The following is a 230,686-nucleotide window of genomic DNA, read 5'->3' on the forward strand; positions in this document are numbered from 1 at the left end:
TTTTTAACGTTGCAAAATCATACAAATCAATTGTCGTACTTCTGGATTGTCTGTCAAAGTTAAGAACAGTGTACTGATTTGTGTTTTTTAAAGACTGCAACGCATCCATTCCTTTTGTGCGAAATGTGCCGTTATAAATTTCGTCTATTGTGATTTTTTGTTGACCTACAACTGTAAAACAAACAAATAAAAATAAAGCTATAATTCTTTTTGAGTACATACTAATTATTTAAAAATAAAAACGCCCAATTTTAGTGAAAAAATTACAATTATAGACTCTTTTTTATGTTAAATGTAAAAATTAATATTAAAATCATAACTAGAAGGAATATAAATTGATTGTCAATAAAAGCACTAAAACCGTATATTTGCAGCTAATTATACCATAATCAATTGAGAATGAATAAGGCTATTAGTGGATTTTCGAAATTTTCCAAGGAAGAAAAAATAAAATGGATTGCAAATCAATATTTTTCAACGCCAACAGAAGCTGTCGCCTTGCTGAAAAACTATTGGAATTCTGACGAAAAAATACAGAAATTACATGATGAATTCATCGAAAACACGATAACAAATTTTTATATACCCCTAGGAGTTGCACCAAATTTCCTAATTAATGGAAAATATAGTACCGTTCCTATGGCTATTGAAGAAAGTTCTGTGGTTGCTGCTGCCGCAAAAGCTGCTAAATTTTGGTCCACACGTGGCGGATTTAAAGCAACCGTAATCAACACTGAAAAAATTGGTCAAGTTCACTTTATATACAAAGGTGATGTATCAAAATTAAACTTATTCTTTGCTCAGATAAAAAATAAATTTTTCACAGAAACAGAAGCAATTACTGTGAATATGCAAAAAAGAGGTGGCGGGATTTTAGACATTGTTCTTAATGACAAAACTAATTTACTACCTAATTACTTTCAGCTGCATGTTACTTTTGAGACTAAAGATAGCATGGGTGCTAACTTTATTAATTCGTGTTTAGAACAATTTTCGAAAACATTAAAAGAAGAAGCGCACAACTACGATTTATTTACCGACTCTGAAAAAGAGATTGAAGTTATAATGAGTATTCTGTCTAATTATGTCCCTAATTGCATTGTAAGAGCTGAAGTTTCATGTGCGATCGAAGATTTAGAAGAAAAACACATCCCAAATCCACAAGAGTTTGCTAATAAATTTATACAAGCGATCAAAATTGCTGAAGTAGAACCTTTTCGTGCTGTAACACACAACAAAGGAATCATGAACGGAGTCGATGCAGTAGTTCTAGCAACTGGAAATGATTTCCGTGCTGTAGAAGCTGGCATACATGCTTACGCTGCTCGAAATGGAAAATATTCTAGTCTTTCTCATGCTAAAATAGAAAATGGAATTTTTACTTTTTGGTTGGAAATTCCTTTAGCATTAGGAACCGTTGGAGGCTTAACTTCTTTGCATCCATTGGTAAAACTATCTTTAGAAATGCTCGAAAAGCCGTCTGCTGGAGAATTAATGCAATTTGTAGCTGTTGCTGGCTTGGCACAGAACTTCGCTGCTTTGCGTTCGCTTACAACAACAGGCATACAAGAAGGACACATGAAAATGCACTTAAACAACATCATCAACCAGTTTGAAGCAACTGACGAAGAACGTCATTTAATTCAGAAACATTTCAAAAAACATACCGTAACGCATAGTGCAGTTGTAACCTTTATTGAAGAATTAAGAAAATAATTACTACCGATTTTAGCATTTAAAAAGCTAAGACCGTTAAAAGAAATACTGAAAAAAAATTCAGCATAAATGAAAAAAACATTCTACAGTAACGGAAAACTTTTAATCACAGGTGAATACCTAGTTCTTGATGGTGCCAAAGGCTTTGCTTTACCTACAAAATTTGGCCAAAACCTAATTGTAGAAGAAGGATGCAATCAAAAAATAGAATGGAAAAGTTATGATTCAGATGGAAGCATTTGGTTTGAGGATATTATTTTGATTTCAGACATCATAAAACCAATAAATACTGAAGTCGAATCGGTTACAAATACTTTGATTACTATCCTTAAAGAAGCATTTTTATTAAATCCAGATTTCCTTACTAATTCAAAAGGATATAAAATTACAACCGAACTTACCTTTCCTAAAAATTGGGGTTTAGGAACATCATCTACCTTGATAAACAACATTGGGCAATGGTTGCAAATTGATGCCTTTATACTGCTTAAAAATAGCTTTGGGGGAAGTGGTTATGATATTGCTTGCGCGCAAAATGATTGTCCTATTGTATATCATCTAGAACAAGGAAATCCTATTATCGAAAAAGTTCCTTTTTCTCCAAAATTTACAACAAACATCCACTTTGTATATCTCAATAAAAAGCAAAATAGCAAAACGGCTATAACCAAATACAAACGAAATGGCCAAAATAATTTATCTCAAGTTATTACTTTAAATGACCAAACTACAAGTGAAGTTTTAGCAGCTAAAACTGTTCAAGCATTTGAAGAAGCACTTGAAAAACACGAAAAAGATATGAGCTCGATCCTTGAAACACCAACAATCAAAGATTCTCTTTTTCCTGATTTTAGTGGAACAATAAAAAGTCTAGGTGCTTGGGGTGGTGATTTTGTAATGGTAATTTCTAACGAAAATCCAACGGAATATTTTACTCAAAAAGGATACACAACTGTTATTCCTTATGATGAAATAATATTGACATAAGATTTTGAATATTTGTTTCGTTCAACGATAAAGTACCTACTAAGTTCAATTTATTTTATGGCACAATACTAAAAAATCGTTAGTAAATCTTCTGTTAAGTACTATTTACAGTGACGTTAAAGAAAGTAATTACAATACCGGATTCTTCAAATTAGAACAAAAATTATAGCACAAAAAAAAATCCCGATACATTTTAAAACGTATCGGGATTTAATATTTTGACTAATTACTATTTAGATTAGTAATTAAACTGCTGTCTATTGTCTTCAATTTTAGCATTTCCTTTCAAAGCAGGAATTACTCTATTCACTTCATTTGCTTTTTGAGCATCAAGTTTAGCTACGTAAGGCTTATAGTCTTTCAAAGCTGGAGCTTTTACCGTACTTGTGTTTTTAACCACATAAACTCCTGTATTTCCTTCAATTGGTGCAGATAATTTATTTGCCGCTAAAGCGAATGCATTTCCCACGACTTTAGGCTCTGGGCCTACATTGGCCAACATTGGGTTTTCCATAGTTAGATCAGTAGCTTGTTGTACTGTTCCGCCTACAGTTTTTGCTATAGCTTCAAGAGAAGATCCAGTCATTTTAGCTTTAATCAATTCAGCTTTTTTCTTGTTTTTAAGAATTTGCTCAACATAAGGTCTTGCCACAGAAACAGCAACTAAACCTGACTTATCAATACTTTTTACTTTTGCAATAACGTGACCTACGTTAGCAACTTCAAATCTTTTCACTGCACCTATTTTCACTCCATCTTCAAATGCCCATCTTACAATGTTTCTTTGTTTTCCTAAAGCTCCAAAATTTTCATCCATTCCTTTTACAGAAACCGCAGGAGTAACTGTAAGACCCATTTCTTTTGCTGTTTTACCAAAATCTTTAGATGCAGCGTCCATTTCAAATTTAGTTGCTTGCGTAAACATTTTATCAGAAGTAGCTTCTGAAGCCTCTATTTTTTGAGCAACAGTAGCTAAACGTACTCCGTCTTGTTTATCAGTAACTTTGATAATATGAAAACCGAAAGGAGTTTCAACTAAACCTACTTTTCCAATTCCACTATTGAAAACAAAATCATTGAAAGGTTTTACCATTTGGTTTTGACCAAAGTATCCTAAATCACCACCTTGTTGAGAAGATGAATCATCAGAAGCTGTAAAAGCTAACATTAAAAAACTTTCTGGATTAGCAGTAACTTGTGCTAAAATGCTTTCTGCTTTTGCTTTTGCTTCTTCTTTCGTTCTTTTTTCTTTTTTATTAGGAACTTGAGTTCCCTCATAGCTAATCAAGATATGACTTGCTTTAGCATTAACTCCTGATTTCATTCCCATTGATCTAGAAATACAATAGTAATTTCCATAAATATAAGGTCCGTAAACAGCACCTGGAGCAAGATTAAATAATTTATCTGCATCAACAGCTGGCAAATCCTTTTTAGCAACATAAGTTGAATCATAAGGAACATCAGAGTTTGAGTTCACAAAATCAACAACATTTCTAGTTGTTCTAAATCCTGCTACGGTATCATTTTTTCCAGTTGATTGGTTGTACACCACGCTACCTGCTAACAATGCATTTACTTTTGCTTTGATTTCAGCTTCATCTGCTGTAGAAGGTTTGTCTTCAATCAAAACATATTCTATTTCACGAGATTCGTCTGCTTTGAACTTTTTCTCGTTTTTCTTCATGTAATCTACAATCTCTGAATCAGTAACTTTTACATCACTATCTTTAATTGTTGAATATAAACCGGCAACGTAAGCAAAGTTAACTTTGTTTGCTTCCATTTCGTATTTCATTTTACCTTCACTATCAGTTGTAAAAATCGCTGCCTTTACCATTGTATTGTACAATTGATATTTAGCATTTAGCTCAGCATCTTTTTCTCTGTCTTTTAAAAACTGGCCTTGCTCAGGATTAGCTCTAAAATACTCTTTGAATTTAGCAACATCAAACATACCGGCAGCATTCATAAATAAAGGATTACCACCAATATTTTGATCTGCTTTTAAAACTTCTAGTAAGTGTTTTTCACCTACTCTCAATCCTAATTTATCAAATTCAGAAGTCAACAATGCTATAGAAACTTCTTGATCCCAAACTCTGTTTGCCGCTTCTGTTGCAGTGATTCCTTGACCACTTTTTTCAACATTGCTCACTTTAACTCTAAAGTCTTCAAACGAAATGTCTTTTCCATCAATACTTCCAACATCTTTAGAAGTACTATTGAAACCTCCACTATTGAATATATCACCTATGATAAATGCTAATAAACAAAATCCAATAACTAGTATCAGAAGAAGTGAACGTTGTCTAATTTTTTGTAAAACTGCCATTTTATTGTTGTTAATTTTTATATTCAGTTTGCGAAAATACAATTATCTAGTTAATAATAATACTAGTAGCGTTTTATTTTGCAACAATTTTCACTTTGCCAATAAAAATCACTCTTGCACGGTCATTTTAACCAATTCTATTTTCTTATTTGTAGCCTCTTCGATCACAAAACTGTAAATTCCTATTGCTATCACAGCTCCCTTTTGCGGAATTTCTTTAGTGTGATCTACTATAAATCCACCAAGCGTTCCATAAGAATCCTCTTCTGGAATATTAAGCTTATAGGTTTCGTTCAGATACTCAACATCTAATCGAGCTGAAAACATAAAAGCACCATTACCAAGTTCTTTCTCAATTAATTCCTCATCTGAATCGTGCTCGTCTTGAATTTCACCAAAAAGTTCTTCTACAATATCTTCAAGAGTTATAATCCCTGATGTTCCGCCGTATTCATCTAAGACCACAGCAACACTTTTCCGCTTTTTAGTAAGCAAATTCATAGCGTCTTTTATAAATATTGTTTGAGGCACAAATTCCACAGAAATTACGATTTCTTCAATACTTGTAGGCTTTTTAAACATATCAAACGAATGTACATAACCTATAACATCGTCGAATGAATTCTGATACACCACAATTTTAGAATAGCCCGTTTCAATAAACAATTGCCGTAAATCCTCAATTGAATCTGACAAATCAATAGCCGTTATTTCTGTCCTGGGAGTCATTACATCTCTTGCTTTAACCCCAGAAAATTCTAATGCGTTTTGAAACATCAATATTTCAGAATCTACCAACTCATTATCTTCTACAGTGCTCATTTGCTCTGTGATATAATCGCCTAATTCGATTTTACTAAAAAAAAGAGGGGTTATATCACCTTCTGTTTTAAAGAACTTTCTCAAAATATAATCAGAAATTCCAATGAAGAAAGCAGCAATAAAATAGAAAATCTTGTAAAAAAAATAGGCTGGAACTGCAAAAATCTTAATTAGTGTGTTGGCATAAATTTGAAAGAAAACTTTAGGAAGAAACTCTGCTGTGAATAATAGTACCGCCGTAGAAATCAAAATTTGCAGCACTAATGTCAATCCTTCCGACATGAAAAGTCCTAAAGAACCGAACCACTTCATCAACAAATCGCCCATAAAGAAAGCGTAGACAACCATAGCAATAGAGTTACCTATAAACATGGTTACTACGAAGTTTATGGGTTTCTCCGTAAGTTTTGTAAGAATATTTGAAAGAAAATTATCTTGTTTTTTTTCAATTTCAAGATATATCTTATTCGACGAGACAAAAGCTATCTCCATTCCTGAAAAAAAAGCACTTAGTATTAGACACAGTATGATAATACTAATTTCCATTACCTAGGAGTTTTTATTTCTATCATCAAATTTTTTAGAAAATTTTCTTCTAAAAAAGAACATAAAAACCGCTAGTGCAGCAATAATAAAACTCAACCAAGGACTTCCTGTTGATGGATCATTTAACTTTGTAAAACCATCATAAATGAAATAAGCTCCAAAAACTAGGTAAACGTATTGTGTAAATTTTAAGTAATTCATAGTGTTTCTATTTAATCATTCGTTTCTACTTCGCCTGTTATTTTTTGCGAATTAATAACTTTAAAATCCCTACTAAAATCAATTCCCTGTCCGTTAGAAACTCCTTTAGGATCCGTAAACTTGAAGCGTCTTTCGGTAAAAAACCAATTGTTTTTTTGATCAAAATACAGTTGCTCAGTTTCAAGCATCTGACCTTGTTCCGTATATATTTTTACTTTTCCCTGCAAATCAATAATGCTTGAACCTTTATAGGAAATAGCATAATTCGATCTTATAAAAGTTTTTTTTGCATTTTTATCATACAAAGTCACATCAATTCCTTTTGGAAATTCTGTAAAAGGAAACCTAATACTAGCATAATCGAGCATTTTCGGACTCACTAATACAGCTGTAATTCTTCCTGAATCTGTATATTTTAAATTTACAATATCCGCATCACTACTGGGCACAAATGCCGAAAAGTTACTTTTTTGTATTTCCTTAAAATTACTTTCGCACCCAAAAAACAGTGTCATAGCAAAAGCTATGACAATCCATTTGAATTTGTATTTTTTAAATAAAGTCATACGCTGAACTTACACAGAAGTTTTAGTAACAAGCACTCTTTTAGTTGAATTTACGTTTTACAAACCATTGCTCATTAAGTGAAAGACTCACACTTACATTAGCATAATTCTCTTGTACTAAACCCGCAGTAGTTGTTCCTTTTTTCCCAACTTCAATACCAAAATTAACATTAGAAAATGTTCCTGACAACGGCATTCCTACACCAACTGTAACAGCCATATCATTTATAGACTCATTATTGATAACTAGACCTGTCTTTTCGTACCTCAACCCACCTCTATAGGTCATTCTTTTTGCGTAGTTTGAAAAAGAACTGTAATTAGGTGTATAATAACCACCTAAACTATATTTAGAGCTTTTCTCATAAGAAACATCTGCAGTTGAATTATAATTATTACTCAAAGAACCGGCTCCTTGAAATGTATATCCTACTCCAACTAACCATTTTCTTGCTTCACCGATACCTGCAGCCATCGCGTATTTACTTGGGACTTTTAAATCTTTTTCAGATTTCACATCCTCTAAAACGTCTACAACTTGCAAGTCGAAATTATTATTATATAAAGCTGTTGCAATATTCCTAGTATTTTTAGCTTTCAAATCACTTTCAAGTGAATAGTTTAAACTACTAAAAAAGGATAGTTTTTTATAAATTTTAGTTTGATACATCAAACCAACATTAAAATTAATACCTGATAAATCGACATTATTTAATTCTCGTGTCCCGATAGCGACATCCGTTATATATTCAAAATTATTAGTTTCGATTTTCCCGAAATTATAATTAACATCTACACCAGCACTAAGACCTGAAGTTATTTTATAACCAACTCCAAGAAATGCTTTGTTCATGCCTCCTGTTCCATTAAAACTTTGATTATTTTCTGTAAGAGAGCCCATTGTTCTAATTTTATAACCAACAGAAGAGTATGGAATTAATCCAAAACCAACTCCAAATTTACCCAAAGGCAAACCTACTGCTAAATAATCTAAAGTTGTTCTACGAGCATTCGCTGACTTACCTTCACTTTTTAAGTTAGTTGTTGCTTGCGTTCCTCCTAAAGTAAAAGTTGACAGTTTCAAACTCGCGTAACTTGCCGGATTCTGTAAGTTCATGTGAATACTATCTTGCTCGATTGCAATCCCGCCCATAGAGCGCGTTTCGTGCGTTCCTTTGAACCTAACATCACCGATACCATAAAAAGAATATGAGGAAGCTGTTCCCTCTTGAGCAAAAGATACTAATGATAAAAGCAAACAAGCGCTTACTATAATTTTTTTAATCATTTTTGATTTTATATTGAAAAGTTTGATTCAAACTTTCCAACAGAAAATTTGAATTGGCAAATATGGTATTTTTTAATCGTTTAGCCAAGAAATCTGTATCTCCACCCGTTAAAATTATTATAAAATTTGAATATCGAGACTTATAATCAGTTATAAAACCGTCTATTTCATAAACTAAACCATTTACTACTCCTGAATGAATAGAGTCTGGAGTCGAGTTTCCAATAAGATCTTTAGGGTGTTCCAAAGTCAAGAAGGGAAGTTTTGCCGTATAATTATGTAACGACTCATAGCGTAACCGAATTCCAGGAGCAATTGCTCCACCTAAGTAATTATTTTCTTTATCTATAAAGTCATACGTTACACAAGTTCCAGCATCAATTACCAACCTATTTTGATTTGGAAATGTCAAAACCGCTCCTGCAGCAAGAACCATCCTATCGATTCCTAAGGTTTTGGGTGTACTATATTTATTTTCGAAAGGAAAAGCATTTGTATTAGAGATAAAATTCACATTAACCACTGATGCGAATGCTAAAAAGGCTTGTTTATCGACATCTCCAACCGAAGAAATAACCAAATCAGCTAGTTTTTGAAATTTTTTTAAAATATTTTCAATTTTTTTTTCGAGCTCTATTTTTGTAAAAATAAAAATTTCCAAAATCTTATTCTCCTCAAAAACAGCAGCTTTAATTCGAGAATTACCTACATCGACAACTAAAATCATAATTCATTTTTTGAAGTTGCGAAGGTACGAATTGATTTTTTTAAAAAAATGGTTTGGATATATTAAAAATCATCCTATCTTTGCACCCGCAATAGCACGGTACCTTAGCTCAGATGGTAGAGCAATGGACTGAAAATCCATGTGTCCCTGGTTCGATCCCTGGAGGTACCACTTTAAAAATTCGCAACAAAACTGTTAATCAGTTAGTTGCGAATTTTTTATTTTAAAAGGGTGCCAATTAGGGTGCTGCAAAACCATTATTTACAATTTACAGGTTATTAAGCTTTATACTTTTATTAGACTAGTCCCTCCATCATAAGCAAGTGCAATAAGCATCCTACTCACAAATTTTACTGCCATTTTCATTTTCCCCATAGTTTGACGGCGGGGTAACGACCATAGTACATCACTGATTTTATATCTCTCGTTTTTTTATTTGGCAACGTAAAAACCAACATATAAGGAGAGAAACCTCTATAGATAGATTATAATTATGGTATTACCACACATTAGCTGTTGAAAAAAGGTATTATTTATATGCTTTTTTAGCTATGAGTACATCAGCGCAGGAGTAAGTACTATATATATTAAAAAGCACGTGTTGAAGTTGTTTAAGTTAGACAAAAGAAGACCTCTCAAAGCAGACCTACCCCGCTTATAATATAATATATGATTTTGAATATATAATTCAGGCGGGGGGGCTTATATGCTATTAAAAAAGCCATAAGCTTAATTAATGACTAGACTTTGCTGATTGGCTTTAATTGTTCGCTCGATTTTTTTGGAAGGGTGCCATTGCGAAAAGTTATTTTTTAGATAAATTCTCCTTGGCAGTCTTCCGAAAAAATGAGCATAGCCCTACGGCGATTGAGTTATTTACAACTACAATAACACCCCAAGTGAAGCAAAAAAAGCGTTATTTACTCCAGCTCATAGAAAGCTTTTTTTGGTAAACGGGTGGCGGTGTTCGCGGCAATCGAACAGCAACGCTAGACCGAGAATTAAACGTAGTCCTTGCGAAGTGAAGAGAAGGGATAGCAGCGTGAAACGGCGAGGAAAATATAAAAGACAGCCTTTAGGCGTTCCTTGATTTAAGGCAAAGTGATAACGGAGCCAACCTCGATGGCTGTGCGAAGGAGCAACCGCAAATCACGTTGGGCGGCAGACATTGTACTGCTGGAATGCAGTGGAACGGAGCTCGCGGAGCGTAACGAAATGAAGCTGTATTATGGATGTATAAGCCCGACCGAACGAAGGAAGAGAGCGTGTGAAGACTGGGAATGCAGCCAACAAAAAAAAGAGCTTCTCATTTTCGAGTGGCTCTTTTTATTGATGGCAAATGATCTGTGGAATGGAAAGAGGTACGAATGACTGGAACAGCCCAGCGGAACAAAGTGAACGACCAAAGTGAGACCTTTTGTTTGTCGTTTTGTTTGTCGTTAAACAAAGTCCCCTTCATCAAAATAAGGAATGCTTATGACTGTTTATTTCTCACCATAACCGTAACAATCTCTGCACTTGACAGTTGTCTCACCGTAACAGGTCGGACATAAAAACTTACCATAGCCGTTACAATCCTCACAATATTTATAACCTGAATTACATTCTTTACAATCTGCTGTCCCGGAACCCTGACATAAATCACAACGTAGCCCTCCCGCTCCATTACAATTGTTACAGGACGAGAAAGTAGATTCATTATGATACCATGTTGAATTAGCAGGATCAAAAACCTCCCCAGTTACGTCATCAATTTGTACAATTGTTTCAATTTGTCCTGTACCACTACAAAAATGGCACATTAAATTTTTATAACCTTCACAAGAGGCACAATCTTTTACACCCGAACCATTGCAAATAGCGCACTGAATCTCGCTAGTTCCTGATCCTTCACAGGTGTTACATTCAAAATGACCACCTTGACATTCCGTGCATTTATTTTTTCCTTTACCATTACAAGTTTCGCATTCAAACTTACATCCATAGAGTAAAAAACAGAAAGAAAACAAAATTAAGAGTAAGTATTTATTTTTCATCTAATATATGTATTTGAGAATGTATATCCATTTTGCTTGTAAAGTTAGGGGAAGTATCAAAGTGTTCTCAATGAACAATTAAGTTAGTATAATAAGACTAACTACGACACCTCTTCGTATGGGGAATTACCCCATAAACCAGTAGGTTTTTACTAACATTAAGTTTATTACAATACTACCCAAACAAGAAACCAAAAATCCATATGGCAAATAAAATCCCTAATACTGATAAAAACAATTGCAACATGCATGAGCCTCCTACCATTGCAGCACCTGCAGCATTAGTTGCAGAATCCTCCTTTGACTGCCCCGATAATAAACTAAAAACATAAACAACTACTGCAATTCCTATTAACACCCATAACCAAGTCATATCTCTATTTTTTTTAATTAATTAATCAAACTTAAAATGTATTTCTTACAATACATTACGGTTTTCCGCAATTGAGGTAATATTTTTGAAATAATCTTCTTAAGCTACCTTATCGCTATACAGGTGCTGCAGGAACTCTATAAACAACTAACAACCTTTATAAACGTCACTAAGCCCTCCATTCGGCATACTGTCCTTCTGCTTGATCCATTATTTCCTGGAGTATGTCGTTGAGTTCGGCAACGCTTACTTTTCCTCGCAATTCTTTTTTGACGGCCAATCGGATGCTAGCCTTAGCATCTTCTTTGTTCAGCCAATCTATCTGCAAGTTGTTTTTAACTGCTTTGACTACTCCGTGCACAATGTCCTGAACAGGACCTGCTTCCTTGATAATATCTTTTTTTGAAGCCAGAATATCATAGAAAGCTAACTCTTCGTCTGATAAGCCTAATTCCTTGTTGCGGTGGTCTTCTTCCTGAAGTAGTTTGGCTCTTTCTATTAATTCGGCAATAGTGGTATAGGAGTCAATCGCATTCTTATGGTAGTTTTCGATCACTCGTTCCAGTTCATCCTTGAGAGAGGTGTATTTTTTGATGTTTTTATGCAAACGCAATTTGACCTCATCCATTAAGATGTTCTTGAGTAACTCAATTTTAATGTCTATGCTATCCTTCTCTTTTTTAGCTCCCAAGAGAAACTCTTCATTTAAAATAGAAATGTCAGCTCTTTCTAGTCCAGCCATGGCGAATACATCTACAATTTCGTCTGACTCGATGCTACGACTAATTAGTTCCTTGATCTGGTCTTTTTGGTTTGTTCGGCTTCCTTTTACTGACTTAGCATTACGAATAGCTTTAGAGAGATGCTGTATGAATAAAACGTCGACTGAATATTCCTGTATTTCAGTCTGTGACTTCACAATTGATAATAAGCCTGTCAGTTTCTTTTCTTCAAGCATGAACATATTGGCCGGCTCGTCGTATTTGATAATGCTATTTAGTGCTTTCTTAACTAGCAGTATTTTATCGCTTTCGCGTAAGCCTTTCCAGTCCGAATAATCGATGTTCTCAGAAATCAAGCCCTTACATATTTCTATTTGGTTATAAAATAACTCTAGGGCTTGTTGCATATCAATCGTTGGCTTACCCTTTCCGCCACCGCCTGTGTATTTAGAAGTTGCAATTTTCAATTGGTCTCCAATCCCTATGTAATCAACGATAACTCCTGATGGCTTGTCTTTAAAAACACGATTAGTTCTTGTAATTGCCTGCATTAAGGTATGTCCTCTCATGATCTTGTCGACGTACATAGTGTGTACACAAGGCGCATCAAATCCAGTGAGCCACATGTCCCGAACCATCACAATTTGCAAAGGATCTTCGGGTTTTCTAAAACGCTTTTTTAAGGCTTCGGTTGCATCCTGAGTCCTAATGTGTTCGTTCCATTCAATTGGATCTTTAGAGATGTTCCCTGTCATTACAACGGCAATTTCGGGGCATCCTTCAATAGCTTTTAGAGCATCGTACATCTTAACACTATTACGGCGACTCATACACACTACCATTGCTTTACCTGGTAAGGTTTCGGTACGGTTTTTAAAATGCTTCATGATGTCATTAGCAATTTTATTGACACGGTCTTCTGATCCTGCTGCATCTTCAATAGCTGCCCATTTTAGGCTGCCATCGTCCTCGGTATCTTCAGTAATAGCATCTACATCAGCATCGATATTTTGATTTCCTAAATGTAGTTTTGCTAATCGGGGTTCGTAGTATATAGGCACTGTTGCTTTATCATTGACTGCCTGTTTTATATCGTAAATATGTATCGTTTCTCCAAAAACTTCTTGGGTATCGGCATCTTTACTGTCTATTGGTGTTCCTGTAAACCCTATAAAAGAGGCGTTAGGCAAGGCTTTACGCAAATTAGAAGCAAAACCATCTAACAAGCCGTATTGAGTCCTGTGCGCCTCATCTGCCATCACGATAATATTCTCTCTTTCTGAAAGTATTGGATGGGCTGTTTCGCCTAGTTCGTTTTCGTTGCCTTGCTTCAATCTGAATTTCTCAATAGTCGTAAAGATCACGCCACCACTTCCTGTGGATAATAATTGACGTAGCTCATCAGTAGAACCTGCATGCTGCACATCGCCTACTAAATCTTTGGCGAGAACAAAGTTCTCGTATAACTGAAAGTCTAAATCGCTTCTATCTACCTGTACCACAATGGTTGGATTTTTTAACTCGGGCAAGCTTCTTAGTATTCCTGCATAAATCGCCATCGAGATACTTTTTCCGCTTCCTTGAGTGTGCCAGATTACGCCAATACGACCATCACCATAAGGCTTAATAGCTTTTTTGGCTGCTTCTACGGCAAAGTTTACACCAAAAAACTGGTGGTATTTAGCCCCTTTCTTAATTAATTTACCGTTGTGGTCTTCAAAGAAGACAAAGTTTTTAATGTAAGACAGCAAACGGTCTTTAGGGAACAACCCAAATAGTAAGCTGTGCATCTGAAAATCATCCTCTACTATTTCGATGCCATTAATACTTTTCCAGGCAGCATACCATTCTGAAGAACTATTAAACATCCCGTGTTGGGCTTCGTTACCATCGCTTACAATCGTTAGAGCGTTGTATTCGAAAAGAAGCGGAATGTCCTTGCAGTAATGCTGTATTTGATTGAAAGCTTCGCTAATAGTCGTGTTTTCGTCAAACCAGTTTTTGAGTTCAAAAAGCACCAAAGGTATTCCGTTGATGTAAATGATAATATCAGGACGGCGTTTATTTCTACCTACAATACTGAACTGATTAACGCACCAGAAAGCATTGTTTTCCGGGTTGTGATAGTCGATGGGATAAATATGAACAGCTTTTTCGTTATCGTTCTGGTCTTTGTATTCGTAGCTTAGTCCTTTGGTTAATTTTAAATGAAAACTACGGTTTCTATAGGCTACATCAGCACCGGCATTGTTACAGAAGTCAGCCACGGCAAGATCGTGTATCTCAGCAGGGAGTTGTGGGTATTGCTTGACGATAAACTCCTTCAACCGGTCTTTCAAGATTACCGCATTTGCGTTTTGGGGCAGTTCGTTGCCTTTTACGTGCGTATAGCCTAAATCCTGTAGCCATTCTATCGTTGCCTGTTCTATTACTGCTTCTGTAGTCATGGTTTTATATTATAGTTGCTAGTTGTTCCTGAAACTCTTTTAACTGTACTTCCCCGCTGATTAACTTGGGTAGTAAGGTATCACGGAGTTGGGTTAAGGTTAGATTTTCAGTTAAATTTTCAGTGGTTATATCATGTAGATGAACAAAATCATTAATTAATACATCTAATACATTGTTGTCATTTGGTAATATAATATTTATGTTCTCTATATCAGAAGAACTAATGTTGGGTTGTGCACTACCATAAGCAAGACCTTGAATAATTTTATAAAAATCATTGGTTTGCATAATTTTCCCAATTAATATGGAAGCATTTTTTATTACTTTATCATTGAATTTTCCAACACGTTGGTTTAACCATAAATCTTGGCTGTAATTTGGAACAACTCCAACTTTCCCAACTTCGGCTCCAGTCATAGCTACTAGGTAATCACCTTTAGTAACATTGAACTTTTTATTAATAGTTTTTGAAACTACTTCTGAAATACAATCACATTTACTAATATCAACAATGTTGTTGTTTATGTTTTTGATTTTTAAAACTTTAATTCCAGTTTCTTGAAACCATTTAGATTTGAAAGCGTAACCGCCTATTACAGTAACTATATCTCCAATTTTCTTCACTTTCCATCCTTCAGGAATCATCCCCAATTCACTTTCTATAAATTCCCCGTCCTGAAACGGTCCAAAATCTACAAACCAATGTTTATAGAGTGCCATGGCCATTTCCTCGAGGGTTTTGTTAATGGCGAGGTTGTTCTCTATTTTGTCGTCTATATCAGAAAGGATTGAGGCTATGGCTTGTTGTTCTTCTAAAGAGGGTAAAAGTATATCTATGTTTTTTATTTGTACAGGAGATATATTTGCTTGATTTGCACTACCAGTTGCATTAAGAGCAAGATTATAGTGAATTTCATATCTGTTTAAGTATTGGCACAAATAATCAAATGAAACAACATCTGGAACAGTTACATAAATTTTACCAACTCTTTGATTAATTAGCGATACATCATTCAATCTATATCTACCCATTTTACCAACAGCAGAACTCATAACATTCACAGTTGAGCCAGTCATAGAAATCAAAAAATCGCCTTGTTTAGCAATATACTTTTCAAGCTGGGTAGTTAGATTCCCATTGAAATAACTTACATCTTCTATTGTTACATTTGGTGAAATGATATTTTTAATTTTAATGACAGGAATACCTTCACCTACTAATTCGTTTGCTTTAAAAGCATAGCCATTCTGAACATCGGCAATTTCTCCAAGTTTATATGTTTTCCAGTTGTGTGGCATCTACAGTTTATTAAAATTCTCTAAAATTCGCTTCTGCAACTCATTCCCTTTAGCAAATTGAGCCTGTAATTGGGTTTTTAAGGCTTCCATTTTATCTTCAAACAAGATCCCATCGTCTTCTGCTTCTTCAGTACCTACATAAATACCAGGCGTAAGTTTGTAGCCTTGTTTTTCTACTTCGGCTATGGTTGCATTATACGAGTAACCATCAGTGTTTTCATAGTTACCTCCTACATTACGCCATGCGTGGTAGGTTTCGGCTACTTTGTTTATGTCGTCATCAGTAAAAATGCGTAGTTTGCGGCTTTCCATAGTTCCCATTTTACTGGTGTCTATAAAAAGGATTTCGTTGTTACGCTCACGGTGTACGCCGTCCTTGCCATCACGGTTTTTACTTAATATAAATATACAGGCAGGAATCCCTGTAGTAAGGAACAACTTGTCTGGTAAACGCACGATACAGTCTATCATGCTATTGTTTACCATATACTCACGCACGTTTTTCTCACCCTTGTTGTTAGAAGTCATTGCGCCGTTTGCCATCACTACAGAAGCTGTTCCAGTGTTGCTTAAATGACTCCAAAAGGTTTGCATCCACATAAAGTTGGCGCTACCATCAGTTGTAAATTCTTCTTTGGGTCCAAAGAGTCTTGGGTCGTTTTCGGGCAGGTCCTCAGGGTGCCACTGGCTCACGTTAAACGGCGGGTTTACTATGATAAAGTCTGCTTTTAGGTCAGGGAATTTATCGTTAAGCAAAGAGTCTCCTAAACGTACATCAAAGGATAGATCTCGTAAGGCTAAGTTCATCTTACACAAACGCAACGTACCATCATAACGCTCTTGTCCGTAGATAGAAATGTTCTTTTTGTCTCCACCATGAGACTCTAAGAACTTCAAGGATTGCACAAACATACCTCCTGATCCACAGGCTGCATCAAATATTTTTCCTTCGTATGGCTCAATCATTTCAACCATCAAACGAACGATACTTCCTGGTGTAAAGAATTGCCCTGCACCTGAACCTTCGGCAATGGCAAACTTACCAATGTAATATTCATATACACGCCCTAGGATATCGCTTTCGGGATTCTCTTTTTGAGATAGTTTCGGGTTAGAAAGTAAATTGATTAATCCGCCTACTTGTCTTGGTGACAATTGACTTTTCACAAAAAGACGAGGTAAAATCCCTTTTAAATCAGGTCGGAATTGCGCCAGTGTGTTATCTAAAACGTCAAAGGCATCATCAATGATTACTTTAATGTTGTCTTGTTCTGCGTTTTCTTTTAGGTACTCCCAGGTGGCTTCCTTAGGAATGATATAGATGTTTTTTGAAAGGTACTCGTCTGCATCTTCCAGTACATAATTGATCTCGTCTTGGTTTTGAGTATAGTAATCAGATGTTTTGTCTTGTACTAAATCAAGTAGCTCATCCCTGCGAATCTCATATCGCTCAGACATGTGTTTCAAGAAAATTAGGGGAAGTATATAGTCTTTGTATTGATTCTCAGCTACTGCGCCACGAAGCTCATTAGCCGCTTTCCATAATTCCTGTTCAAAATTAATATCTGCTTTTATAGGGGTCTTTGCCATTCTGTGTTTAATAATTATTGCATAAAATAGTTCGCTAAGATATCGAAAAAAAACTCTTCCATAATGTGGAAAACCACAATGCCCAAGCAACTGGTAAATAAACGATATATACCACTGAAAATCAATACCCAGTTTTAGTGACATTTGAGTTTTCTTCTAACAGATAATAACTTTAAATAAAAAATCCACTTCCTATCAAGAGAACGAACACTCATGTTGCATTCTACTTTCTGAAGAAGTGGAGATAATTGTAGACAACTGTGGAGACCACAGATTTATTGAGAAAAAAAGTCTGTGTATGTAAAGTCGTTATTACTAAATTAGCACGTAGAGTTTGCTAATTGCCTTAGGAATGAAACACTATAGATTGCATTAGCATTGCATCGGTGCTATGTTTAGTAATACCGTTTATTAAGGATTTGGCTAATTTAAGCGGTCGCATTAAGCATTAATAACTGCTTAGAGATGATTGTAACCCACTCGAGCTGTTTGCTATGAATAGGAGGCAAAGGATGATAAAAAGCCCATTGAGTATTTGCTTTTAATATACCGCAGGGATTTGAAGCGTTACTGGCTATCATCGCTTTTAATGCAAGTGGCATTAAGTTCACTGAGACACCCCAGCCAAAGATAACAGGTACATTATTAACCCACAGTTGATTAAAGTCTTCATGACGGTTTTCATCAAAAATCGAGTGTGAGATGCGCTTAAGGTCTAGTTCTATTATTTTACCATAGAATATACTGCTATTAGCTTCGCGTAGGTCTGAAAGGTTTAAAACGCGTGCATATTGAAGTTTGCAGTTGAGCATTACTTTCATGATTTGGTTTTGAGTATTGTCTGGAATTGCTAATGATTCTTTCGTATTGTTTTCAATACCATCTAAGGGCTTCGAAGAGCCCGGATTCATCATTACAACCATTAAATCAGGGATTTTACACCCTGAGTTAACCGTTTTGATATCTAAGTACTTGCGGAACTTTAGTCCCTGAACTTCGTAATAGAAGCCTGTTATTTTAAATTGTGTTTTCATTGGTTTCTTTAAGCCATAAGGCTCTATAGTCTTTATTTTTACCATCCTTAATTTGAGTAAAATAAGCTGTTAAATGAACACCTAAAGATAGTGCAGTATTGTAAAATCTATTGTCATTCATAATGTCGACCATTTTCTTTAAATCATTTATTAGAATTTGTACTTTACCAGATTCCAAAAATATATTTGTAAAATTATTTTTCCCCGTCTTTTTAAGGTCCTTCAACCTTAAATCTCTAATTAGTTCCAGTGCTTCGATCTTCTCAGCTAAAGTAAAGTTTCCCTTGTATACTTTTATTCTGTTCAGCTTTTCGAGGGTTCTGATACTTGTAATTTTTATATCTACTGGAGGTCGTACTTCAACATTTTGCGCGTCGCAAAAGTTAATTTTATAACCTGCCGATTTAAAACCTTGGATGGGTTTACTAATTAATGTCAAAATACCCAGATCTTGAAATACTTGCTTAGCCTCTTTGATTTGAGTTCTACCAAAAATACTTTCCCAGAATGAGGCAGGTATATTAACATTTATACCATTGTAAGACAACTCCATGATTAAAGATAGAAATGCAATTACATCTTGTTCAGAAGATTTAATTCCCATTGAGTTTAATGACTCTACAGCGCTCTTAAAATCTATATTGCAGTAAGGCAGCTTCGCAGTATAAAAGGCACTAATTTTCCCTACTTTTACTTTTGCTCTAACAAGAGTTAGACCGTCATTATCAAGTTCTACAATACTAGAAAAGGATTTGTAAAAAGATAGTTCTTTCGGATTAAGACTGTTGACTTTTGCCTTCAGATACTTAAGTTGTCTCTTGGACAATTTTTCGACATTTGTGCAATCATTTGTATTAATTATAATATTACTATATAATGGCACAATTGCACGTTTTTTGTCCTCCAGATAATTTAAATATTGCACAATTGATTTCTCTCTTTTAGTTAAGGACATTAATTCTATACTTTTTTTTATGTTTTCTGTTGTAATCAGATATGACTCTTTTCTTGATTCTAGCATAAATCTAATTGCCTCATCATAGCCGTTATCATAGAAATGTTTTTCTAACTCTTTGTATTGCTGGCTTCTCATAGTATTTTCTTTGACAGCCATTGATTTAACTACCATTAAATCACGAGTAAAAACTTGCAGGATACTGTCCTCTTTACTAAAAGAATTTCTTAAATTATCCGTATCTTTGTAATAGTCAAAAGCTTGGGCGGTGGTTAGTATAGTAGTACTTTTCATCGCTTATTTTTTAATAGCTTTTAAAGCCTCTTCTATTTCATCACTTTTGTATCGTACCAAGTTCCCGATGCGATAGGGCTTAAGAATTTCAAGCTTATCCCATTCAGAAACAGTAGACAGAGCCACCTTAAGCATTGTTGAAACCTCTTTCCTAGTTAGAAATTCGACTGGAGGCTTAGGCGTCAATTTATTGAATAACTCTTTTATTTCTTTTCGAGTATCATCCCTCAGAATTTCTCTAAGCTGTTCTGGCGTAGTGTTGTAGATTTGTGTAACTATGTGTTCGTTCATTGCTTTTATATTTAGGTTATAAAGCAAATTAACGACTAAAGAGTAGTAGGAAGAAAAGTAGCCTACTACCGAGGCTACTCCAGTAGTAACTTAAAAAACAAAAATTAGTAGGTTAGATATCATCTAACATCGAATCAATGTAATCCAGATCCTTCTGATAGTTAGCACCTATTGAAGATGGTTTTTGCTCCAGTCTAGAAATATATGTTGCTATATTTTTTACATTCAGTCCAGTGATCTTACTTATAACTTCAGACTGTTTAGCTTGAGATTTAAGTCTAATCTTTTTATCATTAAAGAAACCTACCTTATCTAGAAGAATGACTATTTGATTGGCAGTAATCTGTAATTTTCCATCTCTTACATCCTCTACAACATCAAACCGTATTTCATCATCTAAAGGAATATCTTCATAAGGAGAAATGTTCTCAATGGGTCCATTTGACATATAAAAACCCTCCTTATTTAGCTCTTCTTTTAAGTAAGACAACTTTTTGTCAAGGGATATTTTAAAGCTCGCTAACCCTTCTGAATAAATATGATAGCATTCTGTTATTATTACCCTGTTCTCTTCTGGGTCGTAAAGTTTTCTAATTTCTGACTGAATAAAATCAGCTCGTTCAGCATCAAGGTTAAGCTCGACAAATTTCTCAAACCTCACTTTAAAGCTGTTTTTATAAACAGCCAAAGGACAATCAAAAAAATAATAATCATCCTTAATAGAGTTCCGAAACAAACTTTCCAGTAAAGAGGCTATTTCCTTCTTGTCAAGAAGGAGCTGAGAATTCAACTCCTTTGACCTTTCAATCCTAATTGATAAACTTTTATTTGCAGATATTTTACCTTTTAACTCCTCCGCAATTGATGATGATGTTACACCCATATTCATGCCTTATTTACGCTTATTATACATTAAAGTAACCGCTATCAACAATATGTTGCGCTCTTTCTTCTTCTTTGATTCGAATGTACCTATAAAATTCCTTTTCAGTCGTATGCCCTGAAAACAACATGATATCAAAGATTGGCATTTTTCTTAAATACATATTAGTACAAAAACTTCTTCTTGCAGTATGAGACTTCAACAATTTGTATTTTGGAATCATTTCAGTCACCAATTTGCCACCCTTTGTTTGTTCACACTTTATTGACTCAGTCCACTGAAGGTCCAGACCTATTGTTTTAATATGTTCGTTAATATGTTGTTCTGGAATCGATGGGGGAGGTACTCCACCATACCTTTTATCCATAATTTCTCTTATCTCTTTTGTTATCGGACACATCACCACCCTACCTCGTTTACGGTTTTTTTGTTGAACAAATTTAAAATATTGTATCTCCCCCTTCGTTACGATATCATCCTTAGATAGACTATTATAATCACTAACTCGTTGCCCCGTATAGCAACCTATCAAAAATACATCTCTAGCGTGTTCTAAGACCGGAGTTTTAGACAAATCCTTATTATGCAGAACTTTAATCTCGGCATCTGATAAATATATTTCAGTTGTGATTTCCTTCTCAACCTTAAAGTCTCTACTTTGATGTTTAACACTAGCAGTATAGCCCTCTACAAATGCATAATTCATAAAAGACTTAATGGTTTTGATATGCTTACCAATGGTGTTTAAAGAATAATTTTCCTTTTCCAAAAATGCTTTGAAACTATTGTAAAAAGGCATATCAATTGCCTCAAAGCTCAATGAAATCTGTTTCTTTTTTTCATATTTCTCGAGAATCGTAATAGCTTGCTTATACACTCTTTTAGTCACCGGAGCTATAGAAGTCCCCTTATCGTCTATAAACTTGTTACAGACGTCTATAAAGGATAGTACAATCTCTTTGTCACTCTCAACTAAATGTTTCTTTCTTACAATAATATCCAACTCCTTTTTTATCATCTCATTAGTAACACCATCCCCGTAGTCCATATATAGTTTTTGATAGCGACTGAGTATAGAATCTTCAAAATGTTTTAGATCTTGATTAACTTTGTCTTTATTAATAAGAGAGCTGATGTTTTTTATACGCTGCTTCTTAAAATCCCAATTTGCAAAACATGATTTATACCCAACAGAATACTTAAGCCTTTCGGCACCATATGAAAAATAGAGGTATATCAGACTCTCTTGCTGCTTATGCTCCTCTAGGTTTTTTTTTGACTCCTTGAACGCATATCGCACAGAGCCTTTAGACATTTGAATTTGTACAGACATATAATTAATTTTAGTCCTCAAAGATACAAAATAACCCTGCATAAGGGTGCTTAAAAGGGTGCTTATTTATTCATGCTTACTAAGAACACATCGGAACACATCGACAACATAAATCTTTAATTCACTTGCTGACAATGGTTTTATGAATAACTATTTATATGACGAGTATTTTATAAGCAGGATTAATTTAGTACTGGAGGTACCACAAAACCCGAATAGAAATATTCGGGTTTTTTGTTTTAAAAAAGTTCCGCTTTAAAACTTTCTTAGCGTTGATACTACTTCAGCTTTTGACTACTATAAATAAAAAAAACCAGAGCAAGTCTGGGTTATATATACTATTTTATAGTATAGACACTAAAGCGTAATAAATAGCCGAACACTATCAAACCTCGTAATTTCATAAAAAATTAGATAATTAAATAGCAAATCTGCAATTAAATTATTTTTTATTTACAGATATCATTTAATATAATTGCTAATTTACTATATTTATGCAAATTATATATATATATATATATATATATGGAGATTTTAGCCTGTCCAAAATGCCAAGGAAACCACATAATAAAAAGCGGAGTCATTAACAATAAACAAAGGTACTTATGTAAAAAATGCAACTATTTTTTTACTGTTAACAAAATTGGCAAAAAAATAGATGATTACTACGTAACCAAAGCATTACAACTCTACCTAGAAGGCTTAAGTTTCAGAGAAATAGAACGAATTATAGGGGTTTCGCACGTAACTGTTAGCAACTGGGTAAAGACCTACAACATAAAAAAACCATCTCATGCTAATTACCACCCTACTTACAAGATATTTAACCATTTAGAACTAGTAGAATATTTAAAAAACAAACAATTACTTTCTGGTGCTGGCATGATTATCACTGAATTAGGCGATAAGTTTATGCTTATAAAATGGGAAAGATTCAAAGATTAACTATAGTGGTTAACACAAAAATATATCATGATTTTTTTCTAGAATAAAATAATAGAATTTGGCACTGTTGAAACTAACCATTTTAATTAAACCAAACTTACTATTTATCATGAAAAAAACATGTTTAATACTTTTAATCGGGGTTGCTTCTTTCAAAGCGTATTCCCAAACTCCATCACCCACGCCAGTTCAATCTTCTTCTGAGAAAGAATGGAATGTAAGTATTTATGGTTTCGCTAGAACTGATTTCATTTGGGATAGCCGAAAATCAGCTTTTACTAGAGAAGGTCAATTAAATTTATATCCCCTAGATGTTGTTTTAGATGCTAACGGTAAAGATATTAATGCTGCTGCACAATCTAATTTCCTATCTATAACTTCAAGACTAGGAGTAAAAGCTAAAGGACCAAATGTTTGGGGAGCAAAAACCTCATCTATAATGGAAGCAGATTTTTATGGAAATGTGGAAGGTGGAACAATAGGGTTACTAAGATTAAGACATGCGTATGTGAATTTAGAATGGTCTAAAACAAGTCTAACCTTAGGACAAACGTGGTATCCACAATTCATACCTGAAGTTTTCCCTGGTGTTGCCAATTTCAACACCGCAATCCTATTTAATCCTTTTGGATGGGCGACTCAAGCTAAAATAAAACAAATTTTAAGCAACGAAGTTTCCCTGACGTTAACTGCTTATAAAGAAAGAGAATTTCCAGCTCCAGGACCAGGAACACAAAATTCAGCATCAATAAATTCAGTATTACCTTCCCTTAATGCACAAATTCAGTACAAAGCGAAAAATACTATTTTAGGATTAGGAGCTGAATACAAATCACTTCAGCCTTTAACTGTCTCTAATAATTTAGTTTCTACTGAAAAAGTAAACAGCAGTTCATTTTTTGGATACGCCAAATATTCAAACGATCAATTTTCTATAAAAGCTTACGGAATTTCAGGTGGAAATTTAAACAACCTAGTAATGCTTGGTGGCTATACCGGAAAAAATATTACTACTCAAGTGGAAACTTATGACCCAACAAAAACAACAGCTTTTTGGCTTGATCTTGCTAGCAACGGAAAAGCTATTGCTCCAGGATTATTCTTTGGGTATACCAAAAATAATGGATCAAAAGACGATAACACAATTGCTACTTTCGTAAATTATGTTCGTGGCATAAGCGGAAACAGAATAGTGGATAATGTATGGAGAGCTTCGGGAAGAATTGATTTTAAGAAAAATAAATTTAGAGTTACACCAGAACTAGAATACACCGCTGCAACTTGGGGCGATTTAAATAAAAGTAACGCCACTGCAGGCGCAAACAAAACAAATGTTGGAAACTTTAGAACCATGCTTTCCTGCGCCTATTCATTTTAAAAACCAAACTAACAAAAAACCAATAAAATATGAAAGAAAAATCAACAAAAGGAATTTGGAAAGTTATTTCCGCATCCTCAATGGGTACAATGATCGAATGGTATGACTTTTACATCTTTGGAAGTTTAGCTGTTGTAATTTCAACAAAATTCTTCCCTTCAGACAATCCAACAGCCGCGTTTTTATCAACATTGGCTACGTTTGCTGCCGGATTTGTAGTTAGACCTTTCGGAGCTCTTTTCTTCGGAAGATTAGGAGATTTAATTGGAAGAAAATATACTTTCATGGTTACTTTACTTTTAATGGGTGGTGCAACATTCCTAATAGGCTGTATCCCGAGCTACGAAACCATAGGCTTTATGGCCCCTTTATTAGTATTAATTCTTCGTTTGTTACAAGGACTTGCCTTAGGTGGCGAATACGGCGGAGCGGCAACTTATGTTGCGGAACATGCTCCGGTAGGACAACGAGGATATTGGACGTCTTGGATTCAAACTACTGCAACGGTTGGTTTATTTATTTCGTTGATGGTAATTCTAGCCACAAGAAATATACTTACACCTGAACAATTTGATGAATGGGGATGGAGAGTTCCGTTTTGGGTATCTATTGTAATGGTTGGAGTTTCGTATTTGATTCGTAAAAACATGGATGAATCTCCCGTTTTTGCAAAAGCGAAAAGCGAAGGAAAAACAAGTACAAATCCTTTGAAAGAGAGTTTTGGAAACCGCTACAATTTGAAGTTTGTATTATTAGCTTTATTTGGAGCTACAATGGGACAAGGGGTAGTTTGGTACACTGGTCAATTTTACGCAATGAGTTTCATGAAAACCGTAATGGCTATTGATTCTTCTCAAGTTGATACTTTATTGGGAATTGCTTTGATTTTAGGAACACCGTTTTTCGTATTCTTTGGTTGGTTTAGTGATAAAGTAGGTAGAAAATACATCATGATGGGTGGAATGCTATTGGCTATTTTATTATACAGACCTATCTACAAACAAATGTACGAAACCACATCAGTAAAAAACAAAACGGAAATAGTAGAAAAAACAACGCTGCTTGCTGAGTTAAAACAGACTAAAAAACAGACTATGGACTCCATCTATACTACTCACAAAGAGTACACAGATGGAACAACGTTTCAAGAAATAAAAACCGTACATTTAGAAAACGGCACAGCAATTATAGTTGACGGCAAACCAAAAGGCGATACTAAAACAACTGTAAAAATTAACTCCAGCGACGAATGGTCTTTAGTATTCCTTGTGTTCATACAAGTCATATTTGTAACCATGGTTTATGGTCCTATTGCAGCATTTTTAGTTGAAATGTTCCCAGTAAAAATTAGATACACCTCTATGTCATTGCCTTATCACGTAGGAAATGGAATTTTTGGAGGTTTACTTCCTGCTATTTCTACCTATTTTGTTACTAATGCGAAAGACTTGGGTCATCCAGAGTTTTACTTGGAAGGACTTTGGTATCCAATCGTGATCGCTGCAGTCAGCTTTGTAGTTGGAATGGTTTACATAAAAAATAAAGATAAAAACGCTCACGTATAAAAACACAGCTATGAAATGAGCATTAATGTAATTGGGTTGTAAACACCAATGATGATATGCGAATTACAAATGACCGATAAAAAACAATAAATAGCAACATATGAATCAAATAAAAAGAATTTTAGGATTAGTTTGGATTGCATTAGCAGTTGCTGCAGCCTATTTTTGCATCTTCACTTTTGGATTACCAAAATTTATGTCCGGAAAACAAGAAGACTTAGTTTTCGGAATTATTATTCTCTTTGTACTAACCCCACTGATCGTTTTGGGACTAGGTACCTTTGGATATTACGCCTTAATGGGTGATTATGATGAAAAGGAATAAATAATAAAACCATACCACATTAGACAATCTCTGCATTTATTTGCAGAGATTGTCTATTTTTAAAAAAAAAGGATAACAACATAAAGTATAACATTTTCAAAACTAAAGCTGAGCAGTTTAAAGTTAATGATATAAATTATCTTTTAATGCCGCAAAGATTTTAAGGAACAAAGGTTTTACTTACTTTTATTTAATAAATAATTGTACTTATGTCGTTGTGACTTCGTGGCAAATAAATGACAAACAACACCTATCTTAGTAGAAAATAAAATTTTAGATTCTAATAAGAATTTACAACAAGCATAATAGCTAATACGCTTAAAAACAAGTAGCATCTTACGATGAAAAAGAGACATGAACAAAAGTTGGTTATCCTTTCAATGTTAATACTATTAGCATTGAACATACCGCTTTTGCTTTTATTTGATAGTTCAAAACCACTTTTTGGGTTCCCCATTATATACATCTATATTTTTTCTGGATGGTTATTCTCAATCGCTATTTCGTACTTAATTATAAAAAGATATTATGAATAGCATTGGACTCTTTCTAATATTAGTGGTTTATGTATCCATACTTTTTTATATCGCCCATTGGTCTGAAAAAATAAGTCATTCTAAATGGACAAATAATGCCTATATCTATTCCTTTTCATTAGCCGTATATTGTACAGCCTGGACGTACTATGGTAGTATTGGAATGGCGGCAAGTTCTGGCTTAAGTTATTTAACTATTTATTTAGGTCCAATTATAATTATTCCTACATGGATGATTGTCCTAAAGAGAATTATTAGAATATCGAGAGTAAATAAAATTTCCAGCATCGCTGATTTTATTTCTTTACGATATGGCAACAGTAGATTTCTTGGCGCATTGGTTACGTTAATTTGTATTTTCGGAATTGTACCTTACATCGCTTTACAATTAAAATCAATTTCAGATACGTTTCATATTGTTACAAAAACCGAAGCCACCGACAATATTTTTACCGATACCACCACTTATGTTTGTCTCGCTTTGGCGCTATTTGCCTCTTATTACGGAACGAAGTATGTTGATGCATCTGAAAAAAGACGCGGAATTGTTACAGCGGTAGCAATGGAATCTATTTTAAAATTAGTCTTCTTTTTAATCATTGGAATATATGTAACTTATTTTGTTTTTGATGGATTCGATGACATTTATCAAAAAGCAGCCGTTCTTAAAGATTTTGATAAAAAAAATACAATTGGCGATCTTACAAACGGAATCAACTGGTTCTTTCTTTGTATTTTATCCATGTTTGCTATTTTTTTATTACCAAGACAATTCCACACCGCAATTGTAGAGAATAATAAAGAAACTCACATTCGAACAGCTATCTGGTTGTTCCCATTGTATTTATTGCTTTTTAATATTTTTGTATTTCCAATTGCTTGGGGTGGAAACATACTATTTAAAGGACAAAATTTAAATTCTGATACGTATTCATTGCTCATACCGCAATTTTTCAATAATAACATTTTGACTGTTCTCGTGTTTCTGGGAGGGTTTTCAGCTGCGATTTCGATGATAGTAATATCGTGTATTTCTCTTTCGACGATGTTAAGCAATAACTTATTGATTCCATACGGATTCATTGGATCGTTAGAGAACTCATCACAAGAAAAAAACAACAACCGCATTGTTAGAAGTAGAAAATTAGGAATATTTTTTCTGATTATTTTGGCCTATGCCATCTATCGTATTTTCATTTTAGATTACTCACTCGTTTCCATAGGATTAGTATCCTTTGTTGTTATCGGTCAGTTGGCTCCTTCGTTTTTTGGAGCTTTATTTTGGAAAAGAGGTTCTAAGCATGGTGCTGTTACGGGAATTATCATCGGATTTTTAGTCTGTCTTTACACGCTTTTAATTCCTTATGCCATAGGAATTACAAAATCAACAAGTCTTTTTATTCAGGAAGGACTATGGGGAATTACACTTTTAAAACCTTTTCAACTTTTTGGGTTGGATTATTTAGACCCCATTCCACATGCTTTTTTTTGGAGTTTACTTCTAAACACCTTGAGCTATTTAGCGATTTCGGTAAGTTTCAAAGGAAATTATAGAGAACGTAATTATGCCGAAATGTTTGTGGATATTGACAAATACATTACCAATCACGAGAACGCATTTGTATGGAAAGGAACCGCTTATATAAAAGATATCCAGAAGGTATTACAGCGTTTCCTGGGTGAAGAGAGAACAAAAAGAGCGCTGACTATTTTTAATTTAAAATATAACGTCGACAAAAACATCACAACAGCTGATGCCCGATTTATAAAATTTGCTGAGAATCTATTAACAGGTCATATAGGTACGGCTTCCGCCAAAATTCTAATATCAAGTGTTATTAAAGAAGATAAAATAAGTTTGCCAGAGGTTTTACGCATTTTAGAGGAATCGAAAGAAAACCTCATCATCAATAAAAAATTGACGGACACTTCTAATGAATTAAAAAAAATATCAGAACAATTAAAAAATGCGAATTTAGAATTGATTGACAAAGACATTCAAAAAGATGAATTTCTGGACACTGTAACGCATGAGCTAAGAACGCCAATAACCGCAATTAGAGCAGCGAGCGAAATTCTTCACGATGATGATGAAATCCCAGAAGAATTACGAAAACAATTTTTGCAAAATATTATTTCTGAATCGGATAGATTGAATCGACTGATTGATAAAATTCTAGACTTGGAAAAATTTGAAACTGGCAAACAAAAAATTTATTTGTCTAAAAATGACATTTCTAAAACGATAAAAAACACACTAGATTCGTTGCAGCAATTAATAAAAAACAAAAAAATAACTGTCGAATTCAACGAAGCTTCTTACGAGATAAAAGCTTTTTACGATGAAGAACGAATCATTCAAGTAATAAACAATTTACTATCTAATGCTATAAAATTCAGTTCTAATACAAATGGAAAAATAGTGATTTCGATTCATGAAAACAAACAGGTTATAGAAGTCAAAATACACAACAATGGCAAAGAAATTAAGAAAGAAGATCTTGAGGTTATTTTTGATAAATTCTATCAATCTCGAAATCAAAATGTAAAAAAACCAGTAGGAAGTGGATTAGGATTAGCCATTTGTAAAAAAATTATTGAACACCATAAAGGAAAGATTTGGGCGGAAGACAACGTAGTAGATGGAGCGACATTTACTTTTACCTTACCTAATTATAACACAGCAGAAAACCGTTAACGAAATGAAAAAGATATTAATTGTAGATGACGAACCAAATATAGTAATGGCACTAGAATATACATTCAAGAAAAACAATTTTGAAGTTTTTATAGCGCGTGATGGATACGAAGCATTAGACATTTTAAAAAAACAACTTCCTGATGTAATCATTCTAGATGTAATGATGCCAATGGTGGACGGTTATGCAACATTAGAACAAATCAAAAAAGACGAAAGTCTTCAACACTGTAAAGTGATATTTCTTTCGGCCAAAAATAAAGAGAAGGATATCGAAACGGGACTTTCATTGGGCGCTAATTTATACGTTACAAAGCCTTTTTCAATCAAGAAATTAGTCGATCAAGTTCATGAATTAATTCAATAACAAAAAACCATTGTCATGACTTACAAAGAAATATACACAGAAAGCATCGAGCAACCTGAAAAATTCTGGAAACACCACGCTGATGAAATTGAGTGGTACAGCAAACCGTAAATTATTACATCTGAAGATGAAAACGGATATCCGCTTTGGTACAAAGATGGCGAATTGAACGTTTGCTATTTAGCTATAGACAAACACATTCAGGATGGTTATGGAAATAATACAGCGCTTATTTACGATTCTCCTGTTACACAAAATATAAAAAAATACACCTTTTTAGAGGTCAAAACTGAAGTAGCAAAACTAGCAGGAGGAATGCTTTCGTTAGGTTTAAAAAAAGGCGATACTGCCGTAATTTACATGCCTATGATTCCACAGGCTGCATTTGCAATGCTTGCCTGTGCGAGGATTGGGGTTACACATTCCGTGGTTTTTGGCGGTTTTGCACCTCATGAATTAGCCATTCGTATTGATGATTGCAAGCCTAGAGTGATTATTACAGCATCCTCAGGAATCGAAATTGATCGTTTGATTGCCTACAAACCATTAGTTGATGAGGCTATTGAACTCGCCTCACACAGACCCAAGAAAGTAATTGTTTTTAATAGAAAATTAGGCGCAAGAGTTCCCTTCAAAAAATACGATGTTGACTACGATGCACTAATTTACGGATCAGAGGAAACAGCTTGCGTACCTGTTAACACAACACATCCTTTATACATATTATACACATCAGGCACAACCGGAAAACCAAAAGGTGTAGTTCGTGACACTGGTGGATATGCCGTAGCGTTAAAATTTTCAATGACTCACATATACAATATCAAACCAGATGAAGTTTTTTGGGCCGCGTCTGATGTGGGTTGGGTTGTAGGTCATAGTTTTATCGTTTACGGGCCCTTAATCAACAGAAATACAACAGTAATTTTTGAAGGAAAGCCAATAAAAACACCCGATGCAAGTACTTTTTGGAGAGTTATCGCTGAGCATAAAGTAAATGCTATGTTTACGGCTCCTACTGCTATTCGAGCCATAAAAAAGGAAGATCCTGATGGTGAATTTATCAAACAATACGATTTGAGTTCGCTAAAAACACAATTTCTAGCTGGAGAACGTTGCGATATTGCTACTTTAGAATGGTATCAAAAACACATTCCCGCTCCAGCAATTGACCATTGGTGGCAAACAGAATCAGGCTGGCCAATGATTGCTAACTTAATGGGTGTTGAGCAATTACCTATAAAACCAGGCTCCGTAGGAAAAGCAGTTTGTGGCTACGACATAAGAATATTTAGTGAAGATGGAACGGAGCTAGGCGCGAATAAAGAAGGATATGTGGTAGTTAAATTACCGTTACCCCCCGGAACTTTATTAGATTTGTGGCAAGATAATCCTAGATTTAAGTCGGGTTACTTAGATCAATTTCCAGGATATTACTTTTCTGGAGACGGAGGTTACAAAGATGATGAAGATTATATTTTTATCACCGGTAGAGTTGACGATGTAATTAATGTGGCGGGACATCGACTTTCGACTGCTGAAATGGAAGAAGTAGTTTCCTCCCATCCTTCAGTAGCTGAATGTGCCGTAATAGGAATTAACGATTCAATAAAAGGTCAGATTCCATTAGCCTTAGTTGTCGTAAAACTAAATGATGAAATAGAACATTATCAACTACAACAAGAAACAATAAAATTAGTACGACAGCAAATTGGCGCCGTAGCATCGCTTCAAAGTGTAGTTATTGTCGATCGATTGCCTAAAACTAGATCAGGTAAAATTTTGAGGAAATTAATGCGAAGTATTGCTGATGGTGAAAATTTCCAAATCCCATCAACAATAGATGATGAGAATATCGTTGGTGAAATTGATAGCGTATTGCAAAAATATAATATTGGAATTTATAATGTAAAATAACAACAACTAAAACTATTTATAAAATGAGTCGTTACAAAATAAACAATTTAGAAGAATACTTTAAAGAATACAAAAAATCAATTCGTGAGCCAAGAAAATTCTGGGGCAAAATTGCCGCAGAAAACTTCATGTGGTACCAGCAGTGGGACAAAGTATTTGATTTTAACATGGCTGAAGCCGAAATAAAATGGTTTACCGATGCTAAAGTTAATATTACAAAAAACTGTATTGACAGACATCTAGCTAAAAAAGGGGACAAAACAGCAATTATTTTCGAACCTAACGATCCAAGTGAAGAAGCGATACACATTACCTACAATGAGTTACATCAAAAGGTTTGCAAAATGGCAAATGTACTTCGTGAGCAAGGCATAAAAAAAGGAGACCGAGTGTGTATTTATTTACCCATGATTCCTGAATTAGCTGTAACAATTTTAGCATGCGCCAGAATTGGAGCAATACACTCTGTTGTTTTTGCTGGATTTTCAGCATCAGCAGTAACAGCTAGAATTAATGATAGTGAGTGTAAAATGGTTATCACATCTGATGGTGGATACCGTGGAAATAAAACCATTGACTTAAAAAGTATTGTTGATGAAGCTTTAGAAAAAACACCATGTGTTGAAAAGGTTTTAGTAGTTAAAAGAATCAATACTGAAATTAAAATGAAAGAAGGTCGTGACCAATGGTTACAACCACTTTTAGACGAAGCATCAGATAATAATGCTGCTGAAATCATGGATGCTGAAGATCCTTTATTCATACTTTATACTTCAGGTTCAACTGGAAAACCAAAAGGAATGGTTCATACCACCGCAGGTTACATGGTTTATACCGCTTACACTTTTAAAAATGTTTTTAATTATGAAGACAATGACATTTTTTGGTGTACCGCTGATATCGGTTGGATCACTGGACACTCTTATATTTTATACGGTCCATTATTGAATGGTGCAACAACAGTAATTTTCGAAGGTGTTCCATCGTACCCTGATTACAGTCGTTTTTGGGAAGCAATAGAAAAGCATAAAGTTACTCAATTTTATACTGCACCTACCGCTATTAGAGCTTTAGCAAAAGAAAGCCTTTCTTACGTTCAAAAATATCCTTTAGCCTCTCTAAAAGTTATTGGTTCCGTAGGAGAGCCTATAAATGAGGAGGCATGGCATTGGTACAATGACCACGTAGGAGGGAAAAGGTGTCCCCTTGTAGATACGTGGTGGCAAACTGAAACCGGTGGAATTCTAATTTCGCCATTGGCATTTGTAACGCCTACAAAACCAACTTACGCTTCACTACCATTACCTGGTATTCAACCTACATTGATGGATGAAAAAAGAAACGAAATAGAAGGAAATCAAGTTACAGGTAGTTTGTGTATCAAAACACCTTGGCCAGGGATTGCAAGAACTATTTGGGGTGATCATCAACGCTATAAAGAAACCTACTTTTCTGCCTTTCCAGGCAAATACTTCACTGGTGACGGCGCTTTACGTGACGAAGTAGGATATTACAGAATCACAGGCCGTGTAGATGATGTAGTAATCGTTTCTGGTCATAATCTAGGAACTGCTCCTATTGAAGATGCTATCAATGAGCATCCAGCAGTAGCTGAATCTGCTATTGTAGGTTTCCCACATGATATTAAAGGAAATGCTTTATACGGATTTGTAATTCTTAAAGAAACAGGAGAATACCGTGATAGAGAAAACCTTACTAAAGAGATTAATCAACAAATTTCAGATCACATTGGTCCAATCGCCAAAGTAGATAAAATTCAATTTGTATCTGGATTACCTAAAACACGTTCAGGAAAAATTATGCGTCGAATATTGCGTAAAATTGCTGAAGGTGATTACTCTAATTTTGGAGATATTTCTACTTTATTAAATCCAGAAATTGTGGAAGAAATAAAAAACGGAAAATTATAAAAACGAAATATTAAAACCATAAAAAAGGCTGTCAGTTAATGGACAGCCTTTTTGCTTTTATAAATTAATTAGTCTTAAAACTCCAAATTTGACCTATTACTTCTCCTCCTTTATTGTCTTTTACTACTACTTTCCAATAATAATTTGTTGAAGAGTTAGTGCTCACATCAAAAGTTTTCGACAACTGATTTGTAGTTACTTTTTGAGTAGGCGGATTTGTAGTACCCAAATACACATCATAAACTAAAATGTCATCTTTATCAACATCTGCTGCATTCCAACTTAGAGTGATAACACCCGAATTTAACATTGAATTCAAAGTTGGCGCAACTAATTCTGGCGCAAAAGGCAAATGATTTCCCGCAACAACTCCTTCTGTGTAAAAACTATAAACAGACGAATAATCACTTGACAAATTTTTAGTATCCGTAGCTTTTACACGCCAATAATAACTTTTGCCTTTATCTAATGTAACCGAAAAATTAGTTGCAATTATTTCAGTAGTTTTTACAATTTGCGTAAACTGATTGTCGGTTGAAATTTGAATACTATAGGTTATTGCATCGTTATTTTTATCTGTTGATTTCTCCCATTGAAAATTAACTAAATTACTCATACATAAACTAACATTAGCAGGCAATGCCAGTAGTGGTGCCGTGGGCGCCAGATTCGTTTCGGGAGTAGTTTCAGAATCTGAACCACTTCCACAAGAAATCATAAATAAACTAATACAGGCTATATAAATATACTTTTTCATAATTATTTTTTTATTACAGAAACAGTTGTTATACTTTCTAACCCCAATTTTACTAAATAAACACCTACCGCTAGGCTTTCTATATTCAATTGTACTTTGTTATTTAAAACAGCGTACTTTTTGTTTGAGATTAGTGCTCCAGCGGTATTATAAATTTCAATTGGAATTTCCGATTTAGAAGTTACCACTGCTATTTCAAAATGATTTGATGTTGGATTTGGAAATAACAAAGCTAAATCATCCGTTTTATCAATCACTTTAGAAAAAGTACCTTCACATAATTTTGCTGTTTTTACTTCTAATAAATCTCCTTTTTGCACATTAAGGGAAAAAGTAGAGGAATCAGTTTCAAATTGTTCCAATCCATTTATAGAAACCTGAAAAGGCGCTGTTCCATCAGTCATTTCAATTGCAATTTTATCAAAATCCATTACAGATTTAGCCGAAATACTAGCTCCTTTAGGAATAACAATAGTATAGCACTGCTCATACGATTCTCCTTCTACACCTATACATAGTGAATAAGTATTAGGAACTAGATTGTTAATCAACAAAGTGTTATTTGAAAATGAATAATATTGCCCATTAACTGTAGCATAATAGTTGTGTTTTTCTATAGCCGAAATGCTTATTTCACCATTATTCTTATTCAAACAAGATTCTTCTTTTGCAATTATTGTAAAATTATTTTTAGGCAATGCAAAATTTGCTGTTGTAAAATCTAAACTTGATTTTTTGTTTCCATAAATTCTATAACCGCCAGCTGGTACTGCAATTGTCATATTTACATCGGTAACGGTTAAAGGTTTGTTGTCTATTAAATTATACCAAGTTCCTGTGTATTGAAAAGCTGTGGGTACATTTTTAGTTGTAACATCAAAATTGGCAATAATCAAAACATCTTTTAATACTGTTGAAGCTAGTTCCGAATTAGTAATTTTAATATTTACATTTAGTGAATTTGCATTAGCAATCGTAGGTGTTCCTAAAAATACTGGTTCTGTAGTTTTAAGTGCAATAAATTTTGCCCAATCAGAGTAAATTTTATTTCTGTTTGCATTAGCTAACCAGTTATCTGCCCATTGTTGCTGTGGTTTTGTATCTAATTTACAATCTCCTGCAATAGTAGCCGAAGCATCATTTACAGTTCCATTATTACAAGTAAAAATAGAAGCTTCGTAACCTAAATCGCCAAAATGCCAAATCATTTTTGGTCCTGGAACCAACAACGAAACCGCTCCAATTGCTGACATTCTTGACAAAGCCGTATTCAAATCTTTTACGTTATGGGCTGCATTTGTACTATTCCCAAACTTCAAATTCTTATACATTAAACGCTCTTCGTCATGACTTTCGGCATAACCCATTAATCGATTGGTTGTAAAACCACGACTATTACTAGACATTCCAGAAATAGAACTGGCGAAGCCCATAGACAATTCGTTGTAAGCACTATTCATATTTCCCCACATCATGATTCCTTTCCTAGGGGATTCATTTATACGGTAATTAGCCCACTGTTGCTCTTCTAGATTTGTACCTAAATGCTCAAAAATAGTATAGTGAGTTGGATCTAAAGTCCAAGAATAATCAGCATATTTTTTCAGTACATCCACTCTATCTTGTTGATAAGCATTGGTACAACTTTCATCTGCTGCGGTACAATTTTGAGTAAATCCTTTGGTTAAATCCCAACGAAAACCATCAATTTTATACTCTTCAATCCATTGCTTAATCACCCGCATTACATAGTTTTGAGTTCTAGTAGATTGATGATTGAAATCTTCTCCAACATTATAACTGTGTTTTGCAACCGTATTAAAATAAGGATTTTCAGTTGTTGGCGAACCAAAACCATCTCCATCAGGATCATTCATCCACATTCGAACCATCGGATTTCTTCCAAAAGCATGATTTAAAGCAACATCCAAAATTACGGCAATCCCGTTTTGATGATAAATATCAATGAGTTCTTTCAGTTTGTCTGAAGTGCCATAAAACTTATCCAAAGCCATGTGGAATGAGGTATTGTAACCCCAACTTTCATTGCCTTCAAACTCCATGACTGGCATCAACTGGATTGCATTTATTTTAAGATTTTTAAAGTATGCTATTTTATCAATTAAACTTTGATAATTTCTATTGGCATCAAAATCACGAACTAAGACCTCATAAACCACCAAATTATCTTTAGATGGTTTTACAAAATTAGTCACTTGCCAATTGTAGGGAGTCTGCCCTGTTTTAAGAACTGTCACTTCAAATTGCTGTCCAGATGGATAAACAGGCATGTTAGGATAATTCTTGCTCGGAATTCCGGGATCATCATAAGGCGACAAAACCAATGTAGAATATGGATCGGCTGTTTTTACCATAGAAGGTGAATTTGCAAGCGGAGTAGCATCCACCACCCAATATTGATACATATTGTTTACTCCAGAAACCAATCCCGATAATTCTAGCCAAAATTTTCCCGAAATAGGATCTTTTTTCATGGCATAGGCCGATGAAGGTTGCCAATTATTAAAACTTCCTGCAACGTAAACAAAATCTTTTAAGGGAGCATCAAGAACTAAAGTTGCTTTTGTAAAATCTGTCGAATTATAATTAATTCCATCAACTAAACCCATTAGCATTACTTCTGAAACGGTATTTGGATTTACTACAACCGAAAACTTTTTAATCAGCGTTGTAGCGCCCTGGGTTACCGCTAATTCGTAAATTTGATTCGTTATAATATTTGTATGAGAATAGGAATAACTAGAAGTACTTGCATTTGTATTGATTACACTCCCATTTGCTTTTAACGAATAACTCGCCACTCCATTTGTATTTGTGGCTGTAATAGTAAAGTTTGAACCAGAAGTTAAAACTGTAGTACTGTTTTCAATTGGTTTTGTTAATGAGACTTGAAAAGCTCCAACTTCAACCAGAATATCCTGTGATTTTTTATCACCAGTTCCGTTTTTTGCTTTTACTAAAAATCCAATTTTTCCAATACCCGTTGTGTTGTAATAGATCGCCGGGGTAATCGTCTTGGTATAAGTATCTGTTGCAGCATTGTAGGTAAATTTACTTGCTTCACTTGATGCTGTCCAATCTCCGTTGTTTGGAGTTCCTTTTTCGGAGGTATCATTTGTATCAAAAGCCCATGCCCATAAATACAAAGCATTAGCAGTTACTCCCCACGTAGCTTCATTTATACTGCTTCCATTTATAGTAATGGTAATTGCTTGGTTTTCGTCAAATGTGTTTGGAATTATGGAATAAGTAGCCGTTTGTTGTTGGGCAAAAAATTTCACCGACAACAAAAGAAATACTAATAGTATTTTTTTTTTCATAAGTAAGTTTGGTTTAGTTAATAGGTTAAAAAAAAGGCTACCTGAATCAGATAGCCTTTCAATATGTTTAAATTTTATTCTTGGTTAGGAATCAATAAGTAGCTTCCATCTAAATCATTAAAATAAATTAAGTATTTCGATTTTCCTACTGGAATATTGTCTCCTGTTCCTCCACCAGAGAAAGCAGTTTTGCCTCCCCAGCTGACATCCCAAGCATCATTTGCTCTAAATTTAGCTTCACCGTCAATTAGTGCAGTTACACCCAATGACCACATGTGCGCATCAAAAGTAGATTGTTTCATGGCTGTTGAAGCATCCCAACCTTTAGGAGTACTGCTACCAATAATTCCTACTGTTGTGTACGTTGCTTTTGCTGAAGCATCAAAAGCCACCAATGTGTACTCTAAGGTTTCAGTATTCATGCTAAAGGTGTAAAAACCATCAGCAGCAATTTCAAAACTTGCTGGATCTGCGTCGGCATCGGTATTTCTAGGAGCCATTTTTGTAGCATCTGCTTTACCTAACATTGGAACCCAACTTCCTAATTTAGAAATTACTTTGAATGCTCCTTTTTTGAAAAAACCAGTGAATTTGTAGTCACTTGCACTTGTACCGCTTCTAAACATTGGTTGATTTCCTTTGTTATTATCCCAACCAGAAACGGTAGCATCACCCACTAAATACCAATCAACAAAATCGTAAGTAAGTCTTCCTGTGTAAGGAGTTACTGTAACAGTTATTGGCATTTTAGATGTCATTGCTAATCCTTTTGAAACATCAGAAATGACTTTAATATCAAGTTGAGCTACTTGATCAGGAATTGCTCCTAACTCAATCGCTGCCTGATTTAACGTTTTTACCGTAACGGCAAGTTCAGTTGCATTACTTATAGTTCCAAGATTGACAGGAGCCGAAAAATCTCCTCCTTTTTTATCTATTACTACAGTATAGTTCACCACCACGTTTTGGTCATATTCTGCTGCTGACCAAACAAAAGTTTCTGCAACTTTTGAAGCGTCATTTTCATCTAAAATATATTGTTTTCCAGATAAAGGCGTCTTAAATTCTGGCCCAGCAATTGCTGTAAGAACCGTTCTGTTGTCTACATCATCTGCATTACATGAAACAGCCAATACACCAACAAATGCGATTAAAATTTTATATATGTTTTTCATTTTAATGTTTTTATAAGATGTTAGTATCCTGGATTTTGCTTTAACGTTGGATTTGCCTGAATATTTCTTGCCGGAATTGGCATTAAATCTCTGTATGATTCAGTAGCTCTACCATTTATTGAACCGCCTTTCCATTGCCATAATTTATCACCTCCGGTGAATTTACCAAAACGAATTAAATCCGTTCTACGGTGACATTCCCAAAACAATTCTCTTCCTCTTTCATCTAAAATAAAATCAAGAGTTAACGTTGAACTAGCAACTTGTAGCGCATTTGCTCTAGTTCTTAATTTATTGATGTATCCCACTGCTGTGTTTATATCTGCACCAGCAGCACCTCTTACGGCACATTCAGCGTACATTAAATACACATCTGACAAACGGAACATTGGAAAATCGATATCTGGAATATCATTTCTTTGAGCCGCAGAACCATTCGCATTTTTATTGATGAACTTTGTTACAGCATAGCCATCTGTAAAAGTACCAACATTATTAATGTCTTTTGATTGACCGTCTGTGTAAAATGTTCCTCTTTTATCTGCAGTTCCAGTAGCATCAGCAAAAAGATTTACAAACTCCCTACGAGTTCTAATTCCTTGCCATCCACCGTCCATACCGCGAGAAGCAGCGTCCATACTACCGCCGATAGAAGCGTGCATGATAAAACTCATTCCTCCACCAGTAGCTCTAATGGCATTTCCATCTCCAACAATTGGAAAGATAACTTCGCTTTGAGCACCGTTTGTATTGTTATCAGCCGAAAACAGGTAGGCATAAGGAACATTTGCAAAAGTATATCCTGAGTTATCAATTATCTCTTTAGATAATGTCGCCGCTTCACTAAATTTATCAGTTCCTGTATATACTTTGGCATTTAGGTAAACCTTAGCTAATAAAAATTTAGCTGCAGTTTTATCAACTCTACCGTATTCATTACTCTTTGAAGCAGCTAGACTTGCGTCGATGTCTTTCAACTCAGACTCAACATAAGCAAAAACTTCAGCTCTTGTTTTTTGTTCAGGATAATAAAACCCAACAGGATCATTTTCTGTCGTGATAGGCACGTTTCCGAATAAATCCATTAAATTATAGTAAGAGAAAGCTCTTAAAAAACGAGCTTCAGCTCTAAAAGTGGAAATCTCTGCTTTCAAATCGGCATCAACACCTCTTGCTGTTAATTTCTCATCGGTCGTTTGTCTTAAAAACTCATTAGCAACACTAATGTGATAAAACGCTCTAGAGAAAGTTCCCTCCAAAAATTCGTTTGCTGGCGACCACGTTTGTGCATTTAAAGTTGGTAAAGCACCATCTGCCCAAGCAATAATAGCCTCATCTGTAGAAAGCTCTTGCGTTACAAAAAGCAATCGCAAATAACTACTAAAATCACCACCAAGACCAGCAATATCTGCTGCTCCATCTCCGTCATTCCCTCCTACATACAAACCTGCATATAACTTTGCTAATACTTCTTTGTACGAAGCTGGATCTTGAAAAAAGGTTTCCGATAAAAATTCATCATCATCCTTCGGCGTCACATCTAAGTCGCTCGTACACGAGCTAAGCGTCATATTTAATCCTAAAATGAATAGGAAAAAATAAGATATATATTTAAATGATATTTTCATTTTCTTAATTTTTTAAATTTAGTTTTCAGTCTACTATTAGAAATTGGCATTCACACCAATCAAGAAGGTTCTTGCTCTTGGGTAAACGTTATTATCAATTCCGTTGAATTTCTCTGGATCTAAACCACCATATTTTGTTAGAATTAAAACGTTTTGAACTCCAGCTGTAAATCGTAAAGAAGCTGCTTTTAATAATGTTTTGTCAAAAGTGTATCCAACAGTTACATTATCCAATTTGATAAAAGAAGCGTCTTTTACAAAATAATCAGATAAATAACGTTGTGTACCATTGTCTTCAAAAGTAAAACCAGTATTAAAATAATCTGAACTTACGTTAGATAAATCGGTTTGTCTTCTTAAACCTGCGTCAGAATATCCTAAATTAGAACTTACGTTATCAAAAATATAGTTCCCTAAACTTGCTCTCCAGTTCATAGTAAAATCAAACTTTTTGTAGTTTAAAGTCGAGAATAAACCAAAAGTGTAATCTGCTGCTGGTTTTTGGTATCTGTATCTATCTGCTGTATCAATTTTTCCATCTTCATTTCTATCCACATAAGCACCTTGTATTGGTCTTTTTTCAGCGTCGTACAATTGCTCATAAACTAGGAATGAATTTGGTGTAAACCCTACAGAATTGATTTGCACTTTATTTCCGTTACCTCCAGCAATATTATCTCCTGCTAAATACCCTTGAAAACCAGGAACTGTAATTCCTAACTCCGTAATTTTTTGGTCAATGTAAGTAGTATTGAAAGCTACATTCCAAGTTAAGTCATCCGTTTTCACGATATCAGATTCGATACTAAACTCAACCCCTTTCGTTCTTACACTACCAATATTAAAGAACCCTTGATTTCTTAAATTCGCACCATCTGGAACAGCAATATCTGCTAATAAATCTGAAGATTTTTTATCAAAATAGTTAATAGATCCCGTAATTCTGTTGTTTAAGAATCCGTAGTCAATACCAACGTTAGTCTCAGCCAATTCCTCCCATTTAATGTCTTCATTATATCCTTCAGGTCTGGCCGTTGAATAAATAGTATTACCAAAAATATACTGGGAATTGATTGTTCCTGTAGTTACTCTTTGCAAGTAATCATACTGTGCAGAAATATCTTGTTGACCAGTAGTTCCGTATCCAACTCTTAATTTTAAAGTCGAAAGGGTTTCATTGTCTTTTAAGAATTCTTCTTCAGATAAATTCCATGCTAAGGCAGCTCCACCAAAATTACCCCATCTGTTTTCTTTAGAGAAACGAGAAGTTCCGTCTCTTCTGTAGTTTAAAGTCAGTAAATAACGGCTGTCGTATCCTAAATTCAAACGTCCGAAGTACGATTGCAAGTTGATGTCTGGATCTGTAGCAACATCTTCATTAGGATTTGGTTGTATGGTTTCTCCTGATTGGTATTTTTCTTTTTGAAACAATTGGTAGTTGTAACCAGCAGTTGCGTCAATTTTTAATTTCCCTAAATCTTTACTATAATTAAAATAAGCATTTAAGTTTTTATTCTGAAGTGCATCTGTGTAGTTAGAATAGTTGCCTAAATTCACATAACCTGGGTCAGAAAACGCTTTTGGCTGATATCCTAAAGCACTTTGAGTACTTACTTCTGTAAATCCGCTACTATCAAATCTATCAATACCTGCTTCAACTACAGCTCTCAAGTCTTCAAAGAAATGAAGTTTATAGTCTAACCTTACATTACCCCATTTTCTGGTAGAAGTAGCTCTTCTTTCATCTTGATTCAATCTGGCAACAGGATTTCTAGCGGGCAATAAAGGTAAATTTCCGTTTGACTCTAACCATTCAAAATAACCTCCGTAACGAGAACCTGTTTGGTATACTGATTGTGTTGGATCAAATCCGATGGCACTACCAATAATCGCTCCTTCATCTTGAAATTGGTTTTTACCAAAAGATAAATTTCCGCTAATATCGATTTTCAAGTGATTGTCAAATAAAACAGGGTTTAACGAGATCGATGTCGTAGTTCTCTCAAAAGAGGTATTTCTTAAGATTCCTGGATTATCAACATTTCCAACAGATAAACGAACTGGTAATTTATTAAACAAAGCACCACTTACAGAAATATTATTGTTAGTAGTTAAAGCTGTATGAAAAATTTCATCTTGCCAATTTGTGTTTGAAGTTCCTAATAAGGCTTGCTGCGCTGCAGTACCTTTTGTATTTACTAATTCGCGATATTGGTCTGCATTCATTACATCAACTGTGTTGGCAACCGTATTCACACCAACTTGAGAGCTAAAATTCACTTTTACTTTTCCTTTAGACCCTTTTTTAGTTGTAATTACAATTACACCATTTGCAGCTCTAGATCCGTAAATTGCAGCTGCCGACGCATCTTTCAAAACCGTAAAAGACTCAATATCGTTTGGATCGATTGTAGATAAAACACTTGTAGAACCACTTGGAACTGAGTTACTCAAAGGCAAACCATCCAAAACAATTAAAGGCTCATTGGAAGCATTTAATGAAGATCCTCCACGAATACGAATATCGGCTTTTGCACCTGGAGAACCTCCCCCTGTTACATTCACACCAGAAATACGCCCACTAATTAAGCTTTCTGGAGTTACGTTTTGACCTTTGTTAAATTCCTTTGCAGAAATTTGAGAAACAGATCCCGTAGCATCTTTTTTCTTAACAGTTCCATAACCTACTTGAACCACTACTTCTTGAAGTACATTTTGATCTTCTTCTAGTGAAACCGTTATTGCTTTTTGTTCATTGTAAGTAATGACCGTATTTGCATAACCAATGAAAGAAAATACGATTTTTGCGCCTTTCTGAACATTTGACATTTGAAACTTTCCGTCAAAATCTGTTGAAACACCAGTTGTGCTACCTTCTACATTTACGTTTACTCCCGGAATAGGCTGTCCTGATGCTTTATCAAGAACAGTTCCACCTAGTGTATTCTGAGCCAGAATACTTAAAGGAAATAACAGTACTAAAAATAACAACTTTTTATAAATTGTTTTCATACTTTTTGTTTAAATTGTTTAAATATTAATTAAGATTTAAAGCTTAACTTTTACTTCGAATGTTAAATCTATGCAAATTTTTTTTCATTTGACACGTTCCATCTGTAACGAGCTTACGAAAACGTAATAGTGTTGAAAACTTTCTATTTTAATTCGATTACAAGTGATTTAATTATCAAATACGAAATAATATTTTACCTTTATTACGAATTCAATTTCGTCACTATAGCATCATGAAAAGAAAAATAACACTCAAACAAATCGCAAAAGAATTAGACGTATCTATATCAACTGTTTCTAAATCACTACGCAATAGTCCAGAAATAGGCGAAGAAACTAGACTAAAAGTGCAGGCTTTTGCCAAATTTTATAATTACAGACCTAATAATATAGCGTTAAGTTTAAAAAATAGAAAAACCAAGACCATTGGAATTATTATACCTGAAATTGTTCATCATTTTTTCGCTACGGTAATCAACGGAATAGAGCAAGTAGCTAATGAAAACGGTTATAGTGTAATTATTTGCTTATCTGACGATTCTTTTGATAAAGAAGTACTAAATATGGAAATGCTTGCAAATGGAAGTATCGATGGTTTTATAATGTCGCTTTCTAAGGAAACGCAGTTTAAAGGTGACTTTCATCATATTACAGAAGTTATCGATCAAGGAATGCCTGTAGTATTATTTGACCGAGTAACCAACGAAATCCTTTGTGACAAAGTAATAATCGACGATAAAACCGCAGCTTATGAGGCGGTGCAAAGCTTAATAGATAAGGGACGCAAAAAGATAGCTCTCGTAACTACTGTTGATTACGTCAGCGTAGGCAAGCTTCGTACGGATGGCTATATAAAAGCATTATTAGACAATGACCTTCCTTTTAACGAAAAACTGATTATAAAGATTGAAGATATTGATACTTGCGAAATTACGATAGCAAAATTATTAGAGGACAAAGCAATCGATGCCGTTTTTGCAGTCAACGAATTGTTTGCCGTGACCATTATAAAGACAGCTCACAAAATAGGTTTGAACGTCCCTAAAGACCTTGCCGTCATTGCCTTTACTGACGGTATCATTTCTAAATACTCCACTCCTACTATCACTACAGTGAGTCAAAGCGGGATAAAAATGGGTAATAAAGCAGCAAGGATGCTAATTGATAGACTGGAAAGCGAAGAAGATCAAGAAAACGAAAACTACACAACAGAAGTGATTGAAACTCATTTAATTGAAAGAGAATCTACGTTTCAATAAATACATTTCAGCATACGATACAATTTTTTCGTAGTTTTTTACTTACTCTATTTTTCACTACAACCTTGTAGTGAAAAATAAATTCTAATAATTATATCCAAAAAATAGAAAATTAAAATATCTTTTTATATTTACCTCTCAAAACTTTCACTTTTACTTCGAAAATAAGGTAGGTTTTGATAAGCATCGCGCTTATCGTATTAATTTTAAATTACGATAATGGAAAAGCGTACGTTAAGTTTCTGGCAAATTTGGAACATGAGTTTCGGATTTCTGGGAATTCAAATGGGTTTTGCATTGCAAAATTCAAATGTCAGCAGAATATTTCAAACTCTTGGCGCTAATATTGACGACATCCCTATTTTATGGGTAGCCGCACCATTGACTGGATTGATTATTCAACCTATAATTGGTTATTTTTCAGACAGAACATGGAATAAATTAGGACGAAGAAAACCCTATTTTTTAGTTGGAGCAATTTTAGCATCAGCCGCTTTATTCATAATGCCAAATTCACCGGTTTTATGGTTTGCCGCAGGAATGCTGTGGATTATGGACGCCTCGATTAATGTTTCGATGGAGCCTTTTAGAGCATTCGTTGGTGACAATTTACCAGAACAGCAACGTACCGCTGGTTTTGCAATGCAAAGTTTCTTTATTGGTATTGGCGCCTATTTTGCTTCAAAATTACCATTGATTTTCACTTATTACGGTGTGGAGAATACTGCTCCTCTTGGAATTATTCCCGACTCAGTAAAATACTCATTCTACTTAGGAGGAATCGTATTTTTATTGACAGTACTCTGGACGGTAATCCGTTCAAAAGAGTATTCTCCAGAAGAATTAGCTGCCTTTGAAAAACACAGAGAAAATACTTATGTCAAAGAAGAGCATTCTGCAGATTGGTTTACAAATAATGCCAAATCTCATCTTACAAAAGGACTGTTATTCTCCATCATCAGTGTTCTATTTTCATTGGCCATATTTCATTACGGTTTAAAAAAAGATCTCTATGTTTTATCAATTGGTCTGATAGGTGTGGGAGGAATTGCGATGTTGATTTCAGGAATGTTACAAAAGGGAAACCGAACCAGCAATGGATTTGTAACCATAATGAATGATTTTCAGTTCATGCCAAAAATCATGAAGCAATTAGCATGGGTACAGTTTTTTTCTTGGTTCGCGTTATTTTCTATGTGGATCTACACTACCCTGGCTGTTACGCAACATATTTATGGCACGACCGACACAACATCTGTGGCATATAATACAGGTGCGAATCAAGTGGGCGAAATGTTTGCTAACTATAATTTAATTGCAGCTATCGCCTCTTTCTTATTGCCTGTTTTGGCTAAGCACACTACTACAAAATTTACTCATTTTGTAGCTTTAGTATGCGGAGGACTTGGCCTTATTTCCATTTATTTTATAAATGAGCCTACTACTTTTACAATGGAATGGTTACCAATGATAGGAGTTGGAATCGCTTGGGCAAGTATCTTGTCTATCCCGTATGCCATGTTATCAGGATCATTGCCATCAAATAAAATGGGATACTACATGGGCGTTTTTAACTTTTTTATAGTTATTCCTCAATTAGTTGCCGCGTCTATCTTAGGTTTTTTAATAGCTACATTTTTTAACAGCGAACCTATTTATGCTCTTTTAATAGGCGGTACATCTATGATCATTGCCGGAGTGCTTTCGCTTACTATTTCTGAAAACTCAAAAATTAAATTAAATGAATAATAAAGCATTCATCTTCGATTTAGATGGAGTAATTGTTGACACCGCCAAATATCATTTCTTGGCTTGGAAAAAAATTGCAAATCAGCTCGGAATAAATTTTACTGAGGAACATAACGAACTTTTAAAAGGAGTGAGTCGCATACGATCTCTAGATATCATTTTAGAATTAGGAAAAAAAGAAGCTACTCAAGAAGAGAAAAACATGTGGCTAAAGCAAAAAAACGAAGACTATCTATCGCAACTGGCTGATATGGATGACAGAGAAATTCTTCCTGGAGTTTTTGAAGTTTTAAAATTTCTGAAAGATAACAACCAACCCATAGCTCTAGGATCAGCAAGCAAAAATGCTAGACCTATTCTAGAAAAAACCGGAATTCTATCTTATTTTGATGCTATCGTTGATGGAAATGATGTGACTAATGCCAAGCCAGATCCAGAAGTTTTTCTAATTGCAGCTAAATTATTAAATGTAAAACCCGAAAATGCAGTTGTTTTTGAAGATTCAGTTGCAGGAATTCAGGCTGCGAATATTGCCAACATGATAAGCATAGGAATTGGAGATAAAACTATTTTGCATGAAGCAAAGTATGTCTTTCAAGATTTCACAGTAATAAGCGAACAATTTTTAAAAGAATTATAACCATATAATTTTTTAACGCAAGACTAATTAAAAGCTATAATTAGTACACCTGTCAGCAAACCTTTAGTGTTTCCAAGATCGTGTGCTACTTTAAACGAAAAACAAATGAATCAAGATTATATAAAACCAGACAATTGGTGCATCATAGAAGAGGGATTTAACAGAGAAAGTGTTAAATCATCTGAAAGCTTATTTAGCATTGGCAACGGAGCCATGGGACAACGCGCTAACTTTGAAGAAAGTTATACTGGAGAGACCTTTCAAGGAAGTTACATCGCCGGAATTTATTATCCAGATAAAACTAAAGTGGGTTGGTGGAAAAACGGCTATCCTGAATATTTTGCAAAGGTATTAAATGCCCCAAACTGGATTGGGATAGATGTTGAAATAAACGGAGAAAAGCTAGATTTAAATACTTGTTCGTCGGTTAGAAATTTCAGACGGGTGTTAAACATGAAAGAAGGTTTGTACACGCGATCTTTTGAAGCTATCTTGAAAAACGGCACCGAAATTTCAGTTCATGCCACTCGTTTTCTCTCTCTTAATCTAGATGAAGTTGGATTAATTAATTATGAAATCATTCCTCTAAATAAGGATTCTAAAATCGTTTTTAAACCCTACATCGACGCAGGCGTGACCAATGAAGATGCCAATTGGGAAGAAAAATTCTGGGAACCACTGGACGTGAAAAAATCTGGAAATGAAGCTTTTGTAACTGCCCAAACTTTTAAAACGCATTTTAAAGTAACGACTTTTATGCATAACACCATCTTATCTAATGGTGAAAAAACAGCTATTTCGCCTTCAAATATTGATGTCAATAATGATAAAATCCAGTTTAGTTATGATGTAATTGTGGCTCAAGGCCAAAAAACATCAATACAGAAAATAGGAGGCTACACCGTTTCCTTGAATCATGATAACACGCTTACAGCTGCTGAAAAAGTGATTCAATCCGCTTTAGTATTAGGGTATAATAAAATACTACAAGACCAAATCGAATCTTGGGCAAAAATCTGGGAAATGTCAGACATTACAATAGAAGGTGATATTAAGGCACAGCAAGGAATTCGTTTCAATATTTTTCAGTTGAACCAAACCTATTTAGGAAAAGATTCTCGCTTAAATATTGGTCCAAAAGGATTTACAGGCGAGAAATATGGCGGATCGACCTATTGGGACACAGAAGCGTACTGTATCCCGTTTTACATGGCCACAAAAGATCAGGAAGTAGCTCGAAACTTACTAGCATACCGCTATAATCAGCTGGATAAAGCAATTGAAAACGCTACTAAATTAGGATTTTCTAATGGCGCAGCTTTATATCCAATGGTAACTATGAATGGCGAAGAATGCCACAATGAATGGGAAATTACATTTGAAGAAATTCATAGAAATGGGGCCATCGCATTTGCAATCTTTAACTTTTATAGATACACTGGTGATTACAGCTATATTCCTGAAAAAGGATTGGAAGTACTAATAGCCATCGCACGGTTCTGGCACCAAAGAGCCAATTTTTCTACTCACAAAAAACAATATGTAATTCTAGGAGTAACAGGTCCTAACGAGTACGAAAACAACGTCAACAATAATTTTTACACTAATTATATTGCTAAATGGTGTCTTGAATACACTTACCAACAAATTCAAAAAGTGTCTATTGAATATCCGTTAGATCATAAAAGAATTACCGAAAAAGTAAAAATAACAGATTCCGAATTACAATCATGGAAGAAAGTTTCAGACAATATGTACTTTCCATTTTCAGAGGAGCATAATGTGTATTTACAGCAAGACGGATTTTTAGATAAAGAACTTCTTCGGGTAGCTGACTTGGACAAAAGCCAAAGACCAATCAATCAAAAATGGTCTTGGGACCGAATTTTGCGTTCACCGTATATCAAACAAGCCGATGTATTACAATGTTTTTATTTCTTTGAAGATCATTTCACTAAAGAAGAATTAAAAAATAATTTTGAATTTTACGAGTCCTTTACTGTGCATGAAAGTTCGCTATCTCCTTGTGTGCATTCGATCCAAGCATCTTTGCTAGATAAAATGGACATGGCATACAGCTTCTACTTAAGAACTTCTAGATTAGATCTTGATGATTATAACAAAGAAGTGGAAGAAGGGTGTCATATTACATCCATGGCTGGAACTTGGATGAGTATTGTAGAAGGTTTTGGAGGGATGCGAATAAAAGATAATAAACTTCATTTTTCTCCAAAAATTCCTAAAGAATGGCAAGAATACTCTTTTAAAATCAACTTTAGAAATCAGATACTAAAAGTAGTCATTACCCAAAAAGAAACAAGCTTTTATACAAGCGGCGACAATGATTTACATATCATGGTCGATGGAAAATCAGTCTTGGCTAAAAAACTTGTATAAATAATCAATCAATATTTTTATCTAAAATAAGAACTATGAAAAAGTTAATTTTCGCTTTCTTTTTTTTGTTGGCAATTTGTACTACGAGTATAGCACAACAAATAAAATCACCCGAAGGAAATTTCATTATGGAGTTTTCTTTGCTTAAAGACGGAACACCAACCTACAGCCTTACCTATAAAAATAAGGAAGTAATAAAACCTAGTAAATTAGGTCTAGAATTAAAAAACGACAAAAAATCACTTTTAAATGATTTTGTAGTGGTGGATAGCAAAACATCAACTTTTGACGAAACCTGGCAACCAGTATGGGGTGAAGTCAATAAAATACGCAATCACTATAATGAGTTGGCAGTAACTTTAAATCAAAAAGAAACCGATAGAAAAATTATAATTCGCTTTCGATTATTTGCTGACGGTTTGGGCTTCCGCTATGAATTCCCAGCGCAGAAAAACCTAACTTATTTTATAGTCAAGGAAGAGAAAACGCAATTTGCAATGACAGGCGATCATACTGCATTCTGGATCCCTGGCGATTATGACACCCAAGAATACGATTACACACAATCAAAATTATCTGAAATTAGAGAATTAAGTGAAAAAGCATATACCGCAAATGTTTCGCAAAAATCATTTTCAACAACGGGAGTACAGACCTCTTTAATGATGAAATCAGCTGACGGATTATACATCAACTTACACGAAGCAGCCTTAATTAATTATTCCTGCATGCATTTGAACTTAGATGACAAGAACATGATTTTTGAATCTTGGCTAACACCAGATGCAAACGGAGACAAAGGCAACTTGCAAGCTCCTAATAATTCCCCTTGGAGAACAATAATTGTGAGCGACGACGCTCGCGAAATTTTAGCTTCAAAAATGACTTTGAATCTAAATGATCCCTCTAAAATTGAAGATACATCATGGATAAAACCTGTTAAATACATTGGCGTATGGTGGGAAATGATTACAGGAAAAAGCTCGTGGGCTTATACGAATGAATTGTCTTCAATCCAACTTGGCGTTACGGATTATAAAAAAGTAAAACCAAACGGAACGCATGCAGCTAATACGGCTCATGTAAAAGATTATATTGATTTTGCATCTAAGCACGGTTTTGATGCTGTTTTAGTTGAAGGTTGGAATGAAGGCTGGGAAGATTGGTTCGGAAATTCAAAGGATTATGTATTTGATTTTGTCACACCATATCCGGATTTCGACGTAAAAGGAATTCATGCTTACGCAAAAGCAAAAGGAGTAAAAATGATTATGCATCATGAAACCTCTGGCTCTGTTCGTAATTACGAACGCCACATGGATAAAGCATATCAATTTATGAATGACAATGGGTATAACGCTGTTAAAAGTGGTTACGTAGGCGCAATTTTACCTAACGGCGAAAATCATTACAATCAATGGGCAATAAACCATTATCAATATGCGCTGGAAAAAGCAGCTGAGTATAAAATCATGGTTAATGCTCACGAGGCAGTTCGTCCTACTGGAATTTCAAGAACTTATCCTAATTTAATAGGTAACGAATCAGCCAGAGGAACTGAATATCAAGCTTTCGGCGGTTCAAAAGCAAATCACGTCACTGTATTACCTTTTACAAGATTAATTGGAGGCCCAATGGATTATACTCCTGGTATTTTTGAAATGGACGTAAGCAAATTGAATCCTGATAACAAATCGCATGTAAACAGTACTATCGCAAATCAGTTAGCACTTTACGTAACAATGTACAGCCCATTGCAAATGGCAGCTGATTTAATCGAACATTATAATCAATTTCCAGACGCTTTTCAATTCATCAAAGATGTTGCTATAGACTGGGACGACAGCAAATATTTAGAAGCGGAACCTGGCGAGTATATTACTGTTGCTCGTAAAGCGAAAGGCACAAATAACTGGTTTTTAGGGAATGTAAATGGAAATAACAGCCGTACATCAACCATTAATTTTGATTTCTTAGAAAAAGACAAAAAATATACCGCCACTGTTTATGCTGATGCAAAAGACGCAAATTATAAAACAAACCCTCAAGCATATACTATCAAAAAAATTAAAGTAACCAACAAGTCAAAACTATCGCAACTATCAGCTCCTGGCGGAGGTTACGCGATAAGTATAATGGAAAACAAATAAAGGAATACGAACAACTAATAGTTGTAAAAATCATTAGTTGCCTTCCACTTTTAATAGTCTAAATTTTTCATGAAAATTGCGGTATCAAAGTATCAATTAATATTAAAAAAAATGAACAAGTATTCAATTGCCCTTTTATTACTTATCTTGACAATCTCAACAAGTTGTAACAGTTCAAAAAAGATGACAGATAAAACTAAAAAATTTGATAAAACTCCATTTGTTTGGGAAGGAGCTAATGTATACTTTCTTTTGACTGATCGTTTTTACAATGGAGACACATCAAATGATGTCAACTATAACAGGACTAAAAAAACGGGAAAACTTCGTGGTTTTGAAGGTGGTGACATTAAAGGAATTTCTAAGAAAATCGACGAAGGATATTTTGACAAATTAGGAATAAATGCAATCTGGCTAACACCAATTGTAGAGCAAATTCATGATGGCGTGGATGAAGGAACGGGCATGAGTTACGGCTTTCACGGTTATTGGACTAGAGATTGGACAAATTTAGACCCAAACTTTGGAACAAAAGAAGACCTCGCAGAATTAGTAAAAAAAGCACATGCAAATGGAATCAGAATCATATTAGATGCTGTCATAAATCATACTGGACCTGTTACTAGCGAAGATACAGTTTGGCCCAGTGACTGGGTGAGAACTGGCCCCAATTGTGATTATAAGACTTTCGAAAGCACTACAGCTTGCACACTTGTCACTAATCTACCGGATATAAAAACAGAAAATAATGAAGATGTTGCTTTACCGCCATTCCTTATCGAAAAATGGAAAAAAGAAGGCCGTTACGACAAAGAAATGAAAGAACTAGATGCTTTTTTTGCTCGAACCGGATATCCAAAAGCGCCAAAATATTATATCATAAAGTGGCTTACAGATTATATTTTAGATTATGGAATTGATGGTTATCGAGCAGATACTGTCAAACATACCGAAGCAAATGTATGGACTGATTTTAAAAAACAATGCGATTATGCATTTGCGACCTGGAAGAAAAATAATCCTACTGAAGTACTGGACAATAATCCATTTTTTACCATAGCTGAAGTATATAATTACGGAATAGGTGGTGGACAAGAATTCGATTTTGGAGACAAAAAAATAAACTATTTCAAAAATGGTTTTAATAGTATGATTAATTTTGAATTCAAATACGACGCACAGAAGGATTATCAATTCATATTCGCAAAATATTCTCAAAAATTAAACAATGAATTCAAGGGGTACAGCGTATTAAACTATCTGTCTTCTCATGATGACGGAAGTCCATTTGATGCCAAGCGCGCAAGAAGTAAAGAAACAGCAACTAAATTATTACTTTCTCCAGGAATGTCACAAGTTTATTATGGTGATGAAAGTGCAAGATCATTAATAATTAACGGAACAGAGGGCGATGCTACATTACGTTCATTTATGAATTGGGACCAAATCAAATCAAATCCCGAAACTCAAGCGACGGTACTGCATTGGCAAAAATTAGGACAGTTTAGAAGAAATCATCCAGCAATTGGCGCAGGAGTACACCAGCAGATTGCTTCAATTCCTTATACTTTCTCGAGAACTTTTTCAAAAGATAATTACGACGACAAGATAATAGTCGGATTAGATTTATCTTCTGGAGTAAAAGAAATTGCTGTTGGAACCATTTTCGAAGATGGAACTGCGTTGCAAGATGCCTATTCTGGTAAGCAAGCAGTGGTTAAAAATGGTGCAATAACTATCGATACAACATTTGACATTGTTTTACTGGAACTTAAAAAGAACTAAAACAGAAAACTAAACTAGTTTAAAAAAATACAATTCAGAAACGCCTTTAGAAATGAAGGCGTTTTTTTTATTTCTATCTTTACAAAAAAAATAAGCAATGCTCAAAATAGGACATCGCGGTGCAAAAGGTCACGAACCTGAAAACACTTTAATTTCTTTCCAAAAAGCATTAGACATGCAAGTAGATGGGATAGAACTTGACGTACATTTGAGTGCTGATGGAGAATTAATAGTAATCCATGACGAAACAATCGACAGAACGACCAACGGAATCGGCCTAGTGAATAGCTTATCTTTGCGCCAATTGAAAAAGTGTCGAATCAATAACCACCATGAAATTCCATTGCTTTCAGAAGTTTTTGACCTCGTAAACAAAAACTGCTTTATTAATATTGAATTGAAAAGTTATGAAACTGCAGAAAAAGTAGTCGAATTAATTGAGGATTATGTTTCGGAAAAAAACTGGAAGTACGAACAGTTTTTAATTTCTAGTTTTGACTGGAATGCACTGCAACAAGTTCGGTTTTTGAATGAGAGAATTCAAATTGGTGTTCTAACAGAAACGGATTTAGACCTAGCTTTGGCTTTCGCCAAATTTATTCAGGCAAAATCAATTCATCCTCACTTTCATATGCTAAGTGAAGAAAATGTTTCCAAGATACAATCAAAAGGACTGCAAGTTTTCCCATGGACAGTTAATGAAAGAGAAGACGTAGAAAAAATAAAAAGTTATAAAGTAAACGGAATTATCACTGATTTCCCAAATAGAATATGAATTCAAATTTTGATATAATACTAGTTGGCGGTGGCGCAGCAGGTTTTTTTACAGCAATAAATATTGTAGAGAAAAATCCAAAATTGAAAGTGGCCATTCTAGAACGTGGCAGCGAAGTGCTACAAAAAGTTAGAATTTCTGGCGGCGGAAGATGCAATGTAACTAATGCTTGTTTCGAACCAAATGAATTAGTAAAATTTTATCCAAGAGGTGAAAAAGAATTACGAGGACCATTTCATCAGTTTTGTTCCGGAGACACCATCGAATGGTTTGAAAAACATGGAGTAGAATTAAAAATCGAAGCAGACGGACGTATGTTTCCCGTTTCTAATTCATCGCAAACAATTATCGATTGTTTTCTTGAAGCAACTAACAAACTAGGTATTGCCGTTTTAACAGGTCAAAGCGTACAATCTATTTTCAAAAAAGACACACATTGGAAAATAGAAACTCAAAATGAAAATTATGTGACTGAAAAATTAATTTTAGCTACAGGAAGCAATCCTAAAGTATGGGAAATGCTTCAAAAATTTGGTCATGCGATAGTAAGTCCAGTTCCTTCCCTATTCACCTTTAATATCAAAGATTCTCGAATAAAAGAATTACCAGGAGTTGCTGCTCAGGTTACGGTAAAAGTAAAAGACACGAAACTAACCTCAACTGGACCATTACTAATTACACATTGGGGAATGAGCGGACCAGCCATTTTAAAACTCTCTGCCTGGGGAGCAAGAGTTTTGCATGACAAAAATTATCAGTTTACCATTTTCGTCAATTGGCTTAATGACGCAGAGAAAGATGAAGTAGAGAACAAACTAAAAGAATTAAAACAAGAGCATGCTAAAAAATCAGTTTCAAAGAAATCCCCTTTTGAATTAACCAATAGATTATGGGAAAGCCTAGTCTTGGCATCAGGAATTGAAGTGGAAACTAAATGGGCTGATTTATCAAAAATTCAACTGCAAAGCTTAGTAAATCAATTAATAAATGGAACCTTTCAAGTCAACGGAAAAAGCACTTTTAAAGAAGAATTTGTCACTGCAGGCGGAATAGATTTAAAAGAAATCAATTTTAAAACAATGGAAAGTAAGTTGCATGAGCACCTTTATTTTGCGGGCGAAATCGTAAATATTGATGCGATTACTGGCGGATTTAATTTCCAAAATGCATGGACGAGCGGTTTTATTGTGGCTAATAATTTTCAAATAACTAATCTTCGTTAATTTAATTAACTAGAATTTAAGTATTTATTAAATTTTCGTTTAGATGACATAAATACATTTACTTTCAACTATTAATAGGTATATGAAAGTAAAACTACTCTTTGCACTATTTTTTCTAACCCTTCATTTTGGCTTTTCGCAAACCGAGAAATCAATTAGTGGAAAAATAACTTCTGAAAATTTTGTACTTCAAAATGTGGATGTCATAAACAAAAAAGATAAAAAAAGCACAACTAGTGACGCTCTAGGCCAATTTACAATAAATTCAAAAGTTGGAGATACTTTAATTTTTTACAAAAAAGATCACTTTTTAAAGGAAATACAATTGACTGAAAGTCATTTATCCAAAGGGAACATTTCGGTCCAATTGACTAAAAAATCTGAGGAGTTAGATGAAGTTATAATTACAAAAGCGCCTAAAATTGCTTGGAAATTAGACACTAAATGGGAACAAACAAAAAGAGACGAAATTAGTGCTGAAAGAGATGAAAAAAGGCTGAAAAACACAAGAATAGATGACCTTACTATTGATAAAGGACTTAATTTAGCTCGAATTGGAAAAACGATATTTAAGCAATTAGTTAAAGAAAAACCTGCCGAAATTGCGCCAGAAATTGATTTTAAACAAGTGGCAAAAAACATTTGTGATTCAAATTTTTATATAGAAACATTACAGTTAAAGCCAGAGGAAATTGAACTATTTCTTCAGTTTTGTGATGCTGATCCTCAATCTAAAAAGGTTTTAAAAAATACAAATGTTTTATCGATGATGGATTTTCTATCAAATAAAATTATTGAGTTTAGGAAGTATTAATAACTATATGTGAAAACTATTTACTTTGCAAAAACTTAAACGGAGCACTAAACTTTATTCAACCACCAAATACTAGCATTCAAAATCGCTGCGAAACTTACCCAAGCAATGTACGGTACAAGCAAGTATCCTGCAATTTTGTTTATTTTAGAAAACTGAATATAGGTTTCATAAATCATTAACCACAAAACAACAATTTCTAAACCGGCTAACATAGGATTATGCAATCCAAAGAATAAGTATGACCACAAAGCATTCAATCCTAATTGAATAGCAAAGAAAATCAGTGCTTTTTTTACAGCTTCTTTTTGAACTTCTATTTTGTTCCAAACCAGTCCTGCAGCAATTCCCATCATAATATAAAGGGCAGTCCACACCGGGAAAAATATCGAATTAGGTGGATTAAAAGTTGGTTTTATCAAAGTTGGATACCAATCTGTAATGGCTTCACGAGTAACCGCACCAGAGAAATAGCCCACAGCAAGGCAAATAATTACTAGTAATACTATTCGGGTAATCTTATTCATTTTTTTGAGGTTTGTGTTTTACAAATTTAGTGAAAAACTTTTCTACATTTCTAGCAAACACGCTCACGTTTATTACACATTCGAATATCAAAAATTAAAAACCGGTTCTAATCAGCCTAAATGTTTTAATAATCATGAGTATCAATACTGTACTTAACAAGTTAAATTCTCTCAATAATGGTTTAAAAAAAAATCTTCAAATCAGCGGTAAAAAATAAAGTATCTTTGCACCAAATTTATCATTCATGTTTACAGCAAAGGATTTTATTCCAACCAACTATTCAAAAACTATAGAACAAGGTAATTTTCAGTGGACCGCTCCTAGCAATATTGCATTAGTGAAATATTGGGGCAAAAAGGACAACCAGATTCCTGCGAATCCTTCCGTAAGTTTTACGTTAAATAATTGCAAAACAATCACCAAATTGGCTTTTGCCAAAAAAGAAATTTCGACTGTGCTCAATGAGACAGGAGAAAAATTTTCGTTTGACTTATTATTTGAAGGAAAACCAAAGGAAGATTTCAAGCCCAAAATCCAAAAATTTTTAGAGCGAATTGAAATTTATTTGCCCTTTTTGAAGGATTATCATTTTACGATTGATACCGAGAATACTTTTCCACATAGTTCAGGAATAGCATCTTCGGCATCTGGAATGGCAGCTTTAGCAATGAACTTAATGCGTCTAGAAAAAGAGTTGAATCCAAATATGACGGAGAACTATTTTTATCAAAAAGCATCTATGCTAGCGCGATTAGGTTCAGGAAGTGCTTGTCGCAGTATAAAAGGCGAAGTAGTTGTTTGGGGAAATCATAATAACATTTCTGGAAGTTCTGAATTATTTGGTGTTGAATTTCCAAACATTATACATGATGTTTTCAAGAATTTTCAAGATACGATTTTGTTAGTTGATAAAGGCGAGAAACAAGTCTCAAGCACCGTAGGTCATGATTTAATGCACAACCATCCTTATGCGGAAAGGCGTTTTGCACAAGCACATGAAAATTTAGATAAACTAATTACAATTTTCGAAAATGGGGATTTAGAGGAATTTATCAAAATTGTAGAAAGTGAAGCGTTGACTTTGCATTCGATGATGATGACTTCAATGCCATATTTTATATTGATGAAACCAAATACTTTGGAAATTATCAACGCTATTTGGAAATTTAGAAATGCTACTAAAATACCGGTATGCTTTACACTAGATGCTGGTGCAAACGTGCATGTTTTGTATCCAAATAAAAACAAAGAAATAGTATTACAATTTATTCAGAGCGAATTAGTTGGCTATTGTCAAAATGGTCAGTACATTTGTGACGAAATTGGAACTGGAGCGGTTGAAAATTAAAAACTTTTTAATATCTTTATTTCCTAATAGTTAGATTATGGACATTCAATCAGAGAAATTAGAATTGATAAAAATGTTATTAGAAACTAATGACAAATCTGTAATTGATGCTGTAAAAAACATTTTTGAGTCAAACAAAAAAGGAGTTTGGGATCATTTAACTCCTGAGCAACAAGAAGTAATAAACATCGAAATACATAAAGAAAATCAGGCTGATGCAGTCGATTTTGACAATATATAAAATCAAAGCAACAACTTTTAAGTTGCTAATTACATACCCTATATGAAAGGACCTCTATTTTATTCTAAAATACTACTCTTTGGAGAATACGGAATTATCCGTGACTCAAAAGGATTGTCAATTCCGTATAATTTTTACAACGGTGCACTAAAAAAAGAGGAAAATCCATCTGAGGAAGCGATTAAATCTAATGGACATTTGAAGCGTTTTGTGGTCTATTTGCAAAATCTTCAAAAAGAACAACCTGATTTAGTCAATTTTGATTTGATTAGTTTACAAGAGGATGTTGAAACTGGAATGTACTTCGATTCTAGTATTCCGCAAGGATACGGCGTAGGAAGTAGCGGCGCTTTAGTAGCTGCTATATATGATAAATACGCTCAAAACAAAATAACGGTTCTTGAAAACTTAACTCGTGAAAAATTACTACAGCTTAAAACTATATTTTCGCAAATGGAGAGCTTTTTCCATGGTAAAAGTTCAGGATTAGACCCTTTGAATAGTTATTTGAGCATTCCTATCTTGATCAATTCTAAAGATAACATTGAAGCTACTGGAATTCCAACGCAAAGTTTTGACGGAAAAGGTGCTGTTTTCTTGATTGATTCAGGAATTGTAGGCGAAACTGCTCCAATGGTAAACATTTTTATGGAAAACTTAAAAGATAAAGGTTTCCGTGCGATGTTGAAAAACCAATTTGTAAAACATACCGATGCTTGCGTTGAAAACTTTTTAGGAGGCGACATGAAATCTTTGTTCATGAACACTAAAAAATTATCTAAAGTGGTGTTGAACAACTTCAAACCAATGATTCCAGAGCAATTTCATGGTATTTGGCAAAAAGGAATTGATAGTAATGATTACTATTTAAAATTGTGTGGATCTGGCGGTGGCGGCTACATTTTGGGCTTCACTGAAGATTTAGAAAAAGCGAGACAATCCTTAAATGATTATAAATTAGAAGTGGTTTACCAGTTCTAATATTTTCTTTGTTATTCTGCCAAACGCAGATATACCTATAAGCCTATCCTCAAATAGTAAGTATTTATTTAATTATAAAAGACTTAGAATCCTTGTGCCTTGCCGGCTAACCCCATTTTTCAATGAACAGAAAGAATAGACTTCTAATAATGAAAATTGCAAGTTTGTTCTCTGTTGTTAGAGGCTACAATATTCCTATAATTATTCTGGCGCAATATTTATCAGCTATTTTTATTCTTGCACCAGAAAAAAGAGCACTAGATATTCTATTAGATTTCAACCTGTTTATACTCGTTTTTGCTTCGTCACTTACTATCGCTTCGGGCTATATCATTAATAATTTTTACGACAGCAGGAAAGACTTAATCAATCGTCCTAATAAGTCCATGTTAGACCGTTTAGTGAGTCAGAAAACGAAGTTAAGCGTATATTTTACACTTAACTTTATTGTAGCGCTGATGGCAATGTTTGTTTCTTGGCGTGTATTCTTATTCTTTTCTGGCTATATATTTTTCATTTGGTTTTATTCTCATAAAATAAAAAAATACCCATTTATAGGAAACTTGATGGCCGCTATACTAGCGGTCCTGCCATTTTTTGCCATTCTACTTTATTTTTACACTCGAATTCCATTTGAGGATATAGAGAATTACAAAATACAGCTTGTAGTAATATTTGGTCACGCCACTTTTTTATTCCTACTGTTACTCATTAGAGAAATGATCAAAGATTTAGAAAACCTAAAAGGTGATTTAGCCAATGATTACAAAACGATTCCAATTGTTTATGGCCAAAGAATTTCGAAGCAAATTGTTACTATATTGACTGTTTTAACCATTTTCCCAGTTTATTATTTAATCGAAATTTCAGATGTTGGATTTATGGACATTTACTTTTATTGTTGTTTTATAATATTGATTTTCTTCTTACTCTATTTATGGAAAGCAAACAGCAAAGCACAATTCCTATTACTACATAATGTGCTTAAATTTTTGATTGTAGCAGGTGTCTTTTGCATTGTATTGATCGACCCATCAGTGTTGTGGCATGGAAAAAGATTGCTCTTACAGTTTTAAAAAAATTTATTAAACTCTAGTTTTGTGATGAAAATCTAGACAGCTAAACGTAAAATAAAGTACAATACGCCATAGCCCCGATTGCAACGGCATCCTTTTTCCTGCGAAATTTTTAGAGCAGAAAAAGATACAGTAGAAAGCGGGAAACAGCTACAAAAAAAAGAATCTCATTCATTTAATTAACTTATTAGCGAGATAGTTACCTATTTATAATCCTCACCTATTGATTATCAATTATATAAATACTACCTTTGCGGAAATTAAGGAATACTATGAATAATAAGCAAGGCAATAATAAAGGAAGTGGTCCAAGAGCAAATAGTTCAAGACCAAGTTCTAACAAGCCAAAACCTGCGATGCAAAAACGGGCACAAGGGCCAAAAAAGGTTAAACCAAATACTAAGGTTGCAGAAGTTGTTACTGATAAAGTAGAGAAAAAGCCAAATCAAGCGGCAAAGAGACCAAAAGTTAAAGACGAAATTCGTTTGAACAAATACATAGCTAATTCAGGCGCTTGTTCGCGTCGTGATGCAGATATCTACATTACATCTGGGACGGTAAAAGTAAACGGAGTTCCTGTTACTGAAATGGGATATATGGTAAAACCAGGTGATGTTGTAAACTTTGACGGAGCTACACTAACACCAGAGAAAAAAGTTTATATCTTATTGAATAAGCCTAAAAACTTTACGACTGCAATGGACGAAGGTCAGGAATATCGTAATGTTTTAGAATTAGTTAAAGGTTCTACTACGGCAAAAATTGGTGCTATAGGAAGAATGGACAAGAATACAACCGGTTTGTTACTATTTACAAATGATACGGATATGATTCGTAAGTTCACTTTACCAAGTCAGAAATCATCTAAAATATACCAAGTTTCATTAGATAAAAATTTGAAATTTGAAGATTTAGAAAAGATAAACAAAGGTTTAACTCTTGACGGACACCGCGTTTTTGTTGAAGATGTGAGCTATATTGAAGGTGAAGCGAAAAGTGAAATTGGTTTAAAATTGCGCTCTTCTAACGTGAAAGTGGTTCGTAGCATTTTTGAGCACTTCAGTTATGATGTTTTAAGAATTGACCGCGTATCTTTTGCAGGATTAACAAAGAAAAATTTACCGAGAGGAAATTGGAGATTACTTACTGATCAAGAGATAATCAATTTGAAGAACGTGTAATTCGAACTTTAAATAACAATAAACAAAAATCCCAACCGTTATGCGGAATGGGATTTTTCGTTAAAACGCAACCCTATAATATATGACACCAGAAAAATTACAGTCGATCGCATTTAAATGGTTAGACACTTTTAATAACAAAGAATTAGAAAAATTACTATCATTATACGATGATGATGCCGTTCATTTTAGTCCAAAGCTGAAAATAAGTAAACCAGAAACAAATGGTTTTGTGAGCGGAAAACAAGAATTAAGAAAATGGTGGCTCGATGCATTCGAGCGTTTACCAAGTTTAAATTATAAAGTAAAATCACTTACCGCAAATGGAGACCGCGTTTTTATGGAATATACAAGAACAGTTATTGGCGAAGAAGATTTGCTTGTCGCTGAAGTATTAGATATCAGAAATGATGTTATAGTAGCTTCGAGAGTTTACCACGGATAGATAATTCTTTAGACATAAATAAGAAACCCTACAACATTATAATTTGCTGTAGGGTTCTTTGTTTTAAAATACCTTTTATTTATCCTTTCACTTTTTTCAAAGCTTCCTGTTTTTTATCTAATCCACGCTTTCTTAATAAAGGCTCAATACTTGGCTCAGCCCCTCTAAAACGTTTGTATAAAACCATAGGATCTTCCGTCCCTCCTTTTTCCAAAACATTTTCACGGAATGATTTTGCTTTTTCAGGATTGAAAAGAGTAGTTGTTTTAAACACTTCAAAAGCATCTGTATCTAAAACTCCTGACCAGATATAACTATAATAACCCGAAGAATAACCTCCTGCGAAAACATGATTAAAATAGGTACTACGATATCTAGGAATAATAGCATCTACCAAACCAATCTTTTTCATTGCAGCTTTCTCAAAAGCATTCGCATCCATAGTTATATCTTTAGTTTGTGAATGATATTCTAAGTCTAATAAAGAAGCAGCTAAATATTCTGTAGTTGTAAAACCTTGATCAAACGTTCCCGCTTTTTTCAATTTATTGATTAAGCTTTCTGGTATAACCTCTCCTGTTTTATATTGTTTTGCATACATTTTTAAAACGTCTGGCTCTGCTGCCCAATTTTCCATAATTTGAGATGGCAATTCAACGAAATCTCTTGGAACACTAGTTCCTGCAAGACTCTTATAAGTTACATTTGACAATAATCCGTGTAATGCATGACCAAATTCATGGAAAAACGTAGTTACCTCATCAAAAGTCAACAAAGCAGGGGCTGTAGCTGACGGCTTAGTAAAATTACATACAATTGAAACCACGGGAGCTAGTCTTTTTCCGTCAACCGTTTCTTGAGTTCTGTAAGATGTCATCCAAGCTCCACCACGTTTTGAATCACGTGGATGAAAATCCATGTAAATAATACCAATGTGACTTCCGTCAGCCTCTTTAACTTCCCAAACAGAAGCGTCTTCATGATATTTTGGAACATTATTTAATTCCGTAAATGTAACTCCATATAACTTTTGTGTTACTTGAAAAACACCGTTTCTAACATTCTCCAAACTAAAGAAAGGCTTTAGCTCTTCCTCATCTAAGTCAAAACGTTCCTTTCTTATTTTCTCTGTGTAATACCTCCAGTCATAAGGCTGTACCGCTCCTTTTATGCCGTCCTTTGCCATCATATTCTTAATGTCGACCGCTTCTTGCTTCGCAATCTCCAAAGCTGGCTTCCACAAATCATTCAAAAGCTTGTTTACATTTTCAGGTGTCTTAGCCATCGACTCTTCTAAAACATAATTAGAATGTGATTTAAAACCTAACAATCGTGCTCTTTGACCTCGCAGATTAGCTAATTGCACCACGTTTTCTTTATTATCAGATTCGTCATCATGATTCGCTCTCGATTGATAAGCATTCCAAATTTCCTCACGTAACTTTCTATTCGCGCTATATTGTAAAAATGGCATTACACTCGAATTAGAAAGTGTAAATACCCATTTACCTTCTTTTCCTTTGGCTTTAGCATCTGCTGCTGCAGCATCTATTAATCCTTGCGGCAATCCGGCTAAATCCTTCTTATCCTTGATAACCAATTCGTATTTATTAGTTTCAGCTAATAAATTTTGACCAAATTTCAGACTCAATAATGAAAGCTCTCCGTTTATTTTTCGCAACATTCCCTTATCAGTCTCGGAAAGGTTTGCTGCACTTCGTACGAAATTTCTATAAGAATTATCTAAAATCTTTGCTTGCTCTAAATTCAAACCTAAACTTTCCTTCTTGTCCCAAAGTGCTTTTACTCGTGCAAACAATTTCGCGTTTAGATAAATATTATCTCGGTGTGCAGATAAACTTGGCGCTACCTCTTTAGCGATATTCTGGAGTTCTTTATTGGTATTTGCCGAATTTAAATTGGAGAAAACCACATTTACATTTGACAATAATGTACCCGCTTTTTCCATAGCGAGAATTGTATTATCGAAACTTGGAGCGGCAGTAGCATTTGCAATTGCATTAATCTCTGCGTCATGCATTTTGATACCCTCTAAAATAGCAGGTTTAAAATGTTCGTTTTTGATCAAATCAAAAGGAGGAACATTAAATGGCGTATTATACGGTTGAAAAAACGGATTATTTACCGTTTCTTCTTTCTTTTCTTGGGCTTCAACAGTTAGCATATTTCCGATAACTAATAAAATAAAAAAGGACTTTTTTCTCATTGTAGTTTAATTAATTAAAGTAGTAAACATAAATGAAATGGACGTAATACAAAAGCCTCTTTACAGCATTAACTAAATTTTATGAAAAATAGAAGTTCTTTCTTTAACGTATTAATTATTAGTATAGTAAAAATTAAAAAAAAAGAATAAATTAATTTAATCTATAAACACACTTAACCAATGAAAAAAACAACCATTCTTTTATTTAAAGTTACCACGTCTTTATCACTGGAATTTACAATTGGCATCGTAAAAAGCAGAAACTAAAATGGGTACAAAATTTGACATTAAAAAATTCCACGAAAAAGTATTAGAATCTGGAGTAATGCCATTAGCATTAAGAGAAAGAGATTGATGCGAGGATTGAAGAGAAATAGAATTTGAAATATAAAAAAAGCTTCTCATTTGAGAAGCTTTTTTTGTGCGGATAATAGGACTCGAACCTACACGCCAAAGCACTCAATTTGGCAGTTTTCAACACCTCCCGAAAACAGTACGAAAATAAGCCAAAACCTTAACAAATTCAATACTTAACAGTCGTTTAGACAATGGCATAATAATAGAATGAAATTGAATAAAATGTAATATGATAGTGTAAATGTTTGGCAAATGTTTGGCAACTTTTAGAAACTTGCCAAACATTGATTATATTTGTATTGTTCAACGTTCAATATTAAAATATGGCATCAATTAATTTCAGATTGCGAAGTAACGCAAACAAAAATGTTTCAATAAAAGTTTACACCTCACTTGGGCGTGGTAATATGATTGAAGTAAGCACGGGTTTTACTATAAACCCGAAAGACTGGAGCGAAACGACCGACCGCCCAAAGCAAAACAACCCCGAAAACAAAGTAATATTTAACAACCTCAAAAAACTGGAATCATTCCTTTTTGAAAGTATTAATACAGATATGGGCGAAAGTGTTGTAATTGATACTTTTTGGCTAGATGCAAAAATTAACGAATGTTTCAAACGTGTAGTAAAAAACGATACGGGTTTGTTGGTTAGTCATATTCAGTACATAATCGATAATGCAAACACTCGCAAAGTAAAAACTAATGGGGGTTTTAAAATTGGATTAAGTTCTAGTACAATAAAAAACTATACTCTTTTCAGAAACATATTTTTTGAATATCAAACCAAAATCAAAAAGCAAATTCAATTTATTGAAGTTACAAAGCCATTTGTTGACAAGTTTACAAATTGGCTCGTTAACGATAAAAAATATTCCACCAACTATGCGGGCAAACAATTAGAGATTTTGAAAACGGTTTGCATTGATGCAGAGAAACACGAAATACCAGTAACACCGTATTCAAAAACAATCCAACACTTTCGAGAAAGTGAAACGGATAGATACATACAAACTTTGTCGTTTGGGGAACTGGAACAAATTAAAAATGTGGATTTGTCCAATGCGGAACAACTCAAAGAATTTAAAACATCAAACCCCGAACTAACAAAAGGTATTTCGATAACCCCCGAAACTTTAAACAACGCTCGAAACTGGGTTTTGATAGGTTGTGAGATTGGACAACGTGGCGGGGATTTATTAAAAATCACAAACGAGAATATTCGATATAAGGGGACAACTATTTACATTGACATAATCCAACAGAAAACAAATAAAAGCGTAACAATCGGGATTATTGCCCCGCACGTTATCGACATAATCGAAAACCATTTACCAAAAGAAGTGCCACACCAAAAACTAAACGATTACGTGAAAGTCGTTTGCAAATTAGCAGGAATTAACGAGATTGTTAAGGGTACAAAACTAAACACCGAAACCAACCGCAAAGAACTAGGAATGTACCCAAAGCACGAATTAATCGCCTCACATTGTTTTAGGCGTTCCTTTGCTACCAACTATTATAAAAAAATACCCACCGCCGTATTAATCGGAATAACTGGACACTCTAAAGAAAGTTTATTTTTAACCTACATAAACCAACGAGAAGACAAAGACAGTAACGCCGATTTATTTATGAAGTTTTACAACGACCTACACAAAGACAAACAACCTCAACTAAAAGTAATTAAAAACGGAACAAATGACTAACGAAACTTTTGTATTACCACCATTACCGCCACCACAAGGAATTGAAACCATTGCAATACTAAAACAACTCGCACAGTCGCACCGTTATTTAGCAGAACTCAAAGGAACATCAAAGACAATCCCGAACGAAAGTATTTTGATTAATACATTGACGTTGCAGGAGGCAAAAGACAGTAGTGAGATAGAAAATATTGTAACGACTCACGATGACTTATACAAAGAAAACATCTTAATTCATACGAACCCAGCGACAAAAGAAGTCTATAATTATGCACAGGGTTTAAAGTTGGGTTTTGAAATTGTCCGAAAGGAACACCTTTTATTAAACAAACACATTCTAACCATTCAAAAGGAATTATTAGAAAACAATGCAGGATTTAGAACGCAGGGCGGGACAAAGTTAGTTAACTCGCAAGGACAAACCGTTTACACACCGCCACAGAGCGCAACCGAAGTTTTGGACTTAATGAGCAACCTCGAAAAGTTTATAAATGATAACGAGTTTTCAGATTTAGACCCTCTTATAAAAATGGCAATTATTCATTATCAATTTGAGAGCATACACCCCTTTTATGACGGTAACGGGCGTACTGGTAGAATTATCAATATTTTGTATTTGGTTTTACAAGGATTGTTAGATATTCCTATTTTGTATTTAAGTCGTTACATTACCCAAAACAAAGCCGAATACTACCAAGTTTTGCAAGACGTTAGAACTAAAAACGATTGGGAACATTTGATTTTGTATTTCCTTAAAAGTGTTGAGGTTACAGCAATGCAATCTATTGATTTGATTACCAATATTAATGTTTTGATGCAAGATTACAAAGACAAATTAAGATTAGAATTACCGAAAATTTACAGTCAAGACCTTTTGAATATTTTATTTAAAAACCCTTACACAAAAATTGAGTTTTTAGAAAAAGAGTTAGGTATTGCAAGGCAAACAGCATCAATTTATTTGGATAAAATTGCATCGATTGGACTGTTAGAGAAAGTAAAGGTTAAAAACAGTAATTACTATATGAATAATTCTTTAATAGATTGTTTAATTAATAGCAATGTTAGAAAAACTGAAATATCTTAACATCAAACCCAACCTATGTTAGAAAAACGGCAAAATTCTAACACAGATTTTTATCTATGTTAGAATTAAAACAAAAAACTAACATAGGTTTTATACAATGTTAGAAGAATACCGCAAATTTACCACGTCATTAACAACGTGGTAAAAAACGGTTAGATATTGCATAATAGTGCCAAAGATAAAACACCCGAAATGAAAGCAATAAGAAACACAGGTAAATAAAATGAATAGAAACATTATACTCAAAACAATTGATGAAGTTAAATATTTTCGGATGAGGTTAATTTTTGCAATTGAACTTAAAGAAAAGGTAACTTTTTTAATATTATCCAACGAGCCAATTTTTGATATTGAAACTTTAAGAAATTATTTAATTGAAAACGAGTTAAACCAATTTGCTAAAAATGAAATAATTAATCTTTTAAAATTAATTGAAAGTTTTTTTAGTTATGGAACAAAATATGAAGCTGTTCCAAAAATGAAAAATGAGTTTAGATATGAGTATAGCAAAGGAAAAGGATTTGGGAGTGGAAATTTAATGTATATTTTAAAAGTTAATGACTCTTTGTTAAAATCAAATGAAACTGATTTTAACATAAAAGAGCCTTTGTATTCAAGATTAACAAGCCTTAAGTATTTCAATATTTCAAATAGATTATTAGATATTAAAGATTTGTTTGCAAACTTTTTAGAACAACCCGAACCCGAACCGCTCAATTTGTCCGACACCTCAGCAGTTAATAGAAACACAATAATTATTAAAGAAAAACACGCCAAAATATTTTCGAATAATGGCTTTGTACTGTTCGAACATATCTTAAACGAATACATAAAACCAAAGAATACTACAGGACGTTATGAAGATTTAAGTTATTATTACAGATGTTTGTTTCAAGATAAATTTATCCACCAAAAACCCGAACCGTTTAGGCTTTGGTTTATTGAGGAATACAAAGAGGAGTTTACTAAAATAAAAACCAAAATACAAACGACAAGTCCACAAAGAAAAAAAGACTATTCAACTTCTTTAGACTGGTTTAAACCTCAAAACAAATAACGTACCGTAAACAGTACAATTCCGTACTTCACACGGAACAAGCGTATTAAAAGCTTTGCACTTATTAATAAATAAGTAATTATTATGAGTGCAAACATTCAATTTATTCAGTACACCCCCGAGCAACTACAAAGCGAAATTTCAAACGGGGTAAAAATCCAATTAGAGGAATTTTTAAAACATTTCAAACCAGTACAACCAGCCGAGTATTTAACCCGTCAACAAGTGGCGCAAATGTTCGACGTGGATTTATCAACCGTTCATAATTGGAGCAAAAACGGTAAGCTCAAACCGTTGGGGTTAGGTTCACGTGTTTACTTTCTTAGAACCGATATTGAGGCGTGTTTAATCCCTTTGAACCAATAAGGCGATGAGGTCGGTTATCACACCCGAACCAAAAACCTACATATCAAACAAAATAAAATTAGACTTTTTCAACAGTTCCAATTTGAAACACGACATTCAAAGCCGTATTTCAAAGGATACCGCCAAACAGTTTTATAATGCTTTGAACGATATGCAAGGTGATTGCCATCCAGTTGCGGGCGTTTCGTTTTCTGAAATTACCCGTTTAGCATTGGCATATTTTTACAGTGAAATTTTTAAGCACCCAAAGAAAGACAGTTACTACACCATAAATGCGGTAAAAGGCTTTTTGGATTGTCATAATTTATCGCCCTATACAGCAACACGGGAATTGGACGTTAAGTTTTATGAGTTGACCGATGCGCCTTTGTTTAAAGCGTGCTGGTTAATTATTCAAAGTGCCTGGTTTTTTAATTCTGAATATTTTGGAAAGCATCAACACGTAGATTATTTAAACCATTACGCAACCACAGGCGAAAAACAACCGATTGAATACTATAAAGGCGATGTTCAATACCTCGAAAAAAAGTACACGAATATTGACAGCCAAAAAGGGAAGTACAAAATTGATGGTTTTACGTTTGTGAATCATTGGTATTACGGGATTTTGTTTTTAATATGTAAAGAATTGAGAATATCAATACAACATTTTAACATTTCAGACAAGGACAATAGAGAGTACAACCCATTACCAAAAGTACCACGTGTATTAAGACCAATCGCACCGTTTTTAATTATCGAATGCGACATAAAGAGTGCGTTCCCTACTTTCATTGACAAAATAATTTGCTCGAACTTAAAAGACTTTGTTTATAACAATTTAATGCGTTCCAAAGGGATTACTAGAAACGAAGCCAAAGTTTTGTTTAATACAATATGCAACAGCGGGAAGTATAAAACTAAAGCGGAAACAAAGCAGTTCTTTATAGATTGCGGATATACCGAACAGCACACCACGGACTTATTAAACCTAACTCACGACCCTCATAAAAAGTTCATATCGTTTATGACTGAACACGAAAGCATTGCAATCAGTAGTTTTACAAGCATAAATGCTTTAACTGGATACGGACGTTTACACGATGCGATATTATTTATATATAGTGGAATCAAACCAAAAATATTAACAGTTAATAAAATTTGTGAGTTTGGATACAAAGCACTTAATAGCACGGTTTACACCAATACGTTTAGTTTGTCCGATGCTCGTTTGAAGTATGCTTATATTTCTAGCATTCCGAAAGGTTTATCAATTATTGATAAATGGCACGGAAATAAGCCACCTATAAAAGGCACGGCAAACGGTTTTAAGTTCTACAAAAAAGCGTTCGAGTACATGACTGCCAGTTTCAATATAAACGATTACCAAGCAGAATATAGCGACCTACTGGAACGAACAATTACAATGTTCAACACTTTGCATTATTTGAATAATAAGCGACCCAATCCCGAACTAAGGCTTTTGATACTACAACACATTCGGGCGAACAGTCAATACATTTTTAATGTGAAGTATTTGTATTTAGAATCTACCAAGGACAAACGCAGTAAAAGCGAAGCCGAGATAAAAAACCGTAACTGGGATATGACAGAGCAATTAAAGTTCAAAAAAAGAATCGACTTTTTGACAGCTCGAAGCGAAGCGGAATGTTTGGTTAATATCGATGTGAATTACCTTGAATTATTCGATTTATTAAACGAGAGAATTGGCAATGATGACTACGCTTTTTTGGATGAGAATTTGGTTTTATTCGGTCGTAAATCGAACAATATTTTAGTACGTTTAATGGTTCGCAAATTCAATATACTTTGTACTGGATATATTAGAAAACCAAGGGGTAAAAAGTCCGATGTAGTTAATAGTAACATCCTTTATACTGATACCATAAAGGATGTTACCACTAATGAAACGGACTTTAAGACACCTAAACAAAGGGACACCGAGAAACGCCAAAAAGCAAAACTGGAACGTATCGAAAAGGAGCAAAAAACATTGTTTGACAACCGTGAAATTGCACGGCAAATATTTTTAATAATATGCGACATAACTCAACAAATAACCGACCTCGATTTGCTCCACATCGAGAGCATACAGGATGTTTTAAAAACGGAATTTATAAGCGTAATTGATGAGGTTGGATACACAGACAAAATAGGCGTGCAAGCGTTCGATTACTGCTTTATAAAACAACAGCAAGAAACCGCTATAAAGCAGATGCAGTCCGAAGTCGATAATTACGATACTGATTTAAGCAAAAGTATTTTTAACACCATTTCGATTGAAGAAGCTTCTTATCGAGGCGAAAAGTTTTTTAGTGAGTACCAAGCATTTCATTTGAAAGCGGAAATTCAAAAGCCAAAGAAAATATGTAAACATACGTTCGTAGATATTTCAATGCAAAAAGAAACCTCAACAATGTTATCACATACGGGACTGCATTATTATTACCTCAACAACAGAGCCGTATTTGATTTGGTTGCGCAAAAACACTTACCAAAGCAGTATATCAAAAGTGATTTAGAAACCCGCATAAAGCAAATTGCAAAAAATGTTCGTACAAAAAATTGCGTTGCGAACTCAAAGCAAAAGGGTATTCAATTCAATTTGTTTTAAAATGACTGAACAGCAAAAACAAAAATTGATTGCGGGTTTTGGATTTGTAGATTTTGACAATAACTATAAAACAGAATCGCCACCGATTAACGGGCAACCAATGGAGGAACACGAATTTTCAGAGGGAAGCCAAGAAGTGTTGCGAACGTACCAAGAGCGCAAAACCCAAAAAATAGAAGTAACCAAAGAGGAATTTAAAAATTTCGTTCAGAGCGACTGGATGAATTATATAGATAAACATTTTAAACAACACCAATACAATGACAATAGACATACAATGTAAGATTATCGAAATAGGAGCAACAACACCCACAACAGTCGAGGGCGTGAACAAAAGAACAATAGTAATTGCAACCGATGAGGTTTACCCAACCCAGTTACCTATCGACTTTCTTAAAGATAAATGCGAGTTGCTGGAGCGTTTTGCCGTGGGGGATTTTGTAACGATTGGCGCAAACATCAAAGGAGGTAAAAAAGGTATTTCAAGATATGTAAACCTCAACGGTTGGAAAATATTTAAAACAAAGTAATGTTTTGGACAAAACTTGGACAAAACTGGACAAATTCGGATAATCTATTTTGCCAAATATTGGCAATAAATGGCAATATTAAAACCTTTACAAATGGGAATAAATGGGACAAAATGGAACAAATGGAAATACTTACACAATCCCAATAGATACCAACTTTAGCACGGTTTAATAAATAGGGGATTTTGCAAAAACTTGCAAAAACTTACACAAATTTAGAAAATTTATTTTGCGACAAATTGCGACAAATTGCGACAAAAAAACTGCTATTTACTGAAAGTCTATTTGGACAAATTTGGACAGACTTGGACAAATTCAAAGTATAGCTTTTGGAAAAATCTGGAATATTTCGGACAATTTTAAGAAGTTGTTTTGTCTTAATTTGTCCAAATTTGTCCACTATTTAAGGAAATCTATTTGAGGAAAAAGTAACAATTATTGTTTTATTGAAAAATTTAATAAATCTTTTGGTTCAATCTCTAAAGCGTTAGCAATCTTTATTAGAGTACGAACAGTTGTATTTATTTTTGCTCTCTCTATTCTAGCAATTTGAGATTTAGGAATATTACAGTCATTTGCTAAATCTTGTTGAGATAGGTTTTTCTTTTCACGTAACTGCCTAACGTGAACCCCAAGATTTATAATAAAAGTTTCTTCTGAAATATCCATATTTCAAAAGTCACAAGATTTAATTTTTAGTTGAACGCATAAATGCCTATGATTTATTATATTTGAAAAAATTAACTAAAGAAAGAATGAAAAAAATTACTGTACTCCTTTTGCTTTTTGGGGGATTAATAAATGCTCAAGAATCCAAATTTACTTTTGATAATAAAAAAGGCTTGACTGATTTTATTGTTGTTCCTGTAGAAAGTGCAACAGCTTCAGCACTGTATAAAAAATCTGTAGATTGGATAAAAGTTACTTATTCAGACCCTAGTAAAGCTATACTAAGTACAATTGAAAATGAATATATTAGATTTATGGCTTTAGGAGATTACATTTGTTTTGATGAATCAAACCCAAAAGCAGTTAATTTGGATTGTTATAATGTAAAATATGAAATTGAAATATCTTTCAAAGATGGAAAATACAAATTTGATATTATATCATTACAACGATTTGAAACACCGAGCCAATATATTACAGGCGGTTGGAAAAATGTTCTTGTTTTCACAACAGGGATAACTGAAGAAGAATTGTCTAAAATACTATTTAAAAAAGACGGTACTCTAAAAAAACAATATATAACAGTATCAAAATCAGCGGACTATTTCAATAGTATAAATGAATCTTTATTAAAATATATTACATCTAGCAATAAAGAAAAAAAAGATTGGTAAACGAATATCTATTTATATTATAAAAGGTTGTCTAGAATTTCCTTTTTTGTATTTCCAAATATAAATCAATATCCTCATGAAAATATTTAAATGGTTTTTTGCTAAGGAGAAAGAAGGAAACAAAGATGTTAAAAGTCAAGATAATAATCTCGAGATTACAAAATACGAAATTGAACCTGAAGCAATATGCCCATATTGTCAAGTTAGTTTGAAGAAATTTCCAATTAGAAAGACTAAATGTTCTAATTGCAGAGAAAATATTTATATTTTGAAATTTAACAACTATAAAGAGAAAAAACTTATTACGGAAAATGAGAAACTAAATTACGATGCTGAGCAAAAAAGAATAAATTTTAGAAGTAGATGGTTGACTGATTTAAAAAGATTTGGAATAAAAGAGCAAGATTTTTATGCAAGAAAAGAACAGTTTTTAAAAAAATCTGGAATACAAAATAATGACAATGATGTTATTTGGTCGTTCTTTAATGAGTTACTGTTTAAAAATCATAATAATTTCAATCAATTACAGATGCTATATTATTCGATGGCTTTGTTTGTGCATGAAGAAGGGAAAGATAATTTTTATTTATTAAAAGAATGTGCGAAAGCTTCATTAAATAGAATGGAGTTAGAAAGTGACTTAGTTCTTATGGTAGAAGTTGTTGCGTGTTCAAACTCTTGTGACATTTGTAAAAAATCAAATGGTTTAAAAATGACTATTGCGGATGCTTTTAAAACAATGCCGATTCCATGTAAAGAATGCAATAATTCAATTGGTTTTTGTAGATGCTTTTATACTGCAATACCAATGAGAGATGAAGATGGATTGCTAATATTTAAGAAATGAGTCTTTTTAATATCATTAAAAGTGGGTATTGTGATAGTCTTATAAATACTGTTTCTTTATGAGAACACTAAAAGTTACTTACAATAAGGAAAACCGTAAAGTATTGTTGAATTTATAGGTTATCATTACTGGATTAATTATTTAAACAAATGAGAAATGAAAAAAATATTAACTCTATTAACATTATCGGTTGTTTTGTTTTCGTGTAAGAATTCAGATAACAAAAATCAATCTAATGAAATTGTAAAAACTGAAACTAAAATTGACTCCAGTAAAATTATGAAACAAGAAGCTATAAGACTGCTAAATGAAGCAGATGGTTGGGTAAAAAAAGGAGTGCTGAAAGAAATAGCCACTTCAAAAGTTAATGAGAATATTAATCCGTTAATGAAGAAATTTGAAGTAATACTTTCTAAGTTGGATAAAAAAGATTCGTTAGCCGTGCAAGAATATAGAATTAAGCAGATTAATAAAATGATTGATTTACAAATGCAACAATAAAGAAATGAAAAATATAATATTAATAATCTTATTTTATATTTTATTAACTTCATGCACAAAGGATGAAGTTCAAGAAGAACCAATTCCAAAAGCTATTTGCTATAGAATAACATCTGTGGGTGTAGATTCGAGAGGTAATTTTATTACAATAGAAATAAACTCACATATTGAGAGATATAAAGTTCAAAATTATATGGACTATTATCAAAAGCGTCAAATTTGTGATTTAGCAAATCTAACAAAAGAACCAATGTAGAGAATATAAAATTGAAGATAAACAAGAAGTATTGACTATAGTAATAAAGAAAGGCGAACCATAATGGAACGCCTTTTATTTTTAAGATAATTTAGCATTCGCTTTATGACAACCGCTACAAGTATAATTATTAGCTATGAATAATATTTATTATATTTGTTTTATCTATAATAGACAATAATAGACCAATGGCAATAGGAGTAAAAACAGGTGGACGTACTAAAGGAACAGTAAACAAAACAACAGCCGAACTAAGGGAGAAATTTTCTTTGTTGTTGGATAATAATTTTGATAAACTCCAAAGCGATATTGATTTACTTGAGCCTAAAGACAGGATTAAAACTATTTTAGAACTTGCAAAATTTGTTGTTCCTACACTACGAGCGATAGAATTAAGTACAGAAAATGAAAATGGGATAAATCCAGTAGTTATAAATTTAGGTAACGGCATAAGTCCCGAAGAAATACGGTATATTCAAGCTGAATTAGAAGCAAAGTATTAAGTTGATAGAGAATATTACTAGTAAACAACTTGAATAATCAAAGTTTTTTTCAAGTTCAGTTAACTGATTTAAACTAATTAACAGCATTTTTAAAAGTTCGTGGGTATCTGTTCGCGTGTATAAAGTTCTTTTTATATCGTCCGTTTCGTCCGATTCTATTTGAAAAAGTTTGATTAATCAATTCTAATTTCAAGTTTATAACTTCTTCCAACCATAGGGTAACATTAGGGTTTTATGTAGTTCCAAAATATTATCGCATAAAAAAACGGTAGTTGTTCAAGCTACCGTTTTACGTTGTTCAAACGTTGGTTTATAATTGGCATCGTAAACCGTTACAAATGTATTATTTTTTTAACTGTTTTTGAAAATGTTTGGCAATGGTTTGGCAACTCTTAAAACTAAAAAATGCAACTATCTAAAAATAAGAAAGTTGCATTTAAAAAGTGCGGATAATAGGACTCGAACCTACACGCCTTGCGGCACCAGATCCTAAGTCTGGCATGTCTACCAATTTCACCATATCCGCGTAATTGTGGGTGCAAAGATAAACATAAGTTCGACTCTACAAAGAAAAATTTGAAAAAATGTTTGTTCAATTTTTTGTACTTTTGAAATTATAAAAAAATAAATCAATGGAAAACATAAAATCGTACGTTCAACAACATAAAGATCGTTTTATAAACGAATTAATTGAATTATTAAAAATCCCATCTGTTAGTGCAGATACTGCTTATTGCCAAGATGTTATCGACACTGCCGATGCGGTAAAATCCAGCTTAGAAAAAGCAGGATGCGATAATGTTGAAATTTGCGAAACCGCAGGTTACCCTATTGTTTATGGTGAAAAAATAATTGACCCAAGCTTACCAACTGTGCTTGTTTACGGTCATTATGACGTGCAACCACCAGACCCTATCGAATTATGGACCTCTCCTCCATTCGAACCAGTGATTAAAAAAACCGATATCCATCCTGAAGGAGCCATTTTCGCTCGTGGTGCTTGCGATGATAAAGGGCAAATGTATATGCATGTTAAAGCGTTCGAATACATGATACAAAGCAACACATTGCCTTGTAATGTTAAGTTCATGATTGAAGGTGAAGAAGAAGTAGGAAGTGTCAACTTGAAAACCTTCGTTGAAAATAATGTGGAGAAATTAAAAAACGACGTGATTTTAATTTCAGATACGGGAATGATTTCTAATCAGCAACCCTCGATTACCACTGGTCTTCGTGGATTAAGCTATGTCGAAGTTGAAGTTACAGGACCTAATCGCGACTTACATTCTGGATTATATGGTGGAGCTGTGGCAAACCCAATCAATATTTTGGCTAAAATGATTGCTTCGCTTCACGATGAAAACAATCATATCACCATTCCTGGTTTTTATGATAATGTAGAGGAATTGTCATTGGAGGAAAGAGCCGAAATGGCCAAAGCACCTTTCAATTTAGAAAACTATAAAAAAGCATTAGACTTAAATGACGTTTATGGGGAAAAAGGCTATGTAACTAACGAAAGAAACTCCATTCGTCCTACACTTGACGTGAACGGAATTTGGGGCGGATATACTGGCGAAGGTGCAAAAACGGTTATTGCAAGCCAAGCTTTTGCTAAAATATCAATGCGTTTAGTTCCCAATCAAGACTGGGAAAACATCACTGAATTATTCACTAAACACTTCATGAGTATTGCTCCTGCAGGCGTTACTGTAAAAGTAAAACCACATCATGGCGGTCAAGGTTATGTAACACCTATTGACAGCATTGGTTACAAAGCGGCAAACATGGCTTATACGGAAACTTTTGGAGTTCCAGCAATTCCTGTTCGTTCTGGAGGAAGTATTCCTATTGTGGCCTTATTCGAAAAAGAACTAAATAGCAAAACGATATTAATGGGATTTGGTCTGGACAGCGACGCTATTCACTCTCCAAACGAACATTTTGGAATATTCAATTACCTAAAAGGAATCGAAACTATTCCTTTGTTTTACAAATATTTTGTGGAATTATCTAAATAAACCACTTTGTTATCTTGAACTTGTTTCAGTATCTAAATCCGTTTATTCTTCATTGAATGAACGGATTTTTATTTTAACGTTCTCTTGTTGCAGAAAATACAGTTCAAAATTCATATTTAAACTAGCAACGTCAGGCTTTCCGCTACAAATGAAATTCACTGAATACCAAAATTAAAGTATAATCATAATGAAGTAATCTTTTTATGCTACGTTCCTCGGCATAAAAAGGATTTTCACTTCAAACGAAGTGCTCTAAAGTTCAATGAATAGAGGATACTCATGAAGTAATCCACTTCTTAGTATTCTGCTCAAATGAACATCTAGAATTACAAACTACTTTTTCTTTTCACTCCAAAAAAAATCCCCAACCTAGGTTGAGGATAATAAAATTATCTTTCTAATTTTTCTAATTTCTTTTGAGCCTTCACAATATCTGCCTCAAGCTCTTTTACCTTAAGCTGCTGCTTGGTAACTTTCACAGTTTCTTTCTGTATATCAACCTCTGAAAGCTTACCTCTAGAAATTGATTTATCTAATTTAGTTTGCATTTTATCCAATTGCTTTTCCGCTTTGTCAAGTTTACTATTTAATTTATCAATAGACTTATCGGCTTTTGCAATTTGCTTTTCTTGCTTTTCAGCTTTTTTAGCGGCTTTATCTCTAGCTTTCTGAGCTTTATTTCTAGCTTTCTCCTCCTTATCTTTTGCTTTCTCTGCTTTTTTACGACTTTTTTCAGCTTTATCTTGTTCCTTTTGGGCTTTCTTCCTGTCGTTTTCTGCAGCTTTCAATGCCTTCTCTGCTTCAGCCTTCTCTTTAAGGGCATCTTTTTCAACGATTTTTTGATTAGATATAGCAATTGGAAATATACTCGTGGAGTCTTTCATAATTGGTTTTACTTCTTGAGCAAATCCTAACTGAATCGCAAAAAATGCAACTGAGACTAGTAATAATTTAGTTTTCATAATATAATTTTTTAGTAAATTCTCGAAACAAAATTAGCATAAATTATGCCATTTACAGCAGTTTTTACTATTATTATCAAGACACAAATTACTCTTGTGAACCAATATGAATTGGTAAATATTAAAAAAAATCAATTATGCATTCCCATTCTGAACCTGATGGTTTAATAAACAAGTATACTTAGCAATTTTTACTTCAAAACGTATGAGAAATAGTTTATGCAATCAATAACATATTAAATAGTTTAAACAATAGTGGAGATTTTCGAAATAGTAATCGTAACAGACTAACTATCACATTAAATACAAAAATATTTGGCAGTTTAAAAAATTACTCTACATTTGTAGAGCAATGTTTAATTTTGTAGAAATGAAATTCAAGAACATAATAAAAATAGTAGCGCTGCTCATTTTCATAAGCTTATCTAGCTGCAAAATCAATCAAACTAGAAATGCACTTAAACAAGGAAAATGGATTGAAACAAAACAATTTATGAATACTCATTCGAGTTCAGAAGGAAGATATAAAAAAAGTGAAAAAGTAGGGAGGTGGAACTACTCTATCAACGACAGAATTGTAAGCCAGGAAAACTACAAGAAAAATAGTTGCCACATTATAAAATACCACAACACTGGAAAAGTACAGCAAATAGGTTATTCTAAAAAAACAACCGTTGGAACAAAAACAGAATGGCTTCCTTCAGGAAAATGGATTTTTTATGATTCTGAAGGTGTTCTCCTTGGAACAAAAATTTACGAAAACGGAATACCAATACAAGAAATTTACGAGAAATAAAAAATAAAAAAATGCCACAACTCACTAACGCCGAAGAACAATTGATGGAACATCTCTGGAAACTTGAAAAAGCCTTTATGAAAGATTTACTTGAAGCCTATCCAGAACCGAAACCTAAAACGACAACAGTCGCTACCTTACTAAAAAGGATGATTGACAAGGATTTTGTGGCCTATACGGAATATGGAAATTCAAGGGAATATTACCCGCTAGTCTTAAAGACAGTATATTTCTCTAAGCATGTCAACGGATTGATAAAGAATTTCTTTAACGATTCCGCATCACAATTTGCTTCTTTCTTTACCACAGAAACTAATTTGTCAGAGAAAGAATTACAAGAACTCAAAAAAATAGTAGATCGTGCCATCCAAAACAAGAAAAAATGATAGACTTTCTAATCAAATCAAGCATATCATTATTCGTGCTACTTGTAATATACCACTTAGCGCTAGAAAATGAAAAAATGCACCAGTTCAATAGGTTTTACTTATTATTTGCAATAGCTTTTTCACTGACAATCCCACTTGTCACTATTGAAGTTATTCAAGAGTTAGCAACTGCTGTTACAACGCAAGCTACAGTTGCACCAGAGGAAGCAACTACGAGGATTATTAAAGATTCCGTTGATTATTGGACGTACTCAATCTATACATTTTATATTTTAATCACTTCGATATTACTTATTCGCTTTATTACCAACATTTTAAAATTGCGTTCTAAAGCAAAATCAACGACAAGAATTGACTATAAAGAAGCTCAATTAGTTTTAGTAAAAGAAAAAACGCTTCCGTACACTTTTTTGAATACTATTTTCATCAATGAAATGGATTATCATAATAGGAAAATTGAGGATGAATTATATACCCACGAATTAATTCATGTTACCCAAAAACATACGTTAGACATACTATTTATTGAGACTTTGAAAGTTTTATTTTGGTTTAACCCCGTTTTTATTTTTTACAAGAAAGCAATACAACTCAATCATGAATTTCTAGCTGATGAGAAAGTCGTGCAATCCTATAACAACGTTCCGTTTTACCAAAATTTGTTACTAGCAAAGGCAAACGCGAACCCAACCTATTACTTGGCCAGTAATTTAAACTATTCTGTAACTAAAAAAAGATTAATTATGATGACAAAAACTACATCGGTAACAAGAGCCGTATTAAAAAAATCAATGCTAATTCCTGTAGTAACTGCCTTATTGTTTTTATTGTGTACGAAAGTCGTTGCACAAGAAACCAATGTAAAAAAAGAAATTACTCCCGCGAAACCCGGAAATTTAATTAAAACGTATTACGATAAAACTACTTTTAAAATCAAAGATGAAAAAGGAAAGGTTGCCAGCGAAAAAAAATACAATGAACTAACTCCTATAGAAAAGAGAGCTATACCTTCTATCCTTCCCAAGAAAAAAGAATTGCCTACAAACGAGGAACTTCTAGGAATTCTAAGTAAAGGAGCTCCTGAAGTAATTGAAATTGATGCGTACGATTCTAAAAATCAGTTTGTCCAAAAAGGAGAAAATGAAGTCTATAATACTGCTGGAATAACCGAAAAACCAGATTTTCCGGGAGGAATTATGGAATTTTACAAATTTGTTGGCAATAATTTTAAAATTCCAGAACAACCTAACTTAAAAGGAAAAGTATACATCACATTTATAGTAGAAAAAGATGGAAGTTTAAGCGACATAAAAAACATACGAGACATTGGTTTTGGAACCGGTGAAGAAGCCATACGTGTTTTGAAAATATGCCCTAAATGGATCCCCGGAAAAATGAACGGTGTCCCTGTTAGAGTAATGTATAGCTTACCAATAACTATTCAATCTGGAAAGGCATAATTGTAAAAAAATAAATCCGCTTCAAAAGAAGCGGATTTAACAAACAAAAAAAAATAAAAAAAATACTAGTTGAATACTTTATCCGGATTGTATCCTAAATAAGGCATTTCTTGCTCCTTAAAAACAACTCCATACTCCTCAAGTTCTTTCAGAATAGGCAAATACACTTCTTTCAGAATAGGAAGTTGCACTCCTGGAGTTGTAATCTTACCATTAAGGATTAGTAAAGTTGCCATCGCAACTGGCAAACCAACCGTTTTAGCCATTGCAGTATATGTTTGGTCCTCGCCTATACAAACCATTTTAGAATCGATCTGCTTCTTTTCGCCATTATCTTCGTAACCAAATTTGTGATACATCACAATCATATCTTTATCATCAGGCTGCAACGTCCAACTATCACTTAATATTTTTTCAAGCATTTGCGCAGGTGTAGCATTTTTCAAGCCTACAATTTTATTGCGATTGAATAAGTCCAATTCTAATAGTTTGTCCCACATGATATCATCTTGGTCAATTTTTAAAATCAAACGCGTTTTAATTTCTACTGAATCCGTGGGATGATAAGGTAAAAAAGAATTTACAAATTCTCTATAACTCATATTTTCAGAATCTTCCATAAGATAACTATCATCCGTCATACCTAGTTGAACAAACATATTCCACGCTTTAGAAAATCCTACTTTCCGAATCGTACCTCTATATAAAGTAAGTACATCATCTAAACCATAAACAGAACGGTATTTTAAAGAGTCTCTATTGGAATACCCTTCAAATCTACCGTATCCCTCCACATCCAAAAATTCAGTCCTACGAAATAAATTACAATACGGAATATATTTATAAGTACCTTCTTGAATAAATTTGGCAGCGCCACCTTGCCCAGCTAAAACGACATTACGAGGCGCCCAAGTAAATTTGTAATTCCAAAGATTAGTATCTGATTCGGGAGCGACAAGTCCACCACAAAAAGATTCAAAAAGCAACATTTTGCCTCCCTTATCTTTTATTTCATCAATTACTTTCATGGCGCTCATATGATCAATCCCTGGATCAAGCCCAATTTCATTCATGAAAATAAGATTATTCTCTTTGGCAGCAGCATCTAATTCTTGCATAGCATCACTAACATAGGAAGCGGTAACCAAATGCTTTTTATAAACAATGCAATCTCTAGCTACCTCAATGTGCAAATGAGCAGGCAACATTGAAACAACAATATCAGCCATTTGAATCGCTTTTCGCCTCTGATTTTCATCAAAAATATCCAGTCCAATTGGTGTGGCATTGGGATGATTATTGGTTTTCTTTTGAGCTAATGCTAATGATAAATCACCTATTACAAGATGCAAGTTCTCTTTTTCTGATTTGTCCAAAAGATATTGGATCAATGATGAAGCTGATCTTCCTGCCCCAATGATAAGGATTGTTCTCATTTTTTGTTATTTATAACACAAACATACAAAAATGTTGTATTTATAACAATAAACAACAAAAAAACTTTTAAATTCTATATTTTGAGCTAAAAGCTCCAAAAATGAATAACTTGACTAAAAGTTAGTGTTAACTATCTACTAATATGTTTTAATTTAACTACAATAAAAGATAAATTTGCAAGGAACAAAATAGATAAAATGGACAAGAAAATAATTACTACAGCAGCTGTTTTTGGAATGATCGCAATAATATTAGGTGCTTTTGGCGCACATGCTCTAAAAAATGTATTATCAATAGACCAACTCGTCACTTTTGAAACAGGTGTCAAATATCAAATGTATCATGCACTGTTTTTACTGTTCATTGGAACAATAACGGATCTCACGCAAAAAAAGAAGAAACAAATTTATTACTTGACTCTTTCTGGTGTTGTTCTATTCTCAGGATCTATCTATTTACTGGCAACAAATCATCTTACTCCTTTTGATTTTAAAACAATTGGTTTTGTAACTCCTATAGGCGGACTCCTATTAATTATAGCTTGGGGAGCATTATTTTTGAATTATTTTAACAAAAAATCACAAAACTAAGATAATCACAACATATATAAAATATAAGTTATAATTTTACACTAGATAAATTAAACTACACAATACCTAATTTTATGAATAATAACACACCGTTTACGCAATCGATTTCGCTAGAAGATATGGGAATTGAAAACGCAAAGATTCATTACCAATTATCAGCCGACGAATTACACGAAAGAACTATTGCTCTTGGTCAAGGAGTTGAGGTCAATAACGGCGCATTAGCAATTAATACTGGTGCATATACTGGACGTTCTCCAGAAGATCGATTTATTGTAAAAGATAGCATTACGGAAAACAAAGTTTGGTGGGGAAAAGTAAACATTCCTTTTGAACCTGAAGCATTTGATGCTTTATATAAAAAAGTGACCGCTTATTTATCAAATAAAGAAGTTTATGTTAGAGACTCGTACGTATGTGCAGATCCTAACTATAGACTAAATGTTCGTGTGGTTACAGAGACTCCTTGGGCAAATTTATTTTGCTACAACATGTTTTTAAGACCTGAATCAAATCAACTTGAAAACTTTGCAGCTGATTGGACTTTGCTATGTGTTCCAAGCTTTATGGCAGATCCTACAGTTGATGGAACACGTCAAAGTAATTTTGCAATTATAAATTTTACAAAAAAAGTAGCGCTTATTGGCGGAACAGGATACACTGGAGAAATGAAAAAAGGAATTTTTTCGGCCTTAAACTTCATTCTTCCTGTTGACAAAAATACCTTACCAATGCACTGTAGTGCAAACGTTGGAAAAAAAGGAGATACCGCTATTTTCTTTGGTTTATCAGGAACTGGAAAAACCACGCTTTCTGCAGATCCAGATAGAAAATTAATTGGAGACGACGAACACGGTTGGACCAATGAAAATACCGTTTTTAATTTTGAAGGAGGCTGCTACGCAAAAGTGATAAATCTTTCTGAAGAAAACGAGCCAGATATTTTTAGAGCCATAAAAAAAGGCGCTATTTTAGAGAATGTCATCATCAACAAAGAAAGAAACAAAGTTGATTATGAAGATGTTTCTATAACTCAAAACACTCGTGTAAGTTATCCTATTTATCATATTGATAATATTCAACCTGGTTCAATAGGAAACAATCCTAAAAATATATTTTTCCTAACGGCTGATTCATTTGGTATATTACCTCCAATTGCAAAACTAACTCCTGGACAAGCTGCTTACCACTTTATTTCTGGATATACTGCAAAAGTAGCCGGAACTGAAGCTGGTGTAACAGAGCCACAACCTAATTTCTCTGCTTGTTTTGGAGCGCCATTCATGCCTTTACACCCTACAAAATATGCTGAAATGTTAAGCAAAAAAATGAAGGATGCTAATGTAAAAGTTTGGTTAATCAATACTGGATGGACAGGTGGTCCTTACGGAATAGGGAACAGAATGAAATTAAAATATACTCGTGCCATGATTACCGCCGCGCTAAACGGCGAATTAGATGATGTAGAGTTTGTAAATCACAAAGTATTTGGAATTGCAATTCCGCAAACATGTCCTAATGTACCTAGTGAGATATTAAATCCAAGAAACACTTGGGAGGATCAAGATTTATACGATTTAAAATCAGTTGAATTAGGTCAAAAATTTAAAGCAAACTTTGCTAAATTTGAAGAATTTGCGAATCAAGAAATTATGGCTGGTGCTCCTGTAGCTTAATTTTGAAGATAAATTTAAAAAATCATTACTAGATATAATTAACCACATTATTAATTAAAAAACCGAAAAGCCGTTCTTTATGAACGGCTTTTTTGGCTCACAGAAAGGAGCTAATTAAAAACATATCAATTATTTATACCATTATTTACAATTTGGCGTTAAATTTGTCCCCATCAATTAATCGAAAAACAAATCAATCATGTTAAAACAATTTTTTATTCTTTGTTCTGGAGCAGATAAAGATATTCTCGAAGGCTGCTCTGAAGGCGAACAAACCAAATACGTAGGTATTGGCGCTACGGTTTTCTTCACTGCTGTTATGGCATTTATTGCAAGTGCTTACGCCTTATTCACTGTTTTTGACAGTGCTTATCCTGCAATACTATTTGGATTAGTTTGGAGTTTACTCATTTTCAATCTAGATCGTTTTATTGTTTCTACTATTCGAAAAAGAGACAAATTTGGAAGTGAATTTCTACAAGCAACTCCTCGAGTTATTTTAGCGGTTATTATTGCAATCGTCATTTCAAAACCATTAGAAATTAAAATCTTTGAAAAGGAAATAAACACTGTCTTATTGAAAGAGAAAAATGCCATGGCTTTGAATAATAAAAAGGAAGTAGCCAACTATTTCAAAAGTGATTTAGACAAAAACAAAGCTGAAATTGACAGCCTTAAATCGGATATTACTAAAAAAGAGAAAGAGGTAAATACCTTATACGAAACCTATATCACCGAAGCAGAAGGAACTGCTGGAACTAAAAAACTAGGCAAAGGTCCAGTTTTTAAAGAAAAAATAGCTAAACATAATTTGGCTTTCGCCCAATTGGACACCCTTAAAAAAACAAATTTGGCTAAAATTGCCGAAAAAGAGAGCAAAACAAAAACACTTCAAGCCGATTTAGACAAAAAAATAACAGAAACCCAACCAATTATAGATGGTTTTGACGGATTAATGGCACGAATAAACGCTTTAGACAAATTGCCTTGGTTACCGTCATTCTTTATCATGCTGTTATTTTTAGCAATCGAAACTTCTCCAATTATAGCCAAGCTATTATCGCCAAAAGGAGAATATGACTTTAAACTCGAAGATCTAGAAACAGCTTTAAAAGCTACATTAGACCAAAACAAATACCAACGCACTTTACTAGTAAAAACGAGTGCTGCAATGCACGATAAAGTGTATGAAGATATTAAAGAAGACAAAAATTTATATGATCTTCAACGCAAAAAAGCCACTGAATTACTAGAACTGCAAACTCATAATTTTGTAGAAAAACAGAAAAGAACTTTATAGTATTTCTGTTGAAAAACTAAAAGTCAAAAGGTAGTAAGTTACCTTTTGACTTTAAAACTTATTACATAAAACTTAAAATTTCTTTTTTGAAAGCGTCATACTCTCCTTGCATGATTAATCCGTTGTCTAGAAGTTTTTTATAATTTTGCAATTTCTCGAAAAGTTCGTCTTGTGACAAACCGCTTAATCCATGCTCTTTTGTTGTTTGAATTTCAGAATGAAAATCCTCCTTTTCCATATTGAAAACAGGCGGGGAAACCGGCATTATTTCAGCAAAATGAGTCACTTCTTCAGCCTCAACTTCTTCAACAACTTCCACTTCCTCAAAAGAGTCGATAACTTCTTGTTCAACAATTGCATCCGCTACAACAGGACCATTTTTTAAGATGTCTAATTGTTCTTTAGCATAAGTAAATATCTTCCTAGCTTGAATTTTTGGGATATAATCTATGGAAACTGTCATATCCGTTTTAGTTGAAAATGAAAACTCTGATCCTAATATATTTTCTTTTACAAAAGTGGCTTCAATTTGATCCCAAGTATAATCTGTAAAATCCATTGAAAGCCCTAGATTTTTAGGTTGACAAATAATAATTCGTTTATTTGTCATTACAATACCATCTGGTAAAACGGTAATTGCCGGCTTTTTTTGAACTGCAATATATCCGATTTCCTCATTTTTCATCAATAAATCACTCAATTTTGAGGCTATCTTTTCAATAGCTTTAGGATCTTGCTCTTCGTTTAAAAACTTTTTAAATTGTTCCTTCATGTTTATGCTGAATTATTTCAGTTTCTATTTATTGTTTATGTTAAGCTGCATCACAAAAGTAATACCTAATTTTATAATTCGTGAATTTCACTTTGCAATTTCTTTGTTAAACTTTTGAAAACCAAATCGTAGGAATGATCAATTAATTCTTTGACAATAACATCTGCAACTCCTTTATTAATATTTATTGTATTCCAATGAACTTTACTCATGTGAAATCCCGGCCTTATATCATCAAATTGAGCTCGTAGTTCAGCAGCGCGATCTGGTTCACATTTCAAATTGACAGAGGGCTCTTGAATTTCCCATTTTTTTAATGAAGAAAGCGCAAAGAGCTTTCCGCCAACCTTGAAAACTAAAGTATCGTCATCGAAAGGAAAATGCTCTGTCACTCCTTTTTTCAAAAGGCAATAATCGTAATAACTTTCTAGATTCATGTGATGATTTTTTCCATTAATTTTTCTGGATTTGCCAATTCATTAAAACCAAATTTTCGATATAAAAAATGTGCGTCTTTAGTTGCCAATCTCCAAATTTTAATATTCTGAAGCTGAGGTTCCTTCATCATATTGTCAATTAAAATAGACGAGTAACACTTGCCACGATGTTCTTCAGCGATAAAAACATCCATCAAATAAGCAAAAACAACGTAATCAGTAATTACCCTAGCAAAACCTATTTGTTTATCGTCAAGATAAATTCCAAAGCAAAACGAGTGATCAATAGAAGTTTGAACCTCTTCGATTGTTCGTCCTGCAGCCCAATAAATATCCTTTAAGAATTGTTGAATAAACGGAACATCTAATTTATTTTTATCGGTTGATACAGTTATTACATTCATTTTTAAATATTTAAAAAAGCATATAAAACTGGCTTACTCGGACTCGCATCATTCTCAAATGAAGCGATTTGTAAATTCAGTAAATAACTTCCATCTTTAATTTCATCAGCAACAAAAATCATTTCAGTAATTGTTGCTTCTAATCTGGCATCTGAATTGAGGTTATTAACATTCTTCACGTTCCAAAAAGCCTTGTGCGCCAATAATTTGCCCTCATCTTTCTCTTTATCTATACTAGGCAAATCGATTAGTAAATGTTTAATGTTACTTTCACAAATAAAACGTGCCGCTTCCTCACTGAGATAAGGTGGATTTGTATTAGAATAATTTAAAGATTTTTTGACTTTAAAATTAGGTAAAGTCCTAATTAATAAAGCTTCCGGAGTTTTTCCTTGCAAACTGTTTTCAATTTGGTTTTTTGTTATCACCCAATCTTCTCGATGTTTTTCTGGTTCGATTGTAACTAACTCCGCTAGAAAAAAGAATTGTTTCAAGGATCGATTGATACTATAAAATTCTCTCGTAATATGGCCTAAACATTCCGTGTGTGTTCCGTGACCATGTGGGTTAAAGGAAATAGTATTAAAATTTGTAGAAGCTCCTTTCTGAACACTTCCAATCCAATCGCCAAAAACAACCGGTTCTATCTCTGGTTTTTCAATATACCAGGCAATAGGATTTTCCTCTGTATTTGTCAGAGGAATCGAAACATCAAGAGGTTTTGATAAGTCGACTTCTAAATTATTGATTCTTGCTATCATAGTTTTATTTAACCGCAAAGAGCGCAAAGATTAAACTAAGACCACAAAGCCTTGTGAGCACTGCGCTTCCTTTGTGAGCTTAGTGGTTATACTATTCCAAATTTAAGTAAAATAAGTCCGACGCAATCCCGTCAGTCAAAAACTTTCCTTTTTTAGTTGGTTTTAAAATGTCAACTTCAATAAAAAGCAAATCATCATCAAGATACTTTTTAGTTTGCTTATTTAGATAATTCAAATATTCAACACCAAATTCTTTTTCAACTCGATCAAAAGAAACACCCCAAATCGTTCTCAAACCCGTCATAATATATTCATTATAACGATCAGTTACAGATAAAATTTCGGATTCATTTGGCAATTTATCTTCTTGAATGGATTTGAGATAAATTGGGTTATTAGCTACGTTCCAACTTCTGGCAATTCCATTATAGCTATGTGCCGAAGGCCCGATACCAATGTATTTCTTACCCAACCAATAGGCCGAGTTATTCTTAGAGAAATAATTCTCTTTCGCAAAATTAGACAATTCATAATGTACAAATCCTTTCGATTCTAGAGTTTCGACCAAAATAGCAAAATGTTCTTGCGCCGCTTCATCATTAGGTGCAGTAATTTTTCCGGTCTGAATCAGTTTGTTTAAAGCCGTTTTGGGTTCCACCGTCAGAGCATAACTAGAAATGTGCGGAATCCCGAAATACAAGGCCATTTCAATATTTTGTTTCCATTTTTCATTCCTCATTCCAGGAATAGCATAAATCAAATCGAGTGAAATATTCTCGAAATATTGAGTAGCAAATTCAAGACATCTTTTGGCTTCCGCCGAATTATGTGCACGGTTCATCATTTTCAAATCATCTTCATAGAAAGACTGAATTCCGATGCTTAATCGGTTAATTTTACTTTTTGACAATTCCAATATTCGTTCTTCTGACAAATCATCTGGATTAGCTTCTAAAGTAATTTCAGGCTTTTCGACAACCTTATAATTCTGATAAACGGCATCAATCAAGAAATTGATTTCAGCAGAAGTCAGAACACTTGGCGTTCCACCACCAAAATAAATGGTTTCAATGGTTTCTTCAGATGACTCGTCTTTTCTCAAATGAATTTCTTTGGCCAAAGCCAAAACCATCTCTTCCTTCCTCTTCATAGAAGTCGAAAAATGAAAGTCGCAATAATGACAAGCTTGCTTACAAAAAGGAATATGAATATAGATTCCGGACATTTTTAAATTAGATAATTTGGGAATTAGAAGACTAGATAATTGATAAAATTTATAATTATCGCATTACTTTTTAACACGAGACTCGTTATTCTTCACAAAAGCATCCCAACCCGTATAGCTCTTTTCTCCAACCACTTTTCCAGAATTGAAAAAATGACAAACAGCAGCTGCTAATCCATCAGTTGAATCGAGATTTTTAGGTAATTCCTTGAGACCTAAAAGCTGTTGAAGCATTTTAGCTACTTGCTCTTTACTAGCATTTCCATTTCCAGTAATAGCCATTTTTATTTTCTTAGGTTCGTATTCCGTAATAGGAATGTCTCTTGAAAGTCCCGCAGCCATAGCCACACCTTGCGCGCGTCCTAATTTGAGCATCGACTGTACATTTTTCCCAAAGAAAGGCGCTTCAATTGCAATTTCGTCCGGATTATGTGTATCGATTAACTCAATAGTACGTTCAAAAATTATTTTTAGTTTTTGGTAATGATTATCATATTTGGAAAGTTGCAGCTCATTTAATTGCAAAAACTCCATTTTTTTATTGACAATTTTTATCAATCCAAAACCCATAATCGTTGTTCCGGGATCAATTCCCAATATGATACGTTCGTTTAACATAATTATTTTTTAACTAAATCAGTAGTGATAAGCTTTTTAGAAATCATCCATTTTTCGCAAGCTAGTGGCCAATTTTGATTGGTTCCATCATCTCCTAAACTAAATCCGTGTCCTCCAGTTTCATAAAGATGCATTTCAGCTGGCACATTATGTCTTTTTAAAGCTAAATAATAAGTAATACTATTTTCTACAACTACTGATTTGTCATCCGTTGCATGAACTAAAAATGTTGTTGGAGTGTTGGAATCTACCTGTTTTTCATTCGAAAACTTAGCAATCAATTCGTTACTTGGTTTTTCACCTAATAAATTTTCTTTAGAAACTTTATGGGTTGTTGTTTCATCCATCGAAATGACAGGATAAATCAAAATAGAAAAATCAGGACGAGAACTTATATTATCATTGGTTTTGTATACCGTATCATTATAGTGCGTTGATAAAGTTGATGCCAAATGACCTCCTGCCGAAAATCCTAAAACTCCTATTTTAGTCGCATCTAGATTCCATTCATCAGCATGTCTACGTACTATTCTCATAGCTTCTTGCGCATCTTGTAATGGACCGACAGTCTTGTCTTCCATGATCATGTCACTTGGCAATCGGTATTTAAGAACAAAAGCTGAAACACCAATTGAGTTAAGCCAAACCGCAACTTTATCCCCTTCCTTTTCATTAGACAAAAGTGCATAGCCACCTCCTGGACATATAATGACAGCTGCGTTTTTAGTGTTTTTATTATCTACTAAGAAAATTTTCAAAGTGGGTTCTGTTACCTTCATTATTCCTGTTCGATTACCCTGCTCATCTACTCTTGACTCCTCCTCATGGTCAATTGCAGGAATTGCACCAGGTATGGTTTCCCATAAAGGAACTGCACGAATTTGAGCAGAAATAGGACTTGCATTTATTAAAACCATAAAAATAAAAAGTATTATAACAGTACTATTCTTTTCTATAAAAAATTAAATTTCAAATTAACTGAAGGTTTTACTTAATTAGCTTCTTTTAAATCTCCAACGATACTATATATTGACAACATCAATTGCTTAAAAATTAATTCTATTATCATTAGTTACCTAAATCAAAAAGTACTTTTTGACCAAAAGTTTTATTTGTGGATAATCGTTTCAAGTTCAAAGTTTTCTTTTCTTTGCACATATGATTTCAATTCCACACAAAACTAAGCAATTCCTTGTTCTTATAATCAAACTTTTGATTGTGGGTGGTGCGTTTTATTTTATTTACAATCAACTGGCAAATAACGACAAACTAGATTGGGATAAGTTTCTTATTTTGTTTCAGAAAAATCAGTCTGTTGCAGGAGTTGGTTTTATTTTGCTACTAAGTGTTTTAAACCGTTTTTTTGAAATTTTAAAATGGCAGAATCTCGTAATTATTATTCATAAAATTTCCAAAGCAGAGGCTACAAGGCAAGTACTTGCGGCCCTAACCGCAGGGTTATTTACACCAAATGGTGTGGGAGAATATGCAGGAAAAGCAATTTTCTATCATAAATCTGAAACAAAACAAATTGTATTTTTAAATTTGATCTGTAATGGAATCCAAATGGTATTAACTGTGTTATTTGGAATTTTTGGCTTGTTGTATTTTAATGGCACCTATAATGTTGTTAACACAAGAACAGTTTTGATTCTTTTTGGAGTCTTATCTTTTACTTTTGCCCTATTATTTTCGGTGAAAAAATTAACTCTCAAAGGCTACTCGATTGAAAAACTAATTCATAAGATAAATGAAATTCCAAAATCGATTCACAGGAAAAACATACTTTTAGCCATTTGTAGGTATATTGTTTTCTCGCATCAGTACTATTTTTTATTTCTTGCTTTTGATGTGGACTTGCCATATTTAACACTTATGTCGGCAATAACCAGTGTTTACTTTCTAGCTTCTTCTTTACCTACATTTCAGTTTTTAGATTTTGCCGTAAAAGGTAGCGTTGCAGTCTACTTCTTTGGTATTTTAGGAGTTAATGAATGGATTGTTATTTTTATTTCGACTTTGATGTGGTTTCTAAATGTTGTTCTACCAGTAATAATTGGTAGTTATTATGTGTTAAATTTTAAAGTCCTCTCCCCAACTCTCTCCAAAGGAGAGTTAGACAAAACTCAATAAAAGTAATATGATTACAATCGTTTTATTTTTGGTGGTTTTGATTTATACAGTGCCTATTGGACTTTTAATTTATGGTTTTACTAAAATAAACACTATTGATTATATTGGCTTAAACCCAAAAACAAAATTTACTATAATTGTTCCTTTTCGCAACGAAAATGAAAATTTACCTTTTTTACTAGACAGTTTATCTAAGTTGAATTATCCTGTAGAATTGTTTAAAGTTCTTTTAGTTGACGATGAATCGGAAGAAAAATTTCAATTATTAGATTTTGATTTCCAAGTGTCAGTAATAACTAACAATAGAAATTCTAATTCACCAAAGAAGGATGCTATTACCACAGCAATGCATTATGTCAATTCAAAATGGGTTATCACGACAGACGCTGACTGTATAGTTCCTGAAAATTGGTTGTTAACCTTAGACAATTACATTCAACTGCATGATGTTTCCATGATTGCTAGTGCAGTTACTTATGATTGTAACAATTCGTTTCTGCATCATTTTCAGCAATTGGATTTAGCCAGTTTGCAAGGTGCAACCATTGGCAGTTTTGGCATAAATAAAGGTTTTATGTGCAACGGTGCTAATTTTGCTTACACTAAATCGCTTTTTACAGCATTAAATGGCTTTGATGGAAATGACAAAATTGCGAGTGGTGATGATGTGTTCTTGCTACAAAAAGGGATTATTAAATTTCCGAAAAATGTTCATTATCTAAAATCGAAAAATACAATTGTTACGACAAAACCATTGAATTGCTGGAAATCTTTGTTTTATCAAAGAGTGCGCTGGGCCTCTAAAACTAGTTCGTACCAAAGTGGTTTTGGTAAAGCATTAGGTTTAATCGTACTTGCTGGAAATTTAGCTGTAATTACTGCCTTTGGATTAAGTCTTATTAGTCTTATTATGTATAAAGATTTGTTTTTCCTCTTCTTATTAAAGTTTATTTTAGACTCTATTTTGATTTACCAATCTAATACGTTTTTATCTCAAAAATCAATTCGCTATCTCGTTTTAAGTAGTTTGTTTTATCCTTTTTTCAGCGTATTTGTAACTTTATATTCATTGATAGGCAAGTACGAATGGAAAGGAAGACAATTTTAGATTTATATTTGGTATGACAATAAATCATTCGCTAGACTAAACTCGTAGCCCTGATGGAAACGGCATCTTTTTGTGCCGGGGTTCGGCACAAAAAATATAGAGGACAGCAGGAAACAGCTCCTAATAACAAGCTACAAAAGATAATTTATCTACTCCGCTTTTATAATTACAGGAAGAATAAATTGTGTTTTTACAGGAACTCCACGTTTAATTGCAGGATTAACTTTTGGAAAATCGACCAAGCGGGCTTTTAAAATACTATCAATTTTGATTCGATCGTAGGCAACTGAATCTTTAGGAAATTGAGGTTCGAAGTGCATAGTAGCATTAGGGAAAATAGTAACTTTGACTTCGATTGTATCCAATTTTGGATACAAGACCGAAAGTGTGTCACTACTTAATTTTTGTTGAATTAATTGCGTTAAAACTGCAAAAAAGCATTGATGACGCTGTTCTTTATTATCAATATTTTCACAATCTGAAACAGAAGGATATTCATCCACCTCTTTCCAGTTGATCCCTTTCAGTTCCTTTTGCAGCAACTCCTTTTCCGAAGGCACTTGCTTTTTGAGATACTGGCAGGAACTAAAAAGAGTAATTAGTAAAAAGAGGTAATAGTGCTTCAAGGTTTTTTATTTTCAAGTGAACTAATATTTTATAAAAATACAATTATTTTTTTTGCGATACTTTAGAAAGCAAATAATCTTCGTAGCTTTCAGCAAACCATTTTTCCTTGCTTTTTTCTGCTATCTCTTTTTCATCCGGATATAAAGAAGCCAATCGATCCGAAAAAATAGCAATTTGAATCGTGTAATTATAGAATTCTTCTTTAGTAAGAACTAAATTTGCGTTTGATTTTTTATCGGAAAACTCAAAAAATAGTGCATCAAACTGTTTCATCGAATAATTCAGTACCTTCTTTTTATTTTTTTCATAAATACGCTCTTTTAACAAAAAATCATTGTCATCTACTTTTATATCTTGTGCTTTTGTAATCGAAAAAGTGAGTACAAAAAACACTATTATGATTTCTTTGATCCTTATCATCACTTTTTATACCTTAGATTTGCGTTTTCAAAATTACTAAAAATAAACTTATGGATTTGATTATACTAATACTTGCTTTTTTATGCATAATAGGTGGTCTGTTAGGTAGTTTTTTACCCGTTTTGCCGGGACCTTCGATTAGTTGGGTTGGCTTAGCCTTACTTTATTTTACTAAAGCTGTTCCAGCTAACTATTGGATACTTGGAATTGCTTTATTAATCACACTCATCATCTCAGTTTTAGATTATATAATTCCTGCTAAAGGCACAAAAAAATTTGGAGGCAGCTCGTATGGGATTTGGGGAACAAACATTGGATTAGTAATCGGGATTTTCGCCCCTGTTCCTTTTGGATTCCTAATTGGTCCATTTGTGGGTGCATTAGTTGGTGAACTTATCTACGATTATAAAGATCACAACAGAGCGCTAAAAGCTGCTGCAGGATCATTTGTGGGGTTTTTAGCGTCAAGCTTTATTAAATTTGTAATTTGTGTGATGTATTTCGGACTGTTTGTATGGATCGTATGGCAATATAAAAGTGAGCTGTTTTCCACATAAACAAATCAATTAACAACAGATAACTTGTAAATTATGAGGTGATTTTATTTAATCGAAATCGGTCAAGACATTCTCGTTTTTAAGGACGTTATGCCAAAAAATAACACATTTACACTATTACAACAAATAATTTTCACGATTTAAAGAATAAAAGTGCAAGTAAGTGTGTATGCCATTTTGACTCGCAATACAGATTTATACCTAATCTATCTACTACAATCAGGAATATGCTTCCTTCCTTAAATGTCTTGAAATAATGGCATTCTAATTTTACTGTATAAGTACCTTTTTAGAAACAATACCGTCTGAGGTATTTAAGGATCAATACATATTGTTGTGGGGAAATATTAAAATCTAGATATTTGTATTGCTAAATTACATACCAATGCAAGACTCTTTTATCGAGATCCTTAAATTATTGTTACCAGAAATAATAGTAGACTACTTTGAACTTACGTCCTATAAAAAAGGAGACGAGATAATTCATTTGTATCTAAAGGAGATCAATTCAATTCCTGAAGAATACCGAGGATCTAAATTGAGTTCAAAAGGATTCTTTGAAGAGATAACGGTTCAAGATTTTCCTATTCGTGGACATCAGGTATATCTTCATATCACTCGAAGAAGATGGCTTAACGAAGATACTGGCAAAGTAGTCTTTAGAGATTGGAATTTAGTAGCAGACGGAACTCGTGTAACACAGGAGTTTGCGTCTTTTTTAAAAGAGATCAATAGATTCCAGTCCAAATGATTGTAATGCTATCGCTTCTTTTTATGGAGTTAAGGGGAGAAATTTGTTGTCTCAATACAAAGACTACTTAAGTGACTTTAAAACTTGGGATCAACTAGGACATGCTAAAAAATGGCTTCTTTTCCCTAAGAACATTCGAAAGTATTTATCTATAGATGAAACATCTCTCTCTAACGGAGAGCTCTATACAATTCTGACCAGTAAATCTGCTAAAGGAAAGAAAGGAACCATTGTAGCCATGGTTGCAGGAACTAAAGCAGAAACAGTAATATCAATTATTGAAAAAATCCCTCTTAAACAAAGAAACCTAGTCAAAGAAATTACTTTGGATATGGCCGGTAATATGGGCTTAATTGCTCGAAAATGTTTTCCTAATGCAACTCGTGTGGTTGATCGTTTCCATGTGCAGAAGCTGGCTACAGAAGCACTCCAGGAAATCAGGATCAAATATCGTTGGGAAGCCATAGATCAAGAAAATGACGCAATAGAACGAGCAAGGAAGTCAAAAGTAAATTTCGAATCTAAAACACTCTCTAATGGCGATACTCTTAAACAATTACTGGCAAGGAGTCGTTATTTCTTGTATAAAAACAAATCTAAATGGACACCAAACCAAATAGAACGTGCTGGCTTACTATTTGAATTATATCCTGATATTCAAAAAGGATATAACCTAACTCAAGAGCTTCGTGGCATCTTTGAGCACACAACGGATAAAATTATTGCTTTTGCGAAATTAGCCAAATGGCATGAAAAAGTAAATCAATCTGGGTTTAAGTCTTTCGGTACAATCTCCCGTACCATTATGACTCACTATCAAACAATATTGAACTACTTTGACAATAGAAGTACTAATGCTTCAGCAGAATCTTTCAATGCAAAAATAAAAGCATTTAGATCACGATTCAGAGGTGTTAGGAATGTAGAATTTTTCCTTTTTCGACTAACGAATATATATGCTTAATTTTTGCTGCTCCACAGGTTTTCGTGTTGATCCACTATTTTGACAATAGAAGTACTAATGCTTCAGCAGAATCTTTCAATGCAAAAATAAAAGCATTTAGATCACGATTCAGAGGTGTTAGGAATGTAGAATTTTTCCTTTTTCGACTAACTAAGATATATGCTTAATCTTTTCTGCTCCACAGGTTTTTGTGTTGGTCCATGGCTTCCCCATAGGTATTCGCTTTGATCCAAAATTTGCTTTGATCCGACACTACTCATAGAATCCTAACCTTTTATAAAACAAAAAACCCCTCATCTCTTGATGAAGGGTTTTTAAAGAAAGGCGACGACATACTCTCCCACATAACTGCAGTACCATCTGCGCAGGCGGGCTTAACTACTCTGTTCGGGATGGGAAGAGGTGAGCCCCGCCGCAATAACCACCTTAAGGTCGTTTTGCAATGGGTAACTAGCCTGGAGCTAATTAACATTACACAATATCTTAACATACTGAGATAAAGAAAAAGTAAATTATTAGAAAGTTTCTTCCTCCGGGCCGAAGCACGGAGGAAAAGCGTACATAAGCTTACGGGTTATTAGTACTACTCGACTATGACATTACTGCCTTTACATCTATAGCCTATCAACGTGGTCATCTCCCACGACCCTTAAAAGAAATCTCATCTTGTGGTGGGTTTCGCGCTTATATGCTTTCAGCGCTTATCCCTTCCAAACGTAGCTACTCTGCCATGCCACTGGCGTGACAACAGATACACTAGAGGTTTGTCCAATTCGGTCCTCTCGTACTAGAATCAGATCCACTCAAATTTCTTGCGCCCACAGTAGATAGAGACCGAACTGTCTCACGACGTTCTGAACCCAGCTCGCGTGCCACTTTAATGGGCGAACAGCCCAACCCTTGGGACCTTCTCCAGCCCCAGGATGTGACGAGCCGACATCGAGGTGCCAAACCCCCCCGTCGATATGAGCTCTTGGGGGAGATCAGCCTGTTATCCCCGGCGTACCTTTTATCCTTTGAGCGATGGCCCTTCCATGCGGAACCACCGGATCACTATGCTCTACTTTCGTACCTGATCGACCTGTATGTCTCTCAGTCAAGCTCCCTTATGCCATTGCACTCTACGCACGGTTACCAAGCGTACTGAGGGAACCTTTAGAAGCCTCCGTTACTCTTTTGGAGGCGACCACCCCAGTCAAACTACCCACCAAGCAATGTCCCCCGCAATCACGGGGTTAGGCCTCAGATAAACAAAGGGTTGTATTTCAACAATGACTCCACAACGCCTAGCGACGCCACTTCACAGTCTCCAACCTATCCTACACATCATTTATCCAAGGTCAATACTAAGCTATAGTAAAGGTGCACAGGGTCTTTTCGTCCCACTGCGGGTAAACGGCATCTTCACCGTTACTACAATTTCACCGAGCTCATGGCTGAGACAGTGTCCAGATCGTTACACCATTCGTGCAGGTCGGAACTTACCCGACAAGGAATTTCGCTACCTTAGGACCGTTATAGTTACGGCCGCCGTTTACTGGGGCTTCATTTCAATGCTTCTGATTGCTCATAACATCTCCACTTAACCTTCCAGCACCGGGCAGGTGTCAGGCCCTATACTTCATCTTACGATTTTGCAGAGCCCTGTGTTTTTGATAAACAGTCGCCTGGACCTCTTCACTGCGGCCAGCATTACTGCTGGCGACCCTTCTCCCGAAGTTACGGGTCTATTTTGCCTAATTCCTTAGCCATGAATCTCTCGAGCACCTTAGGATTCTCTCCTCGACTACCTGTGTCGGTTTGCGGTACGGGTACTTATTACCTGAAGTTTAGAGGTTTTTCTTGGAAGCCCTTAGGCGCACTATCTCTTCTACCGAAGTATCCGAGTACTATCGTATTTCCCCAAAGCCCGTGGATTTGCCTGCGGGCCTTATAGGTAGGTACTTCAACGAACTATTCCGTCAGTTCGCGGCGCTTTCATCACTCCGTCACCCCATCACAGTAATAACTAGTACGGGAATATTAACCCGTTGTCCATCGACTGTCCCTTTCGGGTTCGCCTTAGGTCCCGACTAACCCACAGCTGATTAGCATAGCTGTGGAAACCTTAGTCTTTCGGTGTGCGGGTTTCTCGCCCGCATTATCGTTACTTATGCCTACATTTTCTTTTCTAACCAGTCCAGCATGCTTTACAACACACCTTCAACCCTGTTAGAATGCTCCCCTACCACTTACGAAATAAATCGTAAATCCATAGCTTCGGTAATATACTTATGCCCGATTATTATCCATGCTCGTCCGCTCGACTAGTGAGCTGTTACGCACTCTTTAAATGAATGGCTGCTTCCAAGCCAACATCCTAGCTGTCTGGGCAGACAAACCTCGTTCTTTCAACTTAGTATATATTTGGGGACCTTAGCTGATGGTCTGGGTTCTTTCCCTCTCGGACTTGGACCTTAGCACCCAAGCCCTCACTGTTAGTGAACATTATATAGCATTCGGAGTTTGTCAGGAATTGGTAGGCGGTGAAGCCCCCGCATCCAATCAGTAGCTCTACCTCTATATAACTTTATAACTAACGCTGCACCTAAATGCATTTCGGGGAGTACGAGCTATTTCCGAGTTTGATTGGCCTTTCACCCCTACCCACAGATCATCCCAAGACTTTTCAACGTCAACGGGTTCGGTCCTCCACTGTGTGTTACCACAGCTTCAACCTGTCCATGGGTAGATCACACGGTTTCGCGTCTAACACTACTGACTAAAGCGCCCTATTCAGACTCGCTTTCGCTACGGATCCGTGGCTTAACCACTTATCCTTGCCAGCAACGTTAACTCGTAGGCTCATTATGCAAAAGGCACGCCGTCACCCCACAAAAGGGCTCCGACCGCTTGTAAGCGTATGGTTTCAGGATCTATTTCACTCCGTTATTCACGGTTCTTTTCACCTTTCCCTCACGGTACTGGTTCACTATCGGTCTCTCAGGAGTATTTAGCCTTAGCGGATGGTCCCGCCAAATTCAGACAGGGTTTCACGTGCCCCGCCCTACTCAGGATACCACTATCGTTATCTTCTATTACTTATACAGGGCTATCACCTTCTATGGCTCTACTTTCCAGTAGATTCTAATTCTATCCGCAACAAATGTCGTGGTCCTACAACCCCAAATATGCCGTAACATCTTTGGTTTGGGCTAATCCGCGTTCGCTCGCCACTACTTACGGAATCACTTTTGTTTTCTTCTCCTCCGCCTACTTAGATGTTTCAGTTCAGCGGGTTTGCCCACCTATCGGTGTACTATGTCTTCAACATAGTGGGTTGCCCCATTCAGGTATCTACGGATCAATCGATGTGTGCTCGTCCCCGTAGCTTTTCGCAGCTTATCACGCCTTTCATCGCCTCTGAGAGCCAAGGCATCCCCCATACGCCCTTATTTTGCTTATTGTACCAACACATTAATTAAAATGCGCCGTTTCTTTTACTTGCCTAATGATAAACAAGTAAAAAATGCTTTCTACTTTTTATTATTTTCTTATCTCAATATGTCAATGAACTTTTATGCTGAATTTATTTCAGCATCTTGTGGAGAATAACGGAGTCGAACCGTTGACCTCCTGCGTGCAAGGCAGGCGCTCTAGCCAGCTGAGCTAATCCCCCAATACAGTTGGCAATGTTTCAGTGTTCAGTTTTCTGTAACTTTACCGTACATCCAAATGAGTTGTGAATTGCTAACTCTAGATTCTTCTTTTTTTTAAGTAATTGTTGTCTCGGACAGACTCGAACTGTCGACCCCTACATTATCAGTGTAGTACTCTAACCAGCTGAGCTACGAGACAAGGTGATTTCTGATTTATGATTAACGACTTTTGATCTCAGATTTAAAATCTGCAATCAATAATCAGCATTCAACAATCCTAAATCGTTTATCTTTTACTTAATTGTATTATTTGAACTAACAGCAAGAGTAATAAAATACCCACATTCTATACCTATAAAATCTTTGTCTTCTTTCCCTAGCGTGTATTACTACTAACACTAAGGCTCTAGAAAGGAGGTGTTCCAGCCGCACCTTCCGGTACGGCTACCTTGTTACGACTTAGCCCTAGTTACCAGTTTTACCCTAGGCAGCTCCTTGCGGTCACCGACTTCAGGCACCCCCAGCTTCCATGGCTTGACGGGCGGTGTGTACAAGGCCCGGGAACGTATTCACCGGATCATGGCTGATATCCGATTACTAGCGATTCCAGCTTCACGGAGTCGAGTTGCAGACTCCGATCCGAACTGTGACCGGTTTTGTAGATTCGCTCCTGGTCGCCCAGTGGCTGCTCTCTGTACCGGCCATTGTAGCACGTGTGTAGCCCAAGGCGTAAGGGCCGTGATGATTTGACGTCATCCCCACCTTCCTCACAGTTTGCACTGGCAGTCTTGTTAGAGTTCCCGACATGACTCGCTGGCAACTAACAACAGGGGTTGCGCTCGTTATAGGACTTAACCTGACACCTCACGGCACGAGCTGACGACAACCATGCAGCACCTTGTAAATTGTCTTGCGAAAAGTCTGTTTCCAAACCGGTCAATCTACATTTAAGCCTTGGTAAGGTTCCTCGCGTATCATCGAATTAAACCACATGCTCCACCGCTTGTGCGGGCCCCCGTCAATTCCTTTGAGTTTCATTCTTGCGAACGTACTCCCCAGGTGGGATACTTATCACTTTCGCTTAGCCACTGAACTTGCGCCCAACAGCTAGTATCCATCGTTTACGGCGTGGACTACCAGGGTATCTAATCCTGTTCGCTACCCACGCTTTCGTCCATCAGCGTCAATCCATTAGTAGTAACCTGCCTTCGCAATTGGTATTCCATGTAATCTCTAAGCATTTCACCGCTACACTACATATTCTAGTTACTTCCTAATAATTCAAGTCTAGCAGTATCAATGGCCGTTCCACCGTTGAGCGATGGGCTTTCACCACTGACTTACTAAACCGCCTACGGACCCTTTAAACCCAATGATTCCGGATAACGCTTGGATCCTCCGTATTACCGCGGCTGCTGGCACGGAGTTAGCCGATCCTTATTCTTACGATACCGTCAAGCTACTTCACGAAGTAGTGTTTCTTCTCGTATAAAAGCAGTTTACAATCCATAGGACCGTCATCCTGCACGCGGCATGGCTGGATCAGGCTTGCGCCCATTGTCCAATATTCCTCACTGCTGCCTCCCGTAGGAGTCTGGTCCGTGTCTCAGTACCAGTGTGGGGGATCTCCCTCTCAGGACCCCTACCCATCGTAGTCTTGGTAAGCCGTTACCTTACCAACTAACTAATGGGACGCATGCTCATCTTTTACCGTTGTGACTTTAATAGTGGTTTCATGCGAAACTGCTATACTATGCGGTATTAATCCAAATTTCTCTGGGCTATCCCGCTGTAAAAGGTAGATTGCATACGCGTTACGCACCCGTGCGCCGGTCTCTAGGTCCGAAAACCTATACCCCTCGACTTGCATGTGTTAAGCCTGCCGCTAGCGTTCATCCTGAGCCAGGATCAAACTCTTCATCGTATATTGTGCGTCAAGCTAAGCTTGACTATTATTATGCGACTCCAATTCTATCGGTGTTATTCAAATCTTTCGATTCTATTACTCTTATTCTTGTGTCACGCTTGTTAGCGTGACGGCTGTCAATTCAATATGTCTAGGAACGTGTTCTTCTTGTTTTTTTCGCCTCGTTCAACTCACATGGTGTGTCTCTGGAAGCGGCTGCAAAAGTAAAACTTGTTTTCTTAACTGGCAAGAAAAATTTGAAGTTTTTTTTGAGAAATTTTATCCCTCTTTTCTTCTAATTTTCTTATCAATCTGTCAAGGAACTTTGCTTGTTTTGCGGGGTGCAAATGTAGTAAGGACTTTCGAATCTCACAAGCTTTTTTAAATCTTTTTTAGAAAATAATTTCTAATCTTAATTTGATGTGCTTGTCAGTATTTTAAAGAACGACTGCGTTGTTGCGGGTGCAAAAGTAGCGAGTTTAAACCACTATTCAATACTTTTTAAGCGCTTTTTTAAAAAATTTTAAAACATTTTTTTTAACACGCTCTAAACCTGAAGCTTGAAGTCAAAAGTTTTTTCTTAATCATTGCTAACGTTTAAATAGAGCAACTCAAATAACGCAATAACTAGTCCCGTAGCGTCTTTTGATTGATTTGGTTGTTCTTGTTTTAGGCACGCTCCTATGCTTCTTCTTATACCTACTATATCCAGGGAGTACTATGTATCGCTTTTTATAGCAAGTACCAGAACGCTTATTACTACGAAATCCAACCATAGATCAGCCCATGGCTGAAACCAACAGCGATGATTGAGCATAATTAATTTAAGTTTTATCTCTATACCTTATATATAGGAGTGATCCTGATTTTAAATCCAGAATCGAATTAGGGATAGTAGTGGAAAGCACACAGGCAGGTGAAGTGCAACGCAACTTGACAAGGACTTGCAGCCAAATAGCCCGACACTTTATAAAAGAGCCGCTATTACTAAAAAAAGTAATAGCCGCTCTTTTATAAACGGAAACGCTAAAAAGGAAAATTTCAATTTAGATCAACCACCTATAAATTCATAATTCTTTTGATAACATAATAAAGAAAACGTCAAAACGAAAGAACTCAAATGCCATTTGGATTGTATCCAGATTTGAAGAAAGCGTATAATTTAAGTCAGCAACTTCGAGGCATTTACAATAATAGCAACGATAAGCACAATGTAATGACCAAATTAGCACATTGCTACAGGAATGCAGAGGAATTGGGTTTTAAGAACTTCAATATCCTACTTAATACCCTAACTCTAAATTATCACTCAATATTCAACTATTTTGACAACAGAACTACTAATGCATCGGCAGAATCCTTTAATGCAAAAATTAAAGTATTCAATTTAGAGGAGTCAAAAACTCTATCTTCTCTACTGAATCTATTTTAGATTATCTAATCTTTTTGGATAATCCCCAACTTTTGCGCTTGATCCTTAAAAATTATAAGATATTCCACAAAGCATTAAAACAAAAAAAGTCTTTCTGTTACGAAAGACTTTTCTCAATACTGGCGGTCTGGACGGGACTCGAACCCGCGACCCCATGCGTGACAGGCATGTATTCTAACCAACTGAACTACCAAACCAATATTTATTAAACTGAAACCTTATAATATAAAAATTCAAATCTTGCTTTAAATATACTAAGCTAAAGAAAACTGAATTTCTTACTTTTTAATCAAAAAAGCTATTCGCCGAAGCGAAAAGCTTTTCATTGGTCTAACTACTAAACCCGCTACGAGTTACAAATTCGCAGCAAACAACACAACTAACGTTAAAAACCTTATGGGGCAAAAAAGCCTTTCTGTTACGAAAGGCTTTCCCCAATATTGCGGTCTGGACGGGACTCGAACCCGCGACCCCATGCGTGACAGGCATGTATTCTAACCAACTGAACTACCAAACCTCTGCGTTATTGCGGTGGCAAAGATACAATAGATTTCCGTTTACGCAAGCGTTTTTTGAAAAAATAATTCGCAAAACATCAATATTTTATCCAAAGTTTTGTTTTTCAACTAAGTATGTTGTCATTATTTTTTCAAAACTTTCGTCAACACTAACTGGAATGTACTTAATTCTGTTCTGAGAACAGGTTAAAGACAGCTTTTTAAAGTATTTTTCGACCTCTTTTTCGTATTCTTCCTTTACATTATCCGCATAAATAGCTACTTCCTCACCCGTTTCTATGTCAACAAACTTTCGTGGAGCGTTATCAAAGTCAAAATTCACTTCGGTTTTAACATCTACCACATGAAATAAAACCACTTTATGCTTATTATGTTTTAAATGCTGCAAAGCCGTAAACAAGGCTTCTTCATCTACAGCACTATTACCCGAGTGAAACATATCCGTAAATAAGATAATCATAGACCGGCGATGTATTTTCTCTGCTATTTGATGGAGAAAAGTAACCGCATCAGTTGTTTTTTGAGTAACTGGTATCTCAAGCAAGTTTTCCAAAGTGTTTAAAATCATTCGATGATGACGATCACTCCCCTTCTCAGGCGCATAATATTCGTACGTATCTGAAAAAACACTTAATCCTACTGCATCACGCTGCTTCTTCAACAGATTCATTAAAACCACTGATGCTAAAACTGAAAATCCAATTTTATTCTCATAAAAGTTTTGACCCACTTTTAGTTTTGGATAATGCATAGACGAGGAATTATCTATAATAATATGACAACGTAAATTGGTCTCCTCTTCAAATCGCTTCGTATATAGACGATCAGTCTTCGCAAACAGTTTCCAGTCAATATGTTTTGTGCTTTCGCCCACATTGTAAACTTTATGCTCTGCAAACTCTGCTGAAAAACCATGAAACGGACTCTTATGCATTCCAGAAATAAAGCCTTCAACAACTTGATTTGCTAACAATTCAAGATGCTGAAAACTAGATATTTTTTCAATATTTGATTCGATTTTCATTCTGTTTCTTTTTTAATTTCTTGAGCACGGGATAAATTATCTGTAGCTTGCAATAATTTCCTCTTTAAAATTGGACTGAATTTAGGGTTTTCCTTTAAAAAATCAGCCACTATTACATAAGCATCTGCAGAAGAATATTTCCCAACACTGTTAACCAACCAACCTTTAGGGAAGAAGATATCACCCGTCAGCTGTATCTCTTCAATCAAATCTAGACATGCTTTTAAATACTTCTTTGAACTCTGCTGACGCAAAGGATGATGAATATTAGCCAAAGCTATTTGCACCCAGGCTTCTTTCTCTCTGTTTTTCTGTAGTTTTAATGACTCCATAAAAGCATCTCTAACAGTTAAATCATTCGATAACGATGGAAGTAAAAAATCAAAACGCTTTCGCTTGTCTGAATTACTTATTGATTCTCTAGTTTTGCTAAGTATCTCACCTGATTTTTCATGTTTATAAATAGCTAACTCCATAGCCATATTAGCAAAATCATCTTCGTTTAATTTCAGATTTGGAATTTTAATTTCATTGTTCCAAATTTGGTATAACTTTTCTTTTCCAGATTCTGAGTAAGCAATACTTTCAAACAAACTGAATAGCGTTTTTTTAATATTAGAAGGTAAATCTTCTTGTAATCTACTATAGATCAATCGTTCTAATTCGGCCTGAGCAATAACTTGTTGCTTCGTAGTAAGAAAATCCCAAAACAAAGTACTTAACTGATTAGACATCAATTTCACGATTAACTCATTTTGCTCTACAGAAATCCCTTTTAAACAACTATTGAAAGCCGTTGATGGAATGATTTTACCAATCAATGTCTTTTCATAACCATTAATATAACTGTAAGCACGCGCCACTTCGTCCTTTATCTCAGGTATTTTATCAAGATTATTACTATCAATCGGAAAAACTCCGTAGCCATAACCGTTGTAATTATAAATAACCGAAATGGGTTTTGACGAACCAATAACTTCCTTTACTTCAGTAGTTCGATTATTGATATTTACCTTAATTATCTTAGTAGTATCGGCATAAACCAAACCAATTTCGAAAATTTGAGGCCACACATTTTGAGAACCATCTTCTGCTTGTTGACTGATTACAAAACTCTTTATAGCACCAGACTGATCATAATCAATCTGATCAGCAAACAAAGCCCTTCCCGATTGATTTACCCAAACATCGCTCCATTTTTTCATATCAAGAGGAGTTTCCTTGTCTAATATTTCGACTAAATTCTCCCAATCAGCATTTGAGTTTGCATATTTATGGATGTATTTCTGAATTCCTTTTTGAAACACTTCTTTACCCATAGTTGTTTCTAATTGTCGCATCATAATGGGAGCTTTATTATAAATGATGTTTCCATAAAGAGAACCAGCATCTTTGAGATTTGCCAAATTCTGACGAATAGGATGCGTTCCCTTTGTTCGATCTTCTTCGTATGCACTCGAATAATGAGTAGCCAGAAACTGAAGCTTATGATTAATATTAGGAAAAGCAGGATTCATAATTTTATCTGCCATAAAGTTAGCAAACACTTCCTTCATCCAAACATCGTTAAACCATTTCATAGTCACTAAATCGCCAAACCACATGTGCGAAACTTCATGTGCAATTAATTTCCCTCGGCTAAGCTTCTCACTATCTGTTGCGCTATTATCCAAAAATAATTTTGACTCTCTATATTGAATAGCACCTACATGTTCCATTCCGCCATATTGAAATACTGGAATCGTAGCAAAATCCATTTTTTTAAATGGAAATGGATGTTGGGTGTATTTTTCCAAAAAGGAAACAGCTTGTCGGTGCAAACTAAAAATAGACTCCGTACTCTCACTTATTTTTTCAGGATTATTTTCTCGATACAACATCGTCATCGGAAAATTATCTAAATTTTTAAAAACACTTTTAAATTCACCCGCCACAAAAGAGAACAAATAGGTACTCATTTTATCGGATTGCTCAAATTGATACTGAACAAAATCTCCCTGATCCGTTTCTTTATGAAGTGGAGCTCCTGCCAAAACAGACCAGCCCTTTGGTGCCGTCATAGAAAGTGTATATTTAGCCTTGATGTCTGGCTGATCAAAACAAGGAAATAAAGTACTAGCTCTATCAGGAACTAATAAAGTATATAAAAAATCGTCGTTTCTATTTAATGATAAATTACCGGCAATAAAGCTAACCTCAACTGTGTTATTCCCTTTTATCAAAAATTCTTTTGGAATAATTAAGTGTTCTTTCTCATGCAAGATCTCAATGGCCTTCCCATTGACCACGACTGATTTTAGATTTTCTTTCTTTTCATTAAAATCCAAATACAAAGGTCCATGAGCATCACTAACTTCAACCTTCAAAAGAAGTTGAGACAAAATAGGACTTTCTTTTTCTTTAGGAATAGCAAATGACAAATCATAAGAAGCTTCTACAACCTGACTCTTACGATAGACAGCTAATTCTTTAGAAATCCCCTTTTCTAACGACAGAGCGGTTTTCTTAACGGATTGGCAGGAATAAATTACTAAAATAAAACACAATAAACACGAACTGATTTTCATTACAACAAAGATTGGTGTGGGTTAAAAATAAAAAAAGGCTTGACTTTCGCCAAACCTTTCTATATAAATTATAATCTACAGATTACAACAAAGCGTCTAAACTATCTGCGTAGGTTTGTTTAGGAGCTACTCCTACTTGTTTCCCTACTACTTCTCCGTTATGAAAAACTAATACTGTTGGTATGTTTCTCACTCCGTATTTTGCAGCAAATTCTTGGTTTGCATCAACATCAACTTTCCCAATTACCACTTTTCCGTCGTATTCAGTACTCAATTCGTCAATGATTGGTCCAACCATTCTACAAGGTCCACACCATGCTGCCCAAAAATCTACCATTACTGGTTTGTCTGATTTCAAAACTACTTCTTCAAAAGTAGCATCTGTTATTGCTAATGCCATATTGTTTTTTTTTATTTAAGTTTAAAAGTCCTGAGCGTATACAAAACTTGGATACAAATTTAGAAATTAAAAACATATCTAACACCATTCGTAAATTAGTTTTGGCTATAAATGTATTGACAATCTTTATAAAAACATCTTAACAACTTATTTATTTAAAATTAGGAGCTATTCCTGCTCTCTGCTATATCTTTTATTAGCTTATCACTCGTTCCTCGCAACAAGCTAATAAAAGGATGCCGCTACGATCAGGGCTAAAAAAAAGAGGCTGCCAAATGACAACCTCTTAAAATATAACATCAAAAGTAATGTATTATAGACTGTATTTCAAACCTAAAGTAAGTCCTAAACCACTAATACCTACGTATGAACTTAATTCGTCCATTGGTTTAGTATTGTCTAATCCGCTTGGGTTCGTCGCAGCATTATTAGAATTTACATTCAAACTATTTTGGTAATTTGTATGTATTTGCGCTTGACTTCTACTCGCCAAAGCATCGTTCCCATTTACAGTATATTGAGTAGTCTCTTTCGTTTTGCCATGAACTGTAAAGTTACGGTACTCTAATTCAGCAAAAGCAGAAATATTTTTTCCTAATTTGTATGATGTTCCTAAAGCAGACATAAAACCAACTGTTGGGTTTGGTTTCACTTTATCAACACTGTGAACAGCTACAGTTGCAGGATTTGCTACTCCTGTAGGTGCAATTGCATCAGATGTAATTTCTAAATCACCGTGAACAGGCACTAGAACACCAACTTTAGTATAAGGCTCAAAACCTTTATGTTCTCCTAAAAACAAAACTAATGCAGGAGCTAAATCAAAAGCAGTAATTTGACCCACCGATTTGAAATTAAAAACAGGCTTACCCCCAGAAATGAATATATTATCTGTGGTTGTTTGCGCCATTGTTTTATCAGTGCTGTTGTAATAATTAACACCCATCTCAACTCCTAAACGTTCGTTGAAACGGTATCCAGCCGTGAAACCAGTTCTAAAACCTTCCCCAAAAGAACCAGTTACACTTTCTTCAGATACTAATTTCCCTCCAACATACACTTTGCTTAAAGCAGCATTTCCTCCCACAGTAGGAAATTCAGTAGCTGCTGTTTGTGTAAAGTAAGATCCTCCTAATTTAAAGTACCAGCTTTCTTTTGTGTCAGTTTGGCCCATCATAGTCATAGAGCAAACCATAAATCCCAATAAAAAAAGATTCTTTTTCATAATATTGTTTTTTGTTTTACACAAATTTAATTAATTCCACGCAAAGCACTTGACCATTTCTTGAATAAATTTGACTACAAAAACGACACCATATGCATGCATATAAATATCAAGCTGTTACGATAAAAAATTTAACATATACAAATAACAAAAACGTAAAAACGAGCCCTTAAAATCAATTTAATTTAAAATTTATCTGCATTTTTTCCAATTCTACTAACAATTCGTTCGAAATATTGACTTTCAACTTCCTGCTTGGCATCGTCAATTTTGTCACTACTTTTATTTCCTCAATTTCCTCTACTTTAACTTTTGCTACGACATTTACATCAGTCACACTTTCAGCCTCTGTTTCAGAATCTTCATTTTCATCAACAAAAACTTCCTCCTCCTCATTATCCACTTCTACAGGAGCGACCTCTACTAACCTTTTTGTCTTTTCAATTTCCATAACTTCAAAAGACACTGTACTATCTCCTTTATTTTCTTGAAAAAGATGACTTAGTTTATGTATAAAATCTGTTTGTAAGTCGGAGATGTTTAGCAACAAGATTAATTTCTTAGCAAAAATACTTAGCACATCTTGCAATTGCTTTGCTTCTGTAAACTGTAATCTTGGTTCTGATTTTTTCCCTGTATCCCTATTTACCCAACCGTCTTTTATCAAAATTTTGAAATAAACAAAGTTATTCGGTAGTAAGAACCGATGAAAATTCAAATACTCTTCGTTGAATATTTTAAACTCATAACTCTCATCAAAACCTTCTAAGTTAAAAATCGCCCATTCTTTACCGTTTTTAGCTATTCGTCTTTGCACATTAGAAACAATACCACCAAAGGCAAGTGTTTTTCCCACATGAGCTTCCATATTTTTGAGTGCTTCTAATTTAGCATTGCAGAAATATTTCATTTCAAACTTAAAATCATCTAATGGATGTCCCGAAATATAAATTCCTACCACCTCTTTCTCTCTAGCGAGTTTCTCCATTGTACTCCAATCCTCGCAAGGCGGCACAACAGGCTCCTCGATTTGCACATCGCTGGTTTCGCCAAATAAACTTACTTGTGATGAATTTTCATTTTCTTGATATTTAGAGCCATATCGTATCGCTTTTTCATAAAACGTAATTCCGTCGCCATCATCATGAAAATACTGTGCTCTTGTTGTATTCCCAAATGAATCAAAACCACCAGCCAAAGCTAAGTTTTCAATCGCTTTCTTGTTTGCGGCACGCAAATCGATACGCTTGGCTAAATCAAAGATCGATTTGTATTTAGCATCCTTTCTATTTTCAACAATCGTAGCCACTGCTCCAGAACCCACACCTTTTATAGCACCCATTCCAAAACGCACTGCATAATCATCGTTTACAGTAAACTTATAAAAAGACTCATTTACATCTGGTCCTAAAACCTGTAATCCCATACGCTTGCATTCCTCCATAAAGAAAGAAACTTGCTTAATATCACTCATGTTATTGGACAAAACCGCTGCCATATATTCTGCTGGATAATTGGCTTTCAAATATGCTGTTTGATACGCAATCCAAGCATAACAAGTAGAGTGTGATTTATTAAAGGCATATTCTGCAAATGCTTCCCAGTCTTTCCAAATTTTCTCCAGTTTATCTACAGCATGACCTTTCTCAGCAGCTTGATTGATAAATTTAGGTTTCATTTTATCCAAGACATCTTTTTGCTTTTTTCCCATCGCTTTACGCAAAACATCGGCATCACCTTTAGAGAAATCCGCTAGTTTTTGAGACAAAAGCATTACTTGTTCTTGGTACACGGTAATTCCGTAAGTATCTTTTAATAATTCTTCACACGCATCAAGATCATAAATGATCTCTTCTTCGCCATTTTTTCGCTTGACGAAACTCGGAATATAAGCAATTGGACCTGGACGATACAATGCATTCATGGCAATTAAATCAGGAAAAACCGTTGGTTTCAATTCCTTCATGTATTTCTGCATTCCTGGGCTTTCATATTGAAAAATCCCCACCGTTTCTCCTCGCTGGAAAAGCTCGTATGTTTTTACGTCATCAATAGGAAACGAATCGGGATCAAGGTCAATTCCACTTCTATATTTCACTAATTTGACTGTATCTTTTATCAAAGTTAGGGTTTTCAAACCCAAGAAATCCATCTTCAACAAACCGGCACTTTCTACTACCGAGTTATCGAACTGTGTTACATACAAATCCGAATCTTTAGCTGTAGCTACCGGAACAAAATTTGTAATGTCGCTAGGAGTAATAATCACACCACATGCGTGAATACCTGTGTTTCTTAGATTTCCCTCTAAAACTTTGGCCTGTTGAATCGTTTCTCCACCCAAATCATCTTCACCAGCAAGACCTATTAATTCTTTAATTTTATCGTATTCTTCCGGCCGAACTGCCTTTTTAATTACATCTTCTTTTTCATTTAAAAAACGAGCCAAATTCCATTTAGACGGCATCATACCTGGAATCAACTTTGCAATTTTATCCGCTTCAAACAAAGGTAAATCTAGTACTCTCGCCGTATCACGAATCGCTGATTTAGTCGCCATTTTACCATACGTGATAATTTGTGCCACTTGTTTCGAACCGTATTTGCGAATCACATAATCCATGACACTACTACGACCTTCATCATCAAAATCGATATCAATATCGGGAAGAGACACACGATCCGGATTCAGGAAACGCTCAAAAAGCAAGTTGTATTTTAAGGGATCAATATTCGTAATCTTCAAACAATACGCTACTACGGAACCTGCTGCAGACCCCCTTCCAGGCCCTACAGAAACTCCCATGCTCCGAGCCTCAGCAATTAAATCCTGCACAATTAGAAAATATCCTGGATAACCAGAATTCGAAATCGTTAATAACTCAAAATCCAGTCGTTCCTGAATTTCTTCGGTGATTTCAACATATCTTCTTCTAGCACCTTCAAAAGTAAGGTGTCTTAAATAAGCATTTTCACCTCGAACTCCTCCATCAACAACATCTTCTGGCACTTCAAACTCACTTGGAATTTCAAATTTTGGAAGCAAAACTTCACGAGCTAAATCGTAAATTTCAATTTTATCTACAATCTCTGAAATATTCGAAATCGCCTCTGGTAGATTAGCAAAAAGCTGCTTCATCTCGTCTCCCGATTTGAAATAGTATTCCTGATTGGGCAATCCGTAACGATAACCGCGACCACGACCTATTGGCGTAGTTTGCTTTTCGCCATCACGCACACAAAGTAAAATATCGTGCGCATTCGAATTTTCCTTATTGATATAAAAGGTATTATTAGTAGCGATTATTTTGACATCGTGTTTTCTAGCTAACGAAATTAGAGAAGTATTAACTCTATTTTCATCTTCTTGATTGTGACGCATCACTTCGATATAAAAATCTTCCTTGAATTCATTTTTCCACCAAATCAAGGCTTCCTCTGCTTGGTTTTCACCAATATTCAAAATCTTATTTGGAATTTCTCCATACAAATTTCCAGACAATACGATAATATCTTCTTTGAATTCCTGAATGACTTTTCTATCGATTCTTGGAACATAATAAAATCCTTCCGTATAAGCGATAGAAGACATTTTGGCTAAATTATGATAGCCTTTTTTGGTCTTCGCCAAAAGAACTATTTGGTACCCATTGTCTTTAACCGACTTGTTTTTATGGTCTTCACAAACAAAAAACTCGCAACCAACAATAGGTTTCATAGGAACTTCAGTAGGCTCCTCACCATTTTCTATTGCTGCTTTATTTTTGGCTTCAGCCGCTTTGTTATGATATAGAATATCGCGAACAAAGTGAAAAGCACCCATCAAATTCGCATGATCGGTCATGGCCACTGCTGGCATTTTTTGCTGTGCCGCCGCTTTTACTAATGCAGCAATACTGATGGTAGATTGTAATACTGAAAATTGTGTATGATTATGTAGATGCACGAAAGGCGCATCAACCAATACTTTTTTATTCTCAGAAAGTTCTTGTTTAGAAACCGCTGGCTCCTGTTTCTCACCAAATTGCTGACGAATTTTATCTGAAGCTGCTTTGAGATTAATATGTTTTAAACCTATTAGTTTTATTTCGGCAGGATTTCTATTTTGAAAGTCTTTGAAATAACCAGGTTCAACATCTAGCTCTTCCTTAGTAAAAATCTCACGTCTAATTAACTCTAGAAAACAACGCGTAGTTGCCTCCACATCGGCAGTTGCGTTGTGCGCTTCGCCAAAAGGCTTGTTAAATAAGTAACTATGTAATTCTGTAAGTGTAGGCAATTTGAATTTCCCGCCACGACCACCAGGCAATTTCAATAAAGAAGCAGTAACCTCAGTACAAGTATCCAGAATTGGCATGGAACTCATTTGGCTTTCCACTCCCATTCTGTAAAATTCACAACCCATAATATTGATATCAAAACCTAAATTCTGACCTACAATATATTTGGCTTTGCCTAAAGCGATATTGAATTTCTCTAAAACTTCAGCCAAAGAAATTCCTTCGGCACCTGCCAATTCAGTAGAAATTCCGTGAATACGTTCCGCATCATAGGGAATATTAAAACCTTCTGGTTTTACCAAATAATCCTGATGGTCGACAAGTTTCCCCATATCATCATGCAACTGCCATGCGATTTGAATGCAACGTGGCCAGTTGTCAGTATCAGAAATGGGTGCGCCCCAACGCTTAGGTAATCCTGTAGTTTCAGTATCGAATATTAAGTACATGTCTGGAATTGAAGTGTTTGCAATTATATAAAATCACAAAAATTGAATTTCAAATTTAGGTTATTTTATATAAAAAAAGGCAGCTATTTTTTAATAAACTAAGAAAAAAATCGTTGCCTTTTTTGTAAAGGATTCTCTTATTATTTTTGAAATTATCGTAATATAGATCTATAAGATTTTAAAACTTATAAAAATATTTACTGTACTTTTCTATTATTTGGATGTCGTAGTATTTCATAAAAAAAAATCTAAAAACGTTCTTCTAAAACAAATCGTGAATTAGTTTAAAAACCATTATAAAAAGAGACAAACAGAATAATTAAAAATCAATTCTATTATTGAATTAATTGTAAATAAATCATAAAATATATTTATATCCAAAATAAGATAATTAAACATCTAAAAATATTACGAAATAATCAATAAAGCAAACTACAACTGTTTTATTAAGCAATACTATTAAAATTAAAAAAAACATTAAAATAAAAAGCAATTTCCACCCATCCACTAACAAAATTAAACAACAAACGAATGTAAAAGCATTTTGGGTATCGTATATAATGGAATCGTGATATTGAAGAATTTATTTTAAATTTTAATTTTGCTCTCACCATTATAGCCATTACTGATTTCTAAAGCTATAAAAAGATGAAATACACTTAAAAAATATTAAAAAATGAGTACTACATTATTTGACAAAGTATGGGATTCGCATGTTGTGCGTAAAATTGAAGATGGACCGGATGTGTTTTTTATTGATCGTCATTTCATTCATGAAGTCACTAGTCCTGTTGCTTTTTTAGGTTTAAAATCAAGAAATGTTAAAGTATTATATCCAGAGCGCACTTTTGCAACTGCCGATCATAATACACCAACTATAAATCAACACTTACCTCTTGAAGATGCTTTATCAGCTAATCAGCTCAAAGCATTAGAAGATAATGCTGCAGAATATGGTATTTCGCACTGGGGATTAGGTCATCAAAAAAACGGAATTGTTCACGTAGTAGGACCTGAAAACGGAATTACTTTGCCTGGAGCAACAATCGTTTGTGGAGATTCACATACTTCTACCCATGGTGCTTTTGGCGCCATTGCTTTTGGGATTGGAACATCTGAGGTAGAAATGGTACTAGCTACACAATGTATCATGCAGCCAAAACCAAAGAAAATGCGCATCAACGTAAATGGTAAATTGAGCAAAGGTGTTGGACCAAAAGATGTTGCTCTTTATATCATTTCAAAATTAACAACTTCTGGAGGAACTGGTTATTTTGCCGAATATGCCGGAAATGTTTTCGAAGAAATGTCTATGGAAGGTCGTATGACCGTTTGCAACTTAAGTATCGAAATGGGTGCTCGTGGTGGTATGATTGCTCCTGACCAAAAAACTTTCGACTTTTTAGAAGGAAGATTATTCGCTCCAAAAGGAGAAGCTTGGACTAAAGCAGTAGAATATTGGAAAACTTTAAAAACAGATGAAGATGCGGTTTTTGACGCTGAGTTAAACATCAATGCAGAAGATATTGAACCAATGATTACATACGGTACTAATCCTGGAATGGGAATCGGTATCTCAAAAAATATTCCAACTGCCAACCAAGTTGAAGGTGGAGCTGAGACGTACAAAAAATCTTTAGCCTATATGGGCTTCGAAGAAGACGATGTAATGATTGGTAAACCAATTGATTTTGTTTTCTTAGGAAGTTGTACTAATGGACGAATTGAAGATTTTAGAGCATTTACAGAAATTGTAAAAGGTCGTAAAAAAGCGGATAATGTAACAGCTTGGTTAGTTCCAGGTTCGCATGTTGTTGAAGCACAAATAAAAGAAGAAGGGTTGTTAGATATTCTTACCGAAGCCGGCTTTGTATTGCGTCAGCCTGGATGTTCTGCTTGTTTAGCTATGAACGATGATAAAGTTCCTGCTGGAAAATATGCAGTAAGCACTTCAAACAGAAACTTTGAAGGCCGTCAAGGACCAGGTTCAAGAACGTTATTAGCTAGTCCAATCATGGCTGCTGCAGCTGCAGTAACTGGAGTGCTGACAGATCCGAGAGATCTTTTTTAAAGATTTCTGATTGAAGATTAACGATTTTTAAATTAAGATTTCGTTAATCCAATCAAAAGAATTTTTAAAAATTTCAATTTCTAATTTTAAAAAAACACATTAACGATACCTTTTTCAGTTTTCTACTCAGAAAATCAAAAATCAGCAATCGTTAATCAAAAATCAAAAATCAAATGGCATACGATAAATTTAATATCCTTACGAGTAGCGCAGTGCCGTTACCGATAGAAAATGTGGATACCGATCAAATCATCCCAGCTCGTTTCTTGAAAGCCACGAAACGAGAAGCTTTTGGAGACAACCTTTTCAGAGACTGGAGATACAACGGAGATAATTCTCCTAAAGCAGATTTCGTTTTGAATGACGCAACTTACAGCGGAAAAATATTGGTAGGCGGAAAAAACTTTGGCTCAGGTTCTTCAAGAGAACACGCGGCCTGGGCAGTTTACGATTACGGATTCCGTGCTGTAGTTTCAAGTTTCTTTGCTGATATCTTCAAAGGGAACTGTTTGAATATTGGTGTTTTGCCAGTGCAAATCAGCCCTGAATTTTCAGATACTATTTTCAAAGCTATCGAAGCAGATTCAAATACACAATTGGAAATCAATTTGCCAGAGCAAACGATTACTTTATTAGCTACAGGTCAAAAAGAATCTTTTGATATCAATGGATACAAAAAGAACAATATGATCAATGGTTTTGATGATATCGATTATTTGCAAAACATCAAAAAGGAAATTGTGGAATTTGCAGACAAATTGCCTTATTAGAAAATATATGTAACATAAGACTAAACCTCAAAGGTTTGAAAAAAACTTTTGAGGTTTAAAATTTTAAATATGATTCTAGAATTAGCCCTCTTATTTGTAAAAAAAGGAGAAGAAAAACAATTTGAAAAAGATTTTGAGATTGCCAGTCAATTTATTAGTTCAATTCAAGGCTATTGTGGACATAGTTTGAGAAAGTGCATCGAACAGGAAAATAAATACATTTTACTGGTTGATTGGGAAAAATTAGAAGACCACACCATAGCTTTTAGACAATCCGAACAGTATTTAGAATGGAAAAATTTGCTTCATCATTATTATGATCCGTTCCCAATTGTGGAACATTTTGTAACAATATTGGAAAATAAAAAATAGGTTTTCACCTAAAGCTTGCTTTAGCATCAAATTTAAAATGGAAAAAAGAAGAATTGAAATAATGGATACGACGCTTCGCGATGGGGAACAAACCTCGGGAGTATCGTTTTCTGCGGCAGAAAAATTAACCATTGCACAATTATTACTGGAAGAATTAAACATAGACAGAATCGAAATTGCTTCTGCACGAGTTAGTGAAGGTGAGTTTCAAGGCGTCAAAGGCATTATGGCTTGGGCCAAAGAAAAAGGATATAGCAAACGAATTGAGGTTTTAACTTTTGTTGACGGAGGACTTTCTATTGAATGGATGAAAAGTACTGGTGCCAAAGTACAGAATTTGTTGACCAAAGGTTCTTTGAATCATTTAACGCACCAATTAAAGAAAACACCTGAGCAACATTTTAGCGAAATCGCAGCTGCAATTATTTTAGCACAAGAAAATAATATCGATACAAACGTTTACCTAGAAGATTGGAGCAATGGGATGCGCAACTCTCCGGAATATGTGTTTCAATATTTAGATTTTCTTACTAAACAAGCGGTAAAAAGAATTCTTTTGCCTGATACTTTAGGCGTACTTATTCCATCGGAAACTTTTAATTTTATTTCTCAAATAACCGCAAGATATCCTAATACTCATTTTGATTTTCATGCTCATAACGACTATGATTTAAGTGTTGCCAATGTTATGGAAGCTGTAAAAGCTGGAATAAATGGACTTCATGTTACGGTAAACGGAATGGGTGAGCGTGCTGGAAATGCACCTTTAGAAAGTACTGTTGCCGTCATCAATGACTTCATGCCAGAAGTTGAAATGAATGTAAACGAGTCTTCCTTATATTCCGTGAGTAAATTGGTAGAAACTTTTACAGGTTATAGAATACCTGCTAACAAACCCATTGTAGGTGATAATGTTTTTACTCAAACCGCAGGAATTCATGCTGATGGAGACAATAAAAACAATTTATATTTTAACGATTTGCTTCCTGAACGTTTTGGAAGAAAACGCCAATATGCTTTAGGAAAAACATCGGGAAAAGCCAATATCGAAAAAAATCTTCAAGAATTAGGACTGCAATTAAATCCGGAAGATTTAAAATTAGTTACTCAAAGAATCATTGAATTAGGTGACAAGAAAGAAACAGTTACCAAAGAAGACTTACCTTATATTATATCAGATGTTTTAGACAGTCAGACCTATCAGGAGAAAATTATAGTACAATCCTATATATTATCTCATGCCAAAGGGATGCGACCATCAACAACTTTATGTTTAAAAATAGATGGAGAAGTAATTGAAGAACATTCACAAGGCGACGGGCAATTTGATGCTTTCATGAATGCGTTGGCAAAAATATACAAAAGCAAAAATCTAGAATTGCCTAAATTGATTGATTACGCTGTTCGAATTCCGCCAGGTAGTAGTTCTGATGCTTTATGCGAAACTATTATCACTTGGACGAACAATGGAAAAGAATTCAAAACAAGAGGACTAGATTCAGATCAAACGGTTGCAGCTATTGTCGCTACCCAAAAAATGCTAAATGTAATTCCGTAAATATAAATCAATGATAATAGCAAGAGTCAATGACAATTGTAAAAATCGATAAAAACATTAAAAAATTATAAAAATATTCTTCTTAGCTCACTAAATGGAGAAGAAAAAAAATCTAAAAAATGAAATACACTATTGCACTTTTAGCCGGAGACGGAATTGGACCAGAAGTAATTAATGAAGCTGTAAAAGTTTCGGATGCTGTTGCTAAAAAATTTGGACATGAAATTACATGGAAACCTGCTTTAACTGGCGCTGCTGCAATTGATGCTGTAGGAGTTCCTTATCCAGATGAAACGCATGAAATTTGTTTGGCTGCAGATGCAGTATTGTTTGGAGCAATTGGTCACCCAAAATACGATAATGATCCATTAGCACCAGTAAGACCTGAGCAAGGGCTATTATTGATGCGTAAAAAATTAGGCTTATTTGCGAATGTACGCCCTACTTTTACATTCCCATCATTATTAGATAAGTCTCCTTTAAAAAGAGAGCGAATTGAAGGAACAGATTTGGTTTTCTTACGAGAATTAACCGGCGGAATTTACTTTGGTGAAAAAGGAAGGAGAGACGGCGGAGACACTGCTTTTGATAATTGTGTTTACACCAGATCCGAGGTACAACGTTTGGCTAAAAAAGGTTTCGAATTAGCAATGACACGTACTAAGAAATTATGTTGCGTAGATAAAGCAAACGTAATGGAAACGTCACGTTTGTGGAGAGAAACAGTTCAAGCTATGGAAAAAGATTATCCTGAAGTTACTGTATCGTATGAATTTGTTGATGCAGTAGCAATGCGTTTAGTACAATGGCCAAATTCATATGATGTGTTAATTACGGAGAACTTATTTGGTGATATTTTAACTGATGAAGCTTCTGTAATTTCTGGTTCAATGGGACTTATGCCTTCTGCCTCTATGGGAACTAATGTGTCTCTTTTTGAACCTATTCACGGTTCATACCCGCAAGCAACAGGACTAAACATTGCTAATCCAATGGCTACGGTTTTATCTGCTGCAATGATGTTTGAAAACTTTGGATTGATGGAAGAAGGTGCAGCAATGAGAGCTGTAGTAAACAAAGCTTTAGAGGCCGGAGTAGTTACCGAAGATCTTGCTGATGGCGGAAAAGCATACGGAACTAAAGAAGTCGGAGACTGGCTAGTTGCAAACCTGTAAATACTTAATTATTTCATAGTTGATAGTTAAATCAAAAAACCATTTGTTTATGCGAATGTTTTTTTATTGCATTAATTTACAGCAATTATATAAAAATAAAATTACAATTAATTGTTATTTGGATCACTCAACCACTAATACATCGGCCAGCATTATATTATATAATCTCCTATATGCAAAATGATTGAGACTCTGCCAAAAAAATGACAAATTAAAGCGATAAGGTAATTAGAAACAAAAAAGGTGTCAATTTACATTGACACCTTTTTCTATATGATTGAAAAGAATATTAATATCTTCCTCCTCTGTCTCCACCTCCACGGTTATCTCCACCACGGCTGTTTCCACCATAACCTCCGCGTGAATCTCCACCACGGTTGTTGTTAAAACTTCTTCTTTCGCCTTCTGGTTTTGGCTCAGACTTGTTAACAACGATTGCACGTCCTTGAACAGTAGCTCCGTTCAATTCGTCAATTGCTTTTTGAGCTTCGTCATCATTTGGCATCTCAACAAAACCAAATCCTTTACTTCTTCCTGTAAATTTATCCGAGATAATTTTAACTGAATCAACTGCTCCGTAAGCCTCGAAAGACTCTCTTAAATCTGCTTCCTCAATACTGAATGGAAGGCTTCCAACAAAAATATTCATATGTACTTATTTAAATAATACAACAAATGTAGTGCATTTATTTTCTAATCTACTATATATTAGCTTATTTATGATTTTAATTAAAAAAGAGAAAAAACATAAAATTTGATATTGAAGCAAATTTCATTCATTAATACAGCCAAAACTTGATTCTAATTATAGAATTTACAGCAAGAACATATTAAACATTAGTTCTTTAAGGTACCTGTAACTTTACCGGTACATTATAAAAAACGCCTTGTCGAAAACTTAAAATTGGATTTACTAATTCTGAATCACTTACATTCTTAACATTGAATTTAAAAGTTCCAGTTATCGTTTCATTAACCTCATTATATTTAGTTATCGTAATTTGACCATTTGCAGTAGTACCATCTGTTCTGTAAATAATCATATTCAGGTTTTCTTTCAATTCGTATACAGCATTTTCCGAGTTACCTCCACCTAATATATAATCAATATCTTGATCAATGCCATGAATTTTTATTGACAAAACCTCATTACTAGTAAATGCTTCAATTAACAATGATCCATCCGAAGCTAAAGTAGCTCGCGAATCTATTGCCCGCCAAAACACATCATTTTTCAATGCCTGAAAAGAAGGGTCATTAAACCTAACATCCTGTTCGCAAGAAACTACAGCAAAAAGCACAACAATCAATAGGATTATTTTTTTCATAGAATAATATTTACTAAACAAAAATAGCCATTATTAGCTTAAACTATTATTGATTACTTCAAAAACAGACTATTAATCAAACACAACTCTCTACCATTCATGAAAATACAACTAGCGTTAGTAATTATAAATAAAAAATGTATCTTTGCACCCTTAATTAATCGAGGTCGAGTACCTCAAAATTTAATCACACGATTATGTCAGTAAAAATTAGATTACAAAGACACGGTAAAAAAGGAAAACCTTTTTACTGGGTTGTAGCTGCAGATGCACGCTCAAAAAGAGATGGTAAATACTTAGAGAAAATCGGTACTTACAATCCAAACACAAACCCAGCAACTATCGACTTGAACCTTGATAGCGCAGTAAAATGGTTGCACAATGGTGCTCAACCAACTGATACTGCTAAAGCGATTCTTTCTTACAAAGGAGCTTTATTGAAACATCACCTTGATGGTGGTATTCGTAAAGGTGCTTTAACTCAAGAACAAGCTGACGCAAAATTAGCAACTTGGTTAGAGGCTAAATCTGGAAAAGTTGATGCTAAAAAAGACGGTTTAACAAAAGCGCAAGCTGATGCTAAAGCTAAAGCTTTCAAAGCAGAACAAGATGTAAACGCAAAACGTTTAGCTGCAGCTGCACAAGCTGAAGCAGATGCTATTGCTGCTGCAACTCCAGCTGTAGAAGAAGAAGTTGAAGCTTCGGCTGAAGAAACTCCTGCTGCAGAAGAAAATAACGAAACAACTGAAGCATAATTTTAATAGCGAGAAATGCGTAAAGAAGATTGTTTCTATTTAGGTAAAATCGCTAAAAAATTTAGTTTCAAAGGTGAAGTTCTTGCCTACCTAGACACGGACGAACCTGAGTTATACGAAAACTTGGAATCAGTGTTTGTTGAATGCAACAAACACTTGGTTCCTTTTTTTATTGAAAGTAGTTCACTACACAAGAATGATTTCCTCAGAATCCGTTTTGAAGACATCAACACTGAAGAAGATGCAGATGCTGTGATAGGCAACGACTTATATCTTCCTTTAAAAATGTTGCCAAAACTTACCGGTAACAAATTCTATTTCCACGAAGTTATTGATTTTGAAGTGGAAGACAAACGCCTAGGTGTTGTTGGAAAAATTCAATCTATAAATGATACGACAGCACAACCTCTTTTTGAAGTGCTGAATGGTGACGTAGAAATACTTATTCCTATGATTGATCATTTCCTTGTAAAAATTGACAGGGAAAACAAAAAAGTCGTCATGGATTTACCGGAAGGTCTTATTGAAATGTACCTTTAGAAAAAGTGTTCAGTGTTCAGTTTTTAGTGTTCAGTTCTTCAAAAATCTGAAATCAAAATTCTTTATGTTTAGTTTCAAACAATTCTCAATCCAACAAGACCGATGTGCCATGAAAATAGGTACAGATGGCGTTTTACTTGGCGCTTGGACTCCAATAAACAACAATCCATTTAGTATTCTAGACATTGGAACAGGAACAGGAATTATTGCTTTAATGCTTGCGCAAAGAAGTAACGCCCAACAAATTGATGCTTTAGAAATCGATGAAGGTGCCTACGAACAAGCTGTGGATAATTTCGAAAATTCTCCTTGGAGCAATCGCTTGTTTTGCTTTCACGCTGGCTTGGACGAATTTGTTGAAGAACCCGAAGACGAGTATGATTTGATTATCTCTAATCCTCCATTCTATACCGAAGATTATAAAACAGATAACGAACAAAGAGACTTAGCCCGTTTTGCTGACGCTATGCCTTTCGAAGATTTGATCGAAGCTGCCGATTTATTACTTTCAGAAAACGGTGTTTTCACCGTAATTATACCATTCAAAGAAGAAAAAAAATTCATCGCTCTATCGGAAGAATGCGAATTATATCCTTTTAAAATTACTCGGGTTAAAGGAACTCCAACTACCGAAATCAAGCGTAGTTTATTGGCTTTTTCAAGAACAGAAACTGCTAATTTCCCTATTGACGAATTAATTATCGAAACTGCCAGACATATTTATACTCCAGAATATATTGCCCTGACAAAGGATTTTTATTTGAAGATGTAATTCCTATTCTTTTTCAAATTCTATAATTTCATCCAATTGAATTTTTATATCATTGAATTTTCTATCATAATCTTTATACATAGATTTTACTAAAAAAGAACCAAATAAAAAACCCCCAATTAAAACTCCCATAAAAACCAATACGGAATAACTATCTTGATAAACATCAATGTGAAAAACATATTTTATATATATCGGAGTAATAACTATAATCCAAAAACATGTAATTATACCGTCATGCTTTTTTGATTTTAGAATCCAATTTTCATATAGCAAAACCGTTTTTAAATAATCTTTTACAGATGTTTTATAAAAGTCAATATCTTCAATCATTTTATTTTTTTTATAATGCCCCAGAAAAGAATAAACCATTAAAACTCCGGAAATAAATAAAGGAATACTGTGATGATAGGATTTAAAAATAATGAATCCGAGAACAAAAGATATAACAGCATAAATCAAAGCCAGAAAAGCTCCTACTTTTTGAAAATTTAAAATCTTACTTATTGAACTTGAAGTAATTTGTTGGTTCATTTTTTTTAATAATAAATAATTAATTTCAGTGTTTTTCTCTCGTCTATCGGCTGTTTCCTGCCACGCTTTTTTTAAGTTATCTATTTCCATTTTTCTTTTCTTTAAAATATTCTTTTAGTTGATTTTTTAATCGGTTGATTTTTGTACCGATATTAGTTGCAGAAACTCCTAAGATCAAAGCCATTTCTGCATAAGATTTTTCTTGTAGGTATAAAATCATCAGTGCCTTATTGATATCATTTAATTGACAGATAAATTCATTTAGCAGCTGTAAGTCTTCATCAACAACCAACGGAATATCATCCTGAACATTAGTTTCAATAAATAAATTGACATTGCTGAATTTATCTTTTTGCCTTTTTTGCTTATTATAAAATCCAATCGAAACATTCAATGCAATTCGATAAATAAAAGTACTCCAAGCAAACTCTTGATTATATTTTTTATGGGAGAGCCATATTTGAATTAAAATTTCCTGTTCTAAATCTTTTTTGTCATCCGAATCTTTGCAATAATAATTGACGATCCGAAAAATTATTCCCTTGTGCTTATTTAAAATTTCCTCAAATGTTTCCAAAATGTTCTTTTATACTTTATTACATTATTAAAACAATCATCTAAATTGTCACATTTAAAATGATTTTTTTTCAAAATTTTCGTATTTGTCTAAATCTATAGAAACAATAATTGAAATCCTATTTCTATACTTTGTTGTAAACATCAAATTACTTTTAAATCTCAATTTTCTCGCAATAGGGATAGCAGCGGAAATCCTTTTTATTCTTTCTTTAAGAATAAAAAGATTAGAGCGAATAGCCCGGCCGTTTACGGATTGCTCAAATTAGAACAAAAAACGAATTAGTCTTCTAAAATTGATTTTTTTAGCCTATTTAAAAAAATACAACAGTCAATGATTTTTTTGTTATATTTCTTTATGTAAATTTGTTTCTTAAAAACCAACGAACCATGAAACCAGACTTATTTCAAGCTCCAGATTACTACAACCTTGACGATTTACTAACGGAAGAACACAAATTAGTGCGTGATTCAGCTCGTGCGTGGGTAAAACGCGAAGTTTCTCCAATTATTGAAGAATATGCCCAAAGAGCGGAATTCCCAAAACAAATCATCAAAGGTTTAGGCGAAATTGGTGGATTTGGCCCTTATATTCCAGAAGAATATGGAGGAGCTGGACTTGACCAAATTTCATACGGATTAATCATGCAAGAAATTGAGCGTGGCGATTCAGGGGTTCGTTCTACCTCATCAGTACAATCGTCATTAGTGATGTATCCTATTTGGAAATTTGGAACAGAAGAACAGCGTGTAAAATATTTACCAAAACTAGCTACAGGTGAATTCATGGGTTGTTTTGGATTGACAGAGCCAGATCACGGTTCGAACCCTAGCGGAATGACAACTAATTTTAAAGATATGGGCGATTATTATCTTTTGAATGGCGCTAAAATGTGGATTTCTAACGCTCCATTTGCAGATATAGCTGTTGTTTGGGCAAAAAATGAAGAAGGTAGAATTCACGGTTTAATCGTAGAAAGAGGAATGGAAGGTTTTACAACACCTGAAACTCATAATAAATGGTCACTTCGCGCATCATCAACGGGCGAATTAATTTTTGATAACGTAAAAGTTCCTAAAGAAAATTTATTACCAGGAAAAACAGGTCTTGGAGCACCAATGCAATGTTTAGATTCTGCTAGATACGGTATTGCTTGGGGTGCTATTGGCGCAGCAATGGATTGCTACGATACTGCTTTGCGTTATGCGAAAGAAAGAATTCAATTTGACAAACCTATTGCTGGAACACAATTACAACAAAAGAAATTAGCCGAAATGATTACTGAAATCACTAAAGCACAATTACTAACTTGGAGATTAGGTGTTTTAAGAAATGAAGGAAGAGCAACAACTGCTCAAATCTCAATGGCGAAAAGAAATAATGTAGATATGGCAATTCACATTGCACGTGAAGCCAGACAAATACTTGGTGGAATGGGAATTACAGGAGAATATTCGATTATGCGTCACATGATGAACTTAGAATCAGTGATTACTTATGAAGGAACTCACGACATTCACTTATTGATTACAGGTATGGATATTACAGGAATTTCCGCATTTAAGTAGTCGTGGTAGTAAACGTTTATTAAACTATACATAAAATTGATTACATAAGCTTCTTGGAAACAAGGAGCTTTTTTATCTTTACACCAAAAATAAAATTTATGAATATTGCCACAATAAACAATAGTATTCAGCCTCAAAAAGAACTATTGCTACAACATTCTTTATATAAAAAAGTAAAAACAGTTGAAGATTTAAAATGCTTTGTTGAAAATCATGTTTATGCTGTTTGGGATTTCATGTCTTTGCTAAAAGCACTGCAAACTAAACTTACATGTACCACCACTCCATGGTTTGCAACTTCAAATCCTAACACAAGGTATTTAATAAATGAAATTGTACTAGCCGAAGAATCAGATTTAACGTTAGACGGAAGACGATCTAGTCATTATGAAATGTATATTGAGTCGATGGAAGCTCTTAATGCCGATACATCAGGAATTAACAATTTCCTCATTGAGGTTGGATCACTTCAAAATATTTTTGTAGCTATTAAAAAAAGTAATTTACACCCTAATATTAAGGCATTTTTAGATTTTACTTTTCGTGTAATAGACGAAGGAAAATCACATGAAATTGCGGCTGCCTTCACTTTTGGTAGAGAAGATTTAATTCCCTCAATGTTTACTGAAATCCTAAAAAACTTTCAAGCAAATTTCCCTGAAACAGATCTAAGCAAACTAATCTATTATTTTGAAAGACATATTGAACTGGATGCTGATGAGCATGGCCCAATGGCAATGAAAATGATCACCGAATTATGTGGTACAGATGCACAAAAATGGTCAGATGTAGAGGAGGTTTCTAAACTAGCTTTAAAAAAACGTATTGGACTTTGGGATGCTATTGAAGAACAGTTAGTTTCTGAAAAATTATTAGCAACTTAGTATCTCTTTTTTTCTGATAATGAAATTAATATAATTGTAAAAGTCCTGACACAAAATCAGGACTTTTACAATTTAATTCTCTGGGGCTAATTCTAGTTCTAATCCTTCAAGACTTTCAGTAATTGGGATTTGACAACCCAATCTACTATTTGACTTTACGTAAAACGCTTCTGAAAGCATTGCCTCTTCGTCATCTCCCATTTCGGTTAAAGCAACATCATTTAAAACATAACATTGACAAGAAGCACACATTGCCATTCCGCCACAAGTTCCTACAGTTCCTTCTTCTGCTAATTCGTACATTCTAATAATCTCCATGACATTTAAATTCATATCTGTTGGAGCGACAACTTCGTGAGCTATTCCGTTTCTATCGGTAATTTTTATAGTAATATCTTGTGGCATTAGTCTTTATCGTTCTTTTTTAATTGCTCTATATCTGCTAAATCTTTACAGCGACCAGTAGCTATTTTATTTATTATTAAATCTTCAAAATCTATATAAAGTATTTCTAACGTATCAACTTTAAAATAATTTCGTTTTTAAAACTATCCTTAAATACTAATCCGTCAACTTGTGTGAGAATTTCTATTTTAGAAGGTTCTCTTCCAATTCCCCAAACATTATAGCTATCACCTAAAAACTCTGATTCTGGAAAAATCGGCGCACCAAAATCTTGATACACTATTTTTAATTTGCGATAATTCTCACTATTTTTTTCTACCTATAAGTCAATATCCGCGGTACTCCAACATAGTCGTGTAAAACGACTGCACAACCTCCAAATAAAATATAATTAATTTTATATTTTTCTAAAAGCTGTAAGAATTCTAAAAAATCAACATTAAAAATATTATTTGCCATGCTTTCTAGAAAAAGTTATACTTCTATTCACCTTTTCCAAATGAGATACTTTAAAAATTGAATTTATTATAAAGCAGGCATGATTTAATCTTTCTAATGGTGTTTTATCTCTATAAAAAGTAACATGATCATCTGCTTCCTCAAAAGTACATTTTGTGACAACACTTCGATCCATTTTTATAGTTTCGATGATATAAATTTACAAAATATTCACAACCGTTTCTATTTGTGGCGCAAACTTTTTAATTGTTGTCTCCACTCCTGCTCTAAGCGTCATTTGGTTTACACTACAGCTAGTACAAGCTCCTTCAAGACGCACTTTGACATGCTTTCCGTCCTCTATAGAAATCAGCGTAATATCGCCGCCATCAGAAACTAAAAAAGGTCTAATTTCCTCTAGTGCTTTTTGAACTTCTATTGTTAATTCGTCTGTTGTCATATTTATTTTATTATTCCCCGTCGGAGATTAGTAAGCTTATTTCTTAACCGATGAACAACCTGCCATAGTTGTTATTTTTACAGCTTCAGTAGCTGGTAAATTCTCGTTTCTGCTAATTACTTCACGAACTACATTACGTGTAATTTCTTCAAAAACCGTTTCAATCAAAGAACCTGTTTGCATAGCAGCAGGACGACCAAAATCTCCAGCCTCACGTATAGATTGTACAATTGGCACTTCTCCTAAGAATGGAACTTCTAAATCTTCTGCAAGATTCTTAGCACCTTCTTTTCCAAAAATGTAATATTTATTTTCTGGCAACTCTTCCGGTGTAAAATAAGCCATATTTTCGATAATTCCTAAAACAGGCACATTGATTGCATCAGACATAAACATAGAAACTCCTTTTTTAGCATCAGCCAAAGCTACTGCTTGCGGCGTACTTACAATTACAACACCAGTAATAGGTAATGCTTGCACAATTGAAAGGTGAATGTCACCTGTTCCCGGAGGTAAATCGACTAACATAAAGTCTAGTTCACCCCAATCAGCATCAAATATCATTTGGTTCAAAGCTTTTGAAGCCATTGGTCCTCTCCAAATAACTGCTTGACTTGGCGATGTGAAAAATCCAATAGAAAGGATTTTCACTTCGTAACTTTCAACTGGTTTCATTTTTGATTTACCGTCAATGGTAACAGAAATTGGTTTTTCACTTTCTACATCAAACATAATAGGCATAGACGGCCCGTAAATATCAGCATCAAGGATTCCAACTGAGAATCCCATTTTAGCTAATGATACTGCTAAATTTGCAGTAACAGTAGATTTACCTACTCCACCTTTACCAGAGGCTACACCAATGATATTTTTTATTCCAGGAATTGCTTTTCCTTTTATTTGATTTGGATTTTCTGCAACTGCAGCCTCCACTTTAGTATTTACTTTCACTTTAGCATCGGGAGAAACTAAATCGTGAATTGTTTTTTTGATGTCGTCTTCCGCTCTTTTTTTAATGTGCATTGCTGGAGTGTGTAATACTAGATCGACTACAACCTCGTCTCCAAAAGTAATTACATTTGCTACCGCACCGCTCTCTACCATATTTTTTCCTTCTCCAGCTACAGTTATTGTTTCTAAAGCTTTAAGAATATCTTTTCTATCTAATTTCATTTTTAACTCACTTTTTTCTGTTGGTATTTTACACCAAAATATTATCTTTATTTAAACTGACTTCAGATTACAAAGATAGCGGATTAAGTTCTTTAAATAAAGGAATTGGATTGATTTATTGCTGATAGAATTGAATGTGTTTCTCGATTTATAAAGGAAAATTAAAATACAATACGTAGTACATCATAAGACCTACAGGTTACATATTATAACTCATAGAAGATTAAAAATTACCTATAAATATTGGATAATAAAAATGAATTGACAGTTGGCATTTCTCTAACAATCACAAGCATTTTTGAATTTTAAATGACTAAATAAAACACCGATTAAATGAAGATTAAGTGTTATTAAATTTGCACCTCTGGTCTCCAGAAAACCGTGTCAAAATCCTGGACTTGATTATCAATAATCTTTATACCTTCGTTTTCCAGTAATTGTTGCATAAGATTTGTTCCGTCAAAATGTAGTTTTCCTGTAAGTAAACCGTTTCTATTTACTACGCGATGTGCTGGAACATCCTCTAGCTTATGTGAGGCATTCATCGCCCAACCCACCATTCGAGCAGAGCGTGCAGTTCCTAAAGCTTTTGCAATTGCACCAAAAGACGTGACTCTACCGTAAGGAATTTGTCTAACTACCGCATATACACATTCAAAAAAGTTAACATCAGCCATTTTTATAAATAATGTAAAAATTAATTTTAAAATTTAATTACAACATTTAATTGAGGTAATATTTTATAATATTGATTAGCGTAATCAACGATACTAATCCCGTAATACTCCCGATAATAGTATTCATGTTACGCATAAAATAATCCGTTTTGTCCTGTATTTTTTGAAAGAAAGTGATATAAAAATAAAACACTAGAAAGGAACCTAAAACCACACCGGTTACAAAAACAAAAACTGATGTAATATCAAAATAAAATAAATTATATGACGCTAATGAGACACTTACAAAAACATAATAGGGAATAGGAAAAAAGTTAAGCGCTGATAGCAGCATGCCAAGAAAAAAACGAGTTGAGGTGCTCTTCTTTTTTATCTTTCCCTTTTTCTTTTTTGGCTTTTTTGCAATAAACAAGAAGTAGATAGTTAACAGTAAAAAAATACCAAAACCCACTTCTCGCAATAAAACAACAACATCAGGGCGCGCTTTGATAAATTGTGCGAAAAATATTGCCAGTGATGCTTGAAAGAAAATTATTATTACCGCACCTAAAACAAACCAATAAGCACTTCTTTTCCCTTCTTTGAGATTCACTTTTGCCGCTGTCATATTTATTAACCCTGGCGGAGTAATACCTATACAAGCAGTAATAAAACCCAAAAACAAAGAAGTGATTAAATTCATAATTAAAATGCGAGTGTCAAAAAAAAGAAAACTTCATCAAATATAAAACTATTCTTTAATTTTGAATCGGATATATGTGATTGCCTTATTAACTTCTAAATATTGTTTTTCGTAAAATGTTTGAAAAGCAGTCACTTCCTCCGGACTTCCTTCATTTACGTAAACATTATGATTGGCATACAAAACTTCATGACCTTCACCGTGCAATAACCCTAAAGTATAACCGTGCATGAATTCACTATCCGTTTTTAGGTTAACAACGCCATCCTTTTTAAGGATTCTTTTATACAATTGTAAAAACTCTGAATTAGTCATTCTATGTTTTGTACGCTTGTATTTTATTTGCGGATCTGGGAAGGTAATCCAGATTTCGTCCACTTCATTTTCAGCAAAAATATGATTGATCAATTCGATTTGAGTTCGAATAAAAGCTACATTATGCAAGCCAGTTTCTACAGCCGTTTTAGCACCACGCCAGAAACGAGCTCCTTTAATATCAATTCCCACAAAGTTTTTGTTAGGATATCTTTCCGCTAAACCTACAGAGTATTCTCCTTTTCCACAGCCTAGTTCAAGTACAAGTGGGTTTTCATTTTTAAAGAAATCGGAATTCCATTTTCCTCTAAGCGGAAATAAATCTCCTACTACTTCCTCTCTTGAAGGTTGAAAAACATTATTGAATGTCTCGTTTTCTTTGAATCTCTTTAATTTATTTTTACTTCCCACTTTTTTAAATATATTTACTTCGTATAATTCGACTTTTAGTCTCGGCTGGCAAAATTAAGGAATTATATAAGACCGAACAGCGTACAATGAAAAAAACGTTTTTTAAAATCTTAATTTGGTTATGTTTTTGCGAATTAATCATTCCAGATCTCAGCTAAGCATTCTATTTCTGTCAATTTTAGTTATCCACTCATTATCAATGCCTTTGTATCAAGGAAATATTTTTCTATCTTTCCAAAAATATTCAGGCGATGAAACAACTCTACATAAGTTTTATACTTCTTTCACTAAGCTTTTCAAACTCATACGCCTATCAAAATAAAACAACCAAAGCTGTCGATAAGATTGTTGTAACTAAAAAAACGCAACCAACAAAAACTCCAATCAAAATTAGCAATGCTATTATTGCAAATTTTGTAAATAAATATCCCAACTTAAAAACATACCGATCAGACCTTAATAATTTATACCTCAAAAGGAATTACAAATCGATTTGGTTTGGAGGGAAAGGGCTCATAGAGTTTGCTAACTTATTATATGCTAAAACAAATGAATTAGAACAGGAAGGTTTGCAGTCAAAATTTGCTTATAAGAATAAAATTAACTCCATATTTACCGAAAAAACGACAAAAAACCTTGCATCCGTAGATACTGAATTATTGCTATCTGCTATGTATTTATTTTATGCGCAAAAAGTCTACAAAGGCATAGAATCTGATAAAATTAAAGAAATTGGGTGGCTTATTCCTCAAAAAAACCTTTCCTACGCTACCTTATTAAGTTATTTGCTCGTTGACCCAAAGGCATTGGATAAAAATGATACTGCGCAATTTAATCAATATTATAAACTAAGGGAAGTTTTAAAGAAATACCGCAAAATAGAACAAAATGGCGGATGGAATAAAATTGTAAGGGACACATTAGTCTTCGAATTAAAGCCTGGTGATAGTTCGCAAACCATTGGCCAAATTAGACAACGATTAGCTACAACTGGTGATTTACATTCTGATTCTAAAAGTAATCGCTATGATCAGGAGCTAATTGATGGGGTTATAAATTTCAAAAAAAGAAATGGATACAACGAAGATCCAGTCATTACTTTCAGTCAGATATCCAGAATGAATATCCCTATTGAAAACTACATCAAAACCATTATGGTTAACATGGAACGTTGCCGATGGATTGACCCTGAAATGACTAAAGCAGCTCAATATATTATCGTAAATATTCCGTCCTACAAACTTTTCTTTGTAAGAAATGGCAAAACAGAACTAGAATCAAATGTTTTTGTAGGTGGAACGATGAATGAAACGGTAATATTTAGCGGCAACATTAATTACATGGTATTTAGTCCGTACTGGAACATCCCAACAAGCATAGTGCAGAGCGAAATCAAAACGGCTTTGGAGCAAAATAAGAACTATCTAGTTGAAAATGAAATGGAGTCGATAAAGGGTCGCGTTAGACAAAAACCAGGTCCTAAAAATCCACTAGGTAAAGTCAAGTTTATTTTCCCCAATTCTAACGACATCTATTTGCATGGATCGCCATCAAAAAGTTTATTTCAATCAGAGTATCGAGCGTATAGTCACGGTTGCATCAATGTCAACAAGTCTGAAGAGTTGGCGTATTTAATTTTAAAAGACAACACTGAATGGCCTGTGGAGCGGATTAAAAGCGCAATGGAAGGCGGCAAAGAAATAACTTGTATGTTAAAAGAAAAACTACCAGTTCACATGGGCTATTTCACCGCTTGGGTAAGCGATTCAGGCGAAATTAGTTTTTTTAATGATATTTATGAACGTGACGATCGCTTAGCGGAGATTCTTTTTTCTGAAGATTATAATTAAAACTATTGTTTCGCCTGTAATTTTTTTATTAGCAAATCTTCAGATTGTTTAATCTTAATTGCTTCGCCAGAACTCTCATTAGGAATAGTCATTGACAAAACATAATGCTTTATTTTCCATTCCTTATTTATTTTAACCAATACTCCTGACCCGCGACAAATTTTCATTTGCGTATTCAACAATTCATCAAACCAAGCGATTTTTCCAGATTTATCAATAAATACATGTCGCTCTAAAGTTGTAAAATCCCAAGCTTTCCCTTTGTCAAAATGAGGTTTCGCATAGACTTGAAATGCTTTTTTATTCCAATTCTCTGTCGCATCAGTACCAATAAAAACAGCGTCGTCGGTCATTAAACCAAAATAAGATTCATAATTAGCAGCTGCTGCCGCTTTATGCCAATCATCAATAGTTGTGTTAATAGTTGCTTCAGCGCTTACCTCATTTTCCATCAAGCTTTTGCACCCTGACACAACCAGTACTATAAAAATGGCTATTACTTTTTTCATGTTATATCGTTTTTATTCGTGGTTTTTATCCCATTTTATTTTTACTTTCCCGTCTTCATCAATGGCAAGCAAATGCAATACAATTCCATTGTAACGCTTTTCAGCTCGCTCTGCTTTGTTCTTTATTAGTTGGTCATTTTTTGGATTTCTAAGAGGAATAGTCATCGCTAAATTTGTACCACTGCCAAATGAGTACACTCCATTAACATCTAAATTTATAACATTAGAACTTACTTTTAGCTCATTGACATTCACTAATTCGCCATTTATCTCGAACCCGCCTGACAACGTCCTGAAAATTATATTATTAACATCTCTAAAAGGAAAAGCAAACTTTGCGACATTAGTAATAGGTTTAAAATTAATCAATGCTCCTTGATTCACATTAAACTGAGCTGTACCTGAAAGAGAATTGGTTTTCAACTCTCCGCTTGCAAGTAACTTTCCTTGTACTGACGCTGAGGCCGTTAAAAATCCTTCTAAATTATTAGGTTTGAATGATACAATGCCAAAATTATTTACTGATGTTAAGAATTTAGCAATATTAACTTTATTAATTTTAGTATTTGATTTCAAAATAAAGTCATTTTTATAAGGAGCTAATTTCCCTTCAAACGAAATGTTTCCGCCCGAGCTTTCTACAGAGCCGTTTTTTACAATTACTTCGTTGTTGACTAGTAAAACCGTAGCTTTAGCATTAGTTGCTTCTAGTTTACTATACACCATTTTGTCCGCTTTCAAAGAAAGTAAAACTTGGCATTTTTCAATAACAGAAGTCATTTCTCTAGAAAAATTATCTGCTGTAGTTTTCTTTTTTGGAACTTGCTGACCAGAGTTTGTGATAATCCCAACAACTTGTTTCACATCCAGAAACGGTGCGTAAATATCCCAATCGACAACCATTTTCTCTGGACTATCATAATATAAAGTCAGGAAATTATTTATTTTTCCTTCCATTAATACATTATTTCGACGGTCTTTAAAATTAATTTTTTTTATTAAAAGCGCTTCTTCTGTAAAATCTAGGTGAACATCTGTTTTTACGAAAGTAAGATTGCGAGGACCATATTTTGCAACAGCTCCCTTAACGTCTATTTTTCCAGTGAAGAGCGGCTTTTTAATTTTCAAGTCCATGACATTGAAATTAAAATCTAAACTCACATTAGCTTTTCCGCCAGAAAAATGTACTAAATCCTTCGATACAATTTCATTTAATTGAGCAATATCAAAATTTGATTTGAAACTACCAGCAGCTACGGTCTTTTCAAAATTTGAAATTACACCCTGAGGAATTGAGAATGGAATTGTTTTATATTTTCCAGAAAACTCAGTGATTACAATTGTAGAATTAGCATCATTGCAACCATCTTCTTTACTATACTGATTGGTGAAGTTGGCATTAAAACTACAATCAGCTATAAGTCCATCCGGTATTTTTAATTCATTGTTTTTAATTTTTGTAGCCACCTTAATTTCTGGATCACCGGTGGAGTTCATATCGCCCACAATTGTACAACTTACATTTATAGGATCTTTTAGATTAAATTGATTTGTCTTCTAACTAATATTTGCACTTAGCAAGTCAGAGGCATCTTTCCATAAAATTTTTGCTTTTATAGCAATATCAAATGGGGATGTATTTTTATCCAAGCTAAAATTCGCTTTAACGTTAAAAAGGTCTTTGCCAATTAAAAGTTTTTCAGCACTAACACTAATTTGATTTTTTACCAGTGAAAAATTAACTTTCAAAATTCCTTCAACAACTTTATCTTTAATAAAAGTTCCCCTCTGCGCATTGAAAGCCATGCTCTTGGCTATCGTTTTTAAGTAAATATTGGTATTCCAGTCGTCAGTTTCAAAATCTATTTTACTTTTCAGTGCAATTACATCAAAATCAAACAACTTATTTCCTAGTTGGTTTTCAGAGATGAAATGTACTTGCTCTAAAATAATTTGATTGACGCTAGAAGTCGTCGCACTTTCAGAATTCTTTTTTTTGGGTTTAGCCTTAAAAATAGCCGTATTTACAAGACCATCTTTCCCTTTAAACAAATGTAATGTAGCATTGTGGATTTCGATCTTATCAATATTTATTTCATTTGTAATCAAATCTAACAGATCGATTCGTACTTCAATTTGTTCTGCCTTTAGCAAAGTCCTTTTATGCACAGTCCACAAACTGTCTTTTAATTCCACTCGGCTTAAAGCCAAAGTCATATTCGGGAAACCCTTTAGGAATTTGTATTTTACATCTCCAATATGAATCGTTCCAGTAATATTTTCATTTATTTTATTATTAATTTGAGTAGTAATCTTAGCCTTATTATTATTAAAATAAACAGCTAGAACGACAATTGAAGTCGATAAAATGATAAAAACGCCCAAAAAGAAAAAACCAATCCTCTTGATTAATTTCCTAAAACTTTCAGTTTTACTATATGTTTGCATGCGTTCCCATAATTGATTCATATCTATCAGTAATTTAAAATACAAGGTAACTAAAAATATAGGAAGCTGAAATGAATTATATAAAAAATGAATTTGCAGCGTAAATCATCACCAACTTAAAAGCTATAAGTTTTTTTTTACTAAAAGATTAATTAACAATAAACTGAAAGAGAACGCCTTTATTAATTTAACTTGTCGATAATAGCATCTTATATTTAAATTTTGAGCCTAAAAACTAGCAAGATCATTACATAATGTACTAGCATTATTTCATAATTTTTGGATTCAAATGCCTTAATAATTGTGGTAAAAAACCGGTAAAATCAAAAATAGGCACCCTATAATATTGCTAATGAGCAATATATAAAATATTTTTAGTTATTTTACAGATAAAATATACGCATCAAACCCTACTAACAAAAATACCACTCTCTAAACACTCGTAGTGAGATAGTGTATTTGATGTATTTTTGTACGTCATTTAAAAAATTCTTTGCGAATTAAAATTTGAATTATGAAAAAATTTTGCCTATATATAGTACTCATTGTTTTTATTCTACCATTAAGTTTTGTTTCGTGTAAAAAGAAAATAGAAAGCGATCCAGTAAAAATTCCTGCGAGTATTAACACCCTCGAAGTTGCTTTTGACAGCACGCAAATAAGCACTTTCTTTCAGAAATATCCGAAACTTAAAACGTATCAAAATGATGTAGAAAATTTATACAGAAAACATAATTTTCATTACATCTGGTTTGATAAAGATGGCTTAAATGAATTTTCTGGCATACTTTATAACAAAGTGAATAATTTGAGTTCAGAGGGAATTGAAACTGAGATTCCTTATAAAACTAAATTTGACACTATATATTACAATCCTGGAAAAAATAAAAAAGCAAGTGTGGATACTGAATTATTAAGTTCATCACTTTACTTTTTTTATTCCAATAAAGTGTATGAAGGAATTGACAAGCAAAAAACAATTGATCTAGAATGGTTTTTACCTAGAAAAAAACAAACTTACGTTCATTTTTTAGACTCTTTATTAATCAATCCTTCGTTGATAAACAAGGAAGAAAAAGGCGTGTTGAAACAATATTATCTTCTGAGAGATGTGTTGCAAAAATACCAAAAAATAGAAAAAAAAGGAAATTGGAGCACTATTGAATTAGACCCCGCAATAAAATCCTTTAAACCCGGTGATAGCGCCACTACAATTGCACAAATCAGAAAATATTTATTTCTTACAGATGCGATTTCTAGCGATTCTAAAAGTATCGTTTACGATTCGGATTTAGAAGCCGGTATTTTAAATTTTAAAAAGAGTAGCGGAAGTCCTGTCAATAATATAATTCTTCCGCAGCATATCAAGTACATGAATGTGCCTATTACGGAGCGTATAAAGACGATCATGGTTAATATGGAGCGCTGCCGATGGATATCAAACGACATTACTAAATCAAAAGAATTAATAGTGGTTAACATTCCCGCATACGAATTAACTTTTTTTAGAGACGGAAAACCAGAAGTAAAGTCGAAAGTAGTTGTAGGAAAGACCGTTAACAAAACAGTCATTTTTAGTGCTCCCATGAAGTACATTGTATTTAGACCCTACTGGAATATCCCTACCAGCATTTTAAAAAAAGAAATTCTGCCTGGTATTGAAAAGAATCCAAATTATCTCGCACAACATAATATGGAATGGAATAAAAATTCCGTGCGTCAGAAACCCGGCCCTACAAATTCATTAGGACTGGTAAAGTTTCTATTCCCTAATTCCAATGATATTTATTTGCACGATACACCCTCTAAAAGTTTATTTAACAGAGATAGTCGAGCCTTTAGCCATGGTTGTATTCGTGTGGCTAGACCCAGAGATCTTGCGACCGCAATTATGAAAAATGATCCCAAATGGGACGCGGAAAAAATAAATGCTAAAATGGATAGCGGCGATGAGTATTGGTACACTTTAAAAGAAAAAATTCCAGTTTACATCGGCTATTTTACAGTTTGGGTAGATACGGAAGGTTTAGTACATTTTTATGATGATGTATATAAAAGAGACGAAAAATTAGCCGCTCTATTATTTGAAAATAGAGAAGATTTAAAAACAGCGGAATAACATGTTGTTTAGTTGTTTGAAATCTATGCTAAAAGAAGTTTATACTAATTAAAATCGTGCATGTAATAAAACTTTAATTTCTCGTAATGCTGTTTTGAGTTTATAAAATCTCATGTAGATAAAAATAAAAAAAATGACACTATCATTTAGTAAGACAGTGTCATTTTTCATTTTAAACAATTTCTAAAACGAGAACTATTTAATACGTTTTCTTTTTTTCGAAAGTTGTTTCTAGTACTTTTTTAATTTTATCTAATGCTCCGTGAAAAGCTTTTTCAGTTGTATCTGCATGATTGGTAACTGCTACAGGCGTCATATTAACTGGACGAGCCTCGATAAGACATCGCTTATCATTAACTCCAGATTTATCTCCGTTTTCATCTCCAAGATGCACTTCTAAACGGGTTATTTTATCTTCAAACCGTGCTAAAGTTGTTTTTAATTCTTCCGCAATGTATGTTTTTAAACGTGCGTGTCCTTCTACATTATTGTCTGTGTTGATTTGTACTGTCATGTTTTATATATTTAATGATTGTCTCTCAAATTTACCGAAACCTTTACCAAAAACCTCATGAATTAGTAAAAAATTATGACTATTAATGGCAGAAAACAGCGGTTTTAAAGAAAGAAAATGGATTCTCATTTTTTCTTGAAATACAAAAAAAGCATACCAGATTAATCCTCCATATCTAATTATTGAAAAACAAAAAAACGCTACTCTTTCGAATAGCGTTTTTAAAAATTATAATTGTTTAGAAACTGGATCGCATAGCCCTGATGGAAACGGCATCCTGTTGTGGCGGGGTTCGCAACAACAGATATAGTGTACAGCAGGAATCAGCTCCTAAAACTAATCCAATTTAGGCAATAGAACCACTCCCATATTGTATAATGTGAATGCTTGAATATCTACGTTTTCCTGAATGGTTGCCGCTACAGATTTTCCTGCTCCATGTCCTGCGTTAATATCAATTCGGATTAAAACTGGATTTGATCCCGTTTGTTTTTCTTGTAATTCAGCCGCAAACTTGAAACTATGTGCTGGTACAACTCTATCATCGTGATCTCCTGTAGTAACCATCGTAGCCGGATATTGAATCCCTTTTTGAATGTTGTGTACTGGAGAATATGCTTTTAGATAATTAAACATGTCCTTGTTATCTTGAGCTGTTCCGTAATCATAGGCCCAACCTGCTCCTGCGGTAAAAGTATGGTAACGTAACATATCTAGTACGCCTACTGCTGGCAAAGCAACTTTCATCAAATCTGGACGTTGCGTCATGACTGCTCCTACAAGTAAACCTCCATTTGACCCACCACGAATGGCAAGATAGTTTGACGAAGTGTATTTCTCTGCGATAAGGTATTCTGCCGCTGCGATGAAATCATCAAATACATTTTGTTTTTGCATTTTAGTTCCTGCATCATGCCATTTTTTACCATATTCTCCTCCACCACGTAAATTTGGTACTGCGTAAACACCGCCATTTTCCATCCAAACGGCATTGGCAATACTAAAACTTGGCGTCAAACTGATGTTAAATCCACCGTATCCGTACAACATCGTTGGATTTGTTCCATCGAGTTTCAATCCTTTTTTATGAGTGATAATCATTGGGATTTTAGTTCCATCCTTAGACGTATAAAACACTTGTTTAGACTCATATTCCTCACTATTGAAATCTACTTTTGGTCGTTGATACACGGTAGAAAGTCCCGTAGTTGCATCAAATGAGAACGTAGAACCTGGAGTAATATAATTAGTAAACGAATAATACAATGTATTTTCTTTTTTCTTCCCACCAAAACCACCTGCAGTTCCTACTCCAGGCAACTCAATTTGACGAATTAGTTTTCCAGAATAATCATATTGTTTCACCACTGAAACGGCATCTTGCATATAATTAGCAAAGAAATAACCACCACCAGTTGAAGTAGCTAATACATTCTCCGTTTCTGCAATGAAGTTTTTCCAATTTGCTGGTTTAGGATTATTTACATCTACAGTTACGATGCGTTTGTTAGGTGCATTGAAATCTGTATCTATGAATAATTTTGTCCCTTCATTTTCAATGATATTGTTACTACTCTTGAAATTATCAACAATAGTCACAATAGGGCTATTCACTTTTGATAAGTCTTTAATGTACAATTCATTTCCGTACGTAGAATTAGCCGCTGTAATCACTAAATAACGATTGTCATCAGTAACGCTTCCTCCAACGTAACGGCGTTTTTTATCGGCACCAAAAACAACTTTATCCGTTTTTTGTGCAGTACCTAATTTATGAAAATACAGTTTGTGTTGATCTGTTTTTGCTGACAGTTCGCTCCCTTTTGGTTTATCATAACTAGAATAGTAAAACCCTTCGTTACCTTTCCAAGACACACCACTAAATTTTACATCTACAATAGTATCTTCTATGATTTTTTGAGAAACAGCATCCATAATGATGACTTTTCTCCAGTCACTTCCGCCTTCTGAAATAGCATATGCTACTTTAGAACCATCTTTAGAAAAGTCCAGTCCACCTAGTGAAGTAGTTCCATCTTTAGAAAAAGTATTAGGATCTAGGAAAATAGTTTCGGTTCCATTAGCATCTTTTCTATACAATACCGATTGATTTTGCAAACCATTATTTTTATAATAATAGGTATATTCGCCTTCTTTAAATGGCGCACCTATTTTTTCATAATTCCACAATTTTTCCATTCGTTGTTTTACTAAATCACGAAATGGAATTTGAGATAAATAATTGTAAGTTACTTCATTTTGAGCTTTTACCCAAGCACCCGTTTCAGCCGATTTATCATCTTCAAGCCAACGGTAAGGATCCGCAACTTTACTATCAAAATAGACATCGACCGTTGTGCCCTTATTCGTTTGTGGATACTTCATTGTATTTGTTTTTTGACCTTGACCAAAAGTTACCAATGTAGAAGACACAGCCATAATTAAAAAAGTTTTTTTCATTAAATTCTGTTTTTTAGGTTATTACAAAAATAGGGAAATAGTTAGTGTTGTTCTTGTCGAATACTCATAAATAAAACTAAAATAAGCACTGAATTTTGGGAACAAACGCAAGTGTTCAGAAAAAATTAGCCACGAATTACAAGAACAACACTAATTAAGATTATTAATTATTACACAAATCTGTTAATTAGCATAAAATTAGTTTTTTTATAAATGCTGAAATTAACGTGATTAGTGTGCTTTGTGGTATGTAAAATAAAAAGAGCGTTTATCACCTACTATTCTATTGAACACAACTTGTTAAATTATTTTACAAATTAAAGTTTACTCCCAAAACGATGTTTCTTCCCATATTAGGAATATCATCCGTTTTAAGTCGGGAAAGGTGTGCAATATATCTTTTGTCAAGCAGGTTATTCCCGTTTACATTCACGTCAAAGATAGTTTTACCTAATTTCACCGTTCCTCCAAAGCCTAAATTGACTAAAGAATATCCATTCGAACTTGTTTCAAAACCACTGACATTCTTTTGATTGAAAGTGCTAGAAACATTCAATGTAGCAAATCCTTCTTTCAACCAATTTTTAATTTTAAATTCAGTTCTAATCGTATTATCCCAATTATTAGCTGGAATTAGTGGTAAGTATTCTTTATTTTGTTTTTTGCCTGTTACCGTTTCAAAACTAGTTTCAAAGTGTAACCAATCTAATGGATGCGGGTGAAAGTGCAGACCTACTTCTCCACCATACAGTTTAGCGTTGTCCTGAATGTAATCGAAAACTAGATTGCTATCGAGAATTTCTCCAGTCGCTGCAGTGTAAATATAATTGTTGATATGATTGTAAAAACCATTTACAAAAAATTCAAAATGACTGTTTTTGTATTCTAAATTTACATCTGTTTGTATATTTTGTTCCGTTTTCAAATTGCTATTTCCTACTTCATAACGGTTTGTTCCCTCATGAACTCCATTAGAAGTTAATTCCGCTAAATTAGGTGCCCTAAATCCTGAAGCTACATTCAAACGCAAAGTCAAATCATCAGCTAAACTGGTTTTGTATCCTAAAGAGGCATTAAAGCTGTCATAGCTTTTATCAATAGCTTCAAAAGAACCTTCTTCGCCTGCAATTCCTTGCGCATCGGTACTAATCTTTCTATTGTCAAAACGAAATCCTGCCTGTAAAACATTGGATTTCCACTCGTAATTAGCCGTTCCAAAAACGCCAAAATCATTAGTAATTGCATCTGGAATTAGATATTCCTCTCCTGAATTTCTATTGGTTTGGTGCATTCCTTGAACTCCAACGATTGTTTCTATTTTCCCTGTTTTTGGCAAATGGTATTTTACATTGTAGTTGAAGGTTTTCAATTTCATGTGCAACGCTGCCTCATTACTATCTTCAAACTCACTTCGATCATTAGCAATATATCCTAAATCAAGATCTAGTTTTGAATTCTTAAAATAAAGTATAGAATTTAAACTTAACAAATGGTTGAAGATTCCTTGCTTAGGAAAATCCGTTTTCTTGCTTGTGGTTTGTTCTACAATTCCATCTTCCGGAATTCCTAAGTCCAAATTATTATAATTGTATCGTAACACACTCGAAAAATTAGAATCACTGTAGCCAATTCCAGTTTTAAAATCCGCTTCATTATATCGCGTATTAGTTACTCGGTCACCATCAGCAATTTTATAATCAGAATGCGTGTTATAGCTACCGCGAGTCATGAATTTCCAGTTATCAGTAGAGGTTTTCAGCCCCAATGAAGAACTACTCCCTTGCGTATTCGAAAAATATTTTTGACTAAAATTAGCTTTAAATGTATTAGCATTAGCAAATTTTTCTGGGTTAAAATACAAAACACCGCCCAACGCATCCGAACCGTATAATAAAGAGGCTGGTCCCTTGATAACCTCAACACTTTCTACTCCAGAGTCATTCAAACCCAAACCATGTTCATCACCAAATTGTTGATTTTCTATACGAACACCTTGAGAATACACCAAAACACGATTACCACTCAAACCACGAATTACCGGTTTCCCGATTGATGTTCCAGTAGAAACCTGTGAAACTCCGGGAATCGTAGCCAACCCTTCTATCAAAGTGGCAGTTCCTTTTCGTTGTAAGTTTTTGATGCTTTCATGCTCCACTTTCATCACGTTTTGGGACTGAATTTTATTAAAAGCAGTTGAAACGATGATTTCATCCATTTCGAAGATAGTTTCCTCTAGAATAATATTAAGTGTACTTTCTTTTGCTATACTACTTATTGTTTTGTTTTGGACTCCAAAACCTATAAAAGTAAAGCTGATTTTTAAATTTCTATTAGGCAAATTAGAAAACATATACTTTCCGTTTTCATCCGTTGCAGTTCCTTTGTTTAATTCTGATATATATACTGAAACTCCTTTTAGAGGTTGGTTTCTTAAATCAGTTACGGTTCCTGAAATTGAGTTTTGCGCTTGAAGCATAGCAGAAATGCCCATAAATAGGGCTATGATAATTTTTTTCATTAAAAATGAGTATGGTATTCCTCGAGCCTGCTTTCTTAAAAAAGATAGTGCCGACAATGGAATTATTTAGTAAATACGAAAGTATCCGTCAATATCATGTCAATGATGCTGAAGGAAAATAAAACTACTTTAACAATTTACTGGGGGACCGCGAAGGTAATACGTACCGGCAGAAAACGAAATAATAGTTTCTGATACAATACTAAAATAAGGAATTTCTCCAATGTTCGAGTATAATTGATAGGAATAATCTATTGGAGAAATGTAACTACTCAAACCGAAATGACAAACATAACAATGATCTAAATTGTGATGCTGATGCGTTATCTCAGTACCAGAAACATTGTACTTATGATCGCAATGTTTTTCGGAAATTTGTTTTGAAAAATGCTCATAAGTATGCACTGATTGAAACAGCATCGAGAACAATACTGTAAAAATCAGAGAAAGACTTAATATGAGTTTGTTTTTCTTCATCTTCGGCAAATGTACTAAAACAAAAAACTACAACCGTAAAAGTTGTAGTTTTTTAATAGTATCTTAATCTATGAATAATTACACCAAATGATTTGCAACTAAATATTCAGCAATTTGTATCGTATTTGTAGCAGCTCCTTTTCTTAAATTATCAGCTACAATCCACATATTTAATGTGTTTTCTTGGCTTTCGTCACGACGAATTCTACCTACAAAAACAGCATCTTTTCCTTGTGCATACATCGGCATTGGATAGGTAGAAGTGTCATTATTATCTTGTACAACAATTCCATCTGTATGATGCAAAATGTTTCTCACTTCACTTAAATCAAAATCATTAGAGAATTCTACATTTACCGCTTCACTGTGCCCGCCCACAATAGGCACACGAACAGCTGTTGCCGTAACAGCAATCGTGTTATCACTTAATATTTTTTTAGTTTCGCGAACTAGTTTCATTTCCTCTTTCGTGTATCCATTTTCTTCAAAAGAATCACATTGTGGAATTGCATTTCTGTGAATTGGGTATTTATAAGCCATTTCACCTTGAACTCCTGCATATTCATTTTCCAACTGTTGTACCGCTTTCACACCTGTACCGGTAATCGATTGGTAAGTAGAAACAATAACGCGTTTGATATTATATTTTTTGTGCAAAGGAGCCAAAACTAAAACCATTTGAATAGTTGAACAGTTTGGGTTCGCAATAATTTTATCTTCTTTGGTTAATTCATTAGCATTAATTTCAGGAACAATCAATTTTTTAGTAGGATCCATTCTCCAAGCTGATGAATTATCAATAACTGTAGTTCCAGCTGTAGCAAATTTAGGAGCCCATTCTAATGAAGTATCACCACCAGCAGAGAACAAGGCAATATCTACTTTCATATCAACAGCAGTTTGCAAACCTACAACAGTTAGTTTTTTTCCGTTGTATTCGATTTGCTTTCCTACTGATCTTTCAGAAGCAACAAGAATCAACTCATCATTAGCACCAATAAAATTTCTTTCTGCCAACACTTTTAACATTACTTCACCAACCATTCCGGTGGCACCAACAACTGCTATTTTCATAGTATATATTTATTATTGAATATAAAATTTGAAAGGCAAAAGTAAGTAATATTCAAATCAAAACAAGCGCGTTAACAAAAAATAACAAAATGTTATACATATAACATCGCCATAAAAAACCACGCTAGAAGGCGTGGTTTTCAAGATTATTTTAAACAAGATTATTTTTTCAATAAATCTCTAATTTGAGTAAGCAATTCTTCTTGAGTAGGTCCCGCTGGAGCAGCAACCACAACCACTTCTTTCTTTTTTGCTTTTTCAGCAGCTCTTAAAACAATAAAAACAAACAATGAAATAATAACAAAATTAATAACTGCCTGCACTAAATTACCATAAGTAATTACAGCAGCTCCTGCAGCTTTAGCAGCATCAAGTGACGCATAACTATTTCCATCAAGTGTAACAAATTTTTGCGTAAAGTCTATCCCACCTGTTAATAGACCTACAATTGGCATTATAACATCATCAACAGCTGATCCTACAATTTTACCAAATGCTCCACCAATAACAACGGCAGTGGCTAAACTTAACACATCGCCTTTCATTAAAGATGCCTTAAAATCACTAAAAAACCCCATAATTTTCTTTTTTTCGTTAAAACTATTATAATTTGCTCCTAACAAAAATAGTCAAAATAGTAATACTAGTTAATTTTATCTTAAAAAAAGTTATTCTCTATAAAATACGCGTTTAACGCGCTGTGATATACTTGTAAGAATTTCGTACGAAATCGTATTTAACTGTTCCGCCATATAATTCACAGTTGGATTTTCGCCAAAAATAATTACTGCATCACCTTCTTTGCATTCCATATCCGTGCAGTCAACCATCAACATATCCATACAAATGCTACCAATAATAGTTGCCTTTTGTTTTTTAATAACTACATATCCAACCCCATTTCCCCAGCCTCGTGAGATTCCATCTGCATAACCTATAGGTATTGTAGCAACTCTTGTTTCTCGATTAGCAATAAATTTTCTACCGTAACCCACGCTCTCCTCTGAACTTATTGTTCGTATCTGAGAAATAATCGATTTTAAAGTCCCTACATTCTCAAGTCTCTTTTGCTCTTCAAGATCATTTGAAAAGCCATAAAGTCCTATTCCTAGTCGAACCATGTCATATTGTGAATCCTGAAAATTACTAATACCCGAAGTATTTAATATATGACGAATGGGTTTTATTTGTAATTCATCCATCAGTTTCGAAGACATTTTTTCAAACAGATTTATTTGCGCTTTAGCAAAACCTTCCTGCATGACATCATCGCTTGTAGCCAAATGTGACAAAATACTTTGCACTTTGATATTTTCATTTCCCTTTAAAGTAGCAATCAACTCATCAATTGTATCAGCTTCAAAACCCAAACGATGCATTCCCGTATCTAGTTTTATATGAATGGGAAAATGCTTTAATTCTTTTTGAGCCGCTATTTTCAGAAAAGCACGTAGTCCTTTTAAACTGTAAATTTCCGGTTCCAATTGATAATTGATAATAGCACTAAAACTTGTGTTTTCAGGATTTAGCACCATAATAGGCAATTGAATCCCCTGATTTTTTAATGCGATTCCCTCATCGGCAAAAGCCACACCTAAATAATCAACCTTATGATGTTCTAGTAATTTAGCTATTTCAAATCCACCATTTCCATATCCAAAAGCTTTTACCATCACCATTATTTTGGTTTTTGGTTTTAACTTCGATTTAAAGAAATTCAAATTATGACTGATTGCATTCAAATTAATTTCCAGCACAGTTTCATGAGTTTTCTCTTCCAGCAGCCACACAATTTCTTCAAACTGAAAAGAACGCGCTCCTTTGACTAAAATGGTTTCATTATTAAAGTCTAAATTTTCATAATCAGCTATAAAGGCAGCTGTAGTAGTATAGGTCACACAATTTGCAAATTTATCCTTGAACTCTGAAATTGTTTCGCCAATTCCTATAACCCGACTGATATTATTAGAAACTATTAAATCTGCTACTTTGCTGTATAATTCATCCTTATTCAACCCACTTTGAAAAATATCGGATAAAATAACCGTTTTCTTATCGGACTGTTTCTGACTTTCCAGAAAATCCAAAGCTATCTTTAACGATTGAAAATCAGAACTATAACTATCGTCAATAATATTGCAGTTATTGATTCCGTTTTTCACTTTCAATCGCATTTCCACTGGGTACAACAGCTGCATTCTGTTTCGAATAATAGTAGGATCGTATTTAAAATATAACAAAACCATGACGCACGAAATCGCATTTTCGATAGAAGCTTCATCCTGAAATGGTATGTTGACATCGAAATTTTCGCCTTGGTAACAAACATTCAAAATTGTTTGATCAACATGGGTGTTTTTTACAATAAAAACATCCGAATCTTTGTTTGTAAAACTCCAAGTAAAGACTTTTGTTTTTGCAAAAGGAGCATAATCTATACTTTCATTAATTTGATAAATGACAATTTTAGAATTCTCAAAAAGCGACATTTTCTCTTTTATTTTTTCCTTTAAATTCAGAAAACCCTCATCATGTGCCGAACCAATATTTGTTAAAACACCTATGGTGGGCTTGATCATTTTTTCCAGCTTTTGCATCTCAGAACGTGCTGAAATTCCCGCTTCGAAAATACCCAAATTGTGCTGCTCATTTATTGCAATCACTGACAAAGGAACGCCTACTTGAGAGTTATAACTCTTAGGACTCCTGATAACATTATAATCTGGACTTAATAAAAAATTAAGCCATTCCTTGACAATAGTTTTACCATTACTTCCTGTGAGTCCAATAATAGGAAAATCAAACAGACTGCGATAATGCGCTGCAAATTCTTGTAACGCACCTAACGTATCTTCAACAACATAAAAATTAGCTTTTGCCTCGCAACCCTCAGGAATATAACTTACTACAAAATTCCTCACCTCATTTTCAATTAATTCAGAAATATAATGATGCGCGTCAGAGTGAATTCCGACCAAGGCAAAAAATAAGGTTTGAGACCCATTTTGTAACGACCGACTATCAATGGAAACAGCATCTAAAGCCCCATCAAAATGGTTATCAATGAATTTTGAAGGTATATTTTGAATACTATTTAGAATTTTTGGATTCATAAATTTAGGAAAGATTGAAATGAATTTCTATTTTTAAGAAGGCGCTTTTTATAGTTATCTTAGCTATAAAACTCCTCAAAAATAAGACTTCTTTTCAAAACGAAGCGTTAGAAAAAGCATAATAATAACTTATATAGCTGATTTTAGCAAAAGAAACATCAGCAATTGCTTGCAATAATTTTGACAGATTACTTATATTTGTTTGACATTGAACCCAGAACAGTTGAAAAAAATACTTCCATCATTTTCTTATATTTTCCATCCGATATTTATACCGGCGTTGGCTACAATGTTTTATCTTTTTTATCAAGGAGCCAACTTTATCACACAGGAAAAACTGTTTATTTTCTTCCAAGTTGCCATTGTAACCATCGTAATTCCCCTGTTAGTATTTCTACTTCTACGCGCTACGGGAAATGTAGATACTATAATGATTGCCAAAACTTCCCAGAGAAAGATCCCTCTTGTAATTCATTGTTTTCTACTCATATTACTAGTGCGAAAGAGCATAACAATTGAGCGTTATCCAGAGCTGCATTTTTTCCTATTGGGTGCATTAATGAGCACTATGCTAGCTTTAGTTTTATTGTTTGGCAACATCAAAGCCAGCCTTCACATGATCGCTATTAGCTCTTTGACGGTTTTTGTAATTGGATTGAGTTTCCACTTTCAGTTTCAAAACATCGTCGCTATTTCATTATTAATTCTTCTTAATGGTATTGTAGCTTCCTCCCGACTGGAGATGAAAGCGCACACTAATACAGAACTAGTTTTAGGTTTTTTTCTTGGTGCAATTCCTCAGCTTTTATTGCTGTTTTTATGGCTATAAAATGTAGAAAATAACTCCAAAATTTAAGGATTTCATAGCAACAGATTCATCATTTATTTTAGCCGACTTAAACACTGGATTTAAGCCGTAGTAGGCATATAAATTTATGGTATTGTAACCAAGCGAAACATAGGGACCGTATTGAAATTTGTTAAAATCTTTGTTTCCAGTAAGCAAAACTTTATCAGTAGTACTATTAAAAATAGATTTGTCATACAGCACGTAACTTAGTTTTATTCCTGTGTATATTCTCCAAAATTTATGACTTTCATAAGTAGAAGTTCTCCAACGGAACTCGATAGGAACATCAAAAGTGAGTAGTGAAAACTTGTTCTTTGAATATTTAGTATCTGAACCAATAATAGCATAATTTGGATTTTCAGCCGTTGCAGTTATTGCCATATTTTGGTTGTTGTTCAAATAGGAGAATCCCACACCAGTCGCAATAGCTACCGTTCTGCTTTTATTAATAGGCATATCTCTTAAAAAACCGCCAGAAAAACCGGAAGAAAATTTACTCTGCGTTAAGCCCGTTGGCTTCTCAACAAGTGTATTGTAGGTGATAGCAAAATAGAACTGATCCTCCCGATACACGGAATCAATTTTTACTTCAGGCACTACTTCCGGAATTATATTTTCTTGCGCAAACACATTAAAAACAGAGAGAAAAAGAAAACAACTTAAAAATAATCGCATACTGTTTTTGGTTTTTTAAAATGATTGATTCTCTTCGAATTTTCTATAAAGAATACAAATATAAGATATTGGAGTTTTCAAATCCTTTTAATGGTTGAATTTTAAATTTACAGCTACTAAAAGATTGCATCCACAACACCGTTTCTCCTTGCATATGTGTCTGAAACAGCGCTAGAATTCATTGTAAAATCAGTGGTGAATATTTCTAGAAGTACAATTAAATTTACATTTTCAGAAATAGAATAAATTCTCTTTTCAAAATAATCGCGATTTAATTTTGGAAGAATTTACAGCAACACTATGGAAAATCATTTGAAGGAAAAGTAACAGAAGGAGCTGAGAACGATGCTTTTCGAAATAAAAACTAGTCATGCCCATTCAAAGTTTTGATGAAAATACCATTCGCATTACTTTGTTTGTAGCAGATGATAAAAGTAGAACTTGGGTGTTAACTTATAGAAATGATCGAATAAAACTCAAACACGACCATCGTCCTGAAGATGATTCCGAAGATAAAGTTACCCAATATGGAGGAACAACAACAAATTCAGGCTCATCAAGTCTTCAGTTTTTTCCAGCTTATTAACCAACATTTGATTTACTTCCAAATGCCGCTTCTAATGTTTGGTGGATCACTTTAGAGGAAACTTCATTTACTTATAATTTAAGAAGAATTGGTTCCGACAGATTTTTTATAGTAAAATTTGCTTTAACAAAAACAGTTCCAACTCCTTCGGCACCGTGGGATGGAAAGACTAACATAATTCAAATAAATTAGACATAAAAAAACGCATCCAAATGAATGAATGCGTTTTTTACTATTTACTTTGTCCCGTCCTGAAATAGCGATACACAAAAAACATCGTTATGGAAGAAACTTTCAATTATGCAAAGCGTACTCAAAAAGACTATTCAATGTCTTTTAAATTACAAATTGTTCAAGAAATAGAACAAGGACATCTCACAGCAACCGAAGCCACAAAGAAATATGGCATTCAATGTAGAAAGACTGTTATAGAATGGTTGCGAAAATTTGGTAACTTTGATTGGGAAAACCAATCTCGTTTGAATATGCCAAAGACATCAGAACAAAAAATCATGGAACTTGAAGCTCAAGTCAAGTTATTAGAAAAGCAAAAGGCATTTCTAGAACGACAAGCTTATGTTGCAGACAAAAAAGCGATACTATTTGATATGATGATAGATTTAGCAGAGAAAGAATATCATATCGATATACGAAAAAACTCTGTACCCGAACAATCGACTACTTCAAAACAAAAGAACAAAAAACAGTAGCGTTTACCTGTTATTTGTTCGGGATAGACAGACAGGTTTATTATCGAAAAATTAAAAGAAGAGCATCCAAACAGAACAAAGCCCAAGAAGTAATTTTGATGGTAAATGATATCAGAAAAACAATGCCTAGACTAGGTACTAGAAAACTATATTATCTTCTGCTGGATAAACTTCAATTAATGAAAATAGGAAGAGATAAATTCTTTGATATACTCAGAGCTAATCATTTATTGATACAGCCTAAACGAAGTTATCACCTAACAACTAACTCCCATCATCGATTTAGAAAACATCAAAATCAGATTTTAGATTTAGAAATTAACAGACCTGAACAAGTTTGGGTGTCTGATATAACCTATATCGGGAAAAGAGAAAATCCATGTTATTTAAGTTTAGTCACAGATGCTTATTCTAAAAAGATTATGGGGTTTTATGTTGCTGATAATATGAACACAGAAAGTAGTTTGAAAGCTTTAAAAATGGCTCTTAAGCACAGAAATAATAAAACTTTGCAGTTAATACATCACTCTGATAGAGGTTTACAATATTGTGCTAATCAATACCAAAAACAACTTAATAAAAATAAGATTGTATGTAGTATGACTCAAAATTCTGACCCTTATCAAAATGCAGTTGCAGAAAGGATTAATGGTATTTTAAAACAAGAATTTAGCATTGATAAATACAAACAAAAAGCAGAAATTATGCAAAAAGTTGTAAAGGAAGCTATTAATATCTATAATGAAATCAGACCTCATTATTCTAATTATATGCTAACGCCAAATCAGATGCATACCCAAAACAAAATTAAAATGAGAACTTATAAAAAAAAAACAGTAGTAAACCGAAGCTTACTACTGTTTAAAAATTGTACTTTTATTTTTTATTAATCCTGTATCACTTTTTCAGGACTAGACACTTCTTTAGTTATTCTCGACTGCGCTCGAACTGACAAAGAAAATTTATTATCCTTTCAAGCTTGCTGATAAATACTCTCTATTCATACGAGCTATATTCTCTAGAGAAATTCCTTTAGGACACTCTACCTCACAAGCTCCAGTATTAGTACAATTACCAAAACCTTCAGCATCCATCTGGCTTACCATATTCAATACACGATCTGTAGCTTCAACTCTACCTTGAGGCAATAATGCATATTGAGAAACTTTCGCAGCAACGAATAACATTGCAGATGAGTTTTTACAAGTAGCAACACAAGCTCCACAACCAATACAAGCAGCAGCATCAAATGCATTGTCAGCATCTTCCTTTTTAATTGGAATAGCATTAGCATCAATCGTATTTCCTGAAGTGTTTACAGATATAAATCCACCAGCATGCTGAATTCTGTCAAAAGCACTTCTGTTTACCACTAAATCTTTAATTACTGGAAATGCAGCTGCACGGAAAGGCTCAATTGTAATTGTATCACCATCCTTAAACATACGCATGTGTAATTGACAAGTCGTTACACCTCTATCTGGTCCATGGGCTTCACCATTTATGTACAAAGAACACATTCCGCAAATTCCTTCGCGACAATCATGGTCAAATGCTACTGGTTCGCCGCCTTTACTCATTAAATCTTGATTGAAAACATCAAGCATTTCAAGGAATGACATATCTGGCTCAATTCCATCGATTTGATAATCGACCATTGCTCCTTTATCTTGGGCGTTTTTCTGACGCCATATTTTTAATGTAAGTTTCATTTTTATAAGTATTAAGTATTGAGAATTAAGTATCGTGACTTTTCTAAATACTATTTATAATTTCTCTGAACTAGTTTCACGTTATCAAAAACAAGTGGCTCTTTGTGTAAAACAGCATCACTAGGGTTTCCTGTGTATTCCCAAGCAGCTACATACGCGAAATTTTCATCATCACGTTGTGCTTCACCTTCAGGAGTTTGATATTCTTCACGGAAGTGACCACCACAAGATTCATTACGGTGCAATGCATCTTTAGCGAACAATTCTCCTAATTCTAAGAAATCGGCAACACGAGTTGCTTTTTCTAATTCTTGATTGAAACCATTAGCAACACCAGGAACTTTTACATCTTTGTAAAATTCTTCACGTAAGGCAGCAATTTCTGCGATCGCTTCGTTTAGTCCTTTTTCGTTACGAGCCATACCCACTTTGTCCCACATAATTTTTCCTAATTTTCTATGAAAATAGTCAACAGAATGTGTTCCGTTAGTATTCATGAACTTCTCTATTTGGTCTTTTACATTTTTCTCTGCTGCTGCAAACTCAGGCAAATCAGTAGAGATAGGTCCCATTTTAATATCTGGTGATAAATAATCCCCTATAGTATAAGGCAATACAAAATATCCATCAGCTAAACCTTGCATCAAAGCAGAAGCTCCTAATCTATTTGCCCCGTGATCAGAGAAATTTGATTCTCCAATAGAGAAACATCCAGGAATTGTAGTTTGTAAATTATAATCTACCCATGTACCACCCATTGTATAATGTACCGCAGGGTAAATCATCATTGGAGTTTTGTATGGATCTTCATCAACGATTTTGTAATACATTTGGAATAAGTTACCATATTTATTAGAAACTACTTCTGTTCCTAATTTAACGATCAACTCTTTGTCATTTGCATCTAAATGGCGAATTAAAACCTGCTCTTTTCCGTAACGTTGAATTGCCGCAGCAAAATCAAGATATACAGCTTCACCTGTTTTATTTACTCCATAACCTGCATCACAACGCTCCTTTGCAGCACGAGATGCAACATCACGAGGAACTAAGTTTCCAAAAGCTGGATACCTTCTTTCCAAGTAATAATCTCTTTCTGCTTCAGTCAAATCTGTAGGTTTCTTTTTTCCTTCACGAATTGCTTTAGCATCTTCTAATTTTGCAGGAACCCAAATACGACCATCATTACGCAATGATTCTGACATCAAAGTCAATTTCGATTGGTGATCTCCAGAAACCGGAATACATGTAGGGTGAATTTGTGTGTAGCAAGGATTTGCGAAGAACGCTCCTTTTTTGTGGATTTTCCATGCTGCAGTAGCATTAGATCCCATTGCATTTGTAGAAAGGAAAAATACATTTCCGTAACCACCAGAAGCAATTACAACTGCGTGAGCAGAATGTCTTTCTATTTCACCTGTAATTAAGTTACGAGCGATAATCCCTCTTGCTTTTCCGTTTACGATTACTAAATCTAGCATTTCGTGACGGTTGTGCATTTTAATTTTTCCACGCCCTATCTGACGGTTCATTGCAGAGTAAGCTCCTAATAAAAGTTGCTGACCTGTTTGACCTCTAGCATAAAATGTTCTAGAAACCAATGCCCCACCAAAAGAACGGTTGTCTAACAATCCACCATATTCACGTGCTAATGGAACTCCTTGAGCCACACATTGGTCAATAATATTAGTAGAAACTTCAGCTAAACGGTGTACGTTAGCCTCACGAGCACGATAATCTCCTCCTTTTACAGTATCGTAAAACAATCTGAAAGTTGAATCTCCGTCTCCTTGATAATTTTTAGCAGCGTTGATTCCTCCTTGTGCAGCAATTGAGTGCGCACGACGTGGTGAATCTTGAAAACAAAACGCCTTTACGTTATAACCTAACTCTGCTAATGTAGCAGCAGCAGAACCTCCAGCTAATCCTGTTCCAACAACGATAACATCTAAGTTACGTTTGTTAGCAGGATTCACTAAATTAATATGATCTTTATAATTTGTCCATTTGTCCGCAATTGGGCCATTTGGTATTTTTGAGTCTAATGCCATTATAATTGAATATTAATGATTGAAATGATGAAATAATGCAATAAAAATAAAACCGAAAGGAACTACTATTGCAAAAACGTATCCTAATTTATGTAATGATCTAGAATACTTATTATTGAATCCTACTGATTGCATTGAAGAGTTGAAACCGTGCCATAAGTGCAATGACAACAAAAGAAATGAGATACAGTACAAACCTGTACGAACTGGACTTTCGAATTTTTCTGCTAATTCATGAAAATACCTAGTCTCGTTTAATGGATTAACATCAACATACTTGTAAACCATCTCCGGAACCCAAAAATCATAAGAGTGCAATCCTAAAAACGCAAAAATCACTAATCCCGTGATAATCATGTTTCTTGAAGACCAAGAAGAATTAGCTGCTCCATTGTTTTTCGCATAAGCGATTGGTCTAGCACTTCTGTTTTTAAGCTCTAAAACGATACCCATAATAAAGTGAAAGATAACCCCGATGATCAAAATTGGCTGAATCACGTACTGAACTAATGGATTATTCCCCATGAAATGAGAAATTGAGTTAAATGTGTCGGCACTAAAAACCGATGTCATGTTAATGAAGAAATGCTGTGCTAGAAACAACATCAAAAAGATTCCTGAAAGCGCCATAGCTACTTTTTTAGCTATTGACGACCCCAATAATGCAGATTTTGCCATAATATTTGAATAATTTGTTTTAAAAAAATATTACAAAAATAAAGTAATTAGACAGTAACTACAACCTATTTGACCTTATTTATAATGATTTTAAAGTGTTTTAGATAAAAAAACAAGAAATCCTTAATTATCAATTAAAATAAGAAGATGTACTTTACAAAAGGTTAAACAAAAAAGAAAAATAACATAAAAAAACAAAAATAGAATTGACTAAAAACCAACTCTTAAACAAGCCAAAATTACTGATTTCATAATTTTCATAGTTCTTATTTTACAAAATCATAAAAAGAGGTAGCGGTTGGATTTTTAATAACTAAAATAGAAAATCTTGTCGTTTGCACTTTTAACTTTGCAGGTTAAAAAATCGACGAATGAAAACTGGAATTGATGCTATCGCTTTTGATGTTGCTAAAATACATTTACCTATAAATATTTTGGCAAAAGCCAGAAACATTGAACCCGAAAAATTAGAAAAAGGATTAGGACTAATCAAAATGACTTTTCCAGATGTTCACCAAGACACAGTTGTTTTTGGAGCCAATGCTTTGACCAAATTAATAATAGACAATAACATTAATCTCAATGAAGTTGCCCGAATATACATAGGTACAGAAAGCGCAATTGATAGCTCTAAACCAATAAGCTCTTTTTTGATTGCGTTGATGGAACAAAAATTTGGAGAAAACACCTTAGCTGAATGTGATGTAGTTGATTTTACTTTTGCTTGTATTGGCGGAGTTGATGCCCTGCAAAACTGCCTTGATTTTATAAAACTGAATCCAACTAAAAAAGCAATTGTAGTTACTACTGATTTTGCAAAATACGATTTGAATTCTGGAGGTGAATACACTCAAGGAGCCGGAGCAGTGGCAATGTTAGTTACTATAAATCCTCGAATAGTAGCTTTTGACAATAATTGGGCTACCAGTACTAAAGGAGTTTTTGATTTTTTCAAACCCTATCGAACAATTTCAAAAGAAACAATCACAAGTTCTAAAAACAACGATCCATGGTTTGATAATTTGGAAACGGAAATAGAAATTCACAAAGATCAACCCGTTTTTGACGGCCAATATTCCAATCAATGTTATATGGACCGAACGAAAGCAGCCTATTTTTCATTCAAAAAACTCAAAGACACTTCGGAGAATATTTACGATTCTTGGAAAAGCATTGTTATGCACTTGCCATACGCTTTCCAAGGACGAAGAATGCTCTCTGAAATTTACGCTCTAGACAATTCTATTAAAATTATTTCTGGCGATGAAGATGCTACAACCTATCAAAATAAGTTGAAAGAAATAAGCAAATCAGATGCTTACAAGGAATTTGTAAGCAAGAAATTGATGCCTGCAGAAATCGCTTCTTCCTTGATTGGAAATCTTTACACAGGTTCCATTTTCATGGGTTTACTATCAACTTTATCTTATTTTTATAATAATGGAAAAGAAATATGTGATAGTAAATTTGGATTCCTAGCTTACGGAAGCGGTTCGAAATCAAAAGTTTTCGAAGGAACCATTCAACCCGAATGGAAAAATGCTATTGCAAATGTCTCGCTCTTTGAAACTTTGGAAAATAGCTTCGAAATCGACTTTGCGACTTACGAAAAACTTCACAAAAAGGAACAAAAACAAAGCGTTACGACTCCAAAAAAGGAATGGATTTTAGACCGAATAGAAAATGAAATTCCAAATTTAATAGGAGCTCGTTATTACAAATGGATAGATTAGATTTAAACGACCTCAAAAAAAGCCAAAAGTTATAAACGAAGATCTTTTGGCTTTTTTATTAGAACACAAAAATCAGTTTAACTGAATTTCGTCATGTATTGCTGCACAATCATATCCGTATTCTCGTTACGTATTTTCTGTTCTAGTTGAATTGGAGGAGAAGCTCGTTCTAAACAATTCTTCACTGCACAGGTCTCGCACGTAACTCCAACAATTTGTTTCTTTACGGAATCATTTTCCATAAACTTAAATTTTTTCTTAACCGCCGGGGTAATTAGTATACCAACAGAAATACTGCGAATACAATCTACTTTAAACGGATCTGGCGTAGCAGATGAAAAGACCAAATATTCATTTTTACTATTATCATAACTCGAAATTTGAGCATCAAAAAAATGACTTTTTTTCTGATTTAAAGATTCCTGAATAGTCCGAACAGAAACCCATCTTCGGCAGTAATGCTCATTCATTTCATTCGCATGCGGTTCTTGCTGATTCGTGATATGTAATTCCTTTTTTATTTGATAGGTATCCGTCCCCACTCTATGAGACATTCGAAGGAAAAAGAGGTTTTTTAACTGAAAATCCTTGGGTAAAATATTAGTCAGCCTTTGATAAAATGATTCAGGCGAGACATTAAATCCGCTCATTAAAGCGATCATCTCTTGCGGCTTTGGATCAGTTTTCAACAAAAACAGACTTAATTCATCAATAAGTTTCTGCCTCGGTATAAGCAAAGCCCCGGCAAAATAAGATGCATAAAAGTTATTTAAAACTTGATCAAAATTGTCAAATTTTATCCAACTGAATGTATATAAACGCTCCGTAATTTCAAGATAATTATACGCTATTTCTTTAGCTAAAATAAATGCTTTTTGAGGCTCATCAATATCTAAGGAAAGTAAAAGCGTTTTGCTTTTTGGCACAAATATCGATCTCAAATCTCCCAACTGTTCTTGTTCAGAAAAAACAAGTTCCTTAATCGTATAACCATATTCTTCTGTTAAAATCGCTGCAAGCTCATCGACAGAAATAACAGCATCAATATCGACATAAAATGCTTTGGAGAAATCCAAAACCTTCTGCTCTAAATCTTCAAAGTAATTATTATGCGCTTCTTGATAGGAACGCAAAGCCGCCAAAAAGAAACTCTCTCTCGTTAGATTATAATGTTGCGCAATCTCAATAATTGTGCTTATAAACGCATTCACTTTTGCAGGAGCATTAGCAATAATATCGATAAGATCATTTTCCTGAATACCAAAAATATCCAATGGAATCTCTTTTAATATACCCGATTTAAGGATTTCTCCAATTGGTGCCAGATTATTATCCAATTTTAATGATACCATGTTGTCATAAGAAACCTCTAATTTCTCGGCCAAAAGAATAATTTTATCCGTTTTTGGATACTTTTTCCCTTTTTCAATTTCATTCAAATATGATTTTGAAAGTTCAGTAATTTTAGCCAAGCCAAATAAAGATAGATTCCTATTCGTTCGAGCCTGCTTGAGTTTAAGCCCAAAAATTAATTTGATATAATCCTTTTCTATATTCATATTTTCAAAGATAAACAAAAAAAATCTTACGCTAAAAAAATTATTTTTAACTTTTAGCGTACGTTCGCTTGTTTTGTAAAAAACTTTTTGTAGTATTGCATTGTTAATCAATAACATATTACTACAAAAACTAAAATATTGTTGAATTAAAAATGATTTAAAATGGATTTTAAAGAAGTATTTTCAGAAAATTTGTTAATTTTTTCAAAAGAAACAACCGAGCACTACCCGGAAATCTTAACTGATGAAGCAATGACTTTTTTGTCATTACTTCATGAAAACTTTAACGACAAGAGACTCGCGCTTTTAGAGCGAAGAGAAAAACAACAATTTTTATTTGACAAAGGAGCTTTACCCTCTTTTCCTGTTGAAACAAAAAGCATCAGAGAAAGTAATTGGGAAGCAGCCAAAACTCCTGAAGATTTACTTGACAGAAGAGTCGAGATAACAGGGCCTGTCGACAGAAAAATGGTTATCAACGCTTTGAACTCAGGAGCCAAAACTTTTATGGCCGATTTTGAAGACAGTACTTCTCCCACTTGGAGCAACTTGATGGAAGGACAACAAAATCTAAAAGATGCTGTAAACAAAACAATCACACTAGAGGACAAGATTAAAAATAAAAAATACAGCCTTAACGACAAAACAGCTGTTTTGATTGTTAGACCAAGAGGTTTGCATTTATCCGAGAAACATATTTTAATCAACAAAAAGAAAGCTTCGGCATCATTGATTGATTTTGGATTATATGCTTTTCACAATCATAAAAAACTTGTTGAAAATGACACAGCACCCTATTTTTATATTCCAAAATTAGAGCATTATCTAGAAGCGCGCTGGTGGAATGAAGTATTTGAATTCACACAAGATTATTTAGGCGTAAAAAACGGAACCTTCAAAGCAACCGTTTTAATCGAAACGATTACTGCAAGTTTTCAATTAGACGAAATCATTTTTGAACTCAAAGATCACATCGTAGGTCTGAATTGCGGAAGATGGGATTATATTTTTTCTTACATCAAAAAATTAAGAACAAATCCAGCTTTTCTTGTTCCTAATAGAGATCAAGTAACCATGACGACTCCGTTCATGAACGCTTATTCTCAACTGGTAATTCAAAGATGTCATAAACGCGGTATTCATGCGATAGGCGGAATGGCTGCTCAAATTCCGATTAAGAATAACGAAGAAGCTAACAAAATAGCTTTTGATAAAGTGATCGCGGATAAAGAGCGAGAAGTAAAAAATGGACATGACGGAACTTGGGTAGCGCACCCAGATTTAGTTGCGCTTGCTAAGACTGTTTTTGATAAATACATGCCAGCTAAAAATCAAATCGACGTAAAACGAGAGGATATTCACGTTACGGAAAGTGACTTGCTAGAAACACCCAAAGGAACAATTACCGAGGAAGGAGTTCGAAAAAACATCAGCATATCTGTTTTATACATCGCTTCATGGCTAAACGGTCAAGGTGCTGCAGCACTAAATAATCTAATGGAAGATGCTGCAACTGCTGAGATTTCGAGATCGCAACTATGGCAGTGGCTACAAAATAAAGTCATTTTAGACAATGAAAAAGTACTGACTGAGAAATATTACCATCGATTAGCCATGGAAGAATTTGAAAAAATCAGAGCAGTAGTTGGCGATGAAAATCACGAAAAACAAAAATACCGCCTAGCTGAAGAATTATTAGATAAACTAGTTGTAAATGAAAAATTTATCGAATTTCTGACTATTCCAGGCTACAAATACTTATAAAACCACAACAACTATTAACATACAACCAAAAAATTAAAAACATGAAAACTAACGAAACAAGAATACAAGAATTAATTACTGATTGGCTTACAAACCCAAGATGGGACGGAATCGAACGTCCTTACACTGCTGCAGAAGTTATTAAATTACAAGGTTCGTACGAAATAGAACACAGTGTTGCTAGAATTGGAGCAAACAACTTATGGAACAAACTAAATGCTCAGGAATTTGTAGCGGGTCTTGGTGCACTTACTGGAAACCAAGCGATTCAAGAGGTTGAAGCGGGGCTAGACGCCATTTATTTAAGCGGTTGGCAAGTTGCCGCTGATGCCAATGTAGCCGGCGAAATGTACCCAGATCAATCCTTATATCCTGCTAACAGTGTGCCGTTAGTTGTAAAACGAATTAACAATGCGCTATTACGAGCAGATCAAATACAAGTTGTAAATGGAACTACCGATAAAAAACAATATCTAGTTCCTATTATAGCTGATGCTGAAGCTGGTTTTGGTGGAAACCTTAATGCTTTTGAATTAATGAAATCGATGATTGAAGCTGGTGCTGCTGGAGTTCACTTTGAAGACCAACTAAGTTCTGCTAAAAAATGTGGACATTTAGGCGGAAAAGTATTGGTTCCAACTCAAGAAGCTATCAATAAATTGATTGCAGCACGTTTAGCAGCAGATGTAATGGGAACGCCAACATTAATTGTAGCGCGAACAGACGCTGATGCTGCAAATTTACTAACAAGCGATATTGACCCAAGAGACGCTAAGTTCATCACCGGAGAAAAAACTGGAGAAGGATTCTTCTACGTAAATTGTGGGGTGGAACAAGGGATTGATCGAGGCTTGAGTTATGCACCGTATGCAGATTTGATTTGGATGGAAACCAGCAATCCAGATCTTGACTATGCTAGAAAATTTGCCGAAGGAATTCATGCAAAATTTCCAGGAAAAATGTTAGCGTATAATTGCTCGCCATCGTTCAACTGGGCTGCAAAACTATCAGTGCCTGAAATGGAAACTTTTAGAGAAGATCTTGCTGCAATGGGATACAAATTCCAGTTCATCACTTTAGCTGGATTCCACGCTTTAAACACAAGCATGTTTGAATTATCAAAAGCGTACAAAGAAAGAGGAATGGCAGGTTATTCTGAATTACAAGAAAGAGAATTTGCATTGCAACAATACGGTTTCAAGGCTGTAAAACACCAAGGTTTCGTAGGTACATCCTATTTTGATGCCGTACAAAACACAGTAACCATTGGGAAATCATCAACAACAGCGATGAAAGACTCTACAGAAGCAGCTCAATTCTAACAAAAGCTTCATCCATAAAAAAACACGATTCTTGACGGAATCGTGTTTCTTGTTTTTATAAAAAAATGCCTTTTTATTTAGATTCTATAATTTCAAGATTGGTAGTAACACTATCTTTTCCTTTTTTAATACTAATTTTACTAGTTGAAACCGGAAGGTAGTATTTACCGTTTTTAGATTCTTCTAGCTTTAACTTCTTGTCTCTACTTTTATATTTGTTTGCCGTTTCTTTCGATATCGAAAGATCGTAAACCTGTTTATTCAATCCTTTTACCGCTTTCATCTTTTCAGAAAACACAACTTCTTTTAAACTGTTTTCAACTTGAATTAGAACTTCTGCATCAGAATCTGAATAAAACCAGATCTCAGCTTTTGGCTCTGAAGCGTTAGCCCACGAACTCCAACTATTACCCCAATCTTTTGATTTTTTGATTTTTGTAATTTCAAAAATATGAAGCTTTTCAGCCAAGACCTTATCATTCAATTGTTGAACCTGCTCTAAATTAACTTTATAAATAGAACGACCGTGAGTTCCCACCACTAAATCTCTAGCTTTCTTTTGAATCACTAAATCATGAACTGCTACATTAGGAATTTCGCTAGAAAAATCATTCCAACTTACCCCTTTATCCATCGAAATATAAAGTCCGTTGTCAGTACCTATATATAAAATATTTTCGTTTACATTATCTTCAACAATAACATTTACGGGACTTATAGGCAAGTTAGTAGCAATGTTTGTCCATGTTTGTCCACAATCATCAGAGCTGTATACATAGCTTGCAAAATCATCATTTCTATATCCATTTAAAGTAACGTAGACTCTTTCTTTTTTATGTGCCGAAGCTACTACTCTCGAAACCCATCGGTCTTTTGGCAAAGTACCTGATATTTTACTCCAGCTTACACCTCCATCTTTCGATAGATGAACCAAACCATCATCACTTCCTGTATAAAGCAAACCAAATTGCAATGGACTTTCGCTTATAGCCGCAATGGTTCCAAAAGCTACATTTCCTTCCTTTCCTCCTTGCGTCAAATCAGGAGAAATGGCAGTCCAAGTTTTTCCTTGATTCATGGAGCGATGAAAGAAATTAGATCCTATATACAAAATCTCCTGATTGTGTGAAGACAATAAAATAGGTGTTTGCCAATTGTATCGTAACGGCTTCTCTCCTTTTATAGGCTTTGGCGAAATATAATCGCGTTTGTTCGTTGCGCGATCAATTCTATAATAGCTACCAAACTGAAATCCTGTAAAAACAATATTTGGATTTCTGTTATCAATTTGAATTTGCATTCCGTCTCCGCCCATCAAATTTTCATAGGGATATTTCCCAGTTTGGTACCATTCTGATGAATAGTTGTAATTACTTGGTCCAACCCAAACCCCATTGTCCTGCATTCCACCATAAATATTATACGGTTCTTGCTCGTCTACATTAACCGCATAAAACTGACTTACGCCATGTGAATTTCCTTTAAACCAATGCGCTCCATCATCGTAAGAAATATTCAATCCACCATCATTCCCGTTAATTAAGTGCCCAGATTTATTTGGGTTTACCCAAACGACATGATGATCTGCATGAACATTTTCTTCACTAATTGAAGTAAAAGTTTTTCCGCCATCATCAGATTTTATGATAGGCACTCCTGATAAATAAATTTTATTTGCATCGTTTGGATCTACGGAAATAACACTAAAATAATAACCATACGAATAAAAGAAATCATCGATAAAACCATTATGTGTTTTAGTCCAATTCTTCCCTCCATTAGTTGATTTGTAAACCTCAGCTCCTATAACTTCTGTTTCAGCCACACTATTTATTGCGTCAAAAACCACTTTTCGAGCTTCATTAGGTTTCAAATAACCGTTTTCAACCCAATGTTTGATATTTTCAGCTCTAAATTTTTCGGTTAAACCGTAATTTTTTAAAATAGAATTCAGAGTTTTATTTGGCAATTTCAAAAATTCATCACCAGGAACAGAAAATGCCATTGGCAAGGAATTACTTTTTTGAGACGGTAAAGGTCTCTTGAATTGATTATCTAAAACAGCATATACAGTAGCATCGTCATAAACCGCTAACCCAATTCGGCCAACACCTTCTCCCACAGGAAACCCACTTTCAGTGGTGGAGTAAAGTTTCCAAGTCATTCCAGCATCTTCACTTTTATAGATTCCAGATGTAGCACCGCTTCCTTTAAAATCCCATGCTTTTCTGTCCTTGCTCCATGAAGCTGCATATTGAGTATTAAAGTTTTTTGGCGAAACAGCCACATCTATAATTCCTGTTTCACTATCAATAAATAAAGATTTTTTCCAAGTTTTTCCACCGTCAGTCGTTTTATAAACGCCTCTTTCTTCATTTTTTGAATATAAATGCCCCACAACACCCACAACAATTTCATCAGGATTTGAAGGATTTAAAAGGATTCTGCTAATATGATGACTGTCATGCAATCCCATATTTTGCCAGGTTTTACCTTTATCGTCAGATTTTAAAATTCCAATTCCAGCGTAAGAAGATCGGGACGAATTCACTTCACCAGTTCCTACCCAAATAGTTCCTTTTTTCCAATCTATGGCGATATCACCCACATTTTGCGTAGGCGCTCCATCCATAACAGGCGTAAAACTCATTCCGTTATTATTCGTGTACCATAATCCTCCAGACGCATAACCTACATAAAACTCCGTTGGATTTTCTGGATTTACATCTACATCCACTACTCTTCCACTCATTACTGTTGGACCTACATTTTCGAAAAGCACATTCTGAAAAAGAGATTTGGTTTCCATTAATTTTTTGGATTCCAATGATTTTTGAATCGCTTCCGAAGAAACTTGTCCCCAAGAGACTGTTTGTAAAAATAAGGCAGAGTAGAATAGTGTTTTTTTCATGTAGCTGTAATTTGAAATGGAAAATTACTCATAAAAACACTTATGTAAAAATTTTATAGTGTAATTAACACGCTTTCCTCCTAAAGTTAGTATTTTTGATTATTGAATACATAAAAACCCTATAACATGAGATTACTATAGAATTCAATAGTAAAATTCTTTACAAATCTCTTTAATCCATAAAAAATCAAGAAATGAAATACCATCAAATTGAGCGCAGCCTATTTATAAAAAATCGTGCAAAATTTATGGCTCAAATGAAGCCAAAAAGTGTTGCCGTTTTTAACTCTAACGACATTTATCCTATTTCTGCTGATAGCACTTTGCCTTTTGCACAGCACCGCGACATCTTTTATTTAAGTGGAGTCGATCAAGAAGAGAGCATTTTATTACTTTTTCCCGATGCTCCATACGAAAATCAAAGAGAAATGCTTTTTTTGAAAGAAACTAGCGAACATATTGCGATTTGGGAAGGAGAAAAACTAACCAAAGAACGCGCCTTTGAAGTTTCAGGAATTAGAACTGTGTATTGGCTACAAGATTTCGAAAAAATATTATTCGAAATGATGACTCATTCCGACACGATTTATATTAACACTAACGAACATTACCGTGCGACTGTCGAGACTGAAACTCGCGAAGCCCGCTTTGTAAAATGGTGGAAAGAGAAGTATCCTGCGCATACCGTTGCTAAAAGTAATCCTATATTACAACGCTTGCGTTCTGTAAAAGAAACAGAAGAATTAGATTTAATTCAAACCGCTTGTAATATTACGGAGTTAGGTTTTAGAAGATTACTCTCATTCGTTAAACCAAACGTAACCGAATATGAAATCGAAGCCGAACTAATTCATGAATTTGTACGTAATCGTTCTAGAGGTTTTGCCTACACGCCAATTATCGCTTCAGGAAATAATGCTAACGTGTTGCACTACATCGAAAACAACCAGCAATGTAAAGCAGGTGATTTGATTTTACTTGATGTAGCGGCTGAATATGCTAATTATTCTAGTGATTTGACAAGAACAATTCCAGTTTCTGGAAAATATTCAAACAGACAAAAAGAAGTTTACAACGCGGTTTTACGTGTAAAAAACGAAGCTACTAAAATGCTTACCAAAGGAACTTTGTGGAAACAGTACCATATTGAAGTAGGTAAAATCATGACTTCTGAGTTGCTTGGTTTAGGTCTTCTTGATAAAGCGGATGTTCAAAACGAAAATCCAGATTGGCCAGCCTACAAAAAATATTTCATGCACGGAACGTCGCACCACATGGGACTTGACACTCACGATTACGGAATTTTAACAGAGCCTATGCAAGCGAATATGGTTTTCACTGTTGAGCCAGGAATTTATATTCCAGCAGAAGGTTTTGGAATCCGTTTAGAGGATGATGTAATCGTTCAAGAATCAGGCGAGCCATTCAACATGATGCGCAACATTCCTATAGAAGTAGAGGAAATTGAGCAATTAATGAATTCGTAATACCTTTAAAGTATATAGTTTAAATCGGTTTGCAGCAATGTAAACCGATTTTTTTTTGGGCGCGTGCTAACGAGAAAACAGCATTTTCAAAGACGCCAATTCTAAAATCAATCTTAAAACTGTAACTTTATCTTTCAATTTTAGACCTATTTAATAGAAACAATATCTTTTTACACTATTTTTTTCAAATCATTTTAAAAGCAGAAATAGCAAACTTAAAACATATACTCATGCAAGCACACGAAATAGATTATCACATATTTGGCGAGGAAATGCAATATGTAGAAATAGAATTAGACCCACAAGAAATAGTAATTGCCGAAGCTGGTAGTTTTATGATGATGGACAACAACATTAAGATGGAAACTATTTTTGGAGATGGATCTGTTCAGCAAAACACTTTGTTTGACAAGTTATTAAGCGCTGGAAAACGAGTGCTTACTGGCGAAAGTCTATTTATGACTGCCTTTATCAATCAAAATAATACAAAAAGCAAAGTGTCATTTGCAGCTCCTTATCCAGGAAAAATTATTGCAATAGACTTAACGCATTTTGGAGGGAAATTCATATGCCAGAAAGACTCTTTTCTTTGCGCTGCTAAAGGAGTTGCGATTGGAATTGAATTTTCTAAAAAACTAGGGCGTGGTTTATTTGGCGGCGAAGGTTTTATTATGCAAAAAATAGAAGGTGACGGAATGGCCTTTGTGCATTCTGGCGGAACATTAGCCAAAAAAGAATTGGCCGCAGGCGAAATCCTAAAAGTTGATACCGGTTGTATCGTAGGTTTTACAAAAGATGTCGATTATGATATCGAATTTATTGGCGGAATTAAGAATTCTATTTTTGGTGGCGAAGGTCTATTTTACGCAACACTTCGAGGACCAGGAACTGTCTACATACAATCCTTACCTTTCAGCAGACTAGCTGACAGAATCATCGCTTCTGCACCAAAAGCTGGCGGCAAAAGTCGTGAAGAAGGTAGTTTATTAGGTGGATTAGGCAACTTATTAGATGGTGATAACCGATTTTAATTATCAAAGGATTGAACCTTTTTAACTCTAAATTGTCATCCTAACAAAGGAAGAATTTTCCTTGTTACTCACATTAAATGATGCTATCATTATAGGAATTCCCGTTAGGCGATTCATTTGGTGAGATTCCTCCTTCGTCGGAATGACAAAACAACAAAAACAAATAATTACCGCTTATACTCTTCCATTACCTTATAGTTCCTATATGGTTTGAAAAATTAAAGCCCTAGTTTTGTAAAAAAAATTAAAGCCTTGAAACAAACGCAATTTAAAAACACTCAAATCTCTTATTCCGATACCGGAAAAGGCAATGCGATTGTTTTACTTCATGGTTTCTTGGAAAACAAAGGAATGTGGGACTTTTATATTCCTTTGTTTTCTAAAAAAAACCGAGTGATTGCTATTGATTTACTAGGTCACGGCGAATCAGAATGTTTAGGCTATGTGCACACCATGGAAGACCACGCTGATGCTGTACATGCTGTACTTTCAGAACTGCGCATTCGTAAAGCTATTTTTGTTGGACATTCAATGGGTGGTTATGTTTCTTTAGCGTTTGCGGAATTGTATCCAGAAAATATAAAAGGATTAGTTTTACTAAACTCGACCGCAAGTGCTGATAGCAAAGAGCGAAAAATAAATCGGGATCGCGCTGTAAAAGCAGTCAAGCAATCTTTTACAAATTTCATCTCCCTTTCTATCGGTAACTTATTCAGCGAGAACAACAGAGACCGACTTTCAGTAGAAATCGAAAACGTAAAAAAAGAAGCACTGAAAACACCATTACAAGGAATAGTTGCTTCATTGGAAGGAATGAAAATCAGACTGGATAGAGAAGTACTATTACACCTCACCCCTTATCCTAAATTGATGGTTCTGGGAGAAAAAGATCCCGTATTACCTTATGAAGAAACGATAGAGCAATTAGAAAATACTAAAGTTGAATTAGTCACTTTTCCTGACGGTCACATGAGTTATATTGAGAACCAAGAGCAGCTATTGATCCTTTTAATGAATTTTTTTAAGAAAATTTAAATCATTCCCTCGTTCAAATAACTTCTCTCAACCAACTCACTTTTATTTTTTAAGTGAAACATTTTACCCTCTTTCATCAATGCTAATTTAGTGGAGACTTTTATCACATTTTCATAATTATGATCTGTGATAATAATTCCTTTTGAGATTGACTTTTCGATGATTAATTGATTTATTTTATCAATCATAATTGGTGACAAACCATTATAAGGTTCGTCAAGTAAAACAAACTTAGATTCATTATGTAGAATTAATTTAATTTCTAAGTACCGTAATTCTCCTCCCGACAAATGTTTTATTTTCTTATCGAGCATGGATTGAATCATTTCATCAGCATAAAATTCTTCCACTTTATCTTTGGAAATAGATAATGCAATAGTCTTTTTTATCGAAAATGAATTTGGAATAAAATTATCTTGAGCTAAATAACTGATTTGGTTTAGTAACGTGCTGGTTTTTGATTTCACAGCACCATTTATCCGCACAAACTTAAAATCAGCAGCTACGATTCCGAAAATGATTTTTAAAAGTGTCGATTTCCCCGAACCATTTCTTCCTAAAACGCCAATAATATCACCCGTTTCGCATTTCAAATACACATCTGAAATTATGATTTTACCATCATATTGTTTTTGAACACTATCGACTTCAAGAACATTTTTAATCATTTCAATTTCAGTATTAGATTAATAACTAAAATCAACAGTAATGAGAAAACAAAATTCATTATAAAACTATAGAAAACTAAATATCCTTTTGAAATTCCGTTATTGTAATAAAATAGATATTCATTCTTGTAATTCACTTCTTTCATCAAAATACAACTAAAGAATCCAAAAATAATAAGAACGTATTTGAATGTTTCAAATCCTCCAAAAACCCAAGCAATACTACTTAACGACAGGTTTATCATCAAAGTACTTTTGTAAAACTCGAATATGTTAGAAAGTTTTTTGATAGGATTTGGTAGTTATATTTTCTCTTCAAAAGGAATATTCTCATCTAAAATTTCGCCTAATAAAAGAACAATTTGTTGAATATAATTACTTAAAACCGATTCATTTATAATAGAATTTAATTCTTTTTCTTCTTTAAAAACAAAAGGCAGAAATCCTGATTTTAAATTCTTAAAAGAAATAATTCCGGCTTCAATTGGTTTTCCTTTTGCTTCGTTCTCGTACATATAAGCATACGCCAAAACCTGAATGATTTTATCGCTTTTAATATCTTCAGTTAGACCATTCCAAGTTTTTAGCATGACATTAGCCTTATCTACTTTTCCTGTTTTATAATCAATAATACGAATTGTTCCGTTACGTTCTTCAATTCTATCTACATTTCCTTTTATCAATACCGAAAATGGCAAACTAGGATGATTTAAAGTTCGTTCGTAGGTTTGTTCCAATGCAATAATTTTAATAGCATCCCCATTTTTAACACTTTCTAATTCTACTTTTAGAAAATTAGAAACATTACGCTTGGCAACTTCAAAAGCCAATAAATTTCGACCCTTTTTAATTTCTCCTTCTTTATAAACCAATTTAAATTGCTTGAGGACCTCAGCATCAATTTGTTTGAAACAATTAATTAAATCACTTTCAGATATATATTTTCCAATGAAAGGTTCATACAAAACTTTCAACGTTTCGTGAATAATCGTTCCTAAAGTATTCAGCGCGATATTCTCTTCAACCTCTTCAACTTCACTGATGCGAAGTATTTTTTGAAAATAAAACTGAATTGGATTTCGTATATAACTCGTTAAAGCGGATGGAGAAAATCCTTTCTCGGCTATTTCTTTCAAACGCAACATCACAGATTCCGATTTTGGAATCACCATCGGCTGATAAGCAGTTTCTGGCAGAACAGCATTGTAGATTTCGTGCGTTAAATTATGATTGACTTGTTTTTCAACTTCTAGCTGCGTGATAAAACGACTTTTTTCACCAGCATCTAATCCTTCACTTTCCGTGTTATAAAGCAAGTAAATATTTTTGGCACGTTGCAACAAATGATAGAAGTGATAGGTATAAATAGCATCTTTTTCTTTAAAAGTAGGCAAACCTAATTCGCGTTTTACATCATAGGGAATAAATGAATTCTGTGATTTCCCTGCAGGAAACTTACCTTCATTCATTGAAGTTACAATAACAGTATCAAAATCTAATACCCGACTTTCTAAAACTCCCATAATCTGCAACCCATTCAAAGGCTCTCCTTCAAATGAAACTTCGGCAAGATCAATTACTTGTTTATATATTGCATAAAGTGTTTCAATTTTGTCAATATGTTGATGTTTGGAGTAGTAATTAATGAGTTTGTTAATTACTTTAAAAATCGCAAATACGAAAGCCTTCGTGATCTTTTCCTCTTTATTATCATTGTTTAAATTATTTTTTATCGTTTGTAATAATTTAGAAATACTTTCTAAAACTGGAATGGAGCCACTTTCCCACTTTTGGAACAATAAAACAAATAACTCCGATGGAATTACATTCAACTCCACCAATTTATGATGCGTGATAAACGTATAGTTGTTCTTATTGATAATATTGACTAATCCCGCGGTTTTAGCATATGGTTCTACTAATGGATGAGTCAAAATATCTAAAACATCTTTATAATAAAACACATAACTGCTATTATTCCTAGACAACGCATTAGTATGCATTTTAAATAATTTAGCAATGAGGATTTGCGCTGGATTGTTTTTACTTGAATACCCCATTGTAATATTCAATGCTCCAACAGTCGCTGGCAAAGAATATAAAAGCGGTACTAAAAGATTTTCTTCACCAAGAACAACAGCCACTTTATCTAATTTTCCATTTGGATTTTCATTGATTACATTTTCAATAATGCTACCCGTAATTTTTGCTTGACCAATTGACTTTGGAGTGCCAATAACATGAATGTTTTTTGATTGTGAAAAATCATTTACAATCCACTCAAAAGGATTAGACTTGTAATGTTTCCAGCTTTCTTTAAAACGTCTCACAAACAAGCCTGCGTCGTGATACGGATCATTTAGAAAAGTTTGATCAACATCCCAAAATATTTTGGATTGATCAGAAGCTATTAAGTGTTGAATAATTTTTTCTTCTGCGGCATTTAGCGCATTAAAACCAGCAAATAGAAACTGCTTTTTAGAAACGGAATCCGTAAAATGATTCAGATTATTTACTGCCTCTCTATAAATTAGACCTTGATAACCAATTCCTTTATTTAATAAATGCTTGTAAAGTGATTGGTAGTAATTAGGTAGTAATTTCCAAAAATCGATATACTTCTCTAATAAATCTGTTTTATTTTCAACTTCGATTCCCCATTTTTTAATATCCTCAATATCCTTTAGATAAGAAAGTACGTGATAAGGATCTAATAGATAGCGATCAATTTCATTAAAATCTTGCAAAAGTGTTTTGGCCCAATTGGCAAAAAGTTCAAAAGATTGTTGGTTTGCTTTGTCGGTAATTGACAAATAAACTTCGTAAAATTCAAATAATAGTTCGATAGGATCAACAGTTCGAATACCCGCGATGTTTTGAACAAAATCTTCAATACTTATAATTTCAGGAGAAAGAATATTTCTGTCAACTTGATTTTTTAAAGCTTCAATCAGAAATATCTTAGCGCGTTTATTGGGTAAAACTACAATAGTATCAGAAAGCGTATCAGAAAAATTTTCAATTAAAACAGACGCTATTTTATCGAGAAAAGAAGTATTTATCATTTTATAAAAATAAAAAAACGCCCCGATAAATCGAGGCGTTTTCTAAAAAAGTTTAAAGTAAATTACTTTTGTAAAATCACTTCTGTTCTTCTATTTTTTGCTTTACCAGCAGCAGTTTTATTAGTTTCAACTGGTCTAGACTCTCCGTATCCAACAGAATTGATGTTGCTAGATTTGATACCTCTTTCGATCAAAGCATCTTTAACTACATCTGCTCTATCTTGTGAAAGTTTCATATTGAAAGCATCTGAACCATCGCTATCTGTATGACCTTCAACACTAAATTTAGCATTAGGGTAATTTTTAAGAATAGTAGTCATTGCATCTAATCTAGCTGGAACATCAGCAGATTTGAAAGTAGATTTACCTGAGTTAAAGTAGATTGCTCTAGCTTGAACTTTGATATTATCTAAAGCTTCAGCAGTTACTTCAGGACATCCTTTGTTACTAGCTGGACCAGCTACAGTAGGACATTCATCATCTTTGTCTAATACACCATCTCCATCAGTATCTGGCCAAGGACAACCTGCGTTTTCTTTAGGACCTGCAACTGTAGGACATTTATCATCTTTATCAGCAATACCATCTCCGTCAGTATCAGGACATCCTTTCAAAGAAACTAAACCAGCAACATCTGGACAAGCATCATCTTTGTCAGCAACACCGTCACCGTCTGTATCTGGACAACCTTTTAAAGCAGCTGTACCAAATTCAGTAGGACAATCATCTTCACTATCTTGAATTCCATCTCCATCAGTGTCAGGACATCCGTTGAATTGTTTTAAACCAGCAACTTCTGGACAAGCATCATCTTTGTCATATATTCCGTCACCATCTGTATCTTTACCACCAAATTTGAAGATAATTCCAGCAGAGTGTTGGAAGTGAGATGGAGCGTCTGGAGTTCCAGAAGCATCTTCTCTATCTCCAAATGATTTTTTATATTTTGTAGCAAGTTCTAAACCTACATTTTCAGTAAACCAAAAAGTTAACCCAGCACCTGGATTTAAAGTTCCGTAGCTACTATCACCAAAGAAAGTGTAACCTCCACCAACAGATAAAGACGGATCAATAACCTTAGAGCTAATTAGGTTCATGAAGCTATATTTGATAGTAGCATCAATACCGTAATACATTAAATCTCCAGGATTTGAAACTAAATAACCACGAGAATCATGACCAGGAGCGGTTGGAGCAAATTTTACATACTTATCAATCTTGTTTACAGATCCGGCAAGACCGAAAGAGAAATTATCTCCTACAGATCTAGCTACAGACAAATAAGAAACAGACGGAAGAATGTTCCAATTGTCTTTAACAGCGAATGGCTGAGAAAAATGTTTGTCTAGCCAATTATGCCCACCACCAGCGCTAGTCTTAGTGTCCACGGCATTCACTCCAAAAGAGATAGCCCAAGGATTGTTACTGTCTTGTGCTTGAGAACTTAATCCCATCACCATCATTACAGCAACAAAAATTTTGTTAAGATGTTTCATACTTAATTTATTTTAATTACGATTTAGTTAATTATAAGCAAAAGTAGCACGTAAATCTTGAACTACAAAATGAAATGTTAAAAAAAAAAGCCTAATTAGCAATAAAAGCGGTAATTATATAATTTATTTATAAAAATTATATAACATTTAGCATTTTCCCTACTTCAACGAAGGCATTTATTGCCACATCTAAATGCTCTTTAGTATGCGCAGCAGATAATTGGACTCTAATTCTAGCTTTATCTTTCGGTACTACAGGAAAAAAGAATCCAATAACGTATACACCTTTTTTTAGTAGCTCATTTGCCATAGTTTGCGACAATTTAGCATCATACAACATTACAGGAACAATTGCAGAATCACCATCAATAATGTCAAAACCTGCTTTAATCATTCCTTCTTTAAAATAATTAGTATTCCATTCTAATTGATCTCTTAAAACTGTATCTCTTTCTAATATTTCAAAAACTTTGATTGATGCTCCAACAATCGCTGGTGCTAAAGAATTCGAAAACAAATAAGGTCTAGATCTTTGACGCAATATTTCAATAATTTCTTTTTTAGCGGTTGTGTAACCTCCCATAGCTCCACCTAAAGCTTTTCCTAATGTTCCTGTGATAATATCTACACGTCCCATTACTCCTTTAGCCTCAAGCGTACCTTTACCAGTCGCACCTATAAATCCAGCAGCATGACATTCGTCAACCATTACCATTGCATCATATTTATCAGCTAAATCACAAATTTTATCTAGTGGTGCTACTAGTCCATCCATTGAGAACACACCATCAGTAACAATTAATTTAAAACGAGTTCCAGCTTCTGTTGCTTTGATTAACTGTTGTTCCAAATCTTCCATGTCGCTATTTGCATAGCGGTAACGTGCCGCTTTACACAAACGAACTCCATCAATAATAGAAGCATGATTCAAACTATCTGATATTATACAATCCTCTGCTCCTAGTAAAGGTTCAAAAACTCCTCCATTCGCATCAAAAGCTGCTGCATAAAGAATAGTGTCTTTTGTTCCGTAAAATTCAGCAATCTTTTTCTCTAAAGTTTTGTGAATATCTTGAGTCCCACAAATAAAACGTACTGATGACATTCCGAAACCATGCGTATCCAATGCATCTTTAGCAGCCTGAACTACTTCTGGATGTGAAGACAAGCCAAGATAATTATTGGCACAAAAATTTAAAACTGTTTCGCCAGTAGAAATTGTTATTTCAGCTCCTTGAGGTGAAGTAATAATTCTTTCTGATTTAAAAATCCCATTATCTACAATAGTTTGAAGTTCTGATTGAAGGTGTTGTTGTATCTTTCCGTACATAGTATTTTATTTATAAATTTATTTTGAACTTATTCTTTTTTCAATTCACAAATTTACTACTTCAATTTCTTTTCCGATGTAAATAAGCGCTTTTTTAACAACCTTGTAACCCATTGATTCTATTGCGTTTTCATACTCCTCTAATTGTTTCTGGTATTTAACATGATGCATACCAGTTTTATAATCCAGTAACAACGCCTCTTTATTGTGATTTAAAACCATACGGTCAGGTTTAATAGTTCTTCCTTCTTTTTGAATAATTGTTTGCTCATTCAGAACTTCATTTCCCTCAGCGAAAAAACTTTCTAACTCGCTATGATTAATAATTTCCTCAATTGTTTTAGCTACTATTTCTTTTTCAACAAAAGTGATTAGTCCGCTCTCAATAGATTTTGTAAGCGCCAAATCAACATCCGATTTAATTTTTACAAAAGATAAAATTTCGTGTATAAGATTTCCGTATTCTATTGCTTCTTGCTGCAATGTTCCCCACATCAGCGCTTCTCGTTGCGCGATTTTTATATTATTAGGATTTAAAATTTCTGCTACTACAGGAATAGTTTTAGATGTATTAACATGCTTGGTTTTACTTGACAACTTCGTTTTGTCTCCAAAATAATATTCTAACTTATCTAATGTAAAGTCACTTTGACTTTTTAAATAATTAATAAAAAAAGTACACATATTAGCAGTTGGTAATTCTCCTTTTCGAGACAAATTCATATTCGAAATCACATATAACTGCTCCTCAGCTCTAGTTAGTGCAACATATAAAACATTAATATTATCAAGTAATTCCTCCTGCTTTTTTTGATTATAAACCTCTGCTGCTTCCTCACCAAAACCTTCTACTGCACTACTATTGTCAATCAGCACTTTTGGTAATCCAAAATCTTCTTCTTCGGCGTTAAGCCACAATTTATCTTTTGGTTTTCTGCTATAATCTTCCTCCGCAAAAGGAAAGATAACAACTGGAAATTCCAAACCTTTTGATTTATGAATGGTCATTATTCGAACTGCATTATTCCCTTCCGGGGATGGAATGCTAAACTTTTCTGCGTTTTTATCCCAAAAATTTAAGAAATCCGATATACCTGCTTGATTCCTAATGTCACGTTCTAGAACAATGTCAAGGAAGTATTGAACGTATGCATTCCCCACCCCCAAAGATGGGGTTTCTGAAGCGTCTTTATAATTTTCCTCAAAACTATCAACTCCTCCATTGGGCGTTTGGACGGCTAGGAATTTACTGATTATTAGCTCAACAGCTTCATATAATGATTTTTTTCGAATGTTTTGAAATGACAATGCTACATTAAAACTCATCAGCCATTTCTCAAAATCAGCTTCTTGTTTTAATGCCATTCCTTGCGCAATAAAATCGTGAATCGGCAATTGATCTTGAACATTTTGAGCTAAATATTGTAAAAAATTGGCTTTTGCCTCTAGGTCGGAATTATTCTTTAAGTATTTCAATAAATGAATAATCAATCGTACTTCGGTGGCGTTTTGAATCATTAAAGTTTCTGAGGACAAAAGCGGTATTTTTTGTTCCGTCAAATAATTAGCAATTGCAATACCTTGAGTTCTCTTTCTTGTCAAAATCACAATGTCTTTATATTCAAAACCTTCAGCAATAACTTTTTGAATCGTATTCAAAGTAGCTAAAACAAATAATTCTGTTTTATCTAACGCATCTTCTTCGCCAGAAATTTCAGAGTTTTCATCCCCTTTTTCAATATTTGGAATAAAAGAAATATTTACATAGCCACCGACCTTACTATTGATTTTTTGGTGGCTATGATTTGCATACAAATCCTTATAATCAGGATGTTCGAATTCATTAGATAACATTTGAAAAAAATCATTGTTAAATTCGATCACCTCTGAATAGGAACGGTAATTTTTATCTAAGTGTATTAACTTTTTTTCAGGGTTGTTAAATGGATTATGGCTTTTACTTAGATCGATAAACTGCTCTGCTTTTCCACCGCGCCATCTATAAATAGACTGTTTCGGGTCACCTACAATCATCAAAGTTCCTTTTTCCCCATCTATTTCGCCAGAAGTAGCATTGTCTATAAGCGGAATCAAATTCTGCCATTGCATCTCAGAAGTATCCTGAAATTCATCAATAAAAAAATGACGATAGCGCTCGCCTAAACGTTCATAGATAAAAGGAGCGGGTTGATTTTGAATTTCCCTATGAATTAATGCGTTAAATTCCGTTATAGAAAGTATGTTTTGTTCTTCTTGAATTTTCTTCAATTCATTACTTACCGTATTCAATAAGGAAAGTGGCGTTATATTCTTTAAAAAAGCTTTGTAAAAATCACGCTTTTCGAAAGCTTTATAAATTGTCGCTAAAATTTGAAGTAATTCTGGAATTAAATTTTCAATAATCACTCTGTCTTTAGCGGTCTTGTTAATTTTTATTTGGTCAAATTCGTGATAAGTTTTATTTTTCGGATTGAATTTCCCTTCTTGAATACTCGCTAAATGCTTAGGGAAATACTGCCCAGAAAAGGATTTAGAATCTATTCCGTTTTTATCTATTAATAAAAGTGCTTCTTCAGCAATAGCAATGCTTTCCTTTTCTAAAACTTTGCACGCTTCTGTTAATTTTGCTTTTATCTCAACAAATTCGGAGATAGATTTATCCTGAAAATGAGTGATTTCGTTTCGGTTATTTTCATTGAGTACTAATCGGCCTGTATCCAGAATTTCACGTGAAATATCCCAAGATTTATCATCATCGGTTTTTTCCATCGTGAAATCGACGAGTAATTTTGTCAAAGTTTCATCCTCACCAGCTTGAGCAATAATGGCATCTACGGCTTCGACTAATAAGTTCTCAGTATCTAAAGTAACTTCAAAAGTCATAGGCAAACCTAAATCATGCGCAAAGGCACGAATGACTTTATGCGTAAACTTATCAATTGTCGAAATATCAAAAGCGGCATAATTATGAATAATGTGCTTAATAATTTGCTGGGATTTCGTTTTTATTTGAATGATTGAAAGACCTATTGGTTCTTCATCCCATTCCTTGGGATTATCAATCTTTCGAACTCCATTAACAAGATCATTCATTAAATCTTGCGCTTTCTGATTAGGTTCCTCTTTTGCAAACTCAGACAAACTACCTACGATTCGGCTTTTCATCTCGTGAACCGCTTTGTTAGTAAATGTAATAGCCAGTATGTTACGATAGGCGTCATTTTTCTTGGCAACCAAAATAATTTTTAGGTATTCTTTGACTAAAGCGTACGTTTTACCAGAACCAGCTGAAGCGTCATATATGGAGAAAGAGGGTCTTTGCATTTAGATTTTAGATTTCTGATTGAATTAAAACGTGTTAATTTCTCGAATGTACTAGCCCTGATAGTAGTGAAAATCCCACGCTTTTGGGCGTGGATTGCAACGAATAGCAGGAAATAGCTCCTAAAAACACAACTATTATTAGCGTAATTTTAAAATGTGGCTCGAAACTTCGGGATAAACCTTAAAAGTAGTATTTTTGCAGCATGGAAACAAATAGACAGAAAAAAATAGGTGGGGTTATCCAAAAAGATTTGGTTGACATCCTACAAGGTGAAGTGAGAAAAAACGGAGTTAGTAATTTAGTAATTTCGGTATCCAAGGTTGTTGTAACTACAGATTTATCAGTAGCTACGGTGCATTTAAGCGTTTTCCCTCAAGAAAAAGCAAAAGAAATTCTAGAGGCTGTTAAGTCGAATGCTAAAAATATAAAACATGATTTATCGCAAAGAGTTCGCTTGCAATTGCGTAAAGTTCCAAATCTTGTTTTCTTTATTGATGACTCTTTAGATTATATTGAAAAAATTGATAATGCGTTGGCAAACAGAGATAATCCTATTGAAAATAGAGATCTTCTAGACAAACGTAGATTCCAATAAAGCTTGAATTTCCCCCTTTACATAGCCAAACGCTATATTCGTAGCAATAGCAAAAACAACGCTATTAATATCATCAACCGTATTGCCAGCATGGGAATTATTGTGGGTGCGATGGCTTTGTTTGTGGTTTTATCTGTGTTTAGTGGATTGAAAGTTTTTAGTCTTTCGTTTACCAATGAAATTGATCCCGACTTAAAAATAAGCAGTACGCTGGGGAAATCATTTTTTATTTCTCCCAATCAAGAAAATCAGATTAAGAAAGTTGCTGGACTCGCTTCTTATACCAAAATAATTGAAGAACGAGTTCTTTTTACTTTCAACGGAAAACAGGATGTTACCTACCTTAAAGGTGTCGATTCTAATTTCACGAAAGTAAATGCTATTGAAAAAAAACTTTTCAACGGGCAGTGGCTTAAGCCAGACACCTATCAGGTCGTTGTCGGTTATGGGATTTCGCAGAAATTCTCGATGGGATTACTTGATTTTAGCAATCAACTGGAAGTTTTAGTTCCCAAGCCTGGTAAAGGTGCTATTGAAAATCCAGACCAAGCTTTTAATAAAACAGATCTTATTCCAGTTGGAATTTACGCGATCAGTGAAGATTTAGATTCTAAATATGTGTTTGCTGATTTAGGTTTAGCGCAAGAATTACTAGAATATAAAACCAACCAAATTTCTGGAATTGAAATCAAAGTAAAAGCGGGATCTGACGAAAATGCTATTGTTGAAAAATTACAAACTATTTTCAATAATAAAATCACCGTAAAAAACAGAGCGCAACTGAACGATTCACTTTACAAAATGCTGAACACCGAAAATATTGCGGTTTATCTGATATTCACTTTAGTGATTGTTGTAGCGCTGTTCAACTTGATTGGCGCCCTAATAATGATGATTCTAGATAAAAAAGGAAACTTAAAAACCTTATTTAATCTAGGAACTGAAATTAAAGATCTGCGTAAAATATTCCTACTTCAAGGAACATTATTGAGCGTTATAGGCGGAATTATAGGCCTTACTTTAGGAATTATAATTGTGTTACTACAGCAGCATTTTCAATTAATTATGATCACAGAAACTCTAGCATATCCTGTGATTTTCTCCATCGAAAACGTTTTGATTGTGATGGCAACTATCGTAGTTCTTGGCTTTATTGCTTCATTAATTGCGAGTAGTCGTGTGAGTAAGAAGTTGCTGGAGTAAGGGTTTTGATTTTAGATTACTTCGTCATTTCGAGTAAAGCTCTCGGGTGAACATTAACAATTTTTGATTTAAAAAAATAATTAAACTACCTCATAACCCGCATACGCTTCTTCAATTTCATTCAATGCAGCAAACAGTTCCTCTGGTTGGTCGAGTGTTACTAATTTTTGTTTGTGAGGTTTAAAAGAATGAATTCCTTTAAAATAATTAGTATAATGAGGACGCGTTTCTACAATTCCAAGACGCTCTCCTTTCCATTCCATGGCCCATGTTAAGTGATTTCGCACCGCTTCTACTCTATCGATAACGGTTGGTTTTGCTAAATGCTCGCCTGTTTTCATAAAATGTTTGATTTCATTAAAAATCCAAGGATAACCAATAGCAGCACGACCAATCATAATTCCGTCAACACCATATTTATTTTTATATTCTAAAGCTTTTTCTGGAGAATCAATATCACCATTTCCAAAAATGGGCATCGTAATTCTAGGATTGTTTTTTACTCGGGCAATATGTGACCAATCCGAATGTCCTTTGTACATTTGGGCGCGCGTTCTAGCGTGAATACTTAAAGCAGCAACACCTATATCTTGCAAACGCTCTGCAACCTCATCAATATTTATCGAATTATCATCCCAACCTAAACGGGTTTTTACGGTAACTGGCAAATGCGTACTATCGATAACAGCTTTAGTTAGTCGAATCATCAAATCAACATCTTTCAAAACTCCTGCTCCTGCTCCTTTACAAACTACTTTCTTCACAGGACAACCGTAATTGATGTCTATTAAATCAGGATTTACAGCAGAAACAATTTTAGATGACATTGCCATAGCTTCCTCATCACCACCAAAAATTTGGATACCAACAGGACGTTCGTAATCAAAAATATCTAATTTCATACGACTTTTTATAGCATCACGAATCAGCCCTTCCGAAGAAATAAATTCCGAATACATCAAATCGGCACCATGCAGCTTACACAATCTGCGGTAGGGCGGATCACTTACATCTTCCATAGGTGCGAGAAGTAAAGGGAAATCAGGTAATTCTATGTTGCCAATCTTGACCATCTGCTAAATTTTTGTGCAAAATTACAACATTTAGATGAATAGCAAGAAGCGAGAAGAGAAAAGACTTCGTTATAAACCTTTTAGTTTGTAAATTCTACGCTTTGAAGCTATTGATTTTAGCGTATATTTGCAGATTAATTGTCGCGATTTACGAGTGCGCGTGAGGGATAGTAGTGGAAATCCTTTTCCTTTTTTCTTTAAAAAGGAAAAGATTGTAGCGAATAGCCCGACCCTTGTGGTCACGCCCATATTTTGACTCCGCTCAATATGACATATAAAATTGACAGATGGATAAAATGAAAAAAATAAGGAATTTTTGCATTATTGCACATATTGACCACGGTAAAAGTACGCTTGCTGACCGCTTACTTGGCGCAACTCAGACCGTTACGGCTCGTGAAGAAAAGGCACAATTGCTGGATAACATGGATCTAGAGCGTGAACGTGGGATTACGATCAAGAGTCATGCGATTCAGATGGAATATACTTATAAAGGAGAAGAATACATCTTAAACTTGATTGATACTCCTGGACACGTCGATTTTTCGTATGAAGTTTCTCGTTCGATTGCAGCTTGTGAAGGCGCGCTTTTGATTGTCGATGCTGCACAAAGCATACAAGCACAAACGATTTCAAATTTATATTTGGCTTTAGAAAATGACTTGGAAATTATTCCAGTTTTAAACAAAGTTGATTTACCATCTGCGAATCCTGAAGAGGTAAGTGATGATATTATTGATTTGCTAGGTTGCGACCTGGAAGACATTATTCATGCTTCGGGAAAAACCGGTTTTGGTGTTGAAAATATTTTAGCAGCCATTATCGAGAAAATTCCACCGCCATCAGGAAATAAAGACGAACCATTACAAGCTTTGATTTTTGACTCACACTACAATCCGTTTCGTGGAATTGAAGTTATTTTCCGTGTGAAAAACGGAGAAATTAAAAAAGGTCAGAAAATTAAATTTATGGCAACCGGAAATGAATATTTTGCAGATGAAATTGGTACTTTAAAATTAAACCAAGTTCCGAAACAAGTTATTTCAGCAGGTGATGTTGGTTATTTAATCTCTGGAATTAAAGAAGCTAAAGAAGTAAAAGTGGGTGACACATTAACAGATGCAAAAACACCAACAACAAATATAATTACAGGTTTTGAAGACGTAAAACCAATGGTTTTTGCTGGAATTTATCCTGTAGATACGGAAGATTACGAAGAGTTGCGAAACTCTATGGAGAAACTGCAGTTGAACGATGCTTCACTTGTATTTTTACCAGAAAGTTCGGCAGCTTTAGGATTTGGTTTCCGTTGTGGATTCTTAGGAATGTTACACATGGAAATCATACAGGAGCGTTTGGAGAGAGAGTTTAACATGACGGTTATTACTACGGTCCCCAACGTTTCGTACCATGCTTTTACCAAAAAAGATCCAGACACAGTTCTGATTGTAAATAATCCTTCAGACTTGCCTGAGCCTTCTCGTTTAGACCATGTTGAAGAACCTTTTATCAAAGCGACTATTATTACAAAAGCCGATTACGTAGGAAACGTAATGAGTTTATGTATTGAAAAACGTGGTTTGATTACCAATCAAACCTATTTGACTACAGAACGTGTTGAGCTAACTTTTGATATGCCATTGGCAGAAATTGTATTTGACTTTTACGACCGCTTGAAAACCGTTTCTAAAGGGTATGCTTCATTTGATTATACTCCTATTGGAATGCGAACTTCTAATTTAGTAAAAGTAGATATCTTGTTGAATGCAACAATAGTAGATGCTTTATCTTCGCTAATGCACGTTGACAACGCCTACTCGATAGGTAAAAAAATGTGTGAGAAGTTGAAGGAATTGATTCCAAGACAACAATTTGACATCCCCGTTCAAGCAGCAATTGGTGTAAAAGTAATCTCTCGTGAAACCATCAAAGCCTTGCGTAAGGATGTTACGGCCAAATGTTACGGAGGAGATATTTCTCGTAAACGTAAATTATTGGAGAAACAGAAAAAAGGTAAAAAACGTATGAGATTAGTTGGAAATGTTGAGATTCCGCAAGAAGCTTTTATGGCAGTTTTGAAATTGAATGACTAATCCCCCTAGCCGCCGAAGAGCGAAATACAATATTGAGAAACCTGATAATGTGAAAATTGTCAGGTTTTTTGTTAAAAGACATACATGCGATACGGAGCTATAAAACTTTGTACCTTTGCACGTTTAAAAATAATTAAATTCAAAGAATGAAGTTTTCTTCGTTCCTCTCCATAACAATGATAGAAGATAAAAACCCACAACGTACGAGCATTGCACAATTAGGCGAATTTGGACTAATAGATCACTTGACAAAAAACTTTAAAATTAATCAAGCTTCCACAATAAAAGGAATTGGCGATGATGCTGCCGTCTTAGATTTTAAGGATAAAAAAGTAGTGGTTTCTACTGATTTATTGATTGAAGGCATACACTTTGATTTAGCTTACATGCCTTTAAAACATTTAGGATACAAAGCAGTTGTTGTAAATATCTCGGATATTTGTGCGATGAATGCGAAAGCAACCCAAATTACGGTTTCGGTTGCAGTTTCTAATCGGTTTCCATTAGAGGCATTAGATGAATTATTTGCAGGTATTACGCATGCCGCAACGGAATATAATATAGATGTTATTGGTGGAGATACTACCTCATCGCAGAAAGGTTTAATCATCAGTATTACCGCTATTGGCGAAGCTAATGAAGACGAAATTATATATAGAAATGGCGCCAAACAAACCGATTTATTAGTGGTGACTGGAGATATTGGAGCTGCTTATATGGGCTTACAAGTTTTAGAAAGAGAGAAACAAGTGTTTCAAGTGAACCCAAATTCGCAACCTGATTTAGACGCTTACACCTATTTAATTGAGCGTCAGTTGAGACCAGAAGCTCGTAAAGATGTTCGCACGTTACTACATGCTTTAGAGATTAAACCAACATCAATGATTGACATTTCAGATGGATTATCTTCAGAAATCATGCATTTATGCAAGCAGTCTGGTGTCGGTTGTAATTTGTATGAAGACAAATTACCTATCGATCCACAGTTTATAAGTGTGTGTGAAGAATTTAATATTGACAGCACGACTGTCGCTATTAATGGCGGCGAGGATTACGAGTTACTTTTCACCATTGCTATGGAAGATTTTGAAAAAATAAAAGCGAATCCAAATTTCACTATTATTGGTCACATGACCCAAGAAAGCGAAGGAATTCATTTAGTTACTCGAGCTAATACTAGAATCCCTTTGAAAGCACGAGGTTGGAATGCGCTAGAGGAATAAAATTTTAAGACAAAAAAAAACGACATTTTTCAGATGTCGTTTTTTTTTGCTACTATGAACTGATACTAAAAAAGTAATCCTTTATTCTTAGCTTCATAAACCAGATCAGTATCACTTCCTTCCTTTATATCCAATAATTCTTTTAAATTTAATTTTCTTCTCTCTATTGCACCTACAGAAATTGGAATATATTGAGGCATTTCATTTAACTTAGTCCCCTTTGATATATGAAATAGAATTTGTTCGTCAAATTGATCGATCTCTATACTATTCCCTTCCGACTGGCTTAGCATTTTTAAAACTGATTCGCTATAATACTTTTCGCCAGTAATAACTTTGTTGAAAGCAAAAAGCAACTCATCAAATGTTAAATCATTTTTTATGACTAATCCGCTAGGATTAATTGTTTTGATAATTGTTTTAATTTTTAACAACTCAGTGTACATGGTTAGCAAAATAATTTTGCAATTCGGCATATACTCAGAAATTAGTTTCGCCAAATCTTCGCCAGAAAAAATATTTTTCTCTTCATACGAAGGCATACTAATATCTAAAAAAGCAATATCAAACTTTGGGCTATCTGGGCTTGTAATTACGTTATAAGCTGACTCACAATCTTTAGCTTGGGATATAAAAAACTCAAATGTTTCTGGGTTGTATCGGGTAATTGCATTTTTATATCCTTGGATAATAAAAGGATGGTCGTCGACAATAAAAATATTGCTTTTTATTTTTGCGTTTTCAGTTTTATCCAGCATTCTTGATTTGGGGTTATTTGTCTTTATTCTATAGGTATAGTAACAGTTATCTTTGTTCCCTTTCCTTTTTTTGATTCTATATCTAAAACTCCTTTACACTCATTTGTTCGAAAAATAATGTTTTGTATTCCTATACCTCTTTTAGCGGTTTTTACATTAAAACCAACACCATCATCAATGGTTTTAAATACAATTTGATTGTCCACTTTTTTAAATTCAACTTTGATTTCGTCAGCTGCCGCATATTTATTACTGTTCTGCAAAGATTCTTGCAAAATTCTGTATAAATTAATTTTCACTGCATTACTTACTAATTCCCATCTTATATCAGAATCAATAAAAGAAGTAAATTTTGCTTTATAAGTCTTTTTTTGCTCTTCGAATAACTTATCAATAATGGCGACGAAGTTATTAATTAATTCCGATTTTTCTCTATTTAGATCATGAGAAATTTCACGGATATCTTGTTCAATATTTTTCAATTCAGACAAGTAATTTGTTCGTTCTCGTATTGCAGAATCATCTTGGTATGCATTTAGTCCATCTAAGTTCATTCGAACGCCAAACATCCTACCCAAAACTCCATCGTGTAACTCACGCGCTACTCGCTTCTTCTCCTCAATCCTACTAATTTCAATGGTGTTTTGTTGCGAAATCATCAAGTTATAAATTTCCTCATTCGCGTTTTGCTGCTGTTGTTTAAATAACAATAATCTATTTTTAGCTTTTTGTGATTTTATTATAAATATCAATAATCCTAAAAATCCTAAAACAGTAAAAATAGAAATTAAATTTCTGTTTTGAACTAGTAAATCAGTGTTTTCACTTTTTATTTGATCCGTTTCGTATTCAATTCGCGTGAACTTATCCCCCATTTTACGCTCTGTAACTTGCAAACTATCATTTATACGAATATATTCTTTAGTATAGAATGCAGCTTTTTGTGGTTCAATAACCGAAAGACGTTTAAGTGCAAGCAGTACACTTCTGTAGTTTTTAGAACTTAAAGATTCATTCAATGCTTCTTTCGCAAATTTCAATGATTTTGACGGATCCTTCTTAAATGCAAAATATTCTGATAAGCGCATTTTACTAACAATACTTCCTGAAGTCAATTGCAAACTATCACGAATTTTTAAAGACTTAAAAAACTCTTCAGGTAAACCATCAAAATCACCAGTTTTAAATTTTGAGTACGCTAAATTATCAATAACCATGGCATATAAACCAGGCTTGTCCGCTTTTAAGTTTTCTTGTTTGAGAGCATCCTTAAAATAAATCAGGGCTTTATCATGTCTATTCATATTCTGATAGACATACCCCATATTATTTAGAGATTCTGCTTTAGATTGAAAAACTGATGGAATTAGTTTATTGTCAATACTTGCAAGTGCTTTTAAATTGTACTCAATTGCTCTATTATAATCTCTTAGCTCATTGTGTATTAAAGCCAAGTGATTATATGCTATATAAAGTACATCACTAGCTTTTTCCTTTTTAATTGCACGCAAAGCACTAAAAACTGCGATTTCACTACCTATAAAATCACCTTCATTAAATTGAAGTATTGCTTTATTTAACCGAGTTCGCGCTAAGTTATAAATGTCGTTTCGTTGTAAATACAACTTTTCTGCTCTGGAATAATAGAGGAAAGCGCTATCCGAAACCGCTTGGGATACATAAAAATCCCCTAAATAGGAATAAGCTTTTGTTTTACTGAGAGTATCTCCTCTAGCTATAGATCTTTCTAGGATAACATCTATCGTTTTCTTAAAATTACCTAATTTATCCATGTTGTAGTAGCGGTTTGCCACTCTAAATAAATTATCTATACTATTAGAGCTATTACTTTGATTGGCTATGATAGAAAATGCTTTTCCATTAGATTGGTTTCTTTTATCTAACGACAGGGATAAGTCGTTTGCCATAGCAAGGTATATAGAAAGACTGTCTTCAGAAAAGTTAGTACTTGTGTCGAATTGATTCTTTTTGGTACATCCAAAGAGAATCAATAGTAGAAGCATATATATACAAGTAAAATTTTTCAATAGTTAGCTTTGAATGTTCTCAAAAATACTAAAAGTATTTGCATAAAAAAAGGCTATCAATAATATTGATAGCCTTTACTATATTTAATTGACAAACTTACTTGTCGCTCACTAATATCTTTTTATTAAAAATTTTGTAAAAGAGTTCTACAAACCATTCCACCAATCTTTAACTTTATCAAGGAATGATGGGTCTTGATTAGGCATTTCATCAACTTTCTTGTTTCCACCTGTTGAACCAGCACCAATAATTTCAACTTTTTTATTGCTCATTGCCATACTAGAACTAGTAACATCTTTTTTGTTGATTTCTTGTGTCGCAACTGTACTTACAACCTCAACGTTTCCGTTTGCGTCTATTGTTACTACAGGGTCAGTTTCAGGTGTTGTAAATGAAGCTAACACCATTACTAAAGAGCATAATCCGATTGTTAGAAGTGATTTTTTCATAATTTGGGGTTTAAGTTTTAAGTTTTTATTAAGGAACTAGATTTGCTTTGATTCCTTTGGTAAAACTATTGCTTCAATTTCAAATTCCCCCATTAAAAAAGGCGCATATGGTAGAATGCGGTCGTTGATTAGTGAATGGCACTCAAATCATGGTAGATGGATACTTTTTAGATTTCTAGGTAATTCTCTTTCGCTATTTCGGAAATTATAAGATCAATATTTGTCTTGTATGACTTGGAGAAAGGAAGCTTTACAATACTATTTTTAATATAACACACTGAATTACCGCTATGTATCCTGGAAATATATTCTCTATTTACAATATAGCTATTATGAATTCTGATGAAAGGAGATGACAAAACACCTTCAAAATGCTTAAGTGTTTTAAAAGCTGTTACTGTCTCACCATTGCTTAAATGAATATCTGTAGAGTTATTATCAGCTTGAAGATAAGCGATGTCCTTCGACTCAATATAACGGTAATCTCCGTATGATTTGATACACAATACTAATGACTTGCTGTGGCTGGGAGGATCTTGTGGGGCTAAAGAAGTGGCGATTTTTTGACAAACAGTTGATTGCTTCTTAAAAATTATGTTTTCACTCTCAGACTTTTCTAATTTTAAAATCAATTTTACCAAATCGATACGTTGCACGGGTTTCAACAAATAATCGGTGACCTCATATTGAATAGCATCGAATGCTAGATCTTTTTTTCTGGTGGTAATAATAACTCTAGGAATAACTTTCAAAAACCTATGCAACTCATTAATCAGTGCTAAAGACAATTTACTCGCTGAGTCTTCTGGGTCAATTTCTAGAAAAACTAAAGTGGGTTTGTATTCTAAGATAAGATTTAATCCATCCGAATAATTATTTGCAGATGCCAAAAATAGGAGTTCGGAAAAACCATCCGCAATCGCTTTTGTTTGCAAAACACCTTTTTGACTATCATCAATAATAATATACGAATAATTCTTCAATGGTCTTTGCAGGAATTATTGGTCATCGTTATATTAAATATCCAAAGCAAAATATAAATTTTAGGCATTAAGTTCTTTTGATAGTTTTAGTTAACTAATTAAAGAAAAGCATGAAATATATAGTAAAAAATTTGTTTTAACATTCTAAAAATAAGCATTTAAGTATTTTAACAATAGTTGATGTTGATATATTTTTGACAAATGTTAAAACATTAAGACTAAGTGCAAATTTATCCGATAAAGAGCAAATTTATAAATTTAAATACAATTGAAAATCGACAAATAACAATCATATTAGGTGTAAAAAATTAATAAATCAAATAAAAACTGATGTAATTACATTAAAAATTAAATTAAATTTGATCTTTTTAACAATTATTAATACTATTATCTAATACCTTCATGTTATTTTTTTGAACAATAGAAAACAAAATTTACAATCAAAAAAATACCATCTTATTACAATTTTATCCTACTTTTATCAAAAAATATCTTTATGAAAAAACTCTTTACTTTTCTGTTTTTATCTTCTTTTCTATTTGGCTTTGCCCAAGAAAAAGAAACTACTGATTTCAAAAGAAACGAATTAAAAGTTAATGCCTTAATGTTAGTTGCAGGCGCATTCGAAATTACATACGAACGCCTTTTGAATGAAGAATCAGCTGTAGGAGTTTCATTATTTGTCCCATATGACAATACCATCGACACAAATTTTAGCTTATCTCCTTATTACCGTTTTTATTTTGGGAAAAAACCAGCTGCCGGCTTTTTTGCAGAAGGTTTCGGTATGTTAAATAATTTTGAATACAGTAACTACCTATCTAACAATGGATCAACTCCCATTTATACTGAAGGAAATGCGACAGATTTTGCTCTCGGTTTTGGTTTAGGCGGAAAATGGATCACTAAAAAAGGATTTGTCTTTGAAATCAATTCAGGCATAGGTAGGAATTTATTTAATACTAAAAGCAAAGATAGTGATATTCAAATTGTGGGAAGAGGCAGTATATCTTTAGGCTATCGCTTTTAAAAAGTTTACATTAATTAACTTGAATAATCGCTACCAGATACGGTACAAAAACAAAAAATGTTTTGCGCTTTTAATGGCACAAAACATTTTTTTTTTAAATAAATACTGAAGCTATCTTTTTACATTTATTACTTCCCGCTTAACATTATATTTAGCTCTCTCAATTGCGTTTCATCTATCGCAGCCGGAGCATCAATCATGACATCTCTCCCTGAATTATTTTTGGGAAAAGCGATAAAATCTCGTATAGTTTCTTGTCCACCAAGAATCGCAACTAATCTATCCAATCCAAAAGCTAAACCGCCGTGAGGTGGTGCACCAAACTGGAACGCATCCATCAAGAATCCAAATTGCGCTTTAGCATCCTCTTCAGTAAAACCTAAATATTTAAACATCAATTGTTGTGTCGCTTTATCATGAATACGTATAGAACCACCACCTATTTCGTTTCCGTTTAAAACCATATCATACGCATTAGCACGAACTTTTCCTGGGTTTGTTTCTAATAAGTGCATGTCTTCTGGTTTTGGAGAAGTGAATGGATGATGCATCGCGTGATAACGACCACTTTCTTCATCAAACTCTAATAAAGGAAAATCAACTACCCATAAAGGAGCGAAAACCGCTGGATTTCTTAAACCTAATCGCGTAGCCACTTCCATACGAAGTGCTGAAAGTTGCGCACGAGTTTTATCAGCTGGCCCAGAAAGAACAAAAATCATATCGCCAGGTTTAGCACCAGTAATTTTTGCCCAATTATTTAAATCCTCTTGATCGTAGAATTTATCTACAGATGATTTATAGGTTCCATCTTCGTTGCACTTTGCATAAACCATACCTGAAGCACCTACTTGCGGACGTTTAACCCAGTCAATTAAGGCATCAATCTCTTTGCGTGTATAAGAACCTGCACCTGGAACAGCAATTCCAACTACTAATTCAGCAGCATTAAATACGGGAAACTCTTTATGTTGTGCAAATTCGTTCAACTCACCAAACTCCATTCCGAAACGAATGTCTGGCTTATCATTTCCATACGTTTTCATGGCGTGTTCGTAGGTGATTCTTGGGAATTTATCTACTTCGATACCTTTTATTTCTTTTAGTAAATGTCTTGTCAAACCTTCAAAAATATTTAATATATCTTCTTGTTCCACAAAAGCCATTTCGCAATCAATTTGCGTGAATTCTGGCTGTCTGTCCGCACGCAAATCTTCATCACGGAAACATTTCACGATTTGGAAATATTTATCCATTCCACCCACCATCAATAATTGTTTGAAAGTTTGTGGTGATTGTGGCAAAGCATAAAACTGACCTACATTCATTCGAGAAGGAACAACAAAATCTCTCGCACCTTCCGGTGTTGATTTGATTAAATAAGGTGTTTCTACTTCACAAAAATCTAAATCCGAAAGATATTTTCGAACTTCCATGGCTACTTTATGACGAAACATCAAACTATTTTTCACCGGATTTCTTCGAATGTCAAGGTATCGGTATTTCATTCGGATATCTTCTCCACCATCGGTTTCATCTTCTATTGTAAAAGGAGGCGTAAGCGAAGCATTTAGAATAGTAAGTTCTGTCACTAAAATCTCGATTTCACCAGTCGCCATATTTTTATTTTTGGCTTCACGCTCAATAACAGTACCTTTTACTTGAATTACAAATTCACGACCAAGTGTTTTAGCCAACTCAAAAACCGATGTTTCAGAACGTCCTTCGTCAAAAATTAATTGTGTAATTCCGTAACGGTCGCGTAAATCAACCCAATTCATAAATCCTTTATCGCGCGATTTTTGTACCCATCCCGCAAGTGTTACTTCAGTATTAATGTGCGAGGCATTCAATTCGCCACAGTTATGACTTCTATACATGTTCTAAATTTTTGATTATTTTGCCCTTTGGACACCGCTGCAAATTTAGGACTAATTATGAATAATGAATTGAGAAATAAGAAATTTTAGCGATTGGTTTATCAGCAAACTTTATTTTCAATGTTAAGCTTCGCTTCAATGTTACTAAATTGTTAACTTAAAGTTTTTTTATTGTAAAATATTTTATACATTTGTTAAGCTAATATGAATTTAAAAATCCAAACGACATGAAAAAATATATAATATTAACCGCATTACTATTTTCAGGAATAGCATTCGCTCAAGAAAATAATCCAAAACTAGAAGCTGTAGGTGAATTAGTTAAAACAACCTACTACTTTGAAAGCGGAAAAATACAGCAAGAAGGTTTCTTTAAAAACGGAAAACTGGAAGGAGTTTGGACTTCATACGATACAAATGGTAACAAACAATCTGTTGCTACTTATAAAGAGGGAGAAAAAACTGGAAAATGGTTTTTCTGGAATGGTAATAACCTAAGTGAGGTAGATTATTCTAATAGCAGAATCGCTTCTGTTAAAACATGGAAACAAGACGCTTTAGTTAACAACTAAAAAGAAATTAAAATTATCAGTAAAGCTTTCGTTCTTCGAAAGCTTTTTTTGTGCCTTATATTTTTTGGTTAAGCTACACTTTAGAAGATTGTTGCTTTCAAAAATAAGTCAAATTAAAGATAAACTGCACTCAAAAATTATACTTTGAATAGTTCTCGGTACTCTGTACCAAAAAAAAACGCAGTACGTGTAACTCATAATAAACCTTCACGATTAAGATACAGAGAAGTGCACTATAAAATTATTCAAGCTTTACAGTAGCTTCTTTGTGTAATTTAACGAACAAATGACTGCATTATTTGATAAAAAAAAAGTAAAACTAAACGAATTTAATTTTACTTTTTTTTGTCAAATAATACGGATAGTTTATTTCCAGAATAGTGCGTAAACTACCACTAATAATATCAATATTGAAAATGAACAGATATTAAATAGAGGACTTGTTTTAAACAACTCTTTATTCAACGGAATCCCTTTTGCGTCATTTTCTCCTTTATTTTGGAGCAAACTAACGGCAATAATTAATAACATTGTTAATAATGCAGTATAACCCATCTGGTCCATCCACGGCAATGTTGGGAACATAGATTCCATACCACTTCCTACAGCCCAAGATTTTGGACCTACTTTAAAGAACATTGCAATAGGAATTGAAAGTATTGCTCCCCAAATTGCAGCCTTGTTTGTCGTTTTTTTCCAAAACAATCCTAAGATGAATACCGCTAAAATTCCAGGACTAACTACTCCTGTATATTCTTGTATAAATTGAAATGCTTGATCAATTCCACCTAAAAGTGGAGCCATAATTACTGCAATTAATAACGCAACACCTCCTGAAATACGTCCCATATTCACAGTTGTTTTATCATCTGCGTTTTTATTAATATACTGCTTGTATATATCCATTGTAAAAATGGTGGAAGTAGAGTTTAACATCGATGCTAGAGAAGATACAATGGCTGCAGCTAATGCAGCAAACGCTAAACCTTTTAAACCTGCTGGTAAGAAATGCAACAACCAAGGATAAGCTCTGTCTGCAGTTCCTAATCCAGGTAAGTTTTCCATAGCTGACGCCCCTAAACGAGCCATAATTGCTGGATCATTTACCATTACATAAGCTGCGATTCCAGGAACAACAACAATGAACGGAATAAGTAATTTTAAAAATGCTGCTAATAAAATACCTTTTTGAGCTTCACGTAGCGATTTAGCCGCTAATGTTCTTTGAATAATATATTGGTTGAAACCCCAGTAATAGATGTTAGCAACCCAAAGACCACCTACTAAAACCCCTATACCTGGTAAGTTCATGTACTCAGGATTAGACTTATCTAATATCATTACAAAACGATCCGGTGCCGCATTGTAAACTGTTTTCATCCCTTCCCACATTCCAGCACCATCTGAAACCGTATTTAAAGCTAAATAGGTTGTAACCAATCCACCTAATACAAGGAATATTACTTGAATAACATCAGTCCAAGCAACAGCTGAAAGACCACCGTATAAGGAATAAGCTGCTGAAAATAGCGCTAAACCTATGATAGCGTAAACCATATCAATACCTAAAATGGTCTCAATCGCTAAACCACCTAAATACAATACTGTCGTAAGATTAACAAACACATACAAAGCAATCCAGAAAACCGCTAGAATCGTTTTTAGATTTGTTGAAAATCGTTTTTCTACAAATTCTGGAATCGTATAAATTCCTTTTTCGATAAAAATGGGTAAAAAATATTTCCCTACAATAATTAATGTAAAAGCAGCCATCCACTCATAAGAAGCAATGGCCAATCCTAGTGCAAAACCAGACCCAGACATTCCAATGAATTGTTCTGCGGAAATATTAGCAGCAATCAGTGACGAACCAATAGCCCACCATGGTAGCGATTTACTAGCAAGAAAATAATCCTCAGCATTTTTTTGCTGACCGTCTTTTTCACGAGAAACCCATAATCCAACACCTAAAATAAGTACTGCATAAGCAGCAAAAACTAAATAATCAATAAATCCAAATTCTGTTGTCATACCTTGTTGTTGTTTATTATGTTTGTTTAATATTATGATTGCTATATCTGTACAATACTATATACGTTAAGCCTATTTCAATTGTTTAATTAAAAGTAATGAATTACTTCTATTTTTCTATTCCCATTTCCAAGCACTTACTACTCTTTTTTAGAATCTATTCTGCTGCGATGGATCGTTTATAATTACAACTTCAAAACTTTAATTTTGCAATTCGATCATACTATTTGTAGCTCAAAATCCTACTATACTAGCAGCTCATTTTTTTAGATTTCACTTTTATAATGAACATCTGAAAGGTTTCTCAAAGTTTCAGCACTTTTTTCAGGTGTGATATCTCTTTGTGATTCTCCTAGCATTTCATAACCAACCATAAATTTTTTCACAGTTGCTGAACGCAATAATGGTGGATAAAAATGCATGTGAAATTGCCATTCTGGATGTAATTCTCCATCAGTTGGTGCTTGATGAATTCCTGATGAATAAGGAAATGACGTTTGAAAAAGATTATCGTATTTAGTTGTCAATTGTTTTAAAATCGTCGCGTAAGCAGTACTTTCAGTTGCGGTAAAATCAGTTATTTTTCCAAAATGGCGCTTACTGATTATCATCGTTTCAAATGGCCAAATTGCCCAAAAAGGAACTAATGCTACAAAATGATCATTTTCAATTACGATACGCTCATTTAATTTCAGCTCTTCTTTCAAATAATCTTGCAAAAGAGAACTTCTGTGTTTATCATAATACGCTTTCTGGTTATTTTGCGTTTTTTCAACTTCAGTGGGTAACGATGATTGCGCCCAAATTTGTCCGTGTGGATGTGGATTACTACATCCCATTACACTTCCTTTATTTTCAAAAATCTGAACGTGATTAATATAATCAACTGCACCTAAAGTGGTATATTCTTTTTGCCAAGTATGAATAATATCTTCAATTCCTTCAATCGGCATTTCAGGCAAAGTCAAATTGTGTTTTGGAGAAAAACAAACTACTCTTGAAATTCCTCTTTCAGGCTGTGTTTTGAAAAAAGTTTCATTTTCATTCCCTTCAAATGCAATCTCTTCTTGCTTTAAAGCGGCAAAATCATTTTCAAAAACAAAAGATTTTTCATAAGCTGGATTAATCTCTCCATTTGCTCTAACATTTCCTGCGCACAAATAACAAGTAGAATCATATTCTGGTAATGCATCTGAAGATACTGTTTCATTTTGCCCTTGCCAAGGTCTTTTAGAACGGTGTGGAGAAACTAAAACCCATTCGTTAATTAACGGGTTATAACGTCTGTGTGGATCTTCGTTAATGTCAAATTTTTTCATTCTAATTATTTATATAAAGTGATGTACCGTTTCCAATTTTTACATCATAAATTTTTAATTCGATTCCAAAAGCATCTAAATAAAGTCCCGAAAGTTTCGCTTTTATGCGCTCTTCGTGTCCTTTTTTTATCAAGTTAATTGTGCAACCTCCAAAGCCTCCACCCATTAGTCGCGAACCTACAACTGCTTCTTCAGTTTTAAGTGTATCCACAATCATATCTAATTCTGGGCAACTTACTTCATAATCTTTAGATAATCCTTCATGTGTTTCATACATTAATTTCCCTAAAGTTTGAATATCACCATTATCTAAAGCTTGACACGCTTGAATTACACGCTTAATTTCTTTGACTACAAAAAGACTTCTTTTGAAAACATCCTCAGACATTTTGTCTTTTACACTTTGTACTTGTTCTTCAGTACAATCTCTAAAACTTTTTACTTCTGGAAAATTAGATTTCAAAATAGCAATTCCTTCTTCACATTGTTCACGACGTTGATTGTAAGCCGACGTCATTAAAGAATGCTTTACATTTGAATCGAATAGAATTAATGAATACTCATTAAAATCAGCATTGTGATATTCATATTCTAATGTGCGACAGTCTATTTTTATCACTTTATTTTCAAGTCCCATGACACTCGAAAACTGATCCATAATCCCACAATTAATTCCCACCCAATGCTCCGCACTTTGCCCCATTAAAGCAACATCAACTGGTTTTATATCCAAATTGTAAAGTTCTTTTACACCAAATAAAAATCCACATTCTAAAGCTGCTGATGAAGATAAACCAGAACCAACTGGGATAGTACTGCTAAAAACACAATTGAACCCTTCAAACTTGAACCCTTTATTTTGCAATTGCAGAATAACACCTCTTACATAATTAGTCCAAACATTATCTGATAATTCAATTGGATCATTAAGATTAATTTCGAACTCATCATTAAGATCTATTGCAATTACTCTTGATGTTTTAGCTTTGCTTTTTTCGAAAGCAAAACAAATAATTTTGTCAATAGCTGCGGGTAAAACGTATCCATCGTTGTAATCAATATGTTCTCCAATAATATTTATTCTTCCCGGAGAAAGCACTATTTTTTGTGGTTCGGCACCAAAAGTCTCTTTAAAAAAGGTTACCGTATTATTAATTAAAATGTCATTCATTATTTAGAAATTTTGAGCGCTCCACTTTGTAATTGCTTGGAACTTGCCGTTATTTTTATTGGTATTTTTAAATTGGATGTTTTTAGAATTATAGTTGCAATTCCCGCTTCCCCTTTTACTGGATTTTCACCTATAAACTCCCCATTACCTTCGCTTAAAGTAAAAGTCACTTCATTGTTTGCATCTGGAATGATCGTTCCATTGGCATCCGTAATTTTAGCATAAACAAAAACCATATCGGGATTATTTGGATTTATTGCTTTCGAAGAAACATCATAACTTAATTCAACTCTCGTCGCTTTTTCTGGAGTTTTAACAATAGACGAAACTACTTTTTGTCCCTTAATAAATCCTTCGGCACGCAATGTTCCCGTCATAAATTTATCTATTTTAAAGATAAAAGGTGGATGATTCAATTCATCACTATTTTGATTTACCGTTGGCTTTTGTTTGCCAACCAAAACATCGTTCAAGTACAATGCTACTTCATCACAATTACTATAAACAGTCACATCCAAAGGTGAAGTTGACGTCCAATAATTAGCAATATGCACCATTGGTCCTGAAGCTAATTTAGAATCTAAAATTACATTTGCACTACGCTGACTTTGATAAAAGTAATACGCAAATTTTGGAATTCTAAAAATATCGCTGATTCCTGAACTTTCTAAATCATCGCTGTACCCACGATTGTAATCAAACATCAACCAATTTGCATCACCAATAGTCTGCTCTCCTTTTTTATTAGAATTAGCTGATTCTTGGTAATTATAAGCTTGTTGCAACAATCTTTTTTCACCATCGCCTCGCAGTTGACGCGAACTTCTTTCAAATTCTTTCAAATTCGAAAAAGCAGTTTGATTAAAACCTGCATTTTGCGCATAATATTCCCAATCTCCATATTCAGCTATGAAAACTTTACGATTCCCATTTTTATATTTTGTCCAATAATCAGGTGCTTTAGCATGTTGACGCGCTGGAATAAATAAATCATAATTAGCATTATCTAACCAACTTGCCGAATAATAATGTTCAAAAGGCAATTCTTCTTTCAAGGCTTTAGTAGCTTGTTTCATGAACTTTTCGCTCATCTCCGTTTCATTCAATGAAGCTTCCCAAAAAATAATACTCGGATGATTTCTATCTCTTCGAGCCATATCACGAATATCCTGAATCGCATTTTTCTGGAATGTTTCATTACCAAAAAACTGCCAACCCGTCAAACTATTCATTACTAAAAGTCCTAGTTCATCGCAAGCATTCAAAAATGCTTCCGCATGCGGGTAATGTGACATACGAACCAAATCAAAACCAGCATTTTTGATTTTTACTGCATCTCGATACTGCGCTTCATCAGAAATTGCATAACCTAAATAAGGATATTCTTGGTGCTCGTTTGTTCCTGCGATATATAGTTTTTCATCATTCAAATAATAACCATCTTCTTTAATTTCAGATTTTCGAACTCCTATTCTTTCTGAATAAATATCAATCAACTTGTTATTGACATGGACTTGAATTTCTAAATTGTATAAATTAGGACTTGAAATAGACCATAATTTTGGATTCGGCAAACTGATATTTTGTACAAATGCCCTTCCTTCGTTGGGATTCAAAGAAAGTTGACCCGATTTAAAAACGGTTTTATTTCCTTGCTTGTCCTTTAGTGTGAAATTTAAAATGAATTTTTTACTGACTGCAAATTCGTTTTTCAAATCAACTTGAATCGTGCCTGAAGCACTGGTTTTAGTAATAGAATTAAAATTTACAAAAACACCTCCACCAGCCACTTTATTGGCTTGATTCGCATTTGTAACGTATAATTTATTGGTAGTAACTAAATAAACATTGCGATAAATCCCTCCGTAGTAATTAAAATCCAACCCTTTAAGTGGTTTTCCTGGTAGAATTTCAGGATTGTCTTCATTATTTACTTTTACTTTAATAACGTTCTCTTTTTGAGAATTTAAAAAAGGAGTAATATCAACAGAAAAAGGCAAATAGCCTCCTTTGTGATTCGCGACTTTCTGGTCGTTTATCCAAACATCCGCTTCTTGCATCACACCTTCAAAATACAGCGAAACTTTCTTGTCTTTTGAATTTGGAACTTTAAATTTCTTCTGATACCATGAAGTTCCTTGAAACTGATTGTTCACCACCAAAGGTTCAATTTTAGCGGTATGCGGAATCGTAATTTTTTCCCAATTAGAAATATTTTTTTCTTCACGCTTAAACTCCCAATCAAAACCAAAATTTACTTTAGTTCTAGATTGAGCTTCTACTTTAGTAAAAGAAAAAGTAAAGATAATTAGTAATAGAAAAAAAATATTATTTGAAATCAGCTTCATTTTTGGTTGTATTTTAAACAGCAATTGGCCTAACTACTTATTATTAAAAAGATTCAAACTTATAAATTGTTTTATGATTAAAAGTGTCTTCTTTTCTCAAAATTGAATTGGGGAAATTATCATGATTAGGTGCGTCAGGAAAATTTTGTGTTTCAAAACAAATACCACTCGTAGTGTGATAATCCGCATTTTCTTTTCCTTTTATAGCATTAAAACAGTTGCCACCGACATAAATATGAACTGCTGGTTGATCTGTATAGACTTCCATTTTCAAGTTATTTCGCTTATTAAAAAGGGAAGCTGCCAACTTACTATCGGGATCTAAAACAAAAGTAGCATCAATTTTTGAAGGACATTTTTCTGCCCGACTAAAGTCAAAGCAAGAATTAGCAGTATTTAAAAAACGTCCTGTTGGTATCATTTCATCAGTTGTCTCTAGCTTTTTTCCAGCATTGATGATTAACTCTTGTTCTAAAACATTTGACACATGTCCATCAAGATTAAAATAACTATGATGTGTCAAATTGACAACAGTATCTTTGCTGGTATTCGCTTTATACTCAATAATTAATTCGTCTTCTTCAGATAAGGAGTAGGTAAGTTCTACGGATAATTCTCCTGGATAATTTTCTTCCATATCCGGGCTACAATAGGACAAAGTAACTGACGGATTTAAACCCTCATTTTTACTTTTAATTTTCCAAATCTTTTTACTGAAACCTACACTTCCGCCATGTAACGCATGGTGGTCATTATCATTTTTGTTCAAATGAAAAGAATTTCCATTCAAGTTAAAAGTACCATCACTGATTCTTCCTGCATATCGCCCCACAGTACATCCAAAATAAGGAGCGCTCTCTAGATCAAAGGATTTAATGTACGCATCTAGCGTATCAAATCCTAAAACGACATCAAGAAGTTCTCCACTTTTTAAAGGTATTTTTAATGAAGTCACTGTTGCTCCATAGGTAATAACTTTTAGTTGCATGCCATTTCCATTAGTCAATTCGCAAGAATTGATAACCTCATTGTCAGCTTCTAAACCAAATAATTCAATTATACTATTAGACATAAAATATGATATATGCTTTATTTTCTTTATTTCTTTACGAAATTACGAAAATCAAAAGTAAAATATTTTTGCACTTATACATACCAGTACCTATCAGTTTATCGTATCTTGCGCAAAATTCCTTAAATTATGAAAATTATTTCCATTCAAAATAATCTTGGCGTTCCAAAATACAAGCAAATAATTCATTCTATTGAAAAAACAATAGAGAAGGGCCTTTTGAAAAAAGATGAAAGATTACCATCTATAAATAAAGTATGCCTAGAGTTTTCTTTATCGCGCGATACGGTTTTACAAGCCTATGAAGAATTAAAAAAAAGGGGGATAATTTATGCCATTCTTGGTAAAGGATATTATATAAAAAGTACTGAAACCACTATAAAACAGAAGATTTTTTTACTTTTTGACGAATTGAATATCTTTAAAGAGGACATCTATAATTCGTTTCTAAAAAATATTGAGAAAAATGCTCAGGTAGATATCTTCTTCCACAATTTTAACCCTACAATTTTCAAAAAATTAGTTAATGACAGTAACGGCAGCTACACTAAATACATTATTATGCCAACGAATTTAGTTGAAGCAGCGCCCATCATAAAAACCCTACCAGTTGACGAGGTTTACATATTAGATCAAACAAATTCAGAACTGACAGCTTACCCTGCCATTTATCAAAATCACCGAAAAGATATTTACGACGCCTTGATCAAAGGAAAGTCAAAATTAAAAAAATACCAAAAACTGATTTTGATTTTCCCGGGATCTAAGGAACCATTAGAAATGAAAATAGGTTTCGAGAATTTCTGTAGAGAGAATGATTTTGATTTTGAGATTATTACAGAGTTTGAAAACCGAGAAATAAATAAAGGCGAAGTTTACATTATCCCAAATGACAGGGATTTAGTAAGTGTGATTGAAAAATCTAAAACACAAAACCTCAAATTAGGTGGTGATTATGGTATCATTTCCTACAATGACACGCCACTTAAAAAAGTCGTAGAGAACGGAATCACCACTATTTCAACAGATTTTGACGCTATGGGAAAAATATTAGCACAAATGATTTTAAGCGAGCAAAGAGATCAAATTGAGAATAAGTGCGCTTTGATAGTTAGAAATTCTTTGTAGAAATTAGGTCTTTCTACAAAGAATTCAGATTTTTTTATGTACTATACATCCTTATAAATCAGTTTTTTTTTGATTTATACTTACAAACAAAAAAGGAATTCTACTTTTAATATGTCAAGACTTTACGCCTCGTAGAGTGCCCGTTACTATTAACAACTACGATGTAAATTTCGTATTGTGGATTTATATTGAAGCTATGAATCATTTTTCCTTCCACTTTTTTATCTACAAGTAATTTACCTGACATATCATATATTTTAATATCAGTTTGTCCCTCTACCAAAGTTAAGTCTACATTAATTTCATCTCCATCATAATAAATTACGGCCGGTAAGTTAGTCACTTCTGGCGTTATTGGCACAAAATGAAGTATAAATCTATCTGCTGCATCTTTCACAGATCCTTTAAATTGGTAAGTTGGAATTAGATTTAAATCAGTAATCGTCTTTGCTTTTTTATCTTCTAATAATAGAACTTCGTAAGAGGCGCTTTCGTTACCAATACTTAAGGCATAATTCCCGTCCTTTCCTGCTTTAAACATTAAAGGAACCGACGAATTTTCGATAACATTAGTTAAATTCAGTACTGATAATTCCTTTTTCTCACGGTTTAAAAATAGTGAAGGTGCTGTCGTAACCGTACTAAAAAGTTTTGGAGCACCAGCCTCATTTGCAGGAGCGCCAAATTGAAGCAAAATTTCGTCAGAACCATAATTATCATTGGATGTTATTTGCACCTTAACAATTTCGGCTGTGGTTGCTTTCATCCTCATCCAATTGCTTTTACCGGTAGTTCCTCTAACACTGTTTGTCATGCCAATATTACCATTGGTTGCCGCCCTAACGAAAAAACCTTGCATTGGAGCAATATTTTGAGTAACTCCATTTGTACCAATTGCAGTCCCAGAATTAAATACTCCATAATTATTTGTCACTGGATTCCAAATCCACATATCATAACCATCGCCAGAAACTACCAAAGCATCTCGTGTCCATCCAGAAGTCGCTTTCCAATCGATTGTTGAAGGATAAGGATTTCCGATTAAATTAAATCCCCTAACCTTTGGATCTTCTCCATTAATACTATTTGTAATTGAATAAATTATACTTCCATTATTTAAATTTCCTGAAAATTCAGTGGTTGGATTTGTAGCTTGAACACTATACAAATAGCCACAACCAGGAATAAATTTTGTTGAAGAATGTACCGCTGGCCACTTTGGATTCTTTGGGTCGATCGTTAAACCGCCTTCATCGTTTTTATGATATACCCAGCAAGGAGTTGGCTCATTCCAAAGATATAAGTCATAACCAGTTCCATTGCCATACGTTCCCCAGGGAGTCAAACTACTTCCCACTATTGTTTGATTAGAAACAGGAGAAGAGAGAAAATGCCAGTCTTCGGAAGCACCGCTAATATATCTTTGTACAGTTGCAGGAACATTATTTGTATTATGAATAATCGAAGCTGTACCTGCCGCTGTTGACTTTAGCACAAATCCAGAAGTAGCTGCTGAGTTTGCTATAGTTCCTGTAACGGTCAAGCTTTTGGCTGCATCAATAATAAATTTTTTAGCCGAGTTAATTGTCAAATTATTATCAAGGGCAAAGTTCGTATTAAGAGTAACCCCATTTGTATTATCAATATTCAAATTAAAAATCTTTTCATTGAGATACTGGTTGCTTTCTAGGATTTGCGCTGAAGAACCTCCATAAATAATAGTTGGTGAATTTGAAAATGCGTCCAAACGTCCTGCAGAAACATTAAGTAAATTTAATATGCGAAGATTTCCGTTTACTGTTACATTATTTACGTTGTTTACCGTTAAATTAAAAACGGCATCATTAACAAAAGATCCCGCAGGAATTGATTGGGCAGCAGCACCGGCGAACTCCATTACAGAACCTGCAGTTGAAGCATCAATTTGTGCGCCGTTTGTAAAAAGAGTATTCCCTTTTTGGGTAAGTTTAAAACCATTACAAACCACCCTATAAATAGATTGTGCATTGGTAATATTGGTGACCGATCGGTTCTGATCCAACACTAAATGGTTTACCGGAGCATCATCAAAAACAATACTAGCATCTACCGCCGGAACAAAGTTTTGCGTCCAGTTTGCTGGAGTATTCCAATTATTGCTTATGGATCCTTTCCATTTGTTTATACACGATCCTACAGTTACAGCAAGGGTTTTATTTTGGCTTACGCTACAGCCATTTCCGGCAGAAACAGATATATTTCCATTCTGTCCGGCCGCTCCAACAGTAACCTTAATCTCGTTTGTGCCTTGACCATTAGTGATAGACCATCCAGCTGGGACTGTCCAATTATAAATTGTAGCATTAGCAACAGCGACAATACTATAAATTTGCGTGATTGCCCCAGAACATTGAGTAGCTGAACCTGTGATTGCACCCGGTGTGCCAGGAGCTGCACCTCCAGAGCCTCCATTATTAACAGTTATTAAAACTGGCGAAGAATAAGATATACACCAGGATCCAAACTGATTTTGTACTTCTGCTCTAAAGTAGGTATTTGCCGTTATAGCACCCATCTTACTTACAGTTAAAATATTAGTGGTTTCATCGATATCTGACACATTAGTAGTAAAACTAGCATCACTTGCTTTTTGCCATTTCAATATTTTTGTGTTTGCCGTTGCATATCCACTTAATGTCAAATTAGTGGTTGGTGAACTTCCAGAACAAATCGTTTGAGCAGGAGAAACTGAACCTCCTAAAGGAGCAGTAGTTCTAAAGGTTCCAGTATTAGAATATCCAGTTGTTGCACAGCTATTATAGGCTCTCACTCTATAATATAAATCTCCGGAAGGGAGTTTATAAACTGGACTACTTCCATTATTATAATTCACGTGGAAATCATGATAGATATCTACATAATTAGTAAAATTAGCATCTGTTGCAATATCTAAATAAAATCCTGTTGCATTAGGTGCTTGATTCCAATTAAGCATTGCATAATCACATTGGATATTATCTGCATTAGTAACGACAGGAGCTGTAATTGGAATAGGACTTGTAGCAAAACTCATACTCGAAGAACTAGGGCTGGTACCACAGCTATTATTAGCTCTAACTCTGTAATAATAAGTAGTTCCAGGGTTCAAACCGGTTAAAACATAACTTAGACCATTCCCTACATCTAAATTATTATACCCTGATACAAATGTTGTAAACCCACTATTTGTGGATACATCGAGATAATATTTTGTTGCAGTAAAAGTCCATCCCCATTGAACCGTAAATCCGGTGCAGGTTGGACTATAGGCCCCTGCTGTACCTGGTGCAGAAGGCACTGAATTTACTGTAATTGTTGCTTTATTTTTTGCATTTCCTGAACTATCATACGTTGTTTTATACGCGACACCTCCAATAGTAGAAGAGATAGAGGTAATTGTAATAGTTGTTTCTCCTACATTATTTAACGCTACTGTTCCAAACCTTCCTATTCCTGCGGCGCTTACCGTCATAGTGGCGCTATTATTTGTTGAAGCATTGGGCGAACTTAAATCATAAGTAACGGTATAATCTCCAACTGGTAAGCTTTCGGCACTACCACCCATTGTTATCGTTAAGTTATTACCTAAACACACAGAACTTGCCGTTGATGTACTTGTTAATAAATAATATGCCACAATAACTCGGCCACTTGCGCCATTACCGCCATTGACCTTATTACCGCCACCGCCGCCGCCGCCGCCAGGAACAACCCCGTTTCCTCCATTTACTTGATTTCCTCCACCGCGACCACCTGCTCCTGCACCTATTCCCCCAGCTGCACCAAAACTTCCTGATCCTATAGCCCCATTATTTCCATTAGCTGTTGCAAAGGCAGATCCACCACCTCCACCACCACTACTTCCACCTGCTGATCCTCCATCACCACCAGCAAATTGTATAGTTGCACTACTTAAATTGATTGCCCCGCCAGCTTGTCCTGATGCACCAGCAGCCAGCACCCTACTCGAACCAAAACTAGAATTTCCGCCATTACCATTTTCACTACCACCTGCGCCAACAGTTACTATTTGTACAGACCCAGAATTAACATTGACAAATCCTGAAGCATACGCTCCTCCTCCTCCTCCTCCTCCTCCTCTTGCATTACTCCCACCTCCTGCTCCACCACCCCAGGCTTCTACCGTAACACCAGTAATTCCAGCAGGCGCCGTAAAATTTGTAGTTCCTGCTGTAGTAAATGTTGTTTTTGATTGTCCAAAAACGGAAGTAAATCCAAATAGTAAAAACAAGACAAAAAGTATTATTACATACCTATTTGTAGCTATTGTTATCTTTGTTTTTTCTGAAAAAGAAATTTTTTTCATATTTAAATTCAAGTCACAAATGTAACTTTTTGATTAATTAACTTATTTCTATTCAATTGTTTATTCTATAATTCAGCGGCTATACCTTTGCTTTCAAAGCTAACGCTATCCAACTTATCCTGAACTGACCAATTTATATTTACTTTCATTGCTTCTTCAAATCTGATTAATGTCCCCCATTGGTGGTATCAACCTTTTTGCCATCCTTATATTTAACAATATAAGCTTTTTTTATACCCTTAGCTATTATTCTGTTTTGTGCAGCTTTAGCTTCCTTTTTCGAATTGTATTTACCCGAAATATACCGAATTCTATCATTGGATAAAAATTCATAAAACACTGGTTTAAAATTTGAAAAGTACTTCGAATGTACGTAATTTTTGAATACTCCTATCTGAACGCTATAAAAGAGCCCTTGCTGATCAGATATCTTTTCGAAAGAAGTATTTCCCCTATTATTGATTTGCTCCTCTGTTTTAATTAAAATATCTTCCTTACTCTCGTCTCCTTTTTTTATGTTAGTTAGCGCAGCTGCTTTAATTTTTTTGCCAAATTGATAAGTAACTACTGAGGCTCCATTGATACCTCTTAATGAAAGAGTATTCTTAGCGATAAGCGCTCTTTCATAAGTTCTAAAAAACCCATAATAATACTCTACATTGCCATTAGGTAAATCTTCATAAAAAACTAGATCTAGATTTTTAAATTCTTTTTGCATGGAATGATCCTTATAAACCCCAAGCTGAATGCTGTAAAAAAGCTCCTCTGTATCAGTAACACCTTCGATCCGCTTTCCTATTACTCTTTCAGAAAGTATACCTTTATTTGTTTGTAAAATAGCTTCAGGAATAATCGTTTCTGTTTTATTTTCTATAAGTTCTTCGACTTCTTTGGTTTGTAAATTAGCGTCAGAAATAATCGTTTTTATTTCATCAACCAATTCTGTTACGCTGAGATTAAAATCCAGTCCTTCGACTATTGCTCCGTCTTCTGAAATTTCTATCGTCGCTTCATGTGCTTTTGGTAAAGCTTGATAATTCAACTTTTTTAATTGCTTCTCGTCAATACGCACTAAATATTTCCCAGGTTTTAGTCCTAAATAACTAAAATAACCATCAGATTCACTCAATATTTCAGTAACTTTCTTACCCTTGGAGTCATATATTTGAACCGTAACTCGGCCTAATCCTTTATTAGCATTCTCTTTATTTAAATAAACGGTACCATTTACTTCACCCAAAGAAATAATAGGTACAAATACCCGCTTATATTGGTTAGGATCAACTAAAACCTGATAGCTCTTGTGCTTAAATTTCCAAGATATATTTTGCAAATCGGTATCTGAAAACTCAACATTATAGTTAACAAAAGAATTCAAATCTGACACCCGAACAATGGAATCTTTTGCACTTATTACAGCAGTACCGCCCGATACCCTAACTGAAGACAAAAGCACCATTTTTTCATCCTTGTCAAATTTACCATTTTGATTAAGATCTAGGAAAGGATAAAACAAAATACCTCCTTTTCCTAAGGCTGAATTATTACCGCTATGAACATAATTATTATCGCCACCAAAAGCAAAACTCCCTTGCGCATTTTCTGAAAAACTTAAGCTTTTATTAGTATAATAAGATGATACTCCCGTACGTGCATAAGACAAATCATATCTAAAATTCAAAAAGACAGCATCAGTTTTGGATACAATGCTTCTTTCATAAGAAGCTGAAAAATACATCTTGGAAACCCTCTTTTCAATTTCAGCCCTATATCTGGTAAACATGCTATTACTCAAATTATATTCTACTGATGGTCGCAAGACTAGTCCATTAAACAAGCGATAAGACAATGATAAATTGTTTATCATAAATGGTGAATTATTCCCAATCCAATTCACTAAGGTTGATGAATTGACACTCAATTGCCTATAATAAGTCGAAAAAACGAAATCGATCTGATTGAAATTAAAAGAGTCGTAAACAAATTGACTAAAATTTAACTTAGAAAATCCTGAAAAATGATTTATTTTAAAAGGCACAGATATTCTAATTTTCCTTTCTTCAAGCGCATTAAAACGTGTTGCCAATTGTCCTTTGACGTATTTTGTGTAGTCCAATTCTAGGAATGCACTTTTTGTAAAATAATAATCCAACAATCCTTTCATCTTCACATCGTGAGCGTACTCTAAATTCATAACCAATTGGCTAAAAGGCTGGAAAGCTGCTTTTGCAAAAGGAATAAAAGGACGATTTGATATACTTGACAAATATTCTACTCCTCCGCCAAGAGTTAAAAAACGATTCACGCCGTAATTAAAATTCCCCTGTCCATAACGACTCCCGTTTTCATCTTGCAAGACACCTGCTGACATACTATATTCCAATGTTTTAGCTGGTATAAAAGTATAAGGTGTGTTTATGATGCGTTCTTCCGTTCGCTCTTCACCAAGCGGTCCATAGAATTTTAGCTTTAAAGTAGTGTATCCATAAACAATAGGAACACTAAAAACATATAAACCAGATGCATCAGCGGCAGTATAATCTACCAAAACATCGTTTATGTAAAGTTCTACTGTCCAATTAGGCTCTGTATAATCATTAATAGTATAGCTTCCACTTGCTTTGCGAACAGTATTAGGCGAATTATTAATTGTTGCTCCAACTACGGGTGCTTCCAAAAAAGCAATACTTTGGTTGTATATTTTACCTACTTGAGCTTGTTTTATAAGTTTTTTATCATTGTCAATCCAACGCCAACTGTATTGAAGCTGACGATTGTCAAACTGGTATTTATCGTTATAATTTATTGAAATATTGGCTTCTCCAAAAAGCAATTCGCTTCCAACACCCACAATCACATTATTGGTTGAGGTATTATTCACCGTTTGATTTGAATTAAATCCCCAATCCAGCATACCAAACTTAAATAAATGGTAGTTACGGGGAATTATGGTGTCAACGACGATTTCCTGTCCTTGTAATTTTGAAATACTATTTCTAGCGTTTTCAATGCGCAATTGTTTTACATAAGGCAACTCAAAACTGGATACTAATTTTGCTGAAAGTGATCGAGGATTGAATGTTAAAATCAATCCAAATGCCTCAGATAAAACCGATGCCGCTATGTACTTAATGCCAGTTTCTTCCAATAATCCGTTTGTCGAATGAATCGTATTATTGCCTACTTTAATTTGTTTTGTATCATAATCAATAGAATACGACTTTTTTTCATTCTCAATAAATCCTTCTAAAGTATTTCCTTTAGTACTCTCATTACACATTATTTTAAGATGTGTAAATACCTCCATTACATTAACAAAAAGTAAATTAGAATCTGTAATGATGGCATTGGTTTCAAAACTCCACTTACCATCCACTTGGATTTCAATAGGAACTTCTTCAAAAGAAGAAAATAAGGCTAGTTTTTGATCCACTGAATTCCCTTGTGCACTAGTTGGAATAGCAGCGAAAACTGTAAATAAGACGTATAACCCTATAAAGCGAAAATTATAACCAAAAATACAATCAGAAATCTTCATTTTTTTTTGCTTATCGCTATTATTATTCTTGAGCAAAAGTCAAATCAAAATTACCCGAATAGGTACCCTTAGCTGCTCCGGCTGGTACGTTAAGCGTACCTCCAACTCGTAATGTTGTTATGAAATTACAATTGTTGTTTACAGGGAAACTTGAGCCGCTTGGCCCCTTTTCGGTTGAACCAATAGATAGAACTAGCGGAGGGCCTACTCCATTCCTTAAAGTTGTAGTTGGGTTATAACTTATTATAATATTTCTGCCCTGACATAGTTTTACCTCAAAAATAGCAGGCTTAACGGTAGAGCCAGAAATTGCAATAATACCTCCTGTTGTAGTTCTGTTTCCTTGATAATCTACAGTTATAGTGCCACCTGAGCCCGTATCATAAAAAACACCAAAATCAATAGGTTGAGTAGACTGTACGGTTATTTTTCTTTCAGGAAGTGCGGGCTGAGCATAAGAAATACTTATAACCAATAAGAAAACTGATAATAAAAACAGTCTTTTTTGTTTGCTATTTAAATCTAATATTTTCAACTGTAAAAAATTATACTTTTATAAATCCAATTCTTTTTCTGCAAGAACTGCTTTGTCTTCATTCTCTGTATAAATAACCTTAAATTTTCCACCTTCAAAGTTAATGTCCTTAGGTTTTTGCAAGGCTATTGTATTTCTTCGTAAAGTTCCAGGTGTATAGACACCTATACCCTTAATTTTTCCCACTTCATACGATTTGTTTTGTGGAGAAATATAATTGACCGTAATATCGCCATAACTTGACATATTTCCTATTCGATTGATATCAAAATGTAGAAAAGCACCCAAATCCTTTTTATTTTCATAGTGCAATCCAGAAAGTGTAATCGAAGTATTCGATTCGCCCTTACGAATGATATTGGCAATTGAAATACCAAAAACAGCCTCTATCTTTACCGATAATCCGGCAGCTTTATCTATACTTTCCTCTTGTCCAAGAGGCTTTGTAGTTTTAACGGCACGAAAATAAAGATGCGATCGATATTCGCCAACTTGAAGTTTATTGCTATTAATCAGTTGTACTTTGACGGTTTGGGATTCGTTAGGCGCTAAAGTGACCTGTCTTGGATACACTCTCAAATAAGGAGTTGCAAATTGCTGTCCTAAGTCAGGGACTGTGATTTCTTCAAAATTACCCAATTCAGTCATTCTAAATTCTACAAATGACATATTGTACACAGCGGTATCTTTACCAGTGTTTGCAAGATTGATCTGCTGAATTCTGTTTTTTTCTTCAAAAACAACTCTTTTCGGAAATATAACTAAATCTCCCTGAGCCATTATTATATTTGTTGAAGTATTGCAAAGCAATAAAATTAAAAAAAATCTTAGACCTTGCTTATTTAGCAAACAGTTTTTTATAGTAACATTCATTTTATACCTATTCTATATGTGTATTTGTTCGGAATTCTTTGAAATAATCCCGATATTACATAAAAATAGCGTCATCTTAAATGAGCTATAGTGAATGTCCATCGCGATTACAAATTCCTTGCAAAGTAACCAAAAAAAAGCAAGTATCACTAAATGCGACACTTGCTTTTTTGTATAATGTTGTATAAAATCTAGTTGTAGTTTACAATCACATTAAATCCCGCACTATTAGTGTACACGCCTGCAGGTTGAGATGCATTCAAATTTAATGTTGCACCTACACTAAAAGTTGCCGTTCCAGAAGCAAGTGTTTTAGTTGAATTACTTGTAAAAGTACTTACTTTCATATCTTTACCTACTGCACTAGCATTAGTTATCGTTATTGTGTCATCCGCAGGTAAAGTTAAAGCGTATGTATATGCTCCTTCTCCCGTAACCGTGAATTTTGCAGCTTCTACAGTACCCTTTGTAGCTGGAAGTGTCACACCGCCTCTTAAACTTCTAACATTATCTGGTGCCAACACTACCGTACCTACAGTACCGTTTGTAGCTATATGACCAAAATTCATGTCTAGTGTTTTAGTTATTGCAATTGGCTTAACAATAGTTGCAGTTGCAGTTGCAGAAGCAGTAGATTGAGCGTTTGCGTTGTTTGAGAATGCTGCGATAGCTAGGATAGCTAATAATGTGATTTTTTTCATGGTTGTAGGTTTTTTTGTAATTTTTATTTGATTTGGGAATCGTTGTTTTTTTAATTCGAGTGCAAATTAATATCAAAAAAAACCTTGTGTAAAATATTTTCGCCAACATGTCAAAATAGTCGTTGAAATACACAAACTCCTAAGTGAAGATATAAATTTCGTTCATTTCAACAGAAAAAAACAAGTCACAACAACCAATTTCTACCCATCTAAAACGAAAAAGTGATAAAAAATCAATCGCAAAATATAAAAGGGCAGCAATAAAAGGAATAGCTTTTACAAATTAGTCACCAAAATAGTTGTTGGCATTACTGTATGAAGAGAGAAAAAAAAGCAACTCTTAATTCATCACAAGAGTTACATGAATAAAAAAAAATGCTACTAGTTTTACAAGATAGTACTCAATTAAGATTTGAGACTTTGTAAAAAACTGTTTAGCATTTTAAAGCAATTTCGAGACTTTATTAATTTTAAAGAAGAGGAAAAAGTACAATAACTTTGATTTAAGCTGAAATTATCAATTATAATTAACAAGTATTTCGATTCCAGAACCCAAACTAGAATAGACTCCAACAGACTGACCAGCAACTACATGAAGCGTTGCTCCAAGATAAATTACCTCCTTACCATCTGCAAGAACTTTCGAGGCTGAGCTAGTAAAACCATTAATAATCATACTTTCGGCCCCATTGTAAATTAGGTGATCACTAGTAGGCAAGATCAAATTATATGCAAAATCACCTTGACCTGTTATAGTGAAACCAGCCGCGCTTGCAGTTTTTGCCGAATCATTTGGAAGACTAATGTTAGAAGACCCCACTCTAACACCTTTACTATCTGCGCCCAAAACCAGAGTACCAATTGCACCGTTAGTAGTAAAGCTACCAAAATCAATATCTGAATTTTTAATAATTTGTATCGGAGTTACTATAGTGGCTGAAGCCGACGCCGAAGCCTTGTTTTGAGCATTCATACTATTAAAAAAGCAAAATGCTATAAAAACTTTCAATAGAGTATATATTTTCATAAAAAATCGTATTTAAAAATATAGTATTTCTTAATCTTAAAAAAAATTGAATCTTGAATTTAAATCACAACTGAAAATTATCAAAAAAAATTAAATGCTTAATTATTTAAGACAAGACTAAAATAGCAAATAAATCAGATTAAATGCAAATATAATCGACTAAATGCGTTTTTTAAAGAAATTAAATTAAATTTATAAAAAAATACCTACTAATTATAAAATTAATCAAAGATTAAGTATAAACTTCAGTTACGATATAATATTGAAAGTAAAAGAAATTGAAAGTTATACTATTTGGAACCTAATATTTCCAATTCTAGCTAAACAAGTAGCTCATTGCTAAAAAACATTCACTTTAGCGGCTAAGCGACAGATTTTTGAATGCAAAAACAATAGCACTATACTATTTGTATGAAATAAGAAAACAAAGTAGACAAAAAACCTATCGTTTCCGAAAACGAAGTTGCTGGAAAACTAGAATAATATTTGAGTATAAAATTTTAAGGATTACTCACTGACTTAAACAACTACTAGACAATAGCCTAGCTACTAATAAAGCAGATGTAGATCGTGTGAAAACTACAAAGGGATCTCTAAATTGCTATTGGGAATATAACGGAATAAAAAAGTGATTACGAAGCGGATGTAAATTTAAAAAATAATTAGCCCTAATTTTTGCTATTCAAATGCCTTTCCCAAAGATCCAAAATTAATTGCAAATTTATTAGAAAAATCACTAAATGTAGGTATTGTACTGCAATCCAAATTCGACTTACTTTGCTTTTACAAAAAATAATTGTTTTGTTAATTATTTACATTAATTAAATTAAGTTTAAGATGGTAATTGCTGAAAAATATAAGCAGGCGAGTAAGGAACTGATAAAAGTAATCCCTAAAAAGGAACGATATTTTTTTTATCTAGGTGCTTTTATTCTGCTTACTATCACTCTATCTGCAGTAATCTTGGTGTTAGTATTTTTAGAAGTTCCTAAGTTTTTAAACCACCAAGTTTAACTATACAGTAAACATTTAATACAATCAGCACTACTATAAACTTAATTATATAACGATTTTTACTTATTTTTTAAAAGCCACTGCTTTTGCAAAACACTCTAAAAAGCAAAAGCCTCTTAATCCAAAGATTAAGAGGCTTTTAAGTACCCGGAGCCGGAGTCGAACCGGCACGGTTTCCCACAGGTGTTTGAGACCAGCGCGTCTACCAATTCCGCCATCCGGGCTTAGCAGACATGAAATAACAGCAGTTATTTCAACGCAATAAAAGATGTGATTGTGTTTAAATCAACCATCAATTCCTTTAACACGGTGCAAATGTAAAAAATAATATTAAAAATTCAACTAAAAATACTTAATTTTTTCCTTTCAGAGTTGAATAAATTTTATAAATTTGCACCTCGGTAAAAACGAAACACACAACTAACTACACCCGAGGCAAATACATATTTGATGCTACTAACAAATGTTACAGCTGAACTGTATGGAGCGCAGCGGAATAAAAACAACAAATTAAATGTCACACCTAGAACCTGAAGCTAAAATTTTTGCTTGTTCACAAAGTGTTTATCTAGCTGAAAAAATAGCCAAAGAATACGGAATTCCTTTAGGGAAAATCACAACGTCAAAATACAGTGACGGTGAATTCCAACCTTCTTACGAAGAGTCTATCAGAGGATTAAGAGTTTTTATTGTTTGTTCAACATTCCCATCTGCAGATAATTTGATGGAATTATTGTTAATGATTGACGCGGCAAAACGTGCATCAGCAAGACATATAACAGCAGTAATTCCTTATTTCGGTTGGGCGAGACAAGACAGAAAAGACAAACCGAGAGTTCCGATAGGAGCCAAATTAGTAGCGAATCTATTAGATGCTGCTGGAGCAACAAGAGTAATGACTATGGATTTGCACGCTGATCAAATTCAAGGTTTCTTTGAGAAACCAGTTGATCATCTTTTTGCCTCAACTATCTTTTTACCATATGTAAAAAGCTTAGGATTAGAAAATTTAACTATTGCTTCGCCAGACATGGGAGGTTCTAAAAGAGCGTATGCATACTCTAAGTTTTTAGAATCTGACGTTGTAATTTGTTACAAACAAAGAAAAGAAGCTAATATTATCGACACCATGGAATTGATTGGTGAGGTAAAAGGTAAAAATGTAATCTTAGTTGATGACATGATTGACACCGGAGGCACTTTGGCGAAAGCCGCTGATTTAATGATCGAAAAAGGAGCATTGAGCGTAAGAGCAATTTGTACTCATGCCATTTTATCAGGAGAGGCTTACGAAAAAATTGAAAATTCTAAATTATTAGAATTAATAGTTACCGATTCTATTCCGTTAAAGAGAGAATCAAAAAAAATAAGAGTATTGAGTTGTGCGCCATTATTTGCAGAAGTAATGCACATGGTACACCACAACAACTCTATTAGTGGGAAGTTCATAATGTAAATACCCACGATTCCCGAAACGGGAATTTAAAACAAGAGTTTAATTAATAACTATAATAAATTTTACAATGAAATCGATTACAATTAAAGGATCAGAAAGAGAAAGCGTGGGCAAAGTAGCAACTAAAGCCTTACGTAATGCTGGATTGGTTCCTTGCGTTTTATACGGAGGAAATCAGGCAGTTCATTTCTCAGCAGAAGTTATGGCTTTCAAAAACTTGGTTTACACCCCAAACGCTCACACAGTTGAGATCGATCTTGGAAAAGGAAAATCATTTCAAGCAGTTTTACAAGATATCCAGGTTCACCCAGTATCTGATAAAATTCTACACATTGACTTTTTTCAATTATTTGACGACAAAGAAATCACTATGGAAGTTCCTGTGAAAATTGTTGGAAAATCTAAAGGAGTTATGGCTGGTGGAGATTTACGTTTGAACACACGTAAACTTAAAGTTAAAGCTTTACCTAAAAATCTTCCAGATTTTATAGAAGCTGACATTACACCATTAGACATGGGTAACAAATTATATGTTACTAAAGTAGCTTCTCCTGACTACAAAATCATGCACCCAGACAACACTGTTATCTGTCAAGTGAAGATTTCTCGTGCAGCGATGAAAGCAGCTCAAGAAGCAGCAAAAGCAGCAAAAGCTCCAGTAAAAGGAAAGAAAAAATAATATTTTTTCAAGCATATTCAAAAGCATCAGTTGCAAAACTGGTGCTTTTTTTGTTTCATAAACTATCCTATAGTTATTTAGGAGCATACATTTTTATTTTCAATACACTACTCGTCCCGCTTTACATTACAATATTTTTGTTCGCCAAAAAAGGCTCACAAAAATGATTTTCATTACAATCGGGGCTAACTTACAGGATTTGCATCTACAAGAAATCCACGCTCTAATTTTAATCGGATATCGTATGAAACGAGAAATTATAAGCTAAACAAATACGAGAAATTATAAGCTAAACAAATACCAGAAATTATACAATTAAGTTTACTTTTGCAAGATGATTAAATGGATACAAAACCTGTTTTCATCAACAAAAACAGCTGATAACACCTCTGATATGAAGCCAGAGGTTCACGAATACCAAAAAAATAATATAGAAAGCGTGAGTACTAAATTTTTAATTGTAGGACTTGGAAACATAGGTGCCGAGTATGTAAATACAAGACATAATATTGGTTTTAAAATCGTTGATTTTTTAGCCAAAAAAGAAGGAATTAGTTTCGAAACTGTAAAACTAGGTGCTTTAGCCCAATACCGGTTCAAAGGCCGCACTTTTTTACTGCTAAAACCTAATACTTACATGAATCTGAGCGGAAAAGCGGTTCAGTATTGGATGGAAAAGGAAAAAATCCCTTTAGAAAATATCTTTGTAATTACAGATGATTTGAATCTTTCCTTTGGAAGCATCCGCATTAGACCTAAAGGCAGCGATGGTGGCCATAACGGATTAAAAAATATTAATCTGGTTTTAAACACTCAAAACTATGCTCGCTTTCGTTTTGGCATCAGCGACGAATTCAAAAAAGGAAAACAAGTAGATTACGTTTTGGGCGATTGGGATGATGCTGAAAAAACAGCACTTCCTGAACGACTGGAAACGGCTTCAGAAATCATAAAATCATTTGGAACAGCCGGATTAGAAAACACCATGACTTCATTTAATGGGAAATAAATAATTCATTATAGACATCAAATAACCAACAGATTACCTCAACTTTTTAATGAGAAAAAATAATTTAATTTTAAGTTCTTGCAAATAAACGTACATTAAATTTATTACATTTGAGAAACTAACCAACTCCTAAAAAAACCATCGCTTATATGAAAATCATTACTCTAATTTGTTTTTTTACCGTTCTTGTTACCTATGGTCAGCAAAACATGTCTTTAAAAAGCAGTAAAATAAACCCAAAAAATGGATACTCCAGATGTTCTACAACGGAGTATGAAGACTATTTAAAAAAGAAAAATCCAAAAAGATTAAGCGCTGTTCAATTTGAAAATTGGATTGCACCAATTATTGCAATTGAAAAAGAAAAGCGTAAAAACAACAAAACCCAACAAACGCAAGTTGTATATAACATTCCGGTAGTCATTCACATCATTCATAACGGCGCGCCAGTCAATACAATCGCATCACATACCTCAGAAAACATTTCCTACGCCCAAGCGGTATCTCAAATTACCGTAATGAATCAAGATTTCAGGAGATTGGCAGGAACTCCAGGAGCTGCGTCAACAGGATACAATTTAGGTGTAGATTGCGAAATTAATTTTGTACTCGCACAACAAGATCCTAATGGTGTAACTACTAATGGTGTAAACCGTGTCAACATGGGACAAGCGGCTTGGAGCGAGGAGAGTATCGATGATATCGTTAAACCCCAAACGCAATGGGATCCTAAGAAATACTTGAATATGTGGGTTGTAAAATTAGTTGACGACACTATTTTAGGATACGCACAATTTCCCTCTGGCTCCACTTTACAAGGCATACGTAACAATCGAGGCGCAGATAAAACCGATGGTGTTGTAGCTAGTTACGATGCTTTTGGTACTAAAGCCGTTAATGACGGTTCATTTAATTTGAATCCAAGTTATAACCTAGGCCGCACCATGACTCATGAGGTGGGCCACTGGTTAGGATTAAGACATATATGGGGTGATGATGAGCTATGTACAGGCGCTGATAACACATCAGGAGACTTTGTAGCCGATACGCCTGATTCAAACACAGCGAATTATGATTGTGTCACTATTTCGCATTGTACTGGAAATGATATGATCGAAAATTATATGGATTATACGAACGATGCGTGTATGAATACCTTTACCGCAGGACAAAAAGCACGTATGGTGGCCGTAATGACAAATTCTGTAAGGAGAAAAGAATTATCTAGTTCTAATGGTGGCACACCTGGAACTAGTTATGCACTCGACGGAACTATTGCAAACATTACAATTGCTGTTGATGGTTGCGCGTCAACGTACAACCGAATTATAACCCTTGAAAATAGAGGTACAACCACGCTGACGACGGCATCGATAAACTATAAGTTGGATAACGGAGTAACTACAACGTACTCATGGACTGGTAATTTACCACAATATGCAACGATAAATATTGATTTAGGTTCCGTAACTACAACAAGTGGACCACACACTTTTCAAGCGGATATTGTGAACGTAAACAATTTAGCGGATATGAACACTGCAAACAATACGCTAACCAAGGCGTTTACACAAGATTCAAAATTAAGCGTCGCTACGCCTACAGTAAAACTTGATTTACAATGTGATCCATACGGCTCTGAGACAACTTGGACCTTAAAAAATAGCTCGGGGAAAGAAATTTATAGTGGTGGACCTTATACTGATTCCGATTCAGGGCCTTTAAACCCTGTTGTAAATTCTATCTTCGAGCTGTTAAGTGGCGAATGCTACACCTTTACAATAAATGATTCTCATGGTGACGGAATTGCCAACAATGCTAAAAAAGGAAGTTACACTCTAAAAGATAATAATGGACTTTTAATTGCAACTGGCGCCGATTTTGGATATGGTGAATCAAAAGTACTTTCAATTGCTACACTTGCAGTTCAGAATTTTGAAAATTCAGAAGGCATTTATGCGTATCCAATTCCTGCAAAAGAAATTTTAAATTTAGAAGTTTCAAAGCGTTTTGGTTTGCCAACAAGTCTTACCATTACCAGTATATCTGGCCAAACGGTTTATACTAAAACAGTTTCAAGCGCAGCTGACTTACACATCAATACCTCTTTTTTAAGCAGCGGTGTTTATTTTATCACCGTTGTAAAAGAAAACGCAAAAAAAACACTGCGATTTATTAAAGAATAACATACTAGTAGATTATAAAGGAGGATTAATTTCAATCCTCCTTTATAATCTGTTATTATTACCATAAATTTGCACGATTATAAAACACTTGCTTTGAATATTTTTCATTCTATAAACGATTTTCGTTCTACCAAAAAAACAATTATAACGTTAGGCACCTTTGACGGCGTTCATATTGGTCATAAAAAAATTCTAGAAAAAGTTCTTCAAAACACTGATGATGGGCAATACGAAAGCTTAGTTCTAACATTTTTTCCGCATCCTCGTATGGTTTTACAAGGTGATTCTGATATAAAATTGCTAAACACTATCAACGAAAAAATAGATTTACTACAGGAAATTGGAATCGAAAACCTAGTCATACATCCTTTTGACGAAACGTTTTCGAGATTAACAGCAGAAGAATTTGTAAAAACTATTCTCGTCGATCGATTACAAATTCACAAAATAATTATAGGTTACGACCATCGATTTGGACGAAATCGCACTGCGAATATTGATGATCTTATCAATTATGGTGAGCAATATGGTTTTGAAGTAGAGCAAATATCTGTTCAAGAAATCAATGAAATTTCAGTAAGCTCTACTAAAATTAGACAAGCATTGTCAGAAGGAAATATGACTCTAGCTAATGATTATTTAGGATACGACTATTTCATCACTGGAACCGTTGTTCAAGGCAAACAATTAGGTAGAACGATAAATTTCCCAACAGCGAACCTAGCAATTCAAGAGAACTACAAATTGATTCCGCAAAATGGCGTATATATTGTAAAAAGCACCATTGAAAACAAGCAAGTATACGGGATGATGAATATAGGGATGAACCCAACAGTTAACGGTCAAAATCGTTCGATTGAAATTCATTATTTTGATTTTGATGCCTATTTATACGACAAAGAAATTCGGGTTTCAATAGTACATAGGATTCGCTCTGAACAAAAATTCGAATCTTTTGAATTACTAAAATCACAACTGGAGAAAGACAAAAAAACGGCCCTCAACTATTTGAATTATTTATAAATAAGCATTAATCATTTTTATTTTTCAGTACTCCATCCGCTTTTTTTTGTATTTTTGAGTATAGTAGATTATTTATCAACTAATTATACCTCAATTTTTAAAAAACAGACCTATGAAAGTATCTAAAGAATTAGTAAATGGTTTCATTATCGTATTAGGAATTGGAATTTATTTCTTGTTGATGCAGCTTCTGGGTCTCGCAGATAATTATCTATTGCGTGTTTTCAATGTTTTGTTTATTTTTTATGGAACTAATCGAACACTTAAATCAAATTATGACGAGGGAAAGGTCACTCTCGCATCCAATTCAGTTTCTGCATTATCAACAGCGTTTATAGGTGTTTTTTTGAGTATTATAGCCTTGATTGCGTACAGTTACATTAGAGGCGGAGAAGCTTATATTGAAACATTATCTAAAACGTTCTTGTTTGGAGGAGATCCTTCAATAATGACTTATTCTATATCGCTACTTTTTGAAGGTTTTAGCTCTGCGGTTATCGTTACGTTTATATTATTACTACTTTGGGATAGTAAATTCAAAACACATAAGCGAAGCGCTAAATTGTAAAATATTCATTTGCCATTACTGCTGTTATGCTGTAATAGCTACTATTCAATTTTTGCATCTATATGAAAATTTGATACTTCTGTTACGATAACATTTTATAAAAAATCCCATTCCGTTAAAAAAACGAAATGGGATTTTTACATTTTTAGCACTAACAAATTCTTCTTAGAAACTAACTTTTTTAGAAATTACCTGACCATTTCCTAATGTTACTTTTACAATTCCTATTTGCTTTCTTAAACCAATTGTTGAGGAAGTGAATTCATTACTATCAACAGTCATTTTTTCAAACACTTTTTGCCCTTGTAAATTAAATACGGTTACTTGTTTAATAGTCTCTAATTCAGATTTTATTTTCAATTCGTTTTTGTCTTTTGAAATTATTATTTGATTTGAAAGTGAATCAAAATTTCTTTTCCCTAATGTTTTATCAGTATAGCGCAAAACAAAACGACCATCAAAGCTGCCTGCTTGTGTTGTAAAACCGTAGGGCGCGTATTTTAGATTATGCGTAGTGTTCAATAAATTATCTTCAAGGTAGACATCTTGACTTTTAAACAATCCATCTACTTCATCAATACTAATATTGAAATTACCTTCAATTTTAGACTTATATCCAAGCGACACGGTATCCGTTTCATCAAACGGCAATGCACGTCCTTGAATAACTAAATTCCGATCTTGACTAACGCTGTAAAAATCAATATATTCATTTCCGTCAAAGGTTTCGCCGTCAAAGGAACCATCATATTCATTTGTAGCCCCACTAGCATAACCCACTAAAAGTTGCTTGAACGCGCCTTGAGCATTGCTAAGATTTAACCAAATACGATGCTTTTCAGTTCTGCTTGTCGCTTTCTGTTTGTTGTTTTTTGTTCTAAAAAAAGTAGTATTCTGTCCCAAAATTCGCATACTGTTATTAAATATTACTGCGCCTCCATCTTTTATGCTAGTTGTGAAAAATGCTTGAGCAGAAGCAATTGTACCATCTGGTTTTGTGTTGTTAACACCTGAATTAGGTGCATTAGATGTGGCAACGCCACCCAATAAATTATAGACAGCATAGTCATTAGATGTGTACACATTATTAGCAATTGGTGTGTTGTGCGTCCAGAAATAAAGTGTTCCATCTATAACTTCATTATTTTTAATTAAAAATGACTCCGCGCTAATAGCAGATGGATACGGATTTCCTACCAAATTTGAAGTATTATTTCCTCCTATGGGAATTACTATTTTTCCGTTGTTTGGGACACCAGTAAAAACGGCTTCATAAGGAGCTGGAATCGTTGTCGAAAAATACTGTGGTCCACGGATAATATACCCTTTACCCAAATCCATGCTATTTGTTGGAAGTTCTTCAAACCAGGAATCTGTAGTTGCATCAAAAGAAAAAAACTTATCCAAAAGCGTATTAGGAGAAACATCGACTAATTTTTGGTTTGAAACTGGCGAGGACCAGTAGCTATAATCTGTCATAATAATTGGTGTCGTTTGTCTTTTTATATTGATAATTCCTGTATTAACACTAGCATCATTGGTTTGATAAAGCGAGGCGTTATTTTCTAAAATTAATGTCCCTAAACCCGAATAATTAAAAACTAAGCCCAAGGTATTTCCACTTGGAACACCAACGCTATATCCTGAATTAATTGAACAAGAACAAGCGTTAACAGAATTTAAAACAGGATAATTCCCGTTGAAAACAATCCTTTTTTCAGAAGAAGGCGCACCATTACTCCAAGCTACACCATTCCAAATTGTAGTATCCAAACACAAAAGTAAGCGAGCAGCCCGATGTTTAGTCACACCCGAAACGGAGTTGAAATTACCCCCTATCATCAGTTTATGGTTTGGAGTAAGACTGATGCTGTACAGCGGACTATTTAAATTCGCTGAGAAAGAAATATCAAAAATACCAGTAGGCAAAACTCGAATTAGTCGTTTTACAGCAGTTCCGTTATACGTCCCAGAAAAAGCTCCGCCAATCAAAACACGCCCGTCAGGCTGGACTAAAACGGCTCTGACGTCACCGTTACTAAAACCAGAACCAACAGCAAAACTAGTATCTAAACTTCCATCAGAATTCAATCTAATTATTCGTTTCGCAGCAGAGCCTTTATAATTTAAAAAAGAACCTCCTACGATCAATTTAGTATCGGATTGCATCTCAACACAATATACATTTTTATCAAATCCTAATCCTGTAACAAAACCTGCGTCAACACTACCGTTAAAATCGAGTCGTACCAAGCGATTATGGGCAATTCCATTAAATGTTGAAAAACGACCCCCTACTACTATTTTACCATCAGGTAGAACAAGAACAGTCTCTATAATTTCGTCTGCTCCTAAGCCAACATTAAAGCTTGTATCAAGAGTTCCATCTGACAACAAACGGACAATCCTATTTACAGACATTCCATTAAACTTTGTAAAATTACCACCAACAATGATTTTCCCATCGGCTTGTAATGCGAGTCCATAAATTTGACTGTTAAAGCCCAAACCCGTATTGAAAGAAACATCAATAGAACCATCTGGTAAAATTCTGGTAATCCTATTGACAGTGACTCCATTATATTTCAAAAAATTTCCTCCAATTACGATTTTATAGTCTGATTGCACAATTGCATTTTTGATTAATCCATCCGCGCCAGAAGCAGCAACATTAAATGAATTGTCAATTGCACCATTATCTAATAATAGCGCAATCTTTGGAGCGCTTACCCCATTAAATTTATTGAAATTACCAACCACAAGGGTTTTAGTATTGGATAACGAAACAACTTTTAAAACAGAATTGTCAAAACCAACACCAGCCGTTAAATAACCAATATCCATCGCCCCAACAACATCAATTTTTGCAAGCCTGCCTTGATTTTGAGAGTCAAAAACCGAGAAAGAGCCACCTACATACCATGAACCATCGGTGTCTTCCTTCAACGCATATACAGTACCCGTTAATGGTCCAGCTCCTATATCGAATATTGGGTCTAAAACACCATTGGAATCCAACAATAGTATTCGGTTTACATCGACTCCATTGTAAGTCCCAGAAAAGGACCCGCCAACAATAATAGAACCAGTACTATTTACTTTTATAACTTCAACCGTTCCAGCGCTTAAGCCTACTCCGGAATTAAAAGAAGTATCTCGACTCCCGTCAAGATTTAAACGAATAATTCTATTAGCAACAGCGCCGTTATACATTGAAAAATCACCACCTACTATAATCTTGCCATCCGCTTGAGTTGTAAGTGCCGATATATTATCATCAAAACCAGTTCCTTGAACGAAAGTAGTATCCACAGTTCCATTAGTATTCAACCGAATTATTTTAGCGCAAGTAGTACCATTAAACGTAATAAAAGATCCTCCCAAAATAATCTTGCCGTCTTGTTGAATGTGCACTTCCTCAATTAATGAATTTGCCCCTGATCCGATTGCAAATGTGGTGTCTAAGTTACCGTTGGGTAAAATGCGGGCTACCCTTAGTGCGGAAACACCATTGTAATTCACAAAACTGCCCACTATAATTAAGTTCCCATCTGCTTGAATAGCCATAGAATGAATTATTCCCGAACTTGCCGCAATTGAAGTGTCAAAAGAGGTGTCACGTGATCCATCAGGATTCAAACGAATTAACCTTTTAGCCGTGGAACCATTAAAAGAAGTAAATGATCCTCCTACAACTATCTTTCCATCGGGTTGTACTAAACTGCAATATACATTCCCATTAAAACTCGTACCCGTGAGAAAAGAAGGGTCTTTGGAACCATCAGGCAATAACCGACACAATTTAGGAGTAGCAGCGCCGTTAAAATTTAAGAAATCGCCTCCTACAATCAAATTTCCGTCAGCTTGTAGCGAAACGGTTCTGACATTACTGTCGAAACCATCTCCTGATAAACCATCATCATAGGTGTTAAAAGTCGCATCGACTATCCCCTCTTGACAATAAGCAGTATTAAAAATGAAAATACTTAACACAACAACGAAGTAAAGGAGTTTTGTTTTCATATTTAGAAGAGAGTTAAGGTTTTTATATCAAATTCACTAACACGCACCATTACAGGTGCTTAGTAATTAATTATAAAAGTAGAAACAATCTTAACTAGACGCAATACCCACATTTAGTGATATTTACAAAAAAATATTTTTTAACCATATAAGTCATATCAGTTTAAAAAACCAAACAAAAAAATTAGTTCATTTAAGCCAAGTCACCTAATTGTTAATACAAACTTGATAAACAACCTATCAAAAATCGATGACGGATGCAATTTAACCATAGACAATACGGGGTTTGTTTTTAGTATAGGCTAACTAAGTGAGCGGTCAAAATAGTTCTCGACTGCGCTCGAACTGACAGCGCGTGTACTTCATAATAACAAACTTTCGGAAATCGATGACGGATGTCATTCAATCACAGAAAATAAGGGAAATTTATTCTCACAACCTGTTCAGTAGAGCGGTCATAAAGGTTCTCGACTGCGCTCGAACTGACAACGCATGCAAGTTATATTAACAACCTTGCGCAAATCGACTTGAGGTAAGCCGTTTTATCCTTGAAGTAGAAGTTTTTTTTTGATACATGCTATTCAAGAACGAGAATTCAAAATTGTTCTCGACTGCGCTCGAACTGACAACCCGTACAAGTTATATTAACGAACTTTCGTAAATCGACTCGAGGTGAGCCGTTTTATCCTTGAAATAGAAGTTTGTTTTTAATACATGCTAATCAAGATCTAAGTCGAAATGGTTCTCCACTGCGCTCGAACTAACAGCTCGTGTACTTTATTCTAACGAAGTTGTTCTTCAATAAAAAATCCCATTCTGTCATAAACAAAATGGGATTTGTAAACTTTTAAGTAATTGGTTTTGCTAGAAAATAACTTTTTTAGAAATAACTTGTCCGTTGTCCAAAGTTACTTTTACAATTCCTATTTGTTGGCTAAAACCAATCGCAGATGAACGGAATTCAGTACTATTTACAGCCTCTTTTTCAAATACTTTTTTACCTAACAAGTCATAAACTGTAATTCGTTTTATAGTTTCTATTTCAGATTTAATTTTTAATTCATTTTTATCCTTAGAAATTACAACTGAACTATTAACTCCTTCAAAATCAGTATTACCTAACGTTTTATCCGTATAACGCAATACAAAACGATTGTCAAAAGTTCCTGCTTCAGTAGTAAAGGCATACGGAGTATCTTTAATATTATGAATAACATTCAGCAACTTATCCTCAATATATATGTTTTGAGTAGCCAATACTCCATCGGTTTGGTCAATGCTAATGTTAAGATTCATTTCTTCTTTAGACCTATATCCTAGAGGAACTGTATCGGTTTCGTCAAATGGCAAAGCCCTACCTTGAATAACTAAGTAGTTCTCTGGAGTAACACTATAAAAATCTACAAATTCATGCTCATCAAAACTCTCTCCGTCGTAACGATTGTCATAGCCATTTGTAGCGCCAGCAAGATAACCTACTAAAGTTTGCTTGAAAGCGCCTTCGTTATTATATAAATTAAGCCAAACTCTATTTTTCTCGATAGCAGTACTTGTTTTTGATTTCGTTTTAGTGGTTCTAAAAAACTGCGAGTTATTTGCTCCAGCAACTCCGCCACTTACGCGCATATCATTAGTAAATAACACATTTCCTGTTCCTTTTCCTGTTGCAAAAAAACTTTGGCCAGCAGCAATTTTACCTGATGGAACAGAAAAGTTAACACCGCTTATTGATGTAGCTGCAGCTGTTGTTCCTGTACCTCCTGTCAAGTTATAGGAAGCGTAATCGTTGTCGTTATATACATAAAAAGCTCCACTAGGCGCTATACCAGTATTGTGCGTCCAGAAATAAATTGTTCCATCAAGAATCAAGTGGTTTTCATTCAAAAAAGCATCGGCATCTATAGCTGATGGATATGGATTTCCTAACAAATACGATTTATTATTTGATATTCCTATATATGTATAATCCCCATTATTGGGAACACCTATAAACTTTACTTTTTGCGTATAAGGAAAACTTACAACTTCTCCATTAGGCCATGTTCCTGCTTTTGGCGTTCTAATTGCATAGCCTTTTCCTGCAATCATTGGATTCGAACCTAGCTCATCAATCCAATCGGGGTCTGTAAAACTATGGTATTTATCAGATAAAGTATTAGGAGACAAATTATAAAGAGTTTGTCCTGAGACTGGAGAAGACCAATAGGTGTAGTCAAAATTATTCATGGGAGTGGTGTTTCTTTTGTAGGTTATTCTTCCTACATTAGTCACGTCATTTATTTGAACTAAACTCGCATTGTTTTCTAGTATAAAAGTTCCAGGAGTATCTACCTTTATAATATCAGATACCGTTACTGAAACTCCGTCTTGAACTGTTAGCTCACCTTTGGTAATCAAAAGTTCATTATTAACCACAACATCGCTGTTTACACTATAACCGCCAGTGCCTGTAAAGGTAATGTCGTTGTACGTACCTGGACCAACAGTTTGTGTTGCCCCATAATACTCAACCGTTCCTGCAGGAATAGCTTTTCCGTTTGCAGCACCCGAAAACCGTATTGTACCATCCATACTATTTATCGCAGCATAGCTCAAACTACCACCCGCCATATCTATAATTGCATCTGAAGTTGTAATATTAAAATCGCCAACACTTAAATTGTAACCATTCATTTTAAAATTAGGGCTGCCATTTACTATATTCAATTTATTGCTAATTGTTAAGTTGCCTAAAGCGGTTTGGGTTCCAGAACTGTTATCAAGTGACAACGAAACATAAGTTCCTGCTACTACTTTTTGACCGCCCGTTGTTGCACTATACACAACGGTGTTAGCCCATGTTTTTCCAGATGGGATTGGAGTACCTGACGTATTTGCTGTTTTTATTTGCCCCAAACCTGAATTAGAAAAAGTACCGCTCAATACATTAGTACCCATATCAAGAATAGAGGTAGCATTTACATTATCCAGAACGCCATTTACAATAATATTTCTAGCCGCATTTAATGGAAATGTACTTTTAGAGTTAGTTAGATTATTAAATACGTTTGATCCCGTACCACTTATAGTTTGTGATGCAGTACCGTTAAAATTAGTTGTACCACTAGACGATAAGGTTCCATTATTGACCCAATTCCCGGTAACGGTCAGTGTCCTTGATGGATTAATGGTTAGTGATGATAAAGAGGCAATAGTAATATTACGACAATCACCATTTGCTGTGCCAATTACTGGCAAGTAAGGTGCTGTAGCAGGTATTACAACATTAGTACTTGCTGAAGGTAATGTTAAGGAACACCAATTGTTAGGATCACTCCAATCTGTTGTAATTTGACCTAGCCAAGTACCTATCGCACACGCTAAATTTACATTTAGAATTCCAGTTGTGGTTGTACCAAACCAAAGTGCGCTTTTATTTGTAGCGGTAGTTGCTGCCGTTCCTCCCCAAGAACCTGACAGTTGTAGTGTACCATTAAAAGTAAGTGTTTGTGAAAAAGAAGTAGAACCAGTAGGAAGGATAGCTACGGCAGTGCCACTTAAAGCTAATTCGTCTGCTATAAGTGTTGCTCCTGCAAATGTTTTGTCTCCTGAATTACTAAGGTTTAAGTTTCCATAATTCTGAACGGCGACAGTTTGAGCAGTCCCATTGTATTCTACCGTACTCGTTGCCCCAATCGTGTTAGTACTAAAACCGGAAGGAAAAGTACTTGTACCGCTTAAATACAAGTTGGCATCATTAGCCAAAGTAAAAACACTAGCGCCTGAAATGGCAAAACCACCATTGTCTAAACCACCCCCGCTATCATTAGCAACGGTAAGAGGTACAGATGAATTAAAAACTTTAGCGCTATTACTAGTAATAAGTCCTGTATTTATGATAATTACACCACCAGTTGCAACAAAAGGTGAAATCCATTCTACTCCAGCTGCTAGAGGGGAGTTTCGGTTGTATTCCAGTTTAGCAACCGTTCCATAAGTAGGTGCACTACTAACCGTTGCTGTTCCTTGCATAGAAAGCGTCCCGTTGACAACATAAACTAATGCTGAGTTCTTGGCTCCAGATCCAGATAGCGTTAAATTATAATATGTAGTAGGTTTAACAGTTTGAGCTCCTGGTCTGGTATAAATTACTGTATTATCTGCTGCAGTTGCTGTTAACGTAGTTAGAGTTGCATTCCTTCCAATAGTTAGTGTTTTAGAAGCACTATTAATCAATGTTCCAGTACCAGTTAGATTATTTACGACATTAAAAACAGTTAAATTATTAGTGTAAGTACCTGAAAAACTAGCATTATTAATGGTAATAGATGGAGTTGAACCTGCTATTGTATTACTCAAGCCACTAAAAGTAAAATTTCCTTTGCTTGAAGGTAATATAGTTCCGTTTACTAACAAATTACCATCAATACCTATATTTTTTTTATTATTATCAAAAATTGCTCCTGTATTAATAGTAAGATTAGCTACTTTAAATCCTGATGCCATCTTCACGGTATTAGTACTAACACCATCTCCAATAATAACATTAGGAAGTGTTCCGGATCCTGTCATTCGATTTATGCTTACTGATCCTGTAAACCTAATTGATCCAGGACCATTTACTCCGTCAGTCAACGTCGCATTACTTTTATAAGTACCTGACACTGTTAATATTTGATTTGGGTTTATTATTATTTTAGCAGAAGATTTATTTAATAATAAATTTGTAATTCCTGTAGAAACTGTAACCGTAACTGTATGTGTTGTTGCAATAATTACATCATCACTGGCTGTGGGAACCACACCTCCTACCCATGTTGTCGTAGCATTCCAATTACCACTTGTCGCAGAGGTAATAGTCGCTGCATTTGCAAATGAGCAAACAAACAAAAATAGCAACAGCAAATGAAATTTCGCTGAAAATTTTAACTTTAATAAACTTAATAATGAGTTAGAGTAATTATTATTCATGGGGCGAATTTTTGTGTTTTGTAGGTTGTGCGCAAAGAAATAGTACTATTTTTTTTAACGTAAGAAGCTTAAAAAAAAATAATTCGCAAAGATACTAGCCCTTCCTCAAACAATTAATTATACTCGATTAAAGGTAAAATTAGCCGTTGAAGCGCTTAAATAATTTCCAGTTACACTATAACAATCTGTATTGTTTTTCTGAAAAAAAAAATTTTATGGGAAAAAACAGTAACTAGCATAAAAACCAATGCTAGCTTTAGTTCCATTACTTTGCAAACTGTACTCTAGAAATTGTATTTTTGCGCAAGCGAGCAAAAATTTTTATTTAAAAAACGAGCCGTAAAATCCGCTAAATGAAAGACTTTTTCACCATAAAACAGGCAACACAAA

180 protein-coding genes, 7 tRNA genes, 3 rRNA genes and 1 pseudogene (2 of these 191 running past the window's edge) are annotated in these 230,686 nt (G+C 34.2%); 88 read left to right on the forward strand and 103 right to left on the reverse strand.

From position 1 onward, the window contains the following. Nucleotides 1–220, reverse strand: partial view of a S9 family peptidase gene (locus LNP27_RS02315; RefSeq protein ID WP_229942911.1) — the 5' portion only. The gene continues 1,952 nt to the left of window position 1, outside the view; the window shows 220 of its 2,172 coding nt (coding positions 1–220); it begins with the start codon at nt 218–220; the stop codon falls past the left edge of the window. 179 nt (nt 221–399) lie between these two features. Between LNP27_RS02315 and LNP27_RS02320 the strand changes: the two genes are divergently transcribed. Together LNP27_RS02320 and LNP27_RS02325 are read left to right on the forward strand one after the other, a co-directional pair. Continuing rightward, entirely contained in the window at nt 400–1,716 is a 1,317-nt protein-coding gene (locus LNP27_RS02320) for a hydroxymethylglutaryl-CoA reductase, degradative (protein ID WP_229942912.1), read from the forward strand. 69 nt (nt 1,717–1,785) lie between these two features. After that, entirely contained in the window at nt 1,786–2,703 is a 918-nt protein-coding gene (locus LNP27_RS02325; protein ID WP_229942913.1) for a GYDIA family GHMP kinase, read from the forward strand. 238 nt (nt 2,704–2,941) lie between these two features. Here LNP27_RS02325 and LNP27_RS02330 read toward each other — a convergent pair whose 3' ends face one another. The 6 genes from LNP27_RS02330 to LNP27_RS02355 form a co-directional block, all read right to left on the reverse strand. Further along, nucleotides 2,942–5,038, reverse strand: coding sequence for a peptidylprolyl isomerase (locus LNP27_RS02330; protein WP_229942914.1), 2,097 nt, complete (start codon nt 5,036–5,038; stop codon nt 2,942–2,944). A gap of 108 nt (nt 5,039–5,146) precedes the next feature. After that, nucleotides 5,147–6,406, reverse strand: a complete 1,260-nt coding sequence (locus LNP27_RS02335) for a hemolysin family protein (RefSeq protein ID WP_229942915.1) — start codon at nt 6,404–6,406, stop codon at nt 5,147–5,149. A gap of 3 nt (nt 6,407–6,409) precedes the next feature. After that, nucleotides 6,410–6,607 carry a hypothetical protein gene (locus LNP27_RS02340; RefSeq protein WP_229942916.1) on the reverse strand — a complete coding sequence of 66 codons (198 nt, stop codon included), beginning with the start codon at nt 6,605–6,607 and terminating at the stop codon, nt 6,410–6,412. Between the two features lie 11 nt (nt 6,608–6,618). Next, entirely contained in the window at nt 6,619–7,173 is a 555-nt protein-coding gene (gene lptC / locus LNP27_RS02345) for an LPS export ABC transporter periplasmic protein LptC (protein ID WP_229942917.1), read from the reverse strand. 40 nt (nt 7,174–7,213) lie between these two features. After that, entirely contained in the window at nt 7,214–8,461 is a 1,248-nt protein-coding gene (gene bamG / locus LNP27_RS02350; RefSeq protein WP_229942918.1) for a BamG family beta-barrel-assembly machinery protein, read from the reverse strand. Further along, nucleotides 8,454–9,188: a type III pantothenate kinase gene (locus LNP27_RS02355; protein WP_229942919.1), complete on the reverse strand. Its 735-nt coding sequence runs from the start codon at nt 9,186–9,188 to the stop codon at nt 8,454–8,456. Before LNP27_RS02355 ends, bamG begins: the two co-directional genes overlap by 8 nt. 98 nt (nt 9,189–9,286) lie before the next feature. On the opposite strand from LNP27_RS02355, the gene LNP27_RS02360 reads away from it, so the two are divergent. Beyond that, nucleotides 9,287–9,359 (forward strand) — tRNA-Phe (locus LNP27_RS02360). A gap of 1,313 nt (nt 9,360–10,672) precedes the next feature. Here LNP27_RS02360 and LNP27_RS02365 read toward each other — a convergent pair. The 10 genes from LNP27_RS02365 to LNP27_RS02410 all read right to left on the reverse strand — a co-directional run bounded on the left by LNP27_RS02365 (nt 10,673) and on the right by LNP27_RS02410 (nt 22,446). After that, complete coding sequence (locus tag LNP27_RS02365; RefSeq protein WP_229942920.1) at nt 10,673–11,224, reverse strand: hypothetical protein; 552 nt, start codon at nt 11,222–11,224, stop codon at nt 10,673–10,675. 175 nt (nt 11,225–11,399) lie between these two features. After that, nucleotides 11,400–11,597: a hypothetical protein gene (locus tag LNP27_RS02370; RefSeq protein WP_229942921.1), complete on the reverse strand. Its 198-nt coding sequence runs from the start codon at nt 11,595–11,597 to the stop codon at nt 11,400–11,402. A gap of 169 nt (nt 11,598–11,766) precedes the next feature. Then, entirely contained in the window at nt 11,767–14,766 is a 3,000-nt protein-coding gene (locus LNP27_RS02375; RefSeq protein WP_229942922.1) for a type I restriction endonuclease subunit R, read from the reverse strand. A gap of 4 nt (nt 14,767–14,770) precedes the next feature. Then, entirely contained in the window at nt 14,771–16,066 is a 1,296-nt protein-coding gene (locus tag LNP27_RS02380) for a restriction endonuclease subunit S (protein ID WP_229942923.1), read from the reverse strand. Then, the gene (locus LNP27_RS02385) at nt 16,067–17,656 is read right to left on the reverse strand and encodes a type I restriction-modification system subunit M (protein ID WP_229942924.1); all 1,590 of its coding nucleotides are present in this window, start codon (nt 17,654–17,656) and stop codon (nt 16,067–16,069) included. Between the two features lie 428 nt (nt 17,657–18,084). After that, nucleotides 18,085–18,690 (reverse strand): hypothetical protein, encoded by a 606-nt coding sequence (locus tag LNP27_RS02390; RefSeq protein ID WP_229942925.1) that lies wholly within the window; start codon nt 18,688–18,690, stop codon nt 18,085–18,087. Beyond that, nucleotides 18,674–19,939: a hypothetical protein gene (locus LNP27_RS02395; RefSeq protein ID WP_229942926.1), complete on the reverse strand. Its 1,266-nt coding sequence runs from the start codon at nt 19,937–19,939 to the stop codon at nt 18,674–18,676. The genes LNP27_RS02390 and LNP27_RS02395 overlap by 17 nt, the downstream gene beginning before the upstream one ends. Nucleotides 19,940–19,942: 3 nt before the next feature. Next, nucleotides 19,943–20,230 carry a helix-turn-helix domain-containing protein gene (locus LNP27_RS02400; RefSeq protein WP_229942927.1) on the reverse strand — a complete coding sequence of 96 codons (288 nt, stop codon included), beginning with the start codon at nt 20,228–20,230 and terminating at the stop codon, nt 19,943–19,945. Nucleotides 20,231–20,342: 112 nt separating this feature from the next. After that, nucleotides 20,343–21,113, reverse strand: coding sequence for a hypothetical protein (locus tag LNP27_RS02405; RefSeq protein ID WP_229942928.1), 771 nt, complete (start codon nt 21,111–21,113; stop codon nt 20,343–20,345). A 22-nt stretch (nt 21,114–21,135) separates the two neighbouring features. Further along, entirely contained in the window at nt 21,136–22,446 is a 1,311-nt protein-coding gene (locus LNP27_RS02410; protein WP_229942929.1) for a site-specific integrase, read from the reverse strand. 525 nt (nt 22,447–22,971) lie between these two features. On the opposite strand from LNP27_RS02410, the gene LNP27_RS02415 reads away from it, so the two are divergent. The 8 genes and pseudogenes from LNP27_RS02415 to acs all read left to right on the forward strand — a co-directional run bounded on the left by LNP27_RS02415 (nt 22,972) and on the right by acs (nt 34,108). Continuing rightward, on the forward strand, nt 22,972–23,391 hold the full coding sequence (locus tag LNP27_RS02415) for an IS1/IS1595 family N-terminal zinc-binding domain-containing protein (RefSeq protein ID WP_229942930.1): 420 nt from the start codon (nt 22,972–22,974) through the stop codon (nt 23,389–23,391). Nucleotides 23,392–23,500: 109 nt separating this feature from the next. Next, on the forward strand, nt 23,501–24,769 hold the full coding sequence (locus tag LNP27_RS02420) for a hypothetical protein (RefSeq protein WP_229942931.1): 1,269 nt from the start codon (nt 23,501–23,503) through the stop codon (nt 24,767–24,769). A gap of 29 nt (nt 24,770–24,798) precedes the next feature. Continuing rightward, nucleotides 24,799–26,334 (forward strand): MFS transporter, encoded by a 1,536-nt coding sequence (locus tag LNP27_RS02425; RefSeq protein ID WP_229942932.1) that lies wholly within the window; start codon nt 24,799–24,801, stop codon nt 26,332–26,334. Nucleotides 26,335–26,434: 100 nt separating this feature from the next. After that, nucleotides 26,435–26,659, forward strand: coding sequence for a DUF6814 family protein (locus tag LNP27_RS02430; protein WP_229942933.1), 225 nt, complete (start codon nt 26,435–26,437; stop codon nt 26,657–26,659). Between the two features lie 528 nt (nt 26,660–27,187). Continuing rightward, nucleotides 27,188–29,893, forward strand: coding sequence for a sensor histidine kinase (locus LNP27_RS02440; protein WP_229942935.1), 2,706 nt, complete (start codon nt 27,188–27,190; stop codon nt 29,891–29,893). 4 nt (nt 29,894–29,897) lie between these two features. After that, entirely contained in the window at nt 29,898–30,260 is a 363-nt protein-coding gene (locus LNP27_RS02445; RefSeq protein ID WP_229942936.1) for a response regulator transcription factor, read from the forward strand. A gap of 15 nt (nt 30,261–30,275) precedes the next feature. Continuing rightward, nucleotides 30,276–32,177 (forward strand): annotated as a pseudogene (locus tag LNP27_RS02450) (AMP-binding protein). 23 nt (nt 32,178–32,200) lie between these two features. Beyond that, a complete protein-coding gene (gene acs, locus LNP27_RS02455) occupies nt 32,201–34,108 on the forward strand; it encodes an acetate--CoA ligase (protein WP_229942937.1) in 1,908 nt (635 codons plus the stop codon). 64 nt (nt 34,109–34,172) lie between these two features. Here acs and LNP27_RS02460 read toward each other — a convergent pair whose 3' ends face one another. The 5 genes from LNP27_RS02460 to LNP27_RS02480 all read right to left on the reverse strand — a co-directional run bounded on the left by LNP27_RS02460 (nt 34,173) and on the right by LNP27_RS02480 (nt 44,021). Then, nucleotides 34,173–34,865 (reverse strand): fibronectin type III domain-containing protein, encoded by a 693-nt coding sequence (locus LNP27_RS02460; protein WP_229942938.1) that lies wholly within the window; start codon nt 34,863–34,865, stop codon nt 34,173–34,175. Between the two features lie 2 nt (nt 34,866–34,867). Further along, nucleotides 34,868–38,206: an alpha-amylase family glycosyl hydrolase gene (locus tag LNP27_RS02465; RefSeq protein ID WP_229942939.1), complete on the reverse strand. Its 3,339-nt coding sequence runs from the start codon at nt 38,204–38,206 to the stop codon at nt 34,868–34,870. 74 nt (nt 38,207–38,280) lie between these two features. Continuing rightward, nucleotides 38,281–39,381 carry a SusE domain-containing protein gene (locus LNP27_RS02470; RefSeq protein ID WP_229942940.1) on the reverse strand — a complete coding sequence of 367 codons (1,101 nt, stop codon included), beginning with the start codon at nt 39,379–39,381 and terminating at the stop codon, nt 38,281–38,283. 20 nt (nt 39,382–39,401) lie between these two features. Continuing rightward, nucleotides 39,402–41,009: a RagB/SusD family nutrient uptake outer membrane protein gene (locus LNP27_RS02475; protein WP_147674412.1), complete on the reverse strand. Its 1,608-nt coding sequence runs from the start codon at nt 41,007–41,009 to the stop codon at nt 39,402–39,404. 36 nt (nt 41,010–41,045) lie between these two features. Beyond that, nucleotides 41,046–44,021: a SusC/RagA family TonB-linked outer membrane protein gene (locus tag LNP27_RS02480; RefSeq protein ID WP_229942941.1), complete on the reverse strand. Its 2,976-nt coding sequence runs from the start codon at nt 44,019–44,021 to the stop codon at nt 41,046–41,048. Nucleotides 44,022–44,254: 233 nt separating this feature from the next. Between LNP27_RS02480 and LNP27_RS02485 the strand changes: the two genes are divergently transcribed. The 9 genes from LNP27_RS02485 to LNP27_RS02525 all read left to right on the forward strand — a co-directional run bounded on the left by LNP27_RS02485 (nt 44,255) and on the right by LNP27_RS02525 (nt 56,813). Further along, nucleotides 44,255–45,280, forward strand: coding sequence for a LacI family DNA-binding transcriptional regulator (locus LNP27_RS02485; RefSeq protein ID WP_229942942.1), 1,026 nt, complete (start codon nt 44,255–44,257; stop codon nt 45,278–45,280). 219 nt (nt 45,281–45,499) lie between these two features. Then, entirely contained in the window at nt 45,500–47,029 is a 1,530-nt protein-coding gene (locus LNP27_RS02490; protein ID WP_229942943.1) for an MFS transporter, read from the forward strand. Further along, nucleotides 47,022–47,669 carry a beta-phosphoglucomutase gene (gene pgmB / locus LNP27_RS02495; protein ID WP_229942944.1) on the forward strand — a complete coding sequence of 216 codons (648 nt, stop codon included), beginning with the start codon at nt 47,022–47,024 and terminating at the stop codon, nt 47,667–47,669. Before LNP27_RS02490 ends, pgmB begins: the two co-directional genes overlap by 8 nt. Nucleotides 47,670–47,774: 105 nt before the next feature. Then, on the forward strand, nt 47,775–50,066 hold the full coding sequence (locus LNP27_RS02500) for a glycoside hydrolase family 65 protein (protein ID WP_229942945.1): 2,292 nt from the start codon (nt 47,775–47,777) through the stop codon (nt 50,064–50,066). A 35-nt stretch (nt 50,067–50,101) separates the two neighbouring features. Next, nucleotides 50,102–52,216: a glycoside hydrolase family 97 protein gene (locus LNP27_RS02505; RefSeq protein WP_229942946.1), complete on the forward strand. Its 2,115-nt coding sequence runs from the start codon at nt 50,102–50,104 to the stop codon at nt 52,214–52,216. A 111-nt stretch (nt 52,217–52,327) separates the two neighbouring features. After that, nucleotides 52,328–54,001 carry an alpha-amylase family glycosyl hydrolase gene (locus LNP27_RS02510; RefSeq protein WP_229942947.1) on the forward strand — a complete coding sequence of 558 codons (1,674 nt, stop codon included), beginning with the start codon at nt 52,328–52,330 and terminating at the stop codon, nt 53,999–54,001. A 97-nt stretch (nt 54,002–54,098) separates the two neighbouring features. Further along, entirely contained in the window at nt 54,099–54,776 is a 678-nt protein-coding gene (locus tag LNP27_RS02515; RefSeq protein ID WP_229942948.1) for a glycerophosphodiester phosphodiesterase, read from the forward strand. Continuing rightward, entirely contained in the window at nt 54,773–55,999 is a 1,227-nt protein-coding gene (locus LNP27_RS02520; protein WP_229942949.1) for a BaiN/RdsA family NAD(P)/FAD-dependent oxidoreductase, read from the forward strand. The genes LNP27_RS02515 and LNP27_RS02520 overlap by 4 nt, the downstream gene beginning before the upstream one ends. Nucleotides 56,000–56,081: 82 nt before the next feature. Beyond that, nucleotides 56,082–56,813, forward strand: a complete 732-nt coding sequence (locus LNP27_RS02525) for a hypothetical protein (RefSeq protein WP_229942950.1) — start codon at nt 56,082–56,084, stop codon at nt 56,811–56,813. A 47-nt stretch (nt 56,814–56,860) separates the two neighbouring features. Here the strand turns inward: LNP27_RS02525 and LNP27_RS02530 are convergent, their stop codons facing one another. Next, complete coding sequence (locus tag LNP27_RS02530; RefSeq protein WP_229942951.1) at nt 56,861–57,340, reverse strand: TspO/MBR family protein; 480 nt, start codon at nt 57,338–57,340, stop codon at nt 56,861–56,863. Nucleotides 57,341–57,585: 245 nt separating this feature from the next. Here LNP27_RS02530 and LNP27_RS02535 point away from each other — a divergent pair, with 245 nt between their 5' ends. The 6 genes from LNP27_RS02535 (at nt 57,586) to LNP27_RS02560 (ending at nt 62,613) form a co-directional block, all read left to right on the forward strand. Continuing rightward, nucleotides 57,586–58,689, forward strand: a complete 1,104-nt coding sequence (locus LNP27_RS02535) for a diphosphomevalonate decarboxylase (RefSeq protein ID WP_229942952.1) — start codon at nt 57,586–57,588, stop codon at nt 58,687–58,689. 37 nt (nt 58,690–58,726) lie between these two features. Then, a complete protein-coding gene (locus LNP27_RS02540) occupies nt 58,727–58,930 on the forward strand; it encodes a hypothetical protein (RefSeq protein ID WP_229942953.1) in 204 nt (67 codons plus the stop codon). Between the two features lie 42 nt (nt 58,931–58,972). Next, complete coding sequence (locus LNP27_RS02545) at nt 58,973–59,911, forward strand: mevalonate kinase family protein (RefSeq protein WP_229942954.1); 939 nt, start codon at nt 58,973–58,975, stop codon at nt 59,909–59,911. A 122-nt stretch (nt 59,912–60,033) separates the two neighbouring features. Next, nucleotides 60,034–60,987 (forward strand): geranylgeranylglycerol-phosphate geranylgeranyltransferase, encoded by a 954-nt coding sequence (locus tag LNP27_RS02550; RefSeq protein ID WP_229942955.1) that lies wholly within the window; start codon nt 60,034–60,036, stop codon nt 60,985–60,987. Nucleotides 60,988–61,259: 272 nt separating this feature from the next. After that, nucleotides 61,260–62,168, forward strand: a complete 909-nt coding sequence (locus LNP27_RS02555) for a pseudouridine synthase (protein WP_229942956.1) — start codon at nt 61,260–61,262, stop codon at nt 62,166–62,168. Between the two features lie 82 nt (nt 62,169–62,250). Beyond that, nucleotides 62,251–62,613: a nuclear transport factor 2 family protein gene (locus LNP27_RS02560; protein ID WP_229942957.1), complete on the forward strand. Its 363-nt coding sequence runs from the start codon at nt 62,251–62,253 to the stop codon at nt 62,611–62,613. 79 nt (nt 62,614–62,692) lie between these two features. Here the strand turns inward: LNP27_RS02560 and LNP27_RS02565 are convergent, their stop codons facing one another. Both LNP27_RS02565 and LNP27_RS02570 read right to left on the reverse strand, forming a co-directional pair. Further along, nucleotides 62,693–64,840, reverse strand: a complete 2,148-nt coding sequence (locus LNP27_RS02565) for a M3 family metallopeptidase (protein ID WP_229942958.1) — start codon at nt 64,838–64,840, stop codon at nt 62,693–62,695. A 225-nt stretch (nt 64,841–65,065) separates the two neighbouring features. Continuing rightward, nucleotides 65,066–65,245 carry a hypothetical protein gene (locus LNP27_RS02570; protein ID WP_229942959.1) on the reverse strand — a complete coding sequence of 60 codons (180 nt, stop codon included), beginning with the start codon at nt 65,243–65,245 and terminating at the stop codon, nt 65,066–65,068. Nucleotides 65,246–65,520: 275 nt separating this feature from the next. Here LNP27_RS02570 and LNP27_RS02575 point away from each other — a divergent pair, with 275 nt between their 5' ends. From LNP27_RS02575 to LNP27_RS02605, 7 genes are all read left to right on the forward strand, one after another. After that, nucleotides 65,521–66,906 (forward strand): phage integrase SAM-like domain-containing protein, encoded by a 1,386-nt coding sequence (locus LNP27_RS02575; RefSeq protein ID WP_229942960.1) that lies wholly within the window; start codon nt 65,521–65,523, stop codon nt 66,904–66,906. Continuing rightward, nucleotides 66,899–67,993, forward strand: coding sequence for a Fic family protein (locus LNP27_RS02580; protein ID WP_229942961.1), 1,095 nt, complete (start codon nt 66,899–66,901; stop codon nt 67,991–67,993). The genes LNP27_RS02575 and LNP27_RS02580 overlap by 8 nt, the downstream gene beginning before the upstream one ends. A gap of 274 nt (nt 67,994–68,267) precedes the next feature. Beyond that, on the forward strand, nt 68,268–69,050 hold the full coding sequence (locus tag LNP27_RS02585; RefSeq protein ID WP_229942962.1) for a hypothetical protein: 783 nt from the start codon (nt 68,268–68,270) through the stop codon (nt 69,048–69,050). Nucleotides 69,051–69,134: 84 nt separating this feature from the next. Beyond that, entirely contained in the window at nt 69,135–69,416 is a 282-nt protein-coding gene (locus LNP27_RS02590; RefSeq protein ID WP_229942963.1) for a helix-turn-helix domain-containing protein, read from the forward strand. Between the two features lie 82 nt (nt 69,417–69,498). Beyond that, the gene (locus tag LNP27_RS02595; protein WP_229942964.1) at nt 69,499–72,030 is read left to right on the forward strand and encodes a hypothetical protein; all 2,532 of its coding nucleotides are present in this window, start codon (nt 69,499–69,501) and stop codon (nt 72,028–72,030) included. Nucleotide 72,031: 1 nt separating this feature from the next. Further along, nucleotides 72,032–72,313, forward strand: coding sequence for a hypothetical protein (locus LNP27_RS02600; RefSeq protein WP_229942965.1), 282 nt, complete (start codon nt 72,032–72,034; stop codon nt 72,311–72,313). Continuing rightward, nucleotides 72,291–72,560, forward strand: a complete 270-nt coding sequence (locus tag LNP27_RS02605; protein WP_229942966.1) for a DUF3127 domain-containing protein — start codon at nt 72,291–72,293, stop codon at nt 72,558–72,560. Before LNP27_RS02600 ends, LNP27_RS02605 begins: the two co-directional genes overlap by 23 nt. A 435-nt stretch (nt 72,561–72,995) precedes the next feature. Here LNP27_RS02605 and LNP27_RS02610 read toward each other — a convergent pair whose 3' ends face one another. Beyond that, nucleotides 72,996–73,229 (reverse strand): helix-turn-helix domain-containing protein, encoded by a 234-nt coding sequence (locus tag LNP27_RS02610; protein ID WP_229942967.1) that lies wholly within the window; start codon nt 73,227–73,229, stop codon nt 72,996–72,998. 86 nt (nt 73,230–73,315) lie between these two features. On the opposite strand from LNP27_RS02610, the gene LNP27_RS02615 reads away from it, so the two are divergent. The 5 genes from LNP27_RS02615 (at nt 73,316) to LNP27_RS02635 (ending at nt 76,010) form a co-directional block, all read left to right on the forward strand. After that, nucleotides 73,316–73,903 (forward strand): DUF4468 domain-containing protein, encoded by a 588-nt coding sequence (locus tag LNP27_RS02615; protein ID WP_229942968.1) that lies wholly within the window; start codon nt 73,316–73,318, stop codon nt 73,901–73,903. 76 nt (nt 73,904–73,979) lie between these two features. Next, the gene (locus LNP27_RS02620; RefSeq protein ID WP_229942969.1) at nt 73,980–74,750 is read left to right on the forward strand and encodes a hypothetical protein; all 771 of its coding nucleotides are present in this window, start codon (nt 73,980–73,982) and stop codon (nt 74,748–74,750) included. Between the two features lie 156 nt (nt 74,751–74,906). Further along, a complete protein-coding gene (locus LNP27_RS02625) occupies nt 74,907–75,251 on the forward strand; it encodes a hypothetical protein (protein WP_229942970.1) in 345 nt (114 codons plus the stop codon). Nucleotides 75,252–75,255: 4 nt separating this feature from the next. Further along, nucleotides 75,256–75,507, forward strand: coding sequence for a hypothetical protein (locus LNP27_RS02630; protein WP_229942971.1), 252 nt, complete (start codon nt 75,256–75,258; stop codon nt 75,505–75,507). Between the two features lie 188 nt (nt 75,508–75,695). Next, nucleotides 75,696–76,010, forward strand: coding sequence for a hypothetical protein (locus LNP27_RS02635; RefSeq protein WP_229942972.1), 315 nt, complete (start codon nt 75,696–75,698; stop codon nt 76,008–76,010). Nucleotides 76,011–76,454: 444 nt separating this feature from the next. Here LNP27_RS02635 and LNP27_RS02640 read toward each other — a convergent pair. After that, nucleotides 76,455–76,536: transfer RNA gene (locus LNP27_RS02640), tRNA-Leu, on the reverse strand. Nucleotides 76,537–76,642: 106 nt separating this feature from the next. On the opposite strand from LNP27_RS02640, the gene LNP27_RS02645 reads away from it, so the two are divergent. Continuing rightward, nucleotides 76,643–78,031, forward strand: a complete 1,389-nt coding sequence (locus tag LNP27_RS02645; RefSeq protein ID WP_229942973.1) for a dipeptidase — start codon at nt 76,643–76,645, stop codon at nt 78,029–78,031. A 389-nt stretch (nt 78,032–78,420) separates the two neighbouring features. On the opposite strand, the gene LNP27_RS02650 is transcribed toward LNP27_RS02645, so the two are convergent. Then, entirely contained in the window at nt 78,421–78,993 is a 573-nt protein-coding gene (locus tag LNP27_RS02650; RefSeq protein WP_229942974.1) for a hypothetical protein, read from the reverse strand. A 370-nt stretch (nt 78,994–79,363) separates the two neighbouring features. Here LNP27_RS02650 and LNP27_RS02655 point away from each other — a divergent pair, with 370 nt between their 5' ends. Genes LNP27_RS02655 through LNP27_RS02665 form a run of 3 tightly spaced genes read left to right on the forward strand, consistent with a single transcriptional unit; the run spans nt 79,364 to nt 81,638 of the window. Then, entirely contained in the window at nt 79,364–79,789 is a 426-nt protein-coding gene (locus LNP27_RS02655) for a toxin-antitoxin system YwqK family antitoxin (protein ID WP_229942975.1), read from the forward strand. An 11-nt stretch (nt 79,790–79,800) separates the two neighbouring features. After that, nucleotides 79,801–80,175: a BlaI/MecI/CopY family transcriptional regulator gene (locus LNP27_RS02660; RefSeq protein WP_229942976.1), complete on the forward strand. Its 375-nt coding sequence runs from the start codon at nt 79,801–79,803 to the stop codon at nt 80,173–80,175. Next, nucleotides 80,172–81,638 carry a M56 family metallopeptidase gene (locus tag LNP27_RS02665; RefSeq protein WP_229942977.1) on the forward strand — a complete coding sequence of 489 codons (1,467 nt, stop codon included), beginning with the start codon at nt 80,172–80,174 and terminating at the stop codon, nt 81,636–81,638. The genes LNP27_RS02660 and LNP27_RS02665 overlap by 4 nt, the downstream gene beginning before the upstream one ends. 65 nt (nt 81,639–81,703) lie before the next feature. Here the strand turns inward: LNP27_RS02665 and LNP27_RS02670 are convergent, their stop codons facing one another. After that, complete coding sequence (locus tag LNP27_RS02670; RefSeq protein ID WP_229942978.1) at nt 81,704–83,074, reverse strand: saccharopine dehydrogenase family protein; 1,371 nt, start codon at nt 83,072–83,074, stop codon at nt 81,704–81,706. A 198-nt stretch (nt 83,075–83,272) separates the two neighbouring features. On the opposite strand from LNP27_RS02670, the gene LNP27_RS02675 reads away from it, so the two are divergent. The 3 genes from LNP27_RS02675 (at nt 83,273) to LNP27_RS02685 (ending at nt 86,641) form a co-directional block, all read left to right on the forward strand. Further along, a complete protein-coding gene (locus tag LNP27_RS02675) occupies nt 83,273–83,665 on the forward strand; it encodes a DUF423 domain-containing protein (protein WP_229942979.1) in 393 nt (130 codons plus the stop codon). A gap of 74 nt (nt 83,666–83,739) precedes the next feature. Next, complete coding sequence (gene pckA / locus LNP27_RS02680) at nt 83,740–85,341, forward strand: phosphoenolpyruvate carboxykinase (ATP) (protein WP_229942980.1); 1,602 nt, start codon at nt 83,740–83,742, stop codon at nt 85,339–85,341. A 199-nt stretch (nt 85,342–85,540) separates the two neighbouring features. Further along, on the forward strand, nt 85,541–86,641 hold the full coding sequence (locus LNP27_RS02685; protein WP_229942981.1) for a DUF4407 domain-containing protein: 1,101 nt from the start codon (nt 85,541–85,543) through the stop codon (nt 86,639–86,641). Between the two features lie 61 nt (nt 86,642–86,702). On the opposite strand, the gene LNP27_RS02690 is transcribed toward LNP27_RS02685, so the two are convergent. The 7 genes from LNP27_RS02690 to LNP27_RS02720 all read right to left on the reverse strand — a co-directional run bounded on the left by LNP27_RS02690 (nt 86,703) and on the right by LNP27_RS02720 (nt 91,775). Beyond that, a complete protein-coding gene (locus LNP27_RS02690; protein WP_229942982.1) occupies nt 86,703–87,413 on the reverse strand; it encodes a PH domain-containing protein in 711 nt (236 codons plus the stop codon). Nucleotides 87,414–87,484: 71 nt separating this feature from the next. Further along, on the reverse strand, nt 87,485–87,850 hold the full coding sequence (locus tag LNP27_RS02695; RefSeq protein WP_229942983.1) for an MmcQ/YjbR family DNA-binding protein: 366 nt from the start codon (nt 87,848–87,850) through the stop codon (nt 87,485–87,487). Further along, complete coding sequence (locus LNP27_RS02700) at nt 87,847–88,254, reverse strand: GNAT family N-acetyltransferase (protein WP_229942984.1); 408 nt, start codon at nt 88,252–88,254, stop codon at nt 87,847–87,849. Before LNP27_RS02700 ends, LNP27_RS02695 begins: the two co-directional genes overlap by 4 nt. A 2-nt stretch (nt 88,255–88,256) precedes the next feature. Continuing rightward, on the reverse strand, nt 88,257–89,015 hold the full coding sequence (locus LNP27_RS02705) for a cyclase family protein (RefSeq protein ID WP_229942985.1): 759 nt from the start codon (nt 89,013–89,015) through the stop codon (nt 88,257–88,259). A 91-nt stretch (nt 89,016–89,106) separates the two neighbouring features. Continuing rightward, complete coding sequence (gene hemW / locus LNP27_RS02710) at nt 89,107–90,240, reverse strand: radical SAM family heme chaperone HemW (protein ID WP_229942986.1); 1,134 nt, start codon at nt 90,238–90,240, stop codon at nt 89,107–89,109. A gap of 63 nt (nt 90,241–90,303) precedes the next feature. Next, a complete protein-coding gene (ruvC, locus tag LNP27_RS02715; RefSeq protein WP_229942987.1) occupies nt 90,304–90,858 on the reverse strand; it encodes a crossover junction endodeoxyribonuclease RuvC in 555 nt (184 codons plus the stop codon). 2 nt (nt 90,859–90,860) lie between these two features. Continuing rightward, complete coding sequence (locus LNP27_RS02720; protein WP_229942988.1) at nt 90,861–91,775, reverse strand: alpha/beta hydrolase; 915 nt, start codon at nt 91,773–91,775, stop codon at nt 90,861–90,863. A gap of 241 nt (nt 91,776–92,016) precedes the next feature. Between LNP27_RS02720 and LNP27_RS02725 the strand changes: the two genes are divergently transcribed. Together LNP27_RS02725 and LNP27_RS02730 are read left to right on the forward strand one after the other, a co-directional pair. Then, nucleotides 92,017–92,991, forward strand: coding sequence for a hypothetical protein (locus tag LNP27_RS02725; RefSeq protein WP_229942989.1), 975 nt, complete (start codon nt 92,017–92,019; stop codon nt 92,989–92,991). 7 nt (nt 92,992–92,998) lie between these two features. Further along, nucleotides 92,999–94,099, forward strand: a complete 1,101-nt coding sequence (locus LNP27_RS02730; protein WP_346432393.1) for a glycosyltransferase family 2 protein — start codon at nt 92,999–93,001, stop codon at nt 94,097–94,099. A gap of 149 nt (nt 94,100–94,248) precedes the next feature. Here LNP27_RS02730 and LNP27_RS02735 read toward each other — a convergent pair whose 3' ends face one another. Continuing rightward, a complete protein-coding gene (locus tag LNP27_RS02735) occupies nt 94,249–94,725 on the reverse strand; it encodes a hypothetical protein (RefSeq protein ID WP_229942990.1) in 477 nt (158 codons plus the stop codon). 43 nt (nt 94,726–94,768) lie between these two features. Continuing rightward, nucleotides 94,769–95,146 (reverse strand): hypothetical protein, encoded by a 378-nt coding sequence (locus tag LNP27_RS02740; RefSeq protein WP_229942991.1) that lies wholly within the window; start codon nt 95,144–95,146, stop codon nt 94,769–94,771. A gap of 50 nt (nt 95,147–95,196) precedes the next feature. Here LNP27_RS02740 and LNP27_RS02745 point away from each other — a divergent pair, with 50 nt between their 5' ends. From LNP27_RS02745 to LNP27_RS02760, 4 genes are all read left to right on the forward strand, one after another. Further along, nucleotides 95,197–95,703, forward strand: coding sequence for a DUF456 domain-containing protein (locus LNP27_RS02745; protein WP_229942992.1), 507 nt, complete (start codon nt 95,197–95,199; stop codon nt 95,701–95,703). Nucleotides 95,704–96,088: 385 nt separating this feature from the next. Then, nucleotides 96,089–96,454, forward strand: a complete 366-nt coding sequence (locus LNP27_RS02750) for an ISAon1 family transposase N-terminal region protein (protein WP_229942993.1) — start codon at nt 96,089–96,091, stop codon at nt 96,452–96,454. 10 nt (nt 96,455–96,464) lie between these two features. Next, nucleotides 96,465–97,418: an ISAon1 family transposase gene (locus LNP27_RS02755; RefSeq protein WP_428979014.1), complete on the forward strand. Its 954-nt coding sequence runs from the start codon at nt 96,465–96,467 to the stop codon at nt 97,416–97,418. 23 nt (nt 97,419–97,441) lie between these two features. Further along, nucleotides 97,442–97,585, forward strand: a complete 144-nt coding sequence (locus LNP27_RS02760) for a transposase (protein ID WP_229942995.1) — start codon at nt 97,442–97,444, stop codon at nt 97,583–97,585. Nucleotides 97,586–97,737: 152 nt separating this feature from the next. Here the strand turns inward: LNP27_RS02760 and rrf are convergent. The 5 genes from rrf to LNP27_RS02785 form a co-directional block, all read right to left on the reverse strand. Further along, nucleotides 97,738–97,847, reverse strand: a 5S ribosomal RNA gene (gene rrf / locus LNP27_RS02765). A 128-nt stretch (nt 97,848–97,975) separates the two neighbouring features. Next, nucleotides 97,976–100,864, reverse strand: a 23S ribosomal RNA gene (locus LNP27_RS02770). A 138-nt stretch (nt 100,865–101,002) separates the two neighbouring features. Then, nucleotides 101,003–101,076: transfer RNA gene (locus LNP27_RS02775), tRNA-Ala, on the reverse strand. A gap of 105 nt (nt 101,077–101,181) precedes the next feature. Continuing rightward, a tRNA-Ile gene (locus LNP27_RS02780) sits at nt 101,182–101,255 on the reverse strand. Between the two features lie 211 nt (nt 101,256–101,466). Next, a 16S ribosomal RNA gene (locus LNP27_RS02785) occupies nt 101,467–102,980 on the reverse strand. Together the 16S, 23S and 5S rRNA genes with 2 tRNA genes alongside form the textbook arrangement of a ribosomal RNA operon. A gap of 1,102 nt (nt 102,981–104,082) precedes the next feature. Between LNP27_RS02785 and LNP27_RS02790 the strand changes: the two genes are divergently transcribed. Beyond that, nucleotides 104,083–104,394 (forward strand): transposase, encoded by a 312-nt coding sequence (locus LNP27_RS02790; protein ID WP_229942996.1) that lies wholly within the window; start codon nt 104,083–104,085, stop codon nt 104,392–104,394. 120 nt (nt 104,395–104,514) lie between these two features. Here the strand turns inward: LNP27_RS02790 and LNP27_RS02795 are convergent. The 7 genes from LNP27_RS02795 to dnaE all read right to left on the reverse strand — a co-directional run bounded on the left by LNP27_RS02795 (nt 104,515) and on the right by dnaE (nt 114,857). Next, a tRNA-Asp gene (locus tag LNP27_RS02795) sits at nt 104,515–104,591 on the reverse strand. A 246-nt stretch (nt 104,592–104,837) separates the two neighbouring features. Beyond that, a tRNA-Asp gene (locus tag LNP27_RS02800) sits at nt 104,838–104,911 on the reverse strand. An 86-nt stretch (nt 104,912–104,997) separates the two neighbouring features. Further along, entirely contained in the window at nt 104,998–105,936 is a 939-nt protein-coding gene (locus LNP27_RS02805; protein ID WP_229942997.1) for a DUF58 domain-containing protein, read from the reverse strand. Further along, nucleotides 105,933–108,503 carry a M1 family metallopeptidase gene (locus tag LNP27_RS02810; RefSeq protein ID WP_229942998.1) on the reverse strand — a complete coding sequence of 857 codons (2,571 nt, stop codon included), beginning with the start codon at nt 108,501–108,503 and terminating at the stop codon, nt 105,933–105,935. Before LNP27_RS02810 ends, LNP27_RS02805 begins: the two co-directional genes overlap by 4 nt. 82 nt (nt 108,504–108,585) lie before the next feature. After that, complete coding sequence (gene trxA, locus LNP27_RS02815) at nt 108,586–108,903, reverse strand: thioredoxin (protein WP_073244015.1); 318 nt, start codon at nt 108,901–108,903, stop codon at nt 108,586–108,588. Between the two features lie 313 nt (nt 108,904–109,216). Next, a complete protein-coding gene (locus LNP27_RS02820; RefSeq protein ID WP_229942999.1) occupies nt 109,217–110,128 on the reverse strand; it encodes an outer membrane beta-barrel protein in 912 nt (303 codons plus the stop codon). A gap of 175 nt (nt 110,129–110,303) precedes the next feature. Further along, nucleotides 110,304–114,857 (reverse strand): DNA polymerase III subunit alpha, encoded by a 4,554-nt coding sequence (dnaE, locus tag LNP27_RS02825; RefSeq protein ID WP_229943000.1) that lies wholly within the window; start codon nt 114,855–114,857, stop codon nt 110,304–110,306. 676 nt (nt 114,858–115,533) lie between these two features. On the opposite strand from dnaE, the gene leuC reads away from it, so the two are divergent. The 5 genes from leuC to leuB all read left to right on the forward strand — a co-directional run bounded on the left by leuC (nt 115,534) and on the right by leuB (nt 120,803). Next, on the forward strand, nt 115,534–116,928 hold the full coding sequence (leuC, locus tag LNP27_RS02830; protein WP_229943001.1) for a 3-isopropylmalate dehydratase large subunit: 1,395 nt from the start codon (nt 115,534–115,536) through the stop codon (nt 116,926–116,928). 173 nt (nt 116,929–117,101) lie between these two features. Beyond that, complete coding sequence (gene leuD, locus LNP27_RS02835; RefSeq protein ID WP_229943002.1) at nt 117,102–117,698, forward strand: 3-isopropylmalate dehydratase small subunit; 597 nt, start codon at nt 117,102–117,104, stop codon at nt 117,696–117,698. A 69-nt stretch (nt 117,699–117,767) separates the two neighbouring features. Beyond that, complete coding sequence (locus tag LNP27_RS02840) at nt 117,768–118,070, forward strand: antibiotic biosynthesis monooxygenase family protein (protein WP_229943003.1); 303 nt, start codon at nt 117,768–117,770, stop codon at nt 118,068–118,070. Nucleotides 118,071–118,107: 37 nt separating this feature from the next. Next, entirely contained in the window at nt 118,108–119,628 is a 1,521-nt protein-coding gene (locus LNP27_RS02845; protein WP_229943004.1) for an alpha-isopropylmalate synthase regulatory domain-containing protein, read from the forward strand. Nucleotides 119,629–119,747: 119 nt separating this feature from the next. Then, entirely contained in the window at nt 119,748–120,803 is a 1,056-nt protein-coding gene (gene leuB, locus LNP27_RS02850; protein WP_229943005.1) for a 3-isopropylmalate dehydrogenase, read from the forward strand. Between the two features lie 289 nt (nt 120,804–121,092). Here leuB and rbp read toward each other — a convergent pair whose 3' ends face one another. Both rbp and LNP27_RS02860 read right to left on the reverse strand, forming a co-directional pair. Beyond that, entirely contained in the window at nt 121,093–121,452 is a 360-nt protein-coding gene (gene rbp / locus LNP27_RS02855) for an RNA-binding regulator (protein ID WP_229943006.1), read from the reverse strand. A gap of 196 nt (nt 121,453–121,648) precedes the next feature. Then, nucleotides 121,649–122,131 carry a DUF6252 domain-containing protein gene (locus LNP27_RS02860; protein ID WP_229943007.1) on the reverse strand — a complete coding sequence of 161 codons (483 nt, stop codon included), beginning with the start codon at nt 122,129–122,131 and terminating at the stop codon, nt 121,649–121,651. Between the two features lie 197 nt (nt 122,132–122,328). Here LNP27_RS02860 and LNP27_RS02865 point away from each other — a divergent pair, with 197 nt between their 5' ends. The 3 genes from LNP27_RS02865 (at nt 122,329) to LNP27_RS02875 (ending at nt 124,198) form a co-directional block, all read left to right on the forward strand. Beyond that, the gene (locus tag LNP27_RS02865) at nt 122,329–122,886 is read left to right on the forward strand and encodes a 30S ribosomal protein S16 (protein WP_229943008.1); all 558 of its coding nucleotides are present in this window, start codon (nt 122,329–122,331) and stop codon (nt 122,884–122,886) included. Nucleotides 122,887–122,901: 15 nt separating this feature from the next. Continuing rightward, nucleotides 122,902–123,426 carry a ribosome maturation factor RimM gene (rimM, locus tag LNP27_RS02870; RefSeq protein WP_229943009.1) on the forward strand — a complete coding sequence of 175 codons (525 nt, stop codon included), beginning with the start codon at nt 122,902–122,904 and terminating at the stop codon, nt 123,424–123,426. Nucleotides 123,427–123,490: 64 nt separating this feature from the next. Further along, a complete protein-coding gene (locus tag LNP27_RS02875) occupies nt 123,491–124,198 on the forward strand; it encodes a tRNA1(Val) (adenine(37)-N6)-methyltransferase (RefSeq protein ID WP_229943010.1) in 708 nt (235 codons plus the stop codon). A 3-nt stretch (nt 124,199–124,201) separates the two neighbouring features. Here the strand turns inward: LNP27_RS02875 and LNP27_RS02880 are convergent, their stop codons facing one another. Then, entirely contained in the window at nt 124,202–124,822 is a 621-nt protein-coding gene (locus LNP27_RS02880) for a hypothetical protein (RefSeq protein ID WP_229943011.1), read from the reverse strand. Beyond that, a complete protein-coding gene (locus LNP27_RS02885; protein WP_229943012.1) occupies nt 124,809–125,309 on the reverse strand; it encodes an RNA polymerase sigma factor in 501 nt (166 codons plus the stop codon). Before LNP27_RS02885 ends, LNP27_RS02880 begins: the two co-directional genes overlap by 14 nt. Nucleotides 125,310–125,698: 389 nt before the next feature. Here LNP27_RS02885 and LNP27_RS02890 point away from each other — a divergent pair, with 389 nt between their 5' ends. Together LNP27_RS02890 and LNP27_RS02895 are read left to right on the forward strand one after the other, a co-directional pair. Further along, on the forward strand, nt 125,699–126,877 hold the full coding sequence (locus tag LNP27_RS02890; protein ID WP_229943013.1) for an acyl-CoA dehydrogenase family protein: 1,179 nt from the start codon (nt 125,699–125,701) through the stop codon (nt 126,875–126,877). 98 nt (nt 126,878–126,975) lie between these two features. Then, the gene (locus LNP27_RS02895; protein ID WP_229943014.1) at nt 126,976–127,761 is read left to right on the forward strand and encodes a DUF3050 domain-containing protein; all 786 of its coding nucleotides are present in this window, start codon (nt 126,976–126,978) and stop codon (nt 127,759–127,761) included. A gap of 72 nt (nt 127,762–127,833) precedes the next feature. Here the strand turns inward: LNP27_RS02895 and LNP27_RS02900 are convergent, their stop codons facing one another. From LNP27_RS02900 to trmB, 7 genes are all read right to left on the reverse strand, one after another. Next, nucleotides 127,834–128,166: a 2Fe-2S iron-sulfur cluster-binding family protein gene (locus LNP27_RS02900; protein WP_229943015.1), complete on the reverse strand. Its 333-nt coding sequence runs from the start codon at nt 128,164–128,166 to the stop codon at nt 127,834–127,836. Nucleotides 128,167–128,272: 106 nt separating this feature from the next. Beyond that, nucleotides 128,273–128,446, reverse strand: a complete 174-nt coding sequence (locus LNP27_RS02905; RefSeq protein WP_229943016.1) for a hypothetical protein — start codon at nt 128,444–128,446, stop codon at nt 128,273–128,275. 378 nt (nt 128,447–128,824) lie between these two features. After that, nucleotides 128,825–129,064 (reverse strand): NifU family protein, encoded by a 240-nt coding sequence (locus tag LNP27_RS02910; protein WP_229943017.1) that lies wholly within the window; start codon nt 129,062–129,064, stop codon nt 128,825–128,827. Nucleotides 129,065–129,100: 36 nt separating this feature from the next. Beyond that, nucleotides 129,101–130,237, reverse strand: coding sequence for an Mrp/NBP35 family ATP-binding protein (locus LNP27_RS02915; RefSeq protein WP_229943018.1), 1,137 nt, complete (start codon nt 130,235–130,237; stop codon nt 129,101–129,103). A 350-nt stretch (nt 130,238–130,587) separates the two neighbouring features. After that, nucleotides 130,588–130,914 carry an MGMT family protein gene (locus LNP27_RS02920; RefSeq protein ID WP_229943019.1) on the reverse strand — a complete coding sequence of 109 codons (327 nt, stop codon included), beginning with the start codon at nt 130,912–130,914 and terminating at the stop codon, nt 130,588–130,590. 46 nt (nt 130,915–130,960) lie between these two features. Beyond that, a complete protein-coding gene (locus LNP27_RS02925) occupies nt 130,961–131,596 on the reverse strand; it encodes a LysE family transporter (RefSeq protein WP_229943020.1) in 636 nt (211 codons plus the stop codon). Between the two features lie 48 nt (nt 131,597–131,644). Next, nucleotides 131,645–132,322 (reverse strand): tRNA (guanosine(46)-N7)-methyltransferase TrmB, encoded by a 678-nt coding sequence (trmB, locus tag LNP27_RS02930; protein ID WP_229943021.1) that lies wholly within the window; start codon nt 132,320–132,322, stop codon nt 131,645–131,647. A 251-nt stretch (nt 132,323–132,573) separates the two neighbouring features. On the opposite strand from trmB, the gene LNP27_RS02935 reads away from it, so the two are divergent. Then, the gene (locus LNP27_RS02935; RefSeq protein WP_229943022.1) at nt 132,574–134,172 is read left to right on the forward strand and encodes a L,D-transpeptidase family protein; all 1,599 of its coding nucleotides are present in this window, start codon (nt 132,574–132,576) and stop codon (nt 134,170–134,172) included. A 2-nt stretch (nt 134,173–134,174) separates the two neighbouring features. Here the strand turns inward: LNP27_RS02935 and LNP27_RS02940 are convergent, their stop codons facing one another. The 3 genes from LNP27_RS02940 to LNP27_RS02950 are packed head-to-tail and all read right to left on the reverse strand — an operon-like array spanning nt 134,175 to nt 137,150. Next, nucleotides 134,175–134,681, reverse strand: a complete 507-nt coding sequence (locus LNP27_RS02940; protein WP_229943023.1) for a nuclear transport factor 2 family protein — start codon at nt 134,679–134,681, stop codon at nt 134,175–134,177. A 12-nt stretch (nt 134,682–134,693) separates the two neighbouring features. Next, nucleotides 134,694–136,178, reverse strand: a complete 1,485-nt coding sequence (locus tag LNP27_RS02945; protein WP_229943024.1) for an AsmA-like C-terminal region-containing protein — start codon at nt 136,176–136,178, stop codon at nt 134,694–134,696. A 60-nt stretch (nt 136,179–136,238) separates the two neighbouring features. Then, complete coding sequence (locus LNP27_RS02950) at nt 136,239–137,150, reverse strand: AsmA family protein (RefSeq protein WP_229943025.1); 912 nt, start codon at nt 137,148–137,150, stop codon at nt 136,239–136,241. A 493-nt stretch (nt 137,151–137,643) separates the two neighbouring features. Here LNP27_RS02950 and LNP27_RS02955 point away from each other — a divergent pair, with 493 nt between their 5' ends. Further along, on the forward strand, nt 137,644–139,248 hold the full coding sequence (locus tag LNP27_RS02955; RefSeq protein ID WP_229943026.1) for a L,D-transpeptidase family protein: 1,605 nt from the start codon (nt 137,644–137,646) through the stop codon (nt 139,246–139,248). A gap of 199 nt (nt 139,249–139,447) precedes the next feature. On the opposite strand, the gene LNP27_RS02960 is transcribed toward LNP27_RS02955, so the two are convergent. From LNP27_RS02960 to LNP27_RS02990, 7 genes are all read right to left on the reverse strand, one after another. Continuing rightward, complete coding sequence (locus tag LNP27_RS02960; protein ID WP_229943027.1) at nt 139,448–139,762, reverse strand: HPF/RaiA family ribosome-associated protein; 315 nt, start codon at nt 139,760–139,762, stop codon at nt 139,448–139,450. Between the two features lie 336 nt (nt 139,763–140,098). After that, entirely contained in the window at nt 140,099–142,201 is a 2,103-nt protein-coding gene (locus LNP27_RS02965; RefSeq protein WP_428979015.1) for a prolyl oligopeptidase family serine peptidase, read from the reverse strand. 331 nt (nt 142,202–142,532) lie between these two features. After that, complete coding sequence (locus LNP27_RS02970) at nt 142,533–144,740, reverse strand: TonB-dependent receptor (protein ID WP_229943029.1); 2,208 nt, start codon at nt 144,738–144,740, stop codon at nt 142,533–142,535. Between the two features lie 129 nt (nt 144,741–144,869). Continuing rightward, nucleotides 144,870–145,217, reverse strand: coding sequence for a hypothetical protein (locus LNP27_RS02975; RefSeq protein ID WP_229943030.1), 348 nt, complete (start codon nt 145,215–145,217; stop codon nt 144,870–144,872). 78 nt (nt 145,218–145,295) lie between these two features. Continuing rightward, nucleotides 145,296–146,291: an aspartate-semialdehyde dehydrogenase gene (locus LNP27_RS02980; protein WP_229943031.1), complete on the reverse strand. Its 996-nt coding sequence runs from the start codon at nt 146,289–146,291 to the stop codon at nt 145,296–145,298. A 161-nt stretch (nt 146,292–146,452) separates the two neighbouring features. Continuing rightward, nucleotides 146,453–146,869: a large conductance mechanosensitive channel protein MscL gene (mscL, locus tag LNP27_RS02985; protein ID WP_229943032.1), complete on the reverse strand. Its 417-nt coding sequence runs from the start codon at nt 146,867–146,869 to the stop codon at nt 146,453–146,455. A 90-nt stretch (nt 146,870–146,959) separates the two neighbouring features. Next, nucleotides 146,960–149,404: a bifunctional UDP-N-acetylmuramoyl-tripeptide:D-alanyl-D-alanine ligase/alanine racemase gene (locus LNP27_RS02990; protein ID WP_229943033.1), complete on the reverse strand. Its 2,445-nt coding sequence runs from the start codon at nt 149,402–149,404 to the stop codon at nt 146,960–146,962. Nucleotides 149,405–149,627: 223 nt separating this feature from the next. On the opposite strand from LNP27_RS02990, the gene LNP27_RS02995 reads away from it, so the two are divergent. Next, complete coding sequence (locus tag LNP27_RS02995) at nt 149,628–150,233, forward strand: hypothetical protein (RefSeq protein ID WP_229943034.1); 606 nt, start codon at nt 149,628–149,630, stop codon at nt 150,231–150,233. On the opposite strand, the gene LNP27_RS03000 is transcribed toward LNP27_RS02995, so the two are convergent. Next, nucleotides 150,228–150,929 (reverse strand): porin family protein, encoded by a 702-nt coding sequence (locus tag LNP27_RS03000; RefSeq protein WP_229943035.1) that lies wholly within the window; start codon nt 150,927–150,929, stop codon nt 150,228–150,230. The genes LNP27_RS02995 and LNP27_RS03000 overlap by 6 nt on opposite strands. A 370-nt stretch (nt 150,930–151,299) precedes the next feature. On the opposite strand from LNP27_RS03000, the gene LNP27_RS03005 reads away from it, so the two are divergent. From LNP27_RS03005 to LNP27_RS03015, 3 genes are all read left to right on the forward strand, one after another. Then, on the forward strand, nt 151,300–151,515 hold the full coding sequence (locus LNP27_RS03005; RefSeq protein WP_229943036.1) for a hypothetical protein: 216 nt from the start codon (nt 151,300–151,302) through the stop codon (nt 151,513–151,515). A 281-nt stretch (nt 151,516–151,796) separates the two neighbouring features. Continuing rightward, on the forward strand, nt 151,797–152,225 hold the full coding sequence (locus LNP27_RS03010; RefSeq protein WP_229942210.1) for a helix-turn-helix domain-containing protein: 429 nt from the start codon (nt 151,797–151,799) through the stop codon (nt 152,223–152,225). 14 nt (nt 152,226–152,239) lie between these two features. After that, nucleotides 152,240–153,115, forward strand: a complete 876-nt coding sequence (locus LNP27_RS03015) for an IS3 family transposase (protein WP_229942211.1) — start codon at nt 152,240–152,242, stop codon at nt 153,113–153,115. 75 nt (nt 153,116–153,190) lie between these two features. Here the strand turns inward: LNP27_RS03015 and LNP27_RS03020 are convergent, their stop codons facing one another. Genes LNP27_RS03020 through LNP27_RS03030 form a run of 3 tightly spaced genes read right to left on the reverse strand, consistent with a single transcriptional unit; the run spans nt 153,191 to nt 156,666 of the window. Beyond that, entirely contained in the window at nt 153,191–153,937 is a 747-nt protein-coding gene (locus tag LNP27_RS03020; protein ID WP_229943037.1) for a succinate dehydrogenase/fumarate reductase iron-sulfur subunit, read from the reverse strand. Nucleotides 153,938–153,987: 50 nt separating this feature from the next. Next, entirely contained in the window at nt 153,988–155,988 is a 2,001-nt protein-coding gene (locus LNP27_RS03025; RefSeq protein ID WP_229943038.1) for a fumarate reductase/succinate dehydrogenase flavoprotein subunit, read from the reverse strand. Between the two features lie 12 nt (nt 155,989–156,000). Next, nucleotides 156,001–156,666 carry a succinate dehydrogenase cytochrome b subunit gene (locus LNP27_RS03030; protein WP_229943039.1) on the reverse strand — a complete coding sequence of 222 codons (666 nt, stop codon included), beginning with the start codon at nt 156,664–156,666 and terminating at the stop codon, nt 156,001–156,003. Between the two features lie 371 nt (nt 156,667–157,037). On the opposite strand from LNP27_RS03030, the gene LNP27_RS03035 reads away from it, so the two are divergent. Continuing rightward, nucleotides 157,038–158,399, forward strand: coding sequence for a hydroxymethylglutaryl-CoA synthase family protein (locus tag LNP27_RS03035; RefSeq protein ID WP_229943040.1), 1,362 nt, complete (start codon nt 157,038–157,040; stop codon nt 158,397–158,399). A 77-nt stretch (nt 158,400–158,476) separates the two neighbouring features. On the opposite strand, the gene LNP27_RS03040 is transcribed toward LNP27_RS03035, so the two are convergent. Further along, nucleotides 158,477–159,958, reverse strand: a complete 1,482-nt coding sequence (locus LNP27_RS03040) for a helix-turn-helix domain-containing protein (RefSeq protein WP_229943041.1) — start codon at nt 159,956–159,958, stop codon at nt 158,477–158,479. Nucleotides 159,959–160,120: 162 nt separating this feature from the next. Here LNP27_RS03040 and aceB point away from each other — a divergent pair, with 162 nt between their 5' ends. Both aceB and aceA read left to right on the forward strand, forming a co-directional pair. Further along, nucleotides 160,121–161,722 (forward strand): malate synthase A, encoded by a 1,602-nt coding sequence (gene aceB / locus LNP27_RS03045; RefSeq protein WP_229943042.1) that lies wholly within the window; start codon nt 160,121–160,123, stop codon nt 161,720–161,722. A 41-nt stretch (nt 161,723–161,763) separates the two neighbouring features. Continuing rightward, nucleotides 161,764–163,044 (forward strand): isocitrate lyase, encoded by a 1,281-nt coding sequence (aceA, locus tag LNP27_RS03050; protein WP_229943043.1) that lies wholly within the window; start codon nt 161,764–161,766, stop codon nt 163,042–163,044. A gap of 73 nt (nt 163,045–163,117) precedes the next feature. Here aceA and LNP27_RS03055 read toward each other — a convergent pair whose 3' ends face one another. Then, on the reverse strand, nt 163,118–165,955 hold the full coding sequence (locus LNP27_RS03055) for a WD40/YVTN/BNR-like repeat-containing protein (protein WP_229943044.1): 2,838 nt from the start codon (nt 165,953–165,955) through the stop codon (nt 163,118–163,120). Nucleotides 165,956–166,149: 194 nt separating this feature from the next. Between LNP27_RS03055 and LNP27_RS03060 the strand changes: the two genes are divergently transcribed. The 3 genes from LNP27_RS03060 to LNP27_RS03070 all read left to right on the forward strand — a co-directional run bounded on the left by LNP27_RS03060 (nt 166,150) and on the right by LNP27_RS03070 (nt 169,508). After that, entirely contained in the window at nt 166,150–167,442 is a 1,293-nt protein-coding gene (locus LNP27_RS03060; protein ID WP_229943045.1) for an aminopeptidase P family protein, read from the forward strand. 230 nt (nt 167,443–167,672) lie between these two features. Next, nucleotides 167,673–168,473, forward strand: coding sequence for a TIGR00266 family protein (locus tag LNP27_RS03065; RefSeq protein ID WP_229943046.1), 801 nt, complete (start codon nt 167,673–167,675; stop codon nt 168,471–168,473). A gap of 252 nt (nt 168,474–168,725) precedes the next feature. After that, the gene (locus tag LNP27_RS03070; RefSeq protein ID WP_229943047.1) at nt 168,726–169,508 is read left to right on the forward strand and encodes an alpha/beta fold hydrolase; all 783 of its coding nucleotides are present in this window, start codon (nt 168,726–168,728) and stop codon (nt 169,506–169,508) included. Here LNP27_RS03070 and LNP27_RS03075 read toward each other — a convergent pair. The 6 genes from LNP27_RS03075 to LNP27_RS03100 all read right to left on the reverse strand — a co-directional run bounded on the left by LNP27_RS03075 (nt 169,505) and on the right by LNP27_RS03100 (nt 179,391). Further along, nucleotides 169,505–170,176, reverse strand: coding sequence for an ATP-binding cassette domain-containing protein (locus LNP27_RS03075; protein WP_229943048.1), 672 nt, complete (start codon nt 170,174–170,176; stop codon nt 169,505–169,507). The genes LNP27_RS03070 and LNP27_RS03075 overlap by 4 nt on opposite strands. Further along, nucleotides 170,173–170,421, reverse strand: coding sequence for a hypothetical protein (locus LNP27_RS03080; protein ID WP_229943049.1), 249 nt, complete (start codon nt 170,419–170,421; stop codon nt 170,173–170,175). The genes LNP27_RS03075 and LNP27_RS03080 overlap by 4 nt, the downstream gene beginning before the upstream one ends. A gap of 57 nt (nt 170,422–170,478) precedes the next feature. Continuing rightward, nucleotides 170,479–173,241: a PD-(D/E)XK nuclease family protein gene (locus tag LNP27_RS03085; RefSeq protein WP_229943050.1), complete on the reverse strand. Its 2,763-nt coding sequence runs from the start codon at nt 173,239–173,241 to the stop codon at nt 170,479–170,481. A 62-nt stretch (nt 173,242–173,303) separates the two neighbouring features. Beyond that, nucleotides 173,304–174,737: an OmpA family protein gene (locus tag LNP27_RS03090; protein ID WP_229943051.1), complete on the reverse strand. Its 1,434-nt coding sequence runs from the start codon at nt 174,735–174,737 to the stop codon at nt 173,304–173,306. Between the two features lie 136 nt (nt 174,738–174,873). Continuing rightward, nucleotides 174,874–176,067 (reverse strand): glycine C-acetyltransferase, encoded by a 1,194-nt coding sequence (gene kbl, locus LNP27_RS03095; protein WP_229943052.1) that lies wholly within the window; start codon nt 176,065–176,067, stop codon nt 174,874–174,876. 45 nt (nt 176,068–176,112) lie between these two features. Further along, a complete protein-coding gene (locus LNP27_RS03100; protein WP_229943053.1) occupies nt 176,113–179,391 on the reverse strand; it encodes a UvrD-helicase domain-containing protein in 3,279 nt (1,092 codons plus the stop codon). A 203-nt stretch (nt 179,392–179,594) separates the two neighbouring features. Between LNP27_RS03100 and rbfA the strand changes: the two genes are divergently transcribed. Next, on the forward strand, nt 179,595–179,987 hold the full coding sequence (gene rbfA, locus LNP27_RS03105; RefSeq protein ID WP_229943054.1) for a 30S ribosome-binding factor RbfA: 393 nt from the start codon (nt 179,595–179,597) through the stop codon (nt 179,985–179,987). 3 nt (nt 179,988–179,990) lie between these two features. Next, nucleotides 179,991–181,190: an ABC transporter permease gene (locus LNP27_RS03110; protein ID WP_229943055.1), complete on the forward strand. Its 1,200-nt coding sequence runs from the start codon at nt 179,991–179,993 to the stop codon at nt 181,188–181,190. A gap of 80 nt (nt 181,191–181,270) precedes the next feature. On the opposite strand, the gene dusB is transcribed toward LNP27_RS03110, so the two are convergent. Next, nucleotides 181,271–182,263, reverse strand: a complete 993-nt coding sequence (gene dusB / locus LNP27_RS03115) for a tRNA dihydrouridine synthase DusB (RefSeq protein WP_229943056.1) — start codon at nt 182,261–182,263, stop codon at nt 181,271–181,273. A gap of 296 nt (nt 182,264–182,559) precedes the next feature. Here dusB and lepA point away from each other — a divergent pair, with 296 nt between their 5' ends. Beyond that, entirely contained in the window at nt 182,560–184,356 is a 1,797-nt protein-coding gene (gene lepA, locus LNP27_RS03120; RefSeq protein ID WP_229944024.1) for a translation elongation factor 4, read from the forward strand. A 176-nt stretch (nt 184,357–184,532) separates the two neighbouring features. Continuing rightward, nucleotides 184,533–185,579 (forward strand): thiamine-phosphate kinase, encoded by a 1,047-nt coding sequence (gene thiL, locus LNP27_RS03125; protein WP_229944025.1) that lies wholly within the window; start codon nt 184,533–184,535, stop codon nt 185,577–185,579. Between the two features lie 65 nt (nt 185,580–185,644). Here the strand turns inward: thiL and LNP27_RS03130 are convergent, their stop codons facing one another. The 4 genes from LNP27_RS03130 to LNP27_RS03145 form a co-directional block, all read right to left on the reverse strand. Beyond that, on the reverse strand, nt 185,645–186,337 hold the full coding sequence (locus LNP27_RS03130; protein ID WP_229943057.1) for a response regulator: 693 nt from the start codon (nt 186,335–186,337) through the stop codon (nt 185,645–185,647). A 23-nt stretch (nt 186,338–186,360) separates the two neighbouring features. Further along, entirely contained in the window at nt 186,361–188,265 is a 1,905-nt protein-coding gene (locus tag LNP27_RS03135) for a tetratricopeptide repeat-containing sensor histidine kinase (RefSeq protein ID WP_229943058.1), read from the reverse strand. 267 nt (nt 188,266–188,532) lie between these two features. Then, complete coding sequence (locus LNP27_RS03140) at nt 188,533–188,835, reverse strand: 3-oxoacyl-ACP reductase (RefSeq protein WP_229943059.1); 303 nt, start codon at nt 188,833–188,835, stop codon at nt 188,533–188,535. A 167-nt stretch (nt 188,836–189,002) separates the two neighbouring features. After that, on the reverse strand, nt 189,003–189,818 hold the full coding sequence (locus tag LNP27_RS03145; protein ID WP_229943060.1) for a LytR/AlgR family response regulator transcription factor: 816 nt from the start codon (nt 189,816–189,818) through the stop codon (nt 189,003–189,005). Between the two features lie 496 nt (nt 189,819–190,314). Here LNP27_RS03145 and LNP27_RS03150 point away from each other — a divergent pair, with 496 nt between their 5' ends. After that, on the forward strand, nt 190,315–190,848 hold the full coding sequence (locus tag LNP27_RS03150) for a DUF3575 domain-containing protein (RefSeq protein WP_229943061.1): 534 nt from the start codon (nt 190,315–190,317) through the stop codon (nt 190,846–190,848). Between the two features lie 128 nt (nt 190,849–190,976). Here LNP27_RS03150 and aspS read toward each other — a convergent pair whose 3' ends face one another. Next, nucleotides 190,977–192,728, reverse strand: a complete 1,752-nt coding sequence (gene aspS, locus LNP27_RS03155) for an aspartate--tRNA ligase (RefSeq protein WP_229943062.1) — start codon at nt 192,726–192,728, stop codon at nt 190,977–190,979. A gap of 227 nt (nt 192,729–192,955) precedes the next feature. Here aspS and LNP27_RS03160 point away from each other — a divergent pair, with 227 nt between their 5' ends. Continuing rightward, a complete protein-coding gene (locus LNP27_RS03160; protein WP_229943063.1) occupies nt 192,956–193,300 on the forward strand; it encodes a toxin-antitoxin system YwqK family antitoxin in 345 nt (114 codons plus the stop codon). Nucleotides 193,301–193,666: 366 nt separating this feature from the next. On the opposite strand, the gene LNP27_RS03165 is transcribed toward LNP27_RS03160, so the two are convergent. The 5 genes from LNP27_RS03165 to LNP27_RS03185 form a co-directional block, all read right to left on the reverse strand. After that, on the reverse strand, nt 193,667–195,331 hold the full coding sequence (locus LNP27_RS03165; protein ID WP_229943064.1) for a sodium/sugar symporter: 1,665 nt from the start codon (nt 195,329–195,331) through the stop codon (nt 193,667–193,669). A gap of 266 nt (nt 195,332–195,597) precedes the next feature. Next, entirely contained in the window at nt 195,598–196,650 is a 1,053-nt protein-coding gene (locus LNP27_RS03170; protein ID WP_229943065.1) for a UDP-glucose--hexose-1-phosphate uridylyltransferase, read from the reverse strand. A gap of 1 nt (nt 196,651) precedes the next feature. Further along, entirely contained in the window at nt 196,652–197,821 is a 1,170-nt protein-coding gene (gene galK / locus LNP27_RS03175; protein WP_229943066.1) for a galactokinase, read from the reverse strand. Further along, complete coding sequence (locus tag LNP27_RS03180) at nt 197,821–200,169, reverse strand: glycoside hydrolase family 2 TIM barrel-domain containing protein (RefSeq protein ID WP_229943067.1); 2,349 nt, start codon at nt 200,167–200,169, stop codon at nt 197,821–197,823. Before LNP27_RS03180 ends, galK begins: the two co-directional genes overlap by 1 nt. Before the next feature lie 43 nt (nt 200,170–200,212). Next, on the reverse strand, nt 200,213–201,241 hold the full coding sequence (locus tag LNP27_RS03185; protein WP_229943068.1) for an aldose epimerase family protein: 1,029 nt from the start codon (nt 201,239–201,241) through the stop codon (nt 200,213–200,215). Between the two features lie 129 nt (nt 201,242–201,370). On the opposite strand from LNP27_RS03185, the gene LNP27_RS03190 reads away from it, so the two are divergent. After that, the gene (locus LNP27_RS03190) at nt 201,371–202,369 is read left to right on the forward strand and encodes a GntR family transcriptional regulator (protein ID WP_229943069.1); all 999 of its coding nucleotides are present in this window, start codon (nt 201,371–201,373) and stop codon (nt 202,367–202,369) included. Nucleotides 202,370–202,475: 106 nt separating this feature from the next. On the opposite strand, the gene LNP27_RS15220 is transcribed toward LNP27_RS03190, so the two are convergent. The 7 genes from LNP27_RS15220 to LNP27_RS03225 all read right to left on the reverse strand — a co-directional run bounded on the left by LNP27_RS15220 (nt 202,476) and on the right by LNP27_RS03225 (nt 214,626). After that, nucleotides 202,476–206,714, reverse strand: coding sequence for a fibronectin type III domain-containing protein (locus LNP27_RS15220; RefSeq protein WP_255673714.1), 4,239 nt, complete (start codon nt 206,712–206,714; stop codon nt 202,476–202,478). 166 nt (nt 206,715–206,880) lie between these two features. Next, nucleotides 206,881–210,252, reverse strand: a complete 3,372-nt coding sequence (locus tag LNP27_RS03200; RefSeq protein WP_229943070.1) for a SpaA isopeptide-forming pilin-related protein — start codon at nt 210,250–210,252, stop codon at nt 206,881–206,883. A 22-nt stretch (nt 210,253–210,274) separates the two neighbouring features. Next, a complete protein-coding gene (locus LNP27_RS03205) occupies nt 210,275–210,787 on the reverse strand; it encodes a DUF4402 domain-containing protein (protein ID WP_229943071.1) in 513 nt (170 codons plus the stop codon). Nucleotides 210,788–210,805: 18 nt separating this feature from the next. Beyond that, the gene (locus LNP27_RS03210) at nt 210,806–211,567 is read right to left on the reverse strand and encodes a fimbrial biogenesis chaperone (RefSeq protein WP_229943072.1); all 762 of its coding nucleotides are present in this window, start codon (nt 211,565–211,567) and stop codon (nt 210,806–210,808) included. A 284-nt stretch (nt 211,568–211,851) separates the two neighbouring features. Further along, complete coding sequence (locus LNP27_RS03215) at nt 211,852–212,361, reverse strand: DUF4402 domain-containing protein (RefSeq protein ID WP_229943073.1); 510 nt, start codon at nt 212,359–212,361, stop codon at nt 211,852–211,854. A 517-nt stretch (nt 212,362–212,878) separates the two neighbouring features. Continuing rightward, a complete protein-coding gene (locus LNP27_RS03220; protein WP_229943074.1) occupies nt 212,879–213,388 on the reverse strand; it encodes a DUF4402 domain-containing protein in 510 nt (169 codons plus the stop codon). 1,158 nt (nt 213,389–214,546) lie between these two features. Continuing rightward, nucleotides 214,547–214,626 (reverse strand) — tRNA-Leu (locus LNP27_RS03225). A gap of 290 nt (nt 214,627–214,916) precedes the next feature. Between LNP27_RS03225 and LNP27_RS03230 the strand changes: the two genes are divergently transcribed. The 6 genes from LNP27_RS03230 to LNP27_RS03255 all read left to right on the forward strand — a co-directional run bounded on the left by LNP27_RS03230 (nt 214,917) and on the right by LNP27_RS03255 (nt 221,323). After that, on the forward strand, nt 214,917–215,858 hold the full coding sequence (locus LNP27_RS03230) for a ribose-phosphate pyrophosphokinase (protein WP_229943075.1): 942 nt from the start codon (nt 214,917–214,919) through the stop codon (nt 215,856–215,858). 67 nt (nt 215,859–215,925) lie between these two features. Then, complete coding sequence (locus LNP27_RS03235; protein ID WP_229943076.1) at nt 215,926–216,537, forward strand: 50S ribosomal protein L25/general stress protein Ctc; 612 nt, start codon at nt 215,926–215,928, stop codon at nt 216,535–216,537. Between the two features lie 334 nt (nt 216,538–216,871). After that, nucleotides 216,872–217,546 (forward strand): aminoacyl-tRNA hydrolase, encoded by a 675-nt coding sequence (pth, locus tag LNP27_RS03240; RefSeq protein WP_229943077.1) that lies wholly within the window; start codon nt 216,872–216,874, stop codon nt 217,544–217,546. A gap of 149 nt (nt 217,547–217,695) precedes the next feature. Further along, nucleotides 217,696–219,732: a M43 family zinc metalloprotease gene (locus tag LNP27_RS03245; protein ID WP_229943078.1), complete on the forward strand. Its 2,037-nt coding sequence runs from the start codon at nt 217,696–217,698 to the stop codon at nt 219,730–219,732. Between the two features lie 93 nt (nt 219,733–219,825). Then, nucleotides 219,826–220,755: a bifunctional riboflavin kinase/FAD synthetase gene (locus tag LNP27_RS03250; protein WP_229943079.1), complete on the forward strand. Its 930-nt coding sequence runs from the start codon at nt 219,826–219,828 to the stop codon at nt 220,753–220,755. A gap of 112 nt (nt 220,756–220,867) precedes the next feature. After that, nucleotides 220,868–221,323: a hypothetical protein gene (locus LNP27_RS03255; RefSeq protein WP_229943080.1), complete on the forward strand. Its 456-nt coding sequence runs from the start codon at nt 220,868–220,870 to the stop codon at nt 221,321–221,323. A 165-nt stretch (nt 221,324–221,488) separates the two neighbouring features. Here LNP27_RS03255 and LNP27_RS03260 read toward each other — a convergent pair whose 3' ends face one another. Both LNP27_RS03260 and LNP27_RS03265 read right to left on the reverse strand, forming a co-directional pair. Next, nucleotides 221,489–225,346, reverse strand: a complete 3,858-nt coding sequence (locus tag LNP27_RS03260; protein WP_229943081.1) for a T9SS sorting signal type C domain-containing protein — start codon at nt 225,344–225,346, stop codon at nt 221,489–221,491. A gap of 864 nt (nt 225,347–226,210) precedes the next feature. Continuing rightward, complete coding sequence (locus LNP27_RS03265) at nt 226,211–230,296, reverse strand: T9SS sorting signal type C domain-containing protein (RefSeq protein WP_229943082.1); 4,086 nt, start codon at nt 230,294–230,296, stop codon at nt 226,211–226,213. A 353-nt stretch (nt 230,297–230,649) separates the two neighbouring features. Between LNP27_RS03265 and LNP27_RS03270 the strand changes: the two genes are divergently transcribed. Continuing rightward, a protein-coding gene (locus LNP27_RS03270) for a regulatory protein RecX (protein ID WP_229943083.1) crosses the window boundary here: on the forward strand, nt 230,650–230,686 show its 5' end (the start). 434 nt of this gene lie beyond the right edge of the window; the window shows 37 of its 471 coding nt (coding positions 1–37); the start codon lies at nt 230,650–230,652; the stop codon falls past the right edge of the window.

The organism is Flavobacterium galactosidilyticum, assembly GCF_020911945.1.
GTDB lineage: Bacteria > Bacteroidota > Bacteroidia > Flavobacteriales > Flavobacteriaceae > Flavobacterium > Flavobacterium galactosidilyticum.

Bases quoted from the DNA above. Each gene is read 5' to 3' on its own strand.
- LNP27_RS02320 (WP_229942912.1), top strand. From the start codon at position 400: ATGAATAAGGCTATTAGTGGATTTTCGAAATTTTCCAAGGAAGAAAAA.
- LNP27_RS02325 (WP_229942913.1), top strand. From the start codon at position 1,786: ATGAAAAAAACATTCTACAGTAACGGAAAACTTTTAATCACAGGTGAA.
- LNP27_RS02330 (WP_229942914.1), bottom strand. From the start codon at position 5,038: ATGGCAGTTTTACAAAAAATTAGACAACGTTCACTTCTTCTGATACTA.
- LNP27_RS02335 (WP_229942915.1), bottom strand. From the start codon at position 6,406: ATGGAAATTAGTATTATCATACTGTGTCTAATACTAAGTGCTTTTTTT.
- LNP27_RS02340 (WP_229942916.1), bottom strand. From the start codon at position 6,607: ATGAATTACTTAAAATTTACACAATACGTTTACCTAGTTTTTGGAGCT.
- lptC (WP_229942917.1), bottom strand. From the start codon at position 7,173: ATGACTTTATTTAAAAAATACAAATTCAAATGGATTGTCATAGCTTTT.
- bamG (WP_229942918.1), bottom strand. From the start codon at position 8,461: ATGATTAAAAAAATTATAGTAAGCGCTTGTTTGCTTTTATCATTAGTA.
- LNP27_RS02355 (WP_229942919.1), bottom strand. From the start codon at position 9,188: ATGATTTTAGTTGTCGATGTAGGTAATTCTCGAATTAAAGCTGCTGTT.
- LNP27_RS02365 (WP_229942920.1), bottom strand. From the start codon at position 11,224: ATGAAAAATAAATACTTACTCTTAATTTTGTTTTCTTTCTGTTTTTTA.
- LNP27_RS02370 (WP_229942921.1), bottom strand. From the start codon at position 11,597: ATGACTTGGTTATGGGTGTTAATAGGAATTGCAGTAGTTGTTTATGTT.
- LNP27_RS02375 (WP_229942922.1), bottom strand. From the start codon at position 14,766: ATGACTACAGAAGCAGTAATAGAACAGGCAACGATAGAATGGCTACAG.
- LNP27_RS02380 (WP_229942923.1), bottom strand. From the start codon at position 16,066: ATGCCACACAACTGGAAAACATATAAACTTGGAGAAATTGCCGATGTT.
- LNP27_RS02385 (WP_229942924.1), bottom strand. From the start codon at position 17,656: ATGGCAAAGACCCCTATAAAAGCAGATATTAATTTTGAACAGGAATTA.
- LNP27_RS02390 (WP_229942925.1), bottom strand. From the start codon at position 18,690: ATGAAAACACAATTTAAAATAACAGGCTTCTATTACGAAGTTCAGGGA.
- LNP27_RS02395 (WP_229942926.1), bottom strand. From the start codon at position 19,939: ATGAAAAGTACTACTATACTAACCACCGCCCAAGCTTTTGACTATTAC.
- LNP27_RS02400 (WP_229942927.1), bottom strand. From the start codon at position 20,230: ATGAACGAACACATAGTTACACAAATCTACAACACTACGCCAGAACAG.
- LNP27_RS02405 (WP_229942928.1), bottom strand. From the start codon at position 21,113: ATGGGTGTAACATCATCATCAATTGCGGAGGAGTTAAAAGGTAAAATA.
- LNP27_RS02410 (WP_229942929.1), bottom strand. From the start codon at position 22,446: ATGTCTGTACAAATTCAAATGTCTAAAGGCTCTGTGCGATATGCGTTC.
- LNP27_RS02415 (WP_229942930.1), top strand. From the start codon at position 22,972: ATGGAGATTTTAGCCTGTCCAAAATGCCAAGGAAACCACATAATAAAA.
- LNP27_RS02420 (WP_229942931.1), top strand. From the start codon at position 23,501: ATGAAAAAAACATGTTTAATACTTTTAATCGGGGTTGCTTCTTTCAAA.
- LNP27_RS02425 (WP_229942932.1), top strand. From the start codon at position 24,799: ATGAAAGAAAAATCAACAAAAGGAATTTGGAAAGTTATTTCCGCATCC.
- LNP27_RS02430 (WP_229942933.1), top strand. From the start codon at position 26,435: ATGAATCAAATAAAAAGAATTTTAGGATTAGTTTGGATTGCATTAGCA.
- LNP27_RS02440 (WP_229942935.1), top strand. From the start codon at position 27,188: ATGAATAGCATTGGACTCTTTCTAATATTAGTGGTTTATGTATCCATA.
- LNP27_RS02445 (WP_229942936.1), top strand. From the start codon at position 29,898: ATGAAAAAGATATTAATTGTAGATGACGAACCAAATATAGTAATGGCA.
- acs (WP_229942937.1), top strand. From the start codon at position 32,201: ATGAGTCGTTACAAAATAAACAATTTAGAAGAATACTTTAAAGAATAC.
- LNP27_RS02460 (WP_229942938.1), bottom strand. From the start codon at position 34,865: ATGAAAAAGTATATTTATATAGCCTGTATTAGTTTATTTATGATTTCT.
- LNP27_RS02465 (WP_229942939.1), bottom strand. From the start codon at position 38,206: ATGAAAAAAAAAATACTATTAGTATTTCTTTTGTTGTCGGTGAAATTT.
- LNP27_RS02470 (WP_229942940.1), bottom strand. From the start codon at position 39,381: ATGAAAAACATATATAAAATTTTAATCGCATTTGTTGGTGTATTGGCT.
- LNP27_RS02475 (WP_147674412.1), bottom strand. From the start codon at position 41,009: ATGAAAATATCATTTAAATATATATCTTATTTTTTCCTATTCATTTTA.
- LNP27_RS02480 (WP_229942941.1), bottom strand. From the start codon at position 44,021: ATGAAAACAATTTATAAAAAGTTGTTATTTTTAGTACTGTTATTTCCT.
- LNP27_RS02485 (WP_229942942.1), top strand. From the start codon at position 44,255: ATGAAAAGAAAAATAACACTCAAACAAATCGCAAAAGAATTAGACGTA.
- LNP27_RS02490 (WP_229942943.1), top strand. From the start codon at position 45,500: ATGGAAAAGCGTACGTTAAGTTTCTGGCAAATTTGGAACATGAGTTTC.
- pgmB (WP_229942944.1), top strand. From the start codon at position 47,022: ATGAATAATAAAGCATTCATCTTCGATTTAGATGGAGTAATTGTTGAC.
- LNP27_RS02500 (WP_229942945.1), top strand. From the start codon at position 47,775: ATGAATCAAGATTATATAAAACCAGACAATTGGTGCATCATAGAAGAG.
- LNP27_RS02505 (WP_229942946.1), top strand. From the start codon at position 50,102: ATGAAAAAGTTAATTTTCGCTTTCTTTTTTTTGTTGGCAATTTGTACT.
- LNP27_RS02510 (WP_229942947.1), top strand. From the start codon at position 52,328: ATGAACAAGTATTCAATTGCCCTTTTATTACTTATCTTGACAATCTCA.
- LNP27_RS02515 (WP_229942948.1), top strand. From the start codon at position 54,099: ATGCTCAAAATAGGACATCGCGGTGCAAAAGGTCACGAACCTGAAAAC.
- LNP27_RS02520 (WP_229942949.1), top strand. From the start codon at position 54,773: ATGAATTCAAATTTTGATATAATACTAGTTGGCGGTGGCGCAGCAGGT.
- LNP27_RS02525 (WP_229942950.1), top strand. From the start codon at position 56,082: ATGAAAGTAAAACTACTCTTTGCACTATTTTTTCTAACCCTTCATTTT.
- LNP27_RS02530 (WP_229942951.1), bottom strand. From the start codon at position 57,340: ATGAATAAGATTACCCGAATAGTATTACTAGTAATTATTTGCCTTGCT.
- LNP27_RS02535 (WP_229942952.1), top strand. From the start codon at position 57,586: ATGTTTACAGCAAAGGATTTTATTCCAACCAACTATTCAAAAACTATA.
- LNP27_RS02540 (WP_229942953.1), top strand. From the start codon at position 58,727: ATGGACATTCAATCAGAGAAATTAGAATTGATAAAAATGTTATTAGAA.
- LNP27_RS02545 (WP_229942954.1), top strand. From the start codon at position 58,973: ATGAAAGGACCTCTATTTTATTCTAAAATACTACTCTTTGGAGAATAC.
- LNP27_RS02550 (WP_229942955.1), top strand. From the start codon at position 60,034: ATGAACAGAAAGAATAGACTTCTAATAATGAAAATTGCAAGTTTGTTC.
- LNP27_RS02555 (WP_229942956.1), top strand. From the start codon at position 61,260: ATGAATAATAAGCAAGGCAATAATAAAGGAAGTGGTCCAAGAGCAAAT.
- LNP27_RS02560 (WP_229942957.1), top strand. From the start codon at position 62,251: ATGACACCAGAAAAATTACAGTCGATCGCATTTAAATGGTTAGACACT.
- LNP27_RS02565 (WP_229942958.1), bottom strand. From the start codon at position 64,840: ATGAGAAAAAAGTCCTTTTTTATTTTATTAGTTATCGGAAATATGCTA.
- LNP27_RS02570 (WP_229942959.1), bottom strand. From the start codon at position 65,245: ATGAGAAGCTTTTTTTATATTTCAAATTCTATTTCTCTTCAATCCTCG.
- LNP27_RS02575 (WP_229942960.1), top strand. From the start codon at position 65,521: ATGGCATCAATTAATTTCAGATTGCGAAGTAACGCAAACAAAAATGTT.
- LNP27_RS02580 (WP_229942961.1), top strand. From the start codon at position 66,899: ATGACTAACGAAACTTTTGTATTACCACCATTACCGCCACCACAAGGA.
- LNP27_RS02585 (WP_229942962.1), top strand. From the start codon at position 68,268: ATGAGGTTAATTTTTGCAATTGAACTTAAAGAAAAGGTAACTTTTTTA.
- LNP27_RS02590 (WP_229942963.1), top strand. From the start codon at position 69,135: ATGAGTGCAAACATTCAATTTATTCAGTACACCCCCGAGCAACTACAA.
- LNP27_RS02600 (WP_229942965.1), top strand. From the start codon at position 72,032: ATGACTGAACAGCAAAAACAAAAATTGATTGCGGGTTTTGGATTTGTA.
- LNP27_RS02605 (WP_229942966.1), top strand. From the start codon at position 72,291: ATGACAATAGACATACAATGTAAGATTATCGAAATAGGAGCAACAACA.
- LNP27_RS02610 (WP_229942967.1), bottom strand. From the start codon at position 73,229: ATGGATATTTCAGAAGAAACTTTTATTATAAATCTTGGGGTTCACGTT.
- LNP27_RS02615 (WP_229942968.1), top strand. From the start codon at position 73,316: ATGAAAAAAATTACTGTACTCCTTTTGCTTTTTGGGGGATTAATAAAT.
- LNP27_RS02620 (WP_229942969.1), top strand. From the start codon at position 73,980: ATGAAAATATTTAAATGGTTTTTTGCTAAGGAGAAAGAAGGAAACAAA.
- LNP27_RS02625 (WP_229942970.1), top strand. From the start codon at position 74,907: ATGAAAAAAATATTAACTCTATTAACATTATCGGTTGTTTTGTTTTCG.
- LNP27_RS02630 (WP_229942971.1), top strand. From the start codon at position 75,256: ATGAAAAATATAATATTAATAATCTTATTTTATATTTTATTAACTTCA.
- LNP27_RS02635 (WP_229942972.1), top strand. From the start codon at position 75,696: ATGGCAATAGGAGTAAAAACAGGTGGACGTACTAAAGGAACAGTAAAC.
- LNP27_RS02645 (WP_229942973.1), top strand. From the start codon at position 76,643: ATGGAAAACATAAAATCGTACGTTCAACAACATAAAGATCGTTTTATA.
- LNP27_RS02650 (WP_229942974.1), bottom strand. From the start codon at position 78,993: ATGAAAACTAAATTATTACTAGTCTCAGTTGCATTTTTTGCGATTCAG.
- LNP27_RS02655 (WP_229942975.1), top strand. From the start codon at position 79,364: ATGAAATTCAAGAACATAATAAAAATAGTAGCGCTGCTCATTTTCATA.
- LNP27_RS02660 (WP_229942976.1), top strand. From the start codon at position 79,801: ATGCCACAACTCACTAACGCCGAAGAACAATTGATGGAACATCTCTGG.
- LNP27_RS02665 (WP_229942977.1), top strand. From the start codon at position 80,172: ATGATAGACTTTCTAATCAAATCAAGCATATCATTATTCGTGCTACTT.
- LNP27_RS02670 (WP_229942978.1), bottom strand. From the start codon at position 83,074: ATGAGAACAATCCTTATCATTGGGGCAGGAAGATCAGCTTCATCATTG.
- LNP27_RS02675 (WP_229942979.1), top strand. From the start codon at position 83,273: ATGGACAAGAAAATAATTACTACAGCAGCTGTTTTTGGAATGATCGCA.
- pckA (WP_229942980.1), top strand. From the start codon at position 83,740: ATGAATAATAACACACCGTTTACGCAATCGATTTCGCTAGAAGATATG.
- LNP27_RS02685 (WP_229942981.1), top strand. From the start codon at position 85,541: ATGTTAAAACAATTTTTTATTCTTTGTTCTGGAGCAGATAAAGATATT.
- LNP27_RS02690 (WP_229942982.1), bottom strand. From the start codon at position 87,413: ATGAAGGAACAATTTAAAAAGTTTTTAAACGAAGAGCAAGATCCTAAA.
- LNP27_RS02695 (WP_229942983.1), bottom strand. From the start codon at position 87,850: ATGAATCTAGAAAGTTATTACGATTATTGCCTTTTGAAAAAAGGAGTG.
- LNP27_RS02700 (WP_229942984.1), bottom strand. From the start codon at position 88,254: ATGAATGTAATAACTGTATCAACCGATAAAAATAAATTAGATGTTCCG.
- LNP27_RS02705 (WP_229942985.1), bottom strand. From the start codon at position 89,015: ATGATAGCAAGAATCAATAATTTAGAAGTCGACTTATCAAAACCTCTT.
- hemW (WP_229942986.1), bottom strand. From the start codon at position 90,240: ATGTCCGGAATCTATATTCATATTCCTTTTTGTAAGCAAGCTTGTCAT.
- ruvC (WP_229942987.1), bottom strand. From the start codon at position 90,858: ATGTTAAACGAACGTATCATATTGGGAATTGATCCCGGAACAACGATT.
- LNP27_RS02720 (WP_229942988.1), bottom strand. From the start codon at position 91,775: ATGGTTTTAATAAATGCAAGTCCTATTTCTGCTCAAATTCGTGCAGTT.
- LNP27_RS02725 (WP_229942989.1), top strand. From the start codon at position 92,017: ATGATTTCAATTCCACACAAAACTAAGCAATTCCTTGTTCTTATAATC.
- LNP27_RS02730 (WP_346432393.1), top strand. From the start codon at position 92,999: ATGATTACAATCGTTTTATTTTTGGTGGTTTTGATTTATACAGTGCCT.
- LNP27_RS02740 (WP_229942991.1), bottom strand. From the start codon at position 95,146: ATGATAAGGATCAAAGAAATCATAATAGTGTTTTTTGTACTCACTTTT.
- LNP27_RS02745 (WP_229942992.1), top strand. From the start codon at position 95,197: ATGGATTTGATTATACTAATACTTGCTTTTTTATGCATAATAGGTGGT.
- LNP27_RS02750 (WP_229942993.1), top strand. From the start codon at position 96,089: ATGCAAGACTCTTTTATCGAGATCCTTAAATTATTGTTACCAGAAATA.
- LNP27_RS02790 (WP_229942996.1), top strand. From the start codon at position 104,083: ATGCCATTTGGATTGTATCCAGATTTGAAGAAAGCGTATAATTTAAGT.
- LNP27_RS02805 (WP_229942997.1), bottom strand. From the start codon at position 105,936: ATGAAAATCGAATCAAATATTGAAAAAATATCTAGTTTTCAGCATCTT.
- LNP27_RS02810 (WP_229942998.1), bottom strand. From the start codon at position 108,503: ATGAAAATCAGTTCGTGTTTATTGTGTTTTATTTTAGTAATTTATTCC.
- trxA (WP_073244015.1), bottom strand. From the start codon at position 108,903: ATGGCATTAGCAATAACAGATGCTACTTTTGAAGAAGTAGTTTTGAAA.
- LNP27_RS02820 (WP_229942999.1), bottom strand. From the start codon at position 110,128: ATGAAAAAGAATCTTTTTTTATTGGGATTTATGGTTTGCTCTATGACT.
- dnaE (WP_229943000.1), bottom strand. From the start codon at position 114,857: ATGTACTTAATATTCGATACTGAAACTACAGGATTACCTAAGCGTTGG.
- leuC (WP_229943001.1), top strand. From the start codon at position 115,534: ATGAGTACTACATTATTTGACAAAGTATGGGATTCGCATGTTGTGCGT.
- leuD (WP_229943002.1), top strand. From the start codon at position 117,102: ATGGCATACGATAAATTTAATATCCTTACGAGTAGCGCAGTGCCGTTA.
- LNP27_RS02840 (WP_229943003.1), top strand. From the start codon at position 117,768: ATGATTCTAGAATTAGCCCTCTTATTTGTAAAAAAAGGAGAAGAAAAA.
- LNP27_RS02845 (WP_229943004.1), top strand. From the start codon at position 118,108: ATGGAAAAAAGAAGAATTGAAATAATGGATACGACGCTTCGCGATGGG.
- leuB (WP_229943005.1), top strand. From the start codon at position 119,748: ATGAAATACACTATTGCACTTTTAGCCGGAGACGGAATTGGACCAGAA.
- rbp (WP_229943006.1), bottom strand. From the start codon at position 121,452: ATGAATATTTTTGTTGGAAGCCTTCCATTCAGTATTGAGGAAGCAGAT.
- LNP27_RS02860 (WP_229943007.1), bottom strand. From the start codon at position 122,131: ATGAAAAAAATAATCCTATTGATTGTTGTGCTTTTTGCTGTAGTTTCT.
- LNP27_RS02865 (WP_229943008.1), top strand. From the start codon at position 122,329: ATGTCAGTAAAAATTAGATTACAAAGACACGGTAAAAAAGGAAAACCT.
- rimM (WP_229943009.1), top strand. From the start codon at position 122,902: ATGCGTAAAGAAGATTGTTTCTATTTAGGTAAAATCGCTAAAAAATTT.
- LNP27_RS02875 (WP_229943010.1), top strand. From the start codon at position 123,491: ATGTTTAGTTTCAAACAATTCTCAATCCAACAAGACCGATGTGCCATG.
- LNP27_RS02880 (WP_229943011.1), bottom strand. From the start codon at position 124,822: ATGGAAATAGATAACTTAAAAAAAGCGTGGCAGGAAACAGCCGATAGA.
- LNP27_RS02890 (WP_229943013.1), top strand. From the start codon at position 125,699: ATGAAACCAGACTTATTTCAAGCTCCAGATTACTACAACCTTGACGAT.
- LNP27_RS02895 (WP_229943014.1), top strand. From the start codon at position 126,976: ATGAATATTGCCACAATAAACAATAGTATTCAGCCTCAAAAAGAACTA.
- LNP27_RS02900 (WP_229943015.1), bottom strand. From the start codon at position 128,166: ATGCCACAAGATATTACTATAAAAATTACCGATAGAAACGGAATAGCT.
- LNP27_RS02910 (WP_229943017.1), bottom strand. From the start codon at position 129,064: ATGACAACAGACGAATTAACAATAGAAGTTCAAAAAGCACTAGAGGAA.
- LNP27_RS02915 (WP_229943018.1), bottom strand. From the start codon at position 130,237: ATGAAATTAGATAGAAAAGATATTCTTAAAGCTTTAGAAACAATAACT.
- LNP27_RS02920 (WP_229943019.1), bottom strand. From the start codon at position 130,914: ATGGCTGATGTTAACTTTTTTGAATGTGTATATGCGGTAGTTAGACAA.
- LNP27_RS02925 (WP_229943020.1), bottom strand. From the start codon at position 131,596: ATGAATTTAATCACTTCTTTGTTTTTGGGTTTTATTACTGCTTGTATA.
- LNP27_RS02935 (WP_229943022.1), top strand. From the start codon at position 132,574: ATGAAACAACTCTACATAAGTTTTATACTTCTTTCACTAAGCTTTTCA.
- LNP27_RS02940 (WP_229943023.1), bottom strand. From the start codon at position 134,681: ATGAAAAAAGTAATAGCCATTTTTATAGTACTGGTTGTGTCAGGGTGC.
- LNP27_RS02945 (WP_229943024.1), bottom strand. From the start codon at position 136,178: ATGAACTCCACCGGTGATCCAGAAATTAAGGTGGCTACAAAAATTAAA.
- LNP27_RS02950 (WP_229943025.1), bottom strand. From the start codon at position 137,150: ATGAATCAATTATGGGAACGCATGCAAACATATAGTAAAACTGAAAGT.
- LNP27_RS02955 (WP_229943026.1), top strand. From the start codon at position 137,644: ATGAAAAAATTTTGCCTATATATAGTACTCATTGTTTTTATTCTACCA.
- LNP27_RS02960 (WP_229943027.1), bottom strand. From the start codon at position 139,762: ATGACAGTACAAATCAACACAGACAATAATGTAGAAGGACACGCACGT.
- LNP27_RS02965 (WP_428979015.1), bottom strand. From the start codon at position 142,201: ATGGCTGTGTCTTCTACATTGGTAACTTTTGGTCAAGGTCAAAAAACA.
- LNP27_RS02970 (WP_229943029.1), bottom strand. From the start codon at position 144,740: ATGAAAAAAATTATCATAGCCCTATTTATGGGCATTTCTGCTATGCTT.
- LNP27_RS02975 (WP_229943030.1), bottom strand. From the start codon at position 145,217: ATGAAGAAAAACAAACTCATATTAAGTCTTTCTCTGATTTTTACAGTA.
- LNP27_RS02980 (WP_229943031.1), bottom strand. From the start codon at position 146,291: ATGAAAATAGCAGTTGTTGGTGCCACCGGAATGGTTGGTGAAGTAATG.
- mscL (WP_229943032.1), bottom strand. From the start codon at position 146,869: ATGGGGTTTTTTAGTGATTTTAAGGCATCTTTAATGAAAGGCGATGTG.
- LNP27_RS02990 (WP_229943033.1), bottom strand. From the start codon at position 149,404: ATGAATCCAAAAATTCTAAATAGTATTCAAAATATACCTTCAAAATTC.
- LNP27_RS03000 (WP_229943035.1), bottom strand. From the start codon at position 150,929: ATGCGATTATTTTTAAGTTGTTTTCTTTTTCTCTCTGTTTTTAATGTG.
- LNP27_RS03005 (WP_229943036.1), top strand. From the start codon at position 151,300: ATGCCCATTCAAAGTTTTGATGAAAATACCATTCGCATTACTTTGTTT.
- LNP27_RS03010 (WP_229942210.1), top strand. From the start codon at position 151,797: ATGGAAGAAACTTTCAATTATGCAAAGCGTACTCAAAAAGACTATTCA.
- LNP27_RS03020 (WP_229943037.1), bottom strand. From the start codon at position 153,937: ATGAAACTTACATTAAAAATATGGCGTCAGAAAAACGCCCAAGATAAA.
- LNP27_RS03025 (WP_229943038.1), bottom strand. From the start codon at position 155,988: ATGGCATTAGACTCAAAAATACCAAATGGCCCAATTGCGGACAAATGG.
- LNP27_RS03030 (WP_229943039.1), bottom strand. From the start codon at position 156,666: ATGGCAAAATCTGCATTATTGGGGTCGTCAATAGCTAAAAAAGTAGCT.
- LNP27_RS03035 (WP_229943040.1), top strand. From the start codon at position 157,038: ATGAAAACTGGAATTGATGCTATCGCTTTTGATGTTGCTAAAATACAT.
- LNP27_RS03040 (WP_229943041.1), bottom strand. From the start codon at position 159,958: ATGAATATAGAAAAGGATTATATCAAATTAATTTTTGGGCTTAAACTC.
- aceB (WP_229943042.1), top strand. From the start codon at position 160,121: ATGGATTTTAAAGAAGTATTTTCAGAAAATTTGTTAATTTTTTCAAAA.
- aceA (WP_229943043.1), top strand. From the start codon at position 161,764: ATGAAAACTAACGAAACAAGAATACAAGAATTAATTACTGATTGGCTT.
- LNP27_RS03055 (WP_229943044.1), bottom strand. From the start codon at position 165,955: ATGAAAAAAACACTATTCTACTCTGCCTTATTTTTACAAACAGTCTCT.
- LNP27_RS03060 (WP_229943045.1), top strand. From the start codon at position 166,150: ATGAAATACCATCAAATTGAGCGCAGCCTATTTATAAAAAATCGTGCA.
- LNP27_RS03065 (WP_229943046.1), top strand. From the start codon at position 167,673: ATGCAAGCACACGAAATAGATTATCACATATTTGGCGAGGAAATGCAA.
- LNP27_RS03075 (WP_229943048.1), bottom strand. From the start codon at position 170,176: ATGATTAAAAATGTTCTTGAAGTCGATAGTGTTCAAAAACAATATGAT.
- LNP27_RS03080 (WP_229943049.1), bottom strand. From the start codon at position 170,421: ATGATAAACCTGTCGTTAAGTAGTATTGCTTGGGTTTTTGGAGGATTT.
- LNP27_RS03085 (WP_229943050.1), bottom strand. From the start codon at position 173,241: ATGATAAATACTTCTTTTCTCGATAAAATAGCGTCTGTTTTAATTGAA.
- LNP27_RS03090 (WP_229943051.1), bottom strand. From the start codon at position 174,737: ATGAAACATCTTAACAAAATTTTTGTTGCTGTAATGATGGTGATGGGA.
- kbl (WP_229943052.1), bottom strand. From the start codon at position 176,067: ATGTACGGAAAGATACAACAACACCTTCAATCAGAACTTCAAACTATT.
- LNP27_RS03100 (WP_229943053.1), bottom strand. From the start codon at position 179,391: ATGCAAAGACCCTCTTTCTCCATATATGACGCTTCAGCTGGTTCTGGT.
- rbfA (WP_229943054.1), top strand. From the start codon at position 179,595: ATGGAAACAAATAGACAGAAAAAAATAGGTGGGGTTATCCAAAAAGAT.
- dusB (WP_229943056.1), bottom strand. From the start codon at position 182,263: ATGGTCAAGATTGGCAACATAGAATTACCTGATTTCCCTTTACTTCTC.
- lepA (WP_229944024.1), top strand. From the start codon at position 182,560: ATGAAAAAAATAAGGAATTTTTGCATTATTGCACATATTGACCACGGT.
- thiL (WP_229944025.1), top strand. From the start codon at position 184,533: ATGATAGAAGATAAAAACCCACAACGTACGAGCATTGCACAATTAGGC.
- LNP27_RS03130 (WP_229943057.1), bottom strand. From the start codon at position 186,337: ATGCTGGATAAAACTGAAAACGCAAAAATAAAAAGCAATATTTTTATT.
- LNP27_RS03135 (WP_229943058.1), bottom strand. From the start codon at position 188,265: ATGGCAAACGACTTATCCCTGTCGTTAGATAAAAGAAACCAATCTAAT.
- LNP27_RS03140 (WP_229943059.1), bottom strand. From the start codon at position 188,835: ATGAAAAAATCACTTCTAACAATCGGATTATGCTCTTTAGTAATGGTG.
- LNP27_RS03150 (WP_229943061.1), top strand. From the start codon at position 190,315: ATGAAAAAACTCTTTACTTTTCTGTTTTTATCTTCTTTTCTATTTGGC.
- aspS (WP_229943062.1), bottom strand. From the start codon at position 192,728: ATGTATAGAAGTCATAACTGTGGCGAATTGAATGCCTCGCACATTAAT.
- LNP27_RS03160 (WP_229943063.1), top strand. From the start codon at position 192,956: ATGAAAAAATATATAATATTAACCGCATTACTATTTTCAGGAATAGCA.
- LNP27_RS03165 (WP_229943064.1), bottom strand. From the start codon at position 195,331: ATGACAACAGAATTTGGATTTATTGATTATTTAGTTTTTGCTGCTTAT.
- LNP27_RS03170 (WP_229943065.1), bottom strand. From the start codon at position 196,650: ATGAAAAAATTTGACATTAACGAAGATCCACACAGACGTTATAACCCG.
- galK (WP_229943066.1), bottom strand. From the start codon at position 197,821: ATGAATGACATTTTAATTAATAATACGGTAACCTTTTTTAAAGAGACT.
- LNP27_RS03180 (WP_229943067.1), bottom strand. From the start codon at position 200,169: ATGAAGCTGATTTCAAATAATATTTTTTTTCTATTACTAATTATCTTT.
- LNP27_RS03185 (WP_229943068.1), bottom strand. From the start codon at position 201,241: ATGTCTAATAGTATAATTGAATTATTTGGTTTAGAAGCTGACAATGAG.
- LNP27_RS03190 (WP_229943069.1), top strand. From the start codon at position 201,371: ATGAAAATTATTTCCATTCAAAATAATCTTGGCGTTCCAAAATACAAG.
- LNP27_RS15220 (WP_255673714.1), bottom strand. From the start codon at position 206,714: ATGAAAAAAATTTCTTTTTCAGAAAAAACAAAGATAACAATAGCTACA.
- LNP27_RS03200 (WP_229943070.1), bottom strand. From the start codon at position 210,252: ATGAAGATTTCTGATTGTATTTTTGGTTATAATTTTCGCTTTATAGGG.
- LNP27_RS03210 (WP_229943072.1), bottom strand. From the start codon at position 211,567: ATGGCTCAGGGAGATTTAGTTATATTTCCGAAAAGAGTTGTTTTTGAA.
- LNP27_RS03215 (WP_229943073.1), bottom strand. From the start codon at position 212,361: ATGAAAAAAATCACATTATTAGCTATCCTAGCTATCGCAGCATTCTCA.
- LNP27_RS03220 (WP_229943074.1), bottom strand. From the start codon at position 213,388: ATGAAAATATATACTCTATTGAAAGTTTTTATAGCATTTTGCTTTTTT.
- LNP27_RS03230 (WP_229943075.1), top strand. From the start codon at position 214,917: ATGTCACACCTAGAACCTGAAGCTAAAATTTTTGCTTGTTCACAAAGT.
- LNP27_RS03235 (WP_229943076.1), top strand. From the start codon at position 215,926: ATGAAATCGATTACAATTAAAGGATCAGAAAGAGAAAGCGTGGGCAAA.
- pth (WP_229943077.1), top strand. From the start codon at position 216,872: ATGATTAAATGGATACAAAACCTGTTTTCATCAACAAAAACAGCTGAT.
- LNP27_RS03245 (WP_229943078.1), top strand. From the start codon at position 217,696: ATGAAAATCATTACTCTAATTTGTTTTTTTACCGTTCTTGTTACCTAT.
- LNP27_RS03255 (WP_229943080.1), top strand. From the start codon at position 220,868: ATGAAAGTATCTAAAGAATTAGTAAATGGTTTCATTATCGTATTAGGA.
- LNP27_RS03260 (WP_229943081.1), bottom strand. From the start codon at position 225,346: ATGAAAACAAAACTCCTTTACTTCGTTGTTGTGTTAAGTATTTTCATT.
- LNP27_RS03265 (WP_229943082.1), bottom strand. From the start codon at position 230,296: ATGAATAATAATTACTCTAACTCATTATTAAGTTTATTAAAGTTAAAA.